The organism is Amycolatopsis sp. CA-161197, assembly GCF_050942255.1.
In the GTDB taxonomy this organism is placed as follows: domain Bacteria; phylum Actinomycetota; class Actinomycetes; order Mycobacteriales; family Pseudonocardiaceae; genus Amycolatopsis.
The window spans coordinates 9,171,876-9,394,580 of the sequence record NZ_CP192059.1 but is presented as its reverse complement, the minus strand read 5'-3'; the positions used below and the strand labels follow the sequence as shown (position 1 = coordinate 9,394,580).

220 protein-coding genes, 3 tRNA genes, 7 pseudogenes and 1 riboswitch (2 of these 231 running past the window's edge) are annotated in these 222,705 nt (G+C 70.0%); of the genes and pseudogenes, 119 read left to right on the top strand and 111 right to left on the bottom strand.

Going from position 1 to position 222,705, the window contains the following annotated elements; genetic code table 11:
- Nucleotides 1-2,536, bottom strand: partial view of a BTAD domain-containing putative transcriptional regulator gene (locus ACQPXB_RS44565; protein WP_432847993.1) — the 5' portion only. It extends 179 nt beyond the left edge of the window; only the first 2,536 of its 2,715 coding nucleotides appear in the window; the start codon lies at nucleotides 2,534-2,536; the stop codon falls past the left edge of the window.
- 184 nt (nucleotides 2,537-2,720) lie between these two features.
- Between ACQPXB_RS44565 and ACQPXB_RS44560 the strand changes: the two genes are divergently transcribed.
- The 3 genes from ACQPXB_RS44560 to ACQPXB_RS44550 all read left to right on the top strand — a co-directional run bounded on the left by ACQPXB_RS44560 (nucleotide 2,721) and on the right by ACQPXB_RS44550 (nucleotide 6,195).
- Nucleotides 2,721-3,644 (top strand): hypothetical protein, encoded by a 924-nt coding sequence (locus tag ACQPXB_RS44560; RefSeq protein WP_366584314.1) that lies wholly within the window; start codon nucleotides 2,721-2,723, stop codon nucleotides 3,642-3,644.
- 58 nt (nucleotides 3,645-3,702) lie between these two features.
- Nucleotides 3,703-5,124 (top strand): neutral zinc metallopeptidase, encoded by a 1,422-nt coding sequence (locus ACQPXB_RS44555; protein ID WP_386951061.1) that lies wholly within the window; start codon nucleotides 3,703-3,705, stop codon nucleotides 5,122-5,124.
- A 186-nt stretch (nucleotides 5,125-5,310) separates the two neighbouring features.
- Nucleotides 5,311-6,195 carry an SDR family NAD(P)-dependent oxidoreductase gene (locus tag ACQPXB_RS44550; RefSeq protein ID WP_432847991.1) on the top strand — a complete coding sequence of 295 codons (885 nt, stop codon included), beginning with the start codon at nucleotides 5,311-5,313 and terminating at the stop codon, nucleotides 6,193-6,195.
- A 126-nt stretch (nucleotides 6,196-6,321) separates the two neighbouring features.
- Here ACQPXB_RS44550 and ACQPXB_RS44545 read toward each other — a convergent pair whose 3' ends face one another.
- Both ACQPXB_RS44545 and ACQPXB_RS44540 read right to left on the bottom strand, forming a co-directional pair.
- Complete coding sequence (locus ACQPXB_RS44545) at nucleotides 6,322-6,753, bottom strand: hypothetical protein (protein ID WP_432847989.1); 432 nt, start codon at nucleotides 6,751-6,753, stop codon at nucleotides 6,322-6,324.
- A gap of 7 nt (nucleotides 6,754-6,760) precedes the next feature.
- A complete protein-coding gene (locus ACQPXB_RS44540) occupies nucleotides 6,761-7,444 on the bottom strand; it encodes a class I SAM-dependent methyltransferase (RefSeq protein ID WP_432847987.1) in 684 nt (227 codons plus the stop codon).
- 96 nt (nucleotides 7,445-7,540) lie between these two features.
- Between ACQPXB_RS44540 and ACQPXB_RS44535 the strand changes: the two genes are divergently transcribed.
- Nucleotides 7,541-8,287, top strand: coding sequence for a transporter substrate-binding domain-containing protein (locus ACQPXB_RS44535; protein ID WP_432847985.1), 747 nt, complete (start codon nucleotides 7,541-7,543; stop codon nucleotides 8,285-8,287).
- Between the two features lie 72 nt (nucleotides 8,288-8,359).
- A complete protein-coding gene (locus ACQPXB_RS44530) occupies nucleotides 8,360-9,166 on the top strand; it encodes an IS5 family transposase (RefSeq protein ID WP_432847983.1) in 807 nt (268 codons plus the stop codon).
- A gap of 181 nt (nucleotides 9,167-9,347) precedes the next feature.
- Here the strand turns inward: ACQPXB_RS44530 and ACQPXB_RS44525 are convergent, their stop codons facing one another.
- The 4 genes from ACQPXB_RS44525 to ACQPXB_RS44510 form a co-directional block, all read right to left on the bottom strand.
- On the bottom strand, nucleotides 9,348-10,472 hold the full coding sequence (locus ACQPXB_RS44525; protein ID WP_432856633.1) for an IS701 family transposase: 1,125 nt from the start codon (nucleotides 10,470-10,472) through the stop codon (nucleotides 9,348-9,350).
- Nucleotides 10,473-10,615: 143 nt separating this feature from the next.
- On the bottom strand, nucleotides 10,616-11,485 hold the full coding sequence (locus ACQPXB_RS44520; protein WP_432847981.1) for an SAM-dependent methyltransferase: 870 nt from the start codon (nucleotides 11,483-11,485) through the stop codon (nucleotides 10,616-10,618).
- 119 nt (nucleotides 11,486-11,604) lie between these two features.
- Entirely contained in the window at nucleotides 11,605-12,735 is a 1,131-nt protein-coding gene (locus ACQPXB_RS44515; RefSeq protein WP_432847979.1) for an LLM class flavin-dependent oxidoreductase, read from the bottom strand.
- A 63-nt stretch (nucleotides 12,736-12,798) separates the two neighbouring features.
- On the bottom strand, nucleotides 12,799-13,245 hold the full coding sequence (locus ACQPXB_RS44510) for a MarR family winged helix-turn-helix transcriptional regulator (protein ID WP_366584322.1): 447 nt from the start codon (nucleotides 13,243-13,245) through the stop codon (nucleotides 12,799-12,801).
- 109 nt (nucleotides 13,246-13,354) lie between these two features.
- Here ACQPXB_RS44510 and ACQPXB_RS44505 point away from each other — a divergent pair, with 109 nt between their 5' ends.
- The 4 genes from ACQPXB_RS44505 to ACQPXB_RS44490 are packed head-to-tail and all read left to right on the top strand — an operon-like array spanning nucleotide 13,355 to nucleotide 16,517.
- Entirely contained in the window at nucleotides 13,355-13,984 is a 630-nt protein-coding gene (locus tag ACQPXB_RS44505; RefSeq protein ID WP_366584323.1) for an NADPH-dependent F420 reductase, read from the top strand.
- Between the two features lie 14 nt (nucleotides 13,985-13,998).
- Nucleotides 13,999-15,135 (top strand): luciferase family protein, encoded by a 1,137-nt coding sequence (locus tag ACQPXB_RS44500; protein WP_386951079.1) that lies wholly within the window; start codon nucleotides 13,999-14,001, stop codon nucleotides 15,133-15,135.
- 2 nt (nucleotides 15,136-15,137) lie between these two features.
- Nucleotides 15,138-15,734 carry an ester cyclase gene (locus ACQPXB_RS44495; RefSeq protein WP_432847976.1) on the top strand — a complete coding sequence of 199 codons (597 nt, stop codon included), beginning with the start codon at nucleotides 15,138-15,140 and terminating at the stop codon, nucleotides 15,732-15,734.
- A gap of 12 nt (nucleotides 15,735-15,746) precedes the next feature.
- Nucleotides 15,747-16,517, top strand: a complete 771-nt coding sequence (locus tag ACQPXB_RS44490) for an SDR family NAD(P)-dependent oxidoreductase (protein ID WP_432847974.1) — start codon at nucleotides 15,747-15,749, stop codon at nucleotides 16,515-16,517.
- 18 nt (nucleotides 16,518-16,535) lie between these two features.
- Here the strand turns inward: ACQPXB_RS44490 and ACQPXB_RS44485 are convergent, their stop codons facing one another.
- Complete coding sequence (locus tag ACQPXB_RS44485; protein ID WP_432847972.1) at nucleotides 16,536-17,042, bottom strand: RidA family protein; 507 nt, start codon at nucleotides 17,040-17,042, stop codon at nucleotides 16,536-16,538.
- 172 nt (nucleotides 17,043-17,214) lie between these two features.
- Here ACQPXB_RS44485 and ACQPXB_RS44480 point away from each other — a divergent pair, with 172 nt between their 5' ends.
- Nucleotides 17,215-18,003 (top strand): IclR family transcriptional regulator, encoded by a 789-nt coding sequence (locus ACQPXB_RS44480; protein WP_432847970.1) that lies wholly within the window; start codon nucleotides 17,215-17,217, stop codon nucleotides 18,001-18,003.
- Here ACQPXB_RS44480 and ACQPXB_RS44475 read toward each other — a convergent pair.
- Both ACQPXB_RS44475 and ACQPXB_RS44470 read right to left on the bottom strand, forming a co-directional pair.
- Nucleotides 17,996-18,265, bottom strand: coding sequence for a fumarylacetoacetate hydrolase family protein (locus tag ACQPXB_RS44475; RefSeq protein WP_432847968.1), 270 nt, complete (start codon nucleotides 18,263-18,265; stop codon nucleotides 17,996-17,998). The genes ACQPXB_RS44480 and ACQPXB_RS44475 overlap by 8 nt on opposite strands.
- 54 nt (nucleotides 18,266-18,319) lie before the next feature.
- The gene (locus ACQPXB_RS44470) at nucleotides 18,320-18,577 is read right to left on the bottom strand and encodes a hypothetical protein (protein WP_366584330.1); all 258 of its coding nucleotides are present in this window, start codon (nucleotides 18,575-18,577) and stop codon (nucleotides 18,320-18,322) included.
- Nucleotides 18,578-18,797: 220 nt separating this feature from the next.
- Between ACQPXB_RS44470 and ACQPXB_RS44465 the strand changes: the two genes are divergently transcribed.
- From ACQPXB_RS44465 to qcrB, 14 genes are all read left to right on the top strand, one after another.
- Nucleotides 18,798-20,030, top strand: coding sequence for an NAD(P)/FAD-dependent oxidoreductase (locus ACQPXB_RS44465; protein ID WP_432847967.1), 1,233 nt, complete (start codon nucleotides 18,798-18,800; stop codon nucleotides 20,028-20,030).
- 28 nt (nucleotides 20,031-20,058) lie between these two features.
- On the top strand, nucleotides 20,059-20,952 hold the full coding sequence (locus ACQPXB_RS44460; protein WP_366584332.1) for a LysR family transcriptional regulator: 894 nt from the start codon (nucleotides 20,059-20,061) through the stop codon (nucleotides 20,950-20,952).
- Nucleotides 20,953-21,084: 132 nt separating this feature from the next.
- Complete coding sequence (locus tag ACQPXB_RS44455) at nucleotides 21,085-21,492, top strand: hypothetical protein (protein ID WP_366584333.1); 408 nt, start codon at nucleotides 21,085-21,087, stop codon at nucleotides 21,490-21,492.
- 15 nt (nucleotides 21,493-21,507) lie between these two features.
- Nucleotides 21,508-22,524, top strand: a complete 1,017-nt coding sequence (locus ACQPXB_RS44450; RefSeq protein WP_366584334.1) for a phenol 2-monooxygenase — start codon at nucleotides 21,508-21,510, stop codon at nucleotides 22,522-22,524.
- Nucleotides 22,521-22,805 carry an MmoB/DmpM family protein gene (locus ACQPXB_RS44445; RefSeq protein WP_220244472.1) on the top strand — a complete coding sequence of 95 codons (285 nt, stop codon included), beginning with the start codon at nucleotides 22,521-22,523 and terminating at the stop codon, nucleotides 22,803-22,805. Before ACQPXB_RS44450 ends, ACQPXB_RS44445 begins: the two co-directional genes overlap by 4 nt.
- A 3-nt stretch (nucleotides 22,806-22,808) precedes the next feature.
- The gene (locus tag ACQPXB_RS44440; protein ID WP_366584335.1) at nucleotides 22,809-24,335 is read left to right on the top strand and encodes a YHS domain-containing protein; all 1,527 of its coding nucleotides are present in this window, start codon (nucleotides 22,809-22,811) and stop codon (nucleotides 24,333-24,335) included.
- 1 nt (nucleotide 24,336) lies between these two features.
- The gene (locus tag ACQPXB_RS44435) at nucleotides 24,337-24,657 is read left to right on the top strand and encodes a phenol hydroxylase subunit P4 (protein WP_366584336.1); all 321 of its coding nucleotides are present in this window, start codon (nucleotides 24,337-24,339) and stop codon (nucleotides 24,655-24,657) included.
- Nucleotides 24,658-24,671: 14 nt separating this feature from the next.
- Nucleotides 24,672-25,727 (top strand): NADH:ubiquinone reductase (Na(+)-transporting) subunit F, encoded by a 1,056-nt coding sequence (locus ACQPXB_RS44430; protein WP_366584337.1) that lies wholly within the window; start codon nucleotides 24,672-24,674, stop codon nucleotides 25,725-25,727.
- Between the two features lie 24 nt (nucleotides 25,728-25,751).
- A complete protein-coding gene (locus tag ACQPXB_RS44425; RefSeq protein WP_366584338.1) occupies nucleotides 25,752-26,852 on the top strand; it encodes a mandelate racemase/muconate lactonizing enzyme family protein in 1,101 nt (366 codons plus the stop codon).
- Between the two features lie 27 nt (nucleotides 26,853-26,879).
- Entirely contained in the window at nucleotides 26,880-27,725 is an 846-nt protein-coding gene (gene catA, locus ACQPXB_RS44420) for a catechol 1,2-dioxygenase (RefSeq protein WP_432847962.1), read from the top strand.
- A gap of 8 nt (nucleotides 27,726-27,733) precedes the next feature.
- A complete protein-coding gene (gene catC, locus ACQPXB_RS44415; protein ID WP_366584340.1) occupies nucleotides 27,734-28,015 on the top strand; it encodes a muconolactone Delta-isomerase in 282 nt (93 codons plus the stop codon).
- 244 nt (nucleotides 28,016-28,259) lie between these two features.
- Nucleotides 28,260-29,591: an NAD(P)/FAD-dependent oxidoreductase gene (locus ACQPXB_RS44410; protein WP_432847960.1), complete on the top strand. Its 1,332-nt coding sequence runs from the start codon at nucleotides 28,260-28,262 to the stop codon at nucleotides 29,589-29,591.
- Nucleotides 29,588-29,947, top strand: coding sequence for a hypothetical protein (locus tag ACQPXB_RS44405; protein ID WP_432847959.1), 360 nt, complete (start codon nucleotides 29,588-29,590; stop codon nucleotides 29,945-29,947). Before ACQPXB_RS44410 ends, ACQPXB_RS44405 begins: the two co-directional genes overlap by 4 nt.
- A complete protein-coding gene (gene qcrB / locus ACQPXB_RS44400; RefSeq protein WP_432847957.1) occupies nucleotides 29,944-31,539 on the top strand; it encodes a cytochrome bc1 complex cytochrome b subunit in 1,596 nt (531 codons plus the stop codon). The genes ACQPXB_RS44405 and qcrB overlap by 4 nt, the downstream gene beginning before the upstream one ends.
- Before the next feature lie 76 nt (nucleotides 31,540-31,615).
- On the opposite strand, the gene ACQPXB_RS44395 is transcribed toward qcrB, so the two are convergent.
- The 3 genes from ACQPXB_RS44395 to ACQPXB_RS44385 form a co-directional block, all read right to left on the bottom strand.
- Nucleotides 31,616-32,374, bottom strand: a complete 759-nt coding sequence (locus ACQPXB_RS44395; protein ID WP_432847955.1) for an SDR family NAD(P)-dependent oxidoreductase — start codon at nucleotides 32,372-32,374, stop codon at nucleotides 31,616-31,618.
- A 93-nt stretch (nucleotides 32,375-32,467) separates the two neighbouring features.
- Nucleotides 32,468-33,388: an amidohydrolase family protein gene (locus ACQPXB_RS44390; protein WP_386951109.1), complete on the bottom strand. Its 921-nt coding sequence runs from the start codon at nucleotides 33,386-33,388 to the stop codon at nucleotides 32,468-32,470.
- A gap of 16 nt (nucleotides 33,389-33,404) precedes the next feature.
- Nucleotides 33,405-34,607, bottom strand: a complete 1,203-nt coding sequence (locus tag ACQPXB_RS44385; protein ID WP_432847952.1) for an acyl-CoA dehydrogenase family protein — start codon at nucleotides 34,605-34,607, stop codon at nucleotides 33,405-33,407.
- Between the two features lie 445 nt (nucleotides 34,608-35,052).
- On the opposite strand from ACQPXB_RS44385, the gene ACQPXB_RS44380 reads away from it, so the two are divergent.
- Nucleotides 35,053-35,610 carry a DoxX family protein gene (locus ACQPXB_RS44380; RefSeq protein WP_432847950.1) on the top strand — a complete coding sequence of 186 codons (558 nt, stop codon included), beginning with the start codon at nucleotides 35,053-35,055 and terminating at the stop codon, nucleotides 35,608-35,610.
- A gap of 48 nt (nucleotides 35,611-35,658) precedes the next feature.
- Here ACQPXB_RS44380 and ACQPXB_RS44375 read toward each other — a convergent pair whose 3' ends face one another.
- The 4 genes from ACQPXB_RS44375 to ACQPXB_RS44360 all read right to left on the bottom strand — a co-directional run bounded on the left by ACQPXB_RS44375 (nucleotide 35,659) and on the right by ACQPXB_RS44360 (nucleotide 39,808).
- The gene (locus ACQPXB_RS44375; protein WP_432847948.1) at nucleotides 35,659-36,030 is read right to left on the bottom strand and encodes a MerR family transcriptional regulator; all 372 of its coding nucleotides are present in this window, start codon (nucleotides 36,028-36,030) and stop codon (nucleotides 35,659-35,661) included.
- A complete protein-coding gene (locus ACQPXB_RS44370) occupies nucleotides 36,030-36,521 on the bottom strand; it encodes a flavin reductase family protein (RefSeq protein ID WP_366584349.1) in 492 nt (163 codons plus the stop codon). The genes ACQPXB_RS44375 and ACQPXB_RS44370 overlap by 1 nt, the downstream gene beginning before the upstream one ends.
- A 125-nt stretch (nucleotides 36,522-36,646) precedes the next feature.
- Nucleotides 36,647-37,822 carry an acyl-CoA dehydrogenase family protein gene (locus tag ACQPXB_RS44365; RefSeq protein WP_432847946.1) on the bottom strand — a complete coding sequence of 392 codons (1,176 nt, stop codon included), beginning with the start codon at nucleotides 37,820-37,822 and terminating at the stop codon, nucleotides 36,647-36,649.
- A gap of 66 nt (nucleotides 37,823-37,888) precedes the next feature.
- Complete coding sequence (locus ACQPXB_RS44360; RefSeq protein ID WP_432847944.1) at nucleotides 37,889-39,808, bottom strand: maleylacetate reductase and hydroxyquinol 1,2-dioxygenase domain-containing protein; 1,920 nt, start codon at nucleotides 39,806-39,808, stop codon at nucleotides 37,889-37,891.
- A gap of 136 nt (nucleotides 39,809-39,944) precedes the next feature.
- Between ACQPXB_RS44360 and ACQPXB_RS44355 the strand changes: the two genes are divergently transcribed.
- Nucleotides 39,945-40,721, top strand: a complete 777-nt coding sequence (locus tag ACQPXB_RS44355) for an IclR family transcriptional regulator (protein ID WP_432847942.1) — start codon at nucleotides 39,945-39,947, stop codon at nucleotides 40,719-40,721.
- 40 nt (nucleotides 40,722-40,761) lie between these two features.
- Here the strand turns inward: ACQPXB_RS44355 and ACQPXB_RS44350 are convergent, their stop codons facing one another.
- From ACQPXB_RS44350 to ACQPXB_RS44275, 16 genes are all read right to left on the bottom strand, one after another.
- Nucleotides 40,762-41,178 (bottom strand): RidA family protein, encoded by a 417-nt coding sequence (locus ACQPXB_RS44350; RefSeq protein WP_386951120.1) that lies wholly within the window; start codon nucleotides 41,176-41,178, stop codon nucleotides 40,762-40,764.
- A gap of 13 nt (nucleotides 41,179-41,191) precedes the next feature.
- Nucleotides 41,192-41,968, bottom strand: a complete 777-nt coding sequence (locus ACQPXB_RS44345; protein WP_432847940.1) for a 2-keto-4-pentenoate hydratase — start codon at nucleotides 41,966-41,968, stop codon at nucleotides 41,192-41,194.
- Nucleotides 41,965-42,978, bottom strand: coding sequence for a 4-hydroxy-2-oxovalerate aldolase (gene dmpG, locus ACQPXB_RS44340; protein ID WP_432847938.1), 1,014 nt, complete (start codon nucleotides 42,976-42,978; stop codon nucleotides 41,965-41,967). The genes ACQPXB_RS44345 and dmpG overlap by 4 nt, the downstream gene beginning before the upstream one ends.
- Nucleotides 42,975-43,907 (bottom strand): acetaldehyde dehydrogenase (acetylating), encoded by a 933-nt coding sequence (locus ACQPXB_RS44335; protein WP_432847936.1) that lies wholly within the window; start codon nucleotides 43,905-43,907, stop codon nucleotides 42,975-42,977. The genes dmpG and ACQPXB_RS44335 overlap by 4 nt, the downstream gene beginning before the upstream one ends.
- Nucleotides 43,907-44,719: a 2-keto-4-pentenoate hydratase gene (locus tag ACQPXB_RS44330; protein ID WP_386951127.1), complete on the bottom strand. Its 813-nt coding sequence runs from the start codon at nucleotides 44,717-44,719 to the stop codon at nucleotides 43,907-43,909. The genes ACQPXB_RS44335 and ACQPXB_RS44330 overlap by 1 nt, the downstream gene beginning before the upstream one ends.
- 10 nt (nucleotides 44,720-44,729) lie before the next feature.
- Nucleotides 44,730-46,196 carry a 2-hydroxymuconic semialdehyde dehydrogenase gene (locus ACQPXB_RS44325; RefSeq protein ID WP_366584820.1) on the bottom strand — a complete coding sequence of 489 codons (1,467 nt, stop codon included), beginning with the start codon at nucleotides 46,194-46,196 and terminating at the stop codon, nucleotides 44,730-44,732.
- A gap of 26 nt (nucleotides 46,197-46,222) precedes the next feature.
- Nucleotides 46,223-46,894, bottom strand: a complete 672-nt coding sequence (locus tag ACQPXB_RS44320; RefSeq protein WP_432847934.1) for a histidine phosphatase family protein — start codon at nucleotides 46,892-46,894, stop codon at nucleotides 46,223-46,225.
- Between the two features lie 17 nt (nucleotides 46,895-46,911).
- On the bottom strand, nucleotides 46,912-47,613 hold the full coding sequence (locus tag ACQPXB_RS44315; RefSeq protein WP_432847933.1) for an HAD-IA family hydrolase: 702 nt from the start codon (nucleotides 47,611-47,613) through the stop codon (nucleotides 46,912-46,914).
- Between the two features lie 3 nt (nucleotides 47,614-47,616).
- A complete protein-coding gene (locus tag ACQPXB_RS44310; RefSeq protein ID WP_432847931.1) occupies nucleotides 47,617-49,440 on the bottom strand; it encodes a PEP-utilizing enzyme in 1,824 nt (607 codons plus the stop codon).
- Between the two features lie 43 nt (nucleotides 49,441-49,483).
- Complete coding sequence (locus ACQPXB_RS44305) at nucleotides 49,484-50,548, bottom strand: PEP/pyruvate-binding domain-containing protein (RefSeq protein ID WP_386951132.1); 1,065 nt, start codon at nucleotides 50,546-50,548, stop codon at nucleotides 49,484-49,486.
- A complete protein-coding gene (locus ACQPXB_RS44300; RefSeq protein ID WP_366584810.1) occupies nucleotides 50,545-50,823 on the bottom strand; it encodes a EutN/CcmL family microcompartment protein in 279 nt (92 codons plus the stop codon). Before ACQPXB_RS44300 ends, ACQPXB_RS44305 begins: the two co-directional genes overlap by 4 nt.
- Nucleotides 50,820-51,164, bottom strand: coding sequence for a BMC domain-containing protein (locus ACQPXB_RS44295; protein ID WP_366584808.1), 345 nt, complete (start codon nucleotides 51,162-51,164; stop codon nucleotides 50,820-50,822). Before ACQPXB_RS44295 ends, ACQPXB_RS44300 begins: the two co-directional genes overlap by 4 nt.
- 52 nt (nucleotides 51,165-51,216) lie before the next feature.
- Nucleotides 51,217-51,513: a BMC domain-containing protein gene (locus ACQPXB_RS44290; protein WP_220244443.1), complete on the bottom strand. Its 297-nt coding sequence runs from the start codon at nucleotides 51,511-51,513 to the stop codon at nucleotides 51,217-51,219.
- A gap of 18 nt (nucleotides 51,514-51,531) precedes the next feature.
- The gene (locus ACQPXB_RS44285) at nucleotides 51,532-52,365 is read right to left on the bottom strand and encodes a hypothetical protein (RefSeq protein ID WP_432847928.1); all 834 of its coding nucleotides are present in this window, start codon (nucleotides 52,363-52,365) and stop codon (nucleotides 51,532-51,534) included.
- On the bottom strand, nucleotides 52,358-53,338 hold the full coding sequence (locus ACQPXB_RS44280; RefSeq protein ID WP_432847927.1) for a hypothetical protein: 981 nt from the start codon (nucleotides 53,336-53,338) through the stop codon (nucleotides 52,358-52,360). Before ACQPXB_RS44280 ends, ACQPXB_RS44285 begins: the two co-directional genes overlap by 8 nt.
- An 89-nt stretch (nucleotides 53,339-53,427) precedes the next feature.
- Entirely contained in the window at nucleotides 53,428-54,825 is a 1,398-nt protein-coding gene (locus ACQPXB_RS44275) for an amidohydrolase family protein (protein WP_432847926.1), read from the bottom strand.
- A 114-nt stretch (nucleotides 54,826-54,939) separates the two neighbouring features.
- On the opposite strand from ACQPXB_RS44275, the gene ACQPXB_RS44270 reads away from it, so the two are divergent.
- The 4 genes from ACQPXB_RS44270 to ACQPXB_RS44255 are packed head-to-tail and all read left to right on the top strand — an operon-like array spanning nucleotide 54,940 to nucleotide 57,474.
- On the top strand, nucleotides 54,940-55,389 hold the full coding sequence (locus tag ACQPXB_RS44270) for a RidA family protein (RefSeq protein WP_386951145.1): 450 nt from the start codon (nucleotides 54,940-54,942) through the stop codon (nucleotides 55,387-55,389).
- Between the two features lie 5 nt (nucleotides 55,390-55,394).
- On the top strand, nucleotides 55,395-55,997 hold the full coding sequence (locus tag ACQPXB_RS44265; protein WP_432847924.1) for an NADPH-dependent FMN reductase: 603 nt from the start codon (nucleotides 55,395-55,397) through the stop codon (nucleotides 55,995-55,997).
- A 35-nt stretch (nucleotides 55,998-56,032) separates the two neighbouring features.
- Nucleotides 56,033-56,959, top strand: coding sequence for an alpha/beta hydrolase (locus tag ACQPXB_RS44260; protein WP_432847922.1), 927 nt, complete (start codon nucleotides 56,033-56,035; stop codon nucleotides 56,957-56,959).
- Between the two features lie 20 nt (nucleotides 56,960-56,979).
- A complete protein-coding gene (locus tag ACQPXB_RS44255) occupies nucleotides 56,980-57,474 on the top strand; it encodes a flavin reductase family protein (RefSeq protein WP_366584793.1) in 495 nt (164 codons plus the stop codon).
- Nucleotides 57,475-57,548: 74 nt separating this feature from the next.
- On the opposite strand, the gene ACQPXB_RS44250 is transcribed toward ACQPXB_RS44255, so the two are convergent.
- The 8 genes from ACQPXB_RS44250 to ACQPXB_RS44215 all read right to left on the bottom strand — a co-directional run bounded on the left by ACQPXB_RS44250 (nucleotide 57,549) and on the right by ACQPXB_RS44215 (nucleotide 62,100).
- The gene (locus tag ACQPXB_RS44250; protein WP_366584791.1) at nucleotides 57,549-58,463 is read right to left on the bottom strand and encodes an NADP-dependent oxidoreductase; all 915 of its coding nucleotides are present in this window, start codon (nucleotides 58,461-58,463) and stop codon (nucleotides 57,549-57,551) included.
- A gap of 42 nt (nucleotides 58,464-58,505) precedes the next feature.
- Complete coding sequence (locus ACQPXB_RS44245; protein ID WP_432847919.1) at nucleotides 58,506-58,817, bottom strand: SDR family oxidoreductase; 312 nt, start codon at nucleotides 58,815-58,817, stop codon at nucleotides 58,506-58,508.
- On the bottom strand, nucleotides 58,817-59,227 hold the full coding sequence (locus ACQPXB_RS44240; RefSeq protein ID WP_432847917.1) for an SDR family NAD(P)-dependent oxidoreductase: 411 nt from the start codon (nucleotides 59,225-59,227) through the stop codon (nucleotides 58,817-58,819). Before ACQPXB_RS44240 ends, ACQPXB_RS44245 begins: the two co-directional genes overlap by 1 nt.
- A gap of 165 nt (nucleotides 59,228-59,392) precedes the next feature.
- Nucleotides 59,393-60,031 (bottom strand): TetR/AcrR family transcriptional regulator, encoded by a 639-nt coding sequence (locus tag ACQPXB_RS44235; RefSeq protein ID WP_432847915.1) that lies wholly within the window; start codon nucleotides 60,029-60,031, stop codon nucleotides 59,393-59,395.
- A 1-nt stretch (nucleotide 60,032) separates the two neighbouring features.
- Nucleotides 60,033-60,869 (bottom strand): fumarylacetoacetate hydrolase family protein, encoded by an 837-nt coding sequence (locus ACQPXB_RS44230; protein WP_432847913.1) that lies wholly within the window; start codon nucleotides 60,867-60,869, stop codon nucleotides 60,033-60,035.
- The gene (locus ACQPXB_RS44225; RefSeq protein ID WP_366584783.1) at nucleotides 60,869-61,270 is read right to left on the bottom strand and encodes a nuclear transport factor 2 family protein; all 402 of its coding nucleotides are present in this window, start codon (nucleotides 61,268-61,270) and stop codon (nucleotides 60,869-60,871) included. Before ACQPXB_RS44225 ends, ACQPXB_RS44230 begins: the two co-directional genes overlap by 1 nt.
- Nucleotides 61,267-61,845, bottom strand: coding sequence for a VOC family protein (locus tag ACQPXB_RS44220; protein WP_366584780.1), 579 nt, complete (start codon nucleotides 61,843-61,845; stop codon nucleotides 61,267-61,269). The genes ACQPXB_RS44225 and ACQPXB_RS44220 overlap by 4 nt, the downstream gene beginning before the upstream one ends.
- Nucleotides 61,846-61,956: 111 nt before the next feature.
- Nucleotides 61,957-62,100 (bottom strand): hypothetical protein, encoded by a 144-nt coding sequence (locus ACQPXB_RS44215; RefSeq protein WP_432857334.1) that lies wholly within the window; start codon nucleotides 62,098-62,100, stop codon nucleotides 61,957-61,959.
- Between the two features lie 8 nt (nucleotides 62,101-62,108).
- Between ACQPXB_RS44215 and ACQPXB_RS44210 the strand changes: the two are divergent.
- The 3 genes and pseudogenes from ACQPXB_RS44210 to ACQPXB_RS44200 all read left to right on the top strand — a co-directional run.
- Nucleotides 62,109-62,285, top strand: a pseudogene (locus ACQPXB_RS44210) (cytochrome b); the annotation flags it as partial.
- 16 nt (nucleotides 62,286-62,301) lie between these two features.
- On the top strand, nucleotides 62,302-62,583 hold the full coding sequence (locus tag ACQPXB_RS44205) for a hypothetical protein (RefSeq protein ID WP_432857331.1): 282 nt from the start codon (nucleotides 62,302-62,304) through the stop codon (nucleotides 62,581-62,583).
- A 1,560-nt stretch (nucleotides 62,584-64,143) separates the two neighbouring features.
- A tRNA-Arg gene (locus tag ACQPXB_RS44200) sits at nucleotides 64,144-64,216 on the top strand.
- Between the two features lie 36 nt (nucleotides 64,217-64,252).
- Here ACQPXB_RS44200 and ACQPXB_RS44195 read toward each other — a convergent pair.
- Nucleotides 64,253-64,414, bottom strand: coding sequence for a hypothetical protein (locus ACQPXB_RS44195; RefSeq protein ID WP_432847911.1), 162 nt, complete (start codon nucleotides 64,412-64,414; stop codon nucleotides 64,253-64,255).
- Nucleotides 64,415-64,469: 55 nt separating this feature from the next.
- The gene (locus ACQPXB_RS44190; protein WP_432847909.1) at nucleotides 64,470-64,802 is read right to left on the bottom strand and encodes a winged helix-turn-helix transcriptional regulator; all 333 of its coding nucleotides are present in this window, start codon (nucleotides 64,800-64,802) and stop codon (nucleotides 64,470-64,472) included.
- 279 nt (nucleotides 64,803-65,081) lie between these two features.
- Between ACQPXB_RS44190 and ACQPXB_RS44185 the strand changes: the two genes are divergently transcribed.
- On the top strand, nucleotides 65,082-65,276 hold the full coding sequence (locus ACQPXB_RS44185; RefSeq protein WP_432847907.1) for a hypothetical protein: 195 nt from the start codon (nucleotides 65,082-65,084) through the stop codon (nucleotides 65,274-65,276).
- A complete protein-coding gene (locus ACQPXB_RS44180) occupies nucleotides 65,269-65,610 on the top strand; it encodes a hypothetical protein (RefSeq protein WP_432847905.1) in 342 nt (113 codons plus the stop codon). The genes ACQPXB_RS44185 and ACQPXB_RS44180 overlap by 8 nt, the downstream gene beginning before the upstream one ends.
- 583 nt (nucleotides 65,611-66,193) lie before the next feature.
- Here ACQPXB_RS44180 and ACQPXB_RS44175 read toward each other — a convergent pair.
- A complete protein-coding gene (locus tag ACQPXB_RS44175; protein WP_432847903.1) occupies nucleotides 66,194-66,904 on the bottom strand; it encodes an ABC transporter ATP-binding protein in 711 nt (236 codons plus the stop codon).
- Nucleotides 66,905-66,907: 3 nt separating this feature from the next.
- Nucleotides 66,908-67,711, bottom strand: coding sequence for an ABC transporter permease (locus ACQPXB_RS44170; RefSeq protein ID WP_366584772.1), 804 nt, complete (start codon nucleotides 67,709-67,711; stop codon nucleotides 66,908-66,910).
- Between the two features lie 112 nt (nucleotides 67,712-67,823).
- Between ACQPXB_RS44170 and ACQPXB_RS44165 the strand changes: the two genes are divergently transcribed.
- Nucleotides 67,824-68,534 carry a hypothetical protein gene (locus tag ACQPXB_RS44165; RefSeq protein ID WP_366584770.1) on the top strand — a complete coding sequence of 237 codons (711 nt, stop codon included), beginning with the start codon at nucleotides 67,824-67,826 and terminating at the stop codon, nucleotides 68,532-68,534.
- Nucleotides 68,535-68,565: 31 nt separating this feature from the next.
- Here the strand turns inward: ACQPXB_RS44165 and ACQPXB_RS44160 are convergent, their stop codons facing one another.
- From ACQPXB_RS44160 to ACQPXB_RS44125, 8 genes are all read right to left on the bottom strand, one after another.
- Nucleotides 68,566-69,000 (bottom strand): hypothetical protein, encoded by a 435-nt coding sequence (locus ACQPXB_RS44160; RefSeq protein WP_366584768.1) that lies wholly within the window; start codon nucleotides 68,998-69,000, stop codon nucleotides 68,566-68,568.
- 123 nt (nucleotides 69,001-69,123) lie between these two features.
- Nucleotides 69,124-69,756, bottom strand: coding sequence for a hypothetical protein (locus ACQPXB_RS44155; RefSeq protein ID WP_366584766.1), 633 nt, complete (start codon nucleotides 69,754-69,756; stop codon nucleotides 69,124-69,126).
- Nucleotides 69,757-69,903: 147 nt separating this feature from the next.
- On the bottom strand, nucleotides 69,904-70,278 hold the full coding sequence (locus ACQPXB_RS44150; RefSeq protein WP_432847902.1) for a DUF2511 domain-containing protein: 375 nt from the start codon (nucleotides 70,276-70,278) through the stop codon (nucleotides 69,904-69,906).
- A 7-nt stretch (nucleotides 70,279-70,285) separates the two neighbouring features.
- Nucleotides 70,286-71,155, bottom strand: a complete 870-nt coding sequence (locus tag ACQPXB_RS44145; protein ID WP_432847901.1) for an ABC transporter ATP-binding protein — start codon at nucleotides 71,153-71,155, stop codon at nucleotides 70,286-70,288.
- Entirely contained in the window at nucleotides 71,152-71,976 is an 825-nt protein-coding gene (locus ACQPXB_RS44140) for a hypothetical protein (RefSeq protein ID WP_432847900.1), read from the bottom strand. The genes ACQPXB_RS44145 and ACQPXB_RS44140 overlap by 4 nt, the downstream gene beginning before the upstream one ends.
- Nucleotides 71,973-72,569: a hypothetical protein gene (locus ACQPXB_RS44135; protein ID WP_432847898.1), complete on the bottom strand. Its 597-nt coding sequence runs from the start codon at nucleotides 72,567-72,569 to the stop codon at nucleotides 71,973-71,975. The genes ACQPXB_RS44140 and ACQPXB_RS44135 overlap by 4 nt, the downstream gene beginning before the upstream one ends.
- A gap of 443 nt (nucleotides 72,570-73,012) precedes the next feature.
- Complete coding sequence (locus tag ACQPXB_RS44130) at nucleotides 73,013-74,065, bottom strand: hypothetical protein (protein ID WP_432847897.1); 1,053 nt, start codon at nucleotides 74,063-74,065, stop codon at nucleotides 73,013-73,015.
- Entirely contained in the window at nucleotides 74,062-74,595 is a 534-nt protein-coding gene (locus ACQPXB_RS44125) for an RNA polymerase sigma factor (RefSeq protein WP_366584754.1), read from the bottom strand. Before ACQPXB_RS44125 ends, ACQPXB_RS44130 begins: the two co-directional genes overlap by 4 nt.
- A gap of 234 nt (nucleotides 74,596-74,829) precedes the next feature.
- Between ACQPXB_RS44125 and ACQPXB_RS44120 the strand changes: the two genes are divergently transcribed.
- The 8 genes from ACQPXB_RS44120 to ACQPXB_RS44085 all read left to right on the top strand — a co-directional run bounded on the left by ACQPXB_RS44120 (nucleotide 74,830) and on the right by ACQPXB_RS44085 (nucleotide 83,392).
- The gene (locus tag ACQPXB_RS44120) at nucleotides 74,830-75,003 is read left to right on the top strand and encodes a gallidermin/nisin family lantibiotic (RefSeq protein WP_366584752.1); all 174 of its coding nucleotides are present in this window, start codon (nucleotides 74,830-74,832) and stop codon (nucleotides 75,001-75,003) included.
- Nucleotides 75,004-75,072: 69 nt separating this feature from the next.
- Nucleotides 75,073-78,105, top strand: coding sequence for a lantibiotic dehydratase (locus tag ACQPXB_RS44115; protein ID WP_432847894.1), 3,033 nt, complete (start codon nucleotides 75,073-75,075; stop codon nucleotides 78,103-78,105).
- Entirely contained in the window at nucleotides 78,102-79,400 is a 1,299-nt protein-coding gene (locus ACQPXB_RS44110) for a lanthionine synthetase C family protein (RefSeq protein ID WP_432847892.1), read from the top strand. The genes ACQPXB_RS44115 and ACQPXB_RS44110 overlap by 4 nt, the downstream gene beginning before the upstream one ends.
- A gap of 10 nt (nucleotides 79,401-79,410) precedes the next feature.
- Complete coding sequence (locus ACQPXB_RS44105; RefSeq protein WP_366584746.1) at nucleotides 79,411-79,962, top strand: flavoprotein; 552 nt, start codon at nucleotides 79,411-79,413, stop codon at nucleotides 79,960-79,962.
- On the top strand, nucleotides 79,959-80,864 hold the full coding sequence (locus ACQPXB_RS44100; protein ID WP_432847890.1) for an ABC transporter ATP-binding protein: 906 nt from the start codon (nucleotides 79,959-79,961) through the stop codon (nucleotides 80,862-80,864). The genes ACQPXB_RS44105 and ACQPXB_RS44100 overlap by 4 nt, the downstream gene beginning before the upstream one ends.
- Before the next feature lie 11 nt (nucleotides 80,865-80,875).
- Nucleotides 80,876-81,685 (top strand): ABC transporter permease, encoded by an 810-nt coding sequence (locus ACQPXB_RS44095; protein ID WP_386951209.1) that lies wholly within the window; start codon nucleotides 80,876-80,878, stop codon nucleotides 81,683-81,685.
- The gene (locus tag ACQPXB_RS44090) at nucleotides 81,682-82,752 is read left to right on the top strand and encodes a DUF6895 family protein (RefSeq protein ID WP_432847888.1); all 1,071 of its coding nucleotides are present in this window, start codon (nucleotides 81,682-81,684) and stop codon (nucleotides 82,750-82,752) included. The genes ACQPXB_RS44095 and ACQPXB_RS44090 overlap by 4 nt, the downstream gene beginning before the upstream one ends.
- A 166-nt stretch (nucleotides 82,753-82,918) precedes the next feature.
- Nucleotides 82,919-83,392: a DUF4190 domain-containing protein gene (locus ACQPXB_RS44085; protein ID WP_366584739.1), complete on the top strand. Its 474-nt coding sequence runs from the start codon at nucleotides 82,919-82,921 to the stop codon at nucleotides 83,390-83,392.
- Between the two features lie 50 nt (nucleotides 83,393-83,442).
- Here ACQPXB_RS44085 and rph read toward each other — a convergent pair whose 3' ends face one another.
- Nucleotides 83,443-86,031: a rifamycin-inactivating phosphotransferase gene (rph, locus tag ACQPXB_RS44080; RefSeq protein ID WP_432847886.1), complete on the bottom strand. Its 2,589-nt coding sequence runs from the start codon at nucleotides 86,029-86,031 to the stop codon at nucleotides 83,443-83,445.
- Nucleotides 86,032-86,398: 367 nt separating this feature from the next.
- Between rph and ACQPXB_RS44075 the strand changes: the two genes are divergently transcribed.
- The 7 genes from ACQPXB_RS44075 to ACQPXB_RS44045 all read left to right on the top strand — a co-directional run bounded on the left by ACQPXB_RS44075 (nucleotide 86,399) and on the right by ACQPXB_RS44045 (nucleotide 93,333).
- Entirely contained in the window at nucleotides 86,399-87,052 is a 654-nt protein-coding gene (locus ACQPXB_RS44075) for a response regulator transcription factor (RefSeq protein WP_366584735.1), read from the top strand.
- Nucleotides 87,053-87,055: 3 nt separating this feature from the next.
- A complete protein-coding gene (locus ACQPXB_RS44070; protein ID WP_360593816.1) occupies nucleotides 87,056-87,676 on the top strand; it encodes a trimeric intracellular cation channel family protein in 621 nt (206 codons plus the stop codon).
- Between the two features lie 52 nt (nucleotides 87,677-87,728).
- On the top strand, nucleotides 87,729-88,421 hold the full coding sequence (locus ACQPXB_RS44065; RefSeq protein WP_364049308.1) for a response regulator transcription factor: 693 nt from the start codon (nucleotides 87,729-87,731) through the stop codon (nucleotides 88,419-88,421).
- Nucleotides 88,418-89,848 carry a HAMP domain-containing sensor histidine kinase gene (locus tag ACQPXB_RS44060; RefSeq protein WP_366584732.1) on the top strand — a complete coding sequence of 477 codons (1,431 nt, stop codon included), beginning with the start codon at nucleotides 88,418-88,420 and terminating at the stop codon, nucleotides 89,846-89,848. Before ACQPXB_RS44065 ends, ACQPXB_RS44060 begins: the two co-directional genes overlap by 4 nt.
- Nucleotides 89,849-89,952: 104 nt before the next feature.
- Entirely contained in the window at nucleotides 89,953-90,753 is an 801-nt protein-coding gene (locus ACQPXB_RS44055; protein ID WP_220244421.1) for a DeoR/GlpR family DNA-binding transcription regulator, read from the top strand.
- Entirely contained in the window at nucleotides 90,750-91,832 is a 1,083-nt protein-coding gene (galT, locus tag ACQPXB_RS44050; protein WP_432847882.1) for a galactose-1-phosphate uridylyltransferase, read from the top strand. Before ACQPXB_RS44055 ends, galT begins: the two co-directional genes overlap by 4 nt.
- A 79-nt stretch (nucleotides 91,833-91,911) precedes the next feature.
- Nucleotides 91,912-93,333 carry a trypsin-like peptidase domain-containing protein gene (locus ACQPXB_RS44045; protein WP_432847880.1) on the top strand — a complete coding sequence of 474 codons (1,422 nt, stop codon included), beginning with the start codon at nucleotides 91,912-91,914 and terminating at the stop codon, nucleotides 93,331-93,333.
- A 1,325-nt stretch (nucleotides 93,334-94,658) separates the two neighbouring features.
- Here ACQPXB_RS44045 and ACQPXB_RS44040 read toward each other — a convergent pair.
- Genes ACQPXB_RS44040 through ACQPXB_RS44020 form a run of 5 tightly spaced genes read right to left on the bottom strand, consistent with a single transcriptional unit; the run spans nucleotide 94,659 to nucleotide 98,467 of the window.
- Nucleotides 94,659-95,114 carry a hypothetical protein gene (locus tag ACQPXB_RS44040; RefSeq protein ID WP_366584726.1) on the bottom strand — a complete coding sequence of 152 codons (456 nt, stop codon included), beginning with the start codon at nucleotides 95,112-95,114 and terminating at the stop codon, nucleotides 94,659-94,661.
- Nucleotides 95,111-96,505, bottom strand: coding sequence for a molybdopterin-dependent oxidoreductase (locus ACQPXB_RS44035; protein WP_432847878.1), 1,395 nt, complete (start codon nucleotides 96,503-96,505; stop codon nucleotides 95,111-95,113). Before ACQPXB_RS44035 ends, ACQPXB_RS44040 begins: the two co-directional genes overlap by 4 nt.
- A complete protein-coding gene (locus ACQPXB_RS44030) occupies nucleotides 96,502-97,131 on the bottom strand; it encodes a class I SAM-dependent methyltransferase (RefSeq protein ID WP_366584722.1) in 630 nt (209 codons plus the stop codon). The genes ACQPXB_RS44035 and ACQPXB_RS44030 overlap by 4 nt, the downstream gene beginning before the upstream one ends.
- Nucleotides 97,128-97,811 (bottom strand): TIGR04282 family arsenosugar biosynthesis glycosyltransferase, encoded by a 684-nt coding sequence (locus ACQPXB_RS44025; protein ID WP_432847876.1) that lies wholly within the window; start codon nucleotides 97,809-97,811, stop codon nucleotides 97,128-97,130. Before ACQPXB_RS44025 ends, ACQPXB_RS44030 begins: the two co-directional genes overlap by 4 nt.
- Nucleotides 97,808-98,467 (bottom strand): glycosyltransferase family 2 protein, encoded by a 660-nt coding sequence (locus tag ACQPXB_RS44020; protein WP_364182131.1) that lies wholly within the window; start codon nucleotides 98,465-98,467, stop codon nucleotides 97,808-97,810. Before ACQPXB_RS44020 ends, ACQPXB_RS44025 begins: the two co-directional genes overlap by 4 nt.
- Before the next feature lie 144 nt (nucleotides 98,468-98,611).
- On the opposite strand from ACQPXB_RS44020, the gene ACQPXB_RS44015 reads away from it, so the two are divergent.
- From ACQPXB_RS44015 to ACQPXB_RS44005, 3 genes are read left to right on the top strand one after another with little or no spacing between them, the layout of a single operon-like run.
- The gene (locus tag ACQPXB_RS44015; protein ID WP_432847874.1) at nucleotides 98,612-100,021 is read left to right on the top strand and encodes a hypothetical protein; all 1,410 of its coding nucleotides are present in this window, start codon (nucleotides 98,612-98,614) and stop codon (nucleotides 100,019-100,021) included.
- A gap of 8 nt (nucleotides 100,022-100,029) precedes the next feature.
- The gene (locus tag ACQPXB_RS44010; protein ID WP_366584716.1) at nucleotides 100,030-100,731 is read left to right on the top strand and encodes a response regulator transcription factor; all 702 of its coding nucleotides are present in this window, start codon (nucleotides 100,030-100,032) and stop codon (nucleotides 100,729-100,731) included.
- Nucleotides 100,728-101,789, top strand: coding sequence for a sensor histidine kinase (locus tag ACQPXB_RS44005; RefSeq protein WP_366584714.1), 1,062 nt, complete (start codon nucleotides 100,728-100,730; stop codon nucleotides 101,787-101,789). The genes ACQPXB_RS44010 and ACQPXB_RS44005 overlap by 4 nt, the downstream gene beginning before the upstream one ends.
- Before the next feature lie 41 nt (nucleotides 101,790-101,830).
- On the opposite strand, the gene ACQPXB_RS44000 is transcribed toward ACQPXB_RS44005, so the two are convergent.
- Complete coding sequence (locus ACQPXB_RS44000) at nucleotides 101,831-102,685, bottom strand: MBL fold metallo-hydrolase (protein WP_432847872.1); 855 nt, start codon at nucleotides 102,683-102,685, stop codon at nucleotides 101,831-101,833.
- Nucleotides 102,686-102,733: 48 nt separating this feature from the next.
- Complete coding sequence (locus tag ACQPXB_RS43995) at nucleotides 102,734-103,795, bottom strand: NAD-dependent epimerase/dehydratase family protein (protein ID WP_432847870.1); 1,062 nt, start codon at nucleotides 103,793-103,795, stop codon at nucleotides 102,734-102,736.
- Between the two features lie 122 nt (nucleotides 103,796-103,917).
- On the opposite strand from ACQPXB_RS43995, the gene ACQPXB_RS43990 reads away from it, so the two are divergent.
- Both ACQPXB_RS43990 and ACQPXB_RS43985 read left to right on the top strand, forming a co-directional pair.
- Nucleotides 103,918-104,418: a MogA/MoaB family molybdenum cofactor biosynthesis protein gene (locus ACQPXB_RS43990; RefSeq protein ID WP_328604492.1), complete on the top strand. Its 501-nt coding sequence runs from the start codon at nucleotides 103,918-103,920 to the stop codon at nucleotides 104,416-104,418.
- Between the two features lie 93 nt (nucleotides 104,419-104,511).
- Nucleotides 104,512-104,679 (top strand): hypothetical protein, encoded by a 168-nt coding sequence (locus ACQPXB_RS43985; RefSeq protein ID WP_366584707.1) that lies wholly within the window; start codon nucleotides 104,512-104,514, stop codon nucleotides 104,677-104,679.
- A gap of 3 nt (nucleotides 104,680-104,682) precedes the next feature.
- Here ACQPXB_RS43985 and mscL read toward each other — a convergent pair whose 3' ends face one another.
- The 4 genes from mscL to ACQPXB_RS43965 form a co-directional block, all read right to left on the bottom strand.
- On the bottom strand, nucleotides 104,683-105,090 hold the full coding sequence (mscL, locus tag ACQPXB_RS43980; RefSeq protein WP_432847867.1) for a large-conductance mechanosensitive channel protein MscL: 408 nt from the start codon (nucleotides 105,088-105,090) through the stop codon (nucleotides 104,683-104,685).
- A 58-nt stretch (nucleotides 105,091-105,148) separates the two neighbouring features.
- The gene (locus tag ACQPXB_RS43975; protein WP_432857071.1) at nucleotides 105,149-105,787 is read right to left on the bottom strand and encodes an SAF domain-containing protein; all 639 of its coding nucleotides are present in this window, start codon (nucleotides 105,785-105,787) and stop codon (nucleotides 105,149-105,151) included.
- 138 nt (nucleotides 105,788-105,925) lie between these two features.
- Complete coding sequence (locus tag ACQPXB_RS43970) at nucleotides 105,926-106,234, bottom strand: FmdB family zinc ribbon protein (protein WP_366584701.1); 309 nt, start codon at nucleotides 106,232-106,234, stop codon at nucleotides 105,926-105,928.
- A gap of 90 nt (nucleotides 106,235-106,324) precedes the next feature.
- Nucleotides 106,325-106,918, bottom strand: a complete 594-nt coding sequence (locus tag ACQPXB_RS43965; RefSeq protein WP_432847865.1) for a 5-formyltetrahydrofolate cyclo-ligase — start codon at nucleotides 106,916-106,918, stop codon at nucleotides 106,325-106,327.
- Between the two features lie 24 nt (nucleotides 106,919-106,942).
- Between ACQPXB_RS43965 and ACQPXB_RS43960 the strand changes: the two genes are divergently transcribed.
- The 5 genes from ACQPXB_RS43960 to ACQPXB_RS43940 all read left to right on the top strand — a co-directional run bounded on the left by ACQPXB_RS43960 (nucleotide 106,943) and on the right by ACQPXB_RS43940 (nucleotide 110,928).
- A complete protein-coding gene (locus ACQPXB_RS43960; protein WP_364049271.1) occupies nucleotides 106,943-107,848 on the top strand; it encodes a UTP--glucose-1-phosphate uridylyltransferase in 906 nt (301 codons plus the stop codon).
- Nucleotides 107,845-109,128 carry a molybdotransferase-like divisome protein Glp gene (glp, locus tag ACQPXB_RS43955; protein WP_366584697.1) on the top strand — a complete coding sequence of 428 codons (1,284 nt, stop codon included), beginning with the start codon at nucleotides 107,845-107,847 and terminating at the stop codon, nucleotides 109,126-109,128. The genes ACQPXB_RS43960 and glp overlap by 4 nt, the downstream gene beginning before the upstream one ends.
- Complete coding sequence (locus ACQPXB_RS43950) at nucleotides 109,128-109,787, top strand: GNAT family N-acetyltransferase (RefSeq protein WP_366584695.1); 660 nt, start codon at nucleotides 109,128-109,130, stop codon at nucleotides 109,785-109,787. The genes glp and ACQPXB_RS43950 overlap by 1 nt, the downstream gene beginning before the upstream one ends.
- Before the next feature lie 161 nt (nucleotides 109,788-109,948).
- Nucleotides 109,949-110,800, top strand: coding sequence for a divisome protein SepX/GlpR (gene sepX, locus ACQPXB_RS43945; protein WP_432847863.1), 852 nt, complete (start codon nucleotides 109,949-109,951; stop codon nucleotides 110,798-110,800).
- Nucleotides 110,801-110,855: 55 nt separating this feature from the next.
- Nucleotides 110,856-110,928, top strand: a tRNA-Ala gene (locus ACQPXB_RS43940).
- Between the two features lie 78 nt (nucleotides 110,929-111,006).
- Here ACQPXB_RS43940 and ACQPXB_RS43935 read toward each other — a convergent pair.
- Together ACQPXB_RS43935 and ACQPXB_RS43930 are read right to left on the bottom strand one after the other, a co-directional pair.
- Nucleotides 111,007-112,233, bottom strand: a complete 1,227-nt coding sequence (locus tag ACQPXB_RS43935; protein ID WP_432857068.1) for a site-specific integrase — start codon at nucleotides 112,231-112,233, stop codon at nucleotides 111,007-111,009.
- A gap of 78 nt (nucleotides 112,234-112,311) precedes the next feature.
- Nucleotides 112,312-112,630 (bottom strand): annotated as a pseudogene (locus ACQPXB_RS43930) (transposase); the annotation flags it as partial.
- A 354-nt stretch (nucleotides 112,631-112,984) separates the two neighbouring features.
- Here ACQPXB_RS43930 and ACQPXB_RS43925 point away from each other — a divergent pair.
- Nucleotides 112,985-114,055, top strand: a complete 1,071-nt coding sequence (locus ACQPXB_RS43925; protein ID WP_432847861.1) for a class I SAM-dependent methyltransferase — start codon at nucleotides 112,985-112,987, stop codon at nucleotides 114,053-114,055.
- A 338-nt stretch (nucleotides 114,056-114,393) separates the two neighbouring features.
- Here the strand turns inward: ACQPXB_RS43925 and ACQPXB_RS43920 are convergent, their stop codons facing one another.
- Nucleotides 114,394-115,227: an SAM-dependent methyltransferase gene (locus ACQPXB_RS43920; RefSeq protein ID WP_366584830.1), complete on the bottom strand. Its 834-nt coding sequence runs from the start codon at nucleotides 115,225-115,227 to the stop codon at nucleotides 114,394-114,396.
- A gap of 753 nt (nucleotides 115,228-115,980) precedes the next feature.
- Between ACQPXB_RS43920 and ACQPXB_RS43915 the strand changes: the two genes are divergently transcribed.
- The 4 genes from ACQPXB_RS43915 to ACQPXB_RS43900 are packed head-to-tail and all read left to right on the top strand — an operon-like array spanning nucleotide 115,981 to nucleotide 119,724.
- The gene (locus tag ACQPXB_RS43915) at nucleotides 115,981-116,982 is read left to right on the top strand and encodes a D-isomer specific 2-hydroxyacid dehydrogenase family protein (RefSeq protein WP_432847859.1); all 1,002 of its coding nucleotides are present in this window, start codon (nucleotides 115,981-115,983) and stop codon (nucleotides 116,980-116,982) included.
- Entirely contained in the window at nucleotides 116,979-118,013 is a 1,035-nt protein-coding gene (gene vanA, locus ACQPXB_RS43910; protein ID WP_432847857.1) for a D-alanine--(R)-lactate ligase, read from the top strand. Before ACQPXB_RS43915 ends, vanA begins: the two co-directional genes overlap by 4 nt.
- Nucleotides 118,010-118,642, top strand: a complete 633-nt coding sequence (gene vanX / locus ACQPXB_RS43905) for a D-Ala-D-Ala dipeptidase VanX (protein WP_432847855.1) — start codon at nucleotides 118,010-118,012, stop codon at nucleotides 118,640-118,642. Before vanA ends, vanX begins: the two co-directional genes overlap by 4 nt.
- Nucleotides 118,639-119,724 (top strand): UDP-N-acetylglucosamine--N-acetylmuramyl-(pentapeptide) pyrophosphoryl-undecaprenol N-acetylglucosamine transferase, encoded by a 1,086-nt coding sequence (locus ACQPXB_RS43900; RefSeq protein ID WP_432847853.1) that lies wholly within the window; start codon nucleotides 118,639-118,641, stop codon nucleotides 119,722-119,724. The genes vanX and ACQPXB_RS43900 overlap by 4 nt, the downstream gene beginning before the upstream one ends.
- Here ACQPXB_RS43900 and ACQPXB_RS43895 read toward each other — a convergent pair.
- The gene (locus ACQPXB_RS43895; protein ID WP_432847851.1) at nucleotides 119,696-120,790 is read right to left on the bottom strand and encodes a sensor histidine kinase; all 1,095 of its coding nucleotides are present in this window, start codon (nucleotides 120,788-120,790) and stop codon (nucleotides 119,696-119,698) included. The two genes, ACQPXB_RS43900 and ACQPXB_RS43895, sit on opposite strands and share 29 nt — an antisense overlap.
- Nucleotides 120,783-121,460 (bottom strand): response regulator transcription factor, encoded by a 678-nt coding sequence (locus tag ACQPXB_RS43890; RefSeq protein ID WP_366584677.1) that lies wholly within the window; start codon nucleotides 121,458-121,460, stop codon nucleotides 120,783-120,785. Before ACQPXB_RS43890 ends, ACQPXB_RS43895 begins: the two co-directional genes overlap by 8 nt.
- Before the next feature lie 86 nt (nucleotides 121,461-121,546).
- Here ACQPXB_RS43890 and ACQPXB_RS43885 point away from each other — a divergent pair, with 86 nt between their 5' ends.
- Nucleotides 121,547-122,023: a M15 family metallopeptidase gene (locus ACQPXB_RS43885; protein WP_432847848.1), complete on the top strand. Its 477-nt coding sequence runs from the start codon at nucleotides 121,547-121,549 to the stop codon at nucleotides 122,021-122,023.
- Nucleotides 122,024-122,142: 119 nt separating this feature from the next.
- Nucleotides 122,143-124,758, top strand: a complete 2,616-nt coding sequence (locus ACQPXB_RS43880; RefSeq protein ID WP_432847846.1) for a P-loop NTPase fold protein — start codon at nucleotides 122,143-122,145, stop codon at nucleotides 124,756-124,758.
- Nucleotides 124,759-124,760: 2 nt separating this feature from the next.
- On the opposite strand, the gene ACQPXB_RS43875 is transcribed toward ACQPXB_RS43880, so the two are convergent.
- A complete protein-coding gene (locus ACQPXB_RS43875; protein ID WP_432847844.1) occupies nucleotides 124,761-125,249 on the bottom strand; it encodes a VOC family protein in 489 nt (162 codons plus the stop codon).
- A gap of 33 nt (nucleotides 125,250-125,282) precedes the next feature.
- Nucleotides 125,283-126,248 (bottom strand): LysR family transcriptional regulator, encoded by a 966-nt coding sequence (locus ACQPXB_RS43870; protein ID WP_432847843.1) that lies wholly within the window; start codon nucleotides 126,246-126,248, stop codon nucleotides 125,283-125,285.
- Nucleotides 126,249-126,334: 86 nt separating this feature from the next.
- Here ACQPXB_RS43870 and ACQPXB_RS43865 point away from each other — a divergent pair, with 86 nt between their 5' ends.
- The 3 genes from ACQPXB_RS43865 to ACQPXB_RS43855 are packed head-to-tail and all read left to right on the top strand — an operon-like array spanning nucleotide 126,335 to nucleotide 127,673.
- Complete coding sequence (locus ACQPXB_RS43865; RefSeq protein WP_432847841.1) at nucleotides 126,335-126,934, top strand: hypothetical protein; 600 nt, start codon at nucleotides 126,335-126,337, stop codon at nucleotides 126,932-126,934.
- On the top strand, nucleotides 126,931-127,299 hold the full coding sequence (locus ACQPXB_RS43860; protein WP_432847839.1) for an SgcJ/EcaC family oxidoreductase: 369 nt from the start codon (nucleotides 126,931-126,933) through the stop codon (nucleotides 127,297-127,299). Before ACQPXB_RS43865 ends, ACQPXB_RS43860 begins: the two co-directional genes overlap by 4 nt.
- Nucleotides 127,296-127,673, top strand: a complete 378-nt coding sequence (locus ACQPXB_RS43855; RefSeq protein ID WP_432847837.1) for a VOC family protein — start codon at nucleotides 127,296-127,298, stop codon at nucleotides 127,671-127,673. Before ACQPXB_RS43860 ends, ACQPXB_RS43855 begins: the two co-directional genes overlap by 4 nt.
- Here ACQPXB_RS43855 and ACQPXB_RS43850 read toward each other — a convergent pair whose 3' ends face one another.
- The 3 genes from ACQPXB_RS43850 to ACQPXB_RS43840 form a co-directional block, all read right to left on the bottom strand.
- Nucleotides 127,674-128,813, bottom strand: a complete 1,140-nt coding sequence (locus ACQPXB_RS43850; RefSeq protein ID WP_432847835.1) for an adenosylhomocysteinase — start codon at nucleotides 128,811-128,813, stop codon at nucleotides 127,674-127,676.
- A 147-nt stretch (nucleotides 128,814-128,960) separates the two neighbouring features.
- A complete protein-coding gene (locus ACQPXB_RS43845; RefSeq protein WP_366584828.1) occupies nucleotides 128,961-129,695 on the bottom strand; it encodes a GNAT family N-acetyltransferase in 735 nt (244 codons plus the stop codon).
- 138 nt (nucleotides 129,696-129,833) lie between these two features.
- Nucleotides 129,834-130,562 (bottom strand): DUF2786 domain-containing protein, encoded by a 729-nt coding sequence (locus tag ACQPXB_RS43840; protein WP_432847833.1) that lies wholly within the window; start codon nucleotides 130,560-130,562, stop codon nucleotides 129,834-129,836.
- Nucleotides 130,563-130,692: 130 nt separating this feature from the next.
- On the opposite strand from ACQPXB_RS43840, the gene ACQPXB_RS43835 reads away from it, so the two are divergent.
- Nucleotides 130,693-132,156, top strand: a complete 1,464-nt coding sequence (locus ACQPXB_RS43835; protein WP_432847831.1) for a phytoene desaturase family protein — start codon at nucleotides 130,693-130,695, stop codon at nucleotides 132,154-132,156.
- A 139-nt stretch (nucleotides 132,157-132,295) separates the two neighbouring features.
- Here ACQPXB_RS43835 and ACQPXB_RS43830 read toward each other — a convergent pair whose 3' ends face one another.
- Both ACQPXB_RS43830 and ACQPXB_RS43825 read right to left on the bottom strand, forming a co-directional pair.
- Nucleotides 132,296-132,865, bottom strand: coding sequence for a TetR/AcrR family transcriptional regulator (locus tag ACQPXB_RS43830; RefSeq protein ID WP_220244346.1), 570 nt, complete (start codon nucleotides 132,863-132,865; stop codon nucleotides 132,296-132,298).
- A complete protein-coding gene (locus ACQPXB_RS43825; RefSeq protein ID WP_432847830.1) occupies nucleotides 132,862-133,647 on the bottom strand; it encodes an SGNH/GDSL hydrolase family protein in 786 nt (261 codons plus the stop codon). Before ACQPXB_RS43825 ends, ACQPXB_RS43830 begins: the two co-directional genes overlap by 4 nt.
- Before the next feature lie 226 nt (nucleotides 133,648-133,873).
- On the opposite strand from ACQPXB_RS43825, the gene ACQPXB_RS43820 reads away from it, so the two are divergent.
- The 4 genes and pseudogenes from ACQPXB_RS43820 (at nucleotide 133,874) to ACQPXB_RS43805 (ending at nucleotide 136,464) form a co-directional block, all read left to right on the top strand.
- A complete protein-coding gene (locus ACQPXB_RS43820; RefSeq protein WP_432847828.1) occupies nucleotides 133,874-134,476 on the top strand; it encodes a DinB family protein in 603 nt (200 codons plus the stop codon).
- Between the two features lie 48 nt (nucleotides 134,477-134,524).
- Nucleotides 134,525-134,680, top strand: a pseudogene (locus ACQPXB_RS43815) (DNA-binding response regulator); the annotation flags it as partial.
- 73 nt (nucleotides 134,681-134,753) lie between these two features.
- The gene (locus ACQPXB_RS43810) at nucleotides 134,754-135,080 is read left to right on the top strand and encodes a PadR family transcriptional regulator (RefSeq protein WP_386951306.1); all 327 of its coding nucleotides are present in this window, start codon (nucleotides 134,754-134,756) and stop codon (nucleotides 135,078-135,080) included.
- A gap of 475 nt (nucleotides 135,081-135,555) precedes the next feature.
- Entirely contained in the window at nucleotides 135,556-136,464 is a 909-nt protein-coding gene (locus tag ACQPXB_RS43805) for an NAD-dependent epimerase/dehydratase family protein (RefSeq protein ID WP_432847826.1), read from the top strand.
- A gap of 20 nt (nucleotides 136,465-136,484) precedes the next feature.
- On the opposite strand, the pseudogene ACQPXB_RS43800 reads toward ACQPXB_RS43805, so the two are convergent.
- A pseudogene (locus ACQPXB_RS43800) lies at nucleotides 136,485-137,932 on the bottom strand (GAF domain-containing protein).
- Between the two features lie 129 nt (nucleotides 137,933-138,061).
- Between ACQPXB_RS43800 and exaC the strand changes: the two are divergent.
- A pseudogene (gene exaC, locus ACQPXB_RS43795) lies at nucleotides 138,062-139,584 on the top strand (acetaldehyde dehydrogenase ExaC).
- Nucleotides 139,584-139,958, top strand: coding sequence for a DUF779 domain-containing protein (locus tag ACQPXB_RS43790; RefSeq protein WP_386951315.1), 375 nt, complete (start codon nucleotides 139,584-139,586; stop codon nucleotides 139,956-139,958). The pseudogene exaC and the gene ACQPXB_RS43790 overlap by 1 nt, the downstream one beginning before the upstream one ends.
- Nucleotides 139,959-140,027: 69 nt before the next feature.
- Here the strand turns inward: ACQPXB_RS43790 and ACQPXB_RS43785 are convergent, their stop codons facing one another.
- Complete coding sequence (locus ACQPXB_RS43785; protein WP_366584641.1) at nucleotides 140,028-141,173, bottom strand: hypothetical protein; 1,146 nt, start codon at nucleotides 141,171-141,173, stop codon at nucleotides 140,028-140,030.
- A 189-nt stretch (nucleotides 141,174-141,362) separates the two neighbouring features.
- Between ACQPXB_RS43785 and ACQPXB_RS43780 the strand changes: the two genes are divergently transcribed.
- A complete protein-coding gene (locus tag ACQPXB_RS43780) occupies nucleotides 141,363-142,058 on the top strand; it encodes an MOSC domain-containing protein (RefSeq protein WP_366584639.1) in 696 nt (231 codons plus the stop codon).
- A gap of 50 nt (nucleotides 142,059-142,108) precedes the next feature.
- Here the strand turns inward: ACQPXB_RS43780 and ACQPXB_RS43775 are convergent, their stop codons facing one another.
- From ACQPXB_RS43775 to ACQPXB_RS43760, 4 genes are all read right to left on the bottom strand, one after another.
- Nucleotides 142,109-143,683, bottom strand: coding sequence for a beta-N-acetylhexosaminidase (locus tag ACQPXB_RS43775; protein WP_432847824.1), 1,575 nt, complete (start codon nucleotides 143,681-143,683; stop codon nucleotides 142,109-142,111).
- A 99-nt stretch (nucleotides 143,684-143,782) separates the two neighbouring features.
- Entirely contained in the window at nucleotides 143,783-144,604 is an 822-nt protein-coding gene (locus ACQPXB_RS43770) for a helix-turn-helix domain-containing protein (protein WP_432847822.1), read from the bottom strand.
- A gap of 23 nt (nucleotides 144,605-144,627) precedes the next feature.
- Nucleotides 144,628-145,410: an alpha/beta fold hydrolase gene (locus ACQPXB_RS43765; protein ID WP_432847820.1), complete on the bottom strand. Its 783-nt coding sequence runs from the start codon at nucleotides 145,408-145,410 to the stop codon at nucleotides 144,628-144,630.
- 46 nt (nucleotides 145,411-145,456) lie between these two features.
- Nucleotides 145,457-147,331 carry a propionyl-CoA synthetase gene (locus tag ACQPXB_RS43760; protein ID WP_386951331.1) on the bottom strand — a complete coding sequence of 625 codons (1,875 nt, stop codon included), beginning with the start codon at nucleotides 147,329-147,331 and terminating at the stop codon, nucleotides 145,457-145,459.
- Between the two features lie 206 nt (nucleotides 147,332-147,537).
- Here ACQPXB_RS43760 and ACQPXB_RS43755 point away from each other — a divergent pair, with 206 nt between their 5' ends.
- The 3 genes from ACQPXB_RS43755 (at nucleotide 147,538) to ACQPXB_RS43745 (ending at nucleotide 150,151) form a co-directional block, all read left to right on the top strand.
- Nucleotides 147,538-149,265 carry a serine/threonine-protein kinase gene (locus ACQPXB_RS43755; RefSeq protein WP_432847818.1) on the top strand — a complete coding sequence of 576 codons (1,728 nt, stop codon included), beginning with the start codon at nucleotides 147,538-147,540 and terminating at the stop codon, nucleotides 149,263-149,265.
- Nucleotides 149,266-149,427: 162 nt separating this feature from the next.
- Complete coding sequence (locus tag ACQPXB_RS43750; protein ID WP_432847816.1) at nucleotides 149,428-149,748, top strand: hypothetical protein; 321 nt, start codon at nucleotides 149,428-149,430, stop codon at nucleotides 149,746-149,748.
- Entirely contained in the window at nucleotides 149,723-150,151 is a 429-nt protein-coding gene (locus ACQPXB_RS43745; RefSeq protein ID WP_432847814.1) for a hypothetical protein, read from the top strand. Before ACQPXB_RS43750 ends, ACQPXB_RS43745 begins: the two co-directional genes overlap by 26 nt.
- Here ACQPXB_RS43745 and ACQPXB_RS43740 read toward each other — a convergent pair.
- A complete protein-coding gene (locus tag ACQPXB_RS43740) occupies nucleotides 150,135-150,716 on the bottom strand; it encodes a class I SAM-dependent methyltransferase (RefSeq protein WP_432847812.1) in 582 nt (193 codons plus the stop codon). The two genes, ACQPXB_RS43745 and ACQPXB_RS43740, sit on opposite strands and share 17 nt — an antisense overlap.
- A gap of 55 nt (nucleotides 150,717-150,771) precedes the next feature.
- Here ACQPXB_RS43740 and ACQPXB_RS43735 point away from each other — a divergent pair, with 55 nt between their 5' ends.
- Nucleotides 150,772-151,545: an AraC family transcriptional regulator gene (locus ACQPXB_RS43735; RefSeq protein WP_432847810.1), complete on the top strand. Its 774-nt coding sequence runs from the start codon at nucleotides 150,772-150,774 to the stop codon at nucleotides 151,543-151,545.
- On the opposite strand, the gene ACQPXB_RS43730 is transcribed toward ACQPXB_RS43735, so the two are convergent.
- The gene (locus ACQPXB_RS43730; RefSeq protein ID WP_432847808.1) at nucleotides 151,496-153,064 is read right to left on the bottom strand and encodes a dolichyl-phosphate-mannose--protein mannosyltransferase; all 1,569 of its coding nucleotides are present in this window, start codon (nucleotides 153,062-153,064) and stop codon (nucleotides 151,496-151,498) included. The two genes, ACQPXB_RS43735 and ACQPXB_RS43730, sit on opposite strands and share 50 nt — an antisense overlap.
- Before the next feature lie 40 nt (nucleotides 153,065-153,104).
- Here ACQPXB_RS43730 and rsmI point away from each other — a divergent pair, with 40 nt between their 5' ends.
- The 8 genes from rsmI to ACQPXB_RS43690 all read left to right on the top strand — a co-directional run bounded on the left by rsmI (nucleotide 153,105) and on the right by ACQPXB_RS43690 (nucleotide 169,139).
- On the top strand, nucleotides 153,105-153,944 hold the full coding sequence (gene rsmI, locus ACQPXB_RS43725; protein WP_432847806.1) for a 16S rRNA (cytidine(1402)-2'-O)-methyltransferase: 840 nt from the start codon (nucleotides 153,105-153,107) through the stop codon (nucleotides 153,942-153,944).
- Nucleotides 153,945-154,177: 233 nt separating this feature from the next.
- Complete coding sequence (locus ACQPXB_RS43720) at nucleotides 154,178-154,603, top strand: hypothetical protein (RefSeq protein WP_386951346.1); 426 nt, start codon at nucleotides 154,178-154,180, stop codon at nucleotides 154,601-154,603.
- 213 nt (nucleotides 154,604-154,816) lie between these two features.
- Complete coding sequence (locus ACQPXB_RS43715; protein ID WP_432847804.1) at nucleotides 154,817-155,593, top strand: hypothetical protein; 777 nt, start codon at nucleotides 154,817-154,819, stop codon at nucleotides 155,591-155,593.
- Between the two features lie 2 nt (nucleotides 155,594-155,595).
- Nucleotides 155,596-156,000, top strand: coding sequence for a hypothetical protein (locus ACQPXB_RS43710; RefSeq protein ID WP_432847803.1), 405 nt, complete (start codon nucleotides 155,596-155,598; stop codon nucleotides 155,998-156,000).
- Between the two features lie 55 nt (nucleotides 156,001-156,055).
- Entirely contained in the window at nucleotides 156,056-156,604 is a 549-nt protein-coding gene (locus ACQPXB_RS43705) for a hypothetical protein (RefSeq protein WP_432847801.1), read from the top strand.
- A gap of 246 nt (nucleotides 156,605-156,850) precedes the next feature.
- The gene (locus ACQPXB_RS43700) at nucleotides 156,851-157,177 is read left to right on the top strand and encodes a hypothetical protein (RefSeq protein ID WP_432847799.1); all 327 of its coding nucleotides are present in this window, start codon (nucleotides 156,851-156,853) and stop codon (nucleotides 157,175-157,177) included.
- An 854-nt stretch (nucleotides 157,178-158,031) separates the two neighbouring features.
- Nucleotides 158,032-162,210 carry a LamG-like jellyroll fold domain-containing protein gene (locus ACQPXB_RS43695; protein ID WP_432847798.1) on the top strand — a complete coding sequence of 1,393 codons (4,179 nt, stop codon included), beginning with the start codon at nucleotides 158,032-158,034 and terminating at the stop codon, nucleotides 162,208-162,210.
- 95 nt (nucleotides 162,211-162,305) lie between these two features.
- Nucleotides 162,306-169,139: an RHS repeat-associated core domain-containing protein gene (locus tag ACQPXB_RS43690; protein ID WP_432847797.1), complete on the top strand. Its 6,834-nt coding sequence runs from the start codon at nucleotides 162,306-162,308 to the stop codon at nucleotides 169,137-169,139.
- A 369-nt stretch (nucleotides 169,140-169,508) separates the two neighbouring features.
- Here the strand turns inward: ACQPXB_RS43690 and ACQPXB_RS43685 are convergent, their stop codons facing one another.
- Nucleotides 169,509-169,979: a QsdR family transcriptional regulator gene (locus tag ACQPXB_RS43685; RefSeq protein WP_432857063.1), complete on the bottom strand. Its 471-nt coding sequence runs from the start codon at nucleotides 169,977-169,979 to the stop codon at nucleotides 169,509-169,511.
- 182 nt (nucleotides 169,980-170,161) lie between these two features.
- On the opposite strand from ACQPXB_RS43685, the gene ACQPXB_RS43680 reads away from it, so the two are divergent.
- The gene (locus tag ACQPXB_RS43680) at nucleotides 170,162-171,121 is read left to right on the top strand and encodes a quinone oxidoreductase family protein (protein WP_432847795.1); all 960 of its coding nucleotides are present in this window, start codon (nucleotides 170,162-170,164) and stop codon (nucleotides 171,119-171,121) included.
- Here ACQPXB_RS43680 and ACQPXB_RS43675 read toward each other — a convergent pair whose 3' ends face one another.
- The 5 genes and pseudogenes from ACQPXB_RS43675 to ACQPXB_RS43655 all read right to left on the bottom strand — a co-directional run bounded on the left by ACQPXB_RS43675 (nucleotide 171,122) and on the right by ACQPXB_RS43655 (nucleotide 175,546).
- The gene (locus tag ACQPXB_RS43675; protein ID WP_432847793.1) at nucleotides 171,122-172,372 is read right to left on the bottom strand and encodes an aminodeoxychorismate synthase component I; all 1,251 of its coding nucleotides are present in this window, start codon (nucleotides 172,370-172,372) and stop codon (nucleotides 171,122-171,124) included.
- Nucleotides 172,373-172,416: 44 nt separating this feature from the next.
- Complete coding sequence (locus tag ACQPXB_RS43670) at nucleotides 172,417-173,028, bottom strand: glycoside hydrolase family 25 protein (RefSeq protein WP_432847791.1); 612 nt, start codon at nucleotides 173,026-173,028, stop codon at nucleotides 172,417-172,419.
- A gap of 90 nt (nucleotides 173,029-173,118) precedes the next feature.
- Nucleotides 173,119-173,883 carry an ABC transporter permease gene (locus ACQPXB_RS43665; protein ID WP_432847789.1) on the bottom strand — a complete coding sequence of 255 codons (765 nt, stop codon included), beginning with the start codon at nucleotides 173,881-173,883 and terminating at the stop codon, nucleotides 173,119-173,121.
- Nucleotides 173,873-174,866 (bottom strand): annotated as a pseudogene (locus tag ACQPXB_RS43660) (ATP-binding cassette domain-containing protein). The gene ACQPXB_RS43665 and the pseudogene ACQPXB_RS43660 overlap by 11 nt, the downstream one beginning before the upstream one ends.
- Nucleotides 174,867-174,958: 92 nt before the next feature.
- Entirely contained in the window at nucleotides 174,959-175,546 is a 588-nt protein-coding gene (locus ACQPXB_RS43655; RefSeq protein ID WP_386951365.1) for a PadR family transcriptional regulator, read from the bottom strand.
- A 61-nt stretch (nucleotides 175,547-175,607) separates the two neighbouring features.
- Here ACQPXB_RS43655 and metG point away from each other — a divergent pair, with 61 nt between their 5' ends.
- The 4 genes from metG (at nucleotide 175,608) to rsmA (ending at nucleotide 181,050) form a co-directional block, all read left to right on the top strand.
- Nucleotides 175,608-177,401 carry a methionine--tRNA ligase gene (gene metG / locus ACQPXB_RS43650; RefSeq protein ID WP_364049188.1) on the top strand — a complete coding sequence of 598 codons (1,794 nt, stop codon included), beginning with the start codon at nucleotides 175,608-175,610 and terminating at the stop codon, nucleotides 177,399-177,401.
- 137 nt (nucleotides 177,402-177,538) lie between these two features.
- On the top strand, nucleotides 177,539-178,375 hold the full coding sequence (locus tag ACQPXB_RS43645; protein WP_432847787.1) for a TatD family hydrolase: 837 nt from the start codon (nucleotides 177,539-177,541) through the stop codon (nucleotides 178,373-178,375).
- 414 nt (nucleotides 178,376-178,789) lie between these two features.
- Nucleotides 178,790-180,175 carry a transglycosylase family protein gene (locus ACQPXB_RS43640; protein ID WP_366585729.1) on the top strand — a complete coding sequence of 462 codons (1,386 nt, stop codon included), beginning with the start codon at nucleotides 178,790-178,792 and terminating at the stop codon, nucleotides 180,173-180,175.
- A gap of 35 nt (nucleotides 180,176-180,210) precedes the next feature.
- Complete coding sequence (gene rsmA / locus ACQPXB_RS43635) at nucleotides 180,211-181,050, top strand: 16S rRNA (adenine(1518)-N(6)/adenine(1519)-N(6))-dimethyltransferase RsmA (protein ID WP_432847786.1); 840 nt, start codon at nucleotides 180,211-180,213, stop codon at nucleotides 181,048-181,050.
- On the opposite strand, the gene ACQPXB_RS43630 is transcribed toward rsmA, so the two are convergent.
- The gene (locus ACQPXB_RS43630; protein WP_386953799.1) at nucleotides 181,041-181,625 is read right to left on the bottom strand and encodes a TetR/AcrR family transcriptional regulator; all 585 of its coding nucleotides are present in this window, start codon (nucleotides 181,623-181,625) and stop codon (nucleotides 181,041-181,043) included. The genes rsmA and ACQPXB_RS43630 overlap by 10 nt on opposite strands.
- A gap of 385 nt (nucleotides 181,626-182,010) precedes the next feature.
- A riboswitch (SAM riboswitch) is annotated at nucleotides 182,011-182,101 on the top strand.
- A gap of 213 nt (nucleotides 182,102-182,314) precedes the next feature.
- On the opposite strand from ACQPXB_RS43630, the gene ACQPXB_RS43625 reads away from it, so the two are divergent.
- The 4 genes from ACQPXB_RS43625 (at nucleotide 182,315) to ACQPXB_RS43610 (ending at nucleotide 188,100) form a co-directional block, all read left to right on the top strand.
- Nucleotides 182,315-183,325 (top strand): methionine ABC transporter ATP-binding protein, encoded by a 1,011-nt coding sequence (locus ACQPXB_RS43625; RefSeq protein WP_366585531.1) that lies wholly within the window; start codon nucleotides 182,315-182,317, stop codon nucleotides 183,323-183,325.
- A 228-nt stretch (nucleotides 183,326-183,553) separates the two neighbouring features.
- A complete protein-coding gene (locus ACQPXB_RS43620; RefSeq protein WP_386953801.1) occupies nucleotides 183,554-184,522 on the top strand; it encodes a 4-(cytidine 5'-diphospho)-2-C-methyl-D-erythritol kinase in 969 nt (322 codons plus the stop codon).
- A gap of 37 nt (nucleotides 184,523-184,559) precedes the next feature.
- Nucleotides 184,560-186,332: an ABC-F family ATP-binding cassette domain-containing protein gene (locus tag ACQPXB_RS43615; RefSeq protein ID WP_386953804.1), complete on the top strand. Its 1,773-nt coding sequence runs from the start codon at nucleotides 184,560-184,562 to the stop codon at nucleotides 186,330-186,332.
- 79 nt (nucleotides 186,333-186,411) lie between these two features.
- Nucleotides 186,412-188,100, top strand: a complete 1,689-nt coding sequence (locus ACQPXB_RS43610; RefSeq protein ID WP_366585537.1) for a fatty acyl-AMP ligase — start codon at nucleotides 186,412-186,414, stop codon at nucleotides 188,098-188,100.
- 174 nt (nucleotides 188,101-188,274) lie between these two features.
- Here ACQPXB_RS43610 and ACQPXB_RS43605 read toward each other — a convergent pair whose 3' ends face one another.
- From ACQPXB_RS43605 to ACQPXB_RS43595, 3 genes are all read right to left on the bottom strand, one after another.
- Nucleotides 188,275-188,640: a DivIVA domain-containing protein gene (locus ACQPXB_RS43605; protein ID WP_366585539.1), complete on the bottom strand. Its 366-nt coding sequence runs from the start codon at nucleotides 188,638-188,640 to the stop codon at nucleotides 188,275-188,277.
- A gap of 181 nt (nucleotides 188,641-188,821) precedes the next feature.
- Nucleotides 188,822-189,415, bottom strand: a complete 594-nt coding sequence (pth, locus tag ACQPXB_RS43600; protein WP_366585541.1) for an aminoacyl-tRNA hydrolase — start codon at nucleotides 189,413-189,415, stop codon at nucleotides 188,822-188,824.
- A gap of 10 nt (nucleotides 189,416-189,425) precedes the next feature.
- A complete protein-coding gene (locus tag ACQPXB_RS43595; protein WP_366585543.1) occupies nucleotides 189,426-190,034 on the bottom strand; it encodes a 50S ribosomal protein L25/general stress protein Ctc in 609 nt (202 codons plus the stop codon).
- Nucleotides 190,035-190,385: 351 nt separating this feature from the next.
- Here ACQPXB_RS43595 and ACQPXB_RS43590 point away from each other — a divergent pair, with 351 nt between their 5' ends.
- Both ACQPXB_RS43590 and ACQPXB_RS43585 read left to right on the top strand, forming a co-directional pair.
- Entirely contained in the window at nucleotides 190,386-191,513 is a 1,128-nt protein-coding gene (locus tag ACQPXB_RS43590) for a hypothetical protein (protein WP_366585545.1), read from the top strand.
- 101 nt (nucleotides 191,514-191,614) lie between these two features.
- Nucleotides 191,615-192,370, top strand: a complete 756-nt coding sequence (locus tag ACQPXB_RS43585; protein ID WP_432847780.1) for an NAD(P)-dependent oxidoreductase — start codon at nucleotides 191,615-191,617, stop codon at nucleotides 192,368-192,370.
- Here the strand turns inward: ACQPXB_RS43585 and ACQPXB_RS43580 are convergent.
- Both ACQPXB_RS43580 and ACQPXB_RS43575 read right to left on the bottom strand, forming a co-directional pair.
- On the bottom strand, nucleotides 192,306-193,166 hold the full coding sequence (locus tag ACQPXB_RS43580) for an esterase/lipase family protein (protein WP_432847779.1): 861 nt from the start codon (nucleotides 193,164-193,166) through the stop codon (nucleotides 192,306-192,308). The two genes, ACQPXB_RS43585 and ACQPXB_RS43580, sit on opposite strands and share 65 nt — an antisense overlap.
- A 22-nt stretch (nucleotides 193,167-193,188) precedes the next feature.
- Nucleotides 193,189-193,374, bottom strand: a complete 186-nt coding sequence (locus ACQPXB_RS43575) for a hypothetical protein (RefSeq protein ID WP_432847777.1) — start codon at nucleotides 193,372-193,374, stop codon at nucleotides 193,189-193,191.
- 19 nt (nucleotides 193,375-193,393) lie between these two features.
- On the opposite strand from ACQPXB_RS43575, the gene ACQPXB_RS43570 reads away from it, so the two are divergent.
- The 3 genes from ACQPXB_RS43570 to ACQPXB_RS43560 all read left to right on the top strand — a co-directional run bounded on the left by ACQPXB_RS43570 (nucleotide 193,394) and on the right by ACQPXB_RS43560 (nucleotide 195,316).
- Nucleotides 193,394-193,705, top strand: a complete 312-nt coding sequence (locus ACQPXB_RS43570) for a hypothetical protein (protein ID WP_432847775.1) — start codon at nucleotides 193,394-193,396, stop codon at nucleotides 193,703-193,705.
- Nucleotides 193,706-193,760: 55 nt separating this feature from the next.
- Nucleotides 193,761-194,402 carry a TetR family transcriptional regulator gene (locus ACQPXB_RS43565; protein ID WP_366585555.1) on the top strand — a complete coding sequence of 214 codons (642 nt, stop codon included), beginning with the start codon at nucleotides 193,761-193,763 and terminating at the stop codon, nucleotides 194,400-194,402.
- 113 nt (nucleotides 194,403-194,515) lie between these two features.
- On the top strand, nucleotides 194,516-195,316 hold the full coding sequence (locus tag ACQPXB_RS43560) for a ClpP family protease (protein WP_432847773.1): 801 nt from the start codon (nucleotides 194,516-194,518) through the stop codon (nucleotides 195,314-195,316).
- 29 nt (nucleotides 195,317-195,345) lie between these two features.
- Here ACQPXB_RS43560 and ACQPXB_RS43555 read toward each other — a convergent pair whose 3' ends face one another.
- The 5 genes from ACQPXB_RS43555 to ACQPXB_RS43535 form a co-directional block, all read right to left on the bottom strand.
- Nucleotides 195,346-196,200, bottom strand: a complete 855-nt coding sequence (locus ACQPXB_RS43555) for a TIGR03621 family F420-dependent LLM class oxidoreductase (protein ID WP_432847772.1) — start codon at nucleotides 196,198-196,200, stop codon at nucleotides 195,346-195,348.
- Between the two features lie 98 nt (nucleotides 196,201-196,298).
- On the bottom strand, nucleotides 196,299-197,279 hold the full coding sequence (locus tag ACQPXB_RS43550; protein ID WP_360593936.1) for a ribose-phosphate diphosphokinase: 981 nt from the start codon (nucleotides 197,277-197,279) through the stop codon (nucleotides 196,299-196,301).
- Complete coding sequence (gene glmU, locus ACQPXB_RS43545) at nucleotides 197,276-198,769, bottom strand: bifunctional UDP-N-acetylglucosamine diphosphorylase/glucosamine-1-phosphate N-acetyltransferase GlmU (RefSeq protein ID WP_432847771.1); 1,494 nt, start codon at nucleotides 198,767-198,769, stop codon at nucleotides 197,276-197,278. Before glmU ends, ACQPXB_RS43550 begins: the two co-directional genes overlap by 4 nt.
- Before the next feature lie 48 nt (nucleotides 198,770-198,817).
- A complete protein-coding gene (locus ACQPXB_RS43540) occupies nucleotides 198,818-200,512 on the bottom strand; it encodes a GGDEF domain-containing protein (protein WP_366585564.1) in 1,695 nt (564 codons plus the stop codon).
- A gap of 100 nt (nucleotides 200,513-200,612) precedes the next feature.
- Nucleotides 200,613-200,684 (bottom strand) — tRNA-Gln (locus ACQPXB_RS43535).
- 206 nt (nucleotides 200,685-200,890) lie between these two features.
- On the opposite strand from ACQPXB_RS43535, the gene ACQPXB_RS43530 reads away from it, so the two are divergent.
- The gene (locus ACQPXB_RS43530) at nucleotides 200,891-201,853 is read left to right on the top strand and encodes an acyl-CoA desaturase (RefSeq protein ID WP_432847768.1); all 963 of its coding nucleotides are present in this window, start codon (nucleotides 200,891-200,893) and stop codon (nucleotides 201,851-201,853) included.
- A gap of 63 nt (nucleotides 201,854-201,916) precedes the next feature.
- Here ACQPXB_RS43530 and ACQPXB_RS43525 read toward each other — a convergent pair whose 3' ends face one another.
- Nucleotides 201,917-202,816: a LysR family transcriptional regulator gene (locus ACQPXB_RS43525; protein WP_432847767.1), complete on the bottom strand. Its 900-nt coding sequence runs from the start codon at nucleotides 202,814-202,816 to the stop codon at nucleotides 201,917-201,919.
- Nucleotides 202,817-202,896: 80 nt separating this feature from the next.
- On the opposite strand from ACQPXB_RS43525, the gene ACQPXB_RS43520 reads away from it, so the two are divergent.
- The 3 genes from ACQPXB_RS43520 (at nucleotide 202,897) to ACQPXB_RS43510 (ending at nucleotide 204,825) form a co-directional block, all read left to right on the top strand.
- Complete coding sequence (locus ACQPXB_RS43520) at nucleotides 202,897-203,721, top strand: oxidoreductase (RefSeq protein ID WP_432847765.1); 825 nt, start codon at nucleotides 202,897-202,899, stop codon at nucleotides 203,719-203,721.
- Nucleotides 203,722-203,829: 108 nt separating this feature from the next.
- Nucleotides 203,830-204,420: a TetR/AcrR family transcriptional regulator gene (locus tag ACQPXB_RS43515; RefSeq protein ID WP_285974454.1), complete on the top strand. Its 591-nt coding sequence runs from the start codon at nucleotides 203,830-203,832 to the stop codon at nucleotides 204,418-204,420.
- A 45-nt stretch (nucleotides 204,421-204,465) separates the two neighbouring features.
- Nucleotides 204,466-204,825: a nuclear transport factor 2 family protein gene (locus tag ACQPXB_RS43510; protein WP_432847763.1), complete on the top strand. Its 360-nt coding sequence runs from the start codon at nucleotides 204,466-204,468 to the stop codon at nucleotides 204,823-204,825.
- Here ACQPXB_RS43510 and ACQPXB_RS43505 read toward each other — a convergent pair.
- Together ACQPXB_RS43505 and ACQPXB_RS43500 are read right to left on the bottom strand one after the other, a co-directional pair.
- The gene (locus ACQPXB_RS43505; protein WP_366585575.1) at nucleotides 204,822-205,211 is read right to left on the bottom strand and encodes an NUDIX hydrolase; all 390 of its coding nucleotides are present in this window, start codon (nucleotides 205,209-205,211) and stop codon (nucleotides 204,822-204,824) included. The genes ACQPXB_RS43510 and ACQPXB_RS43505 overlap by 4 nt on opposite strands.
- On the bottom strand, nucleotides 205,208-205,726 hold the full coding sequence (locus ACQPXB_RS43500) for an isochorismatase family protein (RefSeq protein WP_432847761.1): 519 nt from the start codon (nucleotides 205,724-205,726) through the stop codon (nucleotides 205,208-205,210). Before ACQPXB_RS43500 ends, ACQPXB_RS43505 begins: the two co-directional genes overlap by 4 nt.
- Before the next feature lie 64 nt (nucleotides 205,727-205,790).
- Here ACQPXB_RS43500 and ACQPXB_RS43495 point away from each other — a divergent pair, with 64 nt between their 5' ends.
- Nucleotides 205,791-206,510, top strand: coding sequence for an SDR family oxidoreductase (locus ACQPXB_RS43495; RefSeq protein ID WP_432847759.1), 720 nt, complete (start codon nucleotides 205,791-205,793; stop codon nucleotides 206,508-206,510).
- Here ACQPXB_RS43495 and ACQPXB_RS43490 read toward each other — a convergent pair.
- The 3 genes and pseudogenes from ACQPXB_RS43490 to ACQPXB_RS43480 all read right to left on the bottom strand — a co-directional run bounded on the left by ACQPXB_RS43490 (nucleotide 206,507) and on the right by ACQPXB_RS43480 (nucleotide 209,496).
- Nucleotides 206,507-207,688, bottom strand: coding sequence for a PQQ-dependent sugar dehydrogenase (locus tag ACQPXB_RS43490; protein ID WP_432847757.1), 1,182 nt, complete (start codon nucleotides 207,686-207,688; stop codon nucleotides 206,507-206,509). The two genes, ACQPXB_RS43495 and ACQPXB_RS43490, sit on opposite strands and share 4 nt — an antisense overlap.
- A 37-nt stretch (nucleotides 207,689-207,725) precedes the next feature.
- Nucleotides 207,726-208,372: pseudogene (locus ACQPXB_RS43485) on the bottom strand (response regulator).
- Nucleotides 208,369-209,496 (bottom strand): sensor histidine kinase, encoded by a 1,128-nt coding sequence (locus ACQPXB_RS43480; protein ID WP_432857060.1) that lies wholly within the window; start codon nucleotides 209,494-209,496, stop codon nucleotides 208,369-208,371. The pseudogene ACQPXB_RS43485 and the gene ACQPXB_RS43480 overlap by 4 nt, the downstream one beginning before the upstream one ends.
- 147 nt (nucleotides 209,497-209,643) lie before the next feature.
- Here ACQPXB_RS43480 and ACQPXB_RS43475 point away from each other — a divergent pair, with 147 nt between their 5' ends.
- Nucleotides 209,644-210,246 (top strand): class I SAM-dependent methyltransferase, encoded by a 603-nt coding sequence (locus ACQPXB_RS43475; RefSeq protein WP_432847755.1) that lies wholly within the window; start codon nucleotides 209,644-209,646, stop codon nucleotides 210,244-210,246.
- Nucleotides 210,218-210,724: a DedA family protein gene (locus ACQPXB_RS43470; protein WP_432847753.1), complete on the top strand. Its 507-nt coding sequence runs from the start codon at nucleotides 210,218-210,220 to the stop codon at nucleotides 210,722-210,724. The genes ACQPXB_RS43475 and ACQPXB_RS43470 overlap by 29 nt, the downstream gene beginning before the upstream one ends.
- Here the strand turns inward: ACQPXB_RS43470 and ACQPXB_RS43465 are convergent.
- Nucleotides 210,666-211,469, bottom strand: coding sequence for a helix-turn-helix transcriptional regulator (locus tag ACQPXB_RS43465; protein WP_366585587.1), 804 nt, complete (start codon nucleotides 211,467-211,469; stop codon nucleotides 210,666-210,668). The two genes, ACQPXB_RS43470 and ACQPXB_RS43465, sit on opposite strands and share 59 nt — an antisense overlap.
- An 85-nt stretch (nucleotides 211,470-211,554) precedes the next feature.
- On the opposite strand from ACQPXB_RS43465, the gene ACQPXB_RS43460 reads away from it, so the two are divergent.
- The 4 genes from ACQPXB_RS43460 to ACQPXB_RS43445 all read left to right on the top strand — a co-directional run bounded on the left by ACQPXB_RS43460 (nucleotide 211,555) and on the right by ACQPXB_RS43445 (nucleotide 218,464).
- Nucleotides 211,555-212,472 carry an LLM class flavin-dependent oxidoreductase gene (locus tag ACQPXB_RS43460; protein WP_432847752.1) on the top strand — a complete coding sequence of 306 codons (918 nt, stop codon included), beginning with the start codon at nucleotides 211,555-211,557 and terminating at the stop codon, nucleotides 212,470-212,472.
- 719 nt (nucleotides 212,473-213,191) lie between these two features.
- A complete protein-coding gene (locus ACQPXB_RS43455; protein ID WP_432847750.1) occupies nucleotides 213,192-213,743 on the top strand; it encodes a DUF3558 family protein in 552 nt (183 codons plus the stop codon).
- A 194-nt stretch (nucleotides 213,744-213,937) separates the two neighbouring features.
- Nucleotides 213,938-217,501, top strand: coding sequence for a transcription-repair coupling factor (gene mfd / locus ACQPXB_RS43450; RefSeq protein ID WP_432857057.1), 3,564 nt, complete (start codon nucleotides 213,938-213,940; stop codon nucleotides 217,499-217,501).
- A gap of 90 nt (nucleotides 217,502-217,591) precedes the next feature.
- Entirely contained in the window at nucleotides 217,592-218,464 is an 873-nt protein-coding gene (locus tag ACQPXB_RS43445) for a helix-turn-helix domain-containing protein (protein WP_432847748.1), read from the top strand.
- 72 nt (nucleotides 218,465-218,536) lie between these two features.
- On the opposite strand, the gene ACQPXB_RS43440 is transcribed toward ACQPXB_RS43445, so the two are convergent.
- On the bottom strand, nucleotides 218,537-218,950 hold the full coding sequence (locus ACQPXB_RS43440; protein ID WP_432847746.1) for a hypothetical protein: 414 nt from the start codon (nucleotides 218,948-218,950) through the stop codon (nucleotides 218,537-218,539).
- Nucleotides 218,951-219,026: 76 nt separating this feature from the next.
- Between ACQPXB_RS43440 and ACQPXB_RS43435 the strand changes: the two genes are divergently transcribed.
- The 3 genes from ACQPXB_RS43435 (at nucleotide 219,027) to trpC (ending at nucleotide 221,894) form a co-directional block, all read left to right on the top strand.
- Complete coding sequence (locus ACQPXB_RS43435) at nucleotides 219,027-220,055, top strand: hypothetical protein (RefSeq protein ID WP_366585597.1); 1,029 nt, start codon at nucleotides 219,027-219,029, stop codon at nucleotides 220,053-220,055.
- On the top strand, nucleotides 220,052-220,966 hold the full coding sequence (locus tag ACQPXB_RS43430) for a MazG family protein (RefSeq protein ID WP_432847744.1): 915 nt from the start codon (nucleotides 220,052-220,054) through the stop codon (nucleotides 220,964-220,966). Before ACQPXB_RS43435 ends, ACQPXB_RS43430 begins: the two co-directional genes overlap by 4 nt.
- A 151-nt stretch (nucleotides 220,967-221,117) precedes the next feature.
- Nucleotides 221,118-221,894 carry an indole-3-glycerol phosphate synthase TrpC gene (trpC, locus tag ACQPXB_RS43425; RefSeq protein WP_432847742.1) on the top strand — a complete coding sequence of 259 codons (777 nt, stop codon included), beginning with the start codon at nucleotides 221,118-221,120 and terminating at the stop codon, nucleotides 221,892-221,894.
- Here trpC and ACQPXB_RS43420 read toward each other — a convergent pair.
- Nucleotides 221,891-222,705, bottom strand: the 3' portion of a protein-coding gene (locus tag ACQPXB_RS43420; RefSeq protein WP_432847740.1) for a zinc-binding dehydrogenase. 118 nt of this gene lie beyond the right edge of the window; 815 of the gene's 933 nt are visible here — the last part of the coding sequence; the start codon falls outside the window, past its right edge; it ends in the stop codon at nucleotides 221,891-221,893. The genes trpC and ACQPXB_RS43420 overlap by 4 nt on opposite strands.

Below are 222,705 nucleotides of genomic sequence, written 5' to 3'. Positions count from 1 at the left end.
TGTCGCGGGCGAGCGCGAGAGCGGCCGTGTAGTGGTCGAGCGCGTCTTCGTGTTCGCCCATCGCCGAGGCGATGTAGCCGAGGCTGTCGAGCGTCACGGTCTCCGCGCGGTGGTGCTCGTGCTTGCGGCACAGCGCGAGCGCCTGTTCGCAGTGTTCGCGGGCTTCGGCCAGGAAGCCGAGCTGCGCGGAGTACCAGCCGAGGGTGTTCAACGCGTCGGCCTGGCGCAGGCCGTTGCCGGTGGCGCGGTAGTGCTTCAGCGCGGCGGCGGTGTGGTGCAGGGCGCCGTCGAAGTCGCCGCTCTGGCCGAGCGCCCAGCCGAGCGCGCGGGACGCGTCGGCGGCGAGATCCGCGTGTCGCGCAAGGGAAAGTGCCTCACGCAGGTGCCGGAGGGCGTGGTCGTGGGACCCGGTGCGCGTGTAGGCCGTGCCGAGGTACATCGCCACGATCGCCTGCGGTTCCGGGTCGTCGAGGGCGTGGGCGGCGGCGTGGCCGGCCTGCCACGCCGTGAGGTCTTCGACGAGCTGGCCGTGAATCACGTGGTAGCCACTGATGCTCCACGCGAGCCGCCAGACGTCCTCGTGCGCGCCGCGCTGCACGGCGGAATCCAGCGCCGCGCGGAGGCTGTGCTGTTCGTCGTCGAACCAGCGCGTCGCGGCCCGGCGGTCGGCGAGCGGCGGCGCGGTCGCTTCCGGGAGGTCGATCGACTGGCGTTCCGGCCGCAGCAGGCGGTTCGCGACGCCGGCCGTGTGCAGCAGGAAGTCGGTGAAGCGCCGGAGTGCCTCGGCGCGTTCCGGCGGGGTGACGAGCTCGTCCGCGTACAGCCGTAGCAGGTCGTGCATCCGGTAGCGGCCGGGCAGGTGCTCCTGCAGCAGGTGCGCGTCGACGAGGCGGCGCAGCCCCGCCCGCGGCCGCTCCAGGCCGGCCAGCGCGCCCGCGCCCGCGAGGCTCACGTCCGGTCCCGGCACGGCGCCGAGCAGCCGGAACACGCGCTGGGCGCCCGCGTCGAGGGCGTCGTAAGACCACGAGAACACCGCCCGGACGTTCGTGGCCAGGTCGCCGGCGTCCAGCGCGTCGAGCCGAGCCGACGCGTCCTCGAGCTCGCGCGCCAGCACCTCCAAGCGGAACCGTGGGTTCGCCCCGGCCCGGCTCGCGACGACGCTGATCGCCAGCGGCAGACCGCCGCACCAGCGCACGAGGTCGGCGACGGCCGCGGGCTCCGCCGCCACGCGCCGGTCGCCGAGGTGGCGCGTGAGCAGCTCGCGCGCCTCACGTTCGGCCAGCTCGGCCAGGTCCAGCAGCTGCGCGCCACGGACGCCGAGGCCGCCGAGGCGGTGGCGGCTGGTGATCATCACGGTGCACGTCTCACTGCCCGGCAGCAGCGGTTCGACCTGCGCCGCGTCGCGCGCGTTGTCGAGCACCACGAGCAGGCGCCGGCCCGCGGCGAGGCTGCGGTACAGCGCGAAGCCGCCTTCGGGGTCGGCGGGCACGGCCGCGGGCGCGACGCCGAACGCGTCGAGGAAGTGGCGCACCACGGCTTCGGGCCGTAGCGGCGAACCGGCCGGATCGAAGCCGCGGAGGTTCACGTACAGCTGGCCGTCGGGAAACCGCGCGACGTTGCGGTGCGCCCACCGCAGCGCGAGCGACGTCTTGCCGATGCCGCCGGCGCCACCGATCGCCGAGATCGCGACCGTGCCCGAGCCGCCGGCCATCGCGGCGTCGAGTTCGGCCAGCTCGGCGTCGCGCCCGACGAACCACCGCGGCGGCGCGGGCAGCTGGCGTGGCACGGGCGTCTCGCGCGGCGGGCTGAGCTCCGGGTCGGTGGTGAGGATGCGCTGGTGCAGCTCGCGCAGCGCGGGACCGGGGTCGGCGCCGAACTCGTCGGCGAGCCGGCGGCGGATCCGGTCGTACTCCTCGAGCGCGCCCGCCTGCCGCCCGGCGCGGTAGCGCGCGAGCATGAGCTGGCCGGCGATCCGCTCGTCGAGCGGGAAGGCCGCGGCGCGCTGGGCCGCGTCGGCGAGCACGGCGTTGTGCTCACCCAGCCGCAGCGCGAGGTCCGTGCGGTCGAGCTGGGCGGACAGGCGTTCGGCGGCGAGCGTTTCGCGGGCGGCTTCGGCCCACGGGGTGTCGAGGCCGGCGAACGCGTCGTCGCGCCACAGGGCGAGGGCCTCGTCGAACAGCTCCGGCCGCCGTTGCGATCGAGCCTGCGCGACGAGCGCGCGGAACCGCTGCACGTCGACGCTCCCGGGCGGCGTGGTGAGCACATAACCGCTCGGGCCGTGCTTGATCTCGACGCCCTCCGCCGCCGCGAGCGTGCGGCGCAGCCGGGAGAGGTAGCTGGCGAGCAGCCGGTGCGCGCGGTACGGCGGCTCGTCCGCCCACACGCGCTCGACGATCCGCTCCGTGGACACGGGCCGGTTGGCGTCGGCGAGCAGCGCGGCCAGCACCCAGCGCTGCCGCGCGTGCCCGAGGTCGACGGGCTCGCCGGCGACGTGCGCCTCCACGGGGCCGAGCAAGCCGAACCGGACCAGGGTCATGGCCCATGCTTACCGCACCCGGGCGGGGGCGTGCGACCGGGAATCCCGCGTGACCTGCGAGTTCGCGATTCCCCAAAAAACTTCCGAACTCACGTGAACCGAACACGACCCCAGCCCCGTGTCACGGGCAAGAGCGGCTCCGGACGGTCCGGGAGCCCCGGTCGAACCCCCTTGGAGTTCCCCCATGTTCCGCAAGCACGCCCTGTTTTTCGCTGCCTTCGTGACGGCGGGCGCGGCCCTCCTGTCGGCCTGCGGCGGTCAGACGGACGGCACCCCGAGCGCGGCCCCGGCCGGTGCGGCGGTGAACGCCGGCGACGCCGGTGGCCTCGATCTGCTGAGTGGCACCGCCCGCAGCAACAACGCCGCTCGGGACACCGGCGACCTCGCCCCGGCCGGCGCGCCCGCGGACGTGCGCACCAAGTGGGTGTCGCTGCGCGCCGGCAAGGCGGGCAACCTGAACCCGGTCGTGATCAACGGCGCCGGGATGACGATCTACCGCTTCGACAACGACTCCCCGAAGCCGCCGAAGTCCACTTGCAACGGTGACTGCGAGAAGAAGTGGCCGCCGGTCAAGGTCACCAAGGGCACCAAGGTCTTCATCGCCGGCATCAAGAAGTCCGCGATCGGCGTCGTGAAGCGCGACGACGGCTCGCTGCAGCTGACGATCGGCAACTGGCCCGCCTACACGTTCTCCGGCGACAAGAACCCGGGCGACACCAACGGTGAAGGCGTCGGCGGCACCTGGTTCGGCATGAGCCCGACCGGTGGCAAGGTGCTCGACGGTTCGGGCTCCGGCACCGCTACCCCGCCGTCGGACAACCCGACCCCGTCGGGCGGCTCGAAGGCCGCCACCAGCACGATCCTGTTCGACGACGCGTTCTTCAGCGACAACGGTGCCTCGCAGGGCCTGTCCTTCGGTTCCGGTGACAACGCCTGCCAGAACCTCGCCCGCCCCGGTGTCACCTCGTCGCTGACCACCGACGGCACCCTCAAGCTGTGGACCGGCCCGAACTGCACCGGCAAGTCCACGGTCGTCGACAGCGACGTGAAGGACCTCTCCACGATCGGCTTCGACGACGCGATCCAGTCTGTCCACTTCGGCGCCTGATCTACTTCGAGCCGGTGCGGCCACTCGGTCGCGCCGGCTCTTTTTCCTTGGAGGAGCAATGATTTCGCGGTTCACGTGGGTGGCGACGCTGGTCGTGGGCGCCGTGCTGGTGGCCGGGTGCACCACGGCCGTCCAGGGCAGCGCGGGTGTCGACCGGCCCGACCCGGCCAAGGTCGCCGGCCTCGCCATCACCGACGGTCCCAGCGGACCGAAGGCCGGCGTCGCGGACACCGACCTGCCCGTGGCCAACACCGACGGCGGCGCGATCGACAAGCTCGCCGCCAACGCCGTCGCCGACGTCCAGCAGTACTGGACCGAGCAGCTGCCGGAGAGCTTCGGCAAGGACTACAAACCCGTCGGGCAGCTCATCTCCTACGACTCGCGCGGCCAGGGCCTGAACCTCTGCGGCTCCAGCACCGCCGGCCTCGTGAACGCGTTCTACTGCCCCTCCGGGGACCTCGTCGCGTGGGACCGCGGCGAGCTGTTGCCCATGCTGAACGACTCCTTCGGCCCGATGTCCGTGGTCGCCGTGCTGGCCCACGAGCTGGGCCACGCCGTGCAGACGCGGCTCGGCCTGAGCCCCAACACCCCGTCGATCGTGAAGGAACAGCAGGCCGACTGCTACGCCGGCACCTTCTTCCGCTGGGTAGCCGAGGGCAATTCGCCGCACTTCCAGGTGTCCACCGGCACGGGCCTCAACCAGATCATGGCCACGCTCTTCTTCATCCGCGACTCCGCCGGCTCCAGCTTCGACACCGCCGGCGCCCACGGCAGCGCGTTCGACCGCGTGTCCGCCTTCCAGTTCGGCTTCACCGACGGCCCGAAGCGCTGCGCCGCCATCGACAACGCCGAGGTCGTGAGCCGCACCAGCCAGCTGCCCTTCTCGTCGAAGGACCTCGACACGGGCGACGGCAAGGGAAACCTCGACGTCGTCGACCCGGCGAACCTGCAGGACCTGGAGTCGAGCCTGCGCGCCGCGTTCCCCAAGGGCGCCCCGAAGCTCACCTCCGACCCCGAGTCCTGCTCGGACGCTCGCGTGACCACGCCCGCCGCGTACTGCCCGTCGACCGACACCGTGTCGGTCGACCTGACCTCCCTGCGCCGCGTCGGCACCCCACCGTCGCGCGGCACCTCCGGCGGCTTCGGCGACTTCGCCGCGTTCGCCGAGGTGGCCTCCCGCTACGCGCTGTCGGTCGAAAAGGCCTACGGCCTGCGCCTGGACACGGCCTCCACGGGCCAGCTCACGGCCTGCCTGACGGGCATGTGGGCGGGCACGTTGACGCCGGACAAGAAGGCCACGCTGGAGCTTTCACCGGGTGACCTGGACGAAGCCATCGCCGAGCTGTTGTCGCCCAAGAGCGTCATCGCTTCCGACCCTTCCGGGGCGACGGTGCCTTCGGGTTTCGCCCGCGTGGAGGCTTTCCGCGACGGGTTCACGTCGCCGACTGTCGCGACGTGCACCAGCAAGTACGGCGCCTGAGTTCGGTTCCTGCGGCCCTCCCTCGCCGGTTCGGCGGGGTAGGGCCGTTTTCGTCGGTGGCACGAATCCCGCCAAACCCACGGATCACGCCGAAGTTCGTTGCCGGGCAATGATTTCCGCGCGTTCGCTGGTTCGACCATTCGGCAGCCCCGTTCGACGGCTGCCCACGTTGAACCAAGGAGTGCCATGGGCAAGACCGTCCTCGTCACCGGCGCGGGCTCCGGCTTCGGCGCGCTGATCGTGCGCGCGCTGGCCGACGCCGGCCACACCGTCCACGCGGGCATCCGCGACCTCGCCGGCCGCAACGCCCCCGCGGCCGCCGCGCTGGCGACCTACGCGTCCTCCCGCGAAGTGGCGCTGCACGCGGTGGAACTCGACGTCCGTTCGCAGGATTCGGTGGACACCGCCGTCGCCTCGATCACCGAGCCGCTGGACGTCGTCGTCCACAACGCCGCGTACCTCGCCCTGGGCCCGGCCGAGGCGTTCACCCCGGCCGACATCGCGGACGTCATGGACACCAACGTCTCCGGCCCCCAACGCGTCAACCGCGCGGTGCTGCCGCGCTTCCGCGAGCGTCGCCACGGCCTGGTGGTGTGGATCGGCTCCTCCAGCACCAAGGGCGGCACCCCGCCGTACCTCGCACCGTACTTCGCGGCCAAAGCGGCGATGGACGCCTTCGCCGTGTCGTACGCCGCCGAGCTCGCGCGCTTCGACATCGAGACCACGATCGTCGTCCCCGGCGTCTTCGCCCAGGGCACCTCGCTGTTCGCCAACGGCCACGCGGCCTCCGACACCGCCCGCGCCGCCGCGTACGACGCCGCCTACCCAGGCCTCCTCGACCACGTCGCCGCGCGGCTCTCCGACCTGGCCCCACCGGACATCGACGCCGGCGCCGTCGCCACCGCCGTCACCGACCTCGTCGCCCTGCCCCACGGCACCCGCCCCTTCCGCGTCCACATCGACCCGGTCGACGACGGCTCCGAAGCAGTCAGCACCGTCGCCGACGAGGCCCGCACGCAGTTCCTGACCCGCCTGGGCCTTTCCGACCTCCTCCACCCGCACGCGTGGTAAGGACGATCATGGACTTCTCACTGGAACGTCCGATACAACGCCGGGTGGGGGCCATCGGCGTGGGGGCGCAGTGGTGGAAGACGCTGCCCTTGTCGCGGAACGGGGTGGCGACGGGGATGCCCGCGATCACGCAGCGGCTTCCGAGCCGCTGATTCGCCCGGTACGCACCGGCGCCACAGCGAACTTCTCGATCATGAACCGCCAGAACAGCGGCACGGCCTCCGAACTCGGCCGGTAGATCCGATCGTCGTACCCGGTGTACGAGCGGTGCTCGATGAACACCCCGCCGGCACCGACGAACCCCGACGACGGCGACCGCACCACGACGACCTCGACCGGGAGCCGGTCGGGCACCGGGCGCGGCGTGACGATCAGGTCGTGCATCGAGGTCAGCCCGGCCAGGCGGGAGGCGCCGTCGCATTCGAGAACGCTGTCGACGATGTCCGCCATGTGCGCGAACTCCGGGTGCCGGTCCCCCATCTCGCGAAACCTCACGGCGATCTCCGGCCACGGGACCTCGCGGAAGGGGTAGGGGAAGGCTCGCGAGTCGATGAGCATGCGGCCATCATGCCGACCCGGCTGCTCCGCCGTCGATCGAAAATCTGGCCCGCACCGACAACACGATCGGCAGCGGCTCCCCACCCTCACTGAACCGTTCGAGCCCGAACCCCGCGTCCACCAACGCGTTGAGCAGCTCCGGCAACGGCCAGTGCGCCGCGCCCACCTTGTCCCGGATCCCTTGGTCCGTCCAGGAATCCTTCGTCCAGCGGCGCTCGCGGTAGCCCGCCCGGATCACCGCCGCGGCCGGGTCGCTTCGGTCCGCGAAGCTGCCGCAGAAACACGGGTGCACCCCGACGTGCACGAATACCCCACCCGGCCGCAGCACCCGCGCCACCTCGTGCAGCACGGCCGGGTACGCCGGCATGTCGGTGTGCACCATGACAGCGACGACCGCGTCCACGCTGCTGTCCCGCATCGGCAACCGCTGCGCGTCCGCGCGGGCGACGGGCATCCGCTCGCGCCCGTACCGCAGCATCCCGGCCGACAAGTCGACCCCGACGGGTGTCCACCCGAGCTCGCGCAGCACGCCCGCGTGAACCCCTGTGCCGCACCCGACCTCGAGGCACGCGCCCGAGCCTTCCCCGAGCAGCTCCCGCAGTGCGGCCGAGATCCCGAGCGGATCCGACTGCTGCGCGCCCAGGAACTGTCCCTCGTACCAGTCCGCGATCTCGTCGTACGCCGTCCTCACCCGCACCAGTGGACCGCTCGCGCCGCCGCGCCCGCCACCGTTTCCGCTCGAAGCGAATTACGATCTTGACCGAGCGCGAGCAACGAGGAGGTCTCCGTGCCCATCCCGACCCGCATCGCTGTCGTCGCCTTGGCCGCAGCGGTCCTCGCGACCAGCTGCTCCGCGAACACCCCGGCCCCACTCACGGTCTGCACCACCGGCGACTACCAGCCCCTCACCTACCGCGACCCCGCGACCGGCCGCTACTCCGGCATCGACATCGACATGGCCCGCGGCCTCGCCACCCACCTCGGCCGCGCGGTCACCTTCGTCCCCACGACGTGGTCGACGTTGATGCACGATCTCCCGAAGTGCGACATCGCCATGGGCGGCATCTCCGTCACCCCGGCCCGAGAGCAGCAGGCCGACTTCACCGCGCCCTACCTCGCCAACGGCAAAACGCCCCTCACCACCACCGCCCGCGCCGCGGATTTCCAGACCGTCGCCCAGATCAACACCCGCGGCACCCGCGTCCTCGAAGACACCGGCGGCACCAACATCGCCTTCGCGAAGCAGCACCTGCCCAACGCCACCCTCATCGTCTCCCAGGACAACACGCATTGCTTCGCCCAGCTCCTCACCGGCCACGCCGACGTGATGATCACCGACGCCATCGAGGCCGAATACCAGGCCCGCAAGAACCCCGGCCTCGTCGCCGTGCACCCCGCCCAGCCCTTCACGTCGGACCACAAGGCCTACCTGCTCCCGAAGGACAGCCCCCTTACCGCGCGGGTGAATGAGTGGCTCAAAGCCGCGCTGCACGATGGGACCTTCGACCGGTTCTACCGGCAAGCGTTCAGCTGAGAAATCCTCGGGAGTCCGAGTAAGAGCGTGTCTCGTTTGGATCTTCTGGCGGGTCTGCGATGATCTTGTGCTGTGATCGACTCGCTGTCGCAACGGTTGGTGCCCGATGAGTTGTGGGCGCTGGTGGAACCGCTGATCCCGCCGGCAAGGGAGCGTCCGCAGGGTGGTGGGCGTGCGCGGACGGATCCGCGGGCGGTGTTCACGGCGGTCGTGTTCGTGTTGACCAGTGGTTGTGCGTGGCGGCACCTGCCGCCGTCGTTCGGAGTGTCGGTGCCCACGGCGCACCGGACGTTCACCGAGTGGACCGAGGCGGGACTGTGGCGGCAGTTGCACCGGGCGGTTTTGGACGAACTGGACGGCCGGGGACTGATCGACTGGTCACGCGCGGTCCTGGACGGGGCATCCGTCAGGGCAAAAGGGGGCGGACTGACCGGCCCCAGTCCGGTCGACCGCGGCAAACCCGGCTCGAAGATCCACGTGCTGTCCGACCGGGCCGGCCTGCCCCTCACCGTCGGAATCTCCGCGGCCAACACCCACGACAGCCACGCACTCAAGCCCCTGATCAACGCGCTGCCGGCCATCCGCTCCCGCCGGGGACCCCGGCACCGGAAACCGGCCAAGCTCCACGCCGACAAGGCCTACGACATCCCCGCCCTGCGCGACTGGCTCCACCAGCGCCGGATCCTCCCGCGCATCGCCCGCAAAGGCATCGAATCCCGGGACACACTCGGCAAACACCGGTGGGTCATCGAACGGGCCATCGCCTGGCTGTTCGGCTACCGCCGACTCACCATCCGCTACGAACGCAAAGCCGGCCACTACCTCGCCTTCCTCACCCTCGCCGCCAGCATCACCTGCTACAAGAAACTCACCAAATGAGACAAGCTCTAATACTGCAACGACACTTCGTGATGGCCGCGTCGTCGGTAGTGGCTAGTACGTGCTCGGGCTTGGCTGGAGCGTCGCCATCGTGACCAGTGCATCGCATGCTGGATTGTGTGGCGGATCGGTGCGGTGACGCGGTTGAGCAGTTTGCGGATTTCGTTGGACGTGAGCGGTATCAGACCGGGTGCGGATCCCCTTTTTTCGCGGCGTCTCGGGTGATGACGAGGAATGCCGCCGCCGCCATGGAGAGGGTGATGTGCCGATACCATGCTTGGTATCGGCGGACCTGGTAGTGGTCGAGCCCTGTTTCGTTCTTCGCGGTTTGAAAACTTTCTTCGATTGCCCAGCGGGTTCCGGCGACGCGCACCAGTTCTTGGAGGTCGGTTGCGGCGGGGCCGAAGCAAATGTAGTAGGCGATCTCGGTGGGGTCGCTGACTGAGCGGCGGGCCAGCAGCCAGTGGCCGACCTCTGGTCGGCGCAGGGGGCGGATGTCGACGGCGGCCCAATCGTAGATCCGTTGCCCGTGGGCGCCATCGCCGCAGGACAGACGTTGCCAGGTGGCCGGGTCGACGTCCGCGATGACGGCGTGGACACGCCGCTGCCGCAGATCCATGGAAATCACCATCTGGGACTTGGGCACTGCGAGCACATGCGCGATGTCGTGTTCTTCCAGCCAGAGCCGTAGCCGCCCGACCTGCCCATAGGCTTCATCGGCGGTGAACCATGCAAACGGGATTCTCGCGGCGAGCGCGCGTTCCACCATCAGTTGTGCCAGTTCGGGCTTGGTCGCGAATCCGACGTCGTCGGGAATACCGGCTGCAGCGCACCTTCCCCGATCCGCGATCCACTCTTTCGGCAGGTACAACTCGCGATCGATCAAAGCCCGCCCCCGATCCGAGGCGTACGCCAAGAACACGCCGATCTGCGAATTCTCGATCCGCCCAGCCGTGCCCGAATACTGGCGCGCCACGCCGGCGGATTTCGTGCCCTTCTTCACGAATCCGGTCTCGTCGGCGATCAACACGCCACGTTCGGCGTCCCCGAGCACGTCGACCACCGCAGTGCGCACATCATCACGCATGCCCTCGGCGTCCCAGGCGTAGAAGTTCAGCAGCCGCTGCATGCCCTGCGGACCCGTCTCACCGGCCATCTCTGCCAGGGTCCAGCCGTTCTTGCGCTCGGCTTCCGCCAGCAGCCCCCGCAGGTAGGAAACCATTTGCCGCCGCGGCTCCACCCGCGAAAACCGCTCCGCGAACCGCCCCGCGAACGCAGCGAAACGCGCCGACCAGTCCGTCACCATCTCCAGCACACAAGATCAACTACACGACCGTCGAACCCGAGCCTAACCGACACGCCGGTAGATTCATAACGAAGTGTCGTTGCAGTACTAAGTGGCCGGTTGACGAAGGGTTGTTCCGGGCGTCGCCCGGAAACCCTCCTCGGTCAGGAGTCCTTCTCGCCAAACGTGAACCGGGACTGAAGGATCGGCCCCGGAATCGACGGATCCGGCCCCCGGCCGTAGCGCCTGCTGAAGACATCCACCGGCGACGTCGTGACGGTCCACCCGGACGAACGAAGAGCACCAGGTGTATCCGGCCGGGGATCCGGATCGAACAGGCTCCCCAAGTGCGACCCGGTTTCCGAGGTGCTGGTGTCGAAGAGTGTGTGGTCGCGGAGGGAGTCCTGGCCGGGGAGGGTTTCCAGGCCGACGCGGCTGCCGGGGGCCGACAGGGTGTTGAGGGTGGTGATGAGGGTGGTCTCGACCGGGGCGGGGAGGTAGAGGAGGAGGCCTTCGGCGATCCACGTCGTGGGGACGGCGGGGTCGAAGCCCGCGGCCAGGAGGACCGAGGGCCAGTCGTCCGCGAGGTCGGCCGTGAGGAGGTGGTGGGGCACAGGCGAAAGAGCGCCCAAGGAGTCCAGGACTTTGGTCTTGAAGGCGAGGACGTCGGGGCGGTCGATCTCGTAGCAGGTCGCCGACGGGGGCAGGGGCAGGCGCAGCGCGCGGGTGTCCAGGCCGGCGCCGAGGATGACGAGTTGCGGGGTGTGCGGGGCGGAGTCGACCAGGAAGTCGTCGAAGGTGCGGGCGCGGACGGCGAAGAAGCGGCCCAGGTGGCCCCAGAAGGGGTCGGCGTCGCCGAGCGGGACGTCGGAGATGCGGGTGGGCAGGGCGACGGGGGAGCTGGCCGAGCGGACGAAGTGCTCGGCGTACTCGTCGCGCAGCAGGCTGTGCGGGTGGTGGGTTTCGATGGCGCGCGCGGCCGCGACCATGAGGGCGGTGGAGCTGACGCCCGCCGCGAGATCTGAGTCCGACACCTGCTGAACACCTTTCGGCCGGGAAGTCGGCGCTCACGGTACCGGCAAGCCCGCCCGAACCGGATACCTCCATCGGGGTGATCAAGTTCCGCGTCCTGCCTGGCCGGACAGGAAAAAACTCAGCGGCCGCCGATGGTGGCGGCGGCGTCGGGGACCTGCTTGCCCGCGAAGGCGGGGCGGGCGCCGTACGGGTCGGCGTCTGTCCACAGTGTCGTGGGGACTTCCTTGCGCACCACGGGGATCACCTCGGCGGCGAAGCGCTCCAGCATTTCGAGCTGCTGCTCGTGCGGCAGCATCGTGGGCAGGCTGAACGACTGGAGGTCGTGGCCGAAAGCGGCGTGGAAGTACAGGATCTTGTCGATGATCTGCTGCGGGCTGCCCACCAGCACGGGACCTTCGGCGATGGCGTGGTCGATGTCGCGGAACACCATCTCGTTGCCCGGCGTGTGGTTGCCCGGCTTGTTGAAGAACTCGACCATCTTCTCGTACACCGGGCCGAAGTGCTCGCGAGCGTCCTGTGTGGAATCCGCCAGATACAGGAAACCCGCGCCGGCGCCGACGAAGGCGTAGCGGGGGTCGTGGCCGTGACGGTCGTACTCGGCGCGGTAGTGGTCGATGAGGACCTTGTAGTTGTCGCGCGGCTGGATGGCGTTGGCGCTGAACAGCGGGTCGCCCCACTTCCCGGCGAGTTCGGCGGACGTCAGCGTGGTCGCGGAGCCGTGCCAGACGCGGGGTGCGCCGGCGTACGGGCGCGGCAGGGTGGTGACCCCGTCGAGCGCGCCGCGGAACTTTCCTTCCCACGTCACGTTTTCCTCGCGCCACAGGCGACGCAGCAGCTCGTACTTCTCCGCCAGCTGGTCCCACTGCTGGCCGGGCTCGACGCCGAACATCGGCAGCTGCCGGGCCTCGTTGCCCTTGCCGATCACGATCTCGACGCGGTCGCGGGAGAGCTGGTCGATCGTCGCGAAGTCCTCGGCGATGCGCACCGGATCCGAAATGGACAGCACGGTGACGCCGGTCTGGATCCGGACCCGGCTCGTGGTCGCGGCGATCGCGCCGAGCAGCACGGTCACGCCGGCCGAGAGGAACGGGCCCGCGTGCCGCTCGCCGAGCGCCACCGCGTCGAAGCCGACCTGCTCGGCGCGCTGCGCGGTGTTCAACGCCTGCGCATACCGGTCGGACGTGCTGACGATCCGGCCCGTGACCGGGTTCTGCAGGTGCGGCAGGATGTCGAGGAGCTGGAATCGCACGGACGTCTCCAAGCGCTGGCAGTTGAACGTTCAGTCAAACGCTACGCCGCCGGACTTGAACCTTCAAGCAATCTCAAAACCGCGCCGGACGCGGTCCAGCAGCCCGTCGAGCGTGTCCAGATCGGCCTCGGAAAACGCGGCGAACGCGGTGCGCAGGTTGCGCGCGTGCACGGTCGCGGCCTGGTCAAGCACCTTGCGCCCGGCGTCGGTGATGGCCGCGTAGGCCACCCGACGGTCGGTCGGGCACGGGCGGCGCTCGACGTAGCCGGCCGCCTCGATGCGGTCGATCAGCCGCGTGATGCCGCCTGTGGTGAGCGCCACTTCATTCGCGAGCGCGCTCATCGTCAGCTGCCCGCCCTCCGAGCGGGCGAGCCGGATCAGCACCTCGAACCACGTGTGCTGCAGCCCGGTCTCGGCCTGCATGGCGGGCCCGAGCCGGCGCTCCAGCTGGCTGCTGGCCTCGACCAGCCTGCCGAACGTCGTGATCAAGCGGTCGTCGATCGGGTCCATGCCCCCAGTGTACGCGGAAAAGGTTGACGCGTCAGCTATTGCATCGGAAGGCATCTTGTGGTTACCGTGTCAGTATCTGAACTGTCAGATATTGAAGGAGCAGATAATCATGCGGATCGCCATCATCGGAGCCGGCAACGTCGGCTCGGCTCTCAGCAAGGCCGCCGTCGACGCCGGGCACGCGGTGACCCTGACCGCGACCAGCCCCGAGAAGGCAGCCGAGGTCGCCGCCGAGACGGGCGCGCGGGCCGCGGCGAGCAACCTCGAGGCGGTGGCCGACGCCGACGTCGTGGTGCTGGCCGTGCCGGGCACCGCCGTCGGCGCCGTCGCCCAGGAGATCGCGCCCGCCGTGCGCGGCAAGGTCGTGGTCGACGCCACCAACCCGCTCAACGCGACCTTCACCGATCTCGACATCGAAGAGACCGCCGCCGTGCAGACGCTGCAGCGCCTGGTCGCCGACGCCGCCGTGGTCAAGGCCTTCAACACCATCTTCGCCGGCCGCCTCGGCACCCCCACCGAGAGCGGCCACCGGCTCGACGCCTTCTACGCCGGCGACGACACCGACGCCAAGAAGGTGGTCGCGGAGCTGCTCACCTCGCTCGGTTTCCGCCCGATCGACGCCGGTGGCCTGCGCATGGCCCGCGCGCTGGAGGAGATGGCGTTCCTCAACATCGCCCTCAACGCCGGCAACAACTGGCCCTGGCAGTCCGGCTGGGCGCTGCTCGGCCCGACCGTCTGAACGCCGGCATTCCGATGAACGAGCCGGTCGTCGAGACCCGGGGTGACGAGGGACCGCTGGTCGTGCTGCTGCACGGCCGCGGCTCGCGCGAGACCGAGATCATCGGGCTCGCCGACGCGTTGCCGAGCGGATTCCGTTACGCAGCAGTGCGAGCGCCGATCGCGGAAGGCGGCGGCTTCGCCTGGTTCGCCAACCGCGGCATCGGCCGTCCGACGCCGGAGTCGCTGCGCACCACCATGGACTGGTTCCGCACCTGGCTCGACCGGCAACGCGGGCCCGTGCTGCTGATCGGGTTCAGCGGCGGGGCCGCGTTCGCCGGCGGCCTGATCCTGGCCGATCCGGACCGGTTCGCCGGCGCCGCGATCCTCTACGGGACCTTGCCGTTCGACGCGGGCGTGCCGACCGATCCGGCGCGCCTGGCGGGGCTGCCCGTGTTCCTCGCGCACGGGGAGCACGACCAGGTCATCCCGCGTGACCTGCAGGACCGCACCTGGCGCTACCTCATCGCCGAGTCCGGAGCGCCCACCATCGCGCGGCGCGACCCGGTGGGCCACGGCATCGCACCCGACGCGCTGGCCTCCCTCGGCGGCTGGCTCGCCGAGCGCGCGGACTTCCTCAGGCGGCGCCGGGTGCCCGGACCCCAGCCGGCACGGTGGGCCGCACTCGAAACGCTCCCGCTGCGCGCGGGAAAGCGGCCGGACGTCAGCGTCACCATTCCCCAGCAGCAGCTCACCGGCAACGCCCCGGCCGAGCTGCAGGAAAAGCTGTTCGCCCGCGTCGCCGCGCTGCCCGGGGTGCACAGCACGCAGTCGGCCATCTCCGTGCCGGGCGCGCGCGGGTTCATGGTCGCGGACGGGCAGGCGGGGCCGGCCGACGCGTTCCTCGTGCCGCGGGCCGGCGAGTTCGCTCACCTGCACCCGCGCACCGACGGTTCCCTGCACGTCGCCCTGCCGGTTTCCCTTGCCGCGCAAGCGATCGAACGCGGCTGGGCCGTCGCGCATCCGCTCGCCGGGATCCGGCTCACGCCGGGCATGGTCCTCGTCTACGGGCCTCGCGACGAGGCCGAACTCGACGTCGTCACCGCCATCGTCTCCACCAGCCACGCCTGGGCGACCGGGCGCGAACTCCCCCTGCCAGCCGAAAGAGAGTAGTCATGGATCGCCGTACCGCACTCAAAGGCGGCGCCGCCGCCGCGTTCGGTGCCTTCGCCCTCACCGCCGTCGCCAGTGGGAACGTTGCCGAGGCCGCCGGGCAGCCGCTGCTGCCGGACCCGGCCGCGCACCCCGTGCCCAACCCGCCGTACCCGCGCAACCTCACGCACGACGAGCGCAAGCACCTGGAGACGTTCGACGAGCTCGACTTCGACGTGTTCTCCCACGCCGACTGGGAGCGCCTCGGCGAGAGCCACGCGCGCAACATCCGCGTGCACTGGCCCGACGGGCACTACACCGACGGCATCGACCAGCACATCGCCGACCTCGCCGCGATGTTCGTCTGGGCGCCCGACACGCGCATCCACTCGCATCCCTTGCGCGTGGCCAAAAACGAGCTCACCGCCGTCACCGGCGTGATGCAGGGCACCTTCACCCGCCCGATGCCCGACGGCAAGGGCGGCTTCATCAAGCCGACCGGCCGCAAGTACGCGATCAACATGGCCACCGTCGGCATCTGGAACCGCCGCGGCACCATGGACGAGGAATTCCTGTTCTGGGACAACCAGACCTTCAACCAGCAGCTCGGCCTGGCCTGATCGGAGACCTTCGTGAAGCTCGACTTCAACGGCCGGACCGCGCTCGTCACCGGGTCGACGTCCGGGATCGGCGCGGCCACGGCGGCCGCACTCGCCGCCGCAGGCGCCGACGTGGTGGTCAACGGCCGCAACGCCGACCGCGTCGACGAGGTCGCCAAACGCCTTGGCGCACGCGGGATCGCGGCCGACGTCGGCACGGCCGAGGGCGTGGCGTCCCTCGTCGAACAGCTGCCCGACGTGGACGTGCTCGTGAACAACGCGGGCTACTTCGCGCCGGTACCGGTGTTCGAGATCCCCGACGCCGACTGGCTGCGGATCTACGAGGTCAACGTGCTCTCGGGCGTGCGCCTGGCCCGGCACTACACACCGCGGATGGTCACGCGCGGCTGGGGCCGGGTGATCTTCGTCAGCAGCGAGTCGGCGATCCAGAACCCGACCGAGATGGTCCACTACGGCATGACGAAAACCGCCCAGCTGGCGATTTCCCGTGGCATGGCCCAGGAAGTGGCGGGCACGGGCGTCACCGTGAACAGTGTCCTGCCCGGACCGACGCTGACCGAAGGCGTGCGCGAGTTCGTGCAGGGTCTGTACCCGGACCTCGACTTCGCCGGCGCGGAGCGGCAGTTCATGACGAACGAGCGGCCGACGTCGCTGCTCGGCCGGCTGATCCGTCCCGAGGAAGTGGCGAACATGATCACCTACGTCGCCTCCGACCAAGCCGCGGCGACGACCGGTGGCGCGCTGCGGGTCGACGGTGGCGTGGTCACCGCCATCATCCCGTGACCGCGTGGAGCCCGCCGGTCAGCGGCCGGCGGGCTCCACGACCGCGATCATGTCCACCTCGACGGCGATTCCCTTGGGCAACGCCTTCGCGCCGACGACCGAGCGGGGATGGCGCCCGGCGTCGCCGAAGACCTCGACCAGCAGGTCGGACGCGCCGTTGAGGACCTGCGCGACACCGGTGAAGTCGTCGGTGCACGAGACGTAGCCGACGACCTTCGCGATGCCGCGCACCCGGTCGAGGCTGCCGAGCGTCTGCCGCAGCTGGGCCAGCAGGTGCAGCATGCATTCGCGCGCGGCCGCGTAGCCGTCTTCGGCCGTGAGGGTGTCGCCCACCCGGCCGAACCAGTCCTCGGAGCCCTGCCCGGCGAGGTGGACGAGGGCCCCTTCCTGGTACGCGCCGACGTAGTTGCCGGCGGCCGGCCGCAGCACGGGCAAGGTCAGACCGGTGGCTCGCAACCGTTCTTCCGGCGTCGCACCAGGCACGCGCGGGCTCCTCTCGGGGGACATCCGGAACACGCTGGACATCCTCGGCACGCTAGAGGTCGCGCCGGCGGAACGCAGCCGAAGCGTCCGGTCAGGCCGGACTCCTTCTGCCGCACCGGAAGCGCAATTCTCGCGTCCGGTACAGCCGGACGGAGGATCGCGGATCTCGCCCCGGCAGGCGTATTTTCCGCATCGGGGGCGAACGGAGGCAGTCATGGTCGTCGCGTCGAAAGGGAACGCGTCCGTCGCGAAGGCGATGGTCGTGCTCAACGCGTTCACCCCCGTTCAGCCGACCCTCAGCGTGCGGCAGCTCGCCGAACGCACGCAGCTCCCGCGCAGCACCACGCACTCGTTGTGCCTGGCCCTGTGCGAGGCCGGGATGCTCGAACAGGTGCCGCGGCGCGGGTACCGGCTCGGCGCCGCGCTGGTCGGGCTCGGCGGGCAGGTGATCGACCGGACCGGCCTGGCCACCGCGTCGGAAGGCCTGTTGCGGCGGCTGCCGCTGGGCACGTGGCAGGAAACGCACCTGGCGCAGTTCGTCGACGGCTGGGTCGTGTACCTCGACCGCATCACCGGCCGGGAGCCGCGGCCGATGCGCAACCGCGTCGGCCTGCGTGCGCCCGCGCACCGCACCGGCTGTGGCAAGGCCGCGCTCAGCGTGCTGGAACCCGAGGCGGTGCGGCGGCTCGTCACGCTCACGTGCGACGCGGAACGGTTGCCCGCGCCCGATTTCACCGAGCTGGCCGCCGTGCTGACGGCGGCGCGGCGCGACGGGTTCGTCGTCAGCCAGTCGTTCCAGCGCGGCACGACCTCGGTCGCCGCCGCGATCACCGACCTCACCGGTACCCCGGTCGGCGCCGTCTCCATCGCCGGGTTGAGCGAGACGTTCACCCGCAAAGCCGTGGCCGAGGCCGCCCACCACGTCACCGAGGCGAGCCTCGCCATCAGCCACCGCATCGCCGACCGGCTCGGCACCTTCCGGGCGACGGCGACACTCACGTAACCCGTTCCACGACGCTCTCGTGGAAACCGATCTCGTGGATCTCCGTTTCGAGCACGCAACCTTCGCTGAGCAACAACGGAACCTCGTCGTGTCCGGCCGCGACGACGTCACCCGGCTCGAGTCGCACGCGCTGCGCAACGCGGTGGACCAACGCGGCGAAGTCCAGGTCGCCCGTGTCGGTCTTCTGCACCGGCCGGCCGTCGACGAAGCTGTGCAAGGCCAGCCGGGGCCGCAGGCCGCCCGGCAGCTCGTCGGGGGTCACCAGCCTGAGCCAGCGCGATCGCGTCTCGCGGCCCGGCGAACGACTCCGGCCGGGTCACGCGGAAAGACGCCGCGCCAGGTCGACCCGGACCACCTTCCCCGGGCGGGTCAGCAACGGTGCCCGGTCGCAGAACATCACCTCGTGCACCCGTCGTGCCGGGGCGACCGGCCATTGTGGATCAGCCAGTGGATCAACCAGTGGATCAAGCAGCAGGGCGCCGATGTCCGGGTACGGCAGCTCGGCGAGCGTGCCGTCGCCTTCGGCCCGCGCCGCGCGCGTGCCGCCTCTCGTGCGGATCGTGGTCAGTTTCATGCCGAGCCTCCTGGAAGGTTCGAGCGGATGACGTCCGGGCTGGTGGGACATCGGGGTGGCGAGATTCGGACGGCGAAGGTATGGATTCGTCGTTCCCGTTTATCAGTGGGCGTCCGGGCTCGCGGAACCTTGACAGTCTATATCCAGATTCGTAGGGTTCGACGTCACTGGCCGCTGACCGACGGTGGTCGACACGGTGTCGTGCAGGAGGAGAATCCGGATGGCAAGGATCCTGATCGTAGGCGGCGGCTTCGCCGGGGTGTGGAGCGCCGCGAGTGCCGTGAAGCTCCGCCAGGAACGCGGACTGTCCGAAAAGGACCTTCAGGTCACCGTCGTGAACGCCGGTGACGACATGGTGATCCGGCCGCGGCTCTACGAGGCGGATCCCGACCGCATGCGCGTGCCGCTCGACCGGGTGCTCGGGCCGATCGGCGTGCGCCGCGTCGCCGGCACCGTGGTCGGCATCGACACCGGCGCGCGCACCGTCGAGGCGGTCCGCCGCGACGGGATCACCGCCACGCTGGGCTACGACCGCCTCGTGCTCGCCTCGGGCAGCCAGGTCGTCCGCCCCACGTTTCCCGGCGCCGAGCACCTCTTCGACATCGACACCCTCGCCGGCGCGGCCACACTCGACTCGCACCTGCGCCGGTTGCCCGATCGCGAAGCCGGGCCCGGCCGGTTCACCGCCGTGGTCGTCGGCGCCGGGTTCACCGGGTTGGAGATCGCGACCGAGCTCGTCGGACGGCTGAAAGAGCTGGCCGACGACGCCAGGGTGGTACTCGTGGAGCGGCTCGACGCCGTCGGGCCGGAGCTGGGCGAGGGCCCGCGACCGGCGATCAAGAAGGCATTGGCCGACCTCGGCGTCGAGGTCCGGCTCGGCGTCAGCCTGGAGGAGCTGACCCACGACGAGCTGCGCCTGTCCGACGGCACGGTGATCCCGGCGTCGACGGTCGTGTGGACGGCCGGCATGACGGCCAGCCCGCTCACGTCGTTCATCGCGGCGGAGAAGGACCACCTCGGCCGCCTGGACGTGGACGAGTACCTGCGCGTTCGCGGCGTGCCGGACGTCTACGCGGCCGGCGACACGGCTGCCGCGGTGTCGCCCGCCGAGGGCCGCGTGGTGATGCAGAGCTGCCAGCACGCCCTGCCCCAGGGCAAGTTCGCGGGCCACAACGTGGCCGCGGACCTGCTGGACGAGGCCCTGGTCCGGTTCGAGCCTGCGCCGTACGTCACCTGTCTCTCGCTGGGGCCGGCCGGTGCGGTCGTCACGTCGGGCTGGGACCGCGACGTGCAGATGACCGAGCACATCGCGAAGGACCTGAAGCACACGATCAACGAGCAGTGGATCTACCCTCCGGTCGACGACCCGGCAGAATTGCTGAACCAGGCGGGTCCGCAGTCGGCCTGGCCGGAGTACGAGCCGGCTGGAACAGTGGAGTCGCTGGCGGTGTGAACCGAGGTGGGTCGGAGGTGAGGTCCGGATGGAGCTGCGGCACCTGCGGTACTTCGTCGCCGTCGCCGAGGAGTGCCACTTCGGCCGGGCCGCCGACCGGCTGCACATCGCCCAGCCCGCGCTGTCGCACCAGATCAAGCAGCTCGAGGCCGAACTCGGCGTCGAACTGCTGACGCGCACCACGCGCAAGGTGCAGCTCACGCCGGCCGGCGAGCGGTACCTCGACCGGGCCCGTGGGGTGCTCGCCTCGGTGGACGCCGCGGGCGTCGAGGCCGGGCGGGTCTCCCGCGGTGACGTCGGCCGGGTGGCCATCGGCTTCACCGGCTCGGCCACCTACGAGCTGCTGCCCTCGCTCGCGCGGGTGCTGCGCCGCGACTTCCCGGGCATCGAGCTGGACCTCAAGGGCGAGATGCTGACCCCCGACCAGGTGACGGCGCTGGTGGAGGAGACCCTCGACATCGGTTTCCTCCGCCCGCCCGTCCGCGAGCCGGGGCTGGTCGTGCAGGTGCTGCGCCGCGAGCCGCTGATCGCGGTGCTGCCCGCCAGCCACCCGCTCACCGAGCGGGACACCGTGCGGCTCGCGGACCTGCGCGACGAGCCCTTCATCTGCTACCCCTCGCGCCACCGTTCGGTGGTCTACGACGCCGTGTTCGACGCGTGCCAGCAGGCCGGTTTCGTGCCGTCCGTGGTGCAGGAAGTCGGCGAGACGTCCACTTTGGTCTCGTTCGTGGCCGGTGGGCTGGGCGTCGCGCTGGTGCCCGCGTCCGTGCGGCACCTGCAGATCACCGGTTCGCAGTACCGGCCGCTGGCGGGCACCACCCGCGAGGTCCAGCTGGCCGCCGCGACGCGCGCGGACGACCTCTCGCCGCACGTCGCCAAGGTGCTCTCTCGCGCGCACTCGCTGCTCGGCGGTCCGCGCTGAGCCAGCGCGATTGATAAGCCGCATCTATCGATCGTGAAGTTGTAAGTATTTCTCATTTCCGAATCCGTCGGAAACAATCGGGAAATGCCAGGTATTCCCTGGTCGAGGTTTTCCCGGACTCAAGGAGGAGCCGTGACCCCGTTCATGCTGGCTGTCCAGTCGTTGCTGGACGGGGAGGAAGCCCCCGTGCCGGCCACCGAACCGGCCGCCCCGAGATCGGTGGCCGTGGCCACCGACGAGCAGGTGATCATCCGTTCCCTCGCCGAGCAGCTGGTGTGCGAAGCCAACGCGATCCTCCGCGAGCACGGGCCGGTGTTCAGCCTCGTCGACGACAGCGCCGACGGCGAACTCGCTTTCACCGTGGGCTTTTCCGACCGCAGCGCGCGCATCCGCACCGCGATGTCCGGCCGGGAAGCGACCGTGCAGCTCGTGATCGCCGGTGAACCCGACGACGCTCCGCGGCGCCTGGCCGGCGACGAGGAGCTCCGGGCGCTGCTGCTGAGCCTGCTGACGCCGGCCCCCCTCCCCGCCCACCACTGACCTGGAAGAGGACTGATGCAATACGAACTGCGGTATCAGGTCATCGAGCCGAAGAGGCAGACCTACCAGAACGTGATCGACCGGTTCGGCGACCAGCCGGCCAGCCGCTACCTCGAGGCGACGCTCGACGTCGAGCCGCGCGAGAACTTCCACTACCGGCCCACGTGGGACCAGCACCGTGCGCTCTACGACGCGGACTACACCGCACTGAAACTCAAGGATCCTTACAGCTACACGGATCCGCGCCAGTTCTACTACACGCCGTACGTCACGAACCGCGCGAACCTGCACGACGAGTTCACCAAGCAGATGGCGTACCTCGAGGAGCGCGAGCTGCTGGCGAAGCTGCCCACGGCGTGGCGCACGGTGCTCACCACGGCCATCCTTCCCCTGCGCCATTACGAATCCGGCGCGCAGATGGTGAGCGTCGGCGGTGCGCGGTTCGCGTACGGCACCTCCCTGGAGCAGTGCTGCACCTACGCGGCGTTCGACCGCATCGGCAACGCGCAGATGCTCTCCCGCGTCGGCATCGCGCTGGGCGCGGGCACCGGCGACCTGCTGCAGGTCGCCAAGCGCGAGTGGCTCGACAGCGAGCACCTGCAGCCGCTGCGCCGCTTCACCGAGGAAGCCATGGTCACGCCCGACTGGGCCGAGGGGCTGGTCGCCATCGACCTCGTCGACTCGCTCGTCTACCCGGTGCTCTACCGAGAGCTGGACGAGATCGCGCTCACCACCGGCGCCGGCGCGTACAGCCTGTTCACGCAGTACCTGCACACCTGGTTCAAGGACCAGCGCAAGTGGCTCGACGCGCTGATCAAGGCATGGGCCGACGACGAGGAGCACGGCGCGGAGAACCGCGAGCACCTGTCCCGCATCGTCGCGACGTGGAACCCGCTCGCGCACGAAGCGGCCACGGAGCTGGCCCGCGTCGTCGACCACCAGCTGCCCGACGCCGGCACGGTCGCCGCGCTCGCGCGCACCACGGCCGCCGCCGAGCAGCGCTGGGCCAAGGTCACCGGGGGTGCGGCGTGAGCGACACCCTGCGCCAGGTCGGCATCGACATCCAGGAGTCCGAAGAGAACCGCGGCCTCGTCGCCGCCATCCGGGCCGACAACCCGGAGCTGACCGTCCGCCACCTGCCGGGCCTGGTGAAGATCCAGGCCGCGGGCCAGATCGTGATCAACCGGGAGTCGGTGGAGCGCGAGCTCGGGCGGGAGTGGGAGACCGGCGAGTTCCAGCTGGCCATCGTCTCGTTCGCCGGGAACCTCTCCGAGTGGGACGACGACCGGATCATCGTGAAGTGGGAGCACTAGGACATGACTCAGACCGCACCGCGCCGCAAGCTGCCGCTCAAGGAGCGCTACGCGCTGCTCACCCGTGACCTCGACTGGGACCCGAGCTACGTCACCAAGGAACAGCTCTTCCCCTACACCAGCTACGAGGGCATCAAGGTCCACGACTGGGACGGCTGGGAAGACCCGTTCCGCCTCACCGTGGACGCCTACTACAAGTACCAGGCCGAAAAGGACAAGCGGCTCTACGCCGTGCTCGACGGGTTCGCGCAGAGCCAGGGCCACCTCGGTCTCGCGGACGCCAGCTACCTCAACGCCATCAAGCTGTTCATCCAGGGCGTGACGCCGCTGGAGTACGCCGCGCACCGCCACTTCGCTTATCTCGCGCGGTATCTCGAAGGTCCGGCGCCGCGGTTCGCCGCGCTGTGCCAGAGCGTGGACGAGCTGCGCCACTGCCAGACCCAGATCCACACGATCAGCAACTACAACAAGTACTACGGCGGCTTCCACAGCTGGTCGAAGATGCACGACCGCGTGTGGTACCTGTCGGTGCCGAAGTCGCTGTTCGACGACGCCATGACGGCCGGGCCGTTCGAGTTCCTGATCTCGATCTCGTTCAGCTTCGAGTACCTGCTCACCAACCTGCTGTTCGTGCCGTTCATGAGTGGCGCGAGCTTCAACGGTGACATGCCGACGATGTCGTTCGGGTTCTCGGCGCAGTCCGACGAAAGCCGGCACATGACGCTCGGCCTGGAGGCCATCAAGTTCCTGCTGGAGCAGGACGAGGGCAACGTGCCGATCATCCAGGACTGGATCGACAAGTGGTTCTGGCGCGCGTACCGCATGTCCGCGCTGGTCGCCGGGATGATGGACTACATGCTGCCGAAGCCGGTGATGAGCTGGAAGGAGGCGTTCGAGCTCTACTTCGAGGACCAGATGCTCGGTGGCCTCTTCCCGGACCTGGAGTTCTACGGCATCCGCCCGCCGCGCCACGTGCAGGACGCGATCGCGGAGAAGGACAAGCTGTCGCACGAGGTCTACAAGGTGCTGCACAACTTCTCCTTCGCTGCTTCGTTCACCACGCAGGCGCCGAACGAGCAGCACATGAAGTGGCTGGCCGAGCAGTACCCGGAGACGTTCGACCAGCACTACCGGCCCGTGTGGGAGAAGCACCACCGCATCGAGGCCAACGGTGGCCGGATGTTCTTCCAGGGCCTGCCCCAGCTGTGCCAGGTCTGCCAGATCCCCATGGTGTTCACCGAGAAGGACGACCCGGCCAAGACCTCCTTCCGCTCCAGCGAGTTCCGCGGCGAGCAGTTCCACACCTGCAGCGACGGGTGCCAGTGGATCTTCGAGCGCGAGCCGGAGAAGTTCGTGCAGGCGTGGCTGCCCGTGCACCAGATCTACCAGGGCAACTGCGGTGGCCCGTCGGTGCCGGAAGTCCTGGAGTGGTACGGGATCCAGGAAGGCGACAACGGGGAGTACAAGGGCTCGCTCGACCACAAGTCGTGGATCGGCTGGCACAACGGCGACGTGGAACAGGGAGTCTGACATGGCGGTGAAAGCTCTTTACGACTACGACTTCCCGTCGGCCGACCGCGCCGAGCTCTTCGGCGACGACCAGCTCGTCTACGTGCACTGGGAAGGCAACCCGCTGTTCTGCTCGGCCGCGTGCTTCCGCGTGCCGAAGGCCTTGGGCTTCGGCGAGTTCGTGGAGACGGTCGTCGGCCCCTGGGCCGCGTCGGACCCGGACTTCGACCCGGCGGCGGTGCGTGACTGGCGGGTGAACGGCCGGCCACTCGACGGCTCCGCCGACACCTCGCTCACCGAACTCGGCATCGGCCACAAGGCGCTGCTGCAGTTCGCCGCCTGAACGGAGAATTCGTCTTGACGACGCACACCATCCGCGTGGAACCGATCGGTGCCGAGATCCAGTGCCGGGAGGACCAGACCGTGCTCGACGCGTGCCTGCGCGAGGGCATCTGGCTGCCGCACGCGTGCACCCACGGCACGTGCGGCACCTGCAAGGCCCAGATCCTCGACGGTGAGGTCGACCTGGGCGACGCGTCGCCGTACGCGTTGCTGGAGAGCGAACGCGACGAGGGCGCCGCGTTGATCTGCGTGGCCCAGCCGCGCGGCGACGTGGTGCTCGAGGGTGAAGTCGACATGGACGAGGGCGTCGGTGTCCACCCGGTGCGCGACTTCCGCGCCCGGGTGGACAGCCTCGAGGAGATCGCGCCCGACGTCCGTCGGCTGGTGCTCGCCCTCGAGGAACCGATGAAGTTCAACCCCGGGCAGTACGTGCTGCTCGACGTGCCCGGCGGGCACCAGCGGCCGTACTCGATCGCCAGCACGCCGTCGAACGGGTCGCTGATCGAGCTGCACCTGAAGCGCTCGGAAAACGGGATCGCCACCGACGGCTGGGTCTTCGCCGGCCTGAAGGTCGGCGACGAGGTGACGCTGTCCGGTCCCTACGGGCGGTTCTCGTTCCGTCCACTTCGGACTCAGCCGATCCTGCTGCTGGGCTCGGGCACGGGACTGGCGCCGCTGAAGGCGATGATCCGCCACATCGACGAGGACGGTGGCGGCGAGTACCAGGTCACGCTGTACCACGGCGTGGCCACCAAGGACGATCTGTACGACCGGGAGTACTTCGAGGAGCTCGAAGCGCGCGCGGACTGGTTCACCTACCGGCCGGCGCTCTCGCGCGACGACTGGAACGGCCGGTCGGGGCGGGTTCCGGCACTGCTGGCCGAGGACTACCCCCGGGCGGGCGGGAACGTCGCCTACATCTGCGGCAGCCCCGACATGGTGTCGGACACCATGAAGGCGCTGATGAAGGCGCGGTTGTTCCCCCGGGACATCTACCGCGAGGACTTCTTCGACTCCGCCGACCGCGCCGCGGGCACCCACGTGGTGCGCAGTCCGCTGATCAGGCGCTGATCCGGCCCCTGTGAAAGGACCGCGATGAAAGTCACCGAAATCGAGGCGATCCCGTTCGCCATCCCGTACCGCAAACCGCTGCGGTTCGCGAGTGGCGAGGTGGACACGGCCGCGCACATCCTCGTGCGGGTGCACACCGACGAGGGCCTGGTGGGGACCGCCGAAGCCCCGCCCCGGCCGTTCACCTACGGCGAGACCCAGGGCTCGATCAAGGCCGTCATCGACTCGGTTTTCGCACCGCAGCTGCTGGGGATGTCGCCGCTGGCCCGCGAGGCCGTGCACGCCAAACTCGACCGCACGGTGGGGAACCCGGCCGCCAAGAGCGCGATCGACATGGCGCTGTGGGACCTCATCGGACAGAGCCTCGGCGTGTCCGTGACCGAGCTGCTCGGCGGCTACACCGACCGCATGCGCGTGTGCCACATGGTCGGGTTCGCGCAGCCGGGCGAGATGGTCGACGAGGCCGAGCGCGTGCGCGACCTCTACGGCATCACGACGTTCAAGGTGAAGGTGGGCCGCAAGCCGTTCCGCCTCGACGTGGACGTCTGCCGGGCGCTGCGGGCCGGACTCGGCGAGGACGTCGAGCTCTACATCGACGGCAACCGCGGCTGGACGGCCTCGGAGTCGGCCGCCGCGTTGCGGGCGCTGGAGGACGTCGGGCTGCTGTTCGCCGAGGAGCTGTGCCCGGCCGACGACGTGCTCGGCCGGCGCTGGCTCGCCACGCAGAGCCGGATCCCGCTCTACGCCGACGAAAGCGCCACCCGGCCGGGCGAGGTCACCCGCGAGCTGCTGGCCGGCGCGGCCCACGGCGTGAGCATCAAGACGGCGCGCACCGGCTTCACGTACTCGCAGCGGGTGCTCAGCCAGTGCTCCGGGCTCGGCGTCGAGGTCGTGCTCGGCAACCAGATCGACGGGCAGATCGGCTCGCTGTGCGCGGCGACGTTCGGGGCCGCGTTCGAGCTCACCTCCCGGCGGGCGGGTGAGCTGTCGAACTTCCTCGACATGACCGACGACCTGCTCACCGAACCACTGCGCATCGAGCACGGTGAGCTGCGCGTGCCGCAGGGCCACGGCCTCGGCATCCAGCTCGACGAGGACAAGCTCGCGCGCTACCGCCAGGACTGATTCCCACCACGAAGAGAGGTATTTGCCATGACTGAAGTCGTTTCGCCCACAGCCGCAGCTTCGGGTGCGTCGGCGACCGAGCGTTTCCAGGAGCGGGCCAAGGGTTCTGCCTCGGCGGACGCCGCCCGCGTGGACGCGATCGCGACGGACGCGCTGGCCGCGCTGCACGAGGTCGTCCGCAAGCACCAGCTGACCTACGACGAGTACAACGCCTTCAAGGCGTGGCTGATCCGGGTCGGCGAAGACGGTGAGTGGCCGCTGTTCCTCGACGTGTTCATCGAGCACGAGGTGGAGAAGGTCGCGAACGCCAGCCGCGAGGGGACCGCCGGGAGCATCGAAGGTCCGTACTACGTGGAGGGTGCTCCGGAGTTCGGCGCGGAGGGCACGCTGCCGATGCGCGAAGGCGAGGGCGGGCAGCCGCTGCGCTTCTTCGGCCAGGCGCGCTCGGTGTCGGGTGAACCGCTCGCGGGCGCCGTCGTGGACCTCTGGCAGGCCGACGACGACGGCCTGTACTCGCAGTTCGCGCCCGGCATTCCCGAGTGGAACCTGCGCGGCCGCTTCACCACGGGTGCCGACGGCAACTTCGCGATCCACACGATCCACCCGGCGCCGTACCAGATCCCGACCGACGGCGCGACGGGCGCGTTGATCGCCGCCGCCGGCTGGCACGCGTGGCGCCCGGCGCACCTGCACATCAAGGTGTCCGCGCCGGGCCACCAGCTGATCACGACGCAGCTGTACTTCTCCGGCGGCGAACACGTCGGCGACGACATCGCCACGGCGGTGAAGGACGCGCTGATCCTTTCGCCGACCGCGGCTTCGTCGGGCGCCGGCGAAGAGGTCCGGTACGACTTCGTGCTCGACCCCGCCTGAGGCCGGGCATGTTGTTCGCGGTGCGGATGGACGTCTCTCTGCCGCTGGACCTCGACCCCTCGTTCCGGGACGAGCTGCTGGCGACGGAGAAGGCGTACAGCCAGAAGCTGCAGCGGGAGGGGAAGTGGGTCCACCTGTGGCGGGTCGTGGGTGAGTACTCGAACCTGAGTGTGTTCGACGTCTCGGACAACGGCGAGCTGCACGACCTGCTGTGGAACCTGCCGTTGTTCAAGTACATGAGGGTCAGTGTGACGCCGTTGGCGCAGCATCCGTCTGCGCTGGCGGGCTGAGAGTTCACGGGCGTGCGGGCCGGATTCCCGGCTCGCACGCCCGTCTTGACACCCTTAATCGAGATGATTAATGTCCCGGTTATGAGGAGCTGTGGCTGGTTTGCCCTCGCCGTGTGGCGTGAACCTGGATGTTGAATATCCAGATTTAAACCCGTCCTGGGTGACCGGACGAGTGCGGGTACAAATCGGGCACGCGGTGGCAGGCTGACCGGGGTCAGGGCTCTCGTGGAGAAAGGCTGGGCGCATGGACGGTGATCCGACCAGGGTCGTCATCGTCGGCGGCGGGTTCGCCGGCTACAGCGCCGCCCGCGCGTTGCGCCGGGCTTTGCCCGAGGCGGCGGGGATCGAGATCGTGATCGTCAACGAGACGGACTACTTCCTGTACCTGCCGTTGCTCCCGGAAGTGGCCGCCGCCGTCGTCGACCCGCGGCGGGTGACGGTGTCGATCCCGGCGACCCTGCCCGGCGTCCGGCTCGCTCTCGGCACGGTGACGTCGATCGCGCCGGACAAAGATCGACTGTCCTATACGGACCCCGAGGGTTCGGTGCACGAGCTTCGGTACGACCGCCTGATCATCGCGGCGGGCAGCGTCACCAAGCTCCTGCCGATCCCCGGCGTCGCCGAACACGCGCACGATTTCCGCGGCGTCGCCGAAGCCCTGTACCTGCGCGACCACGTGATCCGCCAGGTGGAGCTCGCGGCGACCGCCGATTCACCGGCGGAGCGGGACGCGCGGTGCACGTTCGTCGTCGTCGGCGCCGGCTACACGGGGACCGAGGTCGCGGCCCAGGGCCCGCTGTTCACGCGGGCCGTCCAGCGGCGGCACCGGGAGCTCGACGGGCAGCGGACGCGCTGGCTGCTGCTCGACCTGGCCCCCAAGGTGCTGCCGGAGCTCGATCCGCGGCTGTCCCGGGCCGCGGATCGAGTCCTCCGCAAGCGGGGCGTCGAGATGCTCACGGGCACCTCCGTCCGCGAAGCCACCACCGAGGGCGTGTGGATCACCTCGGGCGAGTTCGTGCCGACCCGCACCATCGCGTGGTGCGTCGGCGTCCGCCCCGACCCGCTGGTCGCCGGCTTCGAGACGCAACGCGGGCGCCTCGTCGTCGACACCACTCTCGCCGTCCCGGGCCACCGCCGCGTCTTCGCCTGTGGCGACGCGGCCGCCGTTCCCGACCTCACCCGGCCCGGCGAGGTCACCGCCATGACCGCGCAGCACGCCACCCGCCAGGGGACGCTGGCCGGCCGCAACGTCGCCGCGTCCCTCGGTTTCGGCATCACGCGCGAGTACAAGCACCACGACCTGGGGTTCGTCGTCGACCTCGGTGGTGCGCAGGCCGCGGCCAACCCGCTGCACGTCCCGCTGTCGGGCTGGGTCGCGAAGCTCGTCACGCGCGCCTACCACCTGCTCGCCATGCCGGGCAACCGCGTGCGCACCGCGGTCGACTGGCTGCTGGACGCGTTGTTGCCTCGCCAGTCCGTGCAGCTGGGCCTGGTCCGGTCGGCCGCGGTTCCGCTGGACACGACAGAGCCGGGTGATCAGCGAGGACGCCGGGGCCGGAGGTCGTGCGGCGGGTGAACGGCCACGCCGTGGTGAAGGACCCGCCGCTGGTCGCGCGGATCGACCGGGTGCTGGCGGTGATCGTCGCGCTGCACTGCGTGGGCGTGGTGGCCCGAGCGGTGGTGCACCCGACCGCGCTGTCCGTCGGCGTGGCCGTGGGGATCGCGGGGCTGTCGGCGGTGGGGGTCTGGCGGCACTTCCGCACGCGCGGGTGGCTGGGCGCGGTGCTGCTCGGCGTTTCGATGGTGGTGTCGTTCGGGCGCGGAGCGTGGTTGCCGGCGGGAGTTGTCACAAATGGGGTGCTGTCCTTCGTCGAAGTGTTGGGCGCCGTGTTCGCGGTGGCCGTCCTGCGTAGGCGAGTGAGGATCACATGAGCTCACTGACCAGTCCGACCAAGTCCGACCCGGGCGCGCTCAAGGCCGCGGGCGTGGCGGCGAAGGCGGTCGACGACCGCTACCACCTGGCCAAGGGCCTGCGGCACCAGATGAACAAGGTGTTCCCGACGCACTGGTCGTTCCTGCTGGGCGAGATCGGCCTGTACGCGTTCATCGTGCTGCTGCTCAGCGGCGTCTACCTGACGCTGTTCTTCGACCCGTCCATGGAGACGGTCACCTACCACGGCAGCTTCACCAACATGCAGGGTCTGGAGATGTCACGGGCCTTCGCGAGCACGCTGGACATCTCGATGGAGGTCCGCGGCGGGCTGTTCGTGCGGCAGCTGCACCACTGGGCCGCGCTGATCTTCATCGCCGCGATGACCGTGCACATGTGCCGCGTGTTCTTCACGGGCGCGTTCCGCCGGCCGCGCGAAGCGACGTGGCTGATCGGGGCGACGCTGCTGATCCTCGGCATGTTCGAAGGCTTCTTCGGCTACTCGCTGCCCGACGACCTGCTGTCGGGCACCGGCATCCGCGCCACGCTGTCGGGCATCATCCTGTCGATCCCCGTGATCGGCACGTGGATCCACTGGGCCGTGTTCGGCAGCGAGTTCCCGGGCAACCAGATCATCCCGCGGCTCTACACGGTGCACATCCTGATCATCCCGGGCATCATGCTCGCGTTGATCGCCGCGCACCTCGCGATCGTCTGGTACCAGAAGCACACACAGTTCCCGGGCGTGAAGCGCAAGGAAACGAATGTCGTCGGCATCCGCATCTTCCCGGCGTTCGCGTTGAAGGCGCTGGCGTTCTTCACGATCGTGACCGGGGTGCTGTCGCTGCTGGCCGGGCTCTTCCAGATCAACGCGATCTGGAACATCGGCCCGTACAACCCGTCGCAGGTCTCCGCTGGCTCGCAACCCGACTGGTACCTCGCCTGGGCCGACGGCCTCCTGCGCATCTGGCCCGCCTGGGAGGTCTACCTCGGGAACTACACGATCCCGGCGGTGTTCTTCCCCGGCGCGATCGGAATGCCACTGCTGTTCACGCTGTTGCTGTCCTATCCGTGGATCGAACGCCGGCTGTCGAAGGACACCGCGCACCACAACATCCTGCAACGCCCGCGCGACGCGCCCGTCCGTACGTCGCTGGGCATGATGTCGCTGGGCTTCTTCCTGGTGATCGAGCTGTCCGGCTTCAACGACATCATCGCCGACCAGTTCGACATCTCCCTCAACGCGACCACCTGGGCCGGCCGCATCGGCGTGCTGATCGTGCCGCCGCTGGCGTACTTCATCACCTACCGCGTCTGCCTCGGCCTGCAACGCGCCGACCGCGAAGTCCTCGAACACGGCATCGAGACGGGCATCATCACCCGCTCACCCTCGGGCGGCTACCTGGAGATCCACCAGCCCCTGGGCCCCGTGGACGGCCACGGCCACCCCGTCCCGCTCGACTACCAGGGCGCGACGGTGCCCAAGAAGATGAACAAGCTCGGCGCCGCCGGCCGCGCCGTCCCCGGCTCGCTCCTCACGCCGGACCCACCGGAGGAAACGGCGGCCGTGCAGCACGTCAACCGAGGCCACTGACCACGCCGACCACCACCGCCGCCGGGGCAAGCCTCACACAAGGTTCGCCCCGGCGGCTCCCCCCCCGGCGTTCGGTTTACAGCGCAGCGCCGCCGGAGGCTTCGATGCGCTGGCCCGTGACCCAGCCGAACCGGTCGGACAGGACGGCGGCGATCACGGGACCGATGTCGTCGGCCTCGGCCACGCGGCCCAGGGCTGCTTGCGCGCCCAGCATTTCCCGCACGGCGGCGTCGTCGCGGATCGTGCCGTCGAGGAAATCCGTGGCCGCCGGGCCCGGCGCGACCACGTTGACGCGGATGCCGCGTTTGCCCAGCTCCTGGGCGTGGTAGCGGGTGAGCACCTCGACCGCGCCCTTCATCGCCGCGTAGACCGACCAGCCTTCGCCGGCGGAGCGCGCGAGCACGCTGGAGATGTTCACGATCGAGCCGCCGTCGGCGATGCGGGGAGCGAGCTGCTGGGTGAGGAAGTAGACGCCGGTGAAGTGGACGTCCACAAGGGACTGAACGTCGTCGAGAGCCGTGGTCCCGAGCGTGGTGAGAATGCCGTGGCCGGCGTTGTTCACCAGGTGGTCGAAGGTGGTCCGGCCCCATACGTCGCCGAGGAGCTCGCCGAGCTCCCAGTCGAACTCGGTGAAGCGCTCGGCCCGGCTCAGGTCCACGCGGAGGGCACCCGCTTCCCGGCCGAGCGCGCGGATCTCCTTGACGACGGCGTGTGCTTCCTCCACGGTTTCGCGATACGTGATGATCACGTCCGCGCCGTCGCCGGCCAAAGCCAGCGCGGCCGAGCGGCCGAAGCCGCGGTTGCCGCCGGTGACAAGTGCGATTCTGGTGTCCACGGGCAGGTGACTCCTGGTCGTTCGCAAGACGGGGAAACAGAACCGGGCACGGCTCGGGGAAGGCCCGAACCGTGCCCGGATTCGAGGAACCGGCTACTTCCCGATCCCGAGCGACGCCGCGGTGTCGTTGAGCACGCCGCGCAACTGCTGCTCGTCGAAGCCGGGGACGGCCTTGATCCGGTTCGCCCAGTCACCGGCGCGCACGCGGGGCGCGTCGGTGCCGAGGACGAGCCGGTCCGCGCCGAAGGAATCGGCGAAGAACTTGATCGCGGCGGGGTCGTCGGTCAGGGTCGTGTCGTAGTAAAGCTTCTTGAGCTCCTGGCGGGGGTTGTTCTCCAGCCACTGGTCCTGGTGGACCGACTCGGTGATCTCCTCGAAGCGCCGCCAGAGGTAGCCGATCGAGCCGCCCATCGTGCCGATGATCCACCGGATGTCCGGGTACCGCTGCGTCACACCGGACACGACCAGGTGTGTCGTCGCCAGCGTGGCTTCCATGGGGCCGCCGTACTTGGGACCCATCATGAACGCGTCGAGCCCGGTGGAGAACGTGTCGGGCGTGCCGACCGGGTGCACGAAGATGACGGCGCGGCGGCGGTTGAGCTCGGCCCAGAGTTCTTCGTAGGCGGGGTCGTCGAGCGAGGTGCCGACGGCAGTCGTGCCCAGGCCGATCCCGGCGAAGTGGAGCTCGTCGAGGCAGCGAACGGCTTCCGCGATGGCCTGTTCCGTGTGCGGGAGGGGAATGGCGCCGAAGGCTTCGAGCCGGCCGTCGAAGTCGGCCGCCTCGGCGTAGAGGTCGTTCGCGAACTTCGCGCAGTGCAACGACTTGCTCGCGTCCTCGAAGTACGGCTGGTTGTGGCCGAGCCCGAGCACCTGCAGGTTCACACCGTCGGCTTCGAGCTCCTCGACCCGCGGGATCAGCTCGGGACTGTGCTCGGGCCAGACCTTCTTGCCGGCGACTCGGTCGAACTCCTTGGTGAGTGCGGGGGGAAACCAGTGTGCGTGAACGTCGATCACGATCGAGTTGTCCTTTTCAGACGAGGAAGCTGACGGCGGTCGGGTTCTGGTCGAGCAGGGACTTGCCCGCCAGTTCCTGGCTGACGCGGATGTTGAAGGCCGCGTGCCGCGAAGCGACCCCGGCGTCGCGCCAGATGCGCTGCAGCGGGTTCACCTCGGCGAAGGCCGAAGAACCGTGCGCGGACATCAGGAGGTCGACGGCGTGGAAGGTCTGGCGCATCGCCTGCGCCATGCCCACCCGCAGGCCCGTGCGCACGACCTCGGGCGGGTGCTCACCCTTGGCCGCGTAGTCGTCGAGCTGGTCGGCGGCATCCTGAGTGGTCTTGACGGCGGCGGCGATCATGGCGGAGGCCTCGGCGAGGTCGATCTGGAATCCGACCGACTCCGACTGCGCCGAGTAGGTCGTGGTCGTGATCGACCGCTTCGGCGCCTTCTCGATCACGTAGTCCAGCGCCGCCTGTGCCTGGCCGAGCTGGGCACCGGCGAGCGAAAGCGGGGCCAGGCCCGCGAGGCTGACCCGGTGGCTGGCGTCCGGGCCCGCGGCGACGTTGTCGCCGTTGAGCAGGCCGGTGGCCGAGCGCAACCGGTGCTCGGGCACGAACACGTCACGGGCGACGAGGGTGTTGCTGCCCGTGCCGCGCATGCCGGCGATGAACCAGGTGTCTTCGACCGTGAGGTCCTTCATCGGCACCAGTGCGAGGTTCATGTCACGGCCGCCGGGGACCACGCTGGGGTAGCAGACGCTGGCCCAGTCGCAGTGGTTCGAGCCCGAGGCGTAGCCCCACTTGCCGTTGAGCTTCACGCCGCCTTCGACGACCTCGACCGCGGACGTGGGTGCGAGCACGCCGGCGGTGGTGGCGAAGGGGTTCGTGGACCAGACCTCGTCCTGCGCCTGCTCGGAGTAGCTGGCGGCCCACCAGTTGCCGGTGTTGAGGACCCCGGTCACCCAGGCCGACGACGCGCAGCCGCGACCGAGTGCGATCGTCACGTCGAGGAAGGTGCGCATGTCCGCGTCGAACCCGCCGAGCCGCTTCGGCACGAACAGCTGGATCAGCCCGGCATCGCGAATGGCCTCGAAGTTCGCGGTCTTCAGGCGGCGTTCGCGGTCGACTTCCGGGGCGGCTTCCCACAGCTGAGCGCGCAGGCTGTTCGCACGCTCGACCAGCTCTTCCCGGCTGGGCACCTTCTGCGCGACAGGCGCAGCGGATTCCGTGGTCATGATTTCTCCTTAGTCGCACTGTTCATGGCGTCGTCGACCAGGGTCGCCGTTCAATTTGTCGAATCCGGCTCCGCGTGCGGTGTGCCGATCTGTCGAATTGACGGTGTGCGCGTCCCGGCCACATCCGGACGCCCGGCGTCGGTGCCGGGCGCGAGCAGGAAGACGGGTGCCATGGCGCAGACGCTAGGTGCGCAGGACACCGAAGTCAGTACCGGTGTCCTGCGAGGCCGGACACGACTTCCCGCGATGTGGACGAAGCGGCCGGCGGTCGGAGACTTACCGTCGCCGATTTCCGGTATCAACGCGGTGTCCAGTTCTGGGGGACGAATACCTGGATTCCCGGCAACGGTCGTGGAACGGTTCTCGCGCTCGGTGCATTTCGGCCGAGTGGCTCGCAATTTGCGTTTCGCCGACGACGGTGATTCTAGTTCGGAGGTACCTGGAAATGAGTGTGACGATGGCCGATGTCGGTCTTTTGCTCCTGCGGCTGCTCGTGGCGTTCATCCTGTACGCGCACGCCACCCAGAAGCTGCGCGCCTGGTTCCGGGGCCCCGGCCTGGACGGTATCGCGGTCGTCTTCACGGCACTCGGGCAGGTGCCGGCGCGGCCGCTGGCGAAGCTCGCCGCCTGGTGCGAACTGAGCGCGGCGCTGCTGATCGTCCTGGGTTTCGCCACGCCGCTCGGCGCGGCCATCGGTGCCGGCACCATGCTGGTGGCGGGTTTCGCGATGAGCGCGAAGAGCGGCGCGTTGTGGAATTCCCTTGGCGGCGGCGAGTACCCGCTCACGCTGGCGATCATGGCGATTTCGTTCGCCTTCAGCGGCCCGGGCTCGATTTCGCTCGACGGCGGGCTCGGCCTGCCGTGGTACGGCACGGGTGAGCGCGCGGCACTGATCGGCCTGGCCGCGGTCGTGCTGGCGATCGTGGCCGCGGTGCCGCCGATCTTCCGCACGGTGCGGATCCGGCGTGCGGCCTCGGAGCAGGAGGTCGCGGCCACCGCGTAGCGTGCCGGGGGCGTCGGCGAGGTCGGCGCCCCCGGCGAAGTCCCTGCTTCAGTCCGGTGCGCTGCCGAAGGTTCCCGCGAGCCCGTTCGTGATCTCGGCCCGAGCGGCCTGGGCGGACGCGATGCGCTCGTCGAGTTCCGCGAGCCGGCGTTGCTGAAGCTCACGCCAGGTTCGGGGCGCCATCGCCCGGGCCGTCACGAGCTCTTTCGCCTCGATCAGGGAGAACCCGGAATCGCGCAGCAGCAGGAGCAACTTGACGAGCCCGACCGCCGACGCGGCGTAGCGCCGCTGGCCCGAAACGCGCTCCGGCGGGGGCAGCAGGCCGATCTTCTCCCAGTACCGCAGCGCCGACGCGGCCACACCCGTGGCCCGGGCGAGCGCCCCGATCGTCAGGCGCTCGGCGGGCTCGTCCCCGGCCATCAGCCTTCGAGCGTCGCGTGCGTGCCGAACGAACGGCGGTGGTAGGTGAGCGGTTCGCCCGCGCAGCTGCACAGCGACCGGACCGAACCGAACAGCACGATGTGGTCCCCGCCTTCCACTTCCTGCTCGACGGAGCACGCGAGCCAGCTCAGCGCCCCCGCCAGCCGCGGTACCTCGCCCTCGACGTCCCACTCGACTCCGTCGAACTTCTCCTCCGGCGTGAGGTTGGTGGCGAACGTGCGCGCCAGCTTGGAATGCGACGAGCCGAGGATGTTGAGCCCGAACCGGCCCGACTGCCGGATGACCCCGAGGAGCCGGGACGACCTGACGAGGGACACCAGCACCATCGGCGGTTCCATCGACAGCGAGGCGAACGCGCTCACCGTGCTGCCGTAGGGGGTGTAGTCGGGAGCCAGTCCAGTCACCACGGAAACCGGCGTGGCCACCCGCGCCATCACTTCGCGGAACTGCTGCTGCAGGTCTTCGGACATCGGTCTCTCCTGTTCGTGCTTGCCCGCGACCCGCGTTCGGTCGCGTTCGGGGGGAATGCGGTGCCGGGCGCGGCAGGGGCGGGCGGAACGCCCCTGCCGCACGTCTGGTGAAGCCGGCCGGGATCTCAGACCAGGAAGCTGATCTCGTAGGGGTTGAGGCCCAGCAGGGCCTTCGCGTAGATCTCCTGGGAGATGCGGATGTTGAAGGCCGCGTGGCGCGTGGCGACACCCGTGTCGCGCCAGATGCGCTGCAGCGGGCTGAACTCGCCGAACGCCGACGTGCCGTGGGCGGTCACGAGCCGGTCCACTCCTTCGTTGGCGCGTTTCACGGCCCACGCCATGTCCATGCGCAGCCCCGAGCGGATGGTCTCGTCGGGCAGGTGGCTCTGGCCGGCGTGCTCGTCGAGCACATCGGCGGCCTGCTGCCCGATCAGCCGCGCGGCCTTGATCGTGGTCGCCGCCTCGGCGAGGTCCACCTGGAACCCGACCGACTGCGCCTGCACCGAGTACGTCGACGCGGTGATCTGGCGCTTCGGGGCCTTTTCGATCACGAACTCCAGCGCTGCTTCGGCCGCACCGATCTGCGAGCCCATCAGCGACACGGGCAGCACGCCGGCGAGCGCCGTGCGGTGCACGGCGTCGGGCGCGCCGAGGTTGTCGCCGCGGAACATCGGCATCAGCGGCAGCACCCGGTGGTCCGGGACGAACAGGTCGCGCGCAACGATCGTGTTGCTGCCGGTGCCGCGCATACCCGTGACGAACCAGGTGTCCTCGACCTCGACGTCGCTCATCGGCACCAGCGCGAGCATCATCTCGGGCTTGACCGCGTTCGGGCTCGGGTACGCGACGATCGCCCAGTCGCAGTGGTTCGAGCCCGACGAGTAGCCCCACTTGCCGTTGAGCTTGATCCCGCCGTCGACGATCTCGGCCTCACCGGTCGGCTGCAGGATGCTGCACGAGGTGGCCAGCGGGTCGGCGCCCCAGACTTCCCGCTGGGCCTCCTCGGGGAACTGCGCGACCATCCAGTTGCCGGCGTTGAGCACGCCGGCGACCCACGCGGACGACGAACACCCGCGCCCGAGGGCGGCGGTGACCTCGAAGTAGGTGCGCATGTCCGCGGCCAGGCCGCCGAAGCGCCGCGGGGTGAACAGCTGCATCAGCTGCGCGTCGCGCATGGCCGCGAAGTTCCGGTCGGTCAGCCGGCGGGTGCGGTCGACCTCCGGGGCGTCTTCCCAGAGCTGGGATCGCAAGGCTTCGGCTCGGGCGACGAGTTCTGCGGAGGTGGGGGTGGTGTTGTTCATATTCGTGTTCCCTTGAACGGGTTTTATCTCGGCTGCGCCGGCGCTGGAGGCGCGTGGGCGCTCTGTTCAGTGGGTGGGGGAGACGCGGAAGGTGAACTCGAGGCGGCGCCAGCCGGCCTCCGGTTCACGGCCGTCGGGCGCCGGGCCGGACTGCTCGGCGAAGTCGACGATCAGCCCGTTCTTGACGCCGAACACGGTGTCGGAGTCGAGGTGGTCGCCGCCGGCCACGAACAGCTGCGTGACCAGCGTGCGAAAGCCCGGCTTGGCGATGAGGAAATGCAGGTGCGGTGCGCGGAACGGATGCCGGCCGGCGGCTTCGAGCATGCCGCCGACGGGACCGTCGACGGGGATGGGGTACTTGGACGGCACGATGGTCCAGAACTTGAGGCGGCCGTCGGTGTCGGTGCGGAAGCGGGCGCGCAGGACGGGGCCGTCGGCGTCGGGGAGCTGGACGTCGTAGAAACCGTCCTGGTTGGACTGCCAGACGTCGACGATGGCGTCGGGCACCGGGGTGTCGTGGGTGTCGGTGACGGTGACGTCGGTCCACAGGGGAGTGCCGGGCAGGCCTTCGGCGAGGTCGGCGCCTTGGGCGGTTTCGGGTGGGCCTTGGACGTAGAACGGGCCGAGGACGGCGGAGGGGGTGGTGTCGGGTGTGCGGGAGTTGGTGAGGACGTCGACGACGCTGGAGACGCCGAGGGTGTCGGACAGGAGGATGAACTCCTGGCGTTTGTCGTCGGAGATCTGGCCGGTGCGGGTGAGGAACCCGATGGCGTATTCCCATTCCTGCTGGGTGAGGTCGGTGCGGACCACGTAGGAGTGCAGGGTGCGCACGAGGTCCTGGAGGAGTTCGCGCAGGCGGGGGTCGGGGGTGGCGGCGAAGCTGTCGACGACTTCGGTGGTGAGGCTGCGCAGGTCGGGTTTGCTGCCGTCGGCGGGCGTGGGGCGGGTGCCGGCCCAGGCGTGGCGCAGGAGGTCTTCGATGCCCTCGCGGGTGACCTCGCGGGGGTTGGGGTAGGGCTTGGCGGTGGCGATTTCGGCGGCCTGGGTGATGGCGGTTTCGGTGAACCCGAGCTCGGCCAGCGAGTGCGGGACGGGCAGGGCCGCGATGAGGTCGTAGACGCCGGTGGCGGCGTCGGGGGCGTCGAGGGCCTCGGCGATGCGGCGCATGGCGTCGGGGGCGCCGGTGGTGTTGTAGGCCATGGCGTAGGGCAGGACGACGGTGTGGGTTTCGGAGTGGGGCAGGTTGAAGCTGCCGCCGAGGGTGTGGCAGAGCTTGTGGTGCAGGGCCATGCCGACGGAGCCGAGGCAGGTGCCGGCGAGCCAGGCGGCGCGCAGGGCGTGGCTGCGGGCGTGCGCATCGGTCGGGTCGGTGGCGATGCGGGGGAGGGCGGTGGCGAGCAGGCGGATGGCTTCGAGGGCGAACTGGTCGACGATCGGGTTGGCGTCGGGTGAGTAGAGGGCCTCGACGGCGTGGGCCATGGCGTTGACGCCGCTGGTGAGTGATACCTGGACCGGCAGTTTCAGGGTGAGGTCGACGTCGTAGACGACGACCTCGGGCAGCACCTTGGGTGAGGTTTGCGTGGTCTTGCGCCCGTCGGCGGTCTCGCCGAGCACCGGGGTCATCTCGGAGCCGGCGTAGGTGGTGGGCACGATGATCGGCGGCAGGTCCGTGCGCAACGCGATCGCCTTGGCCAGACCGGTCGTCGAACCCCCGCCGATGGCGAGGACGCAGTCGACGTCGTTCTCGGTCACGACCTTGAGCGCGCGCTCGGTCACGTCCACCGGCGTGTGCATCGCGGCCTCGTCGAAGCGGGCGGCGAGCAGCGAACCCAGCGCGTCGGCGACCCGGTCCACCGGTCCCGCCAGTGAAGAAGTCCCGAGCAGCAACACGCGCGAAGCCCCGAGCCGGCGCACTTCGTCGGCCAGCGTCGCGATCGTGCCCGTGCCGAAGACGACCCGAGCCGGATTGGCGGTGTAGCTGAACATCGAGGGCTCCTTTGCCTGGCGCGCCGGGTGCGGTGGCGATGACGGTAGGAGCGAGCGCCCGAGAAGTCAGCGTTCGTGTCCGGCAGCCCGGGACACATTTGGTGGAATCGTTCGAAATCGTACTTATCGTGGTGAGATGACGAACGACGAATCACGTGGTGGCGTGGCCTCGGTCGCGAAGGCGTGCAAAGTGCTGCGCGCCTTCAGCCCGACCGTGGGTGTCCTGTCTGTTCGACAGGTGTCCGCCCGTGCGGGGATCCCGCGCAGCACCGCGCACGAGCTGTGCCGCACGCTCGTCGCCGAAGGCATGCTGGAAGGCGCCGGCGGTGGTTACCAGCTTGGCCCGCTGCTGCTCGAGCTGGCGGGCCAGATCATCGAACGCACAGGCCTGCTGCGCGCCGGCGAAGGCATCCTCGACTCGCTGGTCCGCGCGCCGGAGCAGGATGCGCACCTCTGCCAGCTCACGCAGGGCTGGATCGTGTACCTGGACCGCAACTCCGGCCCGTCGCACGTGCCCGCGGCCAACCAGGTGGGCCAGCGCGCGCCGGCGCACCTCACGGTCTGCGGGAAGGTGGCGCTGTCGTGGCTGCCGTTCGACAAGGTCGTGGCGCACGTCGAGAAGTGCTGCGCCGAAAGCGCCGTGCCGCCGCCGGACCTCAAGCAGCTCGAAGCCGAGCTGACCCAGGCCCGGCAGGACGGGTACCTGGCCTCGCGGTCCGTCCAGCAGGGCCGGACGTCGGTCGCGGCACCGATCTTCGACTCCTCGGGAAATCCGCTCGGCGGGGTCTCGCTGTCCGGCCCGGCCGGAATGTTCACCACGGCCGTGGTCGAGTCGGCTCGCGTGTCCGTCACCAACGCGGCCGGCCTGATCGGCGCCCGGCTCATCAGCGCCGCACCGGAATGGACACGCTGACGGCCCTCCCGGGGGAGGGCCGTCAGTTTGGCCGGGCTGCTCAGGCACGCGGCAGCAGAGCCACCGCCTGCATTTCGATCAGCAGGTGCGGGTGCGGCAGCTGGTGCACGGCCACCGTCGTGCGGGTCGGGCCGTTTTCATCGAAGTACCGCGCGTAAACCTCGTTGTAGCCGCGGAAGTCGTTCATGCTCACGAGGTAGGCCGTGACCTGGACGAGGTCCGTCAGCTCCGCGCCGACCTCCGCGAGCAGGTCGCGCAGATTCTCGATCACGGCCGCCGTCTGCGCCTCGATGTCCAGCCGTGTCGCGCCGAACTCGTCGGCGTCGGCACCCGCGATGGTGTTGTCCGGCCGCCGGCTGCTCGTCCCCGAGATGTAGACGAACCCACCCGCCACCTTGAGGTGCGGGAACCGGCCCCGTGGCGTCGCCTTGCCGGCGACGGTCCTGGCGTCACTCATGCATTCCTCCTCATCACCGAACGGACGTCACACGGAACCGCACGCGGCCGAGCCCGGACACCGTCGCGCTGACGGTGCCGGGCGAAACCAGCGCGACGGCCGGGGTCCCCGCCCCGGCCAGCAGCACGTCACCCGCGCGCAGCGGGATGTCGTACCGCCCGGCCATGCGGATCGCCGCGGCCACCGCGCGCAGCGGGTCACCGAGGATCGCCGAGCTGGATCCACTTTGGACAAGACGGCCGTCGAGCTCGAGGACCATCCCGCGGTTGTCCAGCGACGCGGGCAACGGCTGCCACGCCCCGACCACGAACCCCGACGCCGAGGTGTTGTCCGCCACGACGTCGGCGAGGTTGAACCGGAAGTCGCGGTAGCGCGAGTCGATGATCTCCACGGCCGGCGCGACGGCGTTGACGGCCTCGGTCACGTTGCCCGTCCACAGCTGCGGATCGATGTTGCGCGCCAACCGGAACGCGATCTCGGGCTCGACCCGCGGGTGCACATACGCGCCCAGCCAGATCTCCGCGCCCTCTTCGACGTGCATCCGGGAAGTCAGCTGCCCGATGATCACCTCGGACACGCCCATCTGCGCCGCCTTGGTCCGGCTCGTGAACCCGAGCTTCACCCCGACGCGCGTCTCGCCGCGCCCGAGCCGCCGCGACACCAGTGCGTGCTGCACCGCGTACGCCTCCGCCAGCGACAGGTCGTGGTCGGCCGACAGCTGCTGCTCGGCCACGCGGTCGCGGGCGGCGTCGTCGAGGCGGGTGGCGAGCTCACCGACGTGCCCGGTCATCGCGCCACCTCCGTGAGGTCGAGGGCGACGTCGACGATCATGTCCTCCTGGCCGCCGACCAGGCCACGCCGCCCGACCTCGACAAGGATGTCGCGCGCGTCGAGGTCGTAGCGGCTCGCGGCGCGTTCGGCGTGGAGGAGGAAGCTGGAGTAGACGCCGGCGTAGCCCAGCGTCAGGGTCTCGCGGTCCACCCGCACCGGGCGGGTCTGAAGTGGACGGACGAGGTCCTCGGCCGCGTCCTGCAGGCCGAACAGGTCGCAGCGGTGGTCCCAGCCGAGCAGATCGGCGACGGCGACGAACGCTTCGATCGGCGTGTTGCCCGCGCCGGCACCTTGGCCGGCCAGGGAAGCGTCCACGCGGTACGCGCCGTGCTCGACCGCGGTGACGCTGTTGGCCACCGACAGCGACAGGTTTTCGTGGGCGTGGATGCCGATCTGCGTGTCCGGGTCGAGGACCTCGCGGTACGCGTCGACCCGAGCGGCGACGTCGCTCATGGTCAGGCGACCGCCGGAGTCGGTGACGTAGACGCAGTGCGCGCCCGCGTCCTGCATGATCTTCGCCTGCTTGGCGAGGTCCTCGGGCGAGTTCATGTGGCTCAGCATCAGGAACCCGGCGACGTCCATGCCGTTCTCCCGCGCCCAGCCGATGTGCTGGATCGCGATGTCGGCCTCGGTGCAGTGCGTGGCGATGCGCACACTCGACACCCCGAGATCCCGGGCCGCCCGCAGATCGTCGATCGTGCCGACGCCCGGGAGCAGCAACGTCGTGAGCTTCGCCCGTGACACCACCTCGGCCGCCGCCGCGATCCACCCGGAATCCGCTGCGGCGCCGTGACCGTAGATCACGCTGGACCCGGCCAGCCCGTCGCCGTGCGCGACCTCGATCGCCGCCACCCCGGACGCGTCCAGCGCGGCCGCGATCGTCCGCACCTGCTCGACCGAGTACTGGTGCCCGATCGCGTGCATGCCGTCCCGCAGCGTCACGTCCTGGACGTACAACTGCTCCGTCACCGCGCCGCCCCTTCCTTCAGTTCCAGCAGACGCTCGGCGGTGCGCAGGGCCGCGGACGTCATGATGTCCAGGTTTCCCGCGTAGTCCGGCAGGTAGTGCCCGGCGCCGGTCACCTCGAGGAACACCGACACCTTCACCCCGCGGAACGCCCGCCCGAGCGCCGGCACGAACGGGTGGTCCACCGGGTCGAACTGCACCTGCTGCTTCAACCGGTAGCCGGGTACGTACTTCTGCACCTGCGCCACCATGTCCTCGACGGACGCACTCACCGCAGATTCGTCCACTTCGGACTGTTCGACCAGGCAGAAGACCGTGTCTCGCATCTTCATCGCGGGCTCGGCCGGGTTGAGGATGATCACGGCCTTGCCCCGCTCCGCGCCGCCCACGACTTCGAGTGCCCGCGCGGTCGTCTCGGTGAACTCGTCGATGTTCGCCCGCGTGCCCGGCCCGGCCGAGCGCGACGCGATGGACGCGACGATCTCCGCGTACGCCACCGGCGTCACGGCCGACATCGCGGCGACGATCGGCGTGGTCGCCTGGCCGCCGCACGTGACCATGTTGACGTTCGCCGCACCGAGGTGGGCGTCGAGGTTCACCGGCGGCACCACGTACGGGCCGATCGCCGCCGGTGTCAGGTCCACCATCGGCAGGCCGTACTCGCGCAGCACCTCGTAGTTGTGCTTGTGTGCACCGGCCGAAGTCGCGTCGAACACCAGCCTCACGCCGGCGAACTCCGGCAGCTTGACGAGCCCCTCCACGCCGTCGGACGTGGTGGCGATCCCGAGCCGCTTCGCCCGGGCGAGGCCGTCCGACGCGGGGTCGATGCCGACGAGCGCGGCGACTTCCAGCTGGTCCGACAGGCGTTTGACCTTGAACATCAGGTCCGTGCCGATGTTGCCGGACCCGATGATCGCGACGGGTGTGGCCATCAGGCGTCCTCTCCGGTGAACGTCACGCGCACTTCGCCCACCTCTTCGAAGCGGGCCAGGTAGGTACCGGGTTGCGGCACCGCCACCATCGGCCCCCACGCGCCGGCGAGCACGACCTCACCCGCGCGCAGCGGCGCACCACGCCGGGCGACTTCGGTGGCCAGCCACGCCACGGCGTTGGCCGGCGAGCCGAGACAGGCCGCGCCGACGCCCGTCGACACGGGTTCGCCGCCGTGCTCAAGGCTCAGGCCCAGCGAAGGCAGGTCGACGTCGGAGAGCTTCTTCGGCGTCGTCCCGAGCACGACCGCGCCGCTGGACGCGTTGTCCGCGACGGTGTCGGCGATCTTGATGTCCCACCCGGCGATGCGCGAGTCGACGATCTCGATGGCCGGCAGCACGAACTCCGTCGCGCGCAGCACGTCGACCAGCGTCGCGCCGGCGGGGAGGTCGGCGCCCAGCACGAACGCGACCTCGCCTTCCACGCGCGGCTGCAGGAACTTCGCCAGCGGCAGCTCGGCCCGGTCGCCGAAGACCATGTCGTCGAGCAGCACACCGAAGTCGGGCTGGAACACGCCGAACTGCTTCTGCACGGCCGCCGACGTCAGGCCGATCTTGCGCCCCGCCACGCGCCGGCCCGGCACCGCGAGCTTGCGCTCCAGCACCGCCGCCTGCACCGCGTAGGCGAGGTCGACGTCCGCGTCGCCGATCAGGTCCCGCACCGGTTCCACGGGGGTGCGCGTCTGTTCGGCGCGCATCAGCCGCCCCGCCGCGGTCTCCACGGCCGTCGCGAAGGCGGTTTTGGTCGTTGTCATCGAGGAAGCCTCACAGTTGGATGCAGATGTTGGTGGGCTCGCTGTAGAAGTGCAGCGAGTGCACGCCGCCTTCGCGGCCGATGCCCGAAAGCCCGACGCCGCCGAACGGCGAACGCAGATCCCGCAGGTACCACGTGTTCACCCACGACATGCCCACGCGCATCGCGGCGGCGACGCGGTGGCCGCGCTCGAGGTTCGTGGTCCACACCGAGGACGCGAGGCCGTACGACGTGTCGTTGGCCAGGCGGATCGCCTCGTCCTCGGTGTCGAACGGGATGAGGGTCGCGACCGGCCCGAACACCTCCTCGCGCACCACACGGGCGGAGTTGTCCACGCCGGTCCACAGCGCGGGTTCCACCCACGCGCCGCCGGCGAGATCCGCGCCGAGCTCGGGGATGCCGCCGCCCACGAGGAGCTCGGCGCCTTCCTTCTCGGCCACGGCGTAGTACGACATGACCTTTTCCCGGTGCGTCTGGGAGATCAGTGGCCCGGTGGTGGTGGCGGGATCGTCGGGCCGGCCGAAGCGCAGCGCCTTCGCCCGCTCGACCAGACCGGAGGCGACCTCGTCGAAGACGCCGCGCTGCACGTAGACGCGCTCGGTGCACAGGCAGATCTGCCCGGTGTTGGTGAACACGGACCGTTCGAGCCCGTCGACCGCCCGCTCGAGGTCGGCGTCGTCGAACACCACCGCGGCGTTCTTCCCGCCCAGCTCGAACGAAACCGGCCGCACGTGGGGCGCGACCGCGCGCATGATCACCGAGCCGGTGGCCGACTCGCCGGTGAAGGTGATGCCGTCGACGTCCGGGTGCGTCGTGAGGAACTCACCCGCGGACGCGGGCCCGAAGCCGTGCACGACGTTGAACGCGCCGGCCGGCATCCCCGCCTCGGCGAGGATCTCCGCCAGCAGCGTCGCGCTCGACGGCGTCTCCTCCGAAGGCTTCACCACCACGGCGTTGCCGCTCGCCAGCGCGGGCGCGACTTTCCACGTCAGCAGCAGCAACGGCAGGTTCCACGGCACGATCACGCCCACCACGCCCAGCGGCTTGCGGATCGCGTAGTTCAGCGCCTGCCCGGTCGCGACGTCGGTGAGGAACGAGTCGAGCCCCGTCCCGGCGATGATGTCCGCGGCCGCGCGGAAGTTGGCCGACGCGCGCCGCACGTCGAGGTTCGTGGCCAGTGCGACGGGCTTGCCGGTGTCGGCGATCTCGGCCGCGAGCAGGTCGTCGAAGCGCTCCTCGATCCGGTCCGCGACCCGCCGCAGCAGGGCGACGCGCTCGGTCGCCGTGGTCTTGCCCCACGCACCGTTCAGCGCCTGCCTGGCGCTGCGCACCGCGCGGTCGACGAGCTCTTGGTCGGCTTCGTGCACCTTCGCGATCAGCGAACCGTCGACGGGGCTCACCTTGTCGAAGGTGCGGGGGCCGTCGACGAACTCGCCCCCGATGAAGTTGCGCAACGCCTTCGGGATCCCCTGCGGCATCACTGGTTTCCTTTCGTCGGAACTGTTCACGCGTGCTCGGGCACGGCGTGGTGCCAGGTCTCGCCGCGGTAGGTGACCGCGACCGACCCGCCGGTGGGCACGAGGACGACTTCCTCGGCGTTGTCGGGTTCCCCCAGGTCGCGCCCGGCCGCCCACGCGACGACCGCGCGCATGCACCCGGAGTGCGTGGCGACGGCGAGGTGCTCGTCGGCCGGCACGCGGTCGGCCGCGGCGACGGTGGCGGCGAGGAACCGGCGCACGACCGCGTTCGGCGATTCGTGCCAGAGCAGCGGGATCTGCAGCCAGAACCCCATCGCGTCGCCGTCTTCGTGCGCCTGCCAGAACCGCCGGGCCTCTTCGGCCCAGCCGGCGCCGCCCGCGGCCGGGATGAGCTCGCGCACCTGGGTGGGTTCGTAGTCCCGGCCGTCGACGCGGAGCTGGAGGTTGCGGAACTCCGGCGCGACCTCGTTGCCGCCGAGTTTCAGCCCGGGCGCGCCGGCGAGGGTCGCGTGCAGCACCTCGGCGGTCTGCCGCGCCCGCGCGGTGGGCGCGTAGGCCACGGAAACCGCCGTGCCGTCGGGAAGTTCGGCCGCGAGGCTCTCGCCGCGCGCCCGGGCCTGCTCGATGCCGCGTTCGGTGAGGCCGGCGTCGCTTTCGTAGCTGGCCGTCTCGCCGTGGCGGACGAGGTGCAGGATCATCGGTGCCTCCAGGTCGGTCAGCTCGGGCGGAACACGCGGTGGCTGGAGCGGGCCGGGTGCAGGCCAACGCGGTCGAGGATGCGTCTCACCGAACCCGCGGGGTCACCGACGGCGAAGTGCTCGGTCTCCATCCCGACGGCACGCGCCCCGGCGAGGTTCGACGGCAGATCGTCGACGAACAGGCAGCTCCCCGGCTCTTCCCGTAGCTGCCCGAGCGCCCACCGGAACACCGACGGGTCGGGCTTGAGCACGCCGTAGCGGCCGGCTTCGAGCAGCAGGTCGAAGCCACCGAACTCGGGAAACTTCGCCGCCCAGTCCTGGCCGAACCAGTGGCCCATGTCGTTGGTGAGCGCGGCCAGGCGCACGCGGCCGCCGATGTCGCGCAGCATCGCGCGCACCTCGTCGCGCACGCTGATGCGGGTCCGCATGAACGCGCCGAGGTCGAGGTCCGGCCGTCGTTGCGACAGCTCGGCCCAGTAGTCGCGCTCCTGCTGCTTGCCCTGCTCGACCCCGTCGTAGAGCTTGTCGTCGCCGAACGGGCCCTTGGGGAACGTCGGGTCGTCGACCACCTCGAACAGCGTGGGCACGACGACGCCGCCGAGGTCGAGCACGATGGTCGTGAGCCGTAGCGTGGCCGTGTCCGCCCGGGACCGGACCGCGGCCGCGCGCCGGAGCGCACGACCGCGGCCGGGCCGCGACCAGGGTTCTTCGAAGGTCACGGATCAGTCCAGGACCGTGACGACGCCGGTGTCACCGTCGACGCGCACGCGCTGGCCGGTGCGCAGCGTCGAGACCGCACGGCCGGTGCCGACCACGGCGGGCAGGCCGTACTCGCGGCAGACGATCGCGGTGTGGCTCATGATGCCGCCGACGTCGCTGACGGTCGCGGCGATCCGCGAGAACACCGGCGCCCAGGCGGGTGAGGTGGCGGGGCAGACCAGCACGTCGCCGTCCTGAACCTCGGCCAGCTCGGCCACGGACCGCACCACGCGCACCGGTCCCTCGACCACCCCGGGTGAACCGGCGACCCCGCGCAGCGTGCCGGGGTCTTCCGTTTCCGAGTCGGCCAGCCAGCCCGCGACGGAGTCGGTGGTGATGCCCCACAGCATGACCGTGAGCGGTTCGGCGACGGCCTCCGGCGGCGGGCCGAGCGCGGGCGGCGGCTCCCAGGCTTCCAGCGCGGTGAAGATGCGGCGGCGCTCGGCGATGATCGGGGTCCAGTGCGCGCGACCCCGGCCGGGCGCGCCGGTCGACCACGCGGCGACGGTGTCGAAGATCAGCTCCGCGACTTCGGTGCGGCGCAGGAAGAACAGGTCCTCGGGGTCGTCGAACACACCCATGTCCACCAGGGACCGGGCGAGCTCCTTGGACTTGCCCCAGAACGCGGCCCACATCCAGTGTTCGATGTAGAGCACGTGCTCCTCGATGTAGACGAACACCTTGCGCGCCAGCGCGAGCAGCTCGTCGAACAGGTCCACGTCGGCCGGGTTGAGCAGGGCGCGGTAGTCGCCGGTGATGCGCTCACGTTCGGCCAGCACCCGCTCGGTCGGGCGGTCGATGACCTCGCCCTTGCGCAGGCGTTCGAGGTAGGTGCGCACGGCCCCGAACGGGATGTCCGGGTGGTCGTCCCAGGTGCCGAAGCGGTGGTCGCCGCCGGGGTGGCCGGGGTCGACGTTGATGTGGAACCACGGATCCCTGGTGGCTTCCCAGTCCTCGGCCCAGGCGCGGCCGGACTCCGTGCCGCTCAGCACGGCGAGGGCCGCGTCGAGGTGGGAGGCGTTGAGGATCGTGTCGCTCACGCCGAGGCGTTCGGCTTCCTTGGCGAGGCGCTTGAGCTCGTCGTCGGGCCGGTAGAGCTCCACGTGCAGGCCGCCGACCATCCGCGACACGGACTGGTCGCCGATGCCGGGGAAGGCGTTCTGGCAGAACTGGAAGAACGTGAGGTACGCGGCGTAACCGATGTTCAGCATCTCGAAGTGCCACTGGTACGTCTCGTACATCGTGGTGATCATGAGGCTGAAGTCGCGTTCCCAGCGATACCCGGCCGAGTGTCCGAGGTGTCCGGTCACAGTGGACAGCGGCTCGCGCTCGGGCAGCGGCGCGAAGCTCAGGCCGCGGATGAGCTTGATGCGCTCGGCGACCTTTTCCTTCCACTCCGCATAGATCTCGTCCCAGCGCTCGTAGTAGTGGCTGGCCCGCTCGCCGAATTCCTCGGCCCGCGCGGCGATCTGGTCGGCCGGCGCGGCGACCGGCGAGACGTACAGGCGGCCGTTGAGGATGCGCTGCTCCAGGCCGAACGCCGGCGGTACCGCGAACACGCGCGTGTTCATCGCGCCGAGGGCCTGCCACCAGCACTCGCACTGGATCTCGTCGTACGGGTGCAGCACGTAGGGGTGGTGCAGGGCGTCCTGGAACCAGAACTTGCCCTCGTCGGCCTTGCGGCGGTCCTCGCCGAACAGGTGGTACCAGTTGTAGAGCGATTCCCAGCCCTCGGCACCTTGCGGTGGGTCGAGGTCGAACGGCCCGGGGAAGGTGGAAGCGACCATCGTCGGTCCCTTTCTCATCTGCGCAGTCAGTGGGGGATGCGGGTCAGGGTTTTGCGCCGCCGGTCAGCGCCGCGAGCACGTGGGCGAGCGCGCCCCGGTTCTCCTGCGACACCTGCTTCGGCGGTTTGGTGCTCCACACGGTTTCCGGGCGGGCCTGCACCACGTGCACGTCGTCGCCGTCGATGGCGAACTCGCCGTCCTGCGGGGTGCCGGCGTGCTTCTCGATCAGCGCCGCGATTTCGAGCAGCTGCTCGATGTGTCCCTTGTGGAGGGACGGCTGGGACCGATCCGCGTCGTCGACGGGCACGGTCGCGATGCCCTTGCCGGTCTCCGGGTCGCGGGTCGCGCGGGTGGCCTTCTCGGCGATGTCGCGGGTGAGGATCTCGCGGGTGATCTTGTCGACCACGAACCGGTCGGGCGTCACCGTGCCGCTCACCAGCGGTTCGCCCAGGCCCCACACGGATTCGATGACGACCTTCGACCGGTCGCCGTTGGCGGGGTTGAGGGTCATGAACACGCCGGCCGCGCTCGCGTCGACCATGCGCTGCACGACCACGCCCATGGCGTCGTCGGTGCTCTCGACCCCGTCACGCGCCCGGTAGCTGATGGCGCGCGCGGTGAACAGGCTCGCCCAGCAGCGCCGGACGGCGGCCGACACCTCGTCGGCGCCGATGACCCAGAGATAGCTGTCGTGCTCGCCGGCGAAGCTGCGGTCCGCGGAGTCCTCCGCGGCCGAACTCGACCGCACCGCCACGGGCGGCTCGGCGACGCCGGTGCGCTCGGCGAGCTCCGCGTAGGCCGCGCGGATGTCGGCGTCGGCGCCGTGCTGCTCGGTCTCGGCGAACAGCAGTTCGCGGATCGCGGCCGACTCCTCCGTCAGCACGTCGAGGTCGGCTTCCGGGTGCAGTGCGCGGATCCGGCGGTCCAGCTCCTGGCCCAAGCCGCCGGTCACCGCCGCGCGGTAGGCGTCCGTGGTCACCACGAACGCTTCGGGAACCCGGACTCCCAGGCGGCACAACGTGTCCAGCGAGCGACCCTTGCCACCGGCCTGTGCGGTGGTGACAGCGTTGTCGCCCATCCCGATGTGCAGAGTGCTCGCTGCGGTCATCGATCGGTCCTTTCCTTGTTCTCGCGGTCGCTGGGTTCGTCGTAGTCGGACACCAGCGCGACCACGGCGGCGTCGACCGTCGCTTCGCCGGTGGCCGCGGCGGCCGCTTCGTCGGTGTTCACGAGGACGGTGGCCCCGGGGCTGGCGTCGAGCAGGTCGACCGCGACGGTGATGGTGTCCACGCCGATCGCGCGGACGAGCACGAGCCGCCGGGTCGACAGCCCGGGCAGCTGCCGGTCGGACCACACCCGGCCGATGACGCGGCCGAGGATCACGACTGGCCCCCGCTCGGCAACTCCAGCACGGCTTCGCGGAACGACTCCGCGCGGCGGGTCTCGAGCAGCGTGGCCGCGGCCTCGCTCGGGCGCGGGTAGATCTGGGCGGCGCGCAGGTCGCCGTAACGCTTCACGGCGGCGGTGCCGGCGTCGAGCGCCTGGCGGACGGCGGCCAGCTGGCCCTGGATCGCGGCCACGAGGTAGCCGCTGGACACGCGGTCGACCGCGATGCACCGGACGTCGGCGGTCTTGATCATCGCCTCGATCCCCGCCGTGAGCGCCACGATGCCGCGGGTCTCGACGACACCGATCGCGCCAGCCGAATTCGTGTTGCCGGCCATGGGTGTTCTCCTTGTTCTTCGTTGAGCGTTCTGCGGTGAGCGCAGTGCTGGCTCAGTTGCCTTCGAGCAGGGCGGTGTGGGCGGCGACGGCCGCGACGGCGTCGCACGGGTTGGCGAACACGACCGAACGCACCTGCGCACCCGACACCGCTTTCGCGGTTTCCTCGGCGATTTCGGTCGCTTCCTCGACGGTGGCGAGGTCGCCGGACAGCGCGACCGCGACGATGCCGCCGCCGAGGCGCACGACGCCTTCCACCGTCACGTTGGTGGCTTTGACGATCGCGTCGACGGCGTCGAAGATCGGCACGAACCCTTCCGTCTCCACGAATCCGACCGCGGTGTTGGCCATGGGGCTCTCTCTTTCTGACTAGCGGGAAGTGGTGGGACGCCAGCGGACGACCGCGGCGCCGGTGCCCCAGATCGGGCCGTAGGACAGGAGTTCGCCGGGCTGGTCCAGCACACCGGCGCCGAGCAGGAAGGCCAGCGCGCGGAACTGGCTGTCGGCCGCGGCTTCGCGGGCGAAACTTTCGCGCAGGTCCAGGGCCTCCTTCACGTCGCCGCGCACGAGCGCGTCGAGGATCCGGCGGTTCCACTTGTCCTGCCCGGGCGTGGCGATGCCGTCTTCGGACGGTTCGATCCAGCGCTGGATGAGCCCGGCGGACAGGCCGGACACCACGACCACGCCGACCCGGCGGCCGGCCGCGGCCGCGGCGGCGACACCGGTTTCGCCGAGCGTGGCGATGTTGTCGACCTCGGCGTAGAGGTTGCAGGACACCATCGCGTACCGGAAGCGCCGCCCGGGGTCGAGCAGGTTCGCGATGGTGACGGTGCCGGTGTCGATCGGGAAACCGTCGTAGCGCGTGCGCCGCGCCTGCAGGCCGCGGTCGGCGGTCAGGCCGACCCAGCGTTCGGCGAGATCGGTGTCGACCTGCAGGTCGTAGCTGATGCGGCCGTAGTCGTAGGCGTACCAGTTCTCGTCCATCCGCTCGCCGCGCGGGTTGGGGTCCAGCTGGAACTGGTGCCCGAGCACGGTGAACCACTGCGTCGACATGAGCAGCACGGTGTCCACTCCGGCCTCGCGGAAGTCCTCGCCGACCTGCTCGACGCCGGCCCGCAGGTCGGCCCAGCTCGGCGCGGGGCTCTTCGCGAGCAGCTGCGGCATGCCCGGCACGAGAGCGGCGGCGACCACGGTGTCAGCCACGAGCGTGCACCCCCTCGGGGCGCCACTCGACCACGGCGTTGCCGGTGCCGATGATCGTGCCGTAGCCCAGGATGTCGCCGGTGGTGTCCGGCCAGCCCAGCGCGGCCAGCAACCAGCTCAGGCTGCCCGACTTGGTCTCGGCCTCGCTGGCCTCGATGTGCTCGGGGATCGCCGTGCGCAACGCCGAAGTCGGTTGGCTGCGCACGGTTTCCAGCAGCTTCATGTCGGCGCGGTACTGGTCGTTGTTGTACGCGTACTCGCGGCCCATGTCCTCGGGCAGCTCGGTCTCGCGGTCGAAGTGCAGGTGTGACAACGAGTTCGACGCCAGCAGCACCGCCCGCCGTCCCGTCCGCTCGATCGCGACGCGGGTCGCGGTGCCGAGCACGTCCATCTGCTCCAGCTCCGCGTCGGCGTAGAAGTACGGGTTGTTGTTGGCGCTGATCGACACGACCGGGATGTCCCAGCGCGGGTTCGCCATGTGCAGCGCGCCGATCGTCGCGTAGTCCACGCGCACACCCGGCTCCCGCATGGCCCGTGTGACCAGGCCGTGCTCCTCGAAACTGCCCACCATGGCCTCGGCGAGCTCCACGTCGGTGCGGAAGTCGAAGTGGTAGCGGAACAGGTTCGGGAAGATCGGCTCGACCGACACCCCGCGCGGATTGGGCACGCAGTTGACGTGGTGGCCGACCATCGTGATCCAGTGCGGCGCGTGCACCACGAGCACGTCCGGCCGCAGCTCCCGGATCCGGCGCCGGACCTCGTCGTAGGCCCACCGCAGCGTTTCCCAGCCGCCGGTGCTGCGCGGCTCGTTCTGCGGCGGGTTGTCCGCGTAGATCAGGTGCGGCGGGTGCGGAGCGAGGTAACCCGCGACGATGCCGGCCCGCGGTGGCTCCGGCTCGGCCGGCTCGGCCGGCTGGGCCTGCGGCGTTCGGGCCCGCTCGCCGGCCGGCGATAAGTGGAATACCCGTGACATGCTGGTTGACGTTAGGCCGCAGACCGCCGCGGGTTCGTGTTGTTGTCCGGTGCACCCGGACACGAATTTCAGCCGCCGCGCGGGCCCCGTCAGGCCGGGGTGGCCTTGCCCTGACCTTCTTCGTAGCGCTTGCGGTCTTCGGCGGTCAGCTCGGTCCAGTGGCTGCCCGGGGCGCGGCCGAGCACCCAGTCGCGCACTCCGTCCAGGCGGGCGCGCAATTCGGGCAGGGACACGCCGGCGAGGGCGCCACCCCGGACGCGGGGGACGCCGTCCACGAACACGAGGTCGATGTCGCGCGCGGACGCCTGGAAAACCACGTGGTCGGCCACGGAGCTCGCGGCGAGTCCGAAGGGGCCTGTCCGCAGCACGAGGACGTCGGCCTGCTTGCCCGGGGTGAGGCTGCCGACGCGGTCGTCGAGGCCGAGCGCGCGGGCCGCGTCGAGGGTGGCCATGCGCAGCAACGCGGGCGCGTCGATCGAGGGGAAGGTCGGTGTCCGGACACCGGAGCGGCCGACCTGGCGCTCGGCCATCACCTCGGTGAGGCGGCTGAGCGCGTGGCCGATCCTGAGGTGGGTGAGGAAATCACCGCTCACGGCGGCGGTCGCGTCGACGCCGAAGACGAGCGGTACTCCCTGTTGCACCGCGCGCCCGATCATCGGGACCACGCCCATGTGCCCGGCCTCGATCTGGGGCGTGCTGACGATCGTGCCGCCGTTCTGGCGCAGCATCGTGAGCTCGGCGTCGGTCGCCGGGCCGGCGTGCACCCAGAGGACGTCGGGGCCGAGCAGGCCGAGCTCGTGCGACGAGGTGACCTGGCCCTGCAGGTTGGAGTGCAGCGTGGAGACGAGCCCGATCTCGCGGGCGGCCTTGACCTCGCGGGCGTGGGCTTCGAGCGAGACGTGGTCGATGTTGTTCAGCGCGACGCCGAGCTGCACGCGGTCGGTGGTGGCGCGGGCATTCGCGAGCCGTTGCAGCACGGCGATGCGCTCGTCGAGGGTGTCGAACGAGCTGGTGCCCGCTTCGGGCCGCGGCCGGAAGCAGAACCCGAACACGGCCCGGATTCCCACGGCTTCCAGTGCTTCCAGCGACGCCTCGGCGTGTTCGGGCGAGTTGGTGGCGTGGCAGAAGTCGAACACCGTGGTCACCCCGTTGAGCAGCAGCTCCGCGCCGGCGCCGAACGTCGCGTCGTGCATGTCCTGCGGGCGGTAGCGGCCGGCGAGGGGGTGGATGACACCGAAGTACTCGCGGCCCCAGCAGTTCGAGGCGAGGCCGCGGATGGGGGCCTGCCACATGTGGTTGTGGCAGTCGACGAGTCCGGGCAGCACGATCGAATCGGCGGCGTCGATGATCTCGTCGACCTCGCTCTCGTCGATCTTCGGTGCCACGTCGAGGATCCTGTCGTCGCCGATCAGCACGTCGCCGCGGAAATCGCCGAGCGCCGGGTCCATCGTCAGGACCGAGCCGCCTTTGAGCAAGGTCTTCTTCACGGGCTGATGCCTCCTTGGATGTGGTGCGCCGCCGTCGGCTGAATCGTTGCTTGACGGGTCCGGAACGCCTGCTTATAGTACTGCAAACGTTTGTAAGACGAAAGGTGCACCGTCGTGCACGACACTCGATCTCCAGCGTTCACGTCCTATGGCGACGCTTCCGAAATCTTCCGCACTCCCGGTTTGCCGTTCACACCGGCGATCCGGATTTCGCCGGGCAGCGAACTCGTTTTCGTCGCGGGGTGTCCGGGTGTACCAGACGGCGACGACGACTCACCGGAGGTCGAAGCCGAGGTGCGCCGGGCTTTCCGCTATCTCGCAAGGGTTCTGGAGCTTGCGGGAGCGGGCCTGGAGCACGTAGTTTCCCTCACCAAGTTCCTGACCGATGTCGAACGGGACAATGCGATCGTCACGACCGTGATGCGCGAACTGTTCCCCGTGATGCCTACTTCGACCACAGTCGAGGTTTCCCGTCTCGTGCCCAGGGGTCTTCATTTCGAAGTCAACGCGATCGCGGCCGTGCCAGCTCGTTCTGGTCCCGTGGTCCTGGATCAGAGCGGCTGATTCTCATGACCAAAGATCTTCGCCTTCTCGGAATTTGCGGCAGCCTTCGTTCCGGCTCCTACAACCACGGGCTGCTGAAAGCCCTCGCTGACGAGGCGCCCGCCGGCGTCACCCTCGACCTCCTCGGCGACTGGAGCGAGGTACCGAACCTCAACGTCGACCTCCTCGAAGACGGGCAGCCGCCCGCGGTGGTGCGGGCCGTCGCGGAGCAGGTGCGCGCGGCGGACGGCCTCGTGATCGCGACGCCGGAGTACTGCAACAGCGTGCCGGGCGCGTTCAAGAACCTGCTCGACTGGCTCTCTTTCCCGCCCCCGTTCAACTGCCTGCGGTTCAAGCCGCTCGGCCTGGTCGGCGCGAGCATCGGCACCGGCGGCACGCTGCGTGGCCAGTCGGCGTTGCGCGGTGCCCTGCTGTTCTTCGACGCGATGCTGATGGGCCGGCCGGAGGTCGCAGTCGGCCTGGGCAAGATGAAGTTCGACGACGAGGGAAACCTGAAGGACGAGGAAGTCCGGGCGCTGCTTCGCCGGTTCCTGTCCGACTTCGTGGAATTCACCCGGAGCACCAAGGCGCGTGGCCTCGACCCGCGGGAACGGGAATTCGTTTTCTGACGCTCCTGACGATTCCGACGAAGGGATGGTGCCTTGTGGACAGTCCGCCCGATCTCGGTGCGCCGCCGGGTGTCCGTCCGACCGGTGAAACGCTCTACCTCGCCCCGAGCGGGCGCCGGTTCACCGACGCGGGTGAGCTGACGCGCGAGTACGACATCGAGTGGACGGTGCCCGACTTCCTCGCGGTGGCCGCGAGTTTCGTCGCCCGCAGTGCCGAGACCCGCGGCCGGCTCAAGTGTTTCCTCGACATCCCCTACGGCCCGACCGTCGACGAGCGGCTCGACGTGTTCCCCGGTTCGCCGGGCGGGCCCGTGGTGGTGTTCTTGCACGGCGGGTACTGGCGGGCGCTGACGTCGGCGGAGTTCAGCTTCGCCGCGGCCGGCCTGGTGGCGCGCGGGGTGACCGTGGTGATCCCGACGTATTCGCTGTGCCCGGCGGTGTCGCTCGACGAGATCGTGCGGCAGGAGCGCGCGGCGGTCGCGTGGACGGTGCGCTCGATCGCCTCGTACGGCGCGGATCCGCGGCGGGTGGTGGTCGCCGGGCATTCGGCCGGCGGGCACGGCGTTGCGATGGTGCTGGCCACGCGCTGGGCCGAGAACTACGGCATCGATCCGTCGGTGATCAAGGGCGGGTGCGCGATCAGCGGCCTGTTCGACCTGCGGCCGCTGCCGTTCACCTCGGTGCAGGCCGATCTGCGGCTGACGGCGGATCAGGTGCTGCGTAACAGTCCGGTGCTCGCGCTGCCGGAGACGATGCCGCCGCTGGTGATCACCTACGGCACGGAGCAGACGGCGGAGTTCGTGCGCCAGTCCACCGACTACTTCGCCGCGGCGAAGGCGCACGGCCTGGACGTTCGCTGTCTGCCGCGGCCCGGCTTCAACCACTTCGACGAGCTCGACGCGCTCGCCGATGACCGCGGTGATCTCACCGAGTCCATTGTGGATCTTTTCGACCGACGTTAGCCGTGCCACAAGGAGGTAGCATGCTCACGCAGTTGCAGAACGACTTTCGCGAGGTCATGGCGGGAGTCGCCACCCCGGTCTCGGTGGTGACCGCGTTCCACGAGGGCGCGCCGCACGGGACGACGGTCAGCGCGTTCACCTCGCTGTCCATGGACCCGCCGATGGTGCTGGTGTCGCTGGACAAAACGTCGCGGCTCCTGGGTCTGATCCGGAAGTCGCAGCGCTTCGGGGTGAACGTCCTCGGTGCGGCACAGGCCGAGACGGCACGGTCGTTCGCGAAGAAGCTCGAAATGGGGGAGAAGTTCGCCGGCGTCGACTGGCAGCACGACAACGAACTGCCCCGGCTGGCGGGCGTTCCCGGATGGCTGGCGTGCACGCTGAGCCAGGAGGTCGAAGGCGGTGACCACATCGTCCTTTTCGGACAGGTCGTCTCGGCTTCCACGGCCACGGCGGCTCCGCTGACGTACCACTCGCGGACGTTCGGCACGCATTCGTTGCTGGCCCAGAGTGCGTGAAGTTTTTCCGTGCCAGTTTGCAAACGATTGCAAGTTCGGCGTGAACGCGCTTGATCCCGCGCGTTCACGCCGGCTCAGCTGGTGCGGATGATCGTTTTTCCCTGGCTGCGCCGGCCCGGTGCGAACGCGGTCGCGGCTTCCGCCAGCGGGTGAACGGCACCGACGAGCACCCGGAGCCGTCCGTCGCGGACCCGTTGCGCCAGGTCGGCCAGCCTTGCCCGATCGGCTTCGACCACGAAGAAGACGGCGCGCCCGTCTCGCGGCCACGCGTTGGGCGGTCCCGCGATGGTCACCAGCGTCCCGCCGGCGCGGACGATCCCGGCCGAGCGGTCCCCGGTGTCCCCGCCGAACACGTCCAGCACCAGGTCGACCTCACCGACGTCTTCCAGCCGGTCGGCCTCCAGGTCCACGAACGAGTGCACGCCGAGATCGAGGGCCGCCTCGCGGTTGTGCGCCCGCCCGGTGCCGATCACGGTCGCCCCCGCCTCCCGCGCGAGCTGCACGGCGATCGACCCGACGCCGCCCGCGGCGCCGTGGACCAGCACCGTCTGCCCGGGCTCGAGCCGGCCGTGGTCGAACAGCGCCTGCCACGCCGTCAGCCCGGAGATCGGCAGCGCCGCGCCGACGGAGTGGTCGATGTCGGCGGGCAGCGGCGCGAGGTTGCGCGCCTCCACGGCCGTGAACTCGGCGAGCGACCCGTCGCGCGTCCAGTCGGCGAGCCCGAACACGCGTTGCCCCACCGTGAGCCCGGTCGTGCCGTACCCGAGCTCGGCCACCACCCCGGACAGCTCGTGCCCGGGCACACTCGGCGTCCGGTCGCGCCCGGCGCGGTCGGTCCACGTGCCGGGCCACTCCAGCTCGCCGGGCGTGAAGCCGGCCGCGTGCACCCGCACGATCACGTCGTTCTCCGCGGCGTGCGGATGGGGACGGTCCACAAGGGACATTCCGCCGACGCCGGCGGTGCGATCCTGGACGGTGATGGCTTTCATGATTCCCAGCCTCTGCAGGAGAAGGACCGTGGTGGTCAGAACTTACCGCCACCGGCGCTGATGCGCTGCCCCGTGACCCAGCGGCCGTCGTGGGAGACAGGGAAGGCCACGACGTCCGCGATGTCGGCCGATGCGGCCGAGCGGGGTGCTCTGGGCTTCGGCGGCGATCTCCTCGTCGGAGAAGTGCGCCGTCGAGGGAGTCCTGACCATGCCGGGCAGCACGCTGTTCACGGTGATGTGCTTGGGCCCGAGCTCGACGGCCGCCACCCGGACGAGGTGGTCGAGGGCCGCTTTGCTCGACGCGTAGAGAGCCGTGCCGGCCGTGGGCATGAGCGTGAGCCCCGCGGAGATCATCACGATTCGCCCGCCGGTCCGCATGCGGAGCGCCGACTCCGCATGGCCACGAAGCCGGCGCGGGTGTTGGTGGCGAAAACGGTGTCGAAGTCCTCGTCGGTGCTGCCGGCCAAGCTCTTGAAGCGGTAGTCGGCCGCGTTGCTCACGACGATGTCCACCCCGTCGAACTCCGTCTCGGCGACGTCGAACAGGCCCCGCACTTGTGCGGCGTCGGCGACGTCGGCCGCCGCTGTGATCGCGGTGCCACCGTGGGCGGCGATGCCGTTGACCACCTCCTCGGCCTGCCCCCGCTGGGCCGGATGATGGGCGACGATCACCCGGGCGCCGTCCTTGGCCGGCCGTTCCGCGACGCCTTTGCCGATTCCGCTCGAGGCACCCGTGACGAGCGCTGCTTTTCCGTCGAGACTCATGATTCCTCCGGCCCACCTTCGACCTCGCGGTGGCTCATCGCGAGGTGCCGTGGGAAATCTGCCGCCGACCCCGGAACGCTTGCGCTCGCCGGAGCGAATTTCCCCTGGAGGTCCAGATTTACCCGCCCGGAGAGTTCACGCGCCGCTCCTTGGCGTGGGTACCCATCAGGCGGCCGCGTGCAGCTCCGCGACCACGTCGCCCAGCTCGGGGTGCGCCGACGAAACCGTGGCGAGAATGGCGACAACCGCGTCGTACACGAGGCTTTCGAGCTCGGCGGCGGGCACGTCGCAGTCGTGGGTGAGCCAGTCGAGCGTGGTTTCGTCGAGCATGCCCATGATGCCGCGGATCGCGACGCGCACGCGCGGCGGCGGTTCCGTGGTGAGGCCCAGCAGGTCGACCACGAACTCGGCGCCGGCGCGGCGGGCGCGTTCGAAGAGCTCGTCCACCTCCGGGTCCTGCCCGCCGGCGCGGATGAACGCGAGCATGGTGTGGACGTGCGCGCGCCGGTACTCGATGTGGCGGCGCAGCAGGCCGCGCATGCGTTGCTCGCGCGTGTCTTCGTCGTCGCGGGGGCGGTGCAGCTCGATGAGCTCGTCGAGCGCCTGCTGCAGCACCGCGAGGTACAGGCCGCGCTTGTCCTTGAAGTGGTAGAACAACAGCCCGTGCGCGACGCCCGCGGCCTCGGCGATCTCGCTGATGTAGATCTCGTCGTAGGGCTTGCGGGCGAACAGGTCGGCGGCCACCTCGATCAGCGCCGCGCGCCGCTGCCCGCGGGGCGGCGCCGTGCGCTTCTCGGAACTCATGTCAGCTGCCTCCTGTGCTCACCTCGTTGCGCAGGCTGCCGATCCCCTCCACGCTCACCTCGACGACGTCACCCGCCCGCAGGTACTCACCCGACGCGAGTGCGACGCCGGCGGGCGTTCCGGTGAGGATGACGTCTCCCGCCGCGAGCGGGACCTTCGCCGAAACAGCCGCGACGAGCTCGGCCACCGGGAACAGCATCTCACTCGTGCGCCCCTGTTGCCTGAGCACGCCGTTCACCCGGGTGGTGACGGCGACGTCTTCGCCGAGCTCGTCCGGCGTGACGAGCGCGGGGCCGAGCGGCTTGAACGTCGGGAATCCCTTGGCGCGCTGGAGAAGCGACAGGTCGACGACGGCACCGTCGCGCATCCCGCGGAACTGGACGTCGCGCGCCGACACGTCGTTGGCGACGGTGAACCCCGCGATGTATCCGGCCGCGTCCCTGGCTTGGACGTCTTGCGCCGGCGCCCCGAGGACAACGGCGAGCTCGGCTTCGTAGTCGACCCGATCCGGCGCCTCGGCCGGCAGGACGATCGGCTTCCCGGTCCCGATGAACAGCTCCCGCCCCGGCGTGATCGGGAAAAACGCCGGCGTGGCCGGGACTTTCAGGCCCGCTTCCGCGATGTGCCCGGCGTAGTTGGCCCCGACGATCACCACGGTCTTCGGCTGCGCCACGGGCGCGAGCAGCGTTGCCTCCGACAGCGGCACCCGGCCCCGCACGGGCGCGTTCTGCGCGTTGTCCACCAGGAGCTCGGCGACGTCGTGGTGCGGTGCGTCGAGCAACAGCAGCTCGTCGCCCTCGCCGCGGGCCAGCCCCTGCGTGGTCCGGTAGAGCCGCATCAGGCGCCCCCGGCCAGCACGGTGATGCGGCGTTCGGCGATGCGCCAGCGGCCCGCTTCGCGGGTCAGGACGTCGTGGACGCGGCTCACCGTCCGCAGGTGCGGCGGCGCGGCCGGGTCGCTGAGGGCGTACACCTGCAGGTCGCAGCGGCATTCGGCGCGGTCGCCGTCGAGGTCGAACCACGACGGCGACACCACGTGCAGCGTCGGCCGGTCCTCCTGCTCCCGGCGGCGCATGGCCTCGCGGATCTGCGCGCCCTCCGCGCGGATCTCCTTCGTACTGGTCATCACCAGCGTCGCGTCGGCGGTGTAGCACTCGGCCGACTCGCTCGCGTGGCCCTCGTCGATGAGCCGGAACGACGTGCGCACCACGTCCTCGCACGCGAACCGCGCCTCGCTCACCACGTCGGCACCGTCAGCTCGGCCTCGGTCTTCCCCGCGCGCAGCTCGGTGAGCAGTGCGGCGGGGTCGAACACCACTCCGAACGGATTGCGCGCGAAGCTTTCGGACTGCATGAAGGCCGTGCCCTCCTCGGTGGTCGGGAAGTTGTCGATCTGGAGCTCGATCTGGTTGCCGTCGGGATCGGCGTAGTAGACCGACGTCGTCGGCCCGTGGTTGACAGCCTGCAGCGGCCGCACCCCCTCGGCGTCAAGGCGTTCCCACGTCTCGAGCAGCTCCCGCAGGCTGCCGTAGGTGAACGCCACGTGCGCCAGCCCGTGCAACGGCAGCGCCGCCAGCTCCTCGGCCGACAGCTCCGTCTTCGGGCCGCCCAGCAGCGCCGCGACCTCCCCGTCGGCCATCGCCGACGTCGGGTCCGCGACCGCGATGCGGTGGTGCTCGTCGTCGTAGGTCACGAAAACCATGCCGGGCGTCTCGTGCACCACCCGGCCGTCGAGGGTCTTCACGTACCAGTCCCGCATCGCCGGCACCTGCCTGCTGTACAGGACGACGTGGGAGAGCTTCGCCGGTGAAGCCACTTTTCCTCCTCCGAGGTCGGTTCGATCCCTTGAAGCTAAGACTGACTTGACCCCAAGTCAAGTTCGCGTCGCCACTGTTGCCGGGCGGGGGTGGATCGACGTTCGACCTGGTCAGCCACCGGTTTCAGCGCGGCGCAGCACCGCTCCGGTCGCGATGTCGAGCACCTCGATCAGGTGATCCGAGCGCCGCACCGCGAGCCACGGCAGGTGGTAATGGCGCACCACCGGCCCGGCGAACCCGACGACCGTGCGCACGTCCCGCGATCTGGAACATCGGCCCGTACAACCCGTCGCAGGTCTCGGCCGGTTCGCAACCCGACTGGTACTTGGCGTAGGCCGACGGCCTGCTGCGCATCTGGCCCGCCTGGGAGGTCTACCTCGGGAACTACACGATCCCGGCTGTGTTCTTCCCCGGCGCGATCGGAATGCTGCTGCTGTTAACAACTCGCTCCGAGCGTGGTCCTCGATCGGGGCCGGCATCGCCGGCTCGGCGAGTTGTTCCCACGGTTGGAAACCTTCGCCTCCGGTCTGCAGCACACCACCGACCTTTGTGCTGCCCGGGCCCTGCAGCTGGGAGACGACCTCTTCCACGGAACCGCCGAGCCGAACGACGGGAAACGTTTCAGACTTTACGCAGTCCCAGGCGACCATCGCTCGGCCATTCTCGACGATGACGTGGTTCCGCTGAACCTGCGCATCGCCATCGTAGAGCTACACCGGCTCGGCATCACCAGATGAGTTCGTGTTACGTTGTCGGTTCCAGCAAGCTCTCTGTTATGCATCGCTGGGAGAGTTCGACAATGCTGTTGATGTCGCGGGGGCGCTTTTTGCCGACGAACTGACAGTATACGGCGATCGGGATCGGCAGCCAACGGAACTACGCCGACAGATTGGAATGTGCACCTCGACGCCGGTGCTTACGAATTGAATCTCGTCGTACGGGTAGGTGCATCCCACTGTGGCGAACGTTCGATCCGTGATTGACGGCATTCAAAAGTAATTGATGCGCCTGCAAAGTTGGGGGCGTCCAAGTCGGAAAATGTGAAAACACCGCCGGTGGAAGTGGTGATACTTCGTTGGCGTGTCCGTGAGGCTTGGTGTGTCGAATTCTGGAGCGGTGGATCTGCGCGATGTCCAACGCTTTGTAGGTAGACATGGCCGTCGCGTACCTGCCCCGACCATGCAGCGTCATGCCCTACTCCGTCATCTGGTATTCGCTGAACGTCACGTTGCCTACGTGGATCGGGTTGAGTGATCGGTGAGCGACCGCTCGGTCGTCGTTGATCCCACCTTCGTGCTGGGCGCCGCTCAGCTACAGGCTGCTCGGCGGGTCCACGAGGAGCGTCAGATTATCTCGGCCGAGACAACCCGTCTTCCACCAGTGGGTCGAGTGGCCAGTTTCCCGGTGGGGCCGGGCCCGACTGCGGGCGCCCGTACGTGCATTTCGACCAGACCGAGCACCTGCGGCCCTGTTTCGTCGAGGTAATACCACGACCGCGTGCCCTCGGTGTCCAACGGGCGAACTCAGTTTCCCGCACCTTGATCAATGCCGGCGATGCGCCGCCCACCCTGCTTGTATGAGTCCGCACGACAGGTCGACATCTCCGTCCTTGTCACGCGTACTTCCCCGAATGTCGCGTCGAGGCTGACCGGCCGTAGCGCTGACCGCGGAACGGTTCCACGACCAATCGACGCGGTGGTGCGTCACGGAGCCGCCGGCGGAAGCGGACGTCTTGGCCTCCCTCTACCGACTTCTGCCACACCACGACTTTGCTGGTGACGCTGCTGTTCACGCCGAGGACGTCGCCGCGGAGGAGACGGCCTAACGTCTGCTCCTGCCCAGGGCAGTGGTGACGATCACTTTCGGCCTGGCTTGAATCCGACCTGTCCCCGGAGGCTGTCAAGGCTGAGGCTCACGGTGTTTCGCTGACCCGCGCCAATGATTCCTGATATCCGCCGCGTGCCTATGGCGGACAAAGGCATCGCCGCCGAGGCCGGGGTGGACCTGAATGGCACGACTTTGTTCGGCTGGACCGAGCAACCGCCGCGGGAGGATGCCCGAAGTCGACCTCGCCGAGAGCCCGACGACCGCGTTACCGCCTCGACCGTCGAGGGTCGTTACCGCACGTCCGACGTCGTGGTTGTCGGGCGAGCCCGCGGGGCCGCCGACGGCGTCGCCACCACGAATTCGGCGTAGATCACTCTGCCCTTCGCCGCGATGGCCCACGCGATCGGCCTGAGCTGCGGCGGCTTGAGCTTCGGGAGTGGTACTCCCGGGGTGCTAAGGTACGTCCGCATGCCCTCGTAGCTCAGGGGATAGAGCACCGCTCTCCTAAAGCGGGTGTCGCAGGTTCGAATCCTGCCGGGGGCACAAAACCCCTGGTCATGCGTATGACCAGGGGTTTCGTCAGCTCAGACGCAGGGTGGCGGGCGAGGCGTTGACGGCTCGCGGGCCGGAAGAGATCGCGTTGACGTCTCGGCGCGAAGCCAACGGGATGGCACTGGCCCTCGCAAGCCAGCAGATGCGGGCGGCGGGTTTCGTGACCAGCACACGCTCCGGGTAGGCCATCGTGCACGCTCCTTCGGCCGGAGGCCGAATGGTGGCGGAAGACGTCGCGGACACCTCATTGCGTGTCGTGCTTGGTGCGGGCGAGGTCGATGTGGGGCAGGTTCGTGGTGTTGAACTCCAGCAGCGGCAGGACGGCCGTACGGAGGGTTTGCCCATCGCGGTGAGCTCGTAGCTGAGGTGCGGCGGCATGACGGTGCGCCATGATCCCGTCGCGTTCCATGGTACGCAGGGTGACGGTGAGCATGCGCCGGCTGATACGGCCGACGGCGCGCTCGAGCTCGGTGAACCGGAGTGGCCTGTCGCGGAGGTGGCGCACGACGAGCCGTGACAACTTGTCCACGACGATGTCCAGCACCTCGCGGGTCCGGCACTCGTCGTCCGCGGTCATGGTTACTTCTTGGGAACGGGGGCACCGGAAAGTGCCTTATTGCTCCGTCTGGACCGAACGCACCGCACTGGTTCCCACACAGTATCGAGTTGCGCATAGGAACCACCATGGCGACGTTTCTGCTGGTCCACGACGCCTGGCACAGCGGCGAGTGCTGGCAGCGCGTGGTGCCGCTGCTCGAATCAGCCGGGTATCGGGTGCACGCCCCCTTCGCTGACCGGCTACGGCGACAAGGCGCACCTGGTCAGCCCCGATGTCGGCCACAGCTACGCGGGACTGGTGATTTCGTCGGTGGCCAACCGGATTCCGGACCTCACCGCGCATTTGGTGTACCTCGAAGCGATGGTCCCCGAAGACGGTGAGACCGCGATCGACGTCCAACCCATGACGCAGCAGCTGATCGCGCGCCGCGAGCTGGCGGATCCCGCCGCTGTGCGAGCGGCCCGCGCCGTACGGTCTCCTCGGCGTGACTGATCTCGCCGATCTGGCCTGGCTGGGCACGATGCTCTCCGACCAGCCGGTGGGCTGCCTGCAACAGCCCGCCCACCTCGACAACACCGCCGTTCACGGCATCCCGCGCACCCACATCCACTGCGTCGGCGCCACCCCGGCGGGCATCACGCAGCGCCCCGTGCGCGCCGTGCAGCCCAACGGTTCCCTGGCTCCGAGCCGGAGCTCCTCCATCGCGAGGTCGTCGCTCCCGGCGGATGTAGTGCCCGCTGGCCTGCCGGTCAGCTTGGCGCGGCCAGAAATCCCGGGCCACCGGTGCCAGCCTTCCACCAACGCTGTTCCATCGCAGGTCCCGTAGTGCGGCCCTGCACCAGGTACTGCTGCCCGTATTGGGTCGCCTCGGCCGGGCACAGTGGACTTCGCCGTGCTTGACGACGAGCGTCTCTGGCCTCGGCCCCTCGAAGGCCGCCATGGTCTGCGTCCGCGGATCGGCAGCCGGTTTGCGGACGCCGGGACGATCCGCTCGAAGCCGGCGATCTGCGTCGACGGGGTGGCGTCCATCAGAACCAGGCCCTTGACCTTGTCCGGGTGGTCGAGCGCGATCCGCGCGGCGATCAAGCCCCAGCGAGTGTCCGCCCAGCACTGCCGGCGCCGCTCCACCGAGGTGGTCGAGCACGCCGGTCAGCACCTTTCCGGTGCTCTCGAAGGACTGCAGCTCTTGGGGCCACGGGAGCAAACCCGGTTCGGCTTGCCCGGCGTGGTCTGGCGGCTCGCGAACTTGTCCAGCGCGTCGCCAACGCCGTGCATCAGGATGATGACCGGCTTGCCATTCTCGAGGACGCCCGAATTCGTCATCGCAGTGGACACTCGCACGGCGACAAGCTCCGGCGTGGACCCGCCGCGTCCTGGGGGGCGGCGCGGCGGGTCCGGCTCCGGTGCGGTCAGCGGACGCCGCCGCCGACGTTTTCGATGATGCGGAAGAAGCCCTCCTCCAGGTCGCCGTTCACGGCGAGGCCCTGGACCTCGCCCTCGTACCGGGTCTGGCCCGCGACGAGAACGCCCACGCGGTCGCAGATCTGCGCGATCTCCGACAGCTGGTGGCTGGAGATCATGATGGTGACCCCCGATCCGGCCAGCGACCGGATCAGCGCGCGCATTTCCCGGATTCCGACGGGGTCGAGGCCGTTCGTCGGCTCGTCGAGCACGATGAATCGCGGCCGCACCAGGAGGGCGATCGCAAGGCCGAGGCGCCAGCGCATGCCCAGCGAGTACTGCGAAACGCGCCGGGTGCTCACTTCGGTCAGCTGCACCTGGGCCAGCACCGGCTCGATCCAGTCCGTGGACACGCCCCGCAGCTTCGCGTGGATGCGCAGGTGCGCCACGGCGTTCAGGTGCGACCACAGGCCCGGGGCCTCGACGAGCGCACCCACGTCGCTGAGGAGCCCGCGGTCGTACGCCCGTCCGAACAGCCGGATATCGCCGCTGGTCGGGCGTTGCAGGCCGAGTACGGCTTTCATCAGTGTGGTCTTGCCCGCGCCGTTGGGCCCGAGCAGCCCGTAGACCTCACCCGACCGCACCTGCAGGTCGACGCCATCGAGCGCGCGGTGCGCGCCGTAATGCTTGTGCAGTCCCGAAATCTCGAGAGTCAACATCGATCACACCTCCTTGCGGCTCAGGTGCCGGCACCCGGCGGCCAGCAGGACGGCCAGCAGCCCGACGGACAGGGCCACGGCCACGGGGATCACGTCCGGATCGGCGAGCGGGCTGTGCGGCGGCAGCGCGATGCCGTTGGGGCTGATGCCGGCCACGGGCAGGAGCACCCGCATCGGCCAGGCGACGGGAATCGCAAACCAGAAGGACTTGTCCGCGGTCAGGGTGCCGGCGAGCAGCCCGACCACGCCGACGGTGATGCCGGGGCCGAGCCCCCACAGCACCGAGACGAGCAGTGCCAGCGCCGACGTCGCCAGCCCGGCGAGCCACGGCAGGTAGGCCGCGGCGGTGATCGTGCCGAGAACTTCGCCGACTTGCCCGTTCAGCACCGCTCCGCCCGCGAGAACGGCCAGGAGGATGGTGCTCGAAATCAGGTTGAGCACGGCCAGTGCCCCGAATTTGCCCGCGAAGTACCGCCACCGCGGCACCGCGTACGACAGCAGCAGCCGCCAGGCCTCGTTGTCCGCGCGCACGGCCAGCGCGGCCGTGAGCCCCGCGCTCATCGGCACGAGCGCGCCCCAGAACTCGAGCGTCACCCGGCTGAACACGCCCCAGGTGTCGCCGGAGGCGCCTTCGGGAGAGAACAGCGAGCCGAGGTAGAGCGGCACGGCGATCGCGATCGGCGCGAGAATCGTGTACCAGGGCAGGAATCCCCGCCGCATGCGGGCCAGCTCGGTGCCGACGACCGTCCACAGTGCAGGGTGGTCCCGCGCCGCCGGTTTGTCGGGCACATCCGCGCCGGAAGTCATGGCTCCTCCGTTCCGCCGAATTCGGTGTCGTCCGGTATGTAGCGGTGAGGGGTGGAGGTGGTTCACGCCTTTTTCGCGGCACTCGATCGTGGTGGTCCGGTACCCTGCGGACATGGTCGAGAAGCCCCCGCTGTTCTCCGCGGTCTGCCGTGCGCTCGTCCGCGCCGGGCTCCCGCTCGTCGAGCTGTCCGATGTAGACTTGTTCGAGGTGATTGCCGCGACGGCGGAATGGGTCGGCCCCGAAGCCGGGCCGGAGGTCGACCCGCGGCCCGTGGCCGAGGAGCTCGAGAACCGCTTGTCCGGCGGCTGGTTCGCCGAGCCGACACCCAGCGAGGCCCAGGCCCATTTCTCGGTGGCGCCGGAGCCACCGCGCGTGGCGCTGGTCCGCCCCGAGCCTGGCAGTACAAGGGTTTTGGACGACAAGCCGCGTGGCGCGTGGTGGACGTCGTCCCGTTTGCCGGACGGCACGAGTTGCTGGTCGCGGAGCGAAAGCCTGGTCGGCACCCCGGAAACGCGCGCGGCGGGCGAGGTTCCGCCGCGTCGCGAGCACTGGGTCACGGTCGACCTCACGGCCGCGCGGATCCACCGCATCGAACGCGCGGCGGACTTCGCCGTGCTGCTGGCGGAGTACCCGCTGGGCGGCAGCGGGTTCCCGCGGGTGGACTGGCTCGCCGTCGCCGAGGATTTCGATGCCGTGCACTTGAGTGCTCGCGGGCTGGTGTACACGCAGGACGTGCCGATCGCCACGGACCGTGGCACGTCGGCGTTGCGTGGCTGGAACTGCGAATCGACGGCCTGGCTCACCGAACCGCGGCTGCGGTGAGGCGCCCTGGCCGGCACCTCACCGCGGGACCTCAGCAGCCGACGACGTCGACGTCTTTGCCGCTGGTGTGCGCGGTGACCGGCTGGTAGGGCACCTGCGTCGCCACGCCGAACGCTTCGCCGTGCATGACCCAGCCGTCGTGGCACTGGTTCCAGGCGGCGTTGGACTTGATCTGGTTCTTGCCGGAATTGCGCTGGACGCCGCTGTCACCGACCAGCTGGTACTGCTGGTATCCGGTGCGCAGCCACAGCTTCACCTGGATCGTCATGCCGGTGACCTTGGTGTTGCAGCTGAACACACCGTGGACGTTTGTCGCGCCGGGCACCGTGTGCGAACCGTGGGGGTAGTCCACGCTGATCGAGCACGACGGCGGCGCGAGCGGTGCGGCGCTCGCCGTCGCGGCGGGCAGCACCATGGTGGCGATCGCGGTCGCCGCGACGACGGGCAGGGCAAGGGGATTCTGCACGGGATTCTCCTTTCCGGGCGGAAGTTGCCCGTCCAGTAGAAGACGTGATCATCGCGTGCACAGCACCTTCGGCGACTTGTGGCAGCTTCGGAAGCGATCATGGCAGTCCGGTCGGTTCCGGAATCAGTGGCGGGCCACCGCGACCAGCATCGCGCTCCGATCGGCCATGCGGGATTTCAGCTCGGAACGCCCGGATACCCCCAATTGCTCGTACAACCGGCGAAGCCGGCGGTACATCGAACGCTCCGAGCAGTAGAACTCGCGCGCGATGGCCGAGATGCTGCTGGTGCCGCACAGCATCCGCATGAGCCGGCCGGTATCTTCCGGGTCGGCGGCTTCGGTGTTCGCGGCGGGTTCGAGCGCGCGCACCTCCGTGAGCCGCGGTCCGCGCCGGGGCTGACCAGAGCAAGTGGCGAGAACTGCGCCGAGCTGTTTTTCGTGTGGCAGCCGGACGTTCAGCACCGCGCTGGCTCCGCTGTCGATCGCGCGAAACGTCTGGTGCCCGTCGAGGTCGTCGACAACGGCGATGATCTGCCGCAGGCAATCCTTGTGCCGCAACGACCGGATCAGCGCTACATCGGGTTCGCTCGCCGCCGGAACCAGAACCGGTGTTCCGTCCGGTGGCAGTACCACCAACGATGGTGGTTCGAGAAAGTCGAGCGTGACACCGGCTCCGGCCCAGTCTTCTCGGCTACCGACGGGACTGAAACGTAACCCGGCGTGCGCTTTTATCACTAGATAGTATGACGCATCCACCACAGGCCCCCCGTCCTGTTGGGTGTCAATCAACCACTAGTGAAGATAGCACTTCACGACCCCTCTCCAAGACTCATTAGAGTGAAAGTGGAGTTGCTTTTCCCGAATTGAGCACGCGGTGTGGCGGGCGAGGATGGTGGGGCACGGTCACCGCTTCCCGCACAGCCCGACCCCGGTACTGAGCAGGGAGCCCAGGCTGATTTTCCCGCCGGTGCTGCCCTCTTTGCGCAACGGCTCGATCGCCGGTACTCCAGCTGCTGCGGCTTTGTCGTTGAGCGCATAGGACTTTCCGTCGGGTGCAACGAAGACCACCTGGTCGGCGCTGTGGCATTCGAGTGTTCCGCTGTCGACGGTCAATGGCCACAAATATCCGAAATTGGCCTGGGTGACCGCTTGCCGGCTCGATGTCGGAGGCGGCAGGGGAACGGCGCTGGTCGAGGCCGGGTTCCGGGTGCCCGAGCCGCAAGCGGTGAGCACGAACGCGGCGGCGAGGAAGCCGGCCACAGTGGCGATCCTGGACATTTACACCTCAGATTTTCGACTGCTCGTGCGATTGCAGAAGAGCGACGTAACCGTCTTCGAGCGTGGGCGCAACCAGTTGTGCGCCGGGCGGGGGCGTGCCGACCAGCCGGTACACGGTGCCGCCAGGCCCGGACACGGCGTTGACGACGGTGCCACCGGACGGCGGCTTTTCGCTCTGCAACTGAAAAGTCCGGTCTGCCGCCGCGCCGGTGAGGCCGGCGGTGGTGCCGTGGTAAAGCACCCGCCCTTGGCTGAGCACGCAGACTTCCGGACAGGTTTGGGCGACGTCGTCGAGGATGTGTGTGGACAGGATCATGATCCGGTCTCCACCGAGCCCCGCGAGCAAAGCGCGGAACCGCATGCGTTCCTGCGGGTCGAGCCCGGCGGTCGGCTCGTCGACGATCACCAGCCGCGGATCACCCAGCAGCGCCTGGGCGATGCCGAGGCGGCGTTTCATGCCGCCGGAGAAGCCGCTGATGCGCCGACCGCGGTGTTCGTCGAGCCCGACCTGGCCGAGCAGGTCGTCGACCTGCGTGTGGCGAAGGTGCTTGTCGTCAACGCCTTTGAGGAGCGCGACGTAGTCGAGGAATTCGCGGGCGGTGAGATCTGGATAGAGCGACAGCTCCTGCGGCAGGTAGCCGAGCATGCGTTTCACGGCGGTGCGGCCGGACGACGTCGCCAGGTCGTGGTCGCCGACGCGGACCCGGCCGGCGGTCGGGTGCAGGATGCCGGTGAGGACGCGCATCAGCGTGGTCTTGCCCGCGCCGTTGGGTCCGAGCAGGCCGGTCATGCCTTCGCCGAGGCGCAGGTCGATGCCGTCCAGCGCCGCTTCGCCGCGGCGGTACCTCTTCGTGAGTCCCTCGATGACGATCTTCACCGGATCGCTCCGTCCTGTCCGTCGTGGCGATCCGCTCGCCAGGCCAGCACCAGCCGCGCCGCGCAGAAGAACACCACTGCGCACAGCAGGACGAGCGCGATGTTCAGCAGGGCCGACCCGGCGCTCGCCGGTGGGCTGAGGAATCCGGTGCGCCCCCGTGCGGCCCAGACGTGCCGCGCGCCGAGCCACGCGACTGCCGGGTAGCCGCCGAGCGGGGAGAGCACCGTGCCGGTCGGGGTCGGCACCGGCACGAATCCCGGGCTGAGCTGGGTGGCCCACAGCCAGAGCGCCACCACCACGACCCGGGCGAGCACGACGGGCATGAGGAGTCCGAGCAGGCCGGCGAGTGTGGTGATCGCGAGTGCCGCGGGCACGAGCATGGTCACGATGCCGAGGAGCGAGTTGACCACCGGCGCCACCGAGCCGGCCTGCGCGCTGACGACGATGCCGATCAGCACGACGACGCCGGCGATCGGTGCGAGCGCCACGGCCAGCGCGCCGGCAAGATTCCCGGCCATGCGCGTGGTGCGGCCGGCCGGGGTTGTGTCGAGGACTTCGGTGAGGCCGGGCCGGGTGTGCTGGCTCAGCCGCCCGGCCAGAGCGACACCGAGGCCCGCCACCGCGAAGGTGTTGACCACCACGAGCGTCATCCCGACGCGGCCCACGGGATCGGCCATGCCGGTCACCATGGGCGAGGAGAGCGCCAGCAGAACCGCGAGCGCCGTCAGCGGCAGCAGCGACAGCCACAGCACGCGTCCACGCGCGGCCATGCGGGCCTCGTAGCGCACCGAGCCCTGTACTGCACTCCAGGTCGTGGTCATTCTTGTCCCCCGCCGAGCAGGCCCCGGCCCTCGATGATCCGGCGCGCGGCCGGCACCGCGAACAGCGTCGCGATCACGAGCAGCGCACCGATCCGGCCGGCCGGGGCGGAGAAGAACCGGTCGAGTACGAACAGCTGCGCGAACCACGCGCACAGCACCACCGTGGACGCGGCGGCCACCGACCGCAGCACCGCGGCGGCCCACGTGCCCGCCGCACCGAGCATGAGGCCGAACGCGCACACCGTGGCGAACCGCGTGACCGCCTCGGCACTCGGCACCAGCCCGGCCGCCACGATCACCGCCCCCAGCACCACGGCCGCGCCCAGCAGGCCGAGCCGCCGCGCGAACGTCGTGCCCAGCGGCGTCGGCAGACTCAGGTGCAGCTCCACCGCCCGCTCCCCACCGGCGACCGCGGCCGCCGCCACCCCGGCCACCAACGGTGGCACCGCCTGCGCTACCCACGCGCCGGCGAACCCGGCACCCCGCAGGCCGAGCCCACTGGCCAGCACCAGCGCAGCAACCAAGGGCGGTGCGGCGAGGACGTGCCGCCCCGCCCGCTTCGCCTCGTAACGCCACAGCTGGAGGTGGTCCATACCTGGTACGTAGCGGGGGAGGGTCGGGTGGTTCACGCGAATTCCCGGCCGCATTCGGGCAGGGGCAGTTGGCGGGTGGCCAGGACGGACAGCGCGGGGGTGAGTGTCGACGGTGCGGTGTCCCGGTTTCGTGTGACTGCGGCACTGGTGAGTTCGGTGGTGCTGTGGTGGGTGGGGGTCGGCGAGGCTCTCGTAAATTCCCGACGGCGTGCGCGCGGCCGTGCGGGGCGGCCAGCCAGCGCGAGCGGAACGGGGGTGAGTGCCGAGGACACGGTGGCCCGGGTTTCGGCAGCACCGATGCCTTCGGCGAGGGAGGCGAGGAGCCACGCAGATTTGGGCTGATGTTGGCGCTGCCGCGGCCGCGAGGTCGAGTGATTCTGCCTGGCTCGCGCCGCTTCGTGTTTCCGCGGGCGGTGGTGCACCGAGGGTGCCGGCGAAGTGGTTCACGCGAATTCCCGGCGGCGTTCGGGCAGGCGTAGCTGGCGGGCGGCCAGAACGAACAGCAGCAGGACGAGGGCGAGTGTCCAGGGGGTGGTGCCCCAGATTTGCGCGGCGGCTGCGCCGATGCGTTCAGCGAGGCCGCCGCGGGCGAGGGTCGTCAGGGAGCCGAGGCACCAGGCCGCGACAGCGGCCGCGGCGCCGACGCCGGAGGACCAGCGGACGGTGCCGGCGACGGCAATGGCCGAGGCGAGCAGCGACTGGCCGAGCCAGCCCGTGACCAGGTCGAACACGCCGCTGCCGATGCCCGCCGCATGGACGGCGACCGAGCCGGCCAGCGCCAGCAGAAGGTCGACGGTCAGCACCACCACCAGGCGCGCGATGAATACGGTGACGGGTGACGTCGGCAGGGCGAACAGGAGCTCGCCCCGCGGGTCGCCGCGGCGCGAGATTGTGGCCAGCGACCCCAGCAGCGCGACGAGGACCACGCCGGCCGCGAAGTAGCGCGACGCCGGCAACGGGTCCGGGGTGATCAGCGCGATCCCGACGGCGGCGGCGAGGCCGACGAAGCTCAGCGGGAGCAGCCGGCGGGGCATCAGGCGGAGTTGCCACCAGACCAGCAGCGCGCTCGTCCGCAAAGATCGGCGCGGAGCCGGCCTGGGTGCCGCGTTCGGGAGCGCGCTCGCTCGCGGTCGGTGCGGGGTCGCCGCTTCCGGCGGCAGCGCGTCGGACGCAGCTGCCAGGTCCGGTAGACGCGAGCCGGATTCGGGTGCGAGGTCCCGCCCCTGTGCGTCGGATGCGGGCGCGAGGTCCGGCCTCGGTGCGTGGGAACCGAGCGTCAGGTCCGGCAGCACCGCATCGGCCCCGGACGCCAGATCCGGCAGCAGCGTGTCGAACGACGGCGGTGCCAGCTCAGGCGTCAGGACCAGCGCGGCTTGGCGCGTGGCTGCGGTGAGTGAGCGCCAGGAGTCCCAGCGCCGGTGGCAGGCGGGGCACTCCGCGAGGTGGCCCTCGGGCCGGGAGATGAGACGCAGTTCGTCGTCGGTGGGGTGGGTCATGGTGTGCTCCTGCGGGCCGGAGACGGGCTGAGCCGCGCGCTCAGGTGGCGCCGGGCGTGCGACATCCTGCTTTTGACGGTGCCGACCGGGATGCCCAGCGCGGTCGCCACCTCCGGGTACGAGAGGTCTTCTCCGAGCACCAGCACGAGGACTTCGCGCAGGTGTTCCGGCAGCTCGGTGATCGCTTCCACCAGGGCCGCCCGTTCGACGCCGGCCAGTACGCGGTCCTCGACGCCGGGGGCTTCGTCGGGGACGGCGGCGGCTTCGTCGAGGCCGACTTCCACCAGCGTGGCGCGCCGGAGGCGATTGTGGGCTTGGCGGCGGGCCACACCGTAGAGCCAGCCGCGGACGGAAGATTCGGCGCGGAAGCTGCCTGCCGACTGCCACACTGCCAGCCAGGCTTCCTGGAGGATCTCTTCGGCTGCCCCGGCGTCGGACGTGAGGCGGCGCAGCAGGCGGAACATCCCGCTGCTGTGCCGTTCGTACAGGTGGCGAAGAGCATGCTGGTCGCCGCCTGCGACGGAGGACATGAGCTGCTCGTCCGACCACACATACATAGGTGTAGCAGCGAAGCGGCCGGCGGTTCACGGCGTTCGTTCGAGTGCCCCCGACCGGAGGACTGCCCGGCCGCCTGGTGACTGCCAGTTGTCGCCGAAAGGCTTGAGGCGCGTTTCGCGGTCTGGCTTGTTTTGAAAAGGCGGACTTCAGGGGCGTCCGCCACCTCGAGGGGAAGAACTCACCCGATTCCGAAGCAAGGAGTAACCATGCCGACTTTCGAAACCACCGCCGCGGTGATCGACGACGTCGATCTGTTCGACCTCGACCTTGAGGTGGGTGTCGAGCAGATGAGCGTGACGCCGGCGATCACCAGCATCTCGCTGTGCACCCCCGGCTGCACCAGCCCGGGTGGCGGCAGCAACTGCAGCTTCTGCTGCTGATCCCGTGGCGCCGGGCCGGGACTCGGCCCGGCGCCTTCCCGAACCGTCCGTCCGTCTCCGGGGGAACCGATGGATCCGTTGTTCCGCGCTTGGCCTGCTTTCCTCGTCCGGTCGCCGTTGCTGGCCGAATCGCCACCGGGTGGCCCGGACACCTACGCCGGCCTGCTGACCGCGGCGGTCGCCGAGCCCCAGCTGGTCGAGGCGATCACGCTGGCCAGCCCGAGCCTCGGCGCCGTGCTCAAGCGCGTCGCCGCCGGCGAAGTCGCGGCCCTGAAACCTAAACAGCTGCGTCGGGCCGCGCTTTCCGTGCTGCGCTACGACATCCGGATGCGGACGCGGCCGACGCCGTTCGGCCTGTTCGCGGGGGTCGCCTCAGGCGAGTTCGGCGACGCGGCTTTCGAACGGGGAACGGCGGACCGCCACCGCACACACGCCGATATGAGCTGGCTCCTGCGGATCGTGCACCGCGCCGAAACGGATCCCGCGGTGCTGCGGGGCGTGCGCGTCCGCAGCCACCAGGCGCTGACCGGCCGGGGTGACCGCGTGCTGCTGGAGACGCCGTCAGGGCATGGCGCCGCACCCGGCCAGACCACGCGCACGATCGTGTCCGCGCGCCGCTCGCCCGTGGTCGCCGCCGCGTTGCGGGCCGCGGCGTCGCCCGTCCCCGCCGCCGAACTGGTGCGCAGGCTCGCCGGGCAGTTCTCCGACGGCGCCGAGGCGCCCGTCTGGCGGCTCGTGCGAACGCTCGTCGAGCAGGAGCTGCTGATCACGGACCTGCGCCCGCCGCTGGACGGCACCGATCCGCTGCACCACGTCCTGAGCGGACTCCCGGACGGCGACCTCCGCGCCCGGCTTCAGGAACTGGACCGGCTGCGCGGGAAGTACGACGCGCTCGCGCCCGGCGAAGGCACGGTCGAGCTCACCGGGCTGCTCGCCGCGGCCCGGGAGATCGAGGACTTCGCGACACCCCTGCACGTCGACACCCGGGTGGACGTCCGCTTGCGACTGTCCGAGGAAGTCCGCACCGAGGTCGAACGCGCCGCCGAGGTTCTGTGGCGGCTGTCCCCGCCGCGCCTGGGCATGCGTCCGCTGCGCGGGTTCCACGGCCGGTTCCTCGAACGCTACGGCGCCGACCGGCTGGTTCCGGTGCTCGAACTGCTCGATCCGACGCGCTCGCTGGGCGCGCCCGCCGGCTACGAATGGCCGGAAAGCGAGGCCGCGCCGGAGGAAACGCCCGAACCGGCGAGCACGAAACGCGACCGCCTGATCAGCGAGCTGGCGATGGCCGCCGTCCGGGAGAACTCGCGCGAGGCCGTGCTCACCGACGAGCTGGTGCGCGAACTCGCCTATGACGACGCCGATCCGGCAGACCTGCCGAACTCTTGCGAGCTGTACGTGCATGTGGTCGACCAGGCCGACGGCGGGTTCCGGGTCGTCGTCTCGCCCAGCCCCGGCTCGCACCACGCGGGTGCGACATCCGGCCGCTTCCACGACCTCCTGCCGGACTGGCGCGACGGCGAGCAGCCGGTGCACGTGCCCGGGGCCGTCCACGCCGACCTGGCGTTCATGCCCCGCTCGGGCCGTGCGGCGAACCTCGCGCACACCGTCGGAGCCACCGGGCGGCGGATCACCGCCGGGCTGCCGGACGCGCCAGGGACCGAAGAGATCCCGGTCGCCGAGATCGCCGTCGGAGCGACGCTCGAACGCCTCTACGCCGTGCACGTGCCGACCGGCCGTGAGCTGGTTCCCGTGCTGCCCAACATGGTCAGCCCGGCCGTGCAGGCGCCCAACGTGATCCGCCTGCTGTTCGAGCTGGGCTTGGAAGGGCAGCGGCTGTGGGAACCGTGGAACTGGGGGCCGATGGCGAACGCGCCGTTCCTGCCGCGGATCCGCTACCGCCGCACGGTGCTGGCGCCCGCGACCTGGCGGCTCGACGGGTTGCGAGGGCAGGACGACATCGACCGGGCCGTCGCCGACTGGCAGGCCCGCTGGCAGGTGCCGGACCGGGTCCTGGTCGTCAGCACCGACCAGCGGCTGTTGCTGAACCTCGGCGACCCGTGGCACCGCGAGCTGCTGCGCGACGAACTGGCGCGCAATCCCGAGCTGGTGGCCCAGGAAATCGCGGGCGGCGAAGATTCGGTCGGCGACGGGCACACGCGCGAGGTCGTCGTTTCGCTCGTGCCGCGGCCCGAGCGGGGCCGGCCACCGCACGTCGCCCACGTAGTCGCCCGGCCCGAACCGGCGCGGCTGGCGGGCGACTGGTTGTACCTGCTGGTCCGCGGGTCCTGCCGCGTCCAGGACGACCTGCTGCGCGACGAGCTCCCCCGGCTGCTGACGCCGGCCGCGGAGGCGGGCGTCGATCGCTGGTTCTTCATCCGCTACACCGATTCCGACGGCCACCACCTGCGGCTGCGGTTCCACGGCGAGCCCGCGCGCCTGTGGTCCGAGCTCCTGCCTGCCGCGTCCGAGGTGCTCGCCGCCTGGCAGCGGACGGGTTTCGCAGGCAGCTCCAGCATCGAGCAGTACGACCCCGAGCTGGAGCGGTACGGTGGGCCCGCGGCGCAGGCTGCCGCCGAGCGCCTATTCGGTGCGGACAGCGAAGCGGCGATCACGCTCCTGCGGCTGGCCAAGCAGGGACTGTTCTCCTTGGACACGCTCGGCGCCATTTCCGTGGCTGCGCTGGCGAAGGCGTTCGGGGCGCCGTCGCCGGGAGCGCGCTGGGTGACCGACACCGGCGACGCGGCCGAATCGTGGCTCGCGATCACCGGCAGCCGCCGCGAACTGCCCGCGGAGTACCGAAAAGACGCGGCGCGGTGGCAACGCCTGATCGACCCCGCAGGTGGTTGGGCCGGGCTCGGCGAAGCCGGCGCTCCCGTCCTGGCCGCGCTGAGCGCGCGCGACGCCGCGGCCCGCGACTACAGGCGGCTCATCCGCGAGCTCGGCGACCGTTGTGCGGCACCGGAAGCACGGATCGTCGGCAGCCTGATGCACATGACCTGCAACCGGCTCTTCGGCGGCTCCTCCAGCCGGGAAGCCACCGTGCTCGGGCTGGCGCGTGGTGCCGTGCAGGACAACGCGAACCGGCGGAGGCACCACCGATGACCGCGTGCCTGACCGACGCCGAAGAAGCCGTCTTGCTCGTCGCAGACCGGCTTGCCGAGCCGGATTCCGTCGCCGAGATCGCGAGCCGGCCGGACAACGTCGAGCCGATCTACGGCGCCTCGATGTGGGCTCCGGTCGCGCTCGCCGCGGGCCTGCCCGGCATCGCCCTCCTGTACGCCGAACTCGCGGCGGCCGACGAACGCTGGTTCGCGGTGGCGCACCGGCACGTCGCACGCGCTGCGCAGCTCATGTCCGGGCAACCGGCCAACGGCCTCTACGCCGGGCCCGCGGCGCTGCTCACCGCCGTGCACCGGCTGAGCCCGAACTACGGAACGCTGCGCCGGAAGCTCGCCGCCTGGGTCGCGGCGGATCAGCAGACGCGGCTCGACGCGTGCGCCGCGCGGATCGAACCCGGCGTCTCGTGGGCGCACTACGACGTGATCAACGGCCTGTCCGGAACCGCCCGGCTGCTGCTGGACGTCGGCGAAACCGGCGTGGTCGAGAACACGTTGCGGTACCTGGTGAAGCTGACCGAACCGATCACTGTGGACGGACACACCGTGCCCGGCTGGTGGATCCCGTCGCAGCTGCAGCCGGTCGCCGAGGACGCCCGCCGGTATCCGCGCGGCGACTTCAACCTCGGCCTGGCCCACGGGATCCCCGGCCCGCTCGCGTTCTTCGCCGCGGCGCTCGAACGCGACGTGGAAGTGCCCGGACAGCGTGCCGCCATGCGGCGCATCGGATCTTGGCTGCTCGCCCGGCGCCGTACCGGCGAGGCGGGCGCGTACTGGCCGTGCCGGCTCGGCTGGGACGAGGAACTCTCGCCCGCCGCCGACGTGTTCACCCGCGAGGCGTGGTGCTACGGCGCTCCCGGCGTCGCGGCCGCGCTCCACCGGGCCGGCTCGGTGCTGGGCGAAGCGGGGTGGTGCGCCGCAGCCGTCGGTGCGTTGCGCGCCGTCCTGGCCCGCGACGAGCAGTCGTGGCGGCTCGACGGCCCGACGGTCTGCCACGGCTACGCCGGGCTGCTGCAGATCATGCGCCGCGTCGGCACCGCCGCCGGCGACCCGGTGCTGCTCGACGGCTGCGCCCGGCTGACCGCCCGGGTGCTGTCGTTCGCCGACCCGGCCGCCCCGTTCGTCTTCCCCCACCTCGTGCCGGATTCGCCGCGGGGTTGGCTGGACGCGACGGGATACCGGCGGCTGAACGTCGCCGGGATGCTCGAAGGCGCGGCCGGCGTGGCCTGCGCTCTGCTGCCCGCGGCGGGTGCGTGGGACACCGCCCTGATGCTGACCTGAGGAGGTCGCCATGTCCGGTCCACCGGAGAAACTCCTGCTCGGAGTGAGCGGTTCGGTCGCGGTGCTGAGTCTGCCCGCCTACCTGCACGCGTTTCGCGCCGCCGGGGTGCGGCAGATCGTCGCCGTGCTCACCACGACCGCGGCCCGCTTCCTGCCGGCGGGCAGCCTCGCCGTGCTCTGCGATCGCGTCTGCACCGACGAGGACCCGGCGGGCGGCCACGTCGCGCTCGGCCGGTGGGCCGACCGCGCGCTGATCCTGCCCGCCACGGCGAACCTGCTCGGCACCGTCGCCCACGGCCTGGCACCCACCCTGCTCACCACGACCGTGCTGGCCGCCGACTGCCCGGTCACCTTCGCGCCGGCGATGAACCCGGTGATGTGGCAGCGGCCCGCGGTGCAGCGCAACGTCGCGCTGCTGCGCGAGGACGGCCACGACGTCGTCGACCCGATCCCGGGCGCCGCCTACGAGGTGGCGAGCCGCGCGATCGTGCCGAGCATCGTCGTGCCACCGGCCGAAGTGTTGCTGGAGCGGCTCAGCGCGGGTGCGGAGGTGTCGGCATGACGCCTGCCTTCGACGTGCGTGATCTCGTGGTCACCTACGGCGGGCGGACCGCCGTCGACGGGGTGTCGCTCGGCGCGCGGCGCGGCGAGATCGTGGCGCTGCTCGGCCCGAACGGCGCCGGGAAGTCCACGCTGCTCAAAGCGCTGTCGACCGCGGTGCCGCCGGACTCCGGCCGGATCGAGGTGTTCGGGCATGACGCAGCGGTGGACCCCGTCGCCGTGCGGCGGCGGATCGGCATGGTCTTCCAGGAGCAGACACTCGACCCCGATCTGCCGGTGGAACGCAACCTCTCGTTCCACGCCCGCCTCTTCGGGCTGCCGCGGGCACAAGCGCGAGCGCGCATCAACGACGTGTTGCGCCAGTTCGACCTGGCCGACCGGCGCGCCGACCCCGTCGAACAGCTCTCCGGCGGGCTCGCACGCCGGCTGGAGATCGCGCGGGCCTTGCTGCACCGCCCCGGCCTGGTCATCCTCGACGAGCCGACGACCGGCCTCGACCCCGACGTCCGCCGGGCGCTGTGGGCTGACCTGCGCCGGCTTCGTGACGACGAGCGCGTGACCGTCCTGTACGCCACGCATTACCTGGCCGAGGCCGAGCTCGCCGACCAGGTGGCGATCATCCACAACGGACTCCTGGTGCGCGGTGGTTCGCCGGCCGTGCTCAAGGCCGAGCTGGCGGCGACCGCGTTGCGCCTGTCCACTGCGGACGACGTCGTGGCCGAAGCCGAGCTCATCCGCGCGGGCTTCGATGTTTCGTCCACAACGGACGGTCTGCTGGTGCGCTGCACACAGCCCGAGCGGCGGATCGCCGAGGTAGTGCGGGCGGTCACCGTGCCGGTCACCGAGGTGGCCTTGCGGGAGCCCTCGCTGGACGACGTCTACTTCGCCACCACCGAATCCTGAAGGCGGACACCATGACTGTGCAGGAAATCCGCGTGCCCGTCCCGGCGACGGTGGAGTCCGCTCGGGCACCATGGGCCGAGTTCTGCCGCGCGCTGGCCGTGGTCGCCGGGCGTGATCTGTACCGGCAGGCACGCCATCCCGGCACGCTCGTCGCGCAAGCCGTGCAGGTGGTGTTCTTCCTGCTCGTCTACGCGGTCGGTTTCGACGGGATGATCGGCTCGGTCGACGGTGTCCCGTTCAGCGCGTACGTGTTCCCCGGGATCATCGCGATCCAGGTGGTGACGCTCGGGGTGAGCTCCGGGCTGAGCTACGCGTTCGACCGCGAGTACGGTGCGCTGCGGGAGATGCTGGTGGCGCCGGTCCCGCGGCTGTGCCTGCCGCTGGGCAAGGTCCTCGCGACGGCAGTGACCGCCGGTGCGCAGAGCGCGGGCATGCTGGTGTTCGCGCCCTTGCTGGGATTGCGGCTCACCGTGCTGTCCTATCCCGTCGGCGTGGCGGCGTTCACCCTCGTCGGAGCGATTTTCGGTCTGTTCGGCGCGTTTCTGGCAACCGCGATCACCCGGGTGCAGACTCTGCAGTCGGCGGTGCAGCTGGCGATGTACCCGCTGTTGTTCCTCTCCGGCTCGGTGTTCAGGCCGGACGGCGGACCCGCGTGGCTTTCGGTCGCGCTCAAGGTCAACCCGATGACGTACGCGGTCGACGGCGTGCGGCATCTGCTGGTGCCGGCGGGCGGGGCCCTGCCGTGGTGGCTCGACCTGGCCGTGACCGGAGGACTGGCCGTGGTCTTCTCGGTCTTGCTGCGGCTGCGGGTGGGGCGATGAACTCGTGCGACTGGCTCGAGGCGCACCTCGAGTGGTTCGAGCCACGGGTCTGGAACGAGTTCCTGCCGGCCCGGCCGTTCGCCGGCGGTCCGTTGCTGGAGCTGCTGCTGCTGTGCGACCAGGTGCCCGGGCTCGCGCTCACCGACGCCGCGCTCGAGCTGGCCGGCCGGCTGACCGCGACGCCGGAGTTCCGGGCCGGGCTCTACCGCGGCGACGCCTACTTCACCTACCACGTCTGGCTGCTCGCGCTGATGGATCGGCTGGGGGCCCGCCGTCCGGACCTGCTGGCCGCGGCGCAGGCGCTGCTCGACGCGGGTGTCCGGCCGAACCAGGACGGGATCGGCGCGCTGGAACTGAGGTACGTCACCGACCTCGGCGGGCTGGCGAACCCCCACCTGCCCTCGGCACGCCGGCTGTTCCACCGGTGGCGGGAAGGGCAACACCTCGATCCGTTCCGGATGACCGATGCCGACTGTTACGCCTTGACCCACGCGGTTTTCTACGGCACGGCGTTCGGCCGGACCGCGTTGCCCACGGACGCTGCGCTGGCGCGGACGACCCGGCTGATGCTGGCCGCGCACCTCGCGGACGGCGACTTCGACCTGGGTGCGGAGCTTTTCCACACCACGCTGCTGATGGGCTTCGCGAACGGGCCCGCCCGGCACCGGCTCGGCACCGCCGCGCGGGCCGACGGCGCGGTCGCGGGCCCGCTCCACGACCCGGCCGTCGCGGCCCGGCTGACCGGGCGGAAAGCCACTGCGTACGTGTTCGGGACGTGCTACCACACCACGCTCGTCACCGAACTCGCCCTCGCTGTGCCGGTGTCCGGGGAAACGCGCCCGGCCCCGGAGCTGCCCGAGGAACTCGTGATCGCGTTCCGGCGCGGCGACCTGGGCCGGACCGCAACCCTGCTGTCGGCCGCGGCGCGCGACGGCCTGCGCGGTCCGGTCATCACCGCGGCGGTGCACCACCTGCGGGCACGGCAGCAGCCCGACGGCAGCTTCGGCATCCCCGCCGACGCCGAGCGAACGGCGTTGTGCCGCGCGGCGCTCGACGTCTGGCGCTAGCCGAGGACGACGCCGGCGCGATTGTCACGCCGCCAGGGGAAATGTCGGGTTCCGGGTGATCGTGTCGGCCTTGATCCGCACGATTGGTAACGATCAGGCAATCCGCCCGATAAGGCGTGCGCCGGGCCGTAAAGTTCCGGTTCCCATCACTGGAAAGGTGAAGTACGTGAGCACGCCCGACAACCCTGAGCAGTACCAGCAGTACCCCGCCGGCCAGAGTGCCCCGTTCGCAGCTCCGCCGGTCGGCGCCGGTTACGGGCAGCAGCAGCCCGTCGGCGGCGCGCCGCGCAACGGGTTCGGCGTCACGGCCCTCGTGCTGGGCATCATCGCCCTCGTCCTGTGCTGGACGGTGTGGGGCGGCATCATCCTGGGCGTTCTCGCGCTGATCTTCGGCATCCTCGGCGTGAAGCGCGCCAACCGCCGTGAGGCGACCAACAAGGGCGCCGCCATCGCCGGCATCGTGACCGGCAGCATCGGCCTGGTCATCGGTGCGGTGATCCTCATCGCGATCGGCTCGATCTTCGCGTCGTTCGGCAGCCAGCTCAACGACCTGCAGGACTGCCTGAACAAGGCCGGCACCGACTCTTCGCAGATCCAGAGCTGCCAGCAGCAGTTCAACGACAACGTGCAGAACCGCTGACCAAAGCCGTGGAGCCGTCGGGGATCGGGGGATCCCCGACGGCTCCGGCGTCAGTCGAGGAGCTCGACGTAGCCGTGGGTGCCGTTCACGCGGACCCGCTGCCCGTCGCGGATCAGCCGCGTGGCCCGGTTGACGCCGACGACGGCCGGCAGTCCGTATTCGCGGGCGACCACGGCGCCGTGGGTCATCAGGCCGCCGACCTCCGTGACCAGGCCGGCGATCGTCACGAACGCCGGTGACCAGCTGGGGTCGGTGTAGGCGGTCACGAGGACGTCGCCGGCTTCGAGATCGGCTTCGGCGAGGTCCAGGACAACGCGGGCGCGGCCCTCGACCGTCCCCGTGGACACCGGCAGGCCGGGCAGCGCGCCGGCCGGTGCGTCCGAACCCCGGTAGCTCCCGGAGACGGTCTCGCCCTCGGAGGTGAGCACCCGCTGGGGGGTGAGCGCCTGGTCCGCCGCGAACTGTTCCTTGCGCCGGCGGATGAGGTCGGCGTCGGCGACTCCGGCGCGCGCGACCTCGTGCAGTTCCTGGAACCGCAGGGAAAAGCTGTCCTCCGGCGCCTCGAGCACGCCGGCCGCGACGAGGCGCTCGGCCTCGGCCAGCAGCGCCTTCTTGTACTGGAAATAGCGGCTGATCATCCCGTACTTGGGGTATTCGCGATAGCCGACAAAGGTGCGGAGCCGGTCGATCATCGCCTTGGTCTCTTCGGCTTTGCGGCCGCCGTCGGGCAGAACCTGCAACCGCGAAAGCAGTTCCTGTTCCTTTTGCCCGGCTTCCCGCAGCCCTTGGTCGAAACGCCGGCGGGCTGCACCGGGTTCGAAGTTGTCGACGTTGCCGAGCAACACGGGCAGCAGCGTGCTGGGACGTTCGCTCCACCGTGGCCGGGTGATGTCTATTTCGCCAACACAGCGCATACCGTAAGTGTCCAAATAGGTCTGGATCGCCTTTCGCGCCTCACTTCCGCCGGGCAACGCGGGAAGTTCGTCCAGGAAGCCCTCGTCCCGCGCAGTCCGGAGAAACGCCACCACCTCCGCGTGCGGACGGAGGACGTCGGCGACGTCCAGCAGGGCGAGGCCCATCTCCGACGAGACGTTGTCGGGCGCGGACTGCGAAAGCGTGTCTGCGGCGTTCTCCTCGCCCAGCCACTCGCGCAGCCGGTCGTTCAGCCACGTCGTCGCGTCCATCCCGGCCATGATCGCCAGGTGGCTGCGCGGGTTGAACAACAGCCGCCGCAGCTCCTGCAGGTCCGCGAGGATGAAGTCGAACAACTCCGCGCCGCGTTTCTCCCTGATGCCACGCTCGAGCGCGGCCAGCGATGCCTGGTTCTCCGCGATCAGCTCGTGGACGATCGCGGAGTCGGTCTCGATCGGCTCGGGTGCGACGCCGAACGGCAGCGGGGCGGCGCCACCGTCGGTCGGCTCCGGCAGGAAACCGCGGTCGAGCACGGTCTGCAGCGCGTCGCGCATCAGCGGATCCGACGCACCCATCATCTCCAGGTACCCGGCGCGCCCGGCCTTCGTCGCCAGGCCCGGGGTGACGTCGACGAACAGCCGGCTGCCCGCCTCCGCCATCGGCCGCGGCGTGGTCAGCTGCCACACGGACAGCCCGAGCGGCCGCATCGCGTCGGTCATCATCTGCTGGTGCCCGACCGAGAGGTACACGTGGTTGCCCTCGTCGGCAGCGGGCGGGATCGGGAACAACGTGGTGATGGGCCGGCTTTGCACGACCTGGAAGTCGCCCTCGGCCAGGCACCACTCGATGTCCTGAGGCCGGCCGAAGTAGGCCTCGATGCGGCGGCCCAGCCGTTCCAGTTCCAGCACGTGCTCGTCGGTCAGCGCCGGCCGCTCCTGCTCCTCCGGCGCGATCGCGTCTTCGCGCGTGCCGCCACCGGGCACCGCGTGGATGGCGAGCTGCTTGGCCGACACCGTCTTCTCGACGATCTCCCCTTCGCGCACCCGGTAGCTGTCGGCGTTCACCAGCCCGGAGACGAGCGCCTCGCCGAGGCCGAACTTGGCGTCGACGGTCGTGACCTTCCGGTTCGACGTGATGGGGTCGGCCGTGAACAGGATCCCGGACGCCTCCGGCAGCACCATCCGCTGCACCACCACGGCCATGTGGACCCGGCCGTGGTCGAACCCGTTGCGCAGGCGGTAGGTCACGGCCCGGTCCGTGAACAGCGAGGCCCAGCAGAGCCGGATGTGCTCGAGGACCGCCGCCGGCCCGACGACGTTGAGGTACGTGTCCTGCTGGCCGGCGAACGAGGCCGTCGGCAGGTCTTCGGCCGTCGCGCTGGACCGCACGGCGTACGCGGCTCCCGGCTCCAGTGGCGCGATCAGCGCCGCCGCCACGTCGTCCGGAACGGCCGCCGCGGGCACGACCGCACGGATCTGCGCGCTCAGCTCGGCGATCTGGTCCCGGTCGTCGGGATCCAGCCGGGCCAGCCGGTCCAGCGCGCTGTCGAACGCCGGCACCTCCGCCAGCACCCGCCGAAACGCACGTGTCGTCACGCAATACCCGGGCGGCACCCGCACGCCCTCGATCCGCGAAAGCTCGCCCAGGTGTGCGCCCTTGCCTCCGACGAGGTCGATCTGACTGCGGTCGATCTCGCGGAAATCCAGCACGAGCTCGGTTCCACCCACTCTTGTTCCCCCGTTTTCCAGGGCCGGAGAATTCCGGCCGAGGCGGACGATTGTGAACGACGACCGGGGTCTTGCCACAAGAGCGGGGGTGCGCTATAGGTTGAAAGTGGCAGGAGGAGTACTTGCTCTTCCGCCCCTCCGTCCGGTCTGGACATTCACCTCTGAAGCTCACGGCCGTAGGTCAACCGACGACCGGCCCCACCCGTGTGGGGGACCCCGGCGGGCGGAGACCAGCACGATCCGGGACCCGGCCGGACCAGTCGCGTCACCTGGTCGTGTCTGGTTTCGAAACCTTGAACAACAGTAGGTAATCTTCCTTAACGGGAAGCGGGGAGCCGCTTCGACCACCGGCTGCCGGAGGGCTTCGTTGATCAAGCTCATGTTCGCGGACGACGAGGAACTGGTTCGTTCGGGCCTGCGCGCCATGATGTCCGGGGCCTCGGACATCGAGATCGTGGGCGAGGCGAGCGACGGCAGATCCGCGGTGGAGGTGGCGCGGCGCTACCACCCCGACGTGGCGTTGCTCGACATCAAGATGCGCGCGCCCGACGACGGGATCCGCGCGCTGCGGGCCATCCTCGCGCTGCCGGACCCGCCGATGGTCGCGATGCTGACGACGTTCGACATCGACGAGTACGTGAGCCTCGCGCTGCGGCTCGGCGCCAACGGCTTCCTGCTGAAGGACATCGACCCGTCGGCTCTCCTGCGCGCCATCCGTGACCTGGCCAAAGGTGGCGCCGTGCTCGACCCGGGCGTGGCGGCGCGCATGGTCCAGTCCCATCGCGACGAGCAGCGGGCCGCGCAGCCGGCGCGCAAGCTCCTCGCGAGCCTGTCCGAACGGGAACGTGAGGTCGTCGCGCTGATCGGCCAGGGGCTGTCGAACGCCGAGATCGGCGGGCGGCTGCACCTGTCGGAGGCCACGGTGAAGGGGTACGTGTCCGCGGTGCTCTCCAAGATCGGCGCCGCCAACCGCGTGCAGGCCGCGCTGCTGGCCTACCGCGGCGGGCTGCTCGACCAGTAGCCGATGGTGCTCACCGCGCTCGAGCTGCTCGGGCTGGTGGCGTTCGCGGCGTCCGGGGCGCTGGCCGCCGTCCGGGCGCGCCTCGACGTGTTCGGCGTGATCGTCGTCGGCCTCACGACGGCGCTGGGTGGCGGCATCATCCGCGACGTCCTGCTCGGCATCCACCCGCCGACGACGTTGCGGAACTGGCCGTACCTGGCCGTCTGCGCGGCCACGGCGCTCGTCGTGTTCGCGTTCCACCCCCAGGTCGCGCGGCTGAGACGCGCGGTGCTGCTCGCCGACGCGCTGGGCCTGGGCGTGTTCGCGACGGCCGGCACGACGATCGCGCTCAACGCCGGCGCCACCGCCTACGCCGCGTGCTTGATCGGCATGACCAGCGGCATCGGCGGCGGCGCACTGCGTGACCTGCTGCTGCGCGAGATCCCGCTCGTCCTTCGCAAGGAGATCTACGCCGTCGCCGCGCTCGCCGGGGCGGTGCTGGTCGCGATCGGTCACGCTCTGCCACTGCCGTCGAGTGCGGTCACGGTCGTCGCGGCGGCCGTGGTGGTAACGATTCGGCTGGTGGCTCTGTGGCGGCACTGGAACGCGCCCGTGGCCCGGCCTGGTGATACCGACTCTTTGTGAGTTCTGCGTGTGTTCTTAGGCGGGTCTCAGCACTCTGCGTAAGACTGACGTCATGCGCATCCTTGTGGTGGACGACGATCGAGCCGTCCGTGAGTCGCTCAGGCGGTCCCTGGAGTTCAACGGGTACACCGTCGAGCTCGCCAGCGACGGTGCGCAGGCCCTGGAGACGATCATCGCGAACCGGCCGGACGCGATGGTGCTGGACGTGATGATGCCGCGCCTCGACGGGCTCGAGGTGGCCCGCCGGCTGCGCAGCACCGGCGACGACCTGCCCATCCTCGTGCTGACCGCCCGCGACACCGTCTCGGACCGGGTCTCCGGCCTCGACGCCGGCGCCGACGACTACCTGCCCAAACCGTTCGCCCTGGAAGAACTGCTCGCCCGCCTGCGCGCGCTGCTGCGCCGCGCCGTGCCGGACACCCAGCAGGGCGAGACGAGCGAGGTGCTGTCGTTCGCCGACCTCACGCTGGACCCCGGCACTCGCGAGGTCCGCCGCGGCGGCCGCGAGATCAGCCTCACCCGTACCGAGTTCGCGCTGCTCGAGTTGTTCCTCTCGTACCCCAAGCACGTGCTGACCCGCGGAAGGATTCTGGAGGAAGTATGGGGTTACGACTTCCCGACGTCGGGCAACGCGCTGGAGGTCTACGTCGGTTATTTGCGTCGCAAGACGGAAGCCGGCAACGAACCGAGGCTGATCCACACGGTGCGGGGAGTGGGCTACGTCCTGCGCGAAACCCCGCCGTGACCGACGCCCCCACGAGCACCGCGGTTCCGACCGTCGACGTCACCGACCCGCGCGGCGACCGCTGGGGCACGCGCCGCTTCTCGCTGCGCGGCCGCGTGACGCTGCTGGCCGCCGCCTGCGTGGCCGGTGCCGTGGCGCTCGTGTCGCTGGGCGCGTACATGATCGTGTCCAGCAACCTCTACCAGCAGCTCGACGACAACCTGCTCGCGCGCGCCCAGGCGGCCGTGAACTCGCCGCCGGTGCAGACGCAGCTCGAACAGGTGCCCGGCGCGTTCCTGGCGAGCGCCGACCTGCAGATCGGCCAGCTCAACGCGTACAGCAACAAGCTGATCTACCCGCAGGCCGGCTCGCCGCCGCCGTACGGGCCGTTGGAGCTCGCGGTGGCCACGGGGGAGTCGCCGCGGTCGCTGCGCACCGACGTGGCCACGGACACGCGCGTGGTCGCGCTGCCGTCCGGGCACGGCGAGGCCATGGTGCTCGCGCAGTCGATGGAGCCGACCAAGCGCACGCTCAACGAGCTGGCCGTCGTCCTCTTCCTCGTGGGCGGCGCCGGGATCGTGGTCGCCGCGGGGGCCGGCACGGCCGTCGCGCGCACTGGGCTGCGGCCGGTCGATCGCCTGACGTCGGCCGCCGAGCGCGTCGCCGCCACCGGCGACCTGCGGCCGATCCCCGTGAGCGGTGACGACGAGCTCGCCCGCCTCACCCAGAGCTTCAACACGATGCTCGGCACGGTCGCCGACTCCCAGGAGCGGCAACGCCAGCTCGTCGCCGACGCCGGCCACGAGCTGCGCACGCCGCTGACTTCCTTGCGCACCAACCTGGAGCTGCTGCTCTCGGCCAGCCGGCCGGGCGCCCGCTCGCTGCCGGAGGAGGATCGCGCCGACATCGAGGCCGACATCCGCGGGCAGCTCGACGAGCTCACCCAGCTCATCGGCGACCTCGTGGAGCTCGCCCGTCAGGACGAGCCGCGCGAGCAGACCGAACGCGTCGAGCTGGTCGAGGTCGTCGAGCGCGCGCTCGACCGCGCCCGCCGCCGCGCCGGGGACATCGAGTTCGAAGTGGACCTGCAGCCGTGGGTCCTCACCGGCGACAACAGCTCGCTCGAACGGGCCGTGCTCAACCTGCTGGACAACGCCGTCAAGTTCTCGCCGTCCGGTTCGCGCGTGCGGGTGACGCTGCGGCCCCTCGGCGACGGCACGGCCGTGGTCGAGGTCGCCGACTCCGGCCCGGGCATCGCCGACGAGGACCTGCCCAAGGTGTTCGACCGCTTCTACCGTTCGTCGGAAGCCCGTACGCTGCCGGGTTCCGGCCTCGGCCTGTCGATCGTGAAGCAGGCGGCCGAGCGCCACGGCGGCGCGGTCTACGCCATGCACGCCCCGGAAGGTGGTGCGCTCCTCACGATCCGGCTGCCGGGCGCCCCCGGCTGACTCCTCGCCCGTCCGGGGGACGCCCCGGGTGGCACGTCCCACGCACTGCATGTTTGATCGTGTAGGATTTTGTGTGGTTGATGATTCGTGCTTGAGGAGTGGTGGTGCTCGCACGTCAGCGACAGGCGGTGATCCTCGAGGAGGCCCGCCGGACCGGTGCGGTCCGGGTCAGTGACCTCGTCGCACGCCTCGGCGTGTCCGACATGACGGTGCGCCGCGACCTCGACGTGCTCGCCGGCCGCGGCCTGGTCGAGAAGGTCTACGGCGGCGCGACGTCGGTGGTCGGCAAGAGCACCGACGAGCCCGGCTTCGAGGCGAAGTCCGTGCGCCAGCGCGCGCAGAAGGAAGCCATCGCCGAGCTCGCCGCCGGCCTGGTGAAGCCCGGCACCGCGATCGGCCTGTCCGCCGGCACCACCACGTGGACGCTGGCCCGCGCGCTCGACCCCATCCCGGGGCTGACCATCGTGACCAACTCCATCCAGGTCGCCGACGTGCTGCGCGCGTCCACGCAACCCGACCGCACGGTCGTGCTCACCGGTGGCGTGCGCACGCCGTCCGACGCGCTCGTCGGCCCGGTCGCCGTGCACAGCCTGCGTTCCCTGCACCTGGACCTCGTTTTCCTCGGCGTGCACGGCATGGCTGAGGGCGCCGGTTTCACCACCCCGAACCTCACCGAGAGCGAGACCGACCGCGCGCTCGTGGAGGCCGGCCGGCGGCTGGTGGTGCTCGCCGACCACACGAAGTGGGGCACCGTCGGCATCTCCACGATCGCCGACCTCGAAGAGGCCCACGTGGTGGTGACCGACGACGGACTTCCCGACTCGGCGAGGGAGAGCCTCACCGAGCGGGTCGGAGAACTGATGATCGCCGAAACGGCGGAGAACCTCGAGGCAGAAGACGCGTGAAACGCACCTTGCGACACCTGGCGGACGGCCGGGAGATCATCTACTTCGACCACGACGGCGAGCACGAGCGCACCGCCGAGGACACCCGCGACCTCCCGCCGGTGGCCGCCGCGTCGGAAATCCGCCTCGACCCGCTGACCCGAGAGTGGGTCGCCATGGCCGCGCACCGGCAGACGCGCACGTACAAGCCGCCGGCCGACCTGTGCCCGCTCGACCCTTCGGGGCCCGGGCGCCCGACCGAGATCCCGGAACCGGACTACGACGTGGTCGTGTTCGAGAACCGCTTCCCCTCGTTCTCCCAGAACGCGCACGGCGATCCGTCCACTGTGGACGAGCTCGGTCTCGTGCCGACCGCGCCGGGCCGCGCGCGCTGCGAGGTCGTGTGTTTCTCCAGCGACCACGGCGGCTCGTTCTCGCAGCTGAGTCCCGAACGCGTGCGCCTGGTCGTGGACGCGTGGGCCGACCGCACAATCGCACTGGGTGAGACTCCGGGCATCGAACAGGTCTACCCGTTCGAGAACCGCGGCGAAGAGATCGGCGTGACGCTCTCGCACCCCCACGGCCAGATCTACGGCTACCCCTTCGTCACGCCCAAAACCGAGCGGATGCTCGACGTCGCACGCGCGTACCGCGAAGAGCACGGCCGCCCGGTGATGGGCGACGTGCTGGCGGCGGAGCAGAAATCCGGCTCGCGCGTGCTGGTGGAAGGCGAGCACTGGACGGCGTTCGTGCCGCCGGCCGCGCGCTGGCCGGTGCACATCCAGGTCGTGCCGCACCGCCAGGTGCCCGACATCCCCGCGCTCACCGAAGCCGAGCGCGACGACTTCGCCCGCGTCTACCTCGACGTGCTGCGCCGCTGCGACGCGCTCTACGACCGTCCGTTGCCCTACATCGCCGCGTGGCACCAGGCACCCGTGCGCCGCGACCGCGACCTTGCGTGGCTGCACCTCGAGCTGTTCTCCGTGTTGCGGGCCAAGGACAAGCTCAAGTACCTCGCGGGGTCCGAGTCCGGCATGGCCGTGTGGATCAACGACGCGACGCCCGAGCAGATCGCCGAGCGCCTTCGCGCGGCGGGCTGAGTACCGGGCGCGGCATACTCATCTCCGAAACACAGGTTCGGCTCAGGAACCTCTCAGGCCCGGCCGCTTAGGTGAGGACATGACCGAGAACGACCCCCACGCGCACGACTCCGCGGCGGGTCGCCAGAACCCGGGTGCCCAGCCGGGCACCGAGGGTCAGGCGGCCTGGAGTCAGCCCACCGCCCCCGGCGCGTCGCCCGCGCCTGCGCCCGCCTCCGGCGAGCAGCCCACGTACGGCGAGCAGGCGCAGCAGCAGAACCCCGGGTACGCCACGGCGAACCCGTGGTCCGCGCAGGGTGCGCAGACCGGTCCGATGGGCTACAACAACCCGTACCCGCCCACCGGTGGGACGACGCAGCAGCAGTACGCCGCTCCGGGCACGTACAGCGTTCCGCCGGCCCCCGCGCCGAAGAAGTCCGGCCCGGGCAAGCTGCTGGCGGGCGTCGCCGCGATCGCGCTCGTCATCGGCGGCGTCGCGGGCGGCACCGTCGGCTACCTCACGGGCGGCTCGTCCGGTCCGTCGGTCAACGCGCTCGACCAGCCGAAGCCCGCGCAGCAGACGGGCAACGCGCCGTCCGGTTCCATCGAGTCCGTCGCGCAGAAGCTGTCGCCGAGCGTCGTCGAGCTGCAGGTCTCCGGCCGCACGGCCGCTGGCGAGGGCTCCGGGTTCGTGCTCAGCACCGACGGCTACATCCTCACCAACAACCACGTGGTCGAGGTCGCCGCCAACGGCGGCCAGATCCAGGCCGTGTTCCAGGACGGCAAGAAGGCCGCCGCGAGCGTCGTCGGGCGCGACCCGACGACCGACATCGCCGTGGTGAAGGTCAACAACGTCAGCGGCCTGACCCCGGTCGAGCTCGGCCGGTCCGACGACCTGCGCGTCGGCCAGCCAGTGGTCGCCATCGGCTCGCCGTTCGAGCTCAGCGGCACGGTCACCTCCGGCATCGTCAGCTCCCTGCACCGGCCGGTGCAGGCCGGCGGCGACGAGACCGACCAGACCACGGTCATGGACGCCATCCAGACCGACGCGGCGATCAACCCCGGCAACTCCGGCGGCCCGCTCGCGAACATGAACGGCCAGGTCATCGGCATCAACTCCGCCATCTACAGCCCGAACAGCGGCCAGGGCGGCCAGGGCGGCGCGTCACAGGGCGGCAACGTCGGCATCGGTTTCGCCATCCCGATCGACCAGGCGCGCCGCACGGCCAACGACATCATCAAGACCGGCCACGCCACGCAGACGTTCATCGGCGCCAAGGTCGCCGACGCCCCGCAGGGCGGCGCCCAGCTCGGCGACATCACGCCGGGCAGCCCCGCCGAGAAGGCGGGCCTGAAGGCGGGCGACATCGTCACGAAGATCGACGACCGCACCATCGACAGCGCCGACACGCTCATCGCGGCCGTCCGCACCCGCGCCCCCGACGAGAAGGCGACCTTCACCCTCTCCGACGGCCGCACCGTCCAGGTGACCCTCGGCGGCCAGCCCGTACCGGCGAACTGATCGCTCGGCCGCCGGGCGCGGCCGAGACCAACCACGGCTCGACCCCCTGGGCAGGGGCCGGACCCTTGAAGGCCACGCGCGACCGGGCACTCGATGCCGGTCGCGCGTGGCCGTCTCCGTTGCCGGGGCCTTCGACAGCCCACGAAGGCACGGCCTTGCGGCGGTCGCTGCCGGGCCAAGCGCGCGGCGGAACTGCACGAGCTGGTGCTGGGTCGTCGCGGGCCGATGCGCTCGGCGGCTCGAAGAATTCTTGGCCGGCAAGCTCGGCCGGCACCCTCGTCGGTCACCTCGAGCGGCATGGCTGTACCCGACTCCCAGCGTTCCAAGCGTGGCCGGGGCTTTCAAAAGCCCTGGGCCGACGGCCTCGGGGCGGTAGCCGGTCGCTGCCGGACCGGCGCGCGGTCCGGCAGCTCCGCAGCCCGATGCGCTCGGCTTGAAGAACCCTTGGCCGGCAAGCTTGGCTGGCACCTTCGTCGGTCACGGTGAGCGGCATGGCTGCACTCGGCTCGCTGCGCTCCAGGCGTGGCTGTCTGGGTTGGCGGGGCTTTCAGAGGCCTCGGGCCGTCGGCGTCGCTGCGGTTGCCGGTCGCTGCCGGACCGGCGCGCGATCCTAGGTCGTTGTGGGCGATGCGCCTGCGGCTCAAGAAACCTTCGGCCGGCAAGCTTGGCCGGCCTCTTCGTCGGTCGCCGCGAGCGGCAGGGCTGCACCCGGCTTGCAGCGCTCCAAGCGTGGCTGGCCGCGTTGCCGGGGTTTCAAAGCCTCGGTCCGGCGGCCTCGCTGAGGTTGCCGGTCGCTGCCGGACCGGCGCGAGGTCCCGGGGCTTCGCGGCCTGATGCGCTTGGCGGCTTGAAGAACCCTTGGCCGGCAAGCTCGATACGGTCATCTGGTCGCCGCGAGCGGCAGGGCTGCACCCGGCTTGCAGCGCTCCAAGCGGGGGCGCGTTGGCGGGGCTTTCAGAGGCCTCGGGCCAGCGGCCTCGCTGAGGTTGCCGGCCGCTGCCGGACCGGCGCGCGGGCCCGGGGCTTCGCGGCCCGCTGCGTTCGGCGGCTCGAAGAACCCTTGGCCGGCCAAGCCGGCGTGGTTATCCGGTCACCGCGAGCGGTAGGGCCGCACTCGGCTGCGGGCGCTCCACGCGCGGCCGAACGCGTTGTCCGGAAGATTCCTCAACGAATTCCAACACTGTGACCAGGCTCTTTGCCCGGTACGGAAAATTCGTGGGTTATCGACGTTTGGCCCGCGCACCTCGTGGGCACCTCACGCCCCACGGAGACCTCTCCGTACCGAGTCGGAGGCGGTACGGAGAGGTTTCCGGCGTCTTCCCGGCCTACTGGGCGGCAGCGCTCTTCGTCGCGGGGCGGCGCGGCTTGCGGTGCGCGAGCACCGTGCGGGCCGCGCCGGTGAGGATCACGACGGCCCACACCACGGCCAGCGTCAGCAGGAGCCCCGCCCACGTGTTGCCGTCGTGCAGGCCCGGCTTGGGGATGACGCCGTACGTGCGCCACAGCAACGGGAACGCGATGAACCCGAGCACAGCCGTCAGCACCGCGCCCACCTGCACGGGCGCCCGCCACGCCGCCGGCAGCACCCGCGAGAGCAGCAGGCCGAGCACGCCGGCCACCGGCGCGAACACGGCGTCGTTGACGATCGGGCCGCCGCCGATCCACAGCACGGTCTTGAAGCTCTCCGGCCACGCGGGTGCCGCGTAGTCGACGAACAGCGACGCACCGAAACCCAGCGCCGCCAGGCCTGCCAGTGCGAGCAGGATCCGGATGACCTTCACAGCACCTCCAGCTTTTCGACCCACTTCGTCTGGAGCACACCCGGACGGCTCGGCGCGATCACCCGGCACGGGTAGCCGTGGTCGACGTCGAGCGCCTCACCGTTGAGCTCCAGCGCCAGCAGAGTCAGGTCGTCGGCCGTGTGCTCGCCCGGGAGCGTGCTGGCGCCGTACAGACCGGTCTTGTCGAGCGACGACACCCGCACCTCCGCGCCCGGCTCGGCCCCGACCGCGCGCAGCAGCGTCGGGAACGAGATCCCGCGCCAGCTCGCCATTTGGCTCCAGCCCTCGACGCACGCGATCGGCAGATCCGCGCTCACCTGCGGCAGCGCCCGCAGGTCGGCCAGCGTGAACTGCTTCGTCCCGCCCCGCGTCACCACCGACAGCCGCCAGCTCGGGTCGACCGCCGTCCGCGTCACGCGCGCCGCGACGGCCGTGCGGTTCACCGGCAGCTTCTGCAGGCCCTTGTCGGTCTTCCACGACAGCCCGGAGATGTCCTTCAGCCACGGCACCGTCGCGCCCGCTGTGGACAGCACCGCCACCCCCGTCGCGATCCACGTGGTCCGCAGGAAACCACGGCGGGTGAACCCGTAGACCGGCTTCTTGGCCGGCGGTTGTTCGGCCTGCGCTGCCGGCACTGTCTCGCGGGTCAACGCCCGCCGCACGATCGGCAGCTTCACCGCCACGTGCACCACCACCGACCCGATCGCCACCCACGCCACCGCGTAGTGCACTTCCGGGAAGTAGAAGGTCCACGGGTAGTTCTGCGCGACGTTCAGCAACCCCGAGCTCAGCTCGAAGAACGCCGACCCCGACAGCACCAGGATCGACACTCGCTCCAGCGCGTGCGGCAACGACTTCACCAACGGCCGCTCAAACAGCTTCGGGAAGACGCTCCACAGCTTCGCCAGCAGCAACGGGATCGCCGCGATACCCGAGATCACGTGCGCGCCCTGCGTCAGCCGGTACAGCCACACCGGACGGCTCGGCCAGAAGAACCACCCCGGCGGGTGCTGGATCAGGTGGCTGAGCAGGCCCGTGACGAAGCAGATGAGGAACGCCAGCCCCAGCAGCGCGCCGATTCGCGCCGTCACGCGTTCGCCGTGCGCGCCGCCCTTGAACTGCTCCTCACGCGGGATCGGCAGCTTCTCGATCCGCTCGTCCACGCGCGCTTTCGCTTGCTCCGCCCGCACTTTCGCGCGCGCCGCTCCCGCCCGCGCTTGCGCGGCCCGCTCACCGAACCGCACCTGTGCCTCGGACACGCGCTCGTCGAAGCGCTTCCATGCCGCGGCGAGCCGGTGCTCCCGCGGCGCCTCGGGCTCTTCGGTGTCCACGGAGCCTTCTGTCCAGATGCCGTCCGGCGAAGTGTCGTCGGTGGGCTTCTCGTCGGTCATGCCCGCTCCAGCCTGGCGAACCAGCGGTGGCCCCGGCTCGTGGTCCAGTCCACGTGGAACCCCGCGCGCATGGCCACTTCCGCGATCGCGTCGGCCCCGACCCACGCCCAGCCGAACCACGGCCCCGACGAACCCGGCAGCAGCCGCACGGCCTCCCGCCGTACGCCCCGCCCCGGCGGCTCCAGCTCCACCAGCACGTCCCCGTCCGGCGCGATCAGCTCGCGCATCCGGTCCAGCAGCACAACCGGGTCACCCCCGATCCCGATGTTCCCGTCGGCCAGCAACGCGTGGTGCCAGCGCCCCTCGCCGGGCAGCGGCTGGAAGACGTCGCGCCGCAACGCCACCGCGCCCCGCTCCTGCGTCAGCCGCACGGCGGTGGGCGAGCTGTCCACTCCCATCGCCACCACACCGCGTTTCGCCAACGCCGCCGTGAGCCGGCCCGGGCCGCAGCCGATGTCGAGTGTCGGGCCGTCGCACGCGTCGAGCAGCACGGTGTCGCCCAGGTCGCAGCCCTCGGTCCAGCGGTCGACGGGCAGGTCGACTCGGTCGCCGTTGGCGAGCTCCAGCCAGCAGTGCTGCCCCAGCAGCCCGCGGTCGAACTCCGTGCCGGTACTCAGTTTCCTCACGCCACTTCCCGTCCCTCGACCGCGCGCACGGCCGCCGCGAACCGCCCGCGGGGCGCCTCCGCGGCCACGCGCACGGCGTCACCCATCGTGTCCACATCGGACAGTTCTGGCAGCGGCCCCGCCGACAGGCCGACCGATGCCAGCGCCCGAACCGTGCGAACGCCCGTGTCCGCTTGCGACATCGGCACGCCCGCCAGCACCTGCGCATGGCGCGGGTCCCTGAGTCCGAGCCCCCACCAGCCGCCGTCTTCGGCCGGCCCCAGCACCGCGTCGTGCATGCGGCGCAGCACGGGCTCGATCGACGAGCCCAGCAGCTCCGGCGACACCTGCGGCGTGTCCATGCCGATCTGCAGCACCGGCAACCCGGCGTGCACTGACGCCGTGTCGGCGTGCGCGTTGGCCAGCCGCGCCCCGAAGTCCCAGCCGCGCTGGGCGATCACCGTCGCCCGCCGCAGTGACCGGCCGATCTCGCTCCCGCGCGCCGCCGAGCCGAGGTCGCCGGTCATCGCGACCACGGGCAGCGCGCCGGGCGTCGCGCACACGGCGTCGAGCGTGTCCAGCAACGCCGCCGCGGCGATCTCCGCGGCCTGCCGCGCCGTTGCGGGCGGGCACAGGCGGGTCTTCGCGAAGCCGGGCACGGGCGCCTTGGCGACCACGAGCACGCAGAACCGGGAGGTCATCGGGCCAGCACCCGCCCGAAGTCGCGCACCGCGCGCAGCGTGCCCCGCACCGACCCGGACACCTTCGACTTCGTGCCCTTCGCGCGCTCCCCGTAGGTCACGTCGAACTCCCGCACCCGCCAGCCCGCACGTTGAGCGCGGATCAGCAGCTCCAGCGGATAACCAAAGGCGCGATCGGTCACGCCCAGCCCCAGCAACGCGTCCCGTCGCACCGCGCGCAGCGGCGCGATGTCCCGCACCGGCAGCCCGCGGCTGCGCAGCAACAGCGAAAGCACCGCATTGCCCGCCCGCGCGTGCCACGGCCACACACCCGCGTGCGTCGGCACCCGGCGCCCCACGGCGAGGTCCGCGCCGCCTTCCACCGCGGCCACCAGGCGCGGCAGGTCACCGAGGTCGAGGGAACCGTCGGCGTCGGCGAAGCACACGATGTCCGCCGTCGCGGCCTCGAGCCCCGTGTGCACGGCCGCGCCGTACCCGCGGCGGGGCTCGTCCACCACCTTCGCGCCGAGCGCGGCCGCCACGTCGGGCGAGCCGTCCGACGAACCGTTGTCCACCACGATCGCGCGGAACCCCGCCGGCAGCGCGGCCAGCACACCGGGCAGCGCGCCCGCCTCGTCGAGACACGGGAGCACGACGTCTACCTGAAGATCGCTCACCAGGCGTACGCTAGGTCCGTAAAGGACGGTCGAGAACCCTTGTGGTGCTTACCGAATCATGACGCGAGCCCACTTCTTACCGAGTTCTCACGGCTGCGTCTTCCAGCCCCGTGCGAGACCGCGACGGGGGTTATCGTGCGGTCGATGAGCGAGTCGACTTCGGCTGCCCGGCTCGCCGAGCCGCCCGCGCCACCACCCGAGCCCCGCCGCGCCGGTACGCGCGGCGACGCGATCGCGGTCGGCGCCGCCCTCGTACTGGTCGCCACCGCAGCCGCCGTCGGGCTCTACTACAACCGGCCGAACTCCGGCGTGGTGATCTACGCGCCCACCGCGCCGATCTTCGCCCACTGGCTGCCCCACGTGGGCCTGGGCTCGGTGTTCGCCGTGCTGGTCGCGGCCGCCGTGGTCCTGTGGGGCCCCGCGGTCACGACCCGGCTGTCCTGGCGACGGGCCCTCGCCGCCGGGTACGCGACTTCACTCGCCTGGATCTTCTCCCTCGCCATGATCGACGGCTGGTCGCGCGGCTTCACCGGCCGCCTGACCACCCCGCAGGAGTACCTCCACGAGGTGCCCGGCATCACGGACATCCCGCGGTTCCTGCGCGAGTTCAGCTCCCGCATCCTCGACTTCCAGCCGAACTCGTGGACCACGCACGTCTCCGGCCACCCGCCGGGCGCGACGCTGGTGTTCGTCTGGCTGGACCACCTGGGCCTGCGCGGCGGCGCCTGGGCCTCCACCGCCGTGATCCTGGTCGCCGCCCTCGTCGCCGTCGCCGTGCCGGCCACGGTCGCCCTGCTCGGCCGCCAGAGCGCGGCGCGCGCCGTGCTTCCGTTCGCCGTGCTCTCCCCGGGCGCGGTGTGGCTGGGCGTCTCCGCCGACGGCCTCTTCGCCGGCGTCACGGCCACCGGCATCGCCCTGCTCGCCCTGGCCTCCGTCGGCTTCACCCGCGGCCGCCGCTACGCCGTGCCCACCGCGCTGGCGTCGGGTGTGCTCCTCGGCTACGGCGCCTTCCTCTCCTACGGCCTCGTGCTGCTGGGCCTCGTCGCGCTCGCCGTCGCCGTGCTCGGCCGCCAGTGGCGCGCCGCCGCCCTCGCCGTGGTCGGCGCACTGGCCGTGGTGGCCGCCTTCGCGCTGGCCGGGTTCTGGTGGCTCGACGGCTACCGCCTCGTCGTCGAGCGCTATTACCAGGGCATCGCCACGCTTCGGCCATACTCGTACTGGGTGTGGGCCGACCTGGCCGCCGTCGCCGTAGCTGCCGGCCCGGCGGTGGTCGCCGCCGCTCGCCGCGGGGTCACCGGGGCGTTCCTGCCCGAGTCGCGTCGCGGCCTGCTGCGCGACCCGGTGCTGCTGCTCGGCATCGCCGCCGTGGTCACGATCGTGTTCGCCGACGTGTCCGGCCTGTCGAAGGCGGAGGTGGAACGCATCTGGCTACCGTTCGGCGCGTGGCTGCTGCCGATGACGGCCCTGCTGCCCGCACCCGGCCGCCGCTGGTGGCTGGCCGGGCAGGCGGTGACCGCGCTGGCGGTCAACCATCTTCTTCTGACGAGCTGGTGAGGTGAGGCATGGAGGACCAGGCCGGGCGCGTGCTCGTGGTCGACGACGACGAGACGGTGCGCGATGTCGTCCGGCGCTACCTCGAGGTCGCCGGCTTCACGGTCGACGTCGCCGGTGACGGCGCCGCAGGCCTCGCGCTGTTCGCCGAACGCAACCCCGACCTCGTGGTGCTCGACGTGATGATGCCGGGCATCAACGGCCTCGAGGTCTGCCGCCGCCTGCGTCAGGTGAGCCACGTACCCATCGTGATGCTCACCGCCCTCGGCGAGGAGGAGAACCGCATCGCCGGCCTCCAGCTGGGCGCCGACGACTACGTCACCAAACCCTTCAGCCCCAAGGAGCTGGCGCTGCGCGTGGCCTCGGTGCTGCGCCGCGCCCGGATGCCGCGCGCCGCGCCTCCCGCGCCCGAGCTCGTGGACGGCGACTTGCGCCTGCAGATGACCGCCCGCCAGGCCACCCTCGGCGGGGCCGAGCTGCCGCTGACCACGCGCGAGTTCGACCTGCTCGCGTTTTTCCTCGGCCACCCGGGCGTGGCCTTCTCCCGCGCCGACCTGCTCGAGAAGGTGTGGGGCTGGGACTTCGGCGACCAGTCCACGGTGACCGTCCACGTGCGACGGCTGCGCGAAAAGATCGAACGCGACCCGGCCAAGCCGACGCGGGTCGCCACCGTCTGGGGCGTCGGCTACCGCTACGACCGGGAGCAGTCATGATCAACACCGGTGAATCCGCCCTGGACATGCTCATCCACGTTCTGCACATCCTGCCGTTCGCGCTGCTGTTCGCGCTTCCGGTGGCCGCGGTGGGCGGGCTGGTTCTCTACACGCTGCGCAACCGCTCGCTCGCCACCACGATGACGGTGCTCGTGCTCATCCCGGTGATCGCCCTGCTCGTCGGCGTCATCGGCATCAGCGGCTTCATGTTCACCGAGGCCTTGATGACGGAGCTGCTGGTCTGCCTGCTCGTCGCCCTGGTGACGGTGCCCGCCGCGATCGTGCTCGGCCGCGCGATCGCGCGCCGCAGCGTGTGGGAACGCGAAGCGCGTGACCGCGAACGCGCCGCTGAAGCGTCCCGGCGCGAGCTCGTCGCGTGGATCAGCCACGATCTGCGCAGCCCGCTCGCCGGCATCCAGGCCATGGCGGAGGCGCTGGCCGACGGCGTGGTCTCCGAGCGCGACGAGGTCGCCGACTACGCCCAGCGCATCAGCGGTGAGACCACGCGGCTCTCCGGCATGGTGGGCGACCTGTTCGAGCTTTCCCGGATCACCGCGGGCGCACTCGAACTCACCATGTCCGCCGTGCCGCTCCGCGACGTCGTGAGCGACGCGGTCGCCGCGCAGTCACCCGTGGCCGAGCGCAAACGCGTGCGCGTGCTGGAGAACGCCGAGGCGTGGCCGGTCGTGTCCGGCAGCGACCCGGAGCTCGCGCGGATCGTGCGCAACCTCGTCTCCAACGCCATCCGCCACACCCCGCCCGACGGTACGGTCGCCGTGCAGCTCGACATCGACGGCGACCAGGCCATTCTCGCCGTCGACGACTCCTGCGGCGGCATCCCGGACGACGAGATCGGCCGCGTCTTCGACGTCGCGTTCCGCGGCACCCAGGCCCGCACCCCCGACCGCAGCGGCACGACCTCCGGCGGTGGCCTCGGCCTGGCGATCGCCAAGGGCCTCGTCGAGGCCCACCGCGGTCACATCGGGGTGCACAACCACGGCCCCGGCTGCCGGTTCGAGGTCCGGCTGCCGCTGGCCAAGATCGCCGCTTCCGTCTGACCGTCCGGCCACCACCGTCCGGCCACAGTGGACGGACGCGGTCAGCCGACGGTGACGGCCTCCACCGGCTCCGCCACCCGGTCCGCGGTCACGCGGAAGAACTGCATCCCCGGGAAGTGCGCGGGCGCGACGATCGTGTCGGTGCCCGCGACCTGCCGCAGCCACTGCTGACGCGTCAGCAGCGCGAGCGACGGATCGCTGTCGCTGATGAACCGGATGTTCGAGTCGACCAGCTGCGCCGGCGTGTGGAGCACGTCGCCGAGCAGCACGACCCGGCGGTCGTCCGCGGTGATGTCCACGACGTAGTGACCCGGCGTGTGCCCGGGCGCGTGCCGCGCGGTGATGCCCGGCGCGATCTCCACGTCGCCGTTCAGCGCACGCAGGTGTCCGTGGCCACGCACGGTTTCCAGCCCGATCCGCGTCCAGTCGTGGCGCCCGACCGGCTCCACGAGCGCGGCCCAGTCCTGCGCGCCGTAGAGCACCGTGGCGTTCGGGAAGTACGGCTTCCCCTGCGGCGCCAGCCAGCCGACGTGGTCGGAATGCAGGTGCGTCAACAGAACCGTGTCGATGTCGGCCGGCGAGCACCCCGCCTCGGCGAGCGCGACGGGCAGGCCGCCGCCCGCGCCCATGTCACCGTCGTCGGGCCGCAGGCCCTCCGGGAACTCGATCTCGCGCGGGCCGAGCCCCGCGTCGACGAGGATCGTCCGGCCGTTGCCGCGGACGAGGAACGCACCCGTGGGCACGTGGACGGTGCCGTCTTCCGCGAACGCGCCGGGATGTCTCCCCGCGTCGAGTCCCGGGAAGAACGGCGCCGGCAGCCGGATCCGGCCGTCGGCCAGCGCATGGATCTCGATGTTCCCCACCTCGATGGACCGCATGCACACGACCAAGATCACGGTGGCAGGAAATAATTCCGGGAAGTGACCTTCGTCTCAAGCAGGATCTCAGGCGCCGACGGGCGCGCGCAACTCCGCGGTGGCGAACGAGGTGATGCCGTCCTCGAACGTGGTTTCCGCCGTGAATCCCAGCAATTTCCTGGCCAGCGCGGGATCGGCGACCACGTGCCGGACGTCCGCGGGCCGCGCGCCGCCGACGATCCGCGGCTCCGGCCCGCCGTACGCGCGCGCCAGCTCGCGGGCGAGGTCGCCCACCGTGTGCGGGTCACCCGAGCAGACGTTGAGCGGCGTGATGTCCCCGCTCGGCCCGTCGGCGTGCAGCGCCAGGGCGTTGATGCGGGCGACATCGTGGACGTGGACGAAATCCCGTTGCTGCCGCCCGTCCTCCAGCACGGTCGGCGCCTCACCGCGCTCGAGCGACGAACGGAACAGCGACGCCACCCCGGCATACGGCGTGTTCTGCGGCATCCGCGGGCCGTACACGTTGTGGTAGCGCAACGCCCACACCGTGCCGCCCGTCTGCCGTGCCCACGCGCCGGCGAGGTGCTCCTGGGCCAGTTTCGTTGCGGCGTAAGTACTCCTGGGCAGAAGCGGTGCACCTTCGGGCACAAGTTGCCAGTGCAGTTCCGCACCGCAGTCGCCGCATGTGGGCTCGAACCGGCCGGCGTCCACATCGGACTGCCGTCGCGGCGACGGCGGCACGATCCCGTGGCGAGGGCACGAGTAGCGGCCTTCGCCGTAGACCACCATCGACGACGCCAGCACGAGCTTGTGGACGCCGGCCGCGTGCATCCCGGCCAGCAGCACCGCCGTGCCGTAGTCGTTGTTCAGCGCATACGACGGCGCGTCCGACGGGTCCACGCCGTGCCCGACGACGGCCGCCTGGTGACACACGGCGTCGATGCCCCGCAGCAGCTCGGCGACCTCGTCCGGGTCCGTGACGTCGCCGCGCACGAACCGGTGGCGGCCCGTGTACTCCGGCGGCGTGGGCGTGCCGTGGGCGGTGGGCACGAGGGTGTCCAGCACGACGACCTCGTCGCCCGCGTCGGCCAGCCGGTCGGCGATGTGGGACCCGATGAACCCGGCTCCACCGGTGATCAGTACTCGCACCCTGCCGACGCTAGGGCGCACGGACCGGACCACGCCCGCCCCGGCCGGACCACGTCACCGAATCGTCAGGAATCACCCGCCCACGGCGGCGGCCGGGTGCCGTCACCGGATACGGTGTCGGCATGGAACGGAGCGCACAGCGGCTGGGCCGGGCCCTCGTGGTGATCGTGGACGACCGGGTCGCCCACGGGGAGCACGAGGACAACACCGGACCGCTCGTCACCGAGCTGCTCGAAGAGGCCGGCTTCATCGTCGACGGCGTCGTGGTGGTCGAGGCCGAGACCGCCGGCATCCGCAACGCGCTCAACACCGCCGTGATCGGCGGTGCCGACCTCGTGATCACCGTCGGCGGTACCGGTGTCTCGCCGCGGGACCGCACGCCCGACGCCACCGCCGGCGTCCTCGACCGGCCGATCCCGGGCATCGGCGAGGCGCTGCGCGCGTCGGGCCTCGCCGCGGGCGCGGTCGACGCCGGCATCTCCCGGGGCCTCGCAGGGGTGTCGGGCAGCACGCTGGTGGTCAACCTCGCCGGCTCGCGCGCTGCGGTGCGCGACGGCATGGCCACTCTGTCGTCGCTCGTGCCGCACGTGATCGACGAGCTCTCGGGCCTCGAAGAGGTCTGAACCCCGGCCGCCGCGCCTGGCCCGCCACGACGAGGGCCAGGCGATTCGCGTCTCTCTCTGCAGTTGTCAAACAGCGGGTGGGACGATGTGGTCATGCCACGTGAAGAATCCCGCCCCTCCGACACCGCGGCCGAGCGCCGCCGGGTCGACGAGATCTTCGGTGACGTGCTGCCCGAGACCACCTCGGACGAGCGAGGCCTGAGCGGGGACACCCCGGACTCCTGGTACCTGGAGAACCGGCCACCGCACCACGACCGCTGACCCTCAGACGTCCGACTTGGTGGCCTGCTCGCGCAGCAGGTCACGGATCTCCTTGAGCAGCTCGACGTCGGTGGGCTCCGCCGGACCCGGCTCCTGACCGCGCTTGCGGCGCTCCTGCAGGTGCTTCACCGGCAGCACGAACAGGAAGTACACGATCGCGGCCACGATCACGAAGTTGATCGCCGCGTTGATCACCGAGCCGAAGTCCAGGAACGTGCCCTTGTTCGACTCGAAGATGTAGAAACCGAGGCCCTGCGCGGCGTTGCTGCCCCCGATCGCGTTGATCAGCGGCTTGATCAGACCCGTGGTGAACGCGGTGACGATCGCCGTGAACGCGGCGCCGATCACGACCGCGACCGCGAGGTCCACGACGTTGCCGCGCATCAGGAAGTCTTTGAAGCCCTTCAACATGTGCCACTCCTCGAGAGGTTCAGACGGGGGTGCCGTCGCCCATCGGAACAGGGACGGGTTAGCGGAGAGTAACCGTAACGGGTCGTTCCAGCGACGTCGCAGCGACCTCGTTGGCCACGCTCACGGGCAGCGCGAGGAGCACCAGTGGGCCTTTGTCGGGTGCGATCACCCCCTGACCCTCCCTGTCGGGACGGTGCACAGTGACCACCGTGGCGTCCTTCACCAGCTCAGCGGCGGTGTGCGTCGCATCGGGAGCCGCCACGACGCCGACGCGCTGACCTGGCCGCAACAGCTCCGCGACGCCCGCGTCGGCCAGCCGGACGGCGACCGTGACCGTCCCGGAATCCCCCTTCGCGGGGAGGGCCGTTCCCAACAGGCGGACGTCCGTCAGCGGCTCACCCGCACGGGCAGCGCCGGACAGCAGCCGGCCGACGGCCGCGCCGACGTCGCCGAGCACGCCGGCGGGCCGGACGTCGTCGGGAAGGTCGGCCAGCCGGAGATCGGCGGCGCGCAGCACGGAGCCCGCGGGCAGATCCCGCGCGGCCACCACAGTGGCTGTGGAAGGTGCACCACGCGCCGAGGCGGGGTGCAGAAAGACGAGCAAGCCGGCCAGCAGCAGGGCCGCGGCCAGGAACCGGCGAAGCAGCCGGGCGCGCCTGCCGCGCAGCAAGTGCAGATCGGTCAGGCGGTTGAGCAGGGTGTCCACGGTCGTCCCCTCGTCGGTTCCCGTGCGGCGCGGTGCCGCACGAAACCGACGTTAGGGACGGTGGTGACCAGCGGAAAGAGGAACTTCCGCGACCTGTGGACAACTACCCCCTTGTGGACAACTCAGGGGTCAGGAGGCGGTGGAAGCGGTTTTCGTCGTGGTGGAGGAGGACGATGAAGAGTCTGTCTTCGACTCGCTCTTCGTCTCCGTCTTGGTCTCGGACTTCGCCGGCGCGGCGGCCGTGGTCGAAGACTTCGACGAGTCGCGCGAGTCGGTGCGGTAGAACCCGCTGCCCTTGAAGACCACGCCGACCGAGCTGAAGACCTTGCGCAGCGGACCGGAGCACTGGGGGCAGACGGTCAGGCTGGCGTCGGAAAAGGACTGCACCGCCTCGAAGCGGTGGTCGCATTCCTTGCAGGCGTACTGGTACGTGGGCACTGGAGCTCCTTCATGCAACTGGCACTCGTGAGACAAGAGTGCCAACCCAATTGTGCTGGACGGCATTCCCCGTGCGCAATTCCCCCTGCGTCACATCACTGTGGAAGCGGGCAACCGGACCAGACCGGTGGGGGTCAATGCCCCGGTCATCGGGACGTCGTGCGCCTCACCTGGGAGCGAATCCACCAGCTCCTCGGCCCGGACCACGGCGAACCGGTCCGCGCCGCCCGAAGTGAGCGAGCGGTCATAGTGACCAGCGCCACGTCCGAGCCGCACCCCGTGGCGGTCGACGGCGAGCGCGGGCACCAGCACCACGTCGGCCTCCGACACGGCGCCGACCCCCAACCTCGGCCCCGACGGCTCGAGGATGCCGCGCAGCCGGCCGGGCACCAGCGTCGACTCGTCCGAGTAGACAGCCCAGTCGAGCGGCCCGACGACGTCCGGGATCACCGGCAGCAACACGCGCGAACCGGCCTTGACCAGGGCGTTGAGCAGCGAAACGGACCCCGGCTCGGTGTCGAACGGCACGTACGCGCACACCGTCCCCGCGGCCACCGAAGCGGCCGCCGAAGCCAGCGCCTCGGCCTCCGCCGCGTGCTCCGCAGGGCTCACTGAGGCGCGCGCCTGAAGAACTCGTGCACGCCACTCCGCCTTGCTCAGGTGCTCATTGCCCGGTGCCAGCATGCGACCACGTTAGGCTTTGCGCCCATGACGGGCGCCTCAACCTCCCAGACGTTCAGAACAGCCATCGTGCCTGCGGCCGGACTCGGGACCCGATTCCTGCCGACGACGAAAGCGGTACCGAAAGAGCTGCTGCCCGTGGTCGACACGCCGGGCATCGAGCTCGTCGCGAGCGAAGCCGCGGCCGCGGGGGCGAAACGCCTGGTGATCGTGACCTCGCCCGGCAAGGACGCCGTCGTCAAGTACTTCGAGGCGCAGCCCGAGCTGGAGAAGACGCTCGAGGCCAAGGGCAAGACCGAGCTGCTCGAGAAGGTGCGGCGCGGGCCGGGGCTGCTCGACGTCGAGGTCGCCATCCAGGAGCAGGCGCTGGGCCTGGGCCACGCCGTCGCCCAGGCCGAGCCGAACCTGACCGACGAGGACGAAGCCGTCGCCGTGCTGCTGCCCGACGACCTCGTACTGCCCACCGGCGTGCTCAACCGCATGTCGGCCGTCCGCGCGCAGCACGGGGGCAGCGTGCTCTGCGCGTTCGACATCCCCAAGGAGCAGATCTCGCCCTACGGCGTGTTCGACGTCTCCGACACCGACGACCCGGACGTGAAGCAGGTTCACGGCATGGTCGAGAAGCCGCGGCCGGAAGACGCGCCGTCGACGTACGCGGCGGCCGGGCGGTACCTGCTCGACCGCGCGATCTTCGACGCACTGCGCCGGATCGAGCCGGGCTCCGGCGGCGAGCTCCAGCTGACCGACGCCGTGGCGCTGCTGATCAAGGAAGGCCACCCCGTTCACGTGGTCGTGCACCGCGGCGGACGACACGACCTGGGTAATCCGGGTGGTTTCCTGCGCGCCGCCGTCGATTTCGCGCTTGAAACGCCCGAATACGGGCCATCGTTACGGACGTGGCTGACCGAACGGATCGGGACCGAACGCCCATGACGGACTCCCTCGACGCTGCCCCGGCCGAAGAGGCCCCGGAACCCGCGGAGGCGGAGCTGCGCTCTGTCGACGCGCAGATCGCGCTGACGCTGGACGCCGCCGTCCGGCCGCGGCCGGTCCGTGTGGCGATCTCCGAGGCGCAGGGCCTGCTGTGCGCGGAGGAGGTGGTCGCCGAGCACGCCCTGCCCGGCTTCGACCAGGCCGCCGTGGACGGTTACGCGGTGCGCAGCGTCGACGTCCGCGCCGCCGGCGACGAGCCGGTGCAGCTGCCGGTGGTCGGCGAGATCCAGGCCGGCTCCCGCCAGCCGCGGCGGCTGCAGCCCGGGCAGGCGGTGCGCGTGGACACCGGCGCGCCGCTGCCGACGCTCGCCGATGCCGTCGTGCCCACCGCGTACACCGACGGGCACCAGGCCAAGCTCACCGTGCACAAGTCCGTGCCGTCGGCCGCGTACGTGCGCCGCGCGGGCGAAGACGTGCAGATCGGCGACGTCGCCGTACGAAAGGGCGACACCATCGGGTCCGCGCAGGTGGGCCTGCTCGCCGCCGTCGGGCGTGCGAAGGTGCTGGTCTACCCGCGTCCGCGCGTGTCGATCGTGTCCGTGGGCGACGAGCTCGTGGACGTCGACCGCACGCCGTCCGTGGGGCAGGTCTACGACGTCAACTCCTACGCGCTGGCCGCGGCCGCGCGCGACGCCGGCGCCGAGGTGAGCCGCGTCGGCATCGTGCCGAGCGACCCGAAGCGGCTGCGCGAGATCGTCGAGGGCCGGCTGCTGATGTCGGAGATCGTGGTGGTCGCGGGCGGTGCCGGTGGCGCTTCCGGCGACGAGGTGCACGCCGCGTTGTCCGACCTCGGCCACATCGACATGACGCGCGTGGCGATGCACCCGGGCTCGGTGCAGGGCTTCGGGCGGCTCGGCCCGGACTCCGTGCCGACGTTCCTCATCCCCGGCAACCCGATGAGCGCCCTGGTGGTGTTCGAGGTCCTGGTCCGGCCGCTGATCCGGGCCGCGCGCGGCACGCGCAACCCGCACCGGCGCATCGTCGGCGCGCGGCTGCTGTCGCCCATCACGTCGACGAAGGGCCGGCGCGGCTACCTGCGCGGCCAGCTGCTGCGCGACGAGGCCAACGGCGAGTACCTCGTGCAGCCGCTCGGCACGTCGGGCGCGCACCTGCTGGCGTCGCTGGCGGAGGCGAACTGCCTGATCACCGTGGACGAGGACCTCACCGAGGTGGCCGCGGGCGAGCAGGTGAAGGTCACGTTCCTCGCGCAGCGGGCGTAGTGGGCTCGTACTCGTACCCGGTCGAAAGCCGCCACCCGGGCTGGCCCGCGAAGCTCGGTGGGCTGCGCGTGCCGGCCGGGGTCGTCAGCGTGCGACCGGTGCGGCTGCGCGACGCCGGCGAGTGGAGCCGCATCCGCCTGCGCGACCGCGACCACCTCGAACAGTGGGAGCCGACGGGGATCGGGCCGTGGCCCGACCGCAACGCGTTCTGGTCGTGGCCCTCGCAGTGGGCGGCCCTGCGCGGCCTCGCGCGGCGCGGGCAGTGCCTGCCGTTCACGATCACGGTCGACGGAAAGTTCGCGGGGCAGATCACGGTGGGTAACGTCATCCGTGCCTCGCTGCGATCGGCCTGGATCGGGTACTGGGTGTCGTCGGACATCGTGCGGGGCGGGGTCGCCACGGCGGCTGTCGCCCTCGTGACGGATCACGCCTTCGAAGCGTCCGGCTTGCACCGGCTCGAGGCGACCGTGCGGCCGGAGAACAACGCGAGCATCCGCGTCCTCACCAAGGCCGGCTACCGGCAGGAGGGCATGTTCGAGCGTTATCTCGACGTCGCCGGCGCCTGGCGCGACCACCTCTGCTTCGCCGTGACGAAAGAGGAGATCGGCGACGGCCTCGTCTCCCGGCTCGTGGCCATGGGACGCGCCGACCTGCTCTGATGGTGACTACGGGTCCGGTTCCGATCACGCGTTACCACATACTGTGAGATTCACCTAATCCGGTGACGCAATTTCGTGATCGAACCCGGCGAGTCTGCGTCTCCTGTGTGACTGTTGTGGCTAGCGTGACTACAGCAGAGGATCGGGGGAGGTGACGGGAGATGCCCAGCTCGGTGATCATCGTCGCGCTCGCCGCGGCATGGCTCGTCGTTCTCGTGCCTATGGTGGCTCGCAAGCGCCAGCAGGTTGCACGGACGCCGTCGTCCGCGCTCGCAGCGCGCGTCGTGCGCAGCGGGGGAGCTCGCAACGAAGGACAGGAGGAGTTCGCCGTGTCCGAAAGTGCGAAACCTTCGGTGGAGGACGACCTCGCCGAACTCGAGGCGGAGCTCGATGCCGACCTCGAAGAGGAAGAACCGGAACCCGAGCCGCTGCCCCAGCCGGCCGCCGAAGTGCGCGACGAGCCCGCCCGCTCGCGCCCCGGCTACCGCCCGGGCCGCGGCGGCTTCGACCCGGAAGCGGCGGAGATCGCCGCGCGGGCGAAGTACGCGTTCCGCCAGCGGATCGTCGTGATCCTGCTGATCCTCGCCGTCGCGTCGGCCGCCTTCGCGGGCTTCGTGATGTCCGTGGTGTGGTGGGGCAACGCCGTGGTCGACGTGATCCTGGTCGGCTACCTCGCGTACCTGCGCCGCCAGGTCCGCATCGAAAACGACATCCGGCAGCGGCGGATGGCGCGGTATGCGCGGGAAGGCTCTCGAGAAGCTCGCGAGCCCCTTCCGGCGCCGCGGCGTCCTGCTGCTTCGGCTTCGGCTCCGGCGGCTTCGGTTGCTTCAGAGGAGGACGACCACGTCGAGGTCGTCTCGCCGGCGCCCCGCGAGATCGTGGAACGCAAGCCGTCCCCCATGTCCCGCATCCGCCGCCAGGCCGTCGTGGTCGACCTCGACGACGAAGACCCGGCCTTCGAGGAACTCGACGAGCCGGGGACCAGCCCGTACCGCCGGGCGGTCGGGGAGTGACCCCCGGCGTTCGGTGCTCTTCGGGTAGCTGATACGCTCTACGAGCACTGAACAAGGGGCTGTAGCGCAGTTGGTAGCGCGTCTCGTTCGCATCGAGAAGGTCAGGGGTTCGATTCCCCTCAGCTCCACCGCAGGTCAGAGGCCGTCCACTGTAGAGTGGACGGCCTCTTTTGTTGCCCTGATAGCAGCAAAGTACAGCAGTGGCGCTATTCGTCGAGGCTCTCGCCGAGACGCTTGAGCGCGTCCCGTGTCTTCTTCGAGGACGCCTGCGAGTAGATCTCCATCGTCATCGAGAACTGCGCGTGCCGCAGGATGCGCATGATCACCCGAGGGTGCACATCCAGGTCGACCAGCAGCGTGCCGCAGGATCGCCGTCCATCGTGCACGGTGATCTTCCGAACCCCTGAGCGCGTGACTCGGTTGTCCCAGGATCGGTTGAAGTTCCGGGGGTCGATCGGCAGCCCGTACTTCGTGGTGAACACCAAGTCGTTGGGGTGCCAGGCCAGCTCCGCCTCCTTCTGGTCGGCGAGCTGGTCCCGCCGCCGCTTCTCCAGGGCGGCGACGACGATGGACGGCAGCGGCATGGTGTCGTCCGAGGCGGCGGTCTTCGTCTCCGGGTGTAGCAGCTCGCCGCTGGCCCGCTGGAGCTGGTGACTGACGGCCAGCTCGCCGTTGTCGAAGTCGAGTGCGTCCCACGTGAGCCCCAGGATCTCGCCCTTGTGCAGGCCCAGGACAACGGCGAGCACGTACCCGGCGTACATCGCGTCCCGGGCGTCTCGGGCCGACTCGAGAAACTTCCGGGCCTCCTCGCTCGTCCAGGCTGTTCGTTTGCGCTTGCGGACGGTCGGGAGCGTCATCAGCTCCGCGACGTTCCGGCTGATCAACTCCTCGCGGATTGCGTGGTTCAGCGCCGCGCGCAGGCATGCGCGGATGTCGGAGACGGTCCGGGACGGCGGCGCGTCCTTGCAGCACTGGCGGGCGCTCAGCGCACAGCACCGGCGGCGTTTCTTGTCTCTCCTCGCGTCCTTGCCCTGCGCGCAGCACTGACAGATTCCCGGAATGGCGTTGATCCACTTCTGAACGTCGCCCACACCGAGTTTGTCCAGCCGTTGGTCGCCCAATGCCGGGTTGATGTAGAGCCGGGTGAACAGCTCGTAGTTGACGTACGTCAGAGGCGCGTGGTTCGGCTTGATCACCTCCGTCAACCAGTAGTTCAGATACTCGCGCAAGCGCGGCACCGAGGTCGCCACAGGGCCGTTCTTGGCCGTCCGATGAAGCTCGAGCCACTTCTCGTGGACCAGTTCGCGCGTCGGGCCGTACGCGTACTTGCGCTTCCTTTCGCCGGTCGGAGTGGTGACCCACACATACGCGGCAAACCCGTTGCGGAACGGGTAAATCGACCCCTCGCCGTTGGCGCGTCCCTTGCTCGCCATATCAGGCCGCTTCCTCCACGAGTCGATTGATGTATTCGTCAACCCAAGCAGGCAGGACTCGACGATTTCCGCCGTCCTTAATGGACCTAGGGCGTAGGAGTCGTTGGTATTGGCGGCGGACACCGCGACCGCCAGGGGCAGGCCTGCGCGGTCGTCCAGGACGAACCGGTGAAGGCGGGGCCATAGACCGGCTTTGGTCCACTCGGCGAACCCGCGATGTGCGGTCGGCACCGTGACCCCGAGCGACGGTGGCAGCATCCGCCACGCGCACCCGCTGGTCAGCACGTACACCGCCGCCGTGAACACAGCCCGGTCCTCGACCGGCGACCTGCCCACCACCTTGCGGACGCGTCGAAAACGACGGGATCAACAGCGTCTCGTGGGTGAGCTTGCTCATGCCGCGGGACCCGGACGTTGCGCCGGCGGGACAGCCTGATCGTCGCTCATACCCAGCAGAGGAAACACCGCGACCGTGCCTGCTGTTATGAGCGCCTGGAGTGCGTCGTGCAGGCCGTGGGCGGTGCGTAATTCCTGGTCACGTCGTTGCGAGATCCGCCGTTCCCTGGGCTGATCTGATCTTTTGGCCTCGGCGGCTCGGCGCACCAACCGCGAGGACGACCAGCCGGGTTTGTCCGGCTCGAGCGCGTGGCCGGACGTGGTGAACCTATTGCGCAGCTGTGCGCTCGGCTGTGGGCAGCTGCGTAACGTGAGTTGGGCAAGCCCGACCTGGCGCAGACAGGAGATGACTGACATGACCGACGCAGGTTCGTTGGACCAGGACCGTGTGGCGGATTTCCAGCGGCGGGTCGTCGTTGACAGCGGCGCGGCAAAGGCGGGGTTGTCCACGTCGCTCGGTGGGCGGCTCGGCCTGTATTCGGCAATGGCCGGCGCCGGACCACTGACGTCCGCGCAGCTGGCCGAAAGATCGGGTCTGGTCGAGCGGTACGTGCGCGAGTGGCTGGCCGTCCAGGTCGCCGGAGAGTACGTCCGCTACGACCCGGGTGGCGCCACGTATGAGCTCCCGGACGAGCACGCGGCCGTCCTCGCGGACGCGTCCTCGCCGACCTATGCCATGGGCACGTTCACCATGCTGAAGGCGCTGTTCGCCACCGAGGACGCGCTCGCAGAGGCGTTCCGCACCGGCGAGGGTGTCGGCTGGGCGCAGCACGCGCCGGAGCTGTTCGAGGGAGTCGCGGCGTTCTTCCGGCCGGGCTACACGGCGTCACTCGTGCAGGAGTGGCTCCCGGCGCTCGGAGGTGTCGTCGAGAAGCTGGAACGTGGGGCGTCGGTGGCCGATATCGGTTGCGGGCACGGGTATTCCGCGCTGCTGATGGCCGAAGCCTTCCCGCGGTCGGAGTTCCACGGCTACGACTTCCACGGTCCGTCCATCGAGGCGGCGCGGAAACTGGCCGCCGAACGAGGCCTCGGCGGCCGCGTCACCTTCGACGTCGCCGCGGCGGGGGACTTTCCCGGCGAGCGGTACGACCTGATCACGTTTTTCGACTGCCTGCACGACCTCGGCGACCCCGGCGCCGCCCTCCGCCGCACCGAGCGGGCCCTCGCCGACGACGGCACCTGCATGATCGTCGAACCCAACGTGTCCGGCAACGTCGAGGACACCATCAACCCCGTGGGCCGTTCCTTCGCCGCGACCTCCGTCGCCGTTTGCCTGCCCGCCGCACTGGCCCAGAAGGGCCCGCACGCCCTCGGCAACCACGCCGGCGAGGGCGCTATGCGCGCGATTGCCGCCGAAGCAGGCCTGCGCACGTGGACCCTGGCGGCGGAAACGGTGAGCAACCGCATCTACGCTGCGCGCCGCTGACCGGCGACGCCTGCGATCGGGACGCGCGAGGGATACTCGACCGTGGTCCGGCTCTGTGATGGCAGAAATCTCACCCGTGACTGGCTTCGATCTCGGCTACCACACGCGCAGTGAGGGATTCCGGTGATGGCGTTCGCGCGGTGGCAGCGCTCCCACCCGTTCTGCGCTGGGGTGCTGACCGGGCGCAAGGCGGCCTTGCTACCGCGAGGACACCCCGAAATGACCTCCCAGGACGGCTAGAACGCGGCGTTATACCTGGTCAGAGGCGCTACCGGCAGTTCGGCGGCACCGCTCTCCCAAAGCGGTGCCGCCACACCGGAGAATCGGCGCGGAGTCGGTCAGGGCTTGCGGGCGACGGCTCCGGCCATCAGTCGCTGGGCGACGTTCAACGGCTTCAGGCGCGGCCCAGAGGGCCACCAGTTGACCAGCTCGACCAGCCCGGGTTCGACGAGTTCGAGCCCGTGGAACAGCTCGACGATCTCCTCCGCGGTCCGTGCCGTGACGCCGCCGAGCGAGCCGCGGGCGACGGCCGCTTCGAATGCCCGCATCGCTTCGCTGTCCGCACCGTCACCGGGGTTGAAGGCATGCGAGATCGCCACGTAGGAACCTGAAGGCAGTGCATCGATGAACTCGCCGGTGACCTCGGCCGGGCGCGCCCGGTCACCCTTGAAGTGGTGCAGGCTCGCGATGAACAGCAGCCCGATCGGCCGGTTCCAGTCGAGGTGGCTGCGCACGGTCTCGTCCTCGAGGATGCCGCGCGGATCGAAGATGTCGCCGGCGATGTAGCGGGTGTTGTCGTTCTCCTCGAGCAACGCCCGGCCGTGCGCGGTCACGACCGGGTCGTGGTCGACGTAGACGACCTTCGACAGCGGGTCGACCCGCTGCACCACCTGGTGCACGTTCTCCGCCGTGGGCAGACCGGACCCCAGGTCCAGGTACTGCGTGAGCCCCGCCTGCTCCGCGAGGAACCGGCACATCCGGATCAGGAACCGCCGGTTCTCCAGCGCAAGGTCCACCGCTTCCGGCATGACCGTCTTGAGCCGCTCGAGCTCGAGGCGGTCGACCTCGTACCAGTCCTTGCCCCCCATTGCATAGTCGTACATCCGCGCCACGCTGGCCCGATGCGGATCGACCCCGACCGGAGTGTTCAAGTCAGCAGCGTCTGCCGGCATGTCGTGCCTTCCTGCTCGAGTGGCCACAGCTACACCGAGGTTAGTAGTGATCACCGACGCGGTGTCCACATCCCCGGTTGTTCACCGGCCTTCTCAGACCGGCCCCACGACGAGCAGCGCGGCGGTGACTCCGCCCGCCATGGCTCGAACCCTGCCGGCCACCCGCGTCACCAGGGCAGCTCGCCCACCTACCTCCGTCCGACCCAGAGTTGCTTCCCGGGTCGGTTCGTTGCCGTACAGCAGCGAAGTACAGCAACCGCACCGACGCTCAGCGCCTGCGATCGACCAGCGACGACACTTTGACCTCGGCAAAGACCGTCAACGGCGTTCGTGCTGATAGTTCGCATCGAGAAGGTCAGGGGTTCGATTCCCCTCAGCTCCATGTCACTCGGGGCGAGTTGTGTTCGCTGAAAACGCGAACTGGCTCGCTCCGTTTTGTTTTCTGGGGGTGCAAACCCCCAGGCCCCGCCCGGGGAGGGCTTCGCCCCCGGACCCTCCGCTGTGGTTGCGTCGGGGAGGTAAGTCGTGGTGGTTTGCGCGGCTTCCCATTTGAGTGTCAGGGATTGTTCCGTCGGCTACCCAGTTCGGGCAGCCCGCCTGCGACGGCATCGTTGCGGACAGCTTCGAAGTGCGGCGATGGTGGTTGCACGTCACAGGGTCGTGACGGGGGCAGTGGCGCGGGCCTCGGTGTATTGCCGGTGTATCGGAAAGTGGATACGGGGCCACAACGTGGGGGTGCGTTGACTGGGCCGCATGAGGCACAGGGAAGCGGTGCGGGCGGGGGCGGCCGCGGTGGGGACCGGGGTTGCCGTTTACGGGTGTGAGCCGGATGAGGCGGCGTTGTTCCGGGCGTTGGCGGAGAAGTGCGGGGTGGCGCTGGGGATCACGGCGGAGGCACTCAGCGAAGCCAATACGGCGCTGGCAGTGGGGAATCGGTGTGTCAGCGTGGGGCACAAGACGAAGGTTCAGAATTCCGCGTTGCTCGCGTTGAGCCGGGCCGGGGTGAGGTATGTGTCGACGCGGAGTGTGGGGTTCGACCACATTGACGTGGAGTATGCGAAGAGCGTCGGGATCACCGTGGAGGGCGTGGCGTATTCGCCGGACAGCGTGGCCGATTACGCGGTGATGCTGATGTTGATGGCGGTGCGGAATGCGAAAGCCGTGATCAGGCGGGCGGATGTGCATGATTATCGGCTGGCCGAGGTGCGGGGGAAAGAGCTGCGGGATCTGACCGTCGGGGTGATCGGGACGGGGCGGATCGGGGCGGCGGTGATCGATCGGCTGCGGGGGTTCGGCGGCAACGTCATCGCGTATGACAGCCGGCCGCGGAGTTCGGCTGACTACGTGCCGCTGGAGGAGTTGCTGGGGTTGAGCGACATCGTCACGTTGCACACGCCCCTGGATGCGGGGACGTATCACCTGCTGGACCGGGCGCGGATCGCACAGCTGAAGTGTGGCGCGGTTGTGGTCAACACCGGGAGGGGGGCGTTGATCGAAACCGCCGCGCTGCTCGCGGCGCTGGAAAGTGGCAGGTTGGGTGGTGCGGCGCTGGACGTCCTCGAAGGGGAAGAGGGAGTGTTCTACGCCGATTGCCGGGACAAGGTGATCGAAAGCGAAGCGCTGGTGCGGTTGCAGCGAATGCCGAATGTGCTGATCAGTCCGCACACCGCTTATTACACGGATCACGCGCTGAGTGACACCGTCGAGAACAGTCTGGCCAATTGCTTGAACTTCGAAAGCAGGGACGTGGCGTGAACAGAATCAGAATCGGCATCATCTTCGGGGGCACGTCCGAAGAACACCCCGTGTCGATCAAATCCGCGCAGGAGGTGGCCAGGAACCTGGACGCCGACAAGTACGAGGCGTTCTGGATCGGGATCACGCAGGGTGGTGCGTGGCGGCTGTGCGCGGGCCCCGGTGAGGGCTGGGAAACGGGCGGATACCGCCCCGTCACGTTGTCGCCCGATCGGAGCGTGCCCGGGTTGCACGTGCTGGAGGAGGGGCGCTACGAGGTGATCGACCTGGACGTCGTGCTGCCGGTTCTGCACGGCCGTCACGGCGAGGACGGGGCGATGCAAGGGTTGCTGGAGCTGTCCGGCATCCCGTACGTCGGCTGCGACGTGCCAAGTTCAGTGCTGTGTATCGACAAGTCGTTGGCCTACACCGTCGTCCCGGCGGCGGGGATCGCGACGCCGACGTGCCGGGTTGCCGCCGAACACCAAAACCCCGGCGAGCTGAACTACCCCGTGTTCGTCAAGCCGGCCCGGTCGGGGTCGTCGTTCGGGGTCAGCAAGGTGTCCGGGCCCGAAGAGCTGGCGAGTGCCGTCGAAGTCGCGCGGAAGTACGACGAGAAGGTGCTCATCGAGGACGCCGTCGTCGGCAGCGAGGTCGGGTGTGCGGTGCTGGGGAACGAGCTGGAGCTGACCGTCGGCGAGGTGGACCAGATCACGCTGTCGCACGGTTTCTTCCGGATCCACCAGGAAGTCGACCCGGAAAGTGGTTCCGAGAACTCGACGGTGACCGTGCCGGCCGACATCTCGCCGGACGCGCGCGAGTTGGTGCAGGAGACGGCGAAGGCGATCTATCGCGCCCTCGGCTGCCGGGGCCTGGCGCGGGTGGACATGTTCCTCACCGACGGCGGAACGGTGGCCCTCAACGAGGTCAACACTTTCCCCGGCCTGACCGCCTACAGCCGCTACCCGCGGATGATGGCGGCCGCGGGCCTGTCGTTCGCCGAGGTGCTCGACCGGGCCGTGTCGCTGGCGATGACGGGGAAGGTCCAGTGAACGAGGACTTCGCCTTCGTCGACGAGGTGGTGCCGGGAATCCGCTGGGACGCCAAGTACGCCACCTGGGACAACTTCACCGGCAAGCCCGTGGACGGTTACCTGGTCAATCGCATCGTCGGCACCACGGCGTTGTGCGCGGCTCTGACAAGTGCGCACGAGAAGGCCGCGTCCCTCGGCTTCGGACTGCTCCTGTGGGACGGTTATCGTCCGCAACGCGCCGTGGACCGGTTCGTGCGCTGGTCGAGGGAGCCCGACGACGGCCGGACGAAACGGCGGCACTACCCGAACATCGGGCGCGCCGAGATGTTCGAGAAGGGTTATGTGGCAGCGAAATCGGGCCACAGCCGGGGCAGCACCGTCGACCTGACGCTGTACCACCTGGCCACCGGCGAGCTCGCGGCCATGGGCGGCGACCACGACCTGATGGATGTGATCTCCCACCACGGCGCGCCGGGCATCACCGACGCCGAAACCGGGAACCGGCAGCACCTCCGCGCCATCATGGAGTCCTGCGGCTTCGCCTCCTACGAATGCGAATGGTGGCACTACACGCTGAAAGCCGAGCCTTTCCCGGACACCTACTTCGATTTCCCCGTCACCTGGCCGGGCCTGAAGAAGTCCGCGTGACGCCACCGCGTGTCGTGGTCGCCGGCGGCCATTCGGCGGGGCACATCGAACCCGCGATGAACCTCGCCGACGCGGTGCGCCGGCTGGAGCCGACGGCCGAGATCACCGCCCTCGGCACCGTCCGCGGGCTGGACACCACGCTCATCCCGGTTCGCGGCTACTCACTCGAACTCATCCCGCCGGCGCCGTTGCCGCGCAAGCCGGGCGCGGATCTGCTGCGCACGCCGGGCCGGCTGCGTGACTCCGTGCGCGCGGCCGGGGCGGTGCTCGACCGCGTGCGGGCCGACGTCGTGGTGGGCTTCGGCGGGTACGTCGCCGTTGCGGCCTACCTCGCGGCCCGCGCAAGGAGGCTGCCGATCCTCGTCCACGAGGCGAACGCGCGGCCCGGCGTGGCCAACCGGTTGGCCACGCGGCTGACGACCCACGTGTTCACCGCCGCCCCCGGGGTTCGGCTGAAGCACGCCACCGCCGTAGGGATCCCACTGCGCCCGGCGATCACCGCGCTCGACCGGCCCGCCTTGCGTGAAGCGGCGCGCCGACGGTTCGGCCTGCGCCCCGACGCGCCGGTGCTCCTGGTGACCGGCGGTTCGCAGGGCGCCGGGACGATCAACGCCGCGGTGTCCGGCGCGGCCGCCGCGTTCAACGCGGCCGGGGTGCAGGTCCTGCACATCACCGGGCCGCGCCACGTCGTCGAGGTACCAGACGGCGCCCACGTCGTCGTTCCCTACGTCGACGAGATGGCCGACGCCTACGCCGCGGCCGATTTCGTGCTCTGCCGTTCGGGAGCGATGACCTGCGCGGAGCTGGCCGCGGTCGGGCTGCCGGCCGCGTACGTCCCGTTGCCGTTGCGTGGCGGCGAGCAGCGGCTGAACGCCGAAGCGGTCGTCGCGGCGGGCAGCGGGCTGTTCGTCGACGACGCGGACCTCGACCCGGACTGGATCGAGGCCACCGTGATCCCGATCCTCACCGATCCCGAACGGCTCCGCGCGATGTCGGCCCGGGCGTCGGCGGCCGGCGCACCGGACGCGGGCCTGACCCTGGCCCGCCACGTCCTCACCGCGGCGAGGGCAGCTGCACCGTGACCCGCAGGCCGCCGCCGGGCAGCGGCGCGAGGCTGAGGATTCCGTCGTGCGCTCGCGTGATGCTCCGGACGATGGCCAGCCCGAGGCCGACCCCGGCGTGCGCACCGCGGACGCGTTCGGTGCCGCGCTGGAACGGCTCGGTGAGCGTCCAGACCAGTTGTGGACTGAGTTTCTCTCCGGTGTTCTCGACGGTCAGCATCACGAACCCCGACCGCACGGCCGTCTCGATCCGCACGTTGCCGTGCTCGGGGAGGTTGTGGACGATCGCGTTGTGCACCAGGTTCGTGGTCAGCTGCAGCAGAAGCGCGGGTGAGCCGTCGGCGGGCGTGACGTCCCCGACCGTCTCCAGGGTCACGCCGTGCTCCTCCGCGAACGGCAGCAGCGTCTCGGTGGCTTCCTCCGCGATGAGCGACAAGTCGACCGGCTTGCGCCTGAACGACCGCTGATCGGTGCGGCTGAGCAGCAGCAACGCCTCCGTCAGCTCGATCGCCCGCGCGTTCACGGTGTGCAGGCGTTCGACGAGCTCGCCCGGGTCGCTGTCCGGGTCCTGGCGGGCGACGTCGAGCAGAGCCTGCGAGATCGCCAGCGGCGTACGCAGCTCGTGAGACGCGTTGGCGGCGAACCGCTGCTGCTCGACGACGTGGGCTTCGAGCCGTTCGAGCATGGCGTCGAAAGCGTCGGCGAGCTCGCGGAACTCGTCCTCGCGGCCCCGCAGCCGGATCCGGTGGGACAGCGAGCCGTGCGCGGCCACGCGGGTGGCGTCGGTGATGCGGGTCAGCGGCTTGAGCATGCGCCCGGCGAGGATCCACCCGCCCACCAGGCCGAAGACCAGCAGGAACACGAGCACCATGACCGCCGCCGGCCCGAAGACGGCCGGGCCGAAGTTGCGCGGGTTGAAGGCGCGCAGGAAGTTCGAAAAGCTGAGCACGCCGACGTCGCCGGTGGGCCGGTCCCGCAACAGGAACATCCACACGGCGGCGAGCAGCAGGACCCCGGCGATCATGAGGAACCCGGCGTAGCTGAGCGTGAGCTTGAGCCGGACGCTCAGCCCCGGCGGCCTAGTCATGGTCCACACCACCGGGGTCGATGCGGTAGCCGACGCCCGCCACCGTCGCGATGATCCACGGCTCGCCGAGCCGTTTGCGCAGCGCCGAAACGGTGATGCGCACGGCGTTGGTGAACGGGTCGGCGTTCTCGTCCCACGCGCGTTCCAGCAGGTCTTCGGCGCTGACGACCCCGCCTTCGGCCTCGACGAGCACCTCGAGCACCGCGAACTGCTTGCGGGTGAGCGCGACGTAGCGGCCGTCGCGGTAGACCTCGCGGCGGAACGGGTCCAGCCGCAGGCCGGCGATCTCCCGCACGGGCGGCCGGCTGTGGGCGCGCCGTCGGTCGAGCGCTCTGAGGCGGAGCACGAGCTCGCGCAGCTCGAAGGGCTTCGTGAGGTAGTCGTCGGCGCCGAGCTCGAACCCGGACGCCTTGTCGTCGAGCCGGTCCGCGGCGGTGAGCATGATGATCGGCGTGCCGCTGCCCGACGCGACGATCCGCTTGGCGACCTCGTCCCCGGACGGCCCGGGGATGTCGCGGTCGAGCACGGCGATGTCGTACGCGTTGACACCCAGCAGCTCCAGCGCGGCGTCCCCGTCCCCGGCGACGTCCGCGGCGATCGCCTCCAGCCGCAGCCCGGCGCGGATCGCGTCGGCCAGGTAGGGCTCGTCCTCGACCACCAGCACCCGCATGCTCCGATGCTACGAGCCGGTCCCTATCGCCGGCATATCGAAAATCTCGAACGCGCCGGCAACACAATGCTCCCTTCACTGGCGGCATGCCCTACCTCGAAACCCGGCCGCCCCGGTCCCACGGCGCCGTCCCCGTTCCGGTAACGGTCTTCGACGACGGGGCCGCCGCCGTGGTGAATCTCGATCCCGCCCTGCTGGCCGCGTTGCGCCGGGCCGCTTCGGTCGCCGCCGCCGAGGGCGTCGAGATCCTCGTCAACGGCGGCTGGCGGTCACCGGAGTACCAGGAGTGGCTGCTCGTGGACGCCGTGGCGCGCTACGGCTCGGCGGCCGAGGCCGCGCGGTGGGTGGCCACTCCGGACACTTCCGCGCACGTGTCGGGGCACGCGGTGGATGTCGGCCCGTCGGCGGCTCGGGTGTGGTTGTCGGAGCATGGTTCGCGGTTTGGGTTGTGTCAGATCTACCGGAACGAACCGTGGCATTACGAGCTACGGCTGGAGGCGGTTGAGGGTGGTTGTCCGCCGATGTATGCGGATCCGTCGGAAGATCCACGAATGAGGCGGTGACGGGGCTTTCCTCGGGATACGCTGCTCGCGAAGGTCAGGTCGCGACGGGGAGGCCGCACGCTGATATGGCAAGGAAACCGGGCGACCTCGGCTCAGTGGGCGCGGTTTCGTGTCACGTGGTGCGCACGGATCGTCCGTGGGAAGCCGGAATCGACGCCATCGTCATTTCCGTCGGCGGCACATTCGGCACGCTCGGGCACGCGGTCAGCCGCGAGTTTCCCGAAGTCGACTGGGCTGCGATCGAATTCGACTCGATCACGCCGGGGCTGCCACAAGTCCTCGATCTGCGCGACAGCGTCACCGGTTCGCTGCGGTTCGCCCTGCTCGCGACACCGCACGACGGTGGCTCTTTCCAAGACCCGACGCTTCCTGCGATCGCCACTTCCACCGAAGCCGTCGTGCAGGCGGCGGCAAAGGCCGGCGCGGTCGCCTTGGGCTTGCCGCTGCTGGGCGCGGGCAGCCTCGGTTTCGAGCCGGACGCAGTTGCTGCCGTAGCGATTCCTGCGGCGGTGAAGGCGCTTCAAGGCCTCGACGGTGGAAGTCTCCAGCGGCTGGTTTTCCTCTGCCTCGACATCGCGACGGAAGACGCGATCCGTGCGGCCTGGAGTGGTGAGACAAGTGCAGCCGACCTGGCCGGTGGCGTTTCGAGTGATCGGGTCGACCCCAACGTCGGGATTCCGCTCGACCGTGACCGCCTCGGCGTCGCGCCGTACGTGTCCATGATGGCCGCGGTGATCGCCGACCGCAGCACCCCATTGCCTTTGTCCGTCGGGGTTTTCGGCGAGTGGGGCTCGGGCAAGAGCTACTTCATGGGGCTGCTGCGGGAAGAGGTGGGCCGGCTGGCGAGCTCCGGCAACCGCGCCTACACGCACGAGGTCGTGCAGATCGGCTTCAACGCCTGGCACTACGCCGACGCCAACCTGTGGGCCAGCCTCGGCGACGAGATCTTCCGCCAGCTCGCCGGCCCCGGTCCGAGTGCGCAGGAACGCCGCGTGAAGCTGCGGCAGGAACTCAGCGGACGGCTCGAGCAGGCCAAGGAACTCGAGGACGCCAAGGACCAGGCACAGACCACGGTCGCGAAGCTCCAGGCCGACGTCGACAAAGCCACTTCGAAGCGCGAAACCACCGGGAAAGCCCTCGTCCACGCGTTGGCGAGCTCCGGGCAGGTGTGGCGGCACCTCGGCGTTCAGGACGAGGCCGAGCAAGGCGCGTTGCTGGTCGAGCAGTTGCGCGGCGCGCTGACTGAGGCCGACGCGCTGCGGAGATCGCCCAAGGACCGCTGGGGCAAGGTCGCGCTGGCCGCGGCCGCGGTGATCCTGCTGGTGGGCTTCCTCGTCGCGGTGGTCGCGCCGGCGGCGTGGCAGTGGCTGACGGCGGCGGGCGCCGGGTTCGTCGCCGTGGCCGGCACCGGGATCGCGTTCCTGGCCCGGGCCAGGTCGGGAATCCAGGCGCTGCGCGAACTCGGTGACCAGCTGCGCAGCGGGATGGACCAGGCGTCGCCGGAGGTCGCCGGGCTGCTGGACGAGATCCGCAGGACCGAGGCCGACCAGCGGGTCGCCGAGGCCCAGCTGGACGAGGTCGTGGCTCGCGTCGGCGAGCTCGGCCGGCAGCTGACCGAGCTGACGCCGGGCCGAAGTCTCTACACCTTCCTGGCCGAACGCGCGCGCGATGACTCCTACCGACGCAACCTCGGCCTCGTCTCGACGATCCGGAAGGACTTCGAGCAGCTCGTCGAGCTGATGGCCGACTGGCGAGCGCATCCCGAGCCGGGCGGGAAGGCGATCGACCGGATCGTGCTGTACATCGACGACCTCGACCGGTGCAGCTCGCGGCAGGTGGTCGAGGTGCTCGAAGCGATACACCTGCTGCTCGCGCTGGAACTGTTCGTGGTGGTGGTCGGAGTCGACCCCCGGTGGCTGGTGCGGTCGCTGAGCAGCCACTACGACGAGATCCTCGCCGAGACTCCGGGCGGCGGGCACGTGACACCCGAGGACTACCTGGAGAAGATCATCAACCTGCCGCTGGTTCTGCCCGGCATGTCGTCGGGAAGCCTGCGCCGGTTGCTGCACTCGCTCGTGCCGGAACAGACCGCTCGAGCCCAATCCGTCACTGAGCTGCCGTCCCCGCCACCGGTTGCGCAGGAGGCGGTTCCGGACATCGAAGCCGGGTCCGAAGTAGACAGTCGACGGCGGCCCGAGCGGGCCGTGAAACCACCACGTCCGCTCACCGACCGGGAGATCGAGCTGTTGTCCTCCTTGGACCGGCTGGTTGCCACGCCGCGCGAGGCGAAACGGCTGTTCAACTTCTACCGGATGCTCCGCTCGACCCGGGATCTCTCCGAGGTGTCGCGGTTCCTCGGTGAAGACGGGGAACCGGGCGAATACCAGGTGGTCGTCGCACTGCTCGGCTTGCTGACCGCGCCGGCCCATTTGCTGGGCAACGCGCTGGACGGTGCCGCCGACGCGAGCCGGTCGGTCCGTGGCGGTCTGGCCCGCCGGTCGAGCGAAGCGACGTGGGCCGGGTTCGTCGCCGATTGCGAGCCCCAGCGCGAGGGCGAGCGATGGGGGAACGCGGTTGTCGGCGCCCTGAGCGAAGAGGAAGCGCGCGTCTGGCTTCGGTTGCACCGAGGACTTGCGCAGGCGTCGGCCGCGCTGGAGGTCGACCGCTTGGCCCATTTCCAGAAGTGGGTTCCGGTGATCCGCCGGTTCTCCTACGTGCTCTCGCCCGCGGCCTGAACTCAGGCCGGGATACGAGCCGATTCACCAGGTGTGTCGGCGCCGAAGCGGGTGATGTCCGTGGTGAGGTCGAGGGGGCCGTTGTGGGCGCGGTCGGCGGGCGTGATCCGGGACTGGGGGACCAGCCAGCAGATCTCGAACTCCAGGCCGTCCGGGTCTTTGGCGTAGAGGGCTTTCGTGGTGCCGTGGTCGGTGGAGCCGACGAGGGCGCCGGCGGTCTGCAGGGCGCCGAGGTAGGTCTGGAGGTCGGCGAGGGTGGGGACTTCCCAGGCGAGGTGGTACAGGCCGACGGAACCGGCGGGGGCCGCGGCGGCGTCCGGGAGGGTGAAGAGGCCCAGGTCGTGGTCGTTGTGGGAGTCGGGGGCCTGGAGGAAGACGGCGCGGTCCGAGGTGTGCACCGCGCGGAAGCCCAGGACGTCGACGTAGAAGGCGCTGCTGCGGGCGGCGTCGCGGACCCAGAGGACGGCGTGGTTCAGGCCTCGGATCGGCATGGTGACTCCTTCATGGCAACGACAACGGCAACTTCAGAGTGGCAGCGCGAACGCGGAACCGCCGTCGTGCCACCACTTCCGGTAGAAGCGCGAGTCCTCGACCAGCGCGAGGTACCTGGCCTCGATCTTGGCACACATCTCGTCCACCAGTGAAGCGATCGGGGAGTCGGTGCGCCACGCGAGGACGAGCTCGCGGTAGAGCGGGGTGCCGGTCAGCGACACCGTCGAGATGCCCGTGCGGTCGGTGCCGATGGGGTAGAGCAGGCAGATCGCGCGGCCCTCGGCGGTCAGGGCGAACGCGACGTGCGCCTCGTTGGTCAGGTGCGTGATGCGCTGGTCGAACCCGGCCGACGCGCAGGTGCGGGCGAAGAACTCGTTCATTCCGCTGTCGTCGGGGTCAGGCATCACCCAGCGTTCGTCGGCCAATTCGGCGAGCGCGACCTCGCCGCGCGCGGCCAGGGCGTGGTCTTCCGCGACGCCGATGAAAAACGGTTCCCGCAGCAGCAGGCGGTGTTCGACGCCGTCGGGCGGGATCAGGGGGAAGCCCGGGAACGCGCGCATCACGGCGACGTCCAGCTCACCTGAGCGCAGCAAGGCCGTCAGCGCACCCGTTTCGCGGATTGTGCGGCTGGTGACCTCGCGCCGGGGCAGCATGGTCGTCAACGCGTTCACCAGGAGGCTGAACTGCTGCGCCGGAATCCCGCCGACGCGAACGGGCGCGCCCGCTTCGTGTTGTGCGTTGAGGCGCGCGGCGCGTTGCAGGGCGTCGAAGCCGTGCAGCACTTTCTGCGCGTCGCGCACCAGTTCCGTGCCGGTGTGGGTGGGCAGCACGCCTTCGGCCGAACGGACGAACAGCGGCCCGCCGAGGAACTGCTCGATCCGTTTGAGCTGCGTGGTCACCGCCGGCTGCGTGAGGTGCAGGCGGCCCGCGGCCCTGCGCAGGCTGCCGGCCTCGGCGATCGCGACCACGAGCTCGAGGTGCCGGATTTCCAGGCGCATGGGGAAAACATTATCGCCGGATGCAATAGGGCCGATCCCGTGATGATCATGGCCACACCGCATCGTGCCTGGTTACGGTGCCCGGCGTGACATCTCTGGTCCCGGTTCCGCTCATCGGGAAAACGACGCTTCCCGTCCTGTTCTCCGACGACGTGCTGCAGCGGTTCCTCGACGCGGCGGCCATCGAATACGCGTTCATCACGCCCGAGGAACCGAGACCGTGTTTCGCCGTGCTGCTGGGCACCTTCGCCGACGACGCGCTGATCGTCTCGGACCTCGCGTTCGGCCGCAACGCGCGCGTCACCGACCCGAGCGCGCGTGAGGAATTCACGACCACGATCGTGCCGAAATTCGGCTCCGCGTATGAGAATTCGGTGCGCGCGTGGTGGCTGGATCCGGCCGATCTGCTGCGCATCACCCGCGAAGCCGACGCGCGTGGTCTGGACGTGCTCGGGTCCGTCCACCTGCACCCCGACTGGCACCGCCTCGGGCCCGAATGCGAACGCGGCCGCCCGCTGAGCGAACGCCCGACGCCCATGGACGCGTACGTCTTCCGCAGCGCGGGCTGGCCGCTCAACGTCGTGTGTTACCTCGAACGCCAGCACGGCGACTTCTACTACTCGCTGGCCGCGTGGAACGGCGACTGCGAATCGCTGCCACTGCGCGTGGGGATGGTGACGGCGTGAACGAGTCGATTCGCGCTCTCTGGCAGACGATGACCGACGGCTGGGCAAACGGCGACGCAACGCAGTTCGCCTCCGTCTTCGCGTCCGACGTCGACTTCGTCAACGTGCGCGGCGAAGCACTCGTCGGCCGCGAAGCCGTGGAAACAGGCCACGCCCAGCTGTTCGCCACGGCCTACCGCGGCACGACGTTGTCCGCCGAAGTCACGTTGATCCGCCCCCTGTCGCCGGCGCTTTCGCTCGTGCACGCGACGTCGGAGATCGGGCCCGCCGGCGTGGTGTCGCACGCGCAAGCCGTGGTCCGCCACGACGGCGAGCCGACGATCGCCGCTTTCCACAACATGATCCCGAAGGGACCCACCGCATGACCCGCCCCCGCCTGCGTCACCTCGCCTTGGTCGTGCAGGACGCGAAGCGCATGGCCGCCTTCTACTGCGAGCAGTTCGGCATGGAGCTGTTCCACACCGACCCCGACGGCAGCCACTTCGTGACCGACGGCTACCTCAACCTGGCGCTGATCCAGCAGCAGCTCGACGGCGACGTCGCCACCGGCTTCAACCACTTCGGTTTCCAGGTCTCGGAAATCCCGCCGATCGCCGAGCAGCTCGCCGAAGCGGGCGTTCCCCGGCCGGTGCTGCGCGGCGGGGACCGCCCGTTCGCGGAGTACCGCGCGATCGACCCGGAAGGCAACTGGTTCGACCTGTCCGAACACGGTTTCCTGCCGCCGGGCCTCGAGGAGTAGCTACCGCAACGCGGCCACGAGGTCGGTCGCGATGCGGTGCTCCACGTCCGCGGGCACGGGCTGCACCTCGTCGGCCAGCCCGCCCGCGGCGACCGCGGCGAGGCTGCGGGCCTGCAGCGTGAGGCCGAGGTCCATGGCCTGGATGGAGTTCCCGTTGGCGGCCGTGAGGTTGAGCATCCGGCCCTGGTCGAGCAGCACGATCTCACGGCCGTCGTCGAGGACGTGGCCCGTGCGTCGCGAGGGCGCGCCGTACTCGACGGTGCGGACGGTCTTCTCGGCGAGCGCCGCCCGGTCGATCTCCCACGCGAAGTGCCCGACGCCGGCGAGCACCGCGCCGTCGCGCAACGCCGCGAGCTCGGCCGCACCCAGCACCCCCGGGTGGCCGGTGGCGGTGAAGACCAGCTGCGCGTCGGCGACCACCTCGGCGGCGGAGCCGACGCTGTGGCCGTTGAGGATCGCCTCCAGGGCGCGCATCGGGTCGGTGTCGCAGACCGAAACACGCGCGCCGAGCCGGCTCAACGTGTCGGCGACGCCCTTGCCGCACGGCCCGTATCCGAGCACCGCGGCCCGCATCCCGGGCACCATGAGGTTGGTGGCGTTGAGGAAGCCCTGCACCACGCTCTGCCCGACGCCGAACTCGTTCTCCACCAGGAGCTTCAGCCGCGAGTCGTTGATCACGACCACGGGCTTGCCGAGCCGTGCTTTCGTTTCACGCAGCCGGATTCCACCCGTGGTGGTCTCCTCGGTGCCGCCGAGATAACCCGCCGGAGTACCGGAGCCGAGGAGCGAAACGGTGAGGTCGCCGCCGTTGTCCAGCGTGAGGTCGGGCTCGACTTCCAGCACTCGTTCGATGTTGCGGGCGTGCTCGGCCTCGCCGTCGCCGCGGCGGGTGAACACGGCGACGCCCAGCTCCGCGAGCGCGTCGGCGACGTCGTCGTGGGTGGTGCCGGGCGAGCCGGTGAGCCGCACGTCGACGCCGGCGCGCACGAGCAGCGTCACGAGCGCGGCGGTCTTCGGCTCCACGTGCAGGCACATCGCCAGCCGCTTGCCGGCGAGCACCGGGGTCAGTTCGGCGACCGCCTGCGCGGTGAGCGGCATGTGCTTGAGCGCCCAGGCCGTGGCGGGATGGGTTTCGGGCATGACGGTGTTCCTCTTCGGTTGTGGTGACGTTCGAACGGGGACGGACGACGTCGTCAGCCGTAGAAGTCACACCGATAGGAGTGGTCGCCGAAGATCGGCGTCACGAGCTCCTGCCGACGAGTGCACACATCACCACGATAGCCGAGGTCAGAGCGGGTGCTCCAGCCACACGTTCGGCTCCACGTACACCCCGAGGTCCTGCGCCACCGATCCCAGCACGGGCGCGATCCCGCCGGGCACGGTCGTGAGGCCGTCGCCGGGCCGCACGCCGGTCCACTCTTCCCACTGGTCCAACGTGCCCGTGACGGTCATCGCGAACGGCGCGATCTTCACCAGCCGCGCGCCCAGCCGTTCGTGGTTGCGCAGCCACGGATCCGCCGGCCGGCCCTGCTCGTCCCGCCGGGCGACGTAGTCCACAATGGACTCGACGGCGTGGTCGGCCTTGCCCGTCGGCCGCACCGGAACCACGAGCCGCGACAGCCCCGCGCGCCGGGCCCGGTTCTTCAGCTCCGTGAGCGCCAGCGCCGCGACGCCCTGGCCCCGAGCGCGCTCGGCGACGTTGACCTCCAGCGCCACCAGCGTGGTCGGCTCGCGATCGTCCATCACGTCCTGCGCGGCCCACAGCAGCGCACCGTCCCAGCCGTGGTCGGGCAGCTCGGTGCGCTCTTCCGTCGGGAACGCCACGGGGATCGCCGCCGCGCGGGCCACCGGCACGTCGTCTTCCAGCAGCACCAGGAAGAACTCCGGCCAGCGCGCAGCCAACCGCACCGACGCGGCGAGGTCGCCGATCACGTCGTGCGCCAGGAACTCCCCGCCGACCACGCCCAGTTCCAGCGCGGGCCGCCGCAGGTCCGGACGCGTCGCGAGGTCCTCGACGCGCACGGCCGGCTCGCCGCTCACGACCGGGCACCGCTTCTCCCGCCGGAAGCCGAGGGCGGCTCCGGGCGAGGGACGAGGTGACCGGCAACGTTCATGGCTCGCAGGGTAAACCGTGAATCCTCGGGACAGCCCCAGAATTCGTCATCGCACCGGCAGGGCCTGCCTGCGCCGGGCCAGCGCGGCCGGGTCGAGTGTGGCGCGCGTGCCCGCCTGATGGCCTTCGCGGTACCCCGAACCGGAGAGCCGGCGCGGCGCGGCCGCGCGCAGGTCGCCGTACTCGCGGTCGAACGCACTCTGCACGAGCGTGTTCCGGTCGCGCACCACCAGCTCCGCCGACTGCCCGCCCGACCCCGGGTGCTCGCGCGCCGCCGTGTCCTCGGCCCGCACCAGCCGATCGTGGACGGCGCGCGCGAAGCCGTGCAGCCACGTGCGGCGGTACGCGGCGAGCGACTCGCGGAACACCTGGTCGTCGGGCCGCACGCGGGTGAGCTGGGTGCTCGCCTGCAGCAGCAGGCTCGTGAACAGCAGCTCCACGCGCCCGAGATCGGATTTGAAGCCGAACACCGTGACCGCGTCCACGCCTTGGCCCACGCGGTGCAGCAACGTGCGGCAGCGCAACGGGTACGCGATGTTCGTGAGCAGGCTCGCCTTGTCGCGGCTGTACGGGTTTTCGATGGGGATCTTCAGCACGGTGATGTCGTCCGAGCCCTGCCCGGCGGCGGCGAGCATCGCGTTGTCGATGCCGTACCGGGCGATCAGCTCGGCCGCCTTCGTGTTGTACAGCTCGGCTTCTTCCGCGGTCACCGCCGGGTCTTCGGCCTTGGCGAGCAGCTTGCGGATGCGCTCCAGCTGCGTGTCGTGGGCGGGCATGATCCCCCTCTCCTGCTGGGCCGGGCCCGGGCGGGCCGGCGTGGGGTCCAAGGTAGGCGCGGGGTACGACAATATTCGATCAGGTGTTCGGACGCGTGGCAGGGTGCCCGCGTGTCGATACGATCCGTGAGTGGATTCGTCCGGGGATTCTCCTGACGTGCCGGACGCCGTGGTCGTCGGCTCCGGCCCCAACGGCCTGGCCGCCGCCGTGCTGCTCGCCCGCGCCGGTCTCGCGGTCGACCTGCACGAAACCGCGGCGGAGCTCGGCGGGGGCGCGCGCTCGGCGCGGCTGTTCGACGCCGACGTGGTCCACGACGTCTGCTCGGCCGTGCACCCGATGGCCGTCGCTTCGCCGTTCTTCCAGGGCTTCGACCTCGCCGCGCACGGCGTCGAGCTGTGCCGGCCCGAAGTCGCGTACGGGCACCCCGTCGACGAGCGGCGCACCGGCCTCGCGTACGCGGACCTCGACCGCACCTGCGACCGCCTCGGCGCCGACGGCGAGCGCTGGCGCCGCCTGATGGGGCCGCTCGTCGAGCACACCGCCGAGATCGTCGATCTGCTGCTGGGTGACCTGCGACGTCCACCGCGGCCGTCCATCGCCGCCCTGCTCGTGCCGCGGATCCTCGCGCTCGGCACCGGCGTCGACGAGATCCTGTTCCGCGGCCCCGAAGCCCCCGCGCTGCTCGCCGGCGTGGCCGCGCACCCGATGGGCCCGCTGCCGTCGCTGGTCGGCGGCGGTACGGCTCTGCTGCTCGGGCACCTCGCGCACGCCGGTGGCTGGCCGGTTCCGCGTGGCGGCACGCAGGTGCTCACCGACGTGCTCGCCGCCGATTTCGTCGCGCACGGCGGCCGGGTCCACACCTCCAGCCGGGTGACGGACCTGCGGGAGTTCACGAAAACGCGTGCCGTGCTGCTCGATGTCAGTCCGCGTGGCCTGCTCGAACTCGCGGGACCCTTCGCGCCACCCGGCTACCGTCGCGCGCTCGAGAACGTGCGTTACGGACCGGGGGCGGCGAAGGTCGACTTCCTCGTGTCGGAGCCGATTCCGTGGCGCGAGCCGGAGCTGGCGAAGGCCGCGACCGTCCACATCGGAGGGACGGCCGCGCAGGTCCGCGCGGGTGAGAACACTGTGGCCGGCGGGCGGCGCGCCGAGGAGCCGTACGTGCTGCTCGCCCAGCCGATGGCCGCCGATCCCTCGCGCGGACTTCCGCACAAGCAGCCGATCTGGGCCTATGCCCACGTGCCCAACGGGGACCCGCTCGACGCCACCGATGTCGTCCGTCGTCGCATCGAACGTTTCGCTCCCGGCTTCAGCGACACGATCCTCGCGTCACGCGCGATTCCCGCGGCCGAGCTGGAGAGCTACAACGCGAACTACGTCGGCGGCGACATCTCCGGCGCTGCCGTGACGCTGCGGCAGCTGCTCGCCCGCCCGGTCGTCCGCTGGAATCCCCACACGACCCCGTTGCGTGGCGTCTACCTGTGCTCCAGCGCGACCCCGCCGGGCCCGGGCGTGCACGGCATGGCCGGCCTGCACGCCGCGAAAACCGCGCTGCGGCGCGAATTCGGCCTCGCGCTGCCCGCCGGCTGGTGATCAGCCGCGCGGGCGGTCACCCACCCCGGTACACCGGCGGAGAACCGCCTACCACCAGCGCGGTAGGCGCGTACGGTTGGCGGTTCGTCCGGATAGCGAAACGGCCACCCATTCGGCGTTGCCCTGCCCTCGCCGAGCGTCAGCCCAGGTACGCGTCGAGCGTCACCGCGAGGGCCGATTCCGGCGACGGGGCGAAGCTGGCGCCCGCCAGGCCGCCCCACAGCCACAGCTGCGCGAGCCCGTGCAGCGCCGCCCACAGTGAAGCGGCGACGAGCCGCGGGTCGGTCCCCGGCTTGAGCCGGTCGTCGTGCGCGGCTTCGCGGTCGAGACGCACCAGGTCGGCGAAGTAGTCGAAGACGGCGCTGCTCGCGGCCACGAGCCCGGGTTCGGCCGGGTCGATGAGGTCGCGGCGGAACATGAGCTCGAACATCGCGGGGTTGGCCAGGGCGAAGGCCACGTACGCGTGGCAGGCGGCCGTCACGCGCTCGCGCGGGTTGCCCTCGGGCAGCTTCGCACCGCGTTCGAGCAGCTGCGCGAAGCCGAGCGTCGCGACGGCCGACAGCAGCTCGGCGCGGCCGGAGAAGTGCCGCAGCGGCGCACCGTGGGAGACGCCGGCGGCTTTCGCGATGCCCCGCAACGTCACGGCGTCCACGCCTTCGTCGGCGAGCAGGGTCTCCGCGGTGGTGATCAGCCGCTGGCGGGCGCTCATAGCTGCGCTTCGGAGAACGCGACGGGCAGCAGGTCGGGGCGCTTGGGGAAAAAGCCGTCGCCGGGCGAGCGGCCGATCAGGCGGTTGTGCAGGCGAGTGACGGCGACCGGCACGACCTCCTGCCAGAACCACTGCAGGTCCGCGCGCAGGCTCGGGCGCGCGGGGAAGCCGGGGAGTGGCTGGAGCCAGCCGTTGTCGTGGCCGATGTGGAGGCGGTCGAGCACGTGGCCGGCCACGCGCAGGTGGCCCGCCTCGGACAGGTGCAGGCGGTCGGGGCCGAAGTAGCGCGAGTCGTGGGCGGCGTGGTCGGGCCACAGGTCCACGAGCTTGGCGCCGTAGCTCACCGACGCTTCGCAGATGGCGTCGTTGAGGGCGGTCACGCGCGGGTGCATGCGGGCGCCGAAGGGCATGCGGTGGGCGATGTCGCTCAAGGTGAAGGTGACCACGGTGGGCGCGATGTGCGTGCACCGGCGGATCGCGGCGTCGACGCGGCGCGCGACCGTGCGGGCGTTCCAGCCGCCGCTCATCACGTCGTTGCCGCCGCCGAACAGGGCGATCAGGTCGGGCTCGTGCCGCTCGGCGGCGGGCAGCTGCTCGACGATGATCTGGTCGAGCCGCCGGCCGCGCACCGCGAGGTTGGCGTAGCGGAACTCGGGCTCGTCCCGCGCCAGCCGGCCCGCGACGAAGTCCGCCCAGCCCCGGTACTGGCTGTGGTCCGGGTACGGATCGTCGAGCCCTTCGGCGCAGCTGTCGCCGACGGCGACGAATTTCTGAAAGCCCATGTCGATCTCCGTAACCCGTGGTTCACCTTGTAGACACTGTCTATCAAACTCTAGTAGACGGTGTCTACGTGAGGTTCACTTCTTCACGGTGTCCTGTCCGGCTGAAGTCGTCGGTGTCCGGACCTTGCCGGGGCCGTGAGGCGGGGTGCCAATGCAACCGGCAGGTCAGAGACCAGGCGTTCGGCGCCGCCGAGGCACTTGACTCGGTGCGTGACAGGCTCGCGTCATGATCGATGATGTCGCGAAGGAGTACTTGCACAGCGATCTGCGAGAGCTCCGCGAGGTGATGCTCTGGAAGCTCGAAGGGCTGGGTGAGTACGAGATCCGCCGCCCCCTGACCCAGACCGGAACCAACCTTCTTGGGCTGGTCAAGCACCTGGCGCTCTCGGAATCCCGGTACTTCGGCGAAGTCTTCGACCGGCCGTTCGCCGAACCCCTGCCCCGATGGGACGACCTCGGGCAACGCGGCGCTGACATGTGGGCCACCGAGCTCGAGACGCGTGAGGAGATCATCGGCCGCTACCGACGCGTCTGGGCGCACTCCGACGCGACGATCGCGGCTCTGGACATCGATTCGCCTGGTCACGTGCCCTGGTGGCCGCGACCGCAGGTGATGCTGTTCAACGTTCTGGTCCACCTGCTCGCCGAGACCAGCCGGCACGCCGGACACGCCGACATCCTGCGCGAACAACTGGACGGCTCGACCGGCACGGCCGCCGACTACGCCACCCGGCAGCGCGACGCGGCGTTCTGGGAAGTCCGGCGCATCCAGATCGAGCAAGCCGCCGCAGCAGTCGTCGCCAAGCCCCATCACGGCCTTCAGCCGTAACGGCGAGTGGGTTCGTCCGGGCAGGACATCACTGACCGGCCCGGCGGCGAAGCTGACGTGCTCCGTGTCGCCGCTGACATCGCCGAGGCCGTGGGTCTGTCCGAAGGCACCGGCCGCAACCACCTGTCCGCGGCGATCGGCAAGACCCGGGCCCGCACCCGCGCGGAAGCCGCCCGGCTCGCCGAGGACAACGGCTGGCTGTGACCCGGTGCCGGTCGGCTTGGGGTTCACTCGGGTGGGTTTGCCGAGATATATCGTTCGGCGATACGTTGGTGGCATGGCGATGTCCGAGCAGGTCTTCTTCATCCTCACCGCGCTGGTCGGCGAGCCGCGCCACGGCTACGGCATCGTCGGCGAAGTCGCGGACCTGTCAGAGGGCCGCGTGAAGCTCAAGGTCGGCACGCTCTACGGCGCCCTCGACCGCCTCACCGCGGAGGGCCTCGTGGAGCACGACCGCGAAGAGGTCCAGCAGGGCAGGCTGCGCCGCTACTACCGCCTGACCCGCTCCGGCGCCGACGCCGTCGCCGCAGAGGCCGCCCGCCAACACGCCAACGCCCAGGCTGCAACGGCCCGCCTCCGCGGCTGGCAGGCAAGACACGCGTGAACCACGTTCGTGACGGTGCCCGAGCCACCCGGCGGCTACTGCCGCGGTGATACCGGGCACGCTGGGCGGAGGACATTTCCTGGTGGGCGAACTGGGGCTGGTCGAGGTCGGTTCGGCCGGAAACCCTTTTGCGGCGGGGCGAAATGGCCGCCGACGGCGTGGGCAGGTTCGACCGTGCCGGGCCGGCGGGTGATGGCCGCGCGGGTTCGCTGACGGCGGGTCCGCTGGGTTGCCTGGCTTCGGTCGGCATGGTCCGGCACGAGACATCGGAATTCCAGTGCTCCCAGGCGAAACAGCCAGCAAGGTACGTCTTGCTGCCGGAGCGGGTCCGGTGGGGTGGCGGCCGCGGCGTTGATCGAGGGTGTGGTGGTGCTAGCCGTGGCGGTGCTGGTGTCCGTGTGGGCGCCGCGGTCGGGCGTGAGGGTGGGGTGAAGGCCGCTGGACCGGGCCGGGCCCGTCCGCAATGATCTTCGCCATGAAGATCCTGGTGGTGGGTGGAAGCGGATTGCTGGGACACCACGTGCTGGAGCAGCTGAGGCTGCGCGGGCACGAGGCGACCACGGTGGCCCGCACGGCGCGCGCAGGCGTTGACCGACTCCTCGACGTCACGACGGCCTCGGAAGACGCCCTGCGCGAGCTCCTCGCCGGCCACGACGGGGTGGTGTTCGCGGGCGGCAGTGACGACCGGAGGGTCGACAAGGGACCGGTCGCGCCGCGGTTGCACGCGGGCAACGTCGCGCCGGTGGTGGCGCTGCTGAAGGCGGCGCGCGAGGCCGGGTGCACGCGGGCGGCGGTGCTGGCGTCGTACTACACGTATTTCGACCGCGTGCACCCCGAGTGGGGCCTGGCGGCGAAGCACCCGTACGTGCGCAGCCGGATCGAGCAGGCGAAGCTCGCCCGCGAGACGGCCGGGCCGGATCTGCCGGTGGCGATCATCGAGGTGCCCTACGTGTTCGGCGTCGCGCCGGGGCGGGTGCCCGAGTGGTCGGTGCCGGTGGTGAAGTGGGTGCGGTCGTCGGCTCCGCTGTTCGCGCCCCGGGGCGGCAGCGCGGCGACGAGCGCGCGGGGCGTCGGCATCGTGACCGTCGACGCCCTCGAGGACGGCTCGGGCGCCGACCTCCCCGTGGTCGAGGAAAACCTGCGCTGGACGGACATGCTCACCCGTATGGCCGGCGCCGCCGGAAAGCCTCGGCCGGTCCGCACCTTGCCCGCCGGCGTCGTCCGCGCGATGTTCCGCCTCGGCGGTCGCGTGAACGGCCTCACCGGCAAGCAGCCCGGCCTCACCATCGAGCACCTCGACGGGCTGTTCCTGCGCGAGCTGTTCGTCGAGCCACCCGTCCACCGCTCCGTCGACGAAGCCATCCGCGAGACCGCGAAAGCCTGACCGCACAAGGAAACTGGGGCTCAGCTCAGCCGCGACCGGTGCGTCCGCGCCACCGCCAGCCGGGGATCCGCCGGGTCCAAGGCCGCGCACAGGGTGTCGAGCACTTCGAGGTCATCGGCGCCGCAAGAGGTTTCCCAGAAGGACCAGAGCGTGTCCGGGTCGGTGCTGTTGAGGGAGACCTGCCGGACCTGCGCCGTGAGGGACTCGCGTTCCTCCAGGATCGCCGGGGCCTCCGACTCCGGCAGCAGCGGGCCGCGGAACGTGCGGGTGGCCTCACGGGCGTCGCCGCGGCGCAGGGCGGCGCGGGTGCGGAGGAAGTCGGCGTCGACGTCGGTGGCGAGGCGGTAGGGCCGCGTCTGCACGACACCCGTGCCGAGCTGCGTGCGCAGGCGGTGGATTTCCGCGCGGACGGTGACCGGGTTGCCGTTTTCGCCGTAGAGCTGCAGGGCGAGCCGCTCGGCGGACAACCCGCGCGGGTGCAGGGCGAGCAACGTGAGCAGCTCGGAGTGGCGCAGGGTGAACGGGATTTCGCGGCCGTCGAGGGTCGTGGAGCCGGCGGCGTCGGTGAGGTACTCCAGCGTGAGCCGGCGGCGGTGCGTCGGGCCGGATGTGGCCAGGCGCAGGAGGAACCCGTCGTCGAGCGGGTCGACAACCGCGATGCGGCCGTCCGGCAGCGTCACCGTGCCGCCGCCCCGGCGAACCTCCACTGTGGACGGAAGCGTGCACGACTCGGCCGCCAGCACACGCCCGCCCGCCGACAGCAGCGCGCCCGGGCGGCCGCGCAGCGCGTCGAGGTGGCGCATGTTCGCGCGGCGCATCTTCTCGTCGCGCACCGCCAGCTGCGCGCGCAGCTGACCTTCAGCGAGCTGCGCACTGGCCGTGACGAGCGCGAGCATCGCCGGGTGCACCGTCCGCAGCGGCCCGGACACGTCGATCGACCCGAGCAGCTCGCCCGTCTCCGGGTCGCGCACGGGCGCCGCCGCGCACGTCCACGCGTGGTAGCGGCGCACGAGGTGCTCGGCGGAGTAGATCTGCACGGGCTGGCCGGTCGCGAGCGTAGTGCCCATCGCGTTGGTCCCGATCGCCTCCTCGGTCCACCGCGTGCCCTCGGTCAGCGCCACGCGGTCCGCGCGCAGCAGCACACCGGTGGCCCCTCGCGCCACAGGACCAGACCGTCGGCGTCGGTCACGATCATCATGTGCTCGGCGTCGTCGGCGATGCTCACGAGTGTCTGGCGCAGCAACGGCAGCACGGGCGCGAGCGGGTGCTCGGCGCGCAGATCGGTGACTTCCGACGGCTCGCAGATCAGCGGCGCCTCACCCGAATCGGGGTCGACGTGGGCCGCCAGGGAGCGCCGCCACGAGGCTGAGACCACTGAGCGTGGCGACCGCGGCGCGGGAACGCCCGAGAGCACTGCCGAGTGGACGTCCTCCAATAGCCGCGCGTACGCCTCCGGATCGCGCAGCAAGTTGGCTTCGGGCGGCTCCGCCACCACACCAGCGTAGAGACCCAGCTCACACGGCTGCAACGTCCGTGCAACGTCGCGCGGCCTACGTTCGGCGCCCGTCCGCCACTGGAGAGCAACGAGGCAGGAAAGATGGCCGTTTACGCCGCACCGAACACCGACGGCGCCGTCGTCGACTACGAAACCCGCTACGACCACTACATCGGCGGCGAGTACGTCGCCCCGGCCGGCGGGCAGTACTTCGAGAACCCGACGCCGATCACCGGGAAGACCTTCACGGAGATCGCGCGCGGGACCGCGGCCGACATCGACAAGGCCCTCGACGCGGCCCAGGGCGCCGCACCGGCCTGGGGCCGCACCTCGGTCGAGGAACGCTCGGGCATCCTGCTCAAGATCGCCGACCGGATGGAGCAGAACCTCGAGAAGATCGCGGTCGCCGAGGCGTGGGAGAACGGCAAGGCCGTACGCGAGACGCTCGCCGCCGACATCCCGCTCGCGATCGACCACTTCCGCTACTTCGCCGGTGCGCTGCGCGCCCAGGAGGGCGGGATCTCGCAGATCGACGAGAACACCGTGGCGTACCACTTCCACGAGCCGCTGGGTGTCGTCGGCCAGATCATCCCGTGGAACTTCCCGATCCTGATGGCGGTCTGGAAGCTCGCGCCCGCGCTCGCCGCCGGCAACGCGATCGTGCTCAAGCCCGCCGAGCAGACGCCCGCGTCGATCCACCTGCTGATGTCGATCATCGGCGACCTGATCCCGCCGGGCGTGCTCAACATCGTCAACGGCTTCGGGGTCGAGGCCGGCAAGCCGCTGGCGTCGAGCAACCGCGTGCGCAAGGTCGCCTTCACCGGTGAAACGACCACCGGCCGGCTGATCCTGCAGTACGCCAGCGAGAACATCATCCCGGTGACCGTCGAGCTGGGCGGCAAGAGCCCGAACATCTTCTTCGACGACGTCGCCGCGCAGAATGACGCGTTCTACGACAAGGCGCAGGAGGGCTTCACGCTCTTCGCGCTGAACCAGGGCGAGGTCTGCACCTGCCCGTCACGCGCGCTGATCCAGAGCGGCATCTACGACAGCTTCCTCGGCGACGCCGTGGAGCGCGTGAAGAAGATCCGCCAGGGCAACCCGCTAGACACCGAGACGCAGGTGGGCGCGCAGGCCTCGAACGACCAGTTCGAGAAGATCATGTCCTACATCGACATCGGCAAGCAGGAGGGCGCGAAGGTCCTCACCGGTGGCGACAAGGCCGACCTCGGCGGCGAGTTCTCCGGCGGCTACTACGTGCAGCCGACGGTGTTCGAGGGCGACAACAAGAGCGCATCTTCCAGGAGGAGATCTTCGGCCCGGTCCTGGCCGTGACGAAGTTCGACGACTACGCCGACGCGCTCAAGATCGCCAACGACACCCTCTACGGCCTCGGCGCCGGCGTCTGGTCGCGCGACGGCAACACCGCCTACCGCGCGGGCCGTGACATCCAGGCCGGGCGCGTGTGGGTGAACAACTACCACGCCTACCCCGCGCACGCGGCGTTCGGCGGGTACAAGGCCTCGGGCATCGGCCGTGAGAACCACAAGATGATGCTCGACCACTACCAGCAGACGAAGAACATGCTCGTGTCGTACTCCGACCAGGCGCTGGGATTCTTCTGATGGACGTGTCCCGGGTGGACCTCACCGAGTCTTCGGCCGACCTCCTGCGCAAGCTGGTGGCCGTCCACGGCCCGGTGATGTTCCACCAGTCCGGCGGCTGCTGCGACGGCAGCGCCCCGATGTGCTACCCGCTCGGCGAGTTCAAGGTCGGCGAGCGCGACGTGCACCTGGGCGACCTCGCCGTCGACGGCATCGACGCCGTGCCGGTCTGGATGTCGGGCCCGCAGTTCGAGTACTGGAAGCACACGCACCTCACCATCGACGTCGTCCCGGGCCGCGGCAGCGGGTTCTCCCTGGAGGCGCCGGAGGGCGTGCGGTTCCTGATCAGGTCCCGCCTCTTCAGCGACGAGGAGTCGGCGGCGCTGAACGGCTGAAACAGCGGAGGGGTCGCGTGCGGCCCGGGTCCCGGCCACGACGGCGGGAACCGGGCCGCAAGCGTTTGCTCACGCCGTGAGCCGCCCCGCGACGTCGGCGATCAGGGCGAGCCGGTCGCGCTGGGGCTGGATGAGGGATTCGAGCTGCACGCTCGCCCCGTCCCGGATGTCGGCGTGGAGCGGATCGGGGGTGCCGTCCTCGACCCGGCCGATGTGCCACTCCTCGATGGTGTCGATCCCCAGCTCGACACTCAGCTGGGTGCGCAGCTCGGCCAGCTCACCGGGGCTGTAGGTGAGCTCGGCGCCGACGGTGGCCAGTTTCCGGGCGTGGAGGTGCTCCCAGTTCTCCACGATGGGCCGCGCGTGGTCGTGCGCGTCGAGCAGGCACTTGACCGCGGCTTCCCAGCCGTGCGGCGGGTCGTCGAGGTCCGACCAGGCCCGGCCGATCCGGGCGAAGGCCTCGGCGACCTCGGGCCAGGCGGACGCGGCGGCGCGCAGCACCGGCGTGGCCTCCCGCCGGTAGACCGCCTTCGCCCACAAGGTGCGGGCCACTGCGAACTCGTCGTGGACGAGGCGATGCCGTTCGGTGTCGCTGCTGCCGGGCTCGGGCGCGATGGGCTCCGGCTCGTCGCCGGTGAACTCGGCGAAGTGGAACTTCACCCGGTCGACGGGCTGCCCGCCGACGGTCATCCGCGTGGCCTTGACGAACTTGTCGTGGTGGGGGATCGGGGCATCGTCCCCCGCTTCCGCCAGCACGATCTCCTTCGGCTGCCGCGCTTCCCACGCGGCCTTCTCCGCCCGTACGGTTTCGAGGGCCTGCTCGGCCTCCTGGGCGTGGCGAGCCGCCAGTTCCTCGGCGCTCGGCGGAGCCAGCTCGGCCATCAGCGCGATGATCTCGGCGGGCTGCCCGGTGTGCCACGTTCCGTCCTCGTGGAGGTAAGAGCCCTCGACGTCCGGCTCACACGCGCTGCGGCGACCGTGGAGGAGCGTGCTCTTCAGCGTGGGAGCGTGCCGCTGCCACGCGGCGTGACACCGCGTCGCCTCTTCGGGATCGGTGAAGCAGCAATACGCGACGTCCCACCCCGCGGCGCCCCGCTCGACCGCCTCGTTGCGGACGCGCACAGACGAATGCGGGCCGTAGGGCATCAGTGAAGCGATGTCGTCGCCGGAGCGTCGCGAAGCCCGGGAGGCGCGATCCCGGCGCCACAGTCTCATCGTCGAAACCGTCCTTTCGGCGTGCGGTAGTGCTCCAGGCCACACCCGAAGGTCCCCTCGATCAAGATCAAGGGGCCCGTGTCGCCATCACCCGGCTGAACCCACCGATCGGAGCAGTCGGCCGGGACCGGCTCCGGAGGCGGACAAAAGCACCTGACCTGCGGCGACGCGCATGCTAGCTTCCGAACCGTGACCACACTCGAACTCGCCGGTGTTTTCGTCGGACGGCCCGCCGTGCTCGGGCAGCGGCGCGAGCGGCCGGTGCTCAGCGCGATCGTCAAGGACCGGGTGGCCGCAGCCGAGCTGGAGCTCACGCGGCTGAACCTCGACGGCGACGAGCAGGCCGACCTGAGCGTGCACGGCGGGGTCGACAAGGCGGTCTACGTCTACCCCGCGCAGCACTACGCCGCGTGGGCGGCCGACGGGTTCGACATGGAGCTCGGGGCGTTCGGGGAGAACCTCGCGGTGAGCGGGGCGGACGAGTCCCGAGTGCGCATCGGCGACGTCTGGGAGTGGGGTGACGCGCGGTTGCAGGTGTCGCAGCCGCGGCAGCCGTGTTTCAAGCTGGCCATGCGGACGGGCCGCAAGGACGTCGTGCCGGCGCTCATCGACTCCGGGCGGTGCGGCTGGTACCTGCGGGTGCTTCGGCCGGGTCGCGTGCCGACGTCCGGGGCCGTGCGCGTGGTCGAGTCCGACGCGCAGGCACCGACCGTGGCCGAGGTGCACCTGATCGCCTTCGCCAACTTCGCGCAGCTCGAGCCGCGCATCGCGCAAGCGGGAGTCGAACGCGCGGAGAAGATCCTGGCGACGCCCGCGCTTTCGCCGTCGTACTCCGGGGGCATCCGCTCGTCGGTCGAGCGCTGGCGGCTGCGCAACGCGGGCTGAAAAGGGCCCCTTCCCCGAAGAATCCAGGGAAGGGGCCTTCGTCGAAGAAACTACTTCCAGTCCACCTGCGGCGAACGGTAGAAGCCGATCCCCTGCGCGACCCAGCGCGGCGCCTGCTTCGCCAGCCGGACGCGGTAGGTGTCCCAGTCGCGTCCGGACTGCTGCGACCAGCCGATCTCGGCCAGGCCCGGCAGGCGCGGGAACGCCATGTACTCGATGTTGTCGTTCGTGCGGATGGTCTCCGTCCACAGTGGAGCCTCGACGCCGGAGACGGAGCTCTCGCCGACGCCCGGCACGAGCGTCGCGGGATCCCAGTCGTAGGAGTCCTTGACCTCCACCAGGCCGGCCCAGTCCTGGCCCAGCGGCGTGTCCTCGGTGTACTTCATGTCGAGGTACGCGTGGTTCGACGGCGCCATCAGCACCTTGCCGCCGCGCGCGGCGAACGCGGCGAGGTCGGGGTTCGCGCCGCCCTGGTCCCAGTACTCCGGCATCGCCGTGGCCGGCAGGTCCGACTTCGCGATCTCGTGCCAGCCCGTGATGAGCTTGCCGTACTTCGCGACGAGCGGGTTCACCTTGGCGTAGAAGGCTTTGTAGTCCGGGTCGGACGTCGAGTGCGCCTCGTCGCCGCCGATGCCGAGGTACTTGCCGGGCGTGATGGCGGCCAGCTCGCGGATCACGTCTTCCACGAACTTGTACGTCGTCGGCGAGTCGATGCACAGCGAGCTGTAGCCGACCTCCGTGTCGGTGCGCGGCGGGACCGCGACGCCGTCGCAGTTGAGCTCCGCGTACACCGACTGGGCCGCGTTCGTGTGACCCGGCATGTCGATCTCCGGCACGATCGTGATGTGCCGCGACGCCGCGTAGGCGACGATGTCCTTGTACTGCGCCTGGGTGTAGTAGCCGCCGGGGTCGCCGTACGCGGCGCCCTTGCCGCCTTCGGTCGCCAGGCGCGGCCAGCTCTTGATCTCGATGCGCCAGCCCTGGTCGTCGGCCAGGTGCAGGTGCAGCGTGTTGATCTTGTACTGCGCCAGCTGGTCGATGTAGGTCTTCACCTGCGCCGGGTTGAAGAAGTGCCGTGCGACGTCGAGCATCGCGCCGCGCGTGCCGAAGCGCGGGTAGTCGAGCACCGTGCCGCCCGCGATCGTCCACTTGCGGAACTGCACGCTCTTCGCCTCGATCGCCGAAGGCAGCAGCTGCCGCAACGACTGCACGCCCTCGAACAGGCCGTCGGTGGTGTTGGCCTTCAGCGTCACGCCCGTCTTCGCCACGGACAGCTGGTAACCCTCGGAGCCGACGCGGCTGTCGGCGTGGCCCAGGTCGAGCGAGATGGCCGGCAGGCCGGCGTTCACGGGCACGACGGGAAGCGGATAGCCGGTGGCGGGGCGCAGCAGGCCGCGCAGGTAGTCGGCCACCTGGTTCGTGCCCTTGCCCGCGCGGATCACGGTGAGCGGCGACAGCGTGAAGTTCGCCTTCGGGTCGGCCTTGGCCTGCACGGGCAGCGGGACGATGTCGGTGACGCTGCGTTCGGGCGCGGCGGTCGCGGCCGTCGCCGACGCCGGCAGGCCGAGCGCCGCGAGGCTCAGCACGGTCGCCCCCAGCACGGCTCTGGACAAGCTCTTCCTCACGGACTACCTCCGGTCGGGGAGAGGAGAAGACAGACCCTAAGAGGTATAGACCACTAGGCAGTCCGCGGACAACAGCCGAAAGGATCGCCCGCGGCTCAGTTACCTGCCCTGTCGCCCACCGCCGCGGTTCGGTTCCGGCCACGCGACGTCGTCGATCGCCAGCCACGGCGCCACCGCGACGGCCGCGGGCGTCAGTCCCGAAAACGCCCGCACCTCGTGGTGCAGGTGCGACTGGTCCGCGAACCCGCTCGCCACGGCGACCTCGGCCGGCGCCCGCCCCGCCGCCAGCAGGTGCGCGGCATGATCGAACCGCACCAGGCGAGCAGCGCGTTTCGGCGTGATGCCCAGTTGCGTCCGGAATCGCGCCCACAGCCGGTTGCGGCTCCACCCGACCTCGTCCGCCAGCCCCTCGACGCGCGCCAGCCCCCGAGCCGCCAACGTCCGCCGCCAGCTCTGCGCCACTTCCGGATCGACGCGGCGGGACCCGAGCCGCTGCCTCAGCAGCTCGGCCGCGAGCGCGAACCGGTCGTCCCACGACACCGCCGCACGCAGCCGGTCTTCCCAACGCGCGGCGTCGCGGCCTACGACGTCCTCCAGCGACACCGCCCCGCTCAGCGTCTCCCCGAGCACCGCCGCGGCCACGGCCGGTTCCAGCCGGATCTGCAGGCATTCCCCGATCCGGCCGGCGGCGCGCAGCTCGCCCGGACACAGCCCGACGACGACGCTGCCTCGCCCACGCCGTCCGAAAGCCTCGTAACCGAGGCCGTCGCTGAGGTCCACCAGGACCGTGACGGCCGGGTGCGCCACCATCGCGATGTCGACGGGCGCGGGCACCGCCTGCCGGAACCCGGCCATGCGGACGCCCGGCAGACGTCGCGGCGGGACCGCGATGTCGACGCCTGTCCAGTCGAAGGCCTGCACGTGACCACGCTAGGCGGCGCGGGTCACAGACGGGTAGCCGCGAAGGACAGCAGCAGCTCGCCGGTCTTCGCGGGCTCCTCGACGAGCGGCACGTGCCCGACTCCCGGCAGGTACTCGACGCGCGCGACGGCGTCGTAGTCGTGCGCCGACGACGGGTCCCACCGCGGGTCCGCCGCGCCGAACACCACCAGCGCCGGCACGTCGAGCGCCGCCAGCCGCTCGGGCACGCTCCGCTCGGCGAGGTACGCGCCGTTGTGGTGCAGCACCTGCCGGAACGCGCGGTAGGTCGTCCCGCGAAGCTCGGTGACCATGTCGTCCGGGATGGGCACGGGCCGGGCCATCGTCGCCCCGATCCCGCGCCGGATCACCGTGTCCGACCGCCTCCGCCACAGCAGCGGCCCGAACGGCGGAGCCAGCAGCAGCCGCAGGATCAGCGGCTGCGGCAGGAGCGCGTCGAGCCGCGGGCCGGTGCTGACCAACGCGAGCGAGCCCACCAGGTCCGGCCGCTGTTCGGCCAGCGAGGTGGCGACGTAGCCGCCGCTCGAATGCCCGGCCACGACGACGTGGGCCAGGCCCAGCTCGTCGAGCACCGCCGCCACCCGGCTCGCCTGCCGCGGCACGGCGAACGACGGCGGCGGCGTCGACCGACCGCACCCGGGCAGGTCGACGCGGATGACGTGGTGGCGCTCGGCCAACGCCGGCACCACCTCGCTCCAGGAGCCGCTCGTGGCTCCCGAGCCGTGGATGAGCAGCAACGGCGGCGCGCCGGCCGGGCCGTCCTGGACCACGTGGAGGTAGTCGTTCATACCGGCGACGATGCGCCCGCGCACCGCCGCCCGTCTTGGAGAAATGTCAGCGCCGCAGGACCGCGCGCAACGCGTCGAGCACGCCCGGGTCCTCGATCGTCGACGGCACCGGCTCTTCGCGCCCGTCGGCGATCCCGCGCATGGTCTTGCGCAGGATCTTCCCCGAACGCGTCTTCGGCAGCGCCTCGACCACGTCGACGTCGCGGAACGCCGCCACCGGCCCGACGTCGCGGCGCACCACGGCCACGAGCTCGTCGCGCAACTGGCCCTCGTCGACGTCCACGCCCGCCTTCAGCACCACGAACCCGCGTGGCACCTGACCTTTGAGCTCGTCGGCCACGCCGATCACCGCGCACTCCGCCACGGCCGGGTGCGACGCGAGCGCGGCCTCCATCGACCCCGTCGACAGGCGGTGTCCGGCCACGTTGATCACGTCGTCGGTGCGGCCCATCACGAAGAGGTAGCCGTCTTCGTCGAAGTAGCCGGAGTCGCCGGTGAGGTAGTAGCCGGGGAAACGCGACAGGTAGGCCTCGCGGTAGCGCTCGTCGTCGCCCCACAGCGTGGGCAGCGAGCCGGGCGGCAGCGGCAGCTTGATCACGATCGCGCCTTCGCGGCCCGCCGGCAGCTCGTCGCCGCCCTGGTCGAGCACGCGCACGTCCCAGCCCGGCACGGGTTTCGTCGCCGACCCGGCCTTCACCGGCATCGGCTCCAGGCCGCGCGGGTTGGCGGCGATCGCCCAGCCGGTTTCCGTCTGCCACCAGTGGTCGATCACCGGCGTGCCGAGGATGTCGCTCGCCCAGTGGTAGGTCTCGGGGTCGAGGCGCTCGCCGGCCATGAAGAGCGTGCGGAACTTGGCCAGGTCGTACTTCTTGAGCTCCGCCGCGCCCGGGTCGATCTTTTTCACCGCGCGCAAGGCCGTCGGCGCGGTGAACAGCGCTTCCACGCCGTGCTCGGCGATCACGCGCCAGAACGCGCCGGCGTCGGGCGTGCCGACGGGCTTGCCTTCGTACAGGACGGTCGTCGCCCCGATCAGCAGCGGCGCGTAGACGATGTAGGAGTGCCCGACGACCCACCCGACGTCGGACGCCGTCCACCACGTGTCGCCCGCGTGAATGTCGTAGATCGCGCCCATCGACCAGGCCAGCGCGACGGCGTGGCCGCCCGCGTCGCGCACCACGCCCTTCGGCTTCCCGGTGGTGCCGGACGTGTAGAGGATGTAGAGCGGGTCCGTCGCCTTCACCGGCACGGGGTCGGCCGGCTGCGCGGTCTCGACGAGGTCCACCCAGTCCAGGTCCGTGCCCGACAACTCCGCGGGCGCCCGCTCGCGCTGGAACACCACGACGTGGTCCGGCTGGTGCTCGGTCAGCTCCAGCGCCGCGTCGATGATCGGCTTGTACTCCACCACCCGCGTCGGCTCGATCCCGCACGACGCGGCCAGCACGAGCTTGGGCTTCGCGTCCTCGATGCGCGCGGCGAGCTCCTTCGGCGCGAAGCCGCCGAACACCACCGAGTGCACCGCCCCGATCCGCGCACACGCGAGCATCGCGACGACGGCCTCGGGGATCATCGGCAGGTACAGGATCACGCGGTCGCCCTGCGTCACCCCGAGCGCCTTGAGCGCCCCCGCGAACACCGCCACCTCGTCCCGCAGCTCGGCGTAGGTGTAGCGCCGCTTCTGCCCGGTGACCGGCGAGTCCCAGATCAACGCGGGCTGCCCGCCGCGGCCGCTGTCGGCGTGCCGGTCGAGCGCGTTGTACGCGGTGTTCAGCTCCCCGTCGGGGAACCAGCGGTAGAAGGGCTCGCGCGAGGCGTCCAGGGCCTTCGTCGGTGGCTTCGTCCAGTCGATCGCCCTCGCCGCGTCCAGCCAGAACCCCTCGGGATCGTCCAGGCTGCGCCGGTAGGTCTCGGAATAAGCGCCCACGGTGTCTCCCTCGACAGCGTCACTCGATCCGGTCGGCCGGATCCGTCACTCATGATGGCCCTGGGAAGGGTGTCGTGCAGGTTTCACCACGGTCACGACCCACCGACCCGGCAACCCCGCGAAGGCGGCGTGCGTCCTAAGCTGGACCACGGAGTTCGGCCGCGTGGCGGTATCACGCGACCACGGAGAGTGAGGGGAACCAGGCGGTGAGCGGATTCGCGAGCGCGCTGCTCTCGTTCGCCCACACCCTGTTCGGCCCGGGGTTCTGCCCGGGTGACTGGGTCTGGGCGACGACCACAGCCGGTGCGCTCGTCGCGCTGTTCCCCGCGCTGGGGGCGCTGCTGGTGGCCATCGTGCGCAAGGGCACGGGCAACCGCTACGACGCGACGACGCTCACCGTGTTCGGGTTGATCGGCGTGGTCACCGTGCTGGTGCTGCCGTGGCTGCTGTCCAACGGCATCTCCGAGTCGTTCCGCTCGGTCGCCGCGGGCGGCACCGGCGGGCTGGGCGCGGCCGCGCGGTCGACGCTCGACTCGCCGTACTGCTTCGTCGGCGTGCAGTCGAAGTACCTCGGCGGCGGCCCCAACGTCTTCGAGGCGCTCTTCTACAACAACGGCCTCAAGCTCTCCTACGGTCTCTACCTGCTCGCGTTCATCGTGCTGCCCGTGGGCTCGCTGCTGTTCGTGATGCTGCAGGCGCGCACGGCGTTCCGGCGCGGGCCGAAGTGGCCGTCGCGGTTCTTCTGGATCCCGTTCGTGGTGATGGCGGTGGCGAGCGTCGGGATGACGGCCAACACGGCCGTGCACTTCTGGCTCGGGTTCCTGCCGTTCAGCGTGCTGGGGCTGATTCCGGTGGGCCTGGTCGGGCCGCCGCCGTGGTCGGTGATCAACCGGCCGGAGCCGCGTCCGGAACCGCGGCGGGAGCCGGAGCGTCCGCCGGTTTCGCAGGCCGCGCCACGTCCGCAGCTGCCGCCGCCTCCGCCGCCTCCGGTGAACAAGCCTTACCCGGCCACGGCGCTGGCTTCCGCACCCGAGCCCGGGTTGCTGGCCGCGGCTCCCGGCCCGGTCCCGCCGCCGCCCGGCTCGCGCGGCGCGGGCGGGAGTCGTTATCGGCGCGTCCGCCGGCTCGGTCACGGTGGTTTCGGCACGGTCTGGGAAGCGGTCGACACGCAGCTCAACCGCACCGTCGCGCTGAAGATCGCGCACGCCCCCGACCGCGACACCGCGGAGCGAATGCAGCGCGAGGCCCGTGCGCTGGCCGTGGTGAACCACCCGAACTGCGTGAAGGTGTACGACCTGGTCGAGGAGCCCGACGGCCTCGCGCTGGTCATGGAGTACCTGGAGGGCCGCCCGCTCGCCGAGGTCGTCGACGGCCAGGGCCCCCTCGACGACGTCGCCGCCGGCCGTCTCTGGTCCACGATGGCGGGCGCGCTCGTCGCCGCCCACGAGAAGGGCGTGCTGCACCGCGACATCAAGCCGTCCAACATCGTCCTCGACCCGGCCGGCCTGGCGCACCTCATCGACTTCGGCATCGCCCGCAGCCAGGGCGACTCCAAGATGACCGCCACCGGCATGATGATCGGCACGCCCGACTTCGTGGCCCCGGAACAGGCGATGGGCGCGCAGGCCAGCCCGGCTTCGGACGCCTGGCAACTGGCGGCGACCATCAGCTATGCGCTGACCGGCCAGCCTCCGCGCGGGACTCGCGAAACGCCGATGGCGGCTTTGATGGCGGCGGCGCGGGCTGAACCCGTGTCTCGGTTGCCGATGCGTTCGGCGCACGCGCGGATCTTGGGCGCTTCGCTCGACCCGGAACCACGTCGGCGCCCGACGTTGAACGCCGTGCGGCGTGAGGTGGAGGGGTGGCTGTCTCGCGCCGGGAAGTCTCCGGACGGACCGGTCACCCAGATCGTGCCGCGGCGGCTGCACCACTGAAATTCGGTGGTGCCGGGTGGGATGATCGCGTCATGACGACTTCTCGAAAGGGCTATGGCGCGTAGACCGCCCGCCACCGTCCGGGCCGGGTTGCCCGTGCGACTTCGTCCGTGTCACCGGTTCTCCACGATTCCCGGGTTACCCCGCTGGGTTTTGCTCGACGTGCACCGCGTCGAAGCGACGGTGCTGCATCCCGGCGACGTCGCCGCCGCGCTCCGCGGGCTGCGACGGCACGTCCACAACCCCTGGCGCCTCGAGGTGCACCGCGTCGACGACTGCCTCTGCGGGGAGAACCTGATCCGCTGGACGCTGGAATCGGCCCTCCAAGCCCTGCCGAGTCCCAGTCGCGCAGCCCTGCGATCGCTGATCAGACCGCTCGACGCCGAACTGCGCCGCCGGACCGTGCTCGACTACTCGGCCCCACCCGAATGGCCTTGGTGGCAGCGGCGCAGGCCCCGTGGGGCGCGTGGTCATGGCGCGTAGACCACCGGCGGCGGTCCGTGCCCGGCTGCCGGTGCGGCCACGCGAGAATCGCCCGTTCTCCGCCATCGCCGGCCTGCCCCGGCGGACGCTGGCCGACATCCATCGCGTCGAGGCAACGGAGCTGATCCCGGGCGAAGTGGAGAAAGCACTGCAAAACCTTCGGCGCTATGCCCGCATCGCACACCGTCGCCCGGAGTTTCCTGGGTGCACCCACTGCGCCGGGGCCGACCCCGATATCCGGATCAGCCTGGACCGAGCCCTTCACGCCCTTCCGGCCAGAAGCCGGGCGGCACTCCAGGCGCTGCTCGATCGGCTCGACGAGGAGATCCGCCGCAAGACTTTCCCCGACCCTCACGCACCGCCAGGACCTTGGTGGGATCGGCGGTTCAACGATCTGTACTGACCGGCTTCACCGCTGAAAACTCCAGCCGCTCCTTCGGCCGGTGCTTCACGTCCACCTCTCCGAACCCGGCGGCGGACAGCCTCGCAGGCAGCGTCGAAGCGTCGACCACGTTCATCGTGTCGCCCAGATGCAGCAGCCGGAACCGGAAGCTCAGCTGGCTGTCCGTCCCGCAATAAACCCCACCGGGCCGCAACACGCGGAACGCCTCCGAGAAGATCGAATCCTGCAGGTCGGCCGTAGGCACGTGGTGCAGCATCGTGAAGCACACGACGGCCGAGAAGCGCCCCGCGTCGAAGGGCATGTCCGCGCCGCTGCCTTCGGCAACCTCGGCGCGCGAGCCGAACTCGGAGCGCAACAACCCAGCTGAAGCCGGGTCGATTTCCAGCAACGTCAACCGCGGCACGGCGTCCAGCAGCACGCGCGTCGTGGCGCCGAAGCCGGGGCCGATTTCGAGGACGTCGTCGCCGAGGTCGTACTGCGCGAGCCATGGCGGGAGCACCTGGGCGATCATCGACGCCCACTTCTCGGAGGAGCAGAGGCGGCGGTGGATGAGGTTCATGGGCATGCCTCAAACGGTAGAAATCGCCGCGCGTGTCCGATAGCCGATAGGCTGCCAAGCCATGTCGTCAACCGGTCAAGGCGCGATGCTCCTCGGTGAGCTGCGGTTGCCCGCGGGGGCGTGGTACCCGTGGCACGAGCACCCGGTGCACCAGCTCGTCTGGGCGGCCGAGGGCGTGGTCGCCGTCGGCATCGGTGAAGCGCACTGGGTGCTGCCGCCGACGCGTGCGTTGTGGGTGCCCGCCGGCGTGCCGCACCGGACGGGTGCCGTGGCCAACGCGGAGCTGCGCGGTGTCTACGCGGATCCGCAGAAGTGCCCGGTGGCCTGGGCGCAGCCGCGGATCGTCGCGGTGGGACCGTTGCTGCGGGAGCTGCTGGAGTACCTCACGGGCAACCCGGCGCAGGGGGCCCGCGAACGCGCCGAGGCCGTGGTGTTCGACGTGCTGGAGCCGGTGGACGTCGCGCCGATCGTGGTGCCGTCGCCGGAGGATCCGCGGGCGCGGGACGTCGAGGCGATGGTGCTCGCCGACCGCCGCGGGCTGGCCGAGCTGGGCCGCGCTGTCGGGGCGAGCGAGCGGACGCTGGCGCGCGCGTTCGTGCGCGACTGCCGTATGACGTTCGGGACCTGGCGCACGCAGGTAAGGCTGCGGGCGTCGCTGCCGTTGCTCGCCGACGGTCTGCCGATGACGACCGTCGCGCACCGCGTGGGGTACGCGACGGCGAGCGCGTTCGTCGCGGCGTTCCGGCGGGCGGTCGGAGTGCCGCCCGGGGCCTACTTCACGGCCGCTACCGCCACGAGGGCAACCACATCTCCGCGTTCCATTGGGCGGTCGTGATCGGCACGCCGTTGAGGATCGGCCACAGCCACACGAAGTTCGCCACCACGAGTCCCGTGTAGAGCGCCACGACGAGCAGACCGGTGCCCCGCCGTTCGAACCCGCGCCGGGCGCCGCCGAGGATCTGTCCGAGCACCAGCACGAGGCCGAGCACCAGGAACGGCGCCATCGGCGTGGCGTAGAAGAAGTACATCTGCCGGTCGATGTTCGTGAACCACGGCAGCAGGCCGGCGAAGTAGGCCGTGAGCACGGCGGCGTAGCGCCAGTCGGCGCGGAAGATCCAGCGCCACAGCCCCCAGCCGAGCATCGGCAGCGCGAGCCACCACATCGCGGGCGTGCCGATCAGCATCGTCGCGCCGACGCAGCGTGACTCGCCGCACCCGGTGACGGCGCCGTCGTAGTAGTAGAGCATCGGCCGCAAGCCCATGGGCCACGTCCACGGCTTCGACTCCCACGGGTGCGGGTTGTCCTTGGGCGTCAGCAGCGTTTCGTGGAAGTGCAGGACGTTCAGCGTGTAGTCGCCGAGCGAGCGCAACGCGGGCGGCACCCAGGCGAACAGGCCGGGGTCGATGTCCTTGATCTCGGTGTAGTGCCGGTCCGTGGCCGTCTCGCTGGCGAACCACGCCCAGAACGCGGCCAAGTACATCAGCAGCGGGATCGCGACGATCGCCCACAACGCCGGCGCGACGTCCCGCCGGATCGTCCCCACCCACGGCCGCTCGACGCCCGCCGCGCGCCGCGCCGCGACGTCGAAGAACACCGTGAGCAGGCCGAACGCCGCGATGTAGTACAGCGCCGACCACTTCACGCCGAACGTCAGCCCGATCATCAGCCCCGCGGCGAAGCGCCACCAGCGGAACCCGAGCTTCGGCCCCCACACCGACTCGTTGACCCAGCCCTCGCGCACCGCGACGGCCAGCCGTTGCCGCACCTGGTCGCGGTCGCACAGCACACACGCGAACGCGGCCAGCACGAACAGCGCGATGAAGATGTCGAGCATCCCCATGCGCGACTGCAGGTGCAGCACGCCGTCGCTGATCACGAGGACGCCCGCGATGCCGCCGAGCAGCGTCGAGCGCGTGAGCCGCCGCGCGATGCGGATCGTGAGCAGGATGATCACGGTGCCCGCGAGCGCCGGCATGATGCGCCAGCCCCAGCCGTTGTAGCCGAACAGCCATTCGCCGATCGCGATGAAGTCCTTCGCCAGCGGCGGGTGCACGATGAGCTCGTAGCCGGCGTTGTCCTCGTACCCGCCGTTGCGCAGCATCTGTGCCGCCTGGGGCACGTAGTGCTTCTCGTCGAACACCGGTGTGCCGTGATCGGTGGGCACCCCGAGGTTCTGCAGGCGCACGACGCCGCCGATCACCGTGAGGATCAGCGTGACGAGCCAGCCGCGCAGGCGGTCGGTCGGCATGCCGCGGCCCAGCAGCGTGGCCTCGCGGTCGGTCGGCGGTCGCAGCGCGTCGACCGGGTCCGGCCGCACGCTCTCGTCGTCGGGACGGGTCAGCAGCGCGGTCACGGGGCCTGATACTACGGCCCCGGCCGTTAGGCTCACGTGCATGTCCACTCCGCCCGGCCGGCTCGTCCTGGCCGCCACCCCCCTCGGCGACCCGGGCGACGCGTCGGCCCGCCTGGTCAGCGCCTTGGGCTCCGCCGACGTCATCGCCGCCGAAGACACCCGCCGCCTGCGCTCGCTGGCTTCCGCCCTGGGCGCCACCGTTTCCGGCCGCGTGGTCTCGTTCTACGAGGACGTGGAGACTTCGCGCCTGCCCCAGCTGCTGGAATCGCTGCACTCGGGGTCGACCGTGCTGCTGGTCACGGACGCGGGCATGCCGTCGGTCTCGGACCCTGGTTTCCGTCTGGTCGCCGCTTGCGTCGAGGCGGACATCCCGGTGACCTGCCTGCCTGGCCCTTCCGCGGTGACGACCGCGTTGGCTTTGTCCGGTTTGCCGTGTGACCGGTTTTGTTTTGAGGGCTTCGCACCGCGCAAGCCGGGGGAGCGGGCGCGGTGGTTTGCTTCGCTGGCGTCGGAGCCGCGGACGGTGGTGTTCTTCGAGTCGCCGCATCGGGTGGGTTCGCTTTTGGCCGATGCTGCTTCGGTTTTGGGGCCTTCTCGCCGGGCTGCCGTGTGTCGTGAGCTGACGAAGACGTACGAAGAGGTCAAACGGGGCACTCTGGGGTCGCTTGCCGAGTGGGCTGCTGATGGGGTTCGCGGTGAGATCACCGTGGTGCTGGAGGGTGCGGTTCCTGCTGCGGTGTCCGTTTCGGACCTCGTGGGCGAGGTTTCGGCCCGGGTGGCTGCGGGGGAGCGGCTGAAGGTGGTCGCGGCTGAGGTGGCGGAGGGGGCTGGGGTGTCCAAAAAGGATTTGTATGACGCTGTGGTGGCTTCGCGGAAGTGATGGACTTCGGCTTGTATCGGCGGGCATTCTCGAGGATCTGAACCCGGCTGGTTCGTGGTAGGCCAGGACGCCGCCGCGCAGGCGAATTACGCGAACCTGCTGCGCTCGTCCAGGCTGTTCGGGCACGGCCATCGTGACGAGACGCGCCGTGTCTCGCGGGCTCGGGCTGATATTCACTTGGCGCGGCAAGCAGAACGGATCCGACGCGAGGGGGCACAGTGGACGGTGCGGGTTTGGCGCAGGTCGCGTCGGACGTCGCGAGCCGATTCAGCGAGGTCGATCCCGAAACGCGGCGTGTGATCGTCGAGCGAGTGTGCCGGTTGGCAGTGTCGCGGTGCGGATCGTCGGCCGCGCGGCTCCGCGAAGGACTCGACGCTTTGCGGCAGGGGGACGCGGCGGCCGACCTTCAGGCCGCGGTAAACCGCCTCACGGAAGATCTCGATGTCCGCGCGTGGACCATTCAGGATGAGGTCGACGCCCACCGAGCGCGCGAAGAGGAGTACTTCGCCGCGTTTCGCGCGGCGCGGGCGAGCGCTTCTGTGGGGTTCGCCTTGGCCGGTGCGTTTGAGGATGCGCTGTACGAGGCGTGGCACGCCATCGACGACCGCGATGCGTTCGTGGCAGCCACGACGGACCCGGGCGAACGATGGGTCCGCTAGCCAGTACGGTGAGTCACCGAACCTGGTCCGAACCGGCGATCGGCAGGGCGTTCGAGGCGAATTCGCACGGCGGCCCTTCGACAAGCTCCTGCTCGTCTCGCGATATTCCCAGCTCGGCTTCTTGTCGGATCTGACTATCGAGGAGACCGGCGAGCGGTTCTACGTTGCGCTGAATCGCGATACTCGCTTGGCGCCTCTGGCTACGGTTCTCGTATGACAATCGCCGCCCTGGTTTATCGGTACACCGACGCCGAGCGCGCCGGAACAGTGCCGGCATGGACGGATTTCTCCGACGTCGGCAAGTCGTTCGGCGGCGAGGTGCTGACCCTCGAGGCGTACGAGGAGGTCGAAGGCCGCCACCTCGCGTTCTTGCGGAGGCTCCTCGCCCTGCACTCGGTGGACGAGCTGGAGGTGCGCACGCCGACGGTGCTGACCGATTCGTGGGCGCACCTCCGCTCCGGCCTCCGCTTCCCGGCCGACGACGCACTGGCGATGATCCGCTCGATGTGGCGAGGCAGTGGTCTCGACTGCGCGTTCTCGTCGCCCGAGGGCGTGGTCATCTGGCAGGGTTTCGACTACTACATCGCCGTCGAGGTGCCCGACGCTGCGGCGCTGTCGCTCGCCGGGGAATTCGGCCTGCGCTGGTTCCCCGTGGACCCGTTGCGCCCCGATTTCTCCGACGGCGATGACGGGCCTCTGGCCATCGACCCGGAGTTCTTTGCCCACCTTTCCGTCGCCACGCCGACCGTCGTGCTCGAACGCTGGGCCAGCGGCGAGCTGGGCCGGCAATGGCATGCCGTCGCCGACGAGGCGGACGTTGTCGAACTCCGCCGAGACGTCGAGCCGAACACAGTGCTGGCCGCGTTCGTCGGCGCGCCGCTGGACTCGTTGCCGGAAACGGACGCGCCGGGCCGGATCTGTCACGTGGTCCCGGAACCCGACGGCCCGCCTACCGCCTTGTGGGACAACGACCTGAACCTCGTGTGGTAGCGGTGCTTTCCTTCCCGATGATCACCGCCGACCACCGCTTGAACGAGCTGCGTGACGTCCTCGACCTGATCCCCGGCGAGGGTTTGGTCTGGAGTGTGTTCGAGTTCTACGCCTTCGGCGCCGGGCCGGATGGCACGCCGTTGGACGACTTCGAGGCGCAAGTGCGGGCGAACCCGCTCGGTTACACCTTGGCGTGGCCTCAACTGCTCGAGTTCGCCCGCGGGATCCGCCAGACCGTCGAGTGCGCGCTTGTCGCGGTGGAACGCGCCGAGGACCTGGTCGCCGACGCACCGGAGCGCCGCCTCGGCGAGTTCGTGATCCTGGGCCTCGACTGCACGGCGTGGGAGCTGTCAGGGGCGAGGTTCGGGCCGGAATTGGAGACGCGGTTCCGGGCAGAGTTTCTGTGACGATCGTGGGAAGGTCGAGCCGTGGGCGGAGTTTCCGGACAAGCTGGAGTGACGGGTGGACATCGAAGAGATCGCGCGCGTTCTGCGTGACCGGTACGGAAAGAAGACCGTCGCGGGGCTTTCGGACGGTGAGATCGAGGAGGTCAGCCTCGATCAGGCAACGGAAGAGCTTCCCGGTGAATGGCGGGAGTTCCTGTCGCTCATGGGGCGCCGCACCGGCGGGTTGTTGTTTCAGGACACCGACCTGCTTTATCCGGAGATCCTCGGAATCAAGGCCGAGGCGCTGGACGAATTCCCGTCGCTCCGCAGTCGGGTCGCGTGTGGTGATGACCTCGTTGTGGTCGGGATGTATCAGGATCGCGAGTTCTACGTCATGGGCGGCCCGCACGGGGCCGGCTCCGACGTCGTCCGGTACATCAAAGGCGAAGACCAGCCATGCTATGGGTTTCCGTCGTTCACGGCGTTGCTGCAGTACAAGCTTTCTCTCCTGCCCCGCACCGGAGCCGGGATCGACCACTCCGTCCCCGGCGGACGCCGCGAACCCAAGCCCGAACGGCGGCCGTCCGCCTTTGCCCGGTGGCGGCGAAAGGGGCACCTCTGGTGAGGGAAGCGCCGACGTCGAGCTGGATTTGAGCCGCCAACCGCGGTCCGAACTGCGTGGGGGCCTGCGGTGGAAGGTCAGCACGATCAACGAAATCGAAGATGACGGTTGGGCGGTCGGGATTGAACCTGCGACGAATGAGCGAGTCAGCGACTGCTGCGCTGGATCGGGTATCGCCGGGTTTGGCGGACCGGTTGCGCGCCGTCGACGAGGCGAGTCGGCACGCGGTCATCGAGAGGGTCCTGCCGGTTGCGTGTGTCATGCACGCAGCTGTCCGCCACGGAGATTTCCGGCTGCATCGACGCACTGCGTCGGCGCGTCTTCTCCGCGGCGGCCCGATCCGAAGTCGACCAACTCGCCGAGCAGCTCGACGCACAGGCTTGGGACGTCCAGCATGCCGCGGACCGGGGCTGCGGGGATGCCACGGAGTACCTCGCGGCGTTCCGGAAGGCTCGCGCGAGCGCCGCGGTGGGGTTCACGTTGAGCGGCACTCTGGCGGGCGCCCGCGAGAGCCTGTTCGAGGCGTTTCACGCCGTCGACGATCGTGCGGCCTTTCTCTCTGCGGTGATCGGGTGACAGCTGTCGGCGAGGCTCGAGTGGAGTGGGTTTCGATCACTGGATCGGCAGATCTCAGCTCCGCCTTCGCTCGGACCAGTGCAAGACGGTGGTGGTTTTCTGCGAATGAGCGATACTCGTTAAGAGCTTTCGGCGCGTGGCTAGCCTTTGATCGTGTGGCTCACCAGGGGCCCTAAGCCTCGAATTGTGACGGTTGTCACCGTAGTTCATATGTCCAAAACATCCCATATCAAGCGGTGAGACTGGCTGTCGGCAACCTCAATCTGTGACTTTCGGTGACAGTGGTCGGTTTGCGCGGATGGTGTCGGCGTGTGCATCAACTTCGTGCTTGACCTGGTCGAATAGGGCTGAGGTCAGGGGATTTCGCCAGGATTGGCGATGGCTTGGAATGCGCGTCTTCAGATGGTTGAAGCCTCAACCCTTGCTGGTGGTGTGCTAAACGTGATGCCCGCTCTGGGGTTCTCAAAGCTTGGTCTTGACCAGTGCGAGCGGCCGGCGCGGGTGCCCAAGGTGGGTGGTCGTACCTTCGAATGGACTTTCCGAAGAAGCATTTTCGATTACTGCAGGATTCACCAAATACCCCTAACCGGGCGATGCAATGGATAAATGATCAACGTTTGATAACGGAAATTTCCACTTCGGCCCACAGGCTGTCTCGATTCCGCCATTCGACCCAGTGACCAACAGTGAGGTCGGCAATGTCTGTTTAGTCTGGTTCAAGTGAGGGCGTCGGGAGTTAATCCGTTCGGCCGCTTTCCTCCGGCTCGATGATCGACAAGCCTTCTCCGGGGCGCCACCGGCGTTCGGTGGGTGACGAGGGGATTCTTGCGGTGTCTTTCAAGCTGCGTACGTCCATGCTGAGATCGAGACTCGGTGCTGTCTTCGTGGTGCTGGCCGTGGCAATCGGGGTTTTCCCCGCCACGGCTTTTTTGCGTCCGGCGGCCGCCGACACCCTCACGGCGGTTCCGGACACCGCGGCCGACACCTCTACCGCGGTGCGATTCGCCGAGTTGGGACGCAAAGCCGTTCAGGTGACGGGTGCGACCACCGAGACCGCCGAAACCGTGGCGAACCCTGACGGAACCCTCACCACGACCAACCATGTGCGGCCCGTGCGCGTGCGGAAGAACGGATCGTGGGTCGCTCCGGACTCGACCCTCGTCGCGCAGCCGGGCGCGCTCGCGCCGCGTGCGGCGACCACTGATGTCCACCTCGCGCGGGCGCGCGCAGCGGACACGGCGCCGCCCGATGGCCAGCCGCTCGTCGAACTGACTCGAGACGGCACAAGCGTGGGCCTCGACTGGGTCGGCTCCCTGCCCGAGCCGACGGTCGACGGCAGCATGGCGACCTACGCCGATGTGCTCCCCGGCGTTGATCTTCGCGTGGAAGTGGACGTTGACACCATCCACGAGGTGGTCGTCGTCAAGACCGCCGAGGCAGCCAAGAACCCTGAGCTCGCCTCGCTCGACTTCAGCGTGCCGGTGGAGAACGGCTCGGTCACCAAGGACGCCGACGGCACTCTGCATGCGAAAGACCTGCACGGAGCCGAGAAGTTCACCGCACAACCCGCGGTCATGTGGGACTCCTCGGGCGTCGGCGTCGGCGACGTTGATCTGGTTCGCGGACCGGCCCCGGGCGGACGGCAGGCCGGAGTGGGGGAAGATCTCGCCGGGTCGAAGCTGACGCTGGCGCCCGACCAAGCACTGCTGAACGGCTCGGACACCGCGTATCCCGTGTTCATCGATCCCACCTGGCACGACAACTTCTGTGGTCCCTGCGTTCGCAACCACTACCTCGTGCAGTACGCGTGTGGCAGCGGCAAGACTCCTGGCGACGCCGTCTGGGACTCCGACGATTCCCTGCACGTGGGGTACGTCAACGACCCGAACTCGACGTGCGACGGGACGAATCTGGTCACGGCGCGTTCGTACGTCGAGATGAGCCTGGCCGGTATGGCAGGCAAGAAGATCTACGACGCGAAACTCAGCTTGTCTTTGGCGCAACCAGGTTCCTGTACCGCCAACAACAACATCGTGTGGGCCGGCGCGATCCACTCGGGCCTCAGGTTCGGAAGCGGCCCGCAGTCGCTCCAGACCATCGCGACGGTCGGCGGCTGCCCGACGAACGTGAGCTACAACATCACGTCGACGATCGCCTCGGCGGTGGGCGGCAACGCGTCGACCTGGACGTTCGGCATCCTGTCGCCGAACGAAGGCGACCAGGCGACGTGGAAGCGCTACTCGACGCAGGTCGGGTTCGCGATCACCTACAACTCGCAACCGAACCAGCCCGCCAACCTCGCTCTGTTCAACGGCAGCCAGGCGTTCTCGTGTGTGCAGGGTGCGAACCGGCCGGTTGTCGGGCCCACCAGTACCGGTTACATCACGCGCGCAAACGTGTCCGACCCGGACGGTGCCACGCTGTACGCCGGCTTCCGTGTCTACAACGGGCTTGTCTCGACCCAGAACTACCACTGGGACGGACGGGAGTTCGGGGTCGACAACGTCATCAGCGACGCGAACAAGAACAACCGTAATGCCGCAGTAACCCTTCCCCTCACTGAGATGAACGTCGACGGGTTCTATTCGTGGGACGTGCATTCGACGGACGGCAGGGAAACCTCGTGGTCGGTGCCCTGCGAGGTCGAGGTCGAGCTGAGCCCGCCGGCCGCACCGACGGTGTCGTCCCAGACGTATCCCCGCGGCGGATTCGGTGGTGGGCCGAGTAGGCCCGGCGACTTCACCTTCACTGTGGCCAACTCGCCGACCACTGTCGATCACTACGTCTGGCGTCTGGACAGCACGGTCTCGCCCCTCTGTGACGGCGTCGAACCCGGAACTGTGAAGCCGGCGGCGTTCAACGGCCCTGGCACCTCGACCATCACCCCCGGCATGTCCGGTCCGCACGTGCTCAGCGTCTGGTCGTGCAACCGTGCGAAGACACCCTCGTCGCGAGCGGACTACTCCTTCTCCGTGAAGGACGCAACCGCTCCGGTGGCTTCGTGGCAGCTCGAGGGCGACGGCACTTCCGCTGTGCCTGGCCTGCGGTACGCGGGTGCCGGCGTCCCGAACTTCACGACCGGAAAGGTCGGTCAGGCTGCATCGCTCAGCGGCCAGACCGGCGATGTCTTCGAGACCAGCGCCGGGGTGGTCGACACGAGCAAGTCCTTCTCGGTTTCGGCCTGGGCCAACGCCGGCGAGCTCGGTACGAGCACCCGAACCGTGGTCGCACAGGAGGGCAGCCAGACTGACGGCTTCGCTCTGGAGTATCTGCCCTCAGGTCAGTGGGCTTTCGCGTTGAGCAGCGCCGACACGCCCAGCCCGGCGGTCACGATCGCGACGTCGACGGCGACCGCCCAAACCGGAAGCTGGACACATCTGACGGGCGTCTACGACGCGTCGGCGCACACGGCGACGTTGTACGTCGGCGGTCAGGCTCAGCAGACCGTCAGCGTGTCGGAACCGTCGTTCGGTGAGGCCTTCGTGATCGGAGCGGGGAAGTTCGCCGGTGCGCGAACAACCCCGTTCAAGGGCTCGATCGACGAGGTGTCGGCGTTCGCCCACGCACTCAGTGCCGCCGAGGTCGGCACGCTGTTCGGCAACAACGGCATTCCCACGGGGCTGACCGCGGTGCGCGAGTACCAGCTCGAGGGGAACACCGCGGATTCGACGGGCACCGATGGACGTCTCACGACCAGCGGTGCCAGCCCGTTCGGCGCCGGTTACAGCGACACGTCCGGCCAGTCGGCCACCGAGGATTCGGTGGGCCACACGACCGGCCAGGGTCTCGTGTTTCCTGACGCGGGTTCCGTCCAGACGTCCGGCCCCGTGGTCGATACCTCCCAGAGCTTCACCGTCTCGGCGTGGGTGAAGCCGGCGGACGGCGGGGATCACGCGCTGGTAGTCCAGGAGAGCACACACGCGAACGGCTTCGCGTTGACCATGTCTGCGGACCATTGGGGAGCAGGGGTGGCGGCGGCCGACGTCGACGGCTCGGCGTCGAACATCCGTTGGGCGGTCTCCCCGACCGTACCGAGCACTGGTCAGTGGACGCACTTGACCGCCGTGTACGACGCGGGGGCGGGCAAGGAACTGCTCTACGTCAACGGCCAGCTGTCCGTGCAGACCGCCGTGCCTGCGGGGACGGTCATCCGATCGGCTGGACCGCTGTCGATCGGCAAGGCCAACCCCGGCGGCCAGGTCGCCACCGCGTACTCAGGCTCGATCGACCAGGTGCAGGTGTGGGACCGCCCGCTGCAGGCACCGGAAGTCGCTGGGTTGGCCAACACGCCCGTGCTGCGGGCCGACTACCAGCTCGCCGGTTCGGCGGACGACAGCGTTACCGGAGCGGCAGGCACGGTGTCCGGCGGCGCGAGCCTCACGACCGATGACGACGGTGTCGACGTGGCGCGATTCGGACACAACACCGGTGGGCAGATTGAGGGCCCGCGGCCGGTGAACTTGCACAGCGACCGGAGCTTCACTGTCGAAGCCTGGGTCCGTCACACGTGGACACAAGCGGATGCCGACGCGGAGAAGCTGGTCGACCCGACCGACACCGCCGGGATCGACCGACCTGGCCGCGCCGCCGTCGGGGTCAACTCGTCGGTCTTTTCGCCGTACATGCTGGGCTACCGCGGGGTGAAGGACGCCTCGGGGGTCTGGCGGCCGCGCTGGAGCTGGCTCATGACTGACCAGCGAGCGACTCCGGCGGACGCGGCCGCGTGGTACGCCATCCCGGACGTGGACGCGCAGGACAACGTGTGGACGCACCTGACCGGTACGTACGACGCGGTCTCGCACACTGCGTGCCTCTACGCCACGACGGACGCCTTTCAGTATCCGACGACTTGTACGTCCAATGTGGTCGGAATCGACGGCGCGAGCGATCTCGAAGACCTCTTCCTCGGCCGTGGTCGCTGGCAGGGGCAGGACTCCGACTACTGGTACGGCGACATCCGCGGTGTGCGGATCTACACCGGTGTGCTGGACACCCAGCACATCAACGCCGACGCGATCGTCGACCACCCCTAGCTCACTTCTCCTACCGCTTCTGACGATTGGACAGGTCATCCATGCGTGCTGGCAGAAGATGGGCCAGGGCAGGCAGGTTCACGCGCGCTACCGCCATGGCGCTCGTCGCGGTCGTGTTCGCTTCAGGAGGGACCGCGCTCGCGGCGCCTCCGCGCCCCGGGTCGGACTGGTCCGTCCCCGCGGGCGGCAAGGTGGCGAGCACACCGGTCACGCCGGCGAAAACGCGCAAGCTTCCACCGATCAAGGTGGGATCCGCGCCCGTCGTCAAACCGGTCTGGCCCGCCGCGTCGGACAGTGACGTCTCGCTGCCTCCGGTGGACGCGGTGCACGCCAAGCAGTTCACGGCTGCCTCGGCCCAAACTCGGGTGAGCAACACGCCGGTTCGGGCCGGCCGTAGCCGACCCGACGCCGCGCCCGCGTCGTTGCACGTCCACGTCGCGGACCAGAAGATGTCGAACGCCCTCGGACTCGAAGGCGTCGTGCTGTCGGTGAGCCGGAAAGCCGGTGATGGCGATCCAGCGCACATCAGCGTCGACTACGGATCGTTCGCGGGTGCGTTCGGCGGAGGCTGGGCTGACCGTCTCCGGCTGTACACCATGCCCGCCTGCGCATTGACCACTCCGGACAAAGCTGACTGCCGCACGCGGACGCTCGTGCCGGGTTCCACCAACGACGAAGCCGCCAAACAGGTGACGGCGGACGTGCCGCTTGTCGTGAACGCGGCGGCGCAACCGCAGGTGCTCGCCGTCGCGGCGGCGGACCAGGGGTCCGCCGGGGCACCGACGGCGTTGCCGTTGTCGCCGGCGGGTTCATGGTCGAGTGGTGGCGCGTCCGGTGACTTCTCCTACACCTACGCGTTCCCGGCCGGGAACGCACCGGGCGGTGAGACGCCGAACCTCGCCCTGGCCTATTCGTCGGGCAGCGTCGACGGCCTGACGTCGGCGACCAACAACCAGGCCTCGTGGGTCGGTGACGGCTGGGACTTCACCCCGGGCGGTTACGTCGAGCGCCACTACCAGTCGTGCAGTGAAGATCTCGGCGGAAACAACGGCCAGACGAAGACCGGTGACGAGTGTTGGGGCGTCGACAACGCGACGCTCGTGCTCGGAGGAAAATCGACCGAGCTGATCAAGGTCTCGGACACCCTGTGGCGGCCCAAGGAGGACGACGGCTCCAAGGTCGAGCTGCTGACCGGCGCGGCCAATGACGTTTCGCACGGCCAGTACTGGAAGGTGACCACCGGCGACGGCACCCAGTACTTCCTCGGGATGAATCACCTGCCCGGCTGGACCACTGGCAAGCCTGAGACGCATTCTGCCTGGACTGTCCCCGTTTTCGGCAACAACCCGGGTGAAGACTGCTACAAGGCCAACGACTTCGCCCACTCGTTCTGCAACCAGGCGTGGCGCTGGAACCTCGACTACATCGTCGATCCGCACGGCAACGTCAGCACTTTCTACTACCAGCCGGAGACCAACTATTACGGGTTGAACCTCAACGCCACCACCGCGGGAACGGCCTACACCGCGGGCGGCTATCCGCTGCGCGTCGAGTACGGCCTGCGGCTGGCCGACAACAGCGTCTACGGAAGCACCCCGACTCACAGCGTCGTGTTCGACACCGCGGAGCGGTGTATTCCCACCTCGACCTTCGCTTGTGATCCGGGGCAGCTGACCGCGGAGAACGCGGGTCATTGGCCCGATGTGCCGTTCGACCAGATCTGTGCTGCCGGCAAGGTATGTGACTTCGGCTCTCCGGCCTTCTTCACGCGCAAGCGGTTGGTTGCCGTGCACACGCAGTACTTCACCGGTACGACGCCGCACGACATCGACGAGTGGGATCTGACCCAGGACTTCCCCGGTTCCGGAGACGCTGCGCCACCGGCGATGTGGCTGAGCTCGGTCACGCACACCGGGAAGAGTGGGCCCACAGCCATCACTCTGCCCCCGACGACCTTCGACCGGTACATCTTCGCCAACCGGGTCGACACTCTCGGCGACAAGTACGCGGCGCTGACGCGCAGCAGGATCAAGGAGATCCGCACGGAGACGGGCGCGCGGATCACCGTCAACTACTCAGCAGAGGACTGCGTCCCCGGCCAGAAGATGCCGGCTTCTCCGGAGAGCGACACCTATCGGTGCTACGCCTCCTACTGGAGCCCGCCTGAAGCCAAGGACCCAGTGCTCGACTACTTCAACAAGTTCGTCGTCACGGACGTTCGCGAAGAGGACGGAACTGATCCGTCCGCGGTTCCCGTCGAGACCCATTACGACTACCCGGTCGACGGTGCGGCCTGGCACTACGACGAAGGACAGTTCACCCCGGCCGCCCAGAAGACCTGGGGGGAGTGGCGCGGGTACGACCGCGTCACGACTTCGATCGGTGCGGTCGGCAAGACACGAACCGTGAGTGAGTCCGTCTACCTGCGCGGTATGGACGGCGACCACCTCCCCAGTGGCACCCGGCACGTCTCGGTGCCCGACTCCGACGGTGGCTCGATCGTCGACCAGGACCCGCTGCAGGGGTTCGTGCGGGAAAGCCGTAGCTACCTCGACGACGGCAAGACGATCGACTCCTCGTCGATCAACGACCCGTGGCTGCGGGGGCCGACGGCGACGAGCTCCGACGGCCTGCTCAAGGCGTACATGATCGACACCGGCACCGTTCGGGGCCGGAGCCTGCTCTCCGACGGCAAGACCTACCAGCGCACGCAGGTGAACAAGAAGTTCGACGACAACGGTCAGGTCGTCCAGCAGGAGGACCTCGGCGATCTCGCGAACGCTGCCGATGACACGTGCACGAAGACGACATACGTCGTGAACAACGCCGGCATGTTCGATCGTGCCGACGAGGTTTCGATGTTCGGCGGTACCTGCGCGGGCTCCGCGACGTCGGAGAACAACATCACCGACGTCCAGGTCATCTACGACCACGGCACCTTCGGCAGCGCGCCGACCAAGGGTGACATCACGGAGAACGACACGCTGGACTCGTGGGACGCGTCGGGCAAGCACTTCGTGCCGACCAGCAAGAACTCCTACGACGACTACGGTCGCGAGACGTCGGCGTTCGACGTGTTCGGCAAGGAGACCAAGACCGCGTTCACGCCCGCAGTGGGCGGGCCCGTGACGGCGACCACGATCACCAACCCGAAGGGCTGGACGTCGACGACCACTGTCGAGCCGGCGCGCGGAAACCCCACGTCGTCGGTCGACGCGAACAACATCCGCACCGATATCACCTACGACGCCCTCGGTCGCAAAACGGCGGTCTGGAACCCCGGCCAGTCGACGACTTCGTCTCCGACGGCGAAGTTCGAGTACACCGAGAGCAACACCGCGCCGACGACGGTGCACACGAAAACCTTGCAGGCCAACAGCACCTACAGCGATTCGTACGCGATCTACGACGGCCTCGGGCGTGCTCGGCAGACCCAGGTGCCCGCCGAGGGCGGCGGCCGGATCATCACGGACACGATGTACGACTCGAGGGGGTTGCCGTTCAAGACGAACGGTGCCTACTTCGACGGCACTTCTGCGCCCTCGGGAAACCTCGTTTCCGTCGCGGACAACGTCGTCGTGAATCAGACGGTGAACGAGTACGACACCAGGGGAAGGCAGACCGCGTCGATCCTGATGTCGAAGGGCGTGGAGCAGTGGCGGACGACCACCATCTACGCAGGCGACCGGACGACGACCATTCCGCCGGCGGGTGGCTCGCCGGTCACGGTGGTGTCCGATGTGCAGGGGCAGCCGATCCAGCAGCTCCAGTACACCAGCGGGTACACGCCGGGTGGTGTGAACCCGGCTGACGTAACCAATTACACGTACAACGCGGCCGGTGCCATGACCGCGATGACCGACTCCTCTGGCAACAAGTGGACGATGAGCTACGACCTCCGGGGTCGCAAGATCGCGCAGACCGACCCCGATGCAGGGGCCGCGACGTTCGGCTACGACGCAGCCGGTCAGCTCACGTCCACAACGGACGCACGGGGAAAGAAGCTCTTCTACACCTATGACGAGCTGGGCCGGAAAACAGCTGAAACCCAGGACTCGCCGACCGGCCCGGTGCTGGCCACCTGGACTTACGACACCCTGACGCACGGTCTCGGTCAGCCCGTCGCCTCGACCCGGTTCGACGGCTCATCGGCGTACGTCAATCGCGTGGAGTCCTACGACGCGTTCGGGCGCCCGACCAAGACCGCGGTCGACATCCCGGCGAAGGAAGACGCGCTCGCCGGGACGTACGAGTTCTCCACTAAGTACGACGTGACCGGCGCGGTCACCGAGAACGTCAGCCCCAAGGCCGGCAACCTGCTGCAGGAGCACATCGAGCACACGTACACCGCTCTCGGCCGGCCGGCCACGACGTACACGCTCGACTCCAACGGCGCCCGGACGGACCTCGTCTCGGCGACGGGTTACACGCAGCTCAACGAAATGTCGACGCTGCAGCTCGACGGTCTCACATCGCCTTCCAACGTCGGCGTGACCCAGACCTACGACACGATCACCCGCCGCCCACAGACGACGACCGTCAGCCGTGAAGCTCAGGTCGGCAGCGAGCTCACGAAGCGCAGCTACACCTACGACCCCGCAGGCAACGTCCGGAAGATTTCGGACACCCCGGCGGCGGGCACTTCCGACATCCAGTGCTTCGACTACGACTACCTCCAGCGCCTGACGGACGCGTGGACGCCGTCCTCGGGCGACTGCGCCACGCAGAGGTCTTCGTCGACGCTGGCGGGCGCCGCGCCGTACTGGGACTCCTACACCTACGACAAGTCGGGAAACCGTCTTTCACAGGTCGAGCACCAGGCAGCGGGCGACGTCACCACGACGTACAACTACCCCGACGCGGGTCCGAACGCCGTCGGCCCGCACGCGCTCCAGAGCACCTCGACGACGGGTCCCACCGGTACCTCGACCACGTCGTACACCTACGACGAGTCCGGTTCGACGAAGACCCGGGACGTCGGAGGCGACACCCAGACCTACACCTACGACGCAGAGGGCCACACCGCCACCGAGTCCGACCCGGGTGGGCAAAGCAACTACGTCTACGACGCCGACGGCAACCGGCTCATCTCCCACGACCCGACCGGCGCAACCCTCTCGATCGGCGACCTCGAGATCTTCCAGACCGCCGGCACCCACGCCACCTCCGCGATCCGCTTCTACGACCACGGCGGCAGCCAGGTCGCGGAACGCGCGGGCTCGGCCGGCCTGAAATGGATGCTCGGCGACCTGCAGGGCACGGGTGACCTGTCGGTGACTCAGGGAACGCTGCAGCCGACCAAGCGGTACACCGACCCATTCGGCAACGTCCGCTCGGTCTCGTCCACGTGGCCGGACAAACACGGCTTCGTGGGCGGGTACCAGGACACGACCGGCCTGACGCACCTCGGTGCGCGCGAGTACGACCCGACAACGGGGCGGTTCACGAAGACGGATCCTGAGCTGAATCCGTCTGTGCCGCAGTCGTTCAATGCCTATTCCTATGCGAATGACTCGCCGGTGACGATGTCGGACCCGACCGGGTTGTCGGCGTGTGTGGTGTTCGCCCCTGAGGATGGTGGGCGGTATTGCCTGCCAGGCTCCAAGGAAGCGGCCACGTGCCACTACGGCTGTCACACAACCCCTCCTCCCGGGAATAAGGCGGCGCAGCAGGCGGGCAAGGCGGCTAAGGATCAGTACGTCGCGAGTCACAACGTCAACATGGATGCCTATCGCCAAGCTCAGGCGACTGCGAAGAAGTCCAAGTGGGACGTCTTCGTCGATGCCGCGGGTGAGTTGGTGAAGAGTCTCATCGGCTGGGACGACATCAAGGACTGCGTGACTCAGGGTGCGATTGGCGCCTGCGTTCGGACGATCATCAGCTTCATTCCGTGGGGCAAGATCCTCAAGACCGGTGAAATCGTCGAGGCCTTCTGGAAGGGCGCCCGCGCCCTGGTCACCTTCGGCCGCGAGGTCGAGAAGGCTGAGAAGGTCGTTGTCGACACGGAGCGCGTCCTCGCGGATGCTGAACGCGCCGGCGCTGACGCCGAGCAGATGGCGGTTGAGGCTCAGGAGTCTGCTGCGGCGGCGAAGCAAGCTGCTGAGGAAGCGAAGGCGTCTGGTACCTCGGAGAGCAGCGCCGCGTCCGACAGTGCTCCATCGTGCACACTCAACAGCTTTGTCGCGGGCACGCAGGTGCTCCTGGCCGATGGCACGACCAAGGCAATCGACCAGATCAAGGTCGGCGATGTCGTCCTGACAACTGACCCGGTCACGGGGCGACAGGAACACCACACCGTGGTGGGCACCATCGTCCACGGCAACGAAGACGCCCGTATCGAGCTCACGGTCGAGTCGGGCGGCAAGTCGGGCACGGTCGTGGCCACCGACTGGCATCCCTTCTGGGTCGAGGGCGCCGGATGGACCGCCATCGCCGACCTGAAGCCTGGCGATCACCTACACTCGGCTGATGGTCACCCGTCGACCGTCACTGCCACCCGACGATACTCGGACGGTTCCAGGGTCTACGACCTCACCGTTGATGGATTCCATGATTTCTATATCGATATCATTGGATCAATTTCATTTCTGGTGCACAATTGCGGCGGCCCGATCAATGTTACCCCGAAGGGCGCAAAGCATGTTTTGGAAAGGCATTTCAGAAAGGGGGAGCTTTCAGCTGGTAAGAGTCATTTTCATGACTCCGAATCCGTTCACCAGTTGGCCGCTCAGGCGCAAAGTACGCCCTTCGTATTCGAACAGTCCGGGGGTAGGCTGCAGCGAGTCGTTCCCGACGCTGGTCGATCTGTCGGAATTGACCGATCGGCCGGGACGGAGACGAGGACGTACACTGCGGTTACTGAGTCAAATGGCGATATTGTCACGATGTTTCCAGGGTTGCCTGCGACGTTGGGGACACCGCGGTTGTGAACTGGGAACTGTTGAGGGAGGTGCTCGGTGTCGTTTACTGTAGAGGTCCGAGATGAAAGTGGTCGGACTCAGAGTTCGTTGGAGCTTGACTCGGATTTTGCTCGGGCGGTTCCGTCGGTCGACGACGCCGCGTACCCCGTGTTGAGGTATCTCGATGAATATGGCGACACGGTCTACAATTCACTACAAGCGAAGGATCTTGTTGGTGAACTGAGGTCAATAGTTCGCAAAAATCCTACTATTCAGGGTCAGGTAAATTCACTGATTGCGCTAGTGGAAATTGTAGCCAAATCTACGCATCTGTATGTCATATTTATTGGAGATTGACCGCGGGTGGATTATTGGGAAAATTGAAGAATGCGGTGTGGATCAGGTAAGTAAGGATTGAGCGGCAGCGTGGGCCTTCGCCGCGTCGGGTTCGTCGCCGGTGATCACGTCGGTGTAGATGAAGGATTCGCCGAGGCGGACGAGGATGTAGGCGAGGTCTGGGGCCGGCAGTGGGGTGGTCAGGCGGCCGGCTGAGATCTCGGTAGAAAGCAAGTCCGTCAGTTGGGCGATGGTGCGCGACTGGACCACGCTCGCCTTCGTGGTCAACAGCCGCAGCGCGCGTTCTGGTTCTCGCTGGAGAAAGGTGCGGAAAGCCACGGACGAGTTCACCGTCGAGACAAAAGACCCGATGGCGTCGGCGATGCCAAGAGCGCCGCGGCCGGTGAAGGTGACGTTGTCGAAGACCGCGGATGTCTCCGACCACAGGATCTCGCCCAGGAGGTGGTCGCGGCTGCCGACCCAGCGGTGGAGGGTGGCGCGGGAGACGTCCAGCTCAAGAGCGAGCTCGCGCATGTCCACGCGGCGGCCTGAGAGGAACCACGTGCGCGCCAGGGCGAAGGCGGACGCGGGGTCTGGGCGGGAGCGGAAGGGCGTGTCGATGGTGTGAGACGTTACCACATAGTGTCGCAACAGTGAGACATCTGGCAGAATGTCTCACCGAAGCGGTCCGCGAACGAAGAGGTGGCGAAACCAAGATGCGTGCTGTGCAGGTGACCGAGTTCGGCGGTCCCGAGGTCCTGACCCCGGTCGAGCTGCCGGAGCCCACGCCCGACAAGGGGCAGGTGCTGATCGACGTCGATCGCGTCGGGGTGAACTACGCGGATACGCATCAGGCGGAGAACTCGTACCTGGCGCCGAGCAAGTTGCCGCTCGTGCCGGGCGGCGAGGTGGTCGGGCGGACGCAGGACGGCAGGCGGGTCGTCGCGCTGCTCAACGGTGGGGGTGGGTACGCGGAGAAGGCCGTCGCCGAGGAGGTGATGGCGTTCGAGGTGCCCGAGGGTGTCGACGACCTCAACGCGTTGTCCATGCTGGTCCAGGGTGCGACCGCGTGGATCCTGCTGCGCAAGAACGCCCACCTCGAGCCCGGTGAGTCCGTGGTGGTGCACGCGGCGGCCGGGGGTGTCGGGTCGATCGCCGTGCAGCTGGCGAAGGTGTGGGGCGCCGGGCGGGTCATTGCGACGGCCAGCAGCGAGGAGAAGCGCGAGCTGGCATTGCAGCTCGGCGCCGACGTGGCGGTCGACTCCCGAGCTGAGAACATGACCGAGACGCTCCTGCAGGCCAACGGCGGCAAGCGCATCGACGTCGTCCTCGACATGGTCGGTGGCACCACGACGGACCAGAGCATCGCGGCACTGGCGCCGTTCGGCCGCCTCGCGTTCTACGGCATGGCCGGCCGCCAGCAGCCCAAGCCCGTGGAGCTGCGCAACCTGCTCGGCCACAGCACCACGGTCACCGGCATGTGGCTGCCGCACGTCTTCCGCCTGCCCGGCAACGTCTTCGGCACCGCCCTGACCGAGCTCTTCACCCTCATTCAGGACGGCAAGCTCCGCGCCATCGCCGGCGGCGAGTACGCCCTCGCCGACGCCCGCGCGGCCCACGAAGCCCTCCGCTCCCGCGGCACGGTCGGCAAGCTGCTGCTGGACCCGCGCAAGTAGCTAAACCGCAGGTGGAGTGGCCAGGAGAGCCTCCAGGGGCGCAGCCTTGTGGAGGCACTCCTGCCACTCCGCCGCGCTGTCCGAGTCGGCCGTGATGCCGCCGCCGACGCCCAGGGCGATGCGGCCCGAGGAGATCTCGAAGGTGCGGATGGCGACGTTCAGCTCCAGACCCGCCACCGGTGACAACATCCCGACAGCTCCCGTGTAGACGCCACGTGCAACCGGTTCCAGGGCGGCGATCTCGTCCAGCGCACGGATCTTCGGGGCGCCAGTCACCGAACCCGGCGGGAATGTCGCGTCGAGCAAAGCCGAATCTGAGACGCCGTCGGCCAGCACGCCCTCCACAGTGGACGCCAGGTGCCACACGCCCGGCGCCGGTTCCACGGTGAGCAGCGAAGGCACCACCACACTCCCGACCGCGCACACCCGTCCCAGATCGTTGCGCACCAGGTCGGTGATCATCACGTTTTCGGCGACGTCCTTCACCGACTGGCGCAACAAGAGAGCGTTCCCGTCGTCGGACGGGCCCCGTCGCGGCAACGTGCCCTTGATCGGCGTGGAACGCACTCGGCGGCCGTGCCGGGACAGGAACAGCTCCGGCGACAACGACACCACCGAACCCCAAGAGCCGGTGACAAAAGCAGCACGCCGAGGGGACAGGCGGGAAACGCCCTCCGAGAACAACGCGGCGGGCGACCCCGAGAACGTCCCCGCGAACCGCGTGCACACGTTCGCCTGAAACAGCTCCCCGGCCTCGATAGAGGCGACGCACGATTTCACCGCCTGCTCGTGTGAAGCAGCAGAAGGCCGCTCCAACGACGAAGCAGCCCACGACAAAGAAGCAGAACCGGAAAGCACCGAATCCACAGTGGACAACAACGGCAAGGGATCATCCGCCAGCGACTCGAACCAGCACGCACCGGCGGAATCCCACCGCAGCACGTGATCCGCCCACCCCCACGCCGAAGCCGGAAACCCCGAAGACCGTCCCGAAGGGTCAGCCGAGTCGTACGACAGGTAACCGAACCACCCGCCCCCGACGCAACCCGGCGGCGCGGCAACCGAAAAACCGGCGGGAAACGCCCTCGGCGCAACCGAAACGAACGGCGCCACCACCGCCGGCGACCCGAACCACGACCCGCACAACGCCGCCGGCTGCGCGCGCCCGCTGACAGCGGCAAAGGCGGACAACAACGTGACGGCCCGTGAAGGTGTCACGTCCGTGGTCAACCGCTGCCGGAAGAACCGCACCCGGACATTCTGCCCCACTCAAAACCACGAAAAGGAAAACGTGATCAGAGCAGCACGTCCGACATAGTGAACGGATAGACCACCGCGTCCTGCGCGACCGGTCCCGCCACGCCCGGCAGCCTGGAGAACGCGTGCTGGTGCAGCCCGAGCCGCGCGTGGAACCAGCCGGGCCGGCCGGGAATGCCGTTGTGCCGCACCAGCCACAGCACCACGTCGGGGTCGGCCCAGCGGTCGGGGTGCAGGCGATGGGCCCAGCAGTCGTGGGCGGCATACACGAGCACGCGCCGGATCCGGGCCGCGTGCCGCACGTGCTTGATCCACGCCTTCACGAACCGGTCGTCGACGCTGACCGCGTCCACTTCCAGCGCGGGGGCCAGCGAGCCGGGCGCAAAAGCCCCGAGCTTGCTGGCCGTCCGCACGAAGTGCTCGGCCTGGTCGTGCACGGCGCCCGGCCGCGCGAAGTGCCGGGCGCCGGTGTGCAGACCAGCGTGCTGAGCCGACGTGAGCATCCGTTCCGCGCCGGGGTCGCGCCAGTTCACGTTCTCGCTGATCGTCACCGACGCGAAGCGGACGTCGGCGGCACGCACCGCCGTCCAGTCGAGCACCTGCTCGCGATGGGTGAGCGTGAGCCCACGCTCGCTCTCCGGTTCGGTCACGCCAGCCCCACGTCCGGTGAAGTGAAAGGCCACCCTACGTCGGCAAACGAGCAGCGGCACAAATCGAACCCCGGCGTGTCCGACGTCCGATCAGGCGTTTTCCCGCTGGAACGTGCGCGTGCCCCACCAGATCGCGAGCACCGCCATCACGAGCACCACCACGCTGCCGGTGAACAACGCGTCCATGGAGTAGTCGCCGCGGAAGCTGTTGCGCTCCACGTCCACCACATGCCGGAACGGGTTGATCTGCGAAATCGTGTACAGCCACTTCGGCGCCAGGCCGGCCGTGATCGGGATGAGGATCCCGGACAGCAGGAGCAGCGGCATGAGCACCGCGTTCAGCAGCGCGGGGAACGACTCCTCGCTCTTCAACGTGAGCGCCAGCGCGTATGAACACGAAGCCAGCGTCAGCGCCAGCAGGAACACGATCAGCAGGCTCAGCAGCACCCCGCCGACCGGCGCATTCAGGTCGAACACCAGGTACGCGAGCACGATGATCAGCACCGACTGCACCACCGCCTGCAACGCGTTGGCCAGCACCTTCCCGAGCAGCAGCGCCGCGCGGCTCACCGGTGTGACGCGCAGCCGTTCGACCACGCCGGAGCGGTAGTCGGCGAGCAGCGAGAACCCGACGAACGAGCTGCCGAACAGTGCCAGCTGCGCGATGAGCGCGGGGGTGAGCACCATCCAGCCGTCGACGTCGGACAGGCCCTGCGCGTTGAGCGTCTTCACCAGCAGGGGCCCGAAGAAGAACAGGTACAGCAGCGGCTGCATGATCCCGATCAGCAGCCACGCGGGATTGCGCAGCGCCGCGGTCATGTCACGGCGGAAGATCAGCCACGTGTCAAGCAACACCGGACACCTCCGGGGAACTCGGCTGCTCGGAGTCGCGCAGGGTGCGGCCGGTCAGGGTGAGGAACACGTCGTCGAGCGTCGGGCGCGTGACCTGCATGGACGTCATGGTGATGTCCTTCGCGTCGAGCGCGCGCAGCAGCTCCGGCATGGCCGTGTCGCCGCGCGGCACGCGGAAGCGGATCGACCCGCCGGCCACGTCGAACTCGTGCGCGCCCGTGAGCTGGCGGGCGACATCCGCCGCGTCCGTGGCCACCGACGGGTCGACGCCGATCACCACGCCGTCGCCGGAAACCCGGGACTTCAGCGAGTCGGGCGTGCCCTCGGCGACGATCCGGCCGTCGTCGATCACGATCAGCCGGTCGGCCAGCGCGTCGGCCTCGTCGAGGTAGTGCGTGGTCAGGAAGATCGTCACGCCGTGCTCCGCGCGCAGGCGCCGGATGTGGTCCCACAGGTTCGCGCGGCTCTGCGGGTCGAGCCCGGTCGAGGGCTCGTCGAGGAACACGAGGCCCGGGTTGTGCACGAGCCCGAGCACGATGTCGAGGCGGCGCCGCTGACCCCCCGGACAGCGTCTTCGTGAGCCGCTGGTCCAGCCCCGCGAGGTCGAGCTGCTCGCTGAGCACCGCGCCGCGCGCGATCGCGTCGGCCTTCGACATGCCGTAGAGCCGGCCTTGCAGCTCGATCTCCTCGGCGACGCGCACTTCCGGCGACGCGCCCCCGCCCTGCGCGACGTAGCCGATGTTGCGCCGGACCCCCAGCGGATCGGCGAGCAGGTCGTGCCCGCCGACGGTCGCCGTCCCGGCCGACGGCTTCAGCAGCGTGGTGAGCATGCGCAGGGTCGTCGTCTTGCCCGCCCCGTTCGGGCCCAGGAACCCCACCAGCTCGCCGGCCTCCACATCGAGGTCGACCCCCTTGACGGCGTGGACTTCACCCCCGCCCCGGCCCTTGCGGCGGAACCGCCGCTCGAGCCCGCGTGCCGTGATCATGAAGAACCCCTCTCCTCCCAGAGATCAACTAGTCAAAGTTGACTAATCGACGAGCACACTGTGCCCGAGCCGGTTGCGCTAGTCAAATTTGATTACTCGGCGGGCTTGCGGAACAACGGTTCGGCGTCGTCGGCCATCACGTACTCGCCCTTCTCGAGGCGTTCGATCAGCTGCTCCAGCCACGTGTGGCTCGCGCCCGAGATGCCGGCCCACAGCCGGAACAGCTCCACGACGTGCGGCGGCTGGCCCCAATCGGCCTGATCGTCGAGCATCAGCCGCGCCCGGCGTTCCTCGCCTTCGAGGTGCACGAGCCGCTGCCGCAGCAGGCTGATCGCGTGCTGGCGGGGTAGCGCGGGCATGAGCCCGATGCCCGCCGACATCTCCGGATGACCCACCTCGGGATCGGACAACGCGCGGGTCAGCAGCAGCTGGAACTCCTGCTCGCCGTCGTCGGTCAGCCGGTAGGCAACGCGGTCGGGTCCCGAGTCACCCGGCTCGACGTCCACCTTCTCCAGCAGGTTCTCGGCCGTCATCTTCTTCAGGGCGTGGTAGATCGAACCCGGCTGGACGTTGGCCCACTTCTCCGCCGACCAGGTGAGCAGCTCCCGGCGCACCTGGTAGCCGTGCGCCCGGCCGAACATGCGCACGACCCCGAGCACGAGCAGACGCGTCGCCGACACCGCTTCTCCCTTCGCGTACCGCCCACAAACGCCTTGGACGGTTTCCGTAGGCTAAACAGGTATGAGCACCTCTGTGTTGACAGCGGTGGCCTGGCCCTACGCCAACGGCCCCCGCCACATCGGCCACGTATCCGGATTCGGCGTCCCGTCCGACGTCTTCTCCCGCTACCAGCGAATGGCCGGCAACCGGGTGCTCATGGTGTCCGGTACCGACGAACACGGCACGCCGATCACCGTCCAGGCCGACAACGAGGGCCTCACCCCGCAGCAGACCGCCGACAAGTACACCCGCCAGATCGACGAGGACCTGCGCGGCCTCGGCCTGTCCTACGACCTGTTCACCCGCACCTCCACCGGCAACCACGCCGAGGTCACGCAGCAGATCTTCCTCGCGCTCAACCGCAACGGCTACGTGGTCCCGAAGACCACGCGCGGCGCGATCAGCCCGTCGACCGGGCGAACGCTGCCCGACCGCTACGTCGAGGGCACCTGCCCGATCTGCGGCTACGAGTTCGCGCGCGGCGACCAGTGCGACAACTGCGGCAACCAGCTCGACGCCGCCGAGCTCATCAACCCGCACTCGCGCATCAACGGCGAGACGCCGAAGTTCGTCGAGACCGAGCACTACTTCCTCGACCTGCCCGCGTTCACCAAGACGCTCGGCGACTGGCTGTCGACGAAGAACGACTGGCGCCCGAACGTCCTCAACTTCACCAAGAACCTCATCGACGACATGCGCCCGCGCCCGATCACGCGCGACCTCGACTGGGGCGTGAAGATCCCGCTCGACGGCTGGCGCGACCAGTCGATGAAGCGCTTCTACGTGTGGTTCGACGCGGTGATCGGCTACTTCTCCGCCAGCGTCGAGTGGGCCCGCCGCTCCGGCAACCCCGACGCGTGGCAGGAGTGGTGGAACAACGCCGACGCGCGCTCCTATTACTTCATGGGCAAGGACAACATCACCTTCCACGCCCAGATCTGGCCGGCGCTGCTGCTCGGCCACAACGGCGAGGGCGACCACGGCGGCCAGCCGGGTAAGTACGGCAAGCTGCACCTGCCCGACGAGATCGTGTCCAGCGAGTTCCTCACCATGAGCGGCTCGAAGTTCTCCACCTCGCGCGGCACCGTCATCTACGTGCACGACTTCCTGCGCGAATTCGGCCCCGACGCGCTGCGCTACTTCATCTCCGTGGCGGGCCCGGAGACGCAGGACACCGACTTCACGTGGGACGAGTTCGTCCGCCGCACGAACTTCGAGCTGGCCAACGAGTGGGGCAACCTCGTGAACCGCTCGATCTCGATGGCGCACAAGAACGTCGGCGCGATCCCGCGTCCGGACGCCCCCACGGCGGCCGACGAGGAGCTGAAGACGCTGTCGCGCAAGGCGTTCGACGTCGCCGGTGCCCACCTGGCCCGCTCGCGCTTCAAGGCGGCGGCGTCCGAGGCCATGCGCGTGGTCACGGCGGCGAACCGGTACCTGTCGGACCAGGAGCCGTGGAAGCTCAAGGACGACCCCGCGCGCCGTGACAGCGTGCTGCACACGGCGTTGCAGGTGGTCAGCGACGCGAACACGCTGCTCACGCCGTTCCTGCCGCACTCGGCGCAGAAGGTGCACGAGGCGCTGGGCGGCACGGGCGTGTGGGCCGCGCAGCCGGAGCTGCAGGAGGTCGAGGACCTCGACATCCCGGGCCGGATCAACCCGATCCTGACCGGCGACTACGCGGGCGAGCAGGCCAAGTGGGAGTCGCAGCCGATCGAGGTCGGCCGTCCGCTGCAGAAGCCGACGCCGCTGTTCACCAAGCTCGACCCGGGCCTCGGCGAGACCGGCCCCGACTGGGCGCCGATCGTCAAGTGACCCCCATGCGGCGTTCGGTGCGCCGGCCGCACCGAACGCCGCATGGGGTGCGTTGAGCGCACCGAACGCCACATTGGGGTGCTTCGCGCGCCACCACCCTCGAAGCGGCGGTGAGCCCGCGCAGTAGCGTCTTGGGCATGGGTGAAGACAAGCGCGAACTGCCGCCGATCCCGGACCGTCTCCCGGCCGCCGTGGTCGACGCCCACACCCACCTCGACGCGTGCGGCGCGAAGACCGCCGCCGACGTGACGGCCATGGTCGACCGCGCCGAACGCGCCGGGGTGGCCCGCGTCGTCACGGTCGCCGACGACCTCGCCTCGGCGCGCTGGGCCGTCGACGCGTCCACGTGGGACGAGCGCGTGTTCGCCGCCGTCGCCGTGCATCCCACGCGCACCAAGGACTTCGGCGACGCCGACAAGTCCGAAGTGGAGCGTCTGGCGTCGGCCGAGCGCGTGGTCGCCGTCGGCGAGACCGGCCTCGACTACTACTGGGACTACTCGCCGCACGACGCCCAGCAGGACGCGTTCCGCTGGCACATCGACCTCGCCAAGCGCCTCGGCAAGACGCTGATGATCCACGACCGCGAGGCCCACGAGGACGTGCTGCGCATCCTGGACGAAGAGGGTGCACCGGACACCGTCGTCTTCCACTGCTTCTCCGGCGACGAGCACATCGCGCGCCGCTGCCTCGACAAGGGCTACGTGCTCTCGTTCGCCGGCACCGTCACCTTCAAGAACGCCCGCGGGCTCCACGAGGCCGCGCGGCTCGCGCCGGCGGGGCAGTACCTCGCCGAGACCGACGCGCCGTTCCTGACCCCCCACCCGTTCCGTGGGCGCCCGAACGAGCCCTACTGCACCGCCTACACCGTCCGGCACCTCGCGGCGCTGAGGGGCGAAGCGGTTCACGAGGTGGCCCAGGCGGTCCGGACCACCGCCGAACGCGTCTACCAATTGCCCAGTGTCACAACGGGTTGAACGGATTGCGACGTTCGGGGAGCGCAGTAGCCCACACTGACGAGTGACACAGGTCACGACACTCCGAGGGGTGTTTGCGCAACCCGGCGACCTCCGTTACTGTCCCGTGATCGTGCCGGTCGGAACCGTGGACGCGGATCCGGCTGATACGCCCACAGTCACGTCAGTGCACGTCGGGGAAGCGGCACCGAGGTTGGTACGACTCGGGACCGTGACGATGGCGCTGGCTGGGGGTGTCGGACTTGAGAGGCGCGCCGAATGGTGCGTCGCGACGAAGGAACAGGTCGTGGTGACACGTCCTGTCCTGGGAAAGGGAACGACCCAGTGACTGGTAGTAGGCAGGGTGGCTCGCGCCATAGCACCGAGAATCGTGGTGCTGCGCAGACCCTTTTCACTTCCGCTGGTTCGGTGGCCGTGCTCGACCGCGAGCTCGAAGACACCGCATACGGGGACCTCGGGTTCTCCGACGAGCTGTACGTGACCGAGCAGGACGTGCTGGCCGCTCTCGGCCCTGACGCCGACGCGATGATGGCCGAGATCGACGTCGACGTCGACGAGCTGATCCGGCTGATCAACGCCGAGACCACCATGCTCCCGCCGCTCGCCATCCCGGACGAGCTCGCCGAGGACCGCACCGCCACTCCGGAGGCCAAGAAGGTCGCCGTCGAGGAAGGCCTGCGCGAGGCGACCCGCACCTGGAAGCGCCGCTTCCTCAAGGGTGCTGTGCTCTCCGTCCTGATCGCCGTCGGCGGCGGCGGTGCCGCGGCGCTGGCGATGAACAAGAGCGTGACCGTCGACGTCGACGGCCACGAGGTCACCGTCCACAGCTACGGCGACACCGTCGGCGAGGTCCTGGAAGACGCCGGCCTCTCCGTCGGCGCCCACGACTCGCTCTCGCCCTCGCCGCAGGCCGAGGTCGGCGACGGCGGCGTCATCAAGCTCGAGCGCGGTCGCCAGCTGAACCTCGTGGTCGACGGTGTGTCCCGCCCGTCCTGGGTGCGCGCGACCACGCTCGGCGAGGCCATGACCCAGCTCGGCATGGCCGACATGATGGGCAAGGGCGCCTGGACGTCGATGCCCGGCACCGGCGAGCTGCCGCTCGAGGGCTCGACCGTGCAGGTCAAGACCCTCAAGCACATCACGCTTTTCGACGGCACCAACGCGCCGCGCCAGGTCACCACGAACGCGGTGACCACCAAGGAGTTCCTCTCCGACTTCAAGATGAACCTCGGCCCGGACGACGCGGTCGAGGGTGGTCTGAACGTCTCCCTCAAGGACGGCGCCGAAGTCCACGTCAGCCGCATGGGCATCTCGATGGTCAACCAGCAGGAGACCATCGACCCCGACGTGCAGAAGGTCGACGACCCGACGCTCGAGCAGGGCAAGACCACCGTTCAGGACCCGGGCACCCCGGGCCAGAAGATGGTGACCTACAAGGTCACCAAGAAGAACGGCGAAGAGGTCTCCCGCGAGCAGGTCTCGGTGAAGGTCCTCCTCGAGGCCAAGCCGAAGATCCTCAAGGTGGGCACGAAGAAGCCCGCCGACCCGGCGATCGGCGACGGTTCCGCGTGGGACCGGATCGCAGCGTGCGAGGCCGGCGGCAACTGGGCGATCAACACCGGCAACGGCTACTACGGCGGCCTCCAGTTCGACAAGCGCACCTGGGATGCCTACGGCGGCGACCAGTACGCGGCGTACCCGAACCAGGCTTCGCGCGCGCAGCAGATCTCGATTGCCGAGAAGGTCCGCGACGCTCGCGGTGGCTACAGCGCCTGGCCGGTCTGCGGCAAGCGGGCCTGAGTTCCGCAGTTCCCGAGGCTCGGTAGGCTTCCCCGGTGGTTGAACTGCTGGGGCCTGCCGAGATCCGCGGGCTGGCGGACGAGCTCGACGTCCGGCCGACGAAGAAGCTCGGCCAGAACTTCGTGCACGACCCCAACACGGTTCGCCGCATCGTCGAGCTGGCCGGAGTTCAGCCGGGCGATGTCGTTCTCGAGGTCGGCCCCGGGCTGGGGTCGCTGACGCTGGGCCTGCTCGACGCCGGTGCCCGCGTGGTGGCCGTCGAGATCGATCCGAAGCTGGCGGCGCGGCTTCCGCGCACGGCCGCCGAACGCGCCGCTTCCGTCGCGGATCAGCTGACCGTGGTCGGCGCCGACGCGTTGCGGATCAGCGCGGCGGACCTGCCGGCCGAGCCCGTGTCGCTGGTGGCGAACCTGCCGTACAACGTCGCGGTCCCCGTCGTGCTGCACCTGCTGGCCGAGCTGCCGTCGCTGCAGCGCGGGATGGTGATGGTCCAGACCGAGGTCGCCGACCGCATGGCCGCCGGTCCCGGCAGCCGCATCTACGGCGTGCCCAGCGTGAAGCTCGCTTGGTACGGCCCGGCGCGCAAGGTCGGCGCCGTGCCGCGGTCGGTGTTCTGGCCGGTGCCGAACGTCGACTCGTCGCTCGTGTCCTTCGAACGCGGCACTCCGGTGGAGGGCGTCGAGCGGCAACGCCTGTTTGAAGTCGTCGACGCCGCGTTTTCCCAGCGCCGCAAGACACTGCGCGCGGCTCTCGCCGGCTGGGCCGGCTCGGCCGACCGCGCGGGTGAGCTCCTCGTGGCGGCCGGCATCGACCCGAAGACGCGCGGCGAGCAGCTCGACGTGCACGACTTCGTGCGGCTCGCGGCTCAAGCCTGAAACAGCCGTGCCAGGTGGTAGTCCAGCGTCGCCAGGACCTCGCCCGGCGTGAAGCGGCCGTGGAGGACGTCGAGGCCGAGTCCGGTGAAGCCCGCGACCAGGAGGTTCGCTTCCTGCCGCGGCTGGACGCCGGGCGGGAGAACCGTGCGGCGCAGCAGGCTGGTGAGCAGGTCCTCGATCGGCGTCTCGGCCTGCAGGAAGACCTTCGCCAGCGCCGGGTCGCTGTGGGTGCGGCTGAAGTAGGCGCGGTGGACGCGTAGCGACAGCTCACGCTCGGCGTCCAGCGGCAGCAGTTCCGTGAGCAGCGTCCGGACCACGCCGCGCACGCTCTGGTCGACCTGCGCCGCGATGCGGGCCTGCGTGCGCTGCTCGCCGCGTTCGTGCAGATAACGCAGGGAGAGCACGAGCAGATTGTGCTTCGTCTCGAAGTAGTACTGCACCAGCCGCAGCGACACGCCCGCCTCGGCGGCCACCTCGCGCATGCTCACGGAGTCGAGCCCGCGTTCGGCCGCGATCCGCCACACCGCCGTGGCGATCTCGCGCCGGCGCTGCTCGTGGTCGACCCGGTGCGCCACGGTTCTCCTCCGCGTTGGTGATACAACTGTATAGGATACGCGTGTATCACCGATGGGGTGAGCCGGCCGGAATCGGCTCGCGGACGGGAGCGGGTGTCCGGCCGGGAAGACGCGGTGTCTCGCCGTGGCGAACTACCTGGCCGAACCGTCATTTACCCACGCGCGGGCCGTCGCGGAATTGTCGGGCCGGAATCGCGCCTCCACCAGGGATCGGCGGCGTCCACAGTGGAATAAGGGCTGGATTCGCCGCGCGGAAGAAATTCGGTGCCGGAGCTTTTGGGGTCCACGATGTGGCTGCGGGTGTCCCGGTATCCGGGCACCACCACTCGTGTGATCTGCACCAACGCGCTTGCGTTCACCCAATGGGATCGGCTTTACTCAGAAACGTCCATCCCGAGCGACTGAGAGACCTGGCTCGCCGAAGTCGCAGCAACCACCCCCCATGGGGCAGGTGCTACAGCCAGGACCGATGGAGGCTGTTTCCGATGCAGAGGGTAGCCCGCCCGCTCCTGTTGACCCGGCGGCGCGTCGTCGATGAAGGTCGCCGCACGGTATGTGCGTGTCGACGCTCCACAGTCATCGCCTGATCTTTCTTCCGCAATTCTGCGCACCGTCCGAAAAGGACGGTAATTCGGTGACGCCCGGCGCGCCCGGAAACGGTGCTGCGCCTCATGCCTGGAGCTCTCTTCGTGATCACTGTCGAAAACGTGTCCAAGTCCTTTCCCCTCAACGGAAATCCGGTCGCCGCGCTGCGTGATGTGAGCGTCGACGTGCAGGCCGGCTCCCTCTTCGGCGTGGTGGGTCCCGCCGGCTCCGGCAAGTCCACGCTCGCCCGCTGCATCGCCCTGCAGGAGCGCCCGGACCGCGGTGTCGTGCGGCTCGACGGCCTCAACACCGGTGCGCTCGACGGCCGACGGCTGCGTGAGGTCCGCCGTCAGCTGGGTGTCGTCGGCACCAAGCCGGAGCTGCTCGCCGAGCGCACCGTGGCCGGCAACATCGCCACGCCGCTGGAGCAGCTCGGCGTCGACGGCCCGCAGCGCAAGAGCCGCGTCGGCAACCTGCTCGACCTCGTGGGCCTCACCGCCCGGGCCGCGCAGAAGCCGGCCGACCTCACGCCCGGCCAGCTGCGCCGCGTCGCCGTGGCCAAGGCCCTCGCCGCCGGCCCCGCCGTGCTGCTCGCCGACGACCCCACCGCCGGCATCGCCCCCGAGGAGGCCGGCGCCGTGCTCGCCGTGCTCGACCGGGCGCGCGCCGAGCTGGGCACCACCGTGCTCCTGACCACGCCCGACGCCGGTGTCGTCCGCCGCGTCTGCGACGACGTCGCGGTGCTCGAAGACGGCGCGGTCGTCGAACGCGGTCACGTGCTGGACCTCATCGCCTCGCCGGGCAGCTGGACCGCGCAGGCGGTGCTGCCGGCCATCGAGACCGCCCGCGCGCAGGCCGCGAAGTACGACCGGTCCGCCGACGTCGTGCTGATCGGCTTCGCGTCCGTCGGCGCCCTGCTGCCCGAGGCGGCCGGCCGCTTCGACGTGGAGGTCGCCACCATCGGCGGCGGTCTCACGCGCATCGGCGACACCCCGATCGCCCGCTTCCGCATCGGCGTCCGCGGCGAGCGCGCCGACGCGGCGCTGGCGTGGATCGCCGACCGTGGCGCCCACGTGACGCCGGCCGTGCGGGCCGCGCAGAGCGTCGCCGCCTGACCGCTCGCCACACCTCCGGCTCACCGCGCCCCACTGTGGCGTTCGGTGCGTTCAACGCAACGAACGCCGCATTGGGTGCGTTGAGCGCAACCAACGCCACGGTGGGGTGCGGTGGGACTGGGGGACGGGAGAGTCGGGAGCGTGTCCGAGAGGTTGGGACAGCCGTCCTGAAAACGGCTGTTTTCTCCTGGTGGGGAGGCCAGGCGCCCGGCCACGTAGGCTTGACGGGTGCTCGCCGTAGTTCCACCACCAGTCACCGTCCGGGTCCCGGCCAAGGTCAACCTGCACCTGGCCATCGGTGACCTGCGCGAGGACGGCTACCACGACTTGGTCACCGTCTTCCAGGCGTTGTCGCTCACGGACGAGGTGACCGTCGCGGTCACCGACGACCCGGGGCTCGAGGTCTTCGGCGAGGGGGAGGGGTCGGTGCCCACCGACGCCACAAACCTCGCCTGGCGCGCGGCCCAGGAGCTCGCCACCTACGCCGGTCGCGCCGAAGGCGACGACCCGAAGGTGCGGATCGTGCTGCGCAAAGGCATCCCCGTCGCGGGCGGCATGGCGGGCGGGAGCGCCGACGCGGCGGCGACGCTCGTCGGCCTGGCCTCGCTGTGGAAGCTCGACGTGACGCGCGACGAGCTGGCCGCCATCGCGGGCAAGCTCGGCAGCGACGTGCCCTTCGCGCTCTACGGCGGCACCGCGCTCGGCACCGGCCGCGGTGAGCAGCTCGTGCCCGTGCTGTCGCGCCACACGTTCCACTGGGTGCTCGCGTTCGACACCGAAGGCCTGTCGACGCCGAAGGTGTTCGGCGAGCTCGACCGCCTTCGCACCGACGGCAACCCGCCGCGCATCGGCTCGCACACCCCCGTGGTCGAGGCTCTCGCCTCGGGTGACCCGCGTCAGCTCGCGCTGCTGCTGGGCAACGACCTGCAGGCGGCCGCCGTGTCGCTGCGCCCCGGCCTGCGCCGCACGCTGCGTGCGGGCGTGAACGCGGGCGCGCTGGCCGGCTGCGTGTCCGGCTCGGGGCCCACGTGCGCGTTCCTCTGCGCCGACGCGCAGGCCGCCGTCGAGGTGGCGGCCGAGCTGTCCGGCGCCGGCGTGTGCCGGACGGTGCGCGTCGCCCACGGCCCGGTGCCCGGCGCCCGGCTGGTCGGCGGAGACGACGCACCCCGTGGCGCGCCACCGCGCGTGCACGCCTGAACTTCTAGTCCACTGTGGAAAGGATCGGCTGAATCGGATGGCCAACCTGGTCAACCTGGAGTCGGTGAGCAAGTCGTACGGCGTGAAACCGCTGCTGGACGGCGTTTCGCTCGGCGTCGCCGCAGGACAGCGCATCGGTGTGGTCGGTCTCAACGGAGGCGGCAAGACGACGTTGCTGGAGGTGCTCGCGGGTCTGAGCGAGCCGGATTCCGGCCGCGTGAGCCATGTTCGTGATCTGCGCATGGCCGTCGTCACCCAGCGCACCGAGCTGCCTTCGGGCAGCACGGTCGGCGACGTCGTGCTCGAACGCTATGGCGCGGAACACGAATGGGCCGCCGACGCACGCGTACGGTCCATTGTGGACGGGCTCGGGATCACCGCGATCGGCCTCGACACCCCGACCGCGAACCTGTCCGGTGGCGAACGCCGTCGCGTCGCGCTGGCCGCGGCGCTGACCGGCGAGCTCGACCTCGTGGTGCTCGACGAGCCCACCAACCACCTGGACGTCGAAGGTGTCCGGTGGCTGGCCGATCACCTGCTGGCCCGCCGCATCGCCGTGGTGGTCGTGACCCACGACCGGTGGTTCCTCGACACCGTCGCGAGCCTCACGTGGGAGGTCGCCAACGGTCGGGTCGAGCAGTACGAAGGTGGTTACGCCGACTGGATCTTCGCGCGCGCCGAGCGGGCGCGCCTGGCCGCGACGGCCGAGGAGAAGCGGCAGAACCTGGCGCGCAAGGAGCTGGCGTGGCTGCGCCGCGGCCCGCAGGCGCGCTCGTCGAAGCCGCGCTACCGCGTGGAAGCCGCCGAGGCGCTGATCGCCGACGTGCCGCCGCTGCGCGATTCCGTGGAGCTGATGGCGTTCGCGAAGCGCCGGCTCGGCAAGACGGTGCTGGAGCTGGAAGACGTGTCGTTGAGCGTCGGCGACCGGACGCTGCTCGACCACGTGACGTGGCGGATCGGGCCGGGTGACCGCGTGGGTCTCGTCGGCGTGAACGGTTCGGGCAAGACCTCGCTGCTCAAGCTGCTCGGCGGCGACGTCGAACCGGAGACCGGGCGGCGGATCGAGGGCAAGACCGTGGCGCTCGCGCACCTGCGCCAGGAGCTCGACGACCTGCCGGGCGACCTGCGCGTGCTGCAGGCGATCGAGCAGGTGGCCGGGCGCGTGGTGTTCGGCAAGCAGGAGATGACGGCCTCGCAGCTGGGCGAGAAGCTCGGCTTTCCGCCCGAACGGCAGTGGACGCCCGTCGGTGACCTGTCGGGTGGCGAGCGGCGCCGGCTGCAGCTGTGCCGGCTGCTGATGGCCGAGCCCAACGTGCTGCTGCTCGACGAGCCCACCAACGACCTGGACATCGACACCCTGCAGCAGCTCGAAGACCTCCTCGACGGCTGGCCCGGCACGATGGTCGTGGTCTCGCACGACCGCTACCTCGTGGAGCGCGTCTGCGACATCACCGTGGCCCTGTTCGGCGACGGCCACGTGACGAACTTGCCCGGCGGCATCGAGGAGTACCTCAACCGCCGCACGAAGCTGCGGGAGGCGACGCCGCGGCGCGAGTCATCGGCGGCTCCGGGGAAGGTCGAGGCCAAGCGCAGCAACGCGGAGATCCGGGCCGCGCAGAAGGAGCTCGGGCGGCTGGAGCGCAAGCTCGACCAGCTGGCCGCGCGCGAGGAGAAGCTGCACGCGGCGCTGCTCGAAGCGGCCACGGACCCGGACAAGCTCATCGCGTTGAACACCGAGCTGAAGGGCGTGCACGCGGAGAAGGAAGACGTCGAGGCGAAGTGGCTGGAGACGTCCGAAGCCCTCGAATGACGGCTTGATCCGCGGCCTGATCGACGCTGTTCACGCCACCGCAGGCGGGCGTTGACAACCAGACAGTAATCTGTCGCGCATGAGTCGGTTCGTGGACACGCTCGTCGAGACGGCGACGGGGCGGGGTCAGCAGCGCGGCATGGTCACGGGCGAGCCCAAGGAGCCGGTGCGCCGGACGTGGGCCGAGGTCCACGACCAGGCCAAGAAGATCGCCGGAGGCTTGGTTTCAGGCGGGTTGAAGCCCGGGAGCGCGGTGGCCGTGCTGGCCGCGGCGCCGGTGCTCATCGCGCCCACCGTGCAGGCCGTGTGGCTGGCCGGCGGCAGCGTGACGATGCTGCACCAGCCGACGGCGCGCACGGACCTCGCCGAGTGGGCCGAGGACACGGTCAAGGTGCTGGGCATGATCGGTGCCGGCCTGGTGGTGCTGGGCGAGCCGTTCGACCAGCTCGCGCCCGTGCTGGCCGAGAAGGGCATCGAGCACCGCCTGATCACGGAGCTGGCAGAGGCCGAGCCGCTGGCCGAGGTCGTGCCCACCGACGAGGGCGACACCGCGTTGCTCCAGCTCACCAGCGGTTCGACGGCCGACCCGAAGGCCGTGCGGATCACCTACGGCAACCTCTACACCAACGTCAAGGCCATGGTCGACCGCGCGGAGTTCGACTTCGACGTCGACGTGATGGTGTCGTGGCTCCCGACGTTCCACGACATGGGCATGGTCGGCTTCCTGACCGTGCCGATGACCTTCGGCGTGGAGCTGGTGAAGATCACGCCCGTCGAGTTCCTGTCCGGCCCGTTGATCTGGCCCGAGCTGATCTCCAAGTACAACGGCACCACCACGGCCGCGCCGAACTTCGCGTACGCCATCGTGGGCCGCCGCATGGCCCGCGTCGAGGACGACAACGCCTACGACCTGTCCAAGCTCCGCATCGCCCTCAACGGCGCCGAGCCGATCGACGAGACGGCCGTGCAGACGTTCGTCGACGCGGGCGCCCGCTTCAAGATGCCGGCCGAGTGCGTGTTCCCGGCCTACGGCATGGCCGAGGCGACGCTGGCGGTGTCGTTCGCGCCGCTGTTCACCGGGCTGACGCTGGACGTCGTCGAGGCGGACGCCCTGGAGGCCGACGACCGCGCCGTCCCGGTCCCCGAGGGCGACCCCCGGCGGGGCACGGACGCGGTGCGCTCGTTCGCCGTGCTGGGCCGCCCGCTGGACGGGCTGGAGGCGAGCATCGTCAACTCCGAGGGCGAGCTGCTGGGTGAGCGCGAAGTCGGCGAAATCCGCCTGCGCGGCCCCGCCGTCACCCCGGGCTACCTGACCGTCGACGGCCCCCTCGACACCCAGGACGCCGACGGCTGGATGAAGACCGGCGACCTCGGCTACCTCATCGACGGCCAGATCGTCATCTGCGGCCGCCGCAAGGACGTCATCATCATGGGCGGCCGCAACCTGTACCCCACCGACATCGAACGCGCGGCCACCTCGGTCGAGGGCGTCCGCGCCGGCAACGCGGTCGCCGTCCGCCTCGACGCGGGCAGCCGCCGCGAACGCTTCGCCGTCGTCGTGGAGTCCAAGCTGGCGGGCGACGCCGAGGCCGAACGCGCGTTGTCGAAGCAGGTCGCCGCCCGCGTCCGCGACGCGGTGGACATGCGCCCGTTCGCCGTGGTCGTCCTCCCGGCCGGCAGCCTGCCCAAGACTCCGTCGGGCAAGGTCAAGCGCGCGGCGACCGCGGTGCAGTACGCGGACAAGATCGCGCACAACGCGGAACACTGACGCCCGAACGCAACGCAGGCAAAAACGGAACCGGCCCGCTCACCACGGTGAGCGGGCCGGTTCCGTGTTCGCGGGGCTTCGGGAGTCCGGAGGGCGGGGTTGGTTCAGGAAGAAGGACACAAACGCAGGCCGGAAAGCGCCGCGGGGGAACGACGCCGTCAAGGCCGGAAAGACCTACCGGTCCTGGAAGGACTCGGCGTTCTCCGTCACCTCCGGGCGCGGTGCGCGGGAGGCGGTCGCCTCGTGTTCGTCGCGGGTGCCGGGCACGATGGGGGCACGCCGGCCGGACAGGTCGGCCAGCTGTTCCTCCACGGCGTCCAGGAACTGGTCGACCTCGCGTTCGTCGTAGCCGCGCTTGCCGATCAGCGGCTTGTTGAACATGACGTGGTGGACTTCGGCCGCGGTCAGGTCGTCCTCTTCGGCGATCGTTTTCGCGATGCGCCGCACGAACTCGTCGACCTCCTGTTTGGCATAACCACGGCGGCCGATCGGGGCGTTACCGAAGGTGACCTCGGTGAGGTCCTCGGCGGTGAACGACATGAAACATTCTCCGATTCAGGGTCGGTGTGCGGACTCCCGCATTCCGTCCTAACCGGTCACCCGGGCACCGGGAACCCCGCACGCGCCGGGACGACTCGATCAGGGCCCCATAAGCCGCCCATCGAGTGAGGAAAAACTACGCAGTGCTACTCATGATCACTAACAGAGAGCAACCGGCTGATCAGCCTGCGTGAAACTCGTTCTGGGCCGCGGTGAGCCCCTTCGACACGAGGGCTTCGGCCGCGTCCGCGGCGACCGAGACCTCGAACGGGAGCTCCTTGCGCTCGACCGTCGAGAAGTCCTTCAGCACGAAATCGGCGGGGTCCTGGCGACCCGGGGGACGCCCGATGCCGAAGCGCACGCGGTAGTACTCACGCGTGCCGAGCGACTTGGTGATGGAACGCAGGCCGTTGTGCCCGTTGTCGCCGCCGCCGAGCTTGAGCTTCAGCGCGCCGAACGGCACGTCGAGCTCGTCGTGCACCACGACGACGCCCGAGGGCTCGACCTTGAAGAACCGGGCGGCGCCGACCACGGGCCCGCCGGAGAGGTTCATGAACGAACGTGGTTTCACCAGCACCACGCGACGGCCCGAAAGCCGCCCCTCCAGCACTTCGGCGCCGCTCTTGTGCGCCTTGAACTTGCCCCCGATGCGGGTGGCCAGTTCGTCGAGCACCATGAAGCCGACGTTGTGGCGGTTGCCGGCGTACTGGGGCCCGGGATTACCGAGGCCGGCGAGCAGGATCAGCTCGCCGGCCCCAGGCAGGTCTTCACTCACGGAAGTGAGTTTATTCGGCGTCCCCGGCGGGAGCCTCGGCGCCTTCAGCGGCGACCTCTTCGTCGCCGGTCTCTTCACGCTGCGGCTCGTTCACGGCCACGACCAGCGCCTCGGCGTCGGTCACCAGAACCGCGCCCTGCGGCAGGGTGACCTGCGCGGCGGTGATCTGGGTGCCGATCTCGAGACCCTCGACGGAGACCTCGATCTGCTCCGGGATGTGCAGCGCCTCGACCTCGATCTGGAGGGTGTCGAGGTCCTGGTTCACCAGGCCGCCCGGGCCGGCGGTGCCGGTCACGACCACCGGGATGTCCACGGTGACCTTCTCGCCGCGGCGGACCACGAGCAGGTCGACGTGCTCGATGTAGTTCTTCAGCGGGTGGACCACGATGGTCTTGGTCAGCGCCAGCTCGCTGGAGCCCTCGAGGTCGAGGGTGAGCACGGCGTTGCTGCCGTTCTCGCGGACCACGCGGGCGAACTCGAGGGCCGGCAGCGCGAAGTGCCGCGGGTCCGAGCCGTGCCCGTAGAGGACCGCGGGGATCTTGCCGGCGCGACGGGTGCGCCGCGCGGCTCCCTTGCCGAACTCGGTGCGCGGCTCGACGGTAAGACGTACCTCGGACACGGTGTAGCACTCCTTCAAATCACAAATCGGTGCAGCAGGTGGCGGCGGGGATCGTCGATCTCTGCTCGGGGCGTTGTACTTCGAAAATCAGCTGCGTACGGCGGCGAGTTTCCAGGCGTGCACATTCCACGGGGCTTCTCGAGCCGCCGCGTCGATCACGCTGGGCACCACAGGGTGCACCCGCCTCGCCGAGACAACTCGAGAAGTGTAAACCCTCGTTCGACAAGGAGGTTGCGGCGGGTGGCCCCGCACGACTAAACCTTGGTCCGGCCGGTGGGTGACGACGCTTTTCCGGTGGTGCAGGCGCGTGCCGCGGGCATGGGATGATTCCCGCGGAAAAGAGGGGCGAGAATGCGGGCTCGATGGATCGCCGCGGCGGTCGTGCTGCTGGGTGGCGTCCTCGCGGGGTGCCAGGTCTCGGTGGCGGGTTCGGCGGGGGTTTCGGCCGCTGACCAGCAGATTGCCGACCGGCTGGCGGAGCAGCGAGATGCGGTGGACACCGCGTTGGACGCGCTGGGCAAGGCGCCGGCGCTGGAACTCGACACCACGGTGAAGGATGCGTCGGGAAAGCCGATCGGTCTCGGTTTCCGCATCACGCGCGACGGCGACGGGTACGGCGCGCTGCCGTTCGAAGGTCACGTGGTGCAGGTCACCGAGCTCGGAAGCGATCTCTACCTCTCCGCCGACGCCGACTACTGGAAGTCGCACGGTCTCGAGGAAAACAGCACGCAGTTCGGCGCCGGCTGGGTGCACACCGTCGGCACGGAGCTGCCGATGGACCCCGGGATGCATTTCTCACCGGACCGGCTCGTGGCCGGGCTGGCCAAATCGTTGTCGACTCTCAACCAGACGGCCGACCCGGTGAAGCGCAAGCTCGAGGACGGCACGGAGGTCTACCAGCTCGGCGGCAGCCTCGGTGAGCTGCAGGTGACCACCGCGCAGCCTCACCGCGTGGTCTCGTTCGCACCGGCGCTGCTCGACCCGCTGGGCGGCCCGAAGCTCGGCACGGGCTTCCAGGTGAAGCCGCTGACCGGCGACGCGCTCAAGAAGTTCCACACCGACTTCGACACCGCCGTCGGCGGGCTCGGGCAGCCGTTCGACGGGCTGTCGCAGGCGAGCGTGGTGGTCACCAACGACCGCCTCGACTGCCAGGACTTCGTCGGCTCGTGCACCGCCACCGTCGACGTGACCAACAGCGTCGTCGGCAACGGCCCCGGCGCCAAGCCCGTGGTCCACGTGACGCTCACGATCGACGTCAGCGCCGACTCGCTCGGCTCCAAGACCTGCTCCACGCAGGGCGACGCGGCGGCCGACGCGACCATCACCATGTCGTGCACGGTCAAGTTCTCGCTGCCCAACCGCACCGCCAGCTACCAGGTGCTGGCGAAGCCGACCGCCGTCGGCGAGGTCCACGTGCCCTTCGACGCGAACGCGGTGAAGGCGAAGCTCGACAAGTCGTTCGGCACGCTCGGCGGCTGACCTGCACGCCTACCGCGGGGTGCGTTGGTTTCGTTGAAGTAGTGGATCTTCCGTCTCTACCCTCGCCCTCGTCGGGAGTTCGACCAGGAGGAGCGGGGAACATGAGCAAGCTGGTGGTGTTCGGCGCGACGGGGTACGTCGGTGGCCGGATCACGGAGGAGGCGCTGCGGCGCGGGCACACGGTCGTCGGGGTGGCGCGCAAGCCCGAGGGCCTGCCCGCCGACGTCGAGGCCCGCACGGGCTCGCTGCACGACGACGGTTTCATCGCCGACGTGACCAAGGGCGCCGACGTGATCGTGGTGGCGACCCCGGGCCGGGCCGACGAGCAGGGGCGGCGGCTGCTCGACGTGGTGCCGGCGCTCGCCGACGCGGCCCGCGCGGCCGGTGCGCGGCTGTCGTTCGTGGGCGGCGCGGCTTCGCTGCTCGTGACTCCCGGTGGTCCGCGGCTGCTGGACACGCCGGACTTCCCGGACACGTACAAGACCGAGGCGACCGCGCAGACCGAGGTGCTCGACGCACTGCGCGAGCTGCCGTCCGATGTCGAGTGGTTCTACCTGAGCCCGCCGGCGAAGTTCGGTGCGTGGACCGTGGGCGAGCGCACGGGCTCTTACCGCGTCGGCGGCGACGTGCTGCTGTCGGACGCCGAGGGCAATTCGCACATCGGCGGTGACGACTTCGCGATCGCGTTCGTGGACGAGATCGAGGAGCCGCGGGCCACAGCCGCGCGCGGTTCACCGTCGCGTACTGACGCGCGGCGCGGGGCCCCTCGAAGCCGAGGGGCCCCGGCTCGGGTCAGCCCGGGGAACCGACGGTGCAGAAGAACTTCGTGGCGTGGGCGGGGTCGAGCGCGTTGGTGACGAGGTTCCACACGTTGAGGTCGTAGGCCTCGCCGATGTGGCCCACCGGGTCGAACGGACACGTGTCCTGCACGGACTCGTTGACCACGCCGGGTTCGCGCACGAACGACGTGTCGGTGGGGGTCACGAGCTCGTCGTAGCGCGAGGTGATCACGGTGTACTTCACGCCGGGCTGCGCGATGGGACCGGTGGTCAGCTTCTTCACCGCGGCCCCGTCGGTGATCAGGTCGTCGCAAGCGGGGCAGCCGAGTGTGGACAGGGCCTTGCCGACGGCGTCGCGCTCGCCCTGCCCGAGCAGATACGCGAGCTTGGTGAGGCCGGCGAACGTGGTGCCGTGCGTGGGCGGCGCGATGGACACGACCGAGCCGATCTTGTCCGAGATGCCCTGGGTCTTCGTGACGTAGAGGGACTGGAAGCCGCCCTCGGAGTGGCCCACGATGTCCACTTGCGACGCCCCGGTCTCGGTGAGCACCTGGCCGATGAACTGCTTGATCTCGGCCGCCGAGTCGGCGATCGGGCGCAGGCCGCCGACGACGGGGAAGCCTGGGTAGGCGCCATAGGTCTGGCTGAAGGTGCAGTAACCCTTGGCCGCGACGGCCGACTGCAGGAAGTTGAGGTCCTCGTAGTAGGTGGTGCCCAGGCCGTGGAGGAAGACCACGGGCCGGGGGTGCGCCGAGCTCGGCCGGCATGACGGGTCGTTGTTGCCGCCCGCCGCCTGCGCGGGCGCGGCGGTGAACGCGGCCGCCACGAGCGCCACGGCGGCCAGCACGGCCGCTTTGGTCCGCAGTTTCCTCATGGAGAAGGGTCCTTCCTCACGGTCACCGGCGGCGTTGCCGGTGGTTCAGGGGGCGGGGCAGCGCGCCGACCAGCACGGCGTGGCGCCGCGTGACGACGTTCCTGCGGATCTTGAGGGTCGGGGTCGGCTCACCGGATTCGGCGGAGAACGGCTCGGGTACGAGCGCGAGGTCCCGGATTCGCTCGGGCGGAGAATAGCGTGCGTTCACCGACTCCACGTCACGGGAGATGACCGAGCGCAGTCGTTCGTCGGTGGGCCGGCCGGGTTCGTCCGGGTTGATCCCGGTTTCCGCGGCGGGGGAGAGGTTCTTGCCGGCCGAGGCCGCCGGTGTGCAGCCAACCGTCCACAATGGTCTCTGGGGGATCGTTGTGGTAGCTCTTGAAGACGCCTTCCGGGCCGGCGGCGAAGAAGAACTCGACCTCGGCCGGCTCGGTGAGGACGTTCCCGCTCGAATACGCGATGGCGGCTCGCACCAGGTGCCGTTGTCGAGGTACCGCTGTGCGCTTGACATCGAATACCTCCCGGTATTGGATACCTGAAGGTATTGAGTTGGCTTCGTGAAAGTCAACCCCTTGATCAGGAGGATTCACCCCGATGCCCGCACCGGGCCGCACGCGGCCGACGCGTGCCGAAACGCGCCGCCGCATCCTCGACGCCGCGTTCCAGGTCTTCGGAGAGAAGGGCATCGCGGCCTCCAAGCTGACCGAGGTCGCGGCCGCCGCCGGCCTCACGAAGGGTGCGGTCTACTCCAGTTTCGCGTCGAAGGACGAGCTGGTGCTGGCACTGATGGAGGAGCACGCGGCGCATCGGCTCTCGGCCAGCCTCGAGAGCTTCGCCTCCGCCGACACCGGCGCGGCCGGCCTCGCGGACGTCGCGGCGGTGCTGATGCACGAAATGCGCACGGACGCGGTGTGGCACCGGCTGCTGGCGGAGTTCTTCGCCCTGGCGCACCAGGATGCCGACCGCCGGCTTGCCCTGCGGGACCGTCGCCGCGCGGTGCGTCGCACGATCGCGGCCGCGTTGGAGCGCCTGGCTTCGGGGTTCGGCTTCTCGTTGCCGCTGCCGGCCGAAGAGTTCGCGGTGATCCTGCTGGCGCTGAGCAACGGCCTGGCGGTGGAGGGCGACATCGACGAGGAAGCCGTGCCGGAGGGTCTGCTGGGCCGGGTGCTGACGTTGATCGCCGGCGATGCGGTGGCTGCCGTGCGCTCGGCGGCGGAAAGTGTGGCCGGGGACTGAAACCCGCGTTGCCCGGGACCTCTCCCGGCGCCCGCGGTTACCGTCGCGCGCATGACTGAGCTGCTCGCAAGCCATCTCAAACCGCGGTGCTCCAGACCGCGCGAGGTCCGGCTGTGACGCGCCGAGATGACCTGGCTCGGCGGCTGCGCGGGATTCTCCCCAGCACCGCCGGAGCCGAGCGCGCGCAGCGAGACCTGGGTGCGCAGCTGGCTTCCAAATCGGCGGCCGCGGCCGAGCGGGCAAGGGAAACCGCCGAAGAACCAGGTCCCCTCGACGGGGCCGAGGGAGGCATCGCCTCGTCCTACGTTCCCGGCCCCGCCGAGGTGCGAGACCGCGATTCCGATCGGCACCCGGCGTCGGCCGGCGGTTTCCGGAGCCAGGACTTCAGCGCGCACGCCGAACAGCTGCTGCGAAAGCGCGTCGTCCTCCTGAACGGCGAGATCGACGACGCGATCGCCAACACGATCTCCGCGCAGCTGCTGCTCCTCGAGGATGAAGACGCGGGGGCCGACATCACCTTCCTCGTCAACTCGCCCGGCGGCTCCGTCACGGCCGGCTTCGCCATCCTCGACACGATGGACCTCGTCAAGCCGGACGTCGCCACCTGCGCCCTGGGGCTGGCCGCCGGCATGGCTCAGCTGCTCGTGTCGAGCGGCACCACCGGCAAACGGGCCGCCCTCCCGCAGGCCGTGATGGCGTTGAGCCTGCCCCGGCTCCCGACGGATCCGTCGCCCGTGCAGCTCGCTCTGCTCGACAAGTGGACCAGCGAAGTCGTCAGGATGATCGCGGACGGCAGCGGCCGGCCGATCGAGCGGGTTCGCGCAGACGCCGAACGGCGGCGCCAGTTCACCGCGGCCGAGGCGGTCGAGTACGGCCTGGTCGACTGGATGACGGAGAAGCCCGTGCCGGGATGACCGAGTGTCCTTTGTGGATCAGTGCGTGGTCAGCGGCCGCGCAACCGGGCGACCACCGGCGCCAGCGTCTCCATCATTGAATCGAACACGGTGATGTAGGAAAACCCGTGCCGTTCCCGGCGCTCGACGAGCTGCGTGACGATTTCGTCGACCGTCCCGAGCAACAGCTGCGGCGCTTCGAGAAGCTCGTCGACGCCCGGTTCCGGGTCCGTCAGCGCCTGCCACTCCGCGGCCGCGGCGCGGCGGTCGTCGGTCACGACCACCCGCTGGACCAGCATGTTGTACTCGACTTCCCGATCTCCGGCCAATGACCGGAAGTACGCCACGCGCTCGTCCATCGCCGAAGCCGGATCGAGTACGAACGTCCCCGGCGGCTTGCCGGGGGCCTGGCGCAGACCCGCGAACCCCACGATGTCCGCGTCGGACGCGGCCAGCGACAGCACCCCGTCGCTGTTGCCCGCGATCAGCAACGGCGGAAGATCCGCACCGAGCCGGGAACGCAGCTCGGCCAGACCATCACGCAGGTAAGCGATCCGATCAGCCGCCTTCAGCCACGGCAGCCCGGCCTCGTCGAACTCCGACTTCATGTGACCCGAGCCGAGCCCCAGCTCCAACCGTCCGCCGGTCAGGACCCAGGTGTTGGCGACATCTCGCGCGAACAGAGCCACGTTGTAGAACGGCAGGTTCGACACCAGCGTCCCCACCCGCGGCCTCGTCGTGGCGGCCGCCGCGGCCACCAGCGCGGGAAACGGCGCCGGGCGCCCTTCACCCAGGTGGTCGGGCACGCTGATGGCGTCGTAGCCGAGTTCCTCGGCGCGGCGGCACAACCCGACGAACGACGAGTCGACAGTCCGCAGACTGACGCCGAATTTGAAGTTCCCCATGTGGCGAAGCTAGCCGCACCGAACCACGGAGCACAGTCAGTTTCGCCGCCGGCGGACCGAAATCCACCGACGGCGAAACACGGAGAACCGCTGGAACCTCAGGCAGCCCCGTCGAACAACGAGGTCACCGAACCGTCCTCGAACACCTGCTGGATCGCCTCGGCCAGCATCGGCGCGATCGACAGCACCGTCAGCCCCGGGAACCGCTTCTCCTCCGGGATCGGCAGGGAGTTCGTCACGATGACCTCGCGCGCCTTGCACTGCGAAAGGCGCTCGGTGGCCGGGTCGGACAGGATCCCGTGCGTCGTGGCGATGACGACGTCGGCCGCGCCCTCCTCGATCAGCGCTTCGGTGGCCTTGACGATCGTGCCGCCGGTGTCGATCATGTCGTCGATCAGCACGCAGAGCTTGCCCTGCACCTTGCCGACCACGCGGTTGGCCACGGCCTGGTTGGGCTTGTCCGGGTCGCGCGTCTTGTGGATGAACGCGATCGGCCGGTCACCCAGCTGCTGCGCCCACTTCTCGGCGAGGCGCACGCGGCCCGAGTCGGGCGAAACGACCGTGATGTCCGCGTCGCCATAGGTGGCCTTGATGTGGTCGGCGAGCACGGACTGCGCCATCAGGTGGTCGACCGGGCCGTCGAAGAAGCCCTGGATCTGGGCGGTGTGCAGGTCGACGGTCATGATCCGGTCGGCGCCCGCGGTCTTGAACAGGTCGGCGATGAGCCGGGCCGAGATCGGCTCGCGGCCCTTGTGCTTCTTGTCCTGCCGCGCGTACGGGTAGAACGGCATGACCACGGTGATCCGCTTGGCGGAAGCGCGCTTGAGCGCGTCCACCATGATCAGCTGCTCCATCACGTACTCGTTGATGGGCGTGGTGTGCGCCTGGATCACGAACGCGTCGGTACCGCGCACCGACTCCTCGAACCGCACGAACAGCTCACCGTTGGCGAACGTGTGCGCGGTCTGCGGGGTGATCGTCACGTTGAGGTGCTTGGCGACCTCTTCCGCGAGCTCCTGGTGCGCACGGCCGGAGAAGAGCATCAGATTCTTCTTCGGCGTACCTGACTTCGGACTCATGCTGGCGACTCCCCGTCGTTTCCTGCTTCCGACACGGACACGGCGGTGTCCTCACTCGCGGCGAGCGCGGCTTCCGCCGCCTCCGCCGCCGGCGTGCCCGGCCTGCGCCGGACCGCCCAGCCCTCGACGTTGCGCTGCGGCCCCGCCGACACCGCTAGTGCACCAGGCGGGACGTCGTCCCGGATGACCGCACCCGCTCCACTGTAAGCGCCGTCACCGATCCGCACCGGCGCGACCAGCGTGTTGTCGGCGCCGAGCCGGACGTACGAGCCCACGACGGTGTGGTGCTTGTTCACGCCGTCGTAGTTCACGAAGACGCTGGAACAGCCGATGTTGCTGTAGTCGCCGACGGTCGCGTCGCCCACGTAGGTGAGGTGCGGCACCTTCGTGCCGGTGCCGATCTGCGCGTTCTTCGTCTCGACGAACGCGCCCAGCTTGCCCTTCGCGCCCAGCTTGGTGCCCGGCCGCAGGTAGGTGTACGGGCCGACGTTCACGCCGTCGCCCAGCACAGAGTCGTCGGCGTGCACCCGCACCACGGACGCGCCGGCTCCGACCGCCACGTTCACGAGCGTGGTGTCCGGCCCGACGACCGAACCCTCGCCGATCGACGTGGTGCCCTTGAGCTGGGTGTTCGGCTCCACCAGCACGTCACGCGAGAGCGTCGCGTCCGCTTCGATCCACGTGGTGTTCGGGTCGGTCACGGTCACGCCCTCGCGCTGCCAGCGGCGCACGATCCGGCGGTTGTACTCCGCGCCCAGCGTCGCCAGCTGCACGCGGTCGTTCACGCCCTCGGTCACCCACGGGTCGTCGACCACGAGCGCGCCGACGCCCTTGCCGTCGTGGTGGGCGATGCCCAGCACGTCGGTGAGGTACAGCTCGCCCTGCGCGTTGTCCGTCGACAGCCGCGAGAGGCCGTCGGCGAGCACGGCGGCGTCGAACGCGTAGACGCCCGAGTTGATCTCGGTGATCTCGTGCTGCGCCGGCGTCGCGTCCTTGTGCTCGACGATCGACTGGACCACGCCGGCGTCGTCGCGCACGATCCGGCCGTAGCCGGCGGGGTTGGCGACCACGGCGGTCAGCACGGTGACCGCGTTGCCCGAGCCGGTGTGCTCGGCCAGCAGCGCGGCCAGGGTGTCGGTGTCGAGCAGCGGCACGTCGCCGTAACTCACGAGCACGGTGCCGGTGAGGCCGGCGGGCAGCTCGTGCAGCGCGCACGACACGGCGTGACCGGTGCCCTTCTGCTCCGCCTGCACGGCGGTCGTCACCTCGCGGCCCAGCACCTCGCCGACGCGCGCGAGCTCGGCACCGACGGCTTCGCGGCCGTGGCCGATCACCACCACCAGGTGTTCGGGATTCAGTCCGGCCGCGGCGCGGACGGCGTGTTCCACCAGGGGGCGCCCGGCGATCGGGTGCAGCACCTTCGGGGTGGACGAACGCATGCGGGTGCCCTCACCCGCGGCGAGGATCAGCGTGCTCAGCGGGCCGCTCAACGAGACTCCCAACAACGATTTACCGGCTCGTTCCGACGGGCAACGATCCTACGTGGGCTCCTCGGCGCCCCACGAGGGGTCGGCCGGGATGCTCTCCGCGGGCCAGCTCGCGCCGGCGTCGCCCGCCATCGAATTGGCGGAGGCGACCTGGTTGCCCCCACCGCGTTTTGCTTCGTACATCGCCGCGTCCGCGCGCGCGAGCACCTGCTCGGCCCGCTCCTGCGGCCGCAGCGACACCAGCCCGATGGACAGGGTGACGCCGTGCGAAAGGTGGTGCGGCAGCTCCGCCACCGACTTCACCGCGCGCCCCAGCGCCATCTTCGCGGCCGACGCGGGCGCGCCCGGCAGCAGGACGATGAACTCGTCGCCACCGTAGCGGGCGACAACGTCGTCACCGCGCAGGGCGTCACGCAACGTGCTGGCGACAACGCGGAGCACGTTGTCCCCCTCGGCGTGCGACTGCTTGTCGTTGACGCCCTTGAACCCGTCGAGGTCCACGAGCGCGACGGCCAGCGGCTGCGCGTCGGCCGACGACGCGAGCGCGCGCAGGCGTTCGTCGAGCGCGCGGCGGTTGGGCAGGCCGGTGAGCGGGTCCTGCAGCGCCTGCTGCGTGATCGCACCGTGTTCGGCCGACAGCCGTTCGTGCTCGCGGCGCGCGTTGAGCGTGGCGATCTGCGACTCGCGCAGCGTCCACATCTCGGATTCGAGCGTGGTCGCGTAGTCGATCAGCGACTTGCTCGCGCCCGATGCGTAGTCCGGCGTGGTGTCGAGCCGCGCGAGCTCGCGGGCGATGTTGAGCCGCATCGACGGCTGGGAGATGTCCTCGGACATCGCCTTGCGCGTCTCGCGCAGCACGTCGAGCGCTTCCTCGCGGCGGCCGGCGCGGTCGAGGCACCGCGCGAGCGCGATGGCGACGATCTCCTGCTCGTGCGGGAAGTGGTGGCCGTGGCGCATCTGGGTGAGCCGGTCCACGTGCTCGGCGGCCGGGTTGTGCAGCGCCAGCGCGGAAGCGAGCACGCCCACCTGGTCGACGGCCGAAACCCCGGCCTTGCGCGGGAACAGCGACTCGGCGAACGGGCCCTCGGCCGCCACCGCCATCGATGCGGCCGTGCGGAACTTCTCGGCCGCCTCGTCGTACTGCTCGATGCGCTCGAGCCGCAGGCCCCAGCCCAGCAGCATCTTCACGCGGTTCATCAGCTGCAGCGTGATCTCGTGCGGGCTCGCGCTCTCGCGGATCGCCTGGTGGGCGCGGCTGATGACCTCTTCGGCGGCCTCGTACACGCCGAGCTGGTTGAGCACGATCCAGCAGTCGATGAGCGCCATCGACTGCATGCGGTTCCAGTTGCGCACGCCGACCTGGCGGTCGGGGATCGTGGAGTCGTCGAGGATCGCGAGCGCGCGGGCGATCTCGGTGAGCGCGGCGTCCTCCTGCGCGGCCAGCACCAGCCGGCGTCCGCGCAACGCGTGTGCGTCGGCGCGCAGCAGCGACAGGCCGTGGCGGCGGGTGTGGGCGAGCATCTCGTCGAGCCGCGGCTCCGCTTCGGCGGCCAGCCCGCGCGTGACCAGGCGGGCGAACGCCGAGGCCCGCAGCAGCTGCGCCACCAGCGTGGGCTCGCCGCGGCGCAGGGTCTCCTCGAGCAGCTCGTCCATGATGGCGACGATCTCGAGCTGCTTGTCGAACTCCTGTCGCTGGACGGCGGCGATCAGCTCACGCGCACGCCCGACCAGCCAAGCGTCGGACATCTCGACGAGAGTCGGACGCCGGGCGGTTCCGGGGTCGATCGCTTCATCGCTCAGCCGCCCCACACCCCCATCGCTTCGGCTCGGGTTGGTCACACGTCTGCTCCGCCGCCAGGATTCGAACCTGAACTGTCAGAACCAAAATCTGAAGTGCTGCCGATTACACTACGGCGGATCGATCCTGGTCAGGATAGCGATGATCGGCGACAGTGGTGGCGGGAGGGTGAAGCGCCCGCGGCCGGGGTACTTCACAGGTTGAACCGTGCCGGAGCGCAACGGACATTTCGGGCCTCCCCAGGGCTCGCAACCTCCTGTACCGTAACTTACGGCATCGTAGGTTAGGTCACCCTTCGCAGGGGCTCGTAGGAAGAAGTGAACTGTATGACGGCCACCCTCGACCGTTCCCAGCCAGCTGGAGACCCGCCGGCCCCGAAGGGCCCCAAGCCGATCACCGAAGGTCAGCGCGGCATCGGCGTGCAGCTTTCCGTGTACTTCGGCGTGCTCGCGCCGCTGGTGGCCCTGCTGGTCGCCGTCCCGTTCGCGTGGGGCTGGGGACTGACGTGGGTCGACGTCGCGCTGTTCGTGGTGTTCTACGGCGTCAGCGGCCTGGGCATCACCGTCGCCTACCACCGGTACTTCACGCACGGGTCGTTCAAGGCGAAGAAGTGGCTGCGCGTGGTGATGGCCATCGCCGGCAGCATCGCCCTGCAGGGCCCCGTGATCACCTGGGTGGCCGACCACCGTCGTCACCACGCGTTCTCCGACCGCGACGGCGACCCCCACTCGCCGTGGATGTTCGGCACCTCGCCGGCCGCCATCGCCCGCGGGTTCTGGCACGCGCACATGGGCTGGCTGTTCGAGCGCGACAAGAGCAACCAGGCCCGCTTCGCGCCCGACCTGGTGAAGGACACGGCGATCCAGAAGGTCGACGACCTGTTCTGGCTGTGGGCGCTGCTCTCGCTGGCTCTGCCGGCCGTGCTGGGCGGCCTCATCTCGTGGTCGTTCTGGGGCGCGCTGACCGCGTTCTTCTGGGCCGGCCTCGTGCGCATCTGCGTGCTGCACCACGTGACCTGGTCCGTGAACTCCATCTGCCACATGATCGGCGAACGCCCCTTCGCGGCGCGTGACCGCTCGGCCAACTTCTGGCCGCTGGCGATCTTCTCCTTCGGCGAGTCCTGGCACAACCTGCACCACGCCGACCCGACCTCGGCCCGCCACGGCGTGAAGCGCGGCCAGATCGACATGTCGGCCCGCCTGATCTGGATGTTCGAGAAGTTCGGCTGGGTGCACGACGTCCGCTGGCCGACTCCGCAGCGGCTGGCGCGAATCGCGTCAGAGGGCTGAGTTCTTTCCGTTTTCTTTGCGGACCACCGGTTTTCGGTGGTCCGCTTTGTTTTCGGGGTTGTTTCAGGCCTGGCTTCGCGTGGCCAGCCGGGCGGCGCGGGCGTAGGCGTGGACGAGTGGTCGGTTGTCGTCCTTGCGCCACGCCAGCGCGAGGCGGCTGGGGGACACGCCGTGCACGGGGAGGGCGACGACGTCGCCGCGGGTGAGCAGGGGCGCGTTGCCCGCGGCGATGAGGCAGACGCCGCGGCCGTCGACGAGGGCCTCGTAGGTTTCGTCCGCGGTGCTGATCTCCGCGCCGATCACGGGGGCGCGGCCGCCGCGGGCTTCGGGGGCGAGCCAGTGGTCGCGTAGCGGGCCGGCGTCGGCGGGCAAGGCGAGGAACGGTTCGTCGAGCAGGTCGGCGAAGTCCACTGTGGACTGTCCGGCTCGGGGGTGAGTGGCGGACATCGCGACCAGCCGGGGTTCTTCGGCGACCACGACCCAGTCGTAGCGTTCGGCGCCCGGCACCGGGAGCCACACGAAAGCGACGTCGGTGGAGCCGTCGGCGAGGCCCGCGGTGGAGTCGTGCCAGCCGACCTGGCGCAGCGTGAGCCGGGCGTGCGGGTGTTCGGCGGTGAACCTCGACCGGATCGCGGGCAGCATGCCGCCGCGGCCGGGGCTCGTGCTCATGCCGACGACGAGCGTCCCGCGTTGCTCGGCCTTCGCCTGGGCGACGGCGTCGTGCGCCGCGTCCCACTCCGCGAGCACCCGGCGCGCGTGTGGCAGCAAGGCCTCGCCCACCGGCGTCAACCGGACCTCACGGCGGTCGCGGTCGAACAACGGGGCGCCGAGCTGCCGTTCGAGCATGCGGATCTGCTTGCTCAGCGCCGGCTGGGAGACGTAGAGCCGTTCGGCCGCGCGCGTGAAGTGGAGCTCTTCGGCGGCCGTGACGAAGTACCGCAGATCGCGGCCGTGCACGTCCATAGCCAATGGTTATCACGGCAGGTCTTGGACGCGCGAGCGCTTTTCGCCCAGAGTCGGTGTCAGCGAAAGGGGCTCAGGACATGAACAAGGTTTGGCTGATCACCGGCGCGAACAGCGGCTTCGGCCGCGCGCTCACCGAGGCCGCGGTGGCGGCCGGCGACGTGGTGGTCGCGGCGGCGCGGCGCACCGAAACGCTGGCCGACGTCGTCGCCGCGTACCCGGACCAGGTGGAGGCGGTGCCGCTCGACGTCACGGACCTCGCGGCGGTCGACGCCACCGTCTCGTCGGTCATCGCACGGCACGGCCGGCTCGACGTGCTGGTGAACAACGCCGGCCGCAGCCACGTCGGCGCGTTCGAGGAGACCACCGACGGGGAGCTGCGGTCGCTGTTCGACGTGCACGTCTTCGGCCCGGCGGCCCTGGTGCGCGCGGTGCTGCCGCACATGCGCGAGCGGCGGTCGGGCGCGATCGTGCAGATGAGCAGCATGGGCGGGCAGCTGTCGTTCGCGGGGTTCTCGGCCTACAGCGGCACGAAGTTCGCGTTGGAGGGGCTGTCCGAAGGGCTCGCCGACGAGGTGGGCCGCCTGGGGATCAAGGTGCTGATCGTGGAACCGGGCGCGTTCCGCACCGGTTTGTGGGGCAGCACGAGCCGCAGCGGCGAGATCGACGACTACGCCGAGTCGGTCGGCCCCACGCGCCGCCTCGTCGTCGACGCCGACGGCACGCAGGCCGGCGACCCCGCGAAGGCCGCCGCCGCCATCCTCACCGCGCTCGACGCCCCGGAAACCCCGCTGCGCCTGGCCCTCGGCGGCGACGCCGTCGACGCGATCGGCGGTCACCTCGACCAGGTGCGGGCCGACCTGACGGCGTGGGAGGACCGCGCGCGCAACACCGCGTTCGCCTGAGCGCGCCGCCACCCGGCTACCCTGCTGCGCATGGCGGGGAGACGAAGGGCGAAGCGCGAAGCAGCGGTAACCGGCGCACGACCGGCGGCGCCGGTGACGCGCGTCCGCATGACCGGCAGCGAACGCCGGCAGCAGCTGCTCCTCGTCGCGCGCGCGTTGTTCGCCGAGAAGGGCTTCGACGGCACCTCGGTGGAAGAGATCGCCGCCCGCGCGAACGTCTCGAAACCCGTCGTCTACGAACACTTCGGCGGCAAGGAAGGCATCTACGCGGTCGTCGTGGACCGCGAGACGCAGCTCCTGCTCGACCGCATGGTCAACACCCTCCACGGCGGCCACCCGCGCGTCATGCTCGAACAAGCGGCCATCGCCCTGCTCAGCTACGTCGAGGACTCCCACGACGGCTTCCGCATCCTCGTCCGCGACTCCCCGGTGGCCAGCTCCACCGGCACCTTCTCCACCGTCCTCAACGACATCGCAGGCCAGGTCGAACACATCCTCGCCCAGCAGTTCGCGGCGCGCGGCTACGAGGAGAAGCTGTCGGCTCTGTACGCGCAGGCGTTGGTCGGGATGGTCGCCCTGACGGGCCAGTGGTGGCTCGACGCACGCAAACCGAAGCGCGACGAGGTGGCGGCGCATCTGGTGAACTTGGCCTGGAACGGGTTGTCGCATCTGGAACACAAGCCGAGGCTGCTGGGCTGAGCCCAGAGACTTGTCGGAACGGCGGCTGTGCTTGACGATCATCCGATGACGACTTTCCGGGAAGCCATCGAAGGCCGGGACATCGAGGCCGCCATCGCGTTGTTCGCCGAGGACGCCGTGTTCCGCAGTCCCGCTGTGCACCGGCCCTACCAGGGGCGCGAGCAGGTCGGGGTGATCCTGCGGGCGGCGTTCGCGGTGTTCGAGGGCTTCGCGTATCAGCGGGAGCTGAAAGACGACCACGGTCACGCCCTCGTGTTCACCGCGCGCGTCGGCGACCGCGAGGTGGAAGGCTGCGACTTCTTGCGCACCAACGACTCCGGCGAGATCACTGAGCTCGTGGTGATGGTGCGCCCGCTGTCCGGGCTCAACGCGCTCGCCGCGGCCATGCAGAAGCAGCTCGGCTAGAGCAGGCCGCGCGCGTGCAGGTCGTCGAAGATCAGCTGCACAACCGCCGACACGCGCGGCCGGTCCTCGAAGCCCAGCCAAGCGAAGTCGGCGATCTCGCTCGAAGCCGCCAAGGTGCCGGAAAACGAGGCCGTGTAACAGGTCATCCGCACGACCGTGCCCGCCGCGCGCCCGTCCGCCTGTGCCTCCCACACGCCGGCGGGCTCCAACGACGACGGGTCCAGCGCGACCGACAGCTCCTCGGCGATCTCCCGCACCAGCGCCTCGGCGTCCGACTCGCCCGGCTCGCGCTTGCCGCCCGGCAGGTACCACGTGTCCTTGCCCGCGGACACGGCCGCGAGCACGCGGCCGTCGACCACGTGCAGCCACGCGAGTTTGTCGATCATCCCAGCGCCGCAAGGGTTTCGGCCGTGGTGAGCACCGTGCCGAGCCGCGGGAAGATCTTCGTGGTCGACGATTCGTGCGACACGTCGGACAGGCCCGTCATCGCGTCGGACACGGCGATCACGGCGTACCCGTGGTCCGCCGCGGCGCGCAGCGTCGACTCCACGCCGAATTCCGTCGCGATGCCGCCGAACACCACGGTGCGCACGCCCGCGTCGCGCAGGTGCGCGTGCAGGTCGGTGTTGTAGAAACCGCCGATGGCGGCCTTGACCACCAGCTTTTCGCCGTTGCGCGGCTTCAGCTCCGGGATCACGTCGCTGCCCGGCGCGCCTTCGGAGCCCGGGCGCATCGCCTGGATGACCACGATCTGCGCGCCGGCTTCGGAAAACGCGTCGCGCAGGCGCACGGCGTTGGCGGCGGCCTCGGGCCCGGCGAACGGCGTCGTCGGCATCGCGACGATCCGCTCCTGGAAGTCGACGAGCACGAGCGCCGTCGAGGCGGGGTCGATCTCTGTCATACGGCAGATCCTAGGCCGGTCCCGGTACGGTCTGTGTTCGTCGGCTGGGGAAAGGATGTTCGGGATGAACCGGGAAGTAGTGGTCACCGGCGGGGGCACGGGAATCGGCTACGCCATCGCGGCCGCGTTCGCGCGCGCCGGCGACCGCGTGACGATCACCGGCCGCCGCGAGAGCGTGCTCACCGAAGCCGCGGCGCTGCTCGGCGCGCGGGCGGTCGCGTTCGACGCCGCCGATCACGAGGCCGTCGAGGCGGCCTTGCCGGAACTGCCGGAAAGTGTCGACGTATTGGTGAACAACGCCGGCGGCAACACCGATTTCCTCCGCGACGACAACACCGACCTGGCGACTCTGGCCACTGCCTGGACGGCCAATTTCCGCGCCAACGTCTTCACCGCCGCCTTGGTCACGGCGGGTTTGCGCGACCGGCTCGCCGACCACGGCCGGATCATCACCATCGGCTCCATCGCCGCCCACATCGGCGCCGGGTCCTACGGCTGGGCGAAGGCCGCAGTCGAGGCGTGGAACTCGGACGTCGCCCGGGTCATGGGGCCGCGGGGAATCACCGCGAACGTGGTCGCGCCCGGCTTGATCGTGGACACGGAGTTCTTCCACGGCAAGCTCACCGACGAACGCCGCGGCCGGCTGGTCGCCACCACGATGAACAGCCGAGAGGGCCGTCCGGAAGACGTCGCGGAAGTCGTGGAGTTCCTCGCCGGCCCCGGCGCGGGCCACGTGACGGGCCAGGTCGTCCACGTGAACGGCGGCGCCTACCAGGGCTCTTAAGCGCCCGGGGTGACGCGAAGGACCTTGTCGTCCGATCCGTTCGAGGTGGTCACGTAGAGCGCGCCGTCCGGCGCTGATCGGACGGCGCGCAACCGCCCGAACCGGTCGTCGAATTCGGGCGGCAGCGTCACCGAAGTGACCTTGGCCGCGGGGTCCAGGTGCAGCAGCAACAGTTTCTGCCCCTTCAGCGCCACCACGGCCAACGCGCCTTCGTTGGCACCCCACTGCGGACCGGTCAGGAACGCGTCACCCGAAGTCGCCTCGGTGATCTCGCCGGAAGTCCAGAGTGGACGGACCGCGTCGGGGAACCGGTCGAGATCCGTCATCGGCACGCTTTCGTCATACGAGGAATCCGTCCCGCCTTTCGAGGGATCCCACCCGTAGTTGGCGCCGGGCCGGATCAAGTTCACCTCGTCGTCGAACGTCGGCCCGTGCTCGGAAGTCAGCACCTGCCCGGTCCCCGGCCGGATCGCGACGCCCTGGATGTTGCGGTGCCCGTAGGTGTAGATCCGCCGCTCGCGAGGATCGGCCGAAGCGAAGAACGGGTTGTCCGGCAACGCTTCCCCGGTTTTCGCGTTGATCCGAAGCACCTTCCCGCCGAGGCTGTGGCGGTCCTGCGCGATCGTCGGCCGCGCCGTGTCCCCGGTCCCGACGAGCAACGCGCCGTCGGGAGCCAGGGTGGGCCGGCAGCCGGAGTGCCGGCCACTCGGGTTCACCGGCAGCCCCGTCAGCAGATCCCGCACCTTCGACGCACTGGCCCCGTCCGGCGCGAGCCGCCACGTGACCAGGCGGACGTCGACCGCCCGGCCACCCTCCTGGTGCGTCTGGCACGTCGTGAACTCCCGCGACGAAGCGAAATCCGCCGCGAGCACCATCCCCATCAGCCCGCCTTCGCCCTGCACGAGTACGTCGGAGAAGTCGGCGCGCACCTCAGTGGTCCGCCCACCCCGGATCAACGCCAGCTTGCCCGGGCGCTGTGGCACGAGCAGCGACCCGTCCGGCAGGAATCCGATGTCCCACCCGTGCTCCAGTCCGCCGGCCACCTCCTCGACGCGAAACGCGGTGGCGGAAGCCGGCGAAGGGGCGCTCGTCAACGGCGGCGGCGCACTCGCCGCTCCCGAACAAGCGGTGGCGAGCACCGCGACGACCGCGAGCAGCACGACTCCGGGCAGGCGCATACGGCCCAGCATGCCCGACAAAAGCGACGTTCGCGTCTCAATCGCCGGGCCGGACCAGCCCCGACTCGTACGCGAACACCACCGCGTGCACGCGGTCCCGCAGGCCCAGCTTCGCGAGGACGCGCCCGACGTGGGTCTTCACCGTCGTCTCGCCGATGAACAGCTTGCCCGCGATCTCGGTGTTCGACAGCCCGCGAGCGATCAGCCCGAGCACGTCCTTCTCCCGCTCGGTGAGCGAACCCAGCTTCGCCGACTCGACGGGCCGCCCGGTCAGGTAGCGGTCGAGCAGCCGCCGCGTGACCGAAGGCGACACCATCGCGTCGCCGCGCAGCACGCCGCGGATGGCCACCAGCATCTCGTCGGACGGCGCGTCTGTCACCAGGAACCCGCTCGCGCCGCGCGCAGGGCCGAGTAGGCGTATTCGTCGAGGTCGAACGTCGTGATCACCAGCACCCGCACGTCCGGCAGGGCGGCGCAGATGCGCTCGGTCGCGGCGACGCCGTCGAGCACCGGCATGCGCACGTCCATCAGCACGAGGTCGGGCCTTCGTTCGCGGGCGATCCGCACGGCTTCCGCGCCGTCGCCCGCCTCCGCGACGACGTCGAGATCCGGCTGGCTGTCCACGATCATCCGCAGCCCCACGCGCACCAGCTCCTGGTCGTCGCAGATCAGCACCGACGTCATCGCGCCGCGCCCGTCCGCAGCGTCGCGAGCACGCGGAACCCGCCGTCGGGCAGCGGGCCCGTCTCGAGCTTGCCGCGGTAGAGCTCCACGCGCTGCGCCATCCCGGCCAATCCGCGCCCCGACGACGGCAGCCCCGCCGCCACGGGCTCGCGGCCCCCGGTGTTCGTCACCTCGACGAGCACCTCGGTCGGCGTGAACTCCACGCGCACCCGGGCGGACGCGTCGGCGGGAGCGTGTTTGAGCATGTTGGTCAGCGCCTCCTGGACGATCCGGTACGCCTGCAGCGCGGCGCCCGTGGGCAGGTCGGTGGCATCACCGGTCACCTCGAGCCCGACGTCGCGCCCGGACTGCTCGACGAGCGTGCGCAGCTCGTCCAGCGTCGGCTGCGGCGTGCGCGCGGGCTCACCGGCGTGCATCACTTCGAGCAGCCGCCGCAGCTCCGCGAGCGCCCCGCGCCCGGTGCGGCTGATGGTGTCGAGCGTGCGGTCCACGGCTTCGGGGTCCTGGTGCCGCGCGAGCTTCGCGCCTTCAGCGTTGAGCACGATCACGCTCATGCTGTGCGCGAGCACGTCGTGCAGCTCGCGCGCGATCCGCGTGCGCTCCTCCGCGACGGCCGCGCGCGCCTGCGCCTGCCGCTCCGACACCGCGAGGTCCGCGCGCAGCCGTTCCTCGTCGGTCAGCTGCTCCTTCGCGCGGAAGAACTCGCCCAGCGCCCACGCCGCGATGTGCAGCGGCAGCACCCCGACGATCGTCAACGTCGGATTCTGCGTCTCGGCGCCCCACGTGAACCCCCACATCCAGTCGAGCGCCAGCACGGCCGCCGCGATCACCGCGGCGAACCGCCGGTCACCCTTCTTGACCAGCGTGAACAGCACCACCGCCATCGCCAGCTCGCTGCGCCCGCGGTCGAACGCCCACACGTCGTTCGTGTAGACGGCCACCACCCCGGCGATGATCAGCACCGCCGTCGTCCGCGGCCACCGCCGTCGCACGAGCAGCGGCAGCAGGAACGCCATCGGCACCAGCCGCAGGGACCAGTCGCCGGTCGCAATGTTCGGCCCGAGCAGCACGAAGACGGCGTACAGCGGCAGGTCCAGCGTCCAGCGTTGCCTGCGTACCCACATCACCAGTGCTCGCACGTCTGTGAACGTAACGCCCGCCGGCCGCTCGCCGCGTCCTTCCGCGGTATGCCTCGCCTCCTCCGATGGGACGATGCACGCGGCCCGATCGGCCGATCCGCGGCCACGGGCGGCGTCCTTAGTTTCGGGTTCATGTCGATCACCACGGAGTTCTTCCGGCACCCCATGCTGACGGGTGCCGTCGCGGCGAGTTCTGGGTTCCTGGCCACGGCCATGACCCGCGGCCTGGGTCTCGAGGGCGCTGGTTCCGTTGTCGAGCTGGGGCCGGGGACGGGGGTGTTCACGTCGGCGGTGCTGGCTCTGGTGCCGTCGACCGCCGCTGTCACGGCGGTCGAGATCAACCCCCGGCTGGCCGCTTCGCTGCGTTCGCGCTTTCCCTCGGTCTCGGTGGCGTGCGGCTCGGCTTCCTCGGTGGGTTCCCTGGGGCTGGACCCGGCGGACGTCGTGATCTCCGGCCTGCCCTGGACGGCCATGCCTGCCTCGCGTCAGCAGGAGATCCTGGACTCGGCCTGCTCGGTCCTGTCCCCGCGCGGCTGCTTCACGACGTTCGCCTACGCCCACACCGCCTGGACACCGCCGGCCCGCCGGTTCGCCCGCCTGTTGCGCAGCCGGTTCTTCGTGGTGGAGCGGACTCCGGTGGTGTGGCGGAACCTGCCGCCTGCGTACGTGTACCGGGCCGCGTTGCCGGTTTCCGCCGGGGTTTCCCGTGAACGCTCTGCTGCACCCGCTTCTTGACGCACCCGCGGTGGTCGTCTACGTCGTGTGCGCCTTGGTGATCACGGCGGAAACGGCTCTGCTGCTGGGAATCGTGCTGCCGACACTGTCCACTTTGCTGCTGATGGGGTTCCTCGTGCAGCGGGGGACGTTGTCCTGGTGGGTGGCCTTGGTGGTGTGCGTTTCCGCCGCCGTTCTCGGCGACCAGATCGCGTACTGGGAAGGGCGGGTGCTGGGGCCGCGGCTGCGCTCTTCGCGCCTGGGCCGCCGGGTCGGGCCGGCGCGCTGGGACCGGGCCGAGTCGGCGATCGTTCGGTTCGGCGTGCCGGCGGTGGTCCTGGGCCGGTGCCTGGCGGGGGTGCGGACGCTGGTGCCCCGCGTCGCCGGATCGGCCGGCCTGCCGTACCGGCGGTTTGTGGTGGGGAGCGTTTGTGCCGCCGTCATGTGGGCGGGGGTGGAGCTGCTGGCGGGGCAGTTGACGGGATGGGTTGTGCCGTAAGCAAAGCGGCCGTTTCCGCGTCGGCCGGAAGGAACGTTTCCAGGCTCAGCTCCGCGATCGTCACGTCGACGGCCGTCGTGAGGCGGGTGATGGCGGTGATCAGGCGGAGGTCGCCCAGGGAGGTGGACAGCTGCAGGGGCACGGCGAAGCCGAGGTGGTCCGGCGAAGGCGGTGAAGGCGCGGGCAGGTACGAAGTGAGCTCGTCCAGCAACTCGGCCTGACGCGGGTCCGGCAGGCCCTGGCGGGGGCGTTCGAGCACGTGCTGCGCCCAGTCGGCGAAGTTGTGGATGCGCGGGGCCATGCCGTCGGGGTGCAGGGCCAGGCGCAGGACGTTCACGGGTGGCGCCAGCAGTTCGGCAGCCACGCCTTCCGTGAGAAGCGTGAAGGCGTCGTTCGCGGACACGAGCGTGCCGTAGCGGTCGACGATCAGCGCCGGGTACGGGCGGTGGCCGTCGAGCAGAGCCGTCAACGAATCGAGGACGGGGGCCAGCCGGGGGTCGTCGAGGGGCGTCTCGGCGTAGCGCGGGGCGAAGCCGGCGGCCAGGAGCAGGGCGTTGCGTTCGCGCAGGGGCAGGCCGAGGGCCTCGGCCACGCGCACGACCATGCCCCGGCCGGGAGCCGAACGGCCGCGCTCCAGAAAGCTCACGTGCCGCTGCGTGGTGCCGGCGGCCAGGGCCAGGTCGAGCTGGCTGAGCCGGCGGCGGGTGCGGGCGTCGCGCAACGCGGTGGCGAAGGCCGGGTCCATGGGGCCAGGCAAGCAGAACCCGCGCGGGCGCGCCATTCCTTCCGGGGAATTGCCGCGAGACCCCGGCGCGCCGAATGCTCGGGGCATGAAATTCGGACTTCTCCTGCCCGCCGGGCAGGCCCAGCTTCCCGCCCCCGCCGTCGTCGAGCTCGCCCGCGAGGCCGAGCGCCTCGGCTTCGACTCCGTCTGGGCGGGCGACTCGCTCGTCCGCGCCCGGGCTGAGCCGCTCACCCTGCTCACCGCCGTCGCGCAGGCCACCGAGCGCATGACGGTGGGCACCGCCGCGCTGTTGCCCGCGTTGCGCCAGCCCGTGCAGGCGGCGCTGACGCTCTCGACCCTCGACCAGCTCTCCGGCGGCCGCCTCGTCCTCGGCCTCGGCGCGGGGTTCCCCGGCTTCAGCGAGCCGGAGTTCGGCCTGGTCGGCGTGTCGTTCAAGACGCGCTTCTCCCACCTCGACGACGTCGCCCGCCTCTGGCGCGACCTCTGGACCGGCACGCCCCGCTCCTTCCAAGGCAAGGTCCTCCACCACGACTGGCTTCCCGACGTCCCCGCGCCCTCCCGCCCCGGCGGCCCACCCCTGTGGCTCGCCGGCGCCACCCCGTCCGCCCTCCGCCGCACGGCCGACCTCTACGACGGCTGGCTGCCCTACCCACCCGACCCCGCCGACTACGCCCGCGGCCTCACCACCATCCGCTCGCTGTCGGACCGCCCCATCACCCCGGCCCTGTTCGCCACGGCGTACGTCGACGATGACCCGGCCCTCGGCCGCCAGGCGCTGGACACCTACTGCCAAGCCACGTACAGCCGCCCGCTGTCCGCGATCGGCACCATCCAGACAATGCTCACCGGCCCGGTTTCGACTGTCGCGGCCGGCCTGCGCGAGTACGCACTAGCTGGTGCAGACCACATTCTGCTCCGCATCGCCGCCCTGGACGCCGACGTGGTCGCCGACCAGCTACGCCTCCTGTCGGGACTCTTGCCGACCAATTCTCCGCAACACTGAACCCTCCGGGGCTTTCCATCCGTGTCGTGAATGGATCCCCACCCGGGAGATCCGTTGACACGAAAGGAAAGCCATGAAGATCACGGGAGACCCCGACTGGAACCGCACCACCACCCGTAACACCGACCGCCGGGCCGTCACCGCCGGCTGAGCCGCACCCTCTCCCCGGGGTTCGCCGCGCGGCGGCCGGCCACCCCAGCCGGCCTCGACTTTCCGCCCCTCCGCGACGAACCCCCTGCGGCGCAACGCTTTTTCGCACGGTCCTGTGGCGTCCTGCCGAACCGTTGCGCCGCGGCTGTCCCCTCGTTGCGCGGCAGTTGCCCGTCGTTGCCGCCCGCCAGTTGTCCGTGGTTGTCCACAACTCTGCTCGGCTGTGGACAACGTCCCGTCGGCCGCCGGGTTTGTCGGTGTGCGCCGGTAGAATGGATCCAGGGTGGCCCGCTGGGAGGATGGGCCCTGCGTCGCGGGGGTTGTGGAGGTTGTGGAGGCCGTAAGGGTCGTGGGGTTTGTGGCCAGCTCCCCAGCGGCACAGGAAAGACGCCCGACGAGTGCGGGCAGGTACACACCACCCACCCTGAAGGTACGAACCTGGGAACCAGCCTGGCGCCATTCAGGCAAACGCCCACCGGCATCGCAACGTCGCGACGTTCATCAAGCAGTAAGTCGCGCGGCGCCCTTTGCCGGGACCGGTCCCGAGTGCCGGACTTACGGTGCGACGCATGCAGCGGCTCACGGTGGTTCTCGTGCTGATGTCGATAGGCGTCGTCGCCTGCGGCGCGCCCGATCGGCAGCCGGGTCCAACGGCGTCTTCGGCGACAAAGCCGACCACACCGCCAACCACACTCTCGACCGCTCCGGCAAAACCGAAGATCACCGACCTGGCCGATCATCCTTGCGAGGCCCTGGATCACGACGACATCGTCCGGTTGAACGTGATCATCGAGGGCACCGAAGTCCCGGACCCGAGCGGCACGGCCTGTCAGTGGGGTGCACCAGGCGCACTGATCACCTTCACCGCCTACCCGGCAACCGACAAGACCCGGGACCCGGACGTCCGGCAGCTCACCGCCAGCACGATCGAGGGTCACCGTGCGCTGCTGGGCCAGATCACGCACGGCCAGGACACCGGCTACATGATCTTCGTCATGACCGGCCCGGGTCAGTCGATCCGGCTCTCGGCGGTCGGCTTCGGTCCCGGTGCGCCCGGACCCGACCCGCTCACGGTCGGCGAGAACTTCGCCGCGGCGATCAGCCACCGGTTGAGCGAATGACGAGAGGCAGCGCGCGCCTGACGATCGCCACCGCCCTCCCCGACCAGCCCCTCGCCGCCTTCATCCCCCCGACGGTTACGTCGCCTGGGTGACCCCCGGCGGAACCGACCTGCGCGCCGCTCTCACCACGTGGCCAGGTCGCCCCCGGACTGTCGGTGCCCCGACGTAGTCTGGAAGACGTGACCGACGCTCCACTGTCCGGACTCCTCCAAGCCATCCTGCCCGACCCCGCCCTGCGCGGGGTCGTCGAACGTGCCGGCGCCCCGCTGCTCGAGCTGCAGGGCGCCGTGACCGCGCGTCAGCTGGTCGCCGCGGTGCTCGCCGAAGACGAGGCGAGAGGTGGCGCGGGCCGCCACGTGCTGGCCGTGACCGCCACCGGCCGGGAGGCCGACGAGCTCACCGCCGCCCTCGAAGCGCTGCTCGGGCGCGAGAAGGTCGTCGACTTCCCCTCGTGGGAGACGCTGCCCCACGAGCGCCTCTCGCCGCGCGCCGACACCGTCGGGCGCCGCCTCGAAGTGCTGCACCGCCTGCACAAGGGTGACGACCAGCTCAAGGTCGTCGTGTCCACCGTCCGCAGCCTGATCCAGCCCATGGCGCCGGGCCTCGGCTCGCTCGACCCCGTCGACCTGGTCGTGGGCGAGGAGCAGAGCTTCGAAGGCCTCCTTGAACGCCTGGTCGAGCTCGCCTACACCCGCGTGGACATGGTCGAGAAGCGCGGCGAGTTCGCCGTCCGCGGTGGCATCCTCGACCTGTTCGGCCCCACGGCCCAGCACCCGGTGCGCGTCGAGTTCTGGGGCGACGAGGTCAGCGAGATCCGCGCGTTCGCGGTCTCCGACCAGCGCTCCCTGCCGGGTGAGATCCAGCACGTCACCGCGCCGCCGTGCCGTGAGCTGCTGCTCACCGCCGACGTCAAGGCGAAGGCCGCCGAGCTCGCCGTCACCTACGAAGCCGACGCCCAGCTGGCCGAAATGCTCACCAAGCTCGCCGACGGTATCCCCGTCGAAGGCATGGAAGCCCTCATCCCGGTCCTGTGCGCCGGCGAGCTCACCCTGCTCACCGACGCCCTGCCGCGCGGCAGCCACGTGCTGCTCGCCGACCCGGAGAAGATCCGCGCCCGCGCCCACGACCTCGTGCGCACCGGCCAGGAGTTCCTCGAAGCGTCGTGGACCACGGCCGCGGCCGGAGGACAGGCGCCCATCGACCTCGGCGCGTCGGCCTACCGCGACCTGGCCGAGATCGCCGAGCACGCGCAGGACACCAAGCGCGCCTGGTGGACGATCACCCAGCTGAGCAGCGAAGACCCCGACGTCTACCGCGTCAGCGTCGAAGCCGCGCCCGCCTACCGCGGCGAGTTCGACCGCGCGATGACCGACCTGCGCGCCCACGTCGCCGCCGGCGGCACCGGCGTGCTCGTGGTCGCGGGCCACGGCACCGCCACCCGCGCCGTCGAGCAGCTCACCACCGCCGAGGTCCCGGCCGCGCTGGCCGGCGAAGGCATCACCGAGGCCCCGCAGGCCGGCCTCGTCACGGTCACCTGCGGCGCCCTCGTCGACGGTTTCGTCTCACCCGAGCGCGCCCTCGTGGTGCTGTCGGAAGCCGACCTCACGGGCCGCGGCGCCAACGCCGGAACGTCCACAAAGGACCTCAACGCCAAGATGCCCTCGCGGCGGCGCAACGCCGTCGACCCGCTGGCGCTCAAGGCCGGCGACTACGTGGTGCACAACCAGCACGGCATCGGCCGCTTCGTCGAGATGGTGCAGCGCACCGTCGCCGGCGCCACGCGCGAGTACCTGCTGCTGGAGTACGCGAGCTCCAAGCGCGGCCACCCGGGCGACCGGCTGTTCGTGCCCACCGACCAGCTCGACGAGGTCTCCCGCTACGTCGGCGGCGAGCTGCCCACGCTCAACAAGCTCGGCGGCTCCGACTGGAAGAACACCAAAGCCAGGGCCAAGAAGGCCGTCAAGGAGATCGCGGCCGAGCTCGTGCAGCTCTACGCCGCCCGCCAAGCCGCGCCCGGCCACCCCTTCGGCCCGGACACGCCGTGGCAGCACGAGCTCGAAGACGCGTTCCCGTTCCAGGAGACCAACGACCAGCTCGCCGCCATCGACGAGGTCAAGGCCGACATGGAACGCGGCGTCCCCATGGACCGCGTGATCTGCGGCGACGTCGGCTACGGCAAGACCGAGATCGCCGTGCGCGCCGCGTTCAAGGCGGTACAGGACGGTAAGCAGGTCGCCGTGCTCGTACCGACGACGCTGCTCGCGCAGCAGCACCTGAACACCTTCACCGAGCGCATGCAGTCGTTCCCGGTCACGATCAAGGGCCTGTCGCGGTTCACGAACAAGACCGAGTCCGACCTGGTCATCGAGCAGCTCGGTGAGGGTGAGGTCGACATCGTCATCGGCACCCACCGCCTGCTGCAGACCGGCATCCGCTACAAGGACCTGGGCCTCGTGATCGTCGACGAGGAGCAGCGTTTCGGCGTGGAGCACAAGGAACACATCAAGGCGCTGCGCACGCACGTCGACGTGCTCACGATGTCGGCCACGCCCATCCCGCGCACGCTGGAGATGTCGCTCGCCGGCATCCGCGAGATGTCCACCATCCTCACCCCGCCCGAAGACCGGCACCCGATCCTGACCTACGTCGGCAGCTACGACGACAAGCAGGTCGGCGCCGCCGTCCGCCGCGAGCTCCTGCGCGACGGCCAGGTCTTCTACGTCCACAACCGCGTCTCCTCCATCGAGAAGGCCGCCAAGCGCATCCGCGAGCTGGTACCCGAAGCGCGTGTCGTGACCGCCCACGGCCAGATGAACGAGGACAAGCTCGAAAAGATCATCCAGGGCTTCTGGGAAAACGAGTACGACGTGCTCGTCTGCACCACGATCGTCGAAACCGGCCTGGACATCTCCAACGCCAACACCCTCATCGTCGAACGCGGTGATCTCCTCGGGCTCGCCCAGCTCCACCAGCTGCGCGGCCGCGTCGGGCGTGGTCGCGAACGCGGCTACGCCTACTTCCTGTATCCGCCGGAAGCCCCGTTGACGGAGACCGCACACGACCGGCTCGCGACCATCGCGCAGAACACCGAGCTGGGCGCGGGCATGGCCGTGGCCATGAAGGACCTGGAAATCCGCGGCGCCGGCAACATCCTCGGCGCGGAACAGTCCGGCCACATCGCGGGCGTCGGCTTCGACCTGTACGTGCGCCTGGTCGGCGAAGCCGTCGAAGCGTTCCGCCGCCATGCGGGCGCCGAGCCTTCCGAGGAGGAGGAACTCGCCGAAGTCCGCGTCGACCTCCCCATCGACGCCCACATCCCCCACGACTACGTCGAAGGCGAACGGTTGCGCCTCGAGGCCTACCGCAAGATCGCGGCCGCGCCCGACACCGCGGGCCTCGACGCCGTGCGCGAAGAACTCATCGACCGCTACGGCCAGCCACCCGCCCCCGTCAACCGCCTCCTCGCCGTCGCGGCGTTCCGCCACACCTGCCGCGCGGCGGGCGTCACGGAGGTTGCGGTGCAGGGCAACACCATCCGCTTCGCACCCCTGCCCCTCGCCGATTCGCAGCTGGTGCGCCTGAAACGCTTGTACCCCAAGGCGGCGTACAAGGCCATCACCAACACCGTCTCCGTCCCCAAGCCGACGGAGGGCCCGGCCGGCGGCCGCATGGGCGCCCCGACACTACGGGACCAGGAGCTGCTCGACTGGTGCACGAAGCTGCTGACCCAGCTGACGAAGACGCCCGCCACCGTGTGACGTGTACACAGCCGGAAACACCCCGACTTTTGGGGGAACCACCAGCGCAAACGTTGGAGCGTAAGCGGTTTCGGCCGTACCGTCTTTCGCATGCATGATCGCTATTCGACTGTGCGGGGGCGCCAACTCGGTGTCCGTCTGCGAGAGCTGATGGCCGAACGCCATTGGGGTGTGCGGGAAATGTCGCGCCGGCTGGACTGGCCGCCGACCCGCATCTCCAACATGTTCTACGCGAGGCGTGGCACCAAGTACGTAGACGTGGTCAAGATGCTCACCCTCATGGGCGTGGTCGGCGAGGAGGCCGACGAAATCTATGCGCTCTGCGAAGACATAGACAAGTTCGGCCTCGTGGAGTCTCCGTTGGACCGGCGAAGGCGGCGGTTGCGGACTTTGGAGAACTTCGAAGCCGAGGCTTCCTCCATCTTCGCCTTTCAGTCGAACCTCATTCCCGGCTTCATGCAGACCGAGCGATACTGCCGAGCGCAGATGGAATCCTCGGTCAACCTGCAGGGCGATCTCGAGGGGTATGTCAACCGGCGGATGAAGCGCCGCGATGTTCTCGACCAGTCGCAGACCCAGTTCGAATTCGTCCTTCACGAGTTCGTGCTGCGGCTCGACTTCGGTGGAGCGGACCTCATGGCCGAGCAGCTTTACCATCTGCTGCGCTTGGTGGTACGGCCGGACATCTCGATTCGAATCGTGCCGGCTTCAGCCGGTCCCCATGTAGGGGCAAGTGGAGGCTTCGCGCTACTGGAGTTCGAAGAAGCGGATTCGGTGGTGTACATCGACACCGAGGCGGTCAATCTCTTCCTCGAAGATCCCGAAGAGATCGCCATGTACGGCAACCTCCGTCGGCGCCTGCGCGAGCAAGCGCTGACCGAGACCGACTCGAGGCGGTTCATCACAGACCTCGTCGCCGAGCTCTATCCAGCTTCCGACGAAGGTCTGCAGCTCCAGTTCTGACCAGCCCCACGGCCGTATCGATGAGAAGAGCCGGCCACATCACCGTCCCCGCGGCCGCGTGGCAGGAACTCCTCAGCCGTCTGCACTGAGCTGGAACATCGGCGGCTCACCTGTCGCCAGCTGTAAACGGACTTCCTCTTTCGGCGTGGGCACCGCGCCCGCGTCGGCCCTCGGCTTGGGCCGGGGGTGGCGCGGCACCCGCGATCCCGACCCGCCACCGCGGCCGTTGTAGATCACCAGGCCCCGGTCGGGGTCCGGTACCGCGTCCAGCGCGGCCGTCACGGCGGCCAGGCCGCGGAACCGCTCCCGTTCCAGCAGGTCGGGGAACTCGATCTCCAACGTGACACCCCACTGGTGCACGTGCCAGGTCCACTGCAAAGCCCCGTGAGTCACTGCGGCTTCGGTCAGGTTGTCGCCGTGCGCGCGTTGCCAGGCGCGGGCCGGGAACTCCCCGTCGAGAACCTCGATCGACAACCATGAGTCCATTTGTCGACAATAACGCTTCGCGCACCCCGATGGTGTTGCGTTTCGGGGGCGGCGGTGTGAGAGGGTATGGCCTGTGATGCGGATCATGGGGCGCCTCGGCTCGAAGAAACGGTCTAGCGCGCTGGCGGGTGTCGTCGCCAGTGGCCTTCTGCTCGCCGGGTGCGGCGCCGGGCCCAGCCAGGTGGGCGCCGCGGCCGTCATCGACGGCCAGGTCACCACCATCGACCAGGTGCAGACCCTGCTGGACAAGGCCGTCCAGGAGCAGCCGTACGCGCAGCAGCTCGCCGCGCAGCACAAGCTCGACCTGGTGGGCCGGGAGATCGTCCGCCAGCAGCTGCTGCACGCCGTGGTGCAGAAGGCGGCGCAGAAGGAAGGCCTCGTCGCCGACGAGGCCACCATCTCCGCCGCCCTGGCGCAGGGCGACCCGCTCGCCGGACCCATGCCGGAGAACCTCGCGCAGGACCAGCCCGCGGCCGTGACACAGCTCGTGCAGCGGACCCGCGACCACCGCGAAGCGCTCACCGACGCGTACTTGGAGCAGCAGCTCGCGGTGAAGTACCTGCCGAAGCTGTCGGTCACTCTCGACTACGTCGTGATCGCCGGGCCGACCGCCGATGGTCAGGCGCCGTCGGTCGACCCGGCCGATTCGCGTGCCGAAGCGCTGGCGAAGGCGCAGACGTACGCGGCCGACCCGGCCGCCGTGCAGGCGGATCTGGCGAAGGGCGCGCAGGGCAACGTCGGCGAACCGCTTGCGGCGCTGTCGTCGCCCGCCGATGCCGGGTCGGTGCTGTTCGGCACGGAGCCGAACAACGTCATGGCGTTCCAGCCCAACCCGAGCCAGCTGCCGAGCGAGTGGATCGTGGCCGTGGTGAAGCAGCGCTCCACCGACAAGCCCGTCTCGACCGACCAGGCGCAGCAGCCGACGCCGGACCAGATCGGGGCGATCGGGGTGCGGATGCTGCAGCCGTATGTCGGCGACGTCGACTACAAGATCAACCCGCGTTACGGCGTGTGGGACACCGTGGGCATGGACCTCGCGGCCAACGCGAACAGCCTTCAGGGCCTCCTCCTGCCCGTCCGGGGTAGTGCTCCGGCTCAGCAGTGAGCGGGTCGGTTGTCGTCGTCGCGCACGGGGCGACGGTGCCGGCCGAAGCGGTCGGGTTGTTGCGTGGCGCCGCGGTGTACGCGGCTTCGGACGTTGACGCCGCCCAGTTCGGGGTGCCGCCGGTTCCGGCGGGGATCGCAGGCGACCGCGTCCTGATCACGGCGTCGACCTCGTCGCCGGAAGCCGCCGCGCTCGTGGCCGCGGGTGCGCGCGTGATCGAGGCCCCGGTCGCGCCGCTGGTGGAGGCCGCCGAGGTCATGGACCGGCTGCGCTCGCCCGGCGGCTGCCCGTGGGACGCGGTGCAGACGCACGAAACGCTCCGGCAGTACCTCGTCGAGGAGACCTACGAGCTGCTCGACGCCATCGAGGAGAACGACCGCGAGGCCCTGCGCGAAGAGCTCGGCGACGTCCTCCTGCAGGTGCTCTTCCACGCCCGCGTGGCCGCGGAAGACGCCGAGGACCCGTTCACGATCGACGACGTCGCGCGGGCGTTGACGGCGAAGCTCGTCGGGCGGCACCCGCACGTGTTCGCCGACGCGGCGAAGGTGGCCACGGTCGACCAGCAGAACCTGAAGTGGGAAGAGCTCAAGCAGGCGGAGAAGCAACGTCGCTCCATTGTGGACGGTGTCGCGCTCGGTCAGCCGGCCGTCGCGTTGGCCGCGAAGCTCGGGCAACGCAGCGGGCGGGCGGGGATTCCGCTGGACCTGTTCCCGGCGGGCTCGGACCCGGCGGCGCAGCTGTTCCGCACGGCGGCCACGGCGCGCCGGGCGGGCACCGATCCCGAAGGTGAGCTGCGGGCCGTCGCGAAGCAGTTCGCGCGGGACATCCGGGCGGCCGAGGATGCGGCGCGCGAGGCGGGCGTGGAACCGTCGACGCTGGAAGCGGACGGCTGGCGCAAGTTCTGGCCGTAACGGGCGTTTCGGGGCTTTTTCGCGCGTCCGTTCGGCCACGCTGGGTGCCCTGGGCGGTACGTCACGCAGTGATCGCGCGCACTCCCGCGTGCCTTCTGTCCCGGGTGGACCGACGATGGTGGCTGGGCGGTCGTCGGTGGAGGAGTTGGGTATGAGCGTGCTGGACGGGATTCTCGAGGGTGTCCGGGAGGATCTGGAGGAGCGCAAGCGGTCGACGTCGCTGGCCGACCTGCAGGCGCGCGTCCGCGACCTGCCGCCGACGCGGGATCCGCTGCCCGCGTTCCGCGCTTCCGGCGTGTCGATCATCGCCGAGGTGAAGCGCAAGAGCCCGAGCAAGGGCGCGCTCGCCGAGATCGCCGACCCGGCCGCGCTCGCGGGCCAGTACGAGCAGGGCGGGGCGGCGGCCATCAGCGTGCTGACGGAACGTCGCCGCTTCGGCGGGTCGCTGGCGGACCTCGAAGCCGTGCGGGCGCGGGTGGACATTCCGGTGCTGCGCAAGGACTTCATTGTGGAGCCGTACCAGCTGTGGGAGGCGCGGGCGTCCGGGGCGGACCTGGCGTTGCTGATGGTCGTCTCGCTGGAGGGTTCGCTGCTCGACGACCTGTACGGCCTCGCGGTGGAGCTGGGCCTGACGCCGCTGGTGGAATCGCACACGGCCGGCGAACTGGAGCGCGCGGTCGCGTCCGGCGCGCAGGTGCTGGGCATCAACGCGCGTGACCTCACGACGCTCGAGGTCGACCGGACCGTGTTCAAGGAGCTCGGCCCGCAGATCCCCGCCGACCGTGTGCGCGTGGCGGAGTCGGGCGTCGCCGGCCCGGGCGACGTCGCGGAGTACCGCGGCTGGGGCGCGGACGTCGTCCTGGTCGGCGAGGCGCTGGTGCGCTCGGGCGACCCGGTGACGTCCGTCCGCGACTTCATCCAGGGTTAGGGCTTCAGGACGATCCGGCCGAAGACCTCGCCGTCGTCCATTTTCTGGTGGGCTTTGGCGGCTTCGTCGAGCGGCAGGATTTCGTGGACGACGCCGTGGAATGCCGCGTCCTCGAACTGCTCCAGGCGCACTCGTTGTAGTTCCGCGCGGGGCACGGTGTCGGCGCTGAAGGTCATGAACGAGAGGGACTTCTGGAAGTTCTGCAGCAGCTTCGCGGCGAAGTCGGCTGGCGGCATCCCGCCGACCACGCCCACGACCACGAGGCGGCCGTTGGGGTTGAGCTTGTCGAAGACGTCCGGCAGGTTCGGGCCGGCGATCAGGTCGATGATGACGTCGTACTTGCCTTCGCCGCTCGCCGCCCGGTCGAGGACCTCCGTGGCGCCGAGCTTCTTGAGGCGCTCGCCTCGTGCTGTGCTCGACGTCGTGACGGCCACGGTCTTGGCGCTCCTTGCCGCCAGCTGAACCGCCGACACCCCGATGCTCCCGGCCGCCCCGCGCACCAGCACGGCCTCGCCTTTCCGGAAGTGCGCATGCGCCAGGGCGAAGTGCGCGACGGCTCCCGACGTGCCGATGGCCACGGCGTCTTCGCTGCTCAGGCTCTCGGGGATCGGCAGGAAGTCGCTGGCCACCGCCTTCTCGGCGTACCCGCCGCCGGTTCCGGTGAACGCCCACATCCGCCGGCCCTTCAGGCTCCCGTCGAGCCCTTCGCCGACCCCGATGACCGTCCCGGCGACCTCGCTGCCGGGGATGTGGCCGGTCTTGAAGCCGTAACTGCCGAGCGTGCCGCGCCGGATCACCGCGTCGACCCCGC

Coding starts and splice junctions, on each gene's coding strand:
- ACQPXB_RS44090 (WP_432847888.1), top strand. CDS start 81,682: ATGAACTCGTGCGACTGGCTCGAGGCGCACCTCGAGTGGTTCGAGCCA.
- ACQPXB_RS43895 (WP_432847851.1), bottom strand. CDS start 120,790: ATGACTAGGCCGCCGGGGCTGAGCGTCCGGCTCAAGCTCACGCTCAGC.
- ACQPXB_RS44360 (WP_432847944.1), bottom strand. CDS start 39,808: ATGTTCAGCTACACCGCCAATCCGGCTCGGGTCGTCTTCGGCACGGGC.
- ACQPXB_RS43915 (WP_432847859.1), top strand. CDS start 115,981: ATGAGGCACAGGGAAGCGGTGCGGGCGGGGGCGGCCGCGGTGGGGACC.
- ACQPXB_RS43610 (WP_366585537.1), top strand. CDS start 186,412: ATGAGTCGGTTCGTGGACACGCTCGTCGAGACGGCGACGGGGCGGGGT.
- ACQPXB_RS43875 (WP_432847844.1), bottom strand. CDS start 125,249: ATGCCGATCCGAGGCCTGAACCACGCCGTCCTCTGGGTCCGCGACGCC.
- ACQPXB_RS44350 (WP_386951120.1), bottom strand. CDS start 41,178: ATGAGTGACGCCAGGACCGTCGCCGGCAAGGCGACGCCACGGGGCCGG.
- ACQPXB_RS43435 (WP_366585597.1), top strand. CDS start 219,027: ATGCGGATCATGGGGCGCCTCGGCTCGAAGAAACGGTCTAGCGCGCTG.
- ACQPXB_RS43790 (WP_386951315.1), top strand. CDS start 139,584: ATGGACGTGTCCCGGGTGGACCTCACCGAGTCTTCGGCCGACCTCCTG.
- ACQPXB_RS43715 (WP_432847804.1), top strand. CDS start 154,817: ATGACAATCGCCGCCCTGGTTTATCGGTACACCGACGCCGAGCGCGCC.
- ACQPXB_RS44385 (WP_432847952.1), bottom strand. CDS start 34,607: ATGACCACGGAATCCGCTGCGCCTGTCGCGCAGAAGGTGCCCAGCCGG.
- ACQPXB_RS44165 (WP_366584770.1), top strand. CDS start 67,824: ATGGTCGAGAAGCCCCCGCTGTTCTCCGCGGTCTGCCGTGCGCTCGTC.
- ACQPXB_RS43820 (WP_432847828.1), top strand. CDS start 133,874: ATGATCGATGATGTCGCGAAGGAGTACTTGCACAGCGATCTGCGAGAG.
- ACQPXB_RS43825 (WP_432847830.1), bottom strand. CDS start 133,647: ATGGGCTTTCAGAAATTCGTCGCCGTCGGCGACAGCTGCGCCGAAGGG.
- ACQPXB_RS43960 (WP_364049271.1), top strand. CDS start 106,943: ATGACGGGCGCCTCAACCTCCCAGACGTTCAGAACAGCCATCGTGCCT.
- ACQPXB_RS44280 (WP_432847927.1), bottom strand. CDS start 53,338: ATGTCACGGGTATTCCACTTATCGCCGGCCGGCGAGCGGGCCCGAACG.
- ACQPXB_RS44105 (WP_366584746.1), top strand. CDS start 79,411: ATGTCCGGTCCACCGGAGAAACTCCTGCTCGGAGTGAGCGGTTCGGTC.
- ACQPXB_RS43810 (WP_386951306.1), top strand. CDS start 134,754: ATGGCGATGTCCGAGCAGGTCTTCTTCATCCTCACCGCGCTGGTCGGC.
- ACQPXB_RS43925 (WP_432847861.1), top strand. CDS start 112,985: ATGACCGACGCAGGTTCGTTGGACCAGGACCGTGTGGCGGATTTCCAG.
- ACQPXB_RS43550 (WP_360593936.1), bottom strand. CDS start 197,279: ATGAGTCCGAAGTCAGGTACGCCGAAGAAGAATCTGATGCTCTTCTCC.
- ACQPXB_RS43645 (WP_432847787.1), top strand. CDS start 177,539: ATGGGTGAAGACAAGCGCGAACTGCCGCCGATCCCGGACCGTCTCCCG.
- ACQPXB_RS43505 (WP_366585575.1), bottom strand. CDS start 205,211: ATGATCGACAAACTCGCGTGGCTGCACGTGGTCGACGGCCGCGTGCTC.
- ACQPXB_RS44010 (WP_366584716.1), top strand. CDS start 100,030: ATGGAGGACCAGGCCGGGCGCGTGCTCGTGGTCGACGACGACGAGACG.
- ACQPXB_RS43480 (WP_432857060.1), bottom strand. CDS start 209,496: ATGTGGGTACGCAGGCAACGCTGGACGCTGGACCTGCCGCTGTACGCC.
- ACQPXB_RS44435 (WP_366584336.1), top strand. CDS start 24,337: ATGGCGGTGAAAGCTCTTTACGACTACGACTTCCCGTCGGCCGACCGC.
- ACQPXB_RS44100 (WP_432847890.1), top strand. CDS start 79,959: ATGACGCCTGCCTTCGACGTGCGTGATCTCGTGGTCACCTACGGCGGG.
- ACQPXB_RS44500 (WP_386951079.1), top strand. CDS start 13,999: ATGAACGAGCCGGTCGTCGAGACCCGGGGTGACGAGGGACCGCTGGTC.
- ACQPXB_RS44290 (WP_220244443.1), bottom strand. CDS start 51,513: ATGGCCAACACCGCGGTCGGATTCGTGGAGACGGAAGGGTTCGTGCCG.
- ACQPXB_RS43445 (WP_432847748.1), top strand. CDS start 217,592: ATGCATGATCGCTATTCGACTGTGCGGGGGCGCCAACTCGGTGTCCGT.
- ACQPXB_RS43735 (WP_432847810.1), top strand. CDS start 150,772: ATGTCGTCAACCGGTCAAGGCGCGATGCTCCTCGGTGAGCTGCGGTTG.
- ACQPXB_RS43590 (WP_366585545.1), top strand. CDS start 190,386: ATGCGGGCTCGATGGATCGCCGCGGCGGTCGTGCTGCTGGGTGGCGTC.
- ACQPXB_RS43605 (WP_366585539.1), bottom strand. CDS start 188,640: ATGTCGTTCACCGCCGAGGACCTCACCGAGGTCACCTTCGGTAACGCC.
- ACQPXB_RS43805 (WP_432847826.1), top strand. CDS start 135,556: ATGAAGATCCTGGTGGTGGGTGGAAGCGGATTGCTGGGACACCACGTG.
- ACQPXB_RS43525 (WP_432847767.1), bottom strand. CDS start 202,816: ATGGACGTGCACGGCCGCGATCTGCGGTACTTCGTCACGGCCGCCGAA.
- ACQPXB_RS44410 (WP_432847960.1), top strand. CDS start 28,260: ATGGACGGTGATCCGACCAGGGTCGTCATCGTCGGCGGCGGGTTCGCC.
- ACQPXB_RS44470 (WP_366584330.1), bottom strand. CDS start 18,577: ATGAAACTGACCACGATCCGCACGAGAGGCGGCACGCGCGCGGCGCGG.
- ACQPXB_RS44510 (WP_366584322.1), bottom strand. CDS start 13,245: ATGGACCCGATCGACGACCGCTTGATCACGACGTTCGGCAGGCTGGTC.
- ACQPXB_RS44380 (WP_432847950.1), top strand. CDS start 35,053: ATGAGTGTGACGATGGCCGATGTCGGTCTTTTGCTCCTGCGGCTGCTC.
- ACQPXB_RS44560 (WP_366584314.1), top strand. CDS start 2,721: ATGTTCCGCAAGCACGCCCTGTTTTTCGCTGCCTTCGTGACGGCGGGC.
- ACQPXB_RS44335 (WP_432847936.1), bottom strand. CDS start 43,907: ATGGCCACACCCGTCGCGATCATCGGGTCCGGCAACATCGGCACGGAC.
- ACQPXB_RS43500 (WP_432847761.1), bottom strand. CDS start 205,726: ATGACAGAGATCGACCCCGCCTCGACGGCGCTCGTGCTCGTCGACTTC.
- catC (WP_366584340.1), top strand. CDS start 27,734: ATGTTGTTCGCGGTGCGGATGGACGTCTCTCTGCCGCTGGACCTCGAC.
- ACQPXB_RS44555 (WP_386951061.1), top strand. CDS start 3,703: ATGATTTCGCGGTTCACGTGGGTGGCGACGCTGGTCGTGGGCGCCGTG.
- ACQPXB_RS44450 (WP_366584334.1), top strand. CDS start 21,508: ATGCAATACGAACTGCGGTATCAGGTCATCGAGCCGAAGAGGCAGACC.
- ACQPXB_RS43830 (WP_220244346.1), bottom strand. CDS start 132,865: ATGAGCGCCCGCCAGCGGCTGATCACCACCGCGGAGACCCTGCTCGCC.
- ACQPXB_RS44190 (WP_432847909.1), bottom strand. CDS start 64,802: ATGACCGCGGACGACGAGTGCCGGACCCGCGAGGTGCTGGACATCGTC.
- ACQPXB_RS43490 (WP_432847757.1), bottom strand. CDS start 207,688: ATGCGCCTGCCCGGAGTCGTGCTGCTCGCGGTCGTCGCGGTGCTCGCC.
- ACQPXB_RS43520 (WP_432847765.1), top strand. CDS start 202,897: ATGAACAAGGTTTGGCTGATCACCGGCGCGAACAGCGGCTTCGGCCGC.
- ACQPXB_RS43850 (WP_432847835.1), bottom strand. CDS start 128,813: ATGCCCGAAACCCATCCCGCCACGGCCTGGGCGCTCAAGCACATGCCG.
- ACQPXB_RS44550 (WP_432847991.1), top strand. CDS start 5,311: ATGGGCAAGACCGTCCTCGTCACCGGCGCGGGCTCCGGCTTCGGCGCG.
- ACQPXB_RS43455 (WP_432847750.1), top strand. CDS start 213,192: ATGCAGCGGCTCACGGTGGTTCTCGTGCTGATGTCGATAGGCGTCGTC.
- ACQPXB_RS44095 (WP_386951209.1), top strand. CDS start 80,876: ATGACTGTGCAGGAAATCCGCGTGCCCGTCCCGGCGACGGTGGAGTCC.
- ACQPXB_RS44035 (WP_432847878.1), bottom strand. CDS start 96,505: ATGACCGACGAGAAGCCCACCGACGACACTTCGCCGGACGGCATCTGG.
- ACQPXB_RS44240 (WP_432847917.1), bottom strand. CDS start 59,227: ATGAGTCTCGACGGAAAAGCAGCGCTCGTCACGGGTGCCTCGAGCGGA.
- ACQPXB_RS44230 (WP_432847913.1), bottom strand. CDS start 60,869: ATGCGGCTCTACCGGACCACGCAGGGGCTGGCCCGCGGCGAGGGCGAC.
- ACQPXB_RS43990 (WP_328604492.1), top strand. CDS start 103,918: ATGGAACGGAGCGCACAGCGGCTGGGCCGGGCCCTCGTGGTGATCGTG.
- ACQPXB_RS44355 (WP_432847942.1), top strand. CDS start 39,945: ATGACGAACGACGAATCACGTGGTGGCGTGGCCTCGGTCGCGAAGGCG.
- ACQPXB_RS44255 (WP_366584793.1), top strand. CDS start 56,980: ATGCTCACGCAGTTGCAGAACGACTTTCGCGAGGTCATGGCGGGAGTC.
- ACQPXB_RS44365 (WP_432847946.1), bottom strand. CDS start 37,822: ATGAACAACACCACCCCCACCTCCGCAGAACTCGTCGCCCGAGCCGAA.
- ACQPXB_RS44110 (WP_432847892.1), top strand. CDS start 78,102: ATGACCGCGTGCCTGACCGACGCCGAAGAAGCCGTCTTGCTCGTCGCA.
- ACQPXB_RS43540 (WP_366585564.1), bottom strand. CDS start 200,512: ATGTCCGACGCTTGGCTGGTCGGGCGTGCGCGTGAGCTGATCGCCGCC.
- ACQPXB_RS43615 (WP_386953804.1), top strand. CDS start 184,560: ATGGCCAACCTGGTCAACCTGGAGTCGGTGAGCAAGTCGTACGGCGTG.
- ACQPXB_RS43920 (WP_366584830.1), bottom strand. CDS start 115,227: ATGCCGGCAGACGCTGCTGACTTGAACACTCCGGTCGGGGTCGATCCG.
- ACQPXB_RS44065 (WP_364049308.1), top strand. CDS start 87,729: ATGCGCATCCTTGTGGTGGACGACGATCGAGCCGTCCGTGAGTCGCTC.
- glp (WP_366584697.1), top strand. CDS start 107,845: ATGACGGACTCCCTCGACGCTGCCCCGGCCGAAGAGGCCCCGGAACCC.
- ACQPXB_RS44150 (WP_432847902.1), bottom strand. CDS start 70,278: ATGTCCAGGATCGCCACTGTGGCCGGCTTCCTCGCCGCCGCGTTCGTG.
- ACQPXB_RS44265 (WP_432847924.1), top strand. CDS start 55,395: ATGACCAAAGATCTTCGCCTTCTCGGAATTTGCGGCAGCCTTCGTTCC.
- ACQPXB_RS44245 (WP_432847919.1), bottom strand. CDS start 58,817: ATGATCTCCGCGGGGCTCACGCTCATGCCCACGGCCGGCACGGCTCTC.
- ACQPXB_RS44235 (WP_432847915.1), bottom strand. CDS start 60,031: ATGAGTTCCGAGAAGCGCACGGCGCCGCCCCGCGGGCAGCGGCGCGCG.
- catA (WP_432847962.1), top strand. CDS start 26,880: ATGACTGAAGTCGTTTCGCCCACAGCCGCAGCTTCGGGTGCGTCGGCG.
- ACQPXB_RS43475 (WP_432847755.1), top strand. CDS start 209,644: ATGTCGATCACCACGGAGTTCTTCCGGCACCCCATGCTGACGGGTGCC.
- ACQPXB_RS44135 (WP_432847898.1), bottom strand. CDS start 72,569: ATGGACCACCTCCAGCTGTGGCGTTACGAGGCGAAGCGGGCGGGGCGG.
- qcrB (WP_432847957.1), top strand. CDS start 29,944: ATGAGCTCACTGACCAGTCCGACCAAGTCCGACCCGGGCGCGCTCAAG.
- ACQPXB_RS43510 (WP_432847763.1), top strand. CDS start 204,466: ATGACGACTTTCCGGGAAGCCATCGAAGGCCGGGACATCGAGGCCGCC.
- ACQPXB_RS43460 (WP_432847752.1), top strand. CDS start 211,555: ATGAAATTCGGACTTCTCCTGCCCGCCGGGCAGGCCCAGCTTCCCGCC.
- ACQPXB_RS44480 (WP_432847970.1), top strand. CDS start 17,215: ATGGTCGTCGCGTCGAAAGGGAACGCGTCCGTCGCGAAGGCGATGGTC.
- ACQPXB_RS43495 (WP_432847759.1), top strand. CDS start 205,791: ATGAACCGGGAAGTAGTGGTCACCGGCGGGGGCACGGGAATCGGCTAC.
- ACQPXB_RS43680 (WP_432847795.1), top strand. CDS start 170,162: ATGCGTGCTGTGCAGGTGACCGAGTTCGGCGGTCCCGAGGTCCTGACC.
- ACQPXB_RS44130 (WP_432847897.1), bottom strand. CDS start 74,065: ATGACCCACCCCACCGACGACGAACTGCGTCTCATCTCCCGGCCCGAG.
- ACQPXB_RS44330 (WP_386951127.1), bottom strand. CDS start 44,719: ATGACAACGACCAAAACCGCCTTCGCGACGGCCGTGGAGACCGCGGCG.
- ACQPXB_RS43870 (WP_432847843.1), bottom strand. CDS start 126,248: ATGCGCCTGGAAATCCGGCACCTCGAGCTCGTGGTCGCGATCGCCGAG.
- ACQPXB_RS44425 (WP_366584338.1), top strand. CDS start 25,752: ATGAAAGTCACCGAAATCGAGGCGATCCCGTTCGCCATCCCGTACCGC.
- ACQPXB_RS43695 (WP_432847798.1), top strand. CDS start 158,032: ATGCTGAGATCGAGACTCGGTGCTGTCTTCGTGGTGCTGGCCGTGGCA.
- ACQPXB_RS43935 (WP_432857068.1), bottom strand. CDS start 112,233: ATGGCGAGCAAGGGACGCGCCAACGGCGAGGGGTCGATTTACCCGTTC.
- rsmI (WP_432847806.1), top strand. CDS start 153,105: ATGTCCACTCCGCCCGGCCGGCTCGTCCTGGCCGCCACCCCCCTCGGC.
- ACQPXB_RS43855 (WP_432847837.1), top strand. CDS start 127,296: ATGACCCGCCCCCGCCTGCGTCACCTCGCCTTGGTCGTGCAGGACGCG.
- ACQPXB_RS43585 (WP_432847780.1), top strand. CDS start 191,615: ATGAGCAAGCTGGTGGTGTTCGGCGCGACGGGGTACGTCGGTGGCCGG.
- ACQPXB_RS43555 (WP_432847772.1), bottom strand. CDS start 196,200: ATGGGGAACTTCAAATTCGGCGTCAGTCTGCGGACTGTCGACTCGTCG.
- ACQPXB_RS43965 (WP_432847865.1), bottom strand. CDS start 106,918: ATGCTGGCACCGGGCAATGAGCACCTGAGCAAGGCGGAGTGGCGTGCA.
- ACQPXB_RS44045 (WP_432847880.1), top strand. CDS start 91,912: ATGACCGAGAACGACCCCCACGCGCACGACTCCGCGGCGGGTCGCCAG.
- ACQPXB_RS43570 (WP_432847775.1), top strand. CDS start 193,394: ATGACCGAGCGCAGTCGTTCGTCGGTGGGCCGGCCGGGTTCGTCCGGG.
- mscL (WP_432847867.1), bottom strand. CDS start 105,090: ATGTTGAAGGGCTTCAAAGACTTCCTGATGCGCGGCAACGTCGTGGAC.
- ACQPXB_RS44125 (WP_366584754.1), bottom strand. CDS start 74,595: ATGTCCTCCGTCGCAGGCGGCGACCAGCATGCTCTTCGCCACCTGTAC.
- ACQPXB_RS44525 (WP_432856633.1), bottom strand. CDS start 10,472: ATGGTGACGGACTGGTCGGCGCGTTTCGCTGCGTTCGCGGGGCGGTTC.
- ACQPXB_RS44460 (WP_366584332.1), top strand. CDS start 20,059: ATGGAGCTGCGGCACCTGCGGTACTTCGTCGCCGTCGCCGAGGAGTGC.
- ACQPXB_RS43785 (WP_366584641.1), bottom strand. CDS start 141,173: ATGAGACTGTGGCGCCGGGATCGCGCCTCCCGGGCTTCGCGACGCTCC.
- ACQPXB_RS44345 (WP_432847940.1), bottom strand. CDS start 41,968: ATGACCGGGCACGTCGGTGAGCTCGCCACCCGCCTCGACGACGCCGCC.
- ACQPXB_RS43740 (WP_432847812.1), bottom strand. CDS start 150,716: ATGCCCATGAACCTCATCCACCGCCGCCTCTGCTCCTCCGAGAAGTGG.
- ACQPXB_RS44250 (WP_366584791.1), bottom strand. CDS start 58,463: ATGAAAGCCATCACCGTCCAGGATCGCACCGCCGGCGTCGGCGGAATG.
- ACQPXB_RS43985 (WP_366584707.1), top strand. CDS start 104,512: ATGCCACGTGAAGAATCCCGCCCCTCCGACACCGCGGCCGAGCGCCGC.
- ACQPXB_RS43530 (WP_432847768.1), top strand. CDS start 200,891: ATGACGGCCACCCTCGACCGTTCCCAGCCAGCTGGAGACCCGCCGGCC.
- ACQPXB_RS44175 (WP_432847903.1), bottom strand. CDS start 66,904: ATGTTGACTCTCGAGATTTCGGGACTGCACAAGCATTACGGCGCGCAC.
- ACQPXB_RS44195 (WP_432847911.1), bottom strand. CDS start 64,414: ATGGCCTACCCGGAGCGTGTGCTGGTCACGAAACCCGCCGCCCGCATC.
- ACQPXB_RS43565 (WP_366585555.1), top strand. CDS start 193,761: ATGCCCGCACCGGGCCGCACGCGGCCGACGCGTGCCGAAACGCGCCGC.
- ACQPXB_RS44115 (WP_432847894.1), top strand. CDS start 75,073: ATGGATCCGTTGTTCCGCGCTTGGCCTGCTTTCCTCGTCCGGTCGCCG.
- ACQPXB_RS44485 (WP_432847972.1), bottom strand. CDS start 17,042: ATGTCCAGCGTGTTCCGGATGTCCCCCGAGAGGAGCCCGCGCGTGCCT.
- trpC (WP_432847742.1), top strand. CDS start 221,118: ATGAGCGTGCTGGACGGGATTCTCGAGGGTGTCCGGGAGGATCTGGAG.
- ACQPXB_RS44005 (WP_366584714.1), top strand. CDS start 100,728: ATGATCAACACCGGTGAATCCGCCCTGGACATGCTCATCCACGTTCTG.
- ACQPXB_RS44320 (WP_432847934.1), bottom strand. CDS start 46,894: ATGATCCTGCACCTCGTCCGCCACGGCGAGACGGCCAGCTACGAAAGC.
- ACQPXB_RS44170 (WP_366584772.1), bottom strand. CDS start 67,711: ATGACTTCCGGCGCGGATGTGCCCGACAAACCGGCGGCGCGGGACCAC.
- ACQPXB_RS43465 (WP_366585587.1), bottom strand. CDS start 211,469: ATGGACCCGGCCTTCGCCACCGCGTTGCGCGACGCCCGCACCCGCCGC.
- ACQPXB_RS44015 (WP_432847874.1), top strand. CDS start 98,612: ATGAGCGAGTCGACTTCGGCTGCCCGGCTCGCCGAGCCGCCCGCGCCA.
- ACQPXB_RS44375 (WP_432847948.1), bottom strand. CDS start 36,030: ATGGCCGGGGACGAGCCCGCCGAGCGCCTGACGATCGGGGCGCTCGCC.
- ACQPXB_RS44025 (WP_432847876.1), bottom strand. CDS start 97,811: ATGACCTCCCGGTTCTGCGTGCTCGTGGTCGCCAAGGCGCCCGTGCCC.
- ACQPXB_RS44545 (WP_432847989.1), bottom strand. CDS start 6,753: ATGCTCATCGACTCGCGAGCCTTCCCCTACCCCTTCCGCGAGGTCCCG.
- ACQPXB_RS44465 (WP_432847967.1), top strand. CDS start 18,798: ATGGCAAGGATCCTGATCGTAGGCGGCGGCTTCGCCGGGGTGTGGAGC.
- ACQPXB_RS44140 (WP_432847900.1), bottom strand. CDS start 71,976: ATGACCACGACCTGGAGTGCAGTACAGGGCTCGGTGCGCTACGAGGCC.
- ACQPXB_RS44505 (WP_366584323.1), top strand. CDS start 13,355: ATGCGGATCGCCATCATCGGAGCCGGCAACGTCGGCTCGGCTCTCAGC.
- metG (WP_364049188.1), top strand. CDS start 175,608: ATGAGCACCTCTGTGTTGACAGCGGTGGCCTGGCCCTACGCCAACGGC.
- ACQPXB_RS44310 (WP_432847931.1), bottom strand. CDS start 49,440: ATGGTCGCTTCCACCTTCCCCGGGCCGTTCGACCTCGACCCACCGCAA.
- ACQPXB_RS43580 (WP_432847779.1), bottom strand. CDS start 193,166: ATGAGGAAACTGCGGACCAAAGCGGCCGTGCTGGCCGCCGTGGCGCTC.
- ACQPXB_RS43440 (WP_432847746.1), bottom strand. CDS start 218,950: ATGGACTCATGGTTGTCGATCGAGGTTCTCGACGGGGAGTTCCCGGCC.
- ACQPXB_RS43885 (WP_432847848.1), top strand. CDS start 121,547: ATGCCCTACCTCGAAACCCGGCCGCCCCGGTCCCACGGCGCCGTCCCC.
- ACQPXB_RS43685 (WP_432857063.1), bottom strand. CDS start 169,979: ATGCGCGAGCTCGCTCTTGAGCTGGACGTCTCCCGCGCCACCCTCCAC.
- ACQPXB_RS43840 (WP_432847833.1), bottom strand. CDS start 130,562: ATGCCCGCCCACGACACGCAGCTGGAGCGCATCCGCAAGCTGCTCGCC.
- ACQPXB_RS44070 (WP_360593816.1), top strand. CDS start 87,056: ATGGTGCTCACCGCGCTCGAGCTGCTCGGGCTGGTGGCGTTCGCGGCG.
- ACQPXB_RS44495 (WP_432847976.1), top strand. CDS start 15,138: ATGGATCGCCGTACCGCACTCAAAGGCGGCGCCGCCGCCGCGTTCGGT.
- ACQPXB_RS44325 (WP_366584820.1), bottom strand. CDS start 46,196: ATGCCGCAGGGGATCCCGAAGGCGTTGCGCAACTTCATCGGGGGCGAG.
- ACQPXB_RS44370 (WP_366584349.1), bottom strand. CDS start 36,521: ATGTCCGAAGACCTGCAGCAGCAGTTCCGCGAAGTGATGGCGCGGGTG.
- ACQPXB_RS44440 (WP_366584335.1), top strand. CDS start 22,809: ATGACTCAGACCGCACCGCGCCGCAAGCTGCCGCTCAAGGAGCGCTAC.
- ACQPXB_RS44305 (WP_386951132.1), bottom strand. CDS start 50,548: ATGACCGCAGCGAGCACTCTGCACATCGGGATGGGCGACAACGCTGTC.
- ACQPXB_RS43515 (WP_285974454.1), top strand. CDS start 203,830: ATGACCGGCAGCGAACGCCGGCAGCAGCTGCTCCTCGTCGCGCGCGCG.
- ACQPXB_RS44120 (WP_366584752.1), top strand. CDS start 74,830: ATGCCGACTTTCGAAACCACCGCCGCGGTGATCGACGACGTCGATCTG.
- ACQPXB_RS44295 (WP_366584808.1), bottom strand. CDS start 51,164: ATGGCCGGCAACACGAATTCGGCTGGCGCGATCGGTGTCGTCGAGACC.
- sepX (WP_432847863.1), top strand. CDS start 109,949: ATGCCCAGCTCGGTGATCATCGTCGCGCTCGCCGCGGCATGGCTCGTC.
- ACQPXB_RS43765 (WP_432847820.1), bottom strand. CDS start 145,410: ATGAACGACTACCTCCACGTGGTCCAGGACGGCCCGGCCGGCGCGCCG.
- ACQPXB_RS43690 (WP_432847797.1), top strand. CDS start 162,306: ATGGCGCTCGTCGCGGTCGTGTTCGCTTCAGGAGGGACCGCGCTCGCG.
- ACQPXB_RS43890 (WP_366584677.1), bottom strand. CDS start 121,460: ATGCGGGTGCTGGTGGTCGAGGACGAGCCCTACCTGGCCGACGCGATC.